This window comes from Micromonospora sp. WMMC273, from assembly GCF_027460285.1.
GTDB classification, from domain to species: Bacteria; Actinomycetota; Actinomycetes; order Mycobacteriales; family Micromonosporaceae; genus Micromonospora; species Micromonospora aurantiaca.
Window position 1 is genome coordinate 789,607 of record NZ_JAPZBE010000001.1, and the last position, 230,686, is coordinate 1,020,292.

Sequence of the window (230,686 nt, forward strand, 5' to 3'; positions counted from 1 at the left end):
GTGCCGAACTCGCGCGACCGGGCCTGCAGTTCCTGTCGCCCGAGCAGTACAACCAGCTCTTCACGATGCACGGCACGATCATGCTGCTGTTCTTCGCGACGCCGATCGTGTTCGCCTTCGCGAACTACGTGGTGCCGCTGCAGATCGGCGCGCCGGACGTGTCGTTCCCCCGGCTCAACGCCTTCGCCTACTGGCTGTACCTGTTCGGTGGCACGCTCGCCACCGCGGGCTTCATCGCCCCGGGCGGCGCGGCCGACTTCGGCTGGACCGCGTACACGCCGCTGAGCACCGCCGACCACGCCCCGGGCGTGGGCGCCAACATGTGGGTCGTCGGCCTGGCCATCTCCGGTCTGGGCACGATCCTAGGCGCGGTCAACCTGATCACCACGATCCTGACCCTGCGCGCGCCCGGCATGACCATGTTCCGGATGCCGATCTTCACCTGGAACATGCTGGTCACCAGCCTGCTGGCGATCCTGGTCTTCCCGCTGCTGGCCGCCGCGCTGTTCGCGCTCGCCGCGGACCGCCTGATGGGCGCCCACGTGTACGACCCGGCGACCGGCGGGCCGATGCTGTGGCAGCACCTGTTCTGGTTCTTCGGTCACCCCGAGGTTTACATCATCGCGCTGCCGTTCTTCGGCATCATCAGCGAGATCATCCCGGTGTTCTCCCGGAAGCCGATCTTCGGCTACAAGGGCCTGGTGGCCGCCACCATCGCCATCGCCGCCCTATCGATGAGCGTCTGGGCGCACCACATGTTCGCCACCGGCCAGGTGCTGCTGCCGTTCTTCAGCTTCCTGAGCTACCTGATCGCCGTGCCCACCGGTATGAAGTTCTTCAACTGGATCGGCACCATGTGGCGGGGCCAGATCACGTTCGAGACGCCGATGCTGTTCTCGATCGGCTTCCTGGTGACCTTCCTCTTCGGTGGTCTCACCGGTGTGCTGCTGGCCAGCCCGCCGCTCGACTTCCACCTGCACGACTCGTACTTCGTGGTGGCGCACTTCCACTACGTACTCTTCGGCACCATCGTGTTCGCGGTGTTCGCCGGCATCTACTTCTGGTTCCCGAAGATGTTCGGCCGGATGCTCGACGAGCGGCTCGGCAAGATCCACTTCTGGCTGACCATGATCGGCTTCCACACCACGTTCCTGGTGCAGCACTGGCTGGGCAACGAGGGCATGCCGCGCCGGTACGCCGACTACCAGGCCGCCGACGGCTTCACCACGCTGAACACGATCTCCACGATCGGCGCGTTCATCACCGGTATCTCGACGCTGCCGTTCATCTGGAACTGCTGGAAGTCGTACAAGACCGGCCCGGTCGTCGAGGTCGACGACCCGTGGGGCCACGGCAACTCGCTCGAGTGGGCCACCAGCTCCCCGCCGCCGCTGCGTAACTTCGACCGCATGCCGCGCATCCGCTCGGAGCGGCCGGCGTTCGACGCGAAGTTCCCCGAGCTGGCCGCCGGGCAGAGCCTGGCCGGTCCGCCGGAGGGTGGTGCCAAGCCGCTGACCAGCGAGGTCAACGGTGGCGCCAGCTACCAGGAGGACACCGCAGGCAACCTCGACCAGCGCTGACGCAGTCCAAGGCCGGGCGCCGCACTCCCCCACGGGGTGCGGCGCCCGCTCTGTTTCTCCCGCCCGTCCCCGCCCGTCCCCGTTGATCATGAAGTTGACGGTGTTCCGTGTCCGATTTGTCGCCGCCAACTTCATGATCGCCGGGGTGGGGGGCGGGGTGCGGCACCAGTACGGGGGAGTGGTGGTGTCCGGAGCGCCTGGAGCCAGCCACTTCCCCGTACTGGCTTCGCCCCGCCTCGGGGCGCCCCGGTGATCAAGGGGTTTGTGTCGGTTTGGCCTGCATGGGGGGACACCAACTCCTTGGTCAACTTCCGGGAACGTGGGGTTCCGGCCGGGGCCGTCACGCGACGCCAGTACGGGGGAGTGGTGGTGTCCGGAGCGCCGGGACCTAGCCACTTCCCCGTACTGGTTTCGCCCCGCCTCGGGGAGTTGATCACGCGGGGTGGGGTGGGTGGAGGCGGGGGCGGGGCCCGGGGGCTAGCGGGACGCCAGGGCCAGGTCGGGGTCCGGGGTCGGGGTGAGGGCCGGGGTGCGGCGGTGGCGCAGCTCTATCGGGAGCACCGCCAGCGCCACCAGCGCGCCGATCGCGCCCGTGACCACGAAGCCCCACGCGGGCGCGGAGGCGTCGATGACCGCGCCGGCCAGCGGTGCGCCGAGCGCGATGCCGACCGTCACGGCGGAACCGTGCAGGCCCATCGCCAGACCCCGGACGGAGGACGGGGCCAGCCGGCTCACCGCGTCGGAGGTGGACGCGATGGTGGGGGCGCAGAGCGCACCGGCCGGGATCAGCGCCAGACACAGCAGCCACCAGTGCGACCCGCCCAGCCCGACCGGGATGGTGGTGAGGCTCAGCGCCGCCATCAGCGCCAGCGGGGAGAACGAGCGGCGTACCGCGCCGTAGGCGAAGCCGCCGGCCAGCGAGGCGACCGCCCAGGCGGCCAGCACGGCGCCGGTCCAGCCGACCTCGCCTCCCTCCCTGAGCACGGCGACCACCGCGACGTCGGTGCCGCCGAGCACCAGGGTGGCGGCGAGGCTGACCGCCAGGACGGCGAGCAGGCGCGGGGTGAGCCATTCGCGGCGGTGCACCGGGCGCGGCGGAGCGGCCGGTTCGTCGGCGGCCCGGATCGGCGGGTCGAGCACCCAGAAGCAGATGCCGGAGGCGACGATCCCGGCGCCGACTGCCCAGAGCGTCAGGCGCGGCGTGACGGCGGTGGCCAGGGCCACGGCGAGCGCCGGGCCGACCATGAACGACAGCTCCACGGCCATCGAGTCCAGCGCGTACGCGGGGCGGCGCTTCTCCACCGGCACCAGCGCGGCGATCGACTGGCGGACCATCGAGAAGATCGGCAGGGCGAGCAGCCCGGCGAAGAACGCTGCCGGCAGGAGTACCGGGTACGGCAGTGTGGGCGCGGCGGACCAGAACAGCGCCTCGGCGACTGTGGTGAGCACCAGCACCGGCCGGAGCCCTCGGCGGTCGATGAGCCGCCCGAGCAGCGGGGCGCCGACCGCCGCGCCGATCGTCGACGCGGCGCCGACCAGGCCGGCGGCGCCGTAGCCGCGGCCCAGGTCGAGCACCACGTAGAAGGTGAGCGTCACCCCGGTGGCGGTCAGCGGCACACGGGCGAGCACCGACACCAGCAGCAACGATCGGAGACCGGGCAGCGCGAGCGCTTCCCGGTAAGGCTTCAGATTCACGACGGACCGTACCTCCGGCGCCATCCTCGGGCCGGGGTACGACACCCGCAAGCAATTATCAGGTCAAGCGGCAGTGATCACAGGCTCGCCCACCATTGTCACCCCGGCGCCGTCCAGCGCCCGCAGCGCCACGTCGAGCGTGTCCGGCGCGACAGCGGCGGTCAGGTCCAGCAGCACCGTGGTCCGGAAGCCCTCCCGGGCGGCGTCCAGGGCGGTGGCGCGCACGCAGTGGTCGGTGGCGATGCCGACCACGTCGACCCGGTCCACGTCGTGCCGGCGCAGCCAGTCGGCCAGGCACTCGCCGTCGGGGGCGTGCCCCTCGAAACCGGAGTACGCGGCCGCGTGCTCGCCCTTGTGGAAGATCGTCTCCACCCGGTCGGTCGCCAGTTCGGGGTGGAACTCGGAACCGGAGGTGCCGACCACGCAGTGCCGGGGCCAGGAGTCGACGTAGTCCGGCGGGTCGCCGAAGTGCGCGCCCGGGTCGACGTGGTAGTCCTTCGTCGCGACCACGTGGTCCCACCGGTCCGGCTCGGCGGCGAGCAGCCGGGAGATGCCGGCGGCCACGCCGGCTCCGCCACCGACCGCGAGGGAGCCGCCCTCGCAGAAGTCGTTCTGCACGTCCACGATGATCAGGGCGTTCGCCATCTGACGGGTTCCTCCTCAGCTCGCGGGTACGACGGTCACCGGTACGGCCGGATCTCCGGCGGAGAGCTTGAGCCCCTCCCACGGGATGGAGATCAGGCACTGGCGCAGGTGGTCCCGGGACTCCTCCAGCGTGGGCAGCGTCTCCGGCTCGCCGGACACCACGTACGAGTGCTGGAGCAACCGGTCGTTGGGCTGCCGGTCCGGCACGCCCTGCGGCACGATGACCTCCTCGGTGGCGGTGCCGGTCGGCTTGTGCCGGCGGACCGCGACCTTCCGGCCGCCGATGGTGGCCTTGTGCTCGGAGCGCTTGACCACCGGCCGCCCCTCCACCTCGACCAGCTTGTAGACCAGGCCGGCGGTGGGCGCTCCGGAGCCGGTCACCACGGCGGTGCCGGCGCCGTACATGTCCACCGGTTCGGCGGCGAGCGCGGCGATGGCGTACTCGTCGAGGTCGCCGGAGACGATGATCTTTGTCTCGGTGGCGCCGAGCGAGTCGAGCAGCTCGCGGGACTGCTGGGCGATCACCGCGAGGTCGCCGGAGTCGATCCGGACCGCCCGCAGCTCCGGCCCGGCCACCGCGATGGCGTTGCGGATGCCCTGGGCGATGTCGTACGTGTCGACGAGCAGCGTGGTGTCCTTGCCCAGCGTGGCGACCTGGGAGGCGAACGCGGCCCGCTCGTCGTCGTGCAGCAGCGTGAAGGCGTGCGCGGCGGTGCCCGCGGTGGGGATGCCGTAGCGCTGCCCGGCGGCCAGGTTGGAGGTGAACCGGAACCCGGCCAGGTACGCGGACCGCGCCGCGGCGACGGCGGCCTCCTCGTGTGCCCGGCGGGAGCCCATCTCGATCAGCGCCCGGCCCCGGGCGGCGGTGACCATCCGAGCCGCGGCGGCGGCGACCGCGCAGTCGTGGTTGAGCACCGACAGTACGAGCGTCTCCAGCACCACGCACTCGGCGAACGTGCCGGACACGGTGAGGATCGGCGAGCCGGGGAAGAACAACTCGCCCTCGGCGTAGCCGTCGATGTCGCCGGTGAACCGGTAGTCGGCCAGCCACTGCGCGGCCGGCTCGTCCACCACACCGGTACGGCGCAGGAAGTCGATCTCCGCCGGATCGAACCGGAAGTCGCGGATCATCTCGATCAGGCGGCCGGTTCCGGCGACCACGCCGTACCGGCGCCCGGCCGGCAGCCGCCGGCTGAACACCTCGAAGACGCAGCGTCGGTCGGCCGTGCCGTCACGCAGGGCCGCGCTGACCATGGTCAGCTCGTAGTGGTCGGTCAGCAGCGCGGGACGAAGGGTGCTCACCGCCCCAGCCTAGAGTTCAGCCCGGGTCCACGCCGTCGTGCCCCGGCATGGACCGCAGTGCGGCCCGCAACTCGCCGCGCCCGGCGACGCCGAGCTTGCTGTAGACGCGCTGGAGATGGTTCTCCACCGTGCGGGTCGACAGGAACAGCCGCTCGGCGATGGCGCGGCTGGTCACGCCGTCTGCGGCCAGCCGGGCGATCTCCCACTCCCGCTCGCTGAGCGCCGGGCGCAGCAGCCGCAGCGCCGGGGTGGAGATCTCGTCGCAGCGGCGCAGCAGATCCGCGAGGCGTTCCCGGATCGGCCCGGTGGCGCCGGCCCGGACGTGTCGCGTCCGATGCAGGGCCAGGGCGGTCGCCTCGGCCGCGTACACGATCAGCTCCCGGTCGGCGAAGCCGTCGGCGACCGCGAGCAGCGCGTCCGGCGAGCCGTCGACAGCGGCCCGGCCGAACCGGGCGACGAGCGGCGGCAGGACGCCGTCGACCTGCTCGGAGAGTTCGGCCAGGCGTTGCGCCACGGTACGCCGGCCACCGTCGGTGCAGGTCGGCCCGACCGGCGCGGCGGCCTGGTCCAGCCGGACCAGGTCGAGCAGGACGAGCAGCTCGTGCCCGGCCAGGCCGTCCTCGCGCAGCCGGTCGGCGAGCGCGCACAGGTGCTTGGTGGCCGCCGGCAGGTCACCCGTGGCGGCCTGGACCGCGCCCCGGGCCTGCTCCAGCCACGGGTAGAGCACGGCCATACCGGGCGCGTGCGTCCGGTCCGCCTCGGCCATCGCGTCGGCCGCGTGCGTCACGTCCCCGCGCAGCGCGGCGGCCTGGGCGCGCTCCGCGTGCGCGAGGCCCGCGTACACCCGGCTGGTGGCGAGCACCGCGCACGCCTCCAGGCTGGTCCGCAGCGCCTCGTCGCCACGCCCGCGCAGCCGCGCCGCGTACGCCTGGAGGATGGCCAGGTAGCCGGTGCCGAGCCGGAAGTCACCGGCCCCGGCCAGGTCGGCGAACTCGTCGGCGACGATCGCGTCGATGCCGGGCAGGTCGCCGGAGAGCGTCAGCCGGGTGCCCCGGGCCAGCTCCATGGCGAGCTGGAGGTAGGGCATGTCGGCCCGCCAGCACGCCGCCTCGGCCTGCACCCGGGCGATCGCTGTGGCGCTGCGCTGGTATTGCCCCTGCGCGGCCTGGAGGTGGGCGAGCGTGCAGCGGGCCAGCTCCCGGGCGGCCATCGGGGCGGCGGGCCGGTCCAGCACCTCCTGGGCCAGCCGTACCGCGACGTCGACGTCGAGCCGGTGCAGCCGCATGATGGCCTCGAACGCGCGTACCCGGGCCCGGTCGGCGGGGTCGCTCAGCTCCTCGCCGCGCGCGGCGATCTCCTCCACCGTGGACTCGCGGTTGAGCCCCCAGTAGCTGACCATGCCCCGCACGGTCAGCCACCGGCTGCGCCGCCGGTCGTCGTGGATCTCGCCGGCGACCTGGTCGAGCACGCCGATCGCCTCGTCCGGGCGGTCGCCGAACATGAGGATGGTGGCGAGCAGCTCGGCCGCGTCCGTGCCGCCGCCGGCCTCAAGCGCCGCGCGGGCCAGCCGGGTGGCAAGCGGCACGTCGTACCTGCCGAACGCCTGCACCGCCGCTTCGAGCAGCAGGGCCACGTCCTGCGCCGTACCCGAGTCGAGCCGCCACACCGCGACGCGCAGCAGGTCCTCCCGGCGGCGCTTGCCGACCTGTTCCAGCAGCCCGGCCAGGGTGGCCTGGAGCCGGCGGGTGCGGCTGACCGGGCAGTGCCGGCGCATCACCTCGCCGTAGAGCGGGTGCGCCAGCCGGACGTTGAGCCGCCGGTCGTCGTGGACCAGCGCGATGAGCCCGCGTTCCTCGGCCGTCTCCACGTCCGCCGGGTCGACCGCCCGTTCCAGCAGTTGCAGGCCCAGCGGCTCGCCGAAGGCGACAAGCTCGACGACCGCCCGGACGCCGGGGGTGAGCTGGCCGATCCGGGTGTCGATCAGCTCGGTGAGGTTGGGCGCCAGCTCCAGCCGGCCGGTCCAGGTCCAGAGCCCGTACCTGCGGTCCAGCGCGTCGTCGGCGGCGAGCACCAGCTCCCGCAGCAGCAGCGGGTTGCCGGCGGAGAGCTGGAACAGCCGGTCCGAGGAGCAGGCGTCGACCGGGCCGCCCAGGATGGCGGCGAGCAGCCCCGAGGTCTCGGTGCGGCACAGCGGGCCGAGCTCGACCAGGTCGGCCAGGTCGTCGGTCCAGAGTGCCCGGATCGGCAGCGGGACCTGTTCGCCGTTGCGCAGCGTCCCGATCACATACGCGTTCTCCGAGCGGGCGACCAGGTGCACGAGCGCCGCCGAGGGCGGATCGAGCAGATGCGCGTCGTCGACGGCGAGCACGATGGGCCGGCCGGCTGCCTGTTCCTGGAGCACGTCCAGGGCCCAGCGCAGGATTCCGGCGGGGGACAGGCCCTGCGGCTGCGAGGCGGGCAGCACCTGGACCAGCCCGCCGAACGGCAGCGCGGCAGTGGTGGCGCTGGCCGCGATGGACCAGATCGCGTACCGCTCGGGGGAGAGCGCGGCCACCCCTTCGCGCAGCAGCCGGCTCTTGCCGACCCCGGCGTCGCCGCCGAAGAGCAAACCGCGCCCCTCGGGGCCGCCGACCGCCGACAGCAGACGGTTGAGTTCATCAGTACGGCCGACGAACTCCCACCTACTCATCGATGCAGCATATCGACCGTGTTCCGTCCGCGTGCGTATCGTCACGCAGTGAAGTTGAGTAATCTGTTCATTACCCGTGAGTACCGGAGTTGTTGGCTGTCGGATGGCCGACACCCGTACTCTTCCGGCAGTCCCCGTACCCAGGGAAGATCCGCGACCGGCACCCCGGTCGCCCGACCGGGAGGCCCACCTGATGACACCGGGTCCGCTCCCTTCGGTCGACGTGCCCGACCCGCGCCGTCAGGCCGAGCCCGCCTCCGGAAGTGCCCCGCTGCCGACCCGGCTCGGTGTGACAGCGCCCGGTCCGGACGAGCCGATGGCGGTGGTCGTCGCCGGTCCGGCCGGCGCGAACCGACGCGAGCTGATCGCCGGCCTGCTCGGGATCGAGGCCGCGACGCTCGCCGTGCCGCCGGGGAGCAACCTGCTGATCCAGCACGCCGCCACCGCCACCCGCGCCGCGTACGTCCCGGGCTACCGCCAGCCGCACTCCTACGGCGCCGACCCGCTCGCGGCCGGCCCGGCGCTGGCCCGGCCGCCCCGCCGGGTCGAGCTGAGCCTGCCCGATCCGCTGCTGCGGCACTTCGCGGTGGTCGACACGCCTGATACCGGCACGCTCGGTGTGGCCGGCGGCCGGGTGCTGCGCGACGCCGTCGGCCGGGCCGGCGCGCTGCTCTTCGTGATCTCCGCCGACCAGGCGTTCAGCGCGGCCGAGCTGCACCTGCTGGCCGAGGTGGTGCGTACCCGGGTCGAGGTGTTCTTCGCCGTCACGCCCGGCGTGACCGGCCCGGCGCCGGACGACGACGCGCGGGCCCAGGACCGGACGGCGTCCGGCCGGGCCGGGTCCGCCCGCCCGCTCGACCCGGTCTCGGTCTCCATCGAGGCGCACCGCGCCGCGCTGCTGGCCGCCGTGCCGGCGCTCGCCCCGGCCCGGTGGTTCCCGGCCCGCCGCGCCGAGCTGCCGAACCTGCGCCGAGCGCTGGTGAACTGGGCCGCCGACGAGGTGCGGCGGCGCGGCAGCGCCCACCCGCCGGTGCCGGTCGGCGGGCACGGCCGGGTGCCGGTGCTCACCGGTGTCGAGCCGGGTGAGCTGGCCGACGGGATCGACCGCCAGGCCCGCGCCTGCGCCCGCCGGATCCGTCAGCACCTCGCCCTGGAGCTGGCGAACATCCACCTGCGGGTGGTGCAGGAGATCGTCTTCGGGGTCGGCTGCGCCGGCCTGCCGCAGATGCTCGACCGGGAGCTGGAGGCCCTGTCGCTGCTCGCCACCACGCAGTGCGACGAGGCCGTGCGGGGCCTGGTCGACGAGGCCGCCGCCCGGGTCTTCGGCGCGCCGCTGGCAGAGGGCGTACGCCGGCGGATCATCCACGCGGTGCGCTTGGGCCTGGCGGACCACCCGGACGCCCCCGAGCTGGACCGGGTGCTCCTGGTCACCAGCACGGCCGGGGTCGCCGGGCTGACCGGCGCGGGCGCCCTGGACGCGCTGGCCGGGCTGCCTGGCGCCCAGCGGGACGAGGTGCTCCCGCCGGTCGGCGTCGCCCTCAACGGCGGCTGCTGGCAGCACTGGCGGGCACCGGGCAACGACGACCCGAACGCCGCCCGTTCCTGGGCCCAGCGCGCGCTGCGCGAGGTCGAGCTCGAACTGTCCCGCGAGGTGTCCCGCCGCTTCGAGGTGATCCGTCTCTCGCTCGGCGGGGTGCTCGCCGATGCGGTCGACCACGGCATCCTGCTTGCCTGACCACGGCGCGGGCACACCGCGACCCGGGCTCGCGTACGCCGCCCGGGCGGGTGACGACGACCGCCGCGCCGTTCCGGTTCATCGGTTCCCCGGATCCGGTGGCACGATGGGGGGCATGGCGGCTCCACAGGTTGCGCCGGTCGAGACGCCGGACACCGAAGAGGTGCCGGTCTCCGACCGGCCGTGGGTGACCATCGTCTGGGACGATCCGGTCAACCTGATGACGTACGTGACCTGGGTGTTCCAGAAGCTCTTCGGGTACAGCCGGGAGAAGGCGGAGCGGCTCATGCTGGACGTGCACCACAAGGGCAAGGCCGTGGTCTCCAGCGGCGCGCGGGAGCGGATGGAGCACGACGCGGCGCAGCTGCACGCGTACGGCCTCTGGGCGACGGTGGACAGGTCATGAGCATGTTCCGCCGCCGGGGCGACCACTACGTGGCCACGTTCGCGGTCGACGAGGTCCGGGTCCTGCGCAAGGTCGCAGGCGAGGTGGTCGGCCTGCTGACCGACGGCTTCGACCACGGCGATCCGGTGGTCGGGCGGCTGTTTCCCGACGCCTACCCGGACGACGACGCCGGCACCGCCGAGTTCCGCCGCTACACCGAGGGCGACCTGAAGACCGGCAAGATCGACCAGGCGGGCGCCGTGCTCGCCGTGCTGCCCGACGGAGACGCCGGCGGCGAGGTGCGGCTGGACGCGGAGGCGGCCGAGGCGTGGCTGCGGGCGCTGAACGACGCCCGGCTGGCGATGGGCGTACGCCTGGAGATCAAGGACGGCACCGACCTGGGTGAGGAGCTCGACGACGCGGTCGCCGCGGACCCGGGCTCGTCCCGGGTGTTCCAACTGTCGGTCTACGCCTATCTCGGATATCTCCAGGAATCCCTGCTCAACGCGCTCATCGACTGAGTGGTGACGGTCGCCACCTCGCCGCCCGGCCGGGCCAGGGGCTAGGCTTGGCGGCGTGCTGAGCATCGACCGGTCGATCATCGACGCGATCGTCGCCCACGCGCGTCGGGACCACCCGGACGAGGCGTGCGGCGTGGTCGCCGGCCCCGTCGGCAGCGACACCCCGACCCGGCACATCCCGATGGACAACGCCGCCCGCTCCATGACGTTCTACGAGTTCGACTCGATGGAGCAGTTGCGGGTGTGGCGCGAGATGGACGACCGCGACGAGGAACCGGTCGTCATCTACCACTCGCACACCGCGACGGAGGCCTACCCGTCACGTACGGACGTCTCCTTCGCCGGCGAGCCGGGCGCGCACTACCTGCTCGTCTCGACCCGCGAGCCCGACACCGAGGAGATCCGCTCCTTCCGGATCGTCGACGGCGTGGTCACCGAGGAACCGGTGGAGATCGTGGACGCCGCCGTGGACCCGAACGCCGTCCAGTCCTACATGTTCGGGCAGAGCCCGGCGACGGTCGACTACGAGTGTTCCGGCCGCTGACCTTCAGCGCCGGCACCTTCCTTTTCCCGTCACCTGGCACGATCCCGAACGAGGAGCACGAGACATCATGGCCATCGAGGTTCGTATCCCCACCATCCTGCGCAGCTACACCGGCGGCGCGAAGGTCGTCGAGGGCAGCGGCGACACGCTCGCCGACCTGATCGCCGACCTGGACTCCCGGCACGGCGGCCTGAAGGCCCGCCTGGTCACCGACGCGGGCGCGCTGCACCGGTTCGTCAACGTCTACGTCAACGACGAGGACGTCCGCTTCCTCGGCGCGCTCGACGCCAAGCTCAACGACGGCGACAGCGTGACCATCCTGCCGGCCGTGGCCGGTGGCGCGTTCGGCTTCGCGGCCGCCGCGGCGATCGCCTCGCACGCGGTCTCCACGCGCGCCGCCCGCTGAGGGGGCCCGCGATGGCGCGGTACGAAAGCCTCCTCGACGCCTGCGGCGGCACGCCGCTGGTCGGGTTGCCCCGGCTCTCGCCGACGGTCCCGGCCGGGGCGCCGCCGGTGCGGCTCTGGGCCAAGCTGGAGGACCGGAACCCGACCGGCAGCATCAAGGACCGCGCGGCCCTGTTCATGGTGCGCGCGGCCGAGGAGTCCGGTCGGCTGCGTCCGGGTGACACGATCCTGGAGCCGACGAGCGGCAACACCGGCATCTCGCTGGCGATGGTGGCGAAGCTGCGCGGCTACCGGCTGGTCTGCGTGATGCCGGAGAACGTCTCCACCGAGCGGGTGCAACTGCTCCGCATGTACGGCGCGGAGATCATCTTCTCGCCCGCCGCGGGCGGCTCGAACCAGGCGGTCGCGACCGCGAAGCAGATCTCCGCCGAGCACCCGGACTGGGTGATGCTCTACCAGTACGGCAACGAGGCGAACGCCCGGGCGCACTACGAGACGACCGGGCCGGAGCTGCTCCAGGACCTGCCGGGCATCACCCACTTCGTGGCCGGGCTGGGCACCACCGGCACGCTCATGGGCACCGGGCGCTACCTGCGGGAGAAGGTCGAGGGCATCCAGATCGTGGCGGCCGAGCCGCGCTACGGCGAGCTGGTCTACGGTCTGCGCAACATCGACGAGGGTTACGTGCCCGAGCTGTACGACGCCGGGGTGCTGTCCCGCCGGTTCTCCGTGGGCACCCGGGACGCGGTGCTGCGTACCCGGCAGCTCGTCGAGGTGGAGGGCATCTTCGCCGGGTTCTCCACCGGCGCCATCCTGCACGCCGCGCTCGCGGTGGCGCACGAGGCGGTCCGCGACGGCCGCGGCGCGGACGTGGCGTTCGTGGTCTGCGACGGCGGCTGGAAGTACCTCTCGACCGGCGCGTACGGCGGCACCCTCGCCGACGCGGAGGAGGCCCTGGAGGGTCAGCTCTGGGCCTGACGGACCGATGGCCGGTCCGGCCGGTGGCGTGCCCGCCGGCCGGACCGCCGGTCTCGTCCGGAGCGGACGTGTATGGGTGTCACGTTGATGACAACTTCCGGCAGATGATTCTTGCCCGACCGGGGCGACGCGTAGGCTGCGCAGCGTGGCGAGCGCGTCGGTAGAGATCATCGGCGGCGCCGCCGCCGGCGCATCGACTACTCATGGTGAGATCGAGGCCACCGGATGAGACTGACCGTCCTCGGCTGCGCGGGCAGCTTCCCGGGGCCCGAATCCCCCTGTTCGGCCTATCTTATGGAAGCAGACGGCTTCCGGCTTCTGATCGACTTCGGGGTGGGGTCGCTCTCCACGCTCCAGCGTTACGTCGGGCTGCACGCCCCCGACGCCATCCTCCTCACCCACCTGCACTGCGACCACATGTTCGACGCCGTGTCCTACGTCGTGGTACGCCGGTACGCGCCGGACGGCCCGTACCCGCCCCTGCCGATGTACGCCCCGTCCGGCGCGCCCGACCGGTTGGCCGCCGCGTACGGGCAGGAGGAGGGCTCGGTCGAGGACGTCTACCAGTTCTACGGCCTCCAGCCGGGCACGTTCCCGATCGGCCCGTTCTCCGTCACCGTCGACCGGATGAACCACCCGGTGGAGACGTACGGGGTGCGGCTGGAGCACGGCGGCCGGGTGTTCTGCTACTCCGCCGACACCGCGCCCTGCGAGGCGCTGCTACGCCTGGCCCAGGACGCCGACGTGTTCCTCTGCGAGGCGAGCTACATGGACGGCGTGGAGAACCCGCCGGATCTGCACCTGACCGGCCGGGAGGCCGGTGAGGCGGCCACCAAGGCGGGCGTGGGACGGCTCCTGCTCACCCATCTCGTACCGGCCTGGGGCAGCGAGTCGCAGACCGTGGAGGCGGCGGCCGGGGCGTACGCCGGGCCGCTGGACGTGGTCCGGCCCGGCGCCTGCTACGAGGTCTGAGCCCGGCGGCGGCCCTGTCGTCGGCGGGCACCCGCGGCAGGTGCGATCACCGCACCGCATAGGGTGCAGGCATGGCGCGACCTGACGGGCGGCGGCCCGACCAACTCCGACCGGTGACCCTGACCCGGGGCTGGAGCACCCACCCGGAGGGCTCGGTGCTCGTCGAGTTCGGCGCGACCCGGGTCCTCTGCACGGCGAGCGTCACCGAGGGCGTGCCCCGCTGGCGCAAGGGCTCCGGGCTGGGCTGGGTGACCGCCGAGTACGCGATGCTGCCCCGCGCCACGAACACCCGTTCGGACCGGGAGAGCGTCCGCGGCAAGGTCGGCGGGCGCACGCACGAGATCTCCCGGCTGATCGGCCGCAGCCTGCGCGCCTGCGTCGACCTGAAGGCGCTCGGCGAGAACTCGATCGTGCTGGACTGCGACGTGCTCCAGGCCGACGGCGGCACCCGTACCGCCGCGATCACCGGCGCGTACGTCGCGCTTCACGACGCGGTCACCTGGCTGGCCGAGCGCAAGGCGCTGGCCGGCAAGGTGGAGAAGGTGATGCACCGCTCGGTGGCCGCGGTGAGCGTCGGGGTGATCGGCGGCGAGGCGATGCTCGACCTCTGCTACGCCGAGGACGTCACCGCCGAGGTCGACATGAACGTGGTCTGCACCGGCACCGGCGACTTCGTCGAGGTGCAGGGCACCGGTGAGGCGGGCGTCTTCGCCCGCGACCAGCTCGACGCGCTGCTCGACCTGGGCGTGGCGGGTTGTCTGGAACTGGCCGACGCGCAGCGGAAGGCGCTCTCGTCATGAACAAGGTCCTGCTCGCCACGCGGAACCGGAAGAAGCTCGTCGAGCTCCAGCGGATCCTGGACGGCGCGCTCGGCGCGCACCGGATCGCCCTGCTCGGGCTCGACGACGTCGAGGAGTACCCGGAGCTGCCGGAGACCGGCCTCACGTTCGGCGAGAACGCGCTGATCAAGGCGCGGGAGGGCTGCCGGCGTACCGGCCTGCCGACCATCGCTGATGACTCCGGGCTGGCGGTGGACGCGCTCAACGGCATGCCGGGTGTGTTCAGCGCCCGCTGGTCCGGCCGGCACGGCGACGACCACGCCAACCTCCAGCTCGTGCTGGACCAGGTCGCCGACGTGCCGGACGAGCACCGGGGCGCCGCATTCGTCTGCACCGTCGCGCTGGTGCTGCCCGGCGGCAAGGAGCACCTGGTCGACGGCCGCCAGTCCGGCCGGCTGCTGCGCGCGCCGCGCGGCGACGGCGGCTTCGGCTACGACCCGATCTTCCTGGGCGACGGGCAGGAGCGCACCAACGCGGAGCTGACGCCCGAGGAGAAGGACGCGGTCAGCCACCGCGGCAAGGCGCTGCGGGAACTGGCCAAGCTGGTCGCGAAGGTGCTCCCGCCCGCCGCCTGAGATCAGCCGAGCGGGCCGATCTCCCGCTCGATCGCCGCGCGCAACTCCGGGCCGCGTACCACGTCCCGCGCGGCCTCCATCAGCGGCGCGAGGAACACGTCCGGTCCCGGCTCGCCGATGGTGCCGCCGAGCGCGTCGAGCGCCGCCCGCCCGGCCGGTGACGGGGTCAGCGGCGCGCGGAGCTGGAGCCCGCGTACGGCCGCCAGCAGCTCCACCGCGAGCAGGCTGGTCAGGTTGTCCAGCACCGTGCGCAGCTTCTTGGTGGCCGCCCAGCCCATCGAGACGTGGTCCTCCTGCATGCCGCTGGTCGGCAGCGAGTCGATCGAGGCGGGCGCGGCGAGCCGGCGGTTCTCCGCCACGATCCCGGCGGCGGTGTACTGGGCGATCATGAGCCCGGAGTTCACCCCGGCGTCGGGGGACAGGAACGCGGGCAGCTCCCGGGAACGGGTGACGTCCAGCAGGCGGTCCACCCGCCGCTCGGCGATCGCGCCCACCTCGGCGGCGGCGATGGCCAGGTAGTCGGCGGCGAAGCCGAGCGGCGCGCCGTGGAAGTTGCCTGTCGACTCGACCCGCCCGTCCGGCAGCACCACCGGGTTGTCCACCACCGACAGCAGTTCCCGTCCCGCGACCACCTCGACGAAGTCGAGCGTGTCCCGGGCCGCGCCGGCGACCTGCGGGGCGCAGCGCATCGAGTACGCGTCCTGCACCGCGTGCGCCAGGTCGTCGCGGTGCGAGTCCATCACCGCCGAGCCCTGCAACAGCCGGTGGATGTTCGCCGCCGAGGCGGCCTGCCCGGGGTGCGGGCGGATCGCGTGCAGCTCGGGCAGGAACGGCCGCTCCGAGCCGAGCATCGCCTCGATGGCGAGCGCCGCCGTCACGTCCGCCATGGCGAACAGGTGCCGCGCGTCGGAGACGGCGAGCAGCAGCATGCCGAGCATGCCGTCGGTGCCGTTGATGAGCGCCAGCCCTTCCTTGGCCGCGAGCGACACCGGCTTGAGCCCGACCCGGCGCAGCGCGTCGGCGGCCGGGATGCGGTCACCGGCCGGGCCGAGCACCCAGCCCTCGCCGAGCAGCACCAGCGCGCAGTGCGCCAGCGGCGCCAGGTCGCCTGATGCGCCGAGCGAGCCGTGCTCCGGCACCCACGGGGTGACCTCGTGGTTGAGCAGGTCCACGAGCGCCTCGGCGACCAGCGGGCGGACACCGGAACGGCCGAGCGCCAGCGAGCGGACCCGCAGCAGCATCATGGCGCGTACCACCTCGCGCGGCATCGGCGCGCCCACCCCGGCGGCGTGCGAGCGGATCAGCGCGTGCTGAAGCTCGGCCCGCCGCTCCGGGGCGACGAACGTGTTGGCGAGGGCGCCGAAGCCGGTGGAGACGCCGTACACCGGCCGGCCGGCCGCCTCGATCCGGTCCACGATGGACCGCGAGGTCGCCATCGCCTCGGTGGCGGCCGGGTCGAGCACGACCTTTGCGGTGCCGCGGGCCACCGCGAGCACGTCGGCGGGGGTGACCCCGGTGGACAGGATGGTCACGGTGGTCATCGCGGCACTCCGTTGTGCAGAACCTGGCGGATCAGTGGCACCCCCGGCCGGTAGGCCAGGTGCAGGTGGGACGGGGCGTCGAGGACGATCAGGTCGGCCCGCGCCCCGGGGGTCAGCCGCCCCACGTCGGTGCGGCGCAGCGCCGCCGCCCCGCCGGCGGTCGCGGCCCACACCGCCTCCGCCGGGGTCATCCGCATCTCGCGTACGGCGAGCGCGACGCAGAACGGCATCGACGACGTGTACGACGAGCCGGGGTTGCAGTCGGTGGCGAGCGCGACAGTCACGCCCGCGTCGAGCAGCCGCCGGGCGTCCGGATAGGGCGACCGGGTGGAGAACTCGGCGCCCGGCAGCAGCGTGGCGACCGTCGCCGAGCCGGCCAGCGCGTCGATGTCGGCGTCGGTCAGGTGGGTGCAGTGGTCGACGCTGGCCGCGCCCATCTCCACGCCGAGCCGTACGCCCGGCCCGGGGCCGAGCTGGTTCGCGTGCAGCCGGACGCCCAGACCGGCGGCCTGCCCGCAGGCGAGGATCGCCCGCGCGTGGTCGGCGTCGAACGCGCCCCGCTCGCAGAACACGTCGATCCAGCGGGCGTACGGCGCGGCGGCGGCGAGCATCGGCCCGCAGACCAGGCCCACGTAGTCGTCCGGCCGGTCGGCGTACTCGGCGGGGACGACGTGCGCGCCGAGGAACGTGGTGTCGCCTGTGAACTCGGCGGCGATCCGCAGCGAGCGGGCCTCGTCGGCGACGTTCAGGCCGTACCCGCTCTTGATCTCGACGGTGGTGGTGCCCTGCCGCAGCATCTCGGCGCGCAGCCGGCCCACAGTGGCGCGCAGGTCGTCGTCGGAGGCCGCGCGGGTGGCGCCCACAGTGGTCCTGATGCCGCCGCCGGTGTAGGGCTCGCCGGCCATCCGGGCGGCGAACTCGGCGGCCCGGTCCCCGGCGAAGACCAGGTGGGCGTGACTGTCCACGAAGCCGGGCAGCACCGCCGCGCCACCGGCGTCGATCCGCCGGTCGGCGGCGGGCGCGTGCCGGGCCGGACCGGTCCAGGCCACCTCGCCGTCCTCGATCAACAGTGCGGCGTCGCGCCGGATGCCCAGCGGGTCGCCGTCGCGGCCGTCGTTCGTGACCAGCTCGCCGATGTGGTCCACGAGCAGGCTGCCGCGCATCACGAGTCGTCCTTCGCGGTCACCGCCGCGATCGCGTCCCGCAGCTCGGTGGGCACGTCCACGGTGAGGTGCCGGCCGCCGTCCACCACGGGGCGGCCGTCGACCACGACGCTCGTCACGTCGGCGGCGGTGGCGGCGAAGAACGCGCCGACCGGCGGCACCCCGGCGGTGCGGGCGCTGTCCAGCCGTACCGTGACCAGGTCCGCCCGCTGCCCGACGGCGAGCCGGCCGGCGTCGCCCCAGCCCAGCGCGGCGTGCCCGCCCACGGTGGCGGCGGTGACCAGCTCGGCCGGCGTGAAGTGCCCCCGCCGCCGGGTACGCAGCCGCTCGTCCATCTCCAGCGCGCGGGCCTCCTCGAACAGGTCCACCACGGCGTGGCTGTCGCTGCCCAGGCTCAGCGGGCTGCCCGCGTCGGCCATCCGGCGTACCGGGCCGACCCCGTCGGCCAGGTCGCGTTCGGTGGTGGGGCAGACGCAGACCCGGGTACGGCTGTCGCCGAGCAGCGTCACGTCGGCGGCGGTCGGGTGGGTGGCGTGCACGGCCGTGGTGTGCGGGCCGAGCACGCCGTGGTCGGCCAGCAGCCGAGTCGGCGTGCACCCGTGCACGGCCCGGCAGGCGTCGTTCTCGGCCGGCTGCTCGGACAGGTGCACGTGCAGCGGCAGCCCGTTGCGGTCGGCCCAGCCCGCCACGGTGGCGAGCTGCTCGGCCGGGACCGCGCGCACCGAGTGGATGGCCGCGCCGAGCCGGACGTGGTCGTCGGCCGGGCGGAACGCGTCCACCCGCTGCGCCCACCGCAGCGCGTCGCCGTCGCCGAACCGGCGTTGCGGCCCGGCCAGCGGAGTGCCGTCCACGCCCCCGGCCAGGTACGCGGTGTCCAGCAGCGTGAGCCGGATCCCGGCGTGCGCGGCGGCCTCCACGAGGGCTGCGGACATGGCGTTCGGGTCGTCGTACGGGGTGCCGCCGGGACCGTGGTGCAGGTAGTGGAACTCGCCCACGCAGGTGATTCCGGACAGCGCCATCTCGGCGTACACGGCGCGGGCCAGCGCCAGGTAGGTGTCCGGGTCGAGCCGGATCGCGACGGCGTACATCAGGCTGCGCCAGGACCAGAAGTCGCCGCGCCCGTCGTGGGTGCGCCCGCGCAGCGCCCGGTGGAACGCGTGCGAGTGCGCGTTCGCCAGGCCGGGCACCGTCAGGCCGGGCAGCCGGACCGCGTCGGCGAGCACCTCCACCCCGGCGGTCGGCGGACCGTCCACGGTCAGCGGGGTGACAGCGGTGAGCCGCCCGTCGGTCGCCTCGATCAGCACGTCCCGGGTGGGCTCGGCGCGGTCGGGCAGCCAGGCGTACTCGGCCAGCCAGCGGGTCAGCGGCATGCCAGCTCCTCCAGCACCCGGGCCAGGGCGGCCACCCCGGCGGCGCAGTCGGCGTCGGTGGCCGCCTCGGCGGGGGAGTGCGACACCCCGGTCGGGTTGCGCACGAACAGCATCGCGGTGGGCAGGTGCGCCGCCAGCACGCCCGCGTCGTGCCCGGCACCGGTGGGCAGCACCGGCGCGCCGAGCAGCGCGGCCAGCCGGTCGGCCAGCCCCCTGTCGAACGCGACGAGCGGGGTCGCCGACTCCTGCGTGCAGGTCAGCGTGGTGCCGTCGCGGCCGGCCCGGTCGGCGGCCTTGGTGCGTACCGCCTCGACCAGACCGTACAGCGTCTCCGCCTCGGCCGCCCGCGCGTCGAGCCAGCCGGTGACCCGGGACGGGATCGCGTTCGTGGCGTTCGGCTCGACCGACACCCGGCCCACTGTGGCATGCGCGTCGCGCAGCCGGGCCTCCTTGTTCGCCGCGAGCACGGTGAACGCGTAGGTGAGCATCGGGTCGCGGCGGTCGGCCATCCGGGTCGTACCCGCGTGGTTGCCCTCGCCGGTGAAGTCGAACCTCCACCGGCCGTGCGGCCAGATCGCGGACGCCACCGCGACCGGCGCGTCCAGGTCGACCAGCGCGCGGCCCTGCTCGACGTGCAGCTCCACGAAGGCCGCGAAGCGGCCGAGCAGCGCCGGGTCGGCGCCCGCCGGCCGCTCGCCCAGCGCCTGCGCGAAGGTCGTCCCGGCCTGGTCGCGCAGCCCGGCCGCGCGGTCGACGTCGATCTCGCCGGTGAGCAGGCGCGATCCCAGGCAGGGTACGCCGAACCGCGCGCCCTCCTCCTCCACGAACGCGGCCACCACCACCGGCCGGTCCGGGGTGACGCCCGCGGCCCGCAGCTCGTCCACGGCGAGGAACGCGCTCACGATGCCGAGCGGCCCGTCGTACGCGCCGCCGTGCGGCACCGAGTCGAAGTGGCTGCCGGTGAGCACCGCGTCCCCGGCCACCGGGTCGCCCCACCAGGCGAACAGGTTGCCGTTGCCGTCCTGCGACACCGGCATGCCCCGCCGGTCGGCCTGCTCCCGGAACCAGGCGCGCAGCCGCAGCTCCGGCTCGGTCAGCGCATACCGCAGGTAGCCGCCGCTGCCGGCGTCCCGCCCGACCGGCGCGATCTCGTCCCACAGCTGGCGGAACCGGGCCGCCAGGTCGGTCACAGGTCTCCCTCGGTCATGGGGACGCGCACGCCGGTGCGCTCGGCGACCTCGCGCGCGTCGTCGTAGCCGGCGTCGACGTGCCGGATGACGCCCATCGCCGGGTCGTTTGTGAGCACCCGCTCGATCTTCTGCCCGGCCAGCGCGGTGCCGTCGGCCACGCAGACCTGGCCGGCGTGGATGGACCGGCCGATGCCGACGCCGCCGCCGTGGTGGATGGACACCCAGGACGCACCGCTCGCGGTGTTGACGAGCGCGTTCAGCAGCGGCCAGTCGGCGATCGCGTCGGAGCCGTCGGCCATCGCCTCGGTCTCCCGGTAGGGGCTGGCGACGCTGCCGCAGTCCAGGTGGTCCCGGCCGATCACCACCGGGGCGCTCAGCTCGCCGGAGGCGACCATCTCGTTGAACCGCACCCCGGCGCGTTCGCGCTCGCCGTAGCCGAGCCAGCAGATCCGCGCCGGCAGGCCCTGGAACGCGACCCGCTCGCCGGCCATCCGGATCCACCGGGCGAGGGACTCGTTCTCCGGGAACAGGTCGAGGATGGCCCGGTCGGTGGCGGCGATGTCCTTCGGGTCGCCGGAGAGCGCGGCCCAGCGGAACGGGCCCTTGCCCTCGCAGAACAACGGCCTGATGTACGCGGGCACGAACCCGGGGAAGTCGAACGCCCGCTCGTATCCGCCGAGCTTGGCCTCGCCCCGGATCGAGTTGCCGTAGTCGAAGACCTCGGCGCCCACGTCCAGGAAGCCGACCATCGCCTCCACGTGCTTCGCCATCGACGCCCGGGCCCGGTCGGTGAACTCGGCCGGCTTGGCCGCCGCGTAGTCCCGCGCGTCGCCGAGGTCCACGCCTTCCGGCACGTACGACAGCGGGTCGTGCGCGCTCGTCTGGTCGGTCACGATGTCGATCGCTACCCCGCGCGCCAGCAGCTCGGGGAAGACGGTGGCGGCGTTGCCGACCACCCCGACGCTCAGGGCCCGCCGGTCCCGCTTCGCGGCGAGCGCCCGCTCGACCGCGTCGTCGAGCGAGTCGGCGATCTCGTCGAGGTAGCGGTCGTGCGCCCGCCGCTCCAGCCGGGTCCGGTCCACGTCCACGATCAGGCAGACGCCGCCGTTCATGGTGACCGCCAGCGGCTGCGCACCGCCCATGCCGCCGCAGCCGGCGGTGAGCGTCAGCGTGCCGGCGAGCGTGCCGCCGAAGCGCTTGGCGGCGACAGCGGCGAACGTCTCGTACGTGCCCTGGAGGATGCCCTGGGTGCCGATGTAGATCCAGGAACCGGCGGTCATCTGCCCGTACATGGTCAGGCCCAGCGACTCCAGGCGGCGGAACTCCGGCCAGGTGGCCCAGTCGCCGACCAGGTTGGAGTTGGCCAGCAGTACGCGCGGCGCCCACTCGTGGGTGCGCATCACCCCGACCGGGCGGCCCGACTGCACGAGCATCGTCTCGTCGTCGCGCAGCTCGGTCAGCGTGCGCACGAGCGCGTGGTACGACGGCCAGTCCCGGGCCGCCTTGCCGGTGCCGCCGTAGACCACCAGGTCCTCGGGGCGCTCGGCGACCTCCGGGTCGAGATTGTTCATCAGCATCCGCAGGGCGGCCTCCTGTGGCCACCCCTTCGCGGTGCGTGCGGTGCCGCGGGCGGCGCGGACGGGCTGGTGCATCTCGTACTCCTCTCAGCCGAGGAACAACTGGCGGCGGGCGGCGGACGACTCGAACGCCTCGAGCCGGTTCTGGGTCTCGGCCGGCGCGGCGTCGCAGATTGCCTGGAGCACCACCATGGCCAGCGTCATCGGGGCGGTGTGCAGGTCGAAGACCAGGTCGGCGCCGACGGCGGCGGGCAGGACCACCTCGGCGTGCTCGGTGGCCGGGCTCACCGGTGAGTCGGTGATCGCCACGACGGTCAGCCCGGCGTCCCGGGCCTCGCGCAGCGCGTCCAGGGTCTCCCGGGGGTAGCGGGGCAGCACGAACGCGAGCATCGCCGTCGCGCCGGCCGCGACCGCCTGGTCCAGCCGGTCGACGAGCATGCTGCCGCCGTCGTCGAGCACCCGCACGTCCGGGTGCACCTTGGCGGCGAAGTACGCGAAGTACGCGGCGAGCGGCGCGGCGGCGCGCAGCCCGAGCACGGGCAGCGGACGGCTGGCCGCGAGCAGCTTCCCCACCTCGGCGACCCGCTCGGCGTCGGCGAGCTGCGCGGCGAGCCGGTCGAGATTGTCCCGCTCGGCGTGCACCGCCCGTTGCAGGGCGTTGCCGGCGGCCGGTTCGGCCGACCCGGTGACAGTCAGTTCCCGCAGGCGGCGGCGCAGCGCGGGGTAGCCGTCGTGCCCGAGCGCCATGGCGAACCGGGTCACCGACGGCTGGCTGACACCCGCCAGCTCGGCCACCTCGGCGGCGGACAGGTACGCCGCCGCGCCCGCGTGCCGCACCAGACAGTGGGCGATGCGGCGCTGGGTCGGGGTGAGCCGTACGCCGTGGAAGAGGTCGAGCAGGCGGTCGGGGGCGGCCGCACTGCCTTCATTCACGCCGCGACTCTATGCATGAAAACTTTCAGAGCGCAAGAGTGGCCCGACCGCAGGGAGATCCGGTGAGCGTGCTCTCTGTACTATCCGCACGGCGGGTGAGCAGAGGAGTGGGGCATGCAGCCGGAAGGTCCGTACAGGTTCACCGAGGTGCTGGGCGAGTGCCAGGTCGGCAGGGCCTGGGCCGCGCTCGACGGGCAGGACCGCGCGCTCACCGTGGCGGTCCTGGACGGCGCCGCCGCCGGTGACCAGCGCTGGCGTGAGGCGTTCACGAACGCGGCGAACGTGCTGGCCCAGACGCCCGGCGGCCACCGGTACGTGAACTCCGACTTCGCCGCCGGTCAGCCCTGGGTGGCGTATCCGTCCGACGAGGACGGCGCTGCCGAGCGGCTGTTCCGCAGCCTGGGCATGGACTACCAGCGCACCGCCACCGGCGAGATGCTCCCGCCGCCCCCGCCGGTGTCCGCGCCACCGCAGCAGGTCTCGTCGCCGCCGCAGCTGCCGTGGAGTCCGCAGCCGTGGGCGATGACGCCGCAGCAGCCGGTCTCCGGCGCGCCCGTCTCGTCCGGCGCGCCCGTGTCACCCGGTGTGCCGGTGTCGCCGGGCATGCCGGTGCCGGCGATCCCGGCCCAGGCCACCGCCCCGGATCCGCTCGTGCCGACCGGCGGTCCCCGGATCGCACCGGTCGCCCGCCCGCCGAAGAGCCGTACCGGACTGTGGATCGGGGGTCTGGTCATGGCGGCCGTGCTGGCCGGCGGCGCCGGTCTGCTGGCCGGGCGGTCGCTCGCCGACGGCGGCGAACCGTCCACTCCGACTGCCAGCGCATCCCCGGCGCTCTACGAGGCCACCCAGCAGTCGCTGAACAAGGCGAAGTTCGACGCCACGCTCATGCCGATCGCCGAGCCGTGGCTCGACGGCGTGGGCGGCTGCGCGATCAACACCGAGAAGAGCGGCCCCGGGCTCGCCGACGGCGAGAAGCAGCACGTCTTCTGCCGCTACCTGGGCGTGTCGCTGCACTTCGCCGAGTACGAGTCGGCCGAGAAGAAGGAGGCGGCGCGCGCCTTCCGCCAGCAGATGGGCATCATCGGCCGGGCGCTCGCGCCGGGCATGCGGGAGGCCGGTCCGGCCACCGGCGGCGTCAGCGGGGCGCAGGGCAGCTACGTCGAGTACGCCGGCAACGGCCAGGACGGCCGCCCGGTCTGCGGCATCTGGTGGGGCCGCGACGACAACACCAGCGCCATCTACATGGAGACGCCGTGCGGTGCCGGGCTGGGCGGCAACTGGGACGCGCTGCGCGACCTCTGGCAGCGGCACAGTTAACGGACAGCCGCGCCGTTCGGCGGCGGCACCAGGCAGACGTCGCTGCCCTTGGTGACGCCCGCGGCCAGGTCGAAGCGGACCACGCGTGCCCCGCCGAACTGCCGCTCGGTCACCGCCACGCCGCTGCCGCCGAGCCGGACGATGACGTCCCGGTTGGCCCCGTCGGCCCAGTCGGTGGCCTGGAACAGCCAGACCCGGGCCCGTCCGGGCAACAGCGTGGACACGGTGCGCCCGGGGCAGCCGCCGGGGCCGGCCGCTACCACGTAGGCGTCCGCCGCCGGGCCGTACCAGGCCTGCGCGTTCCACGACACGGTGGTGGCCAGCACCAGGTCACCCGGGCGGCGTTTGTCGTCCAGGTAGCCCAGCGCGCCCCGGTAGTCGACAGCGTTGGCGCCGCCGCCCTGGGCGAAGGCCCGCGCCGGATGGACAGTCGCCACCACGGCGGTCGCCAGTTGCGGAACGGCGAGCGCGAGCACCAGCACCACGCCGACCACCCACCGGATCCGGGCGGGCAGGCCGGCCCGCATCGGCGGCGGCGCGACGGCGAGCGCGGCGAGCAGCAGGCAGGCGGGCACCGCGTAGAGCGCCAGCCGGCCGTTGAACGGGTAGACCGACACGGCCGCGCCGGCCAGCCCGGCCGCCAGCGGCGTGAGCAGCACCAGCACCGCCACCGTGGACAGCCGGCGCAGCCCGGCGGCCGTGCCCAGCACCAGCAGCGGTACGACGACCCACGCCGACCAGGCCACGAACGGCACCGTGGCGAGACTCCGGTACGTGGCCGCGAGCCATTCCACGGTGGCGGCCAGGTCGGTGAGCGGGTGCGCCGGGTAGATCGACTTCGCCCGCCAGTACGCGGCGAGTTGCGGATCGGCGAGCCCCGGCGCCAGGAACAGCACGTACACCACGAGTGCGACCACGCCCCAGGCCGGCGCCGGGGCGAGGAACCGGCCGACCTCCCGCCACCTGCTCGCCCACTGCCGATCGGTGCGGGACAGCGCGTACCCGCCGAGCAGCACGCCGAGCGCGGCGGTGACCGGAATGGACAACGTGCTGACGAACGCCGTGACCGTCGCCGCCGACCAGAACACCGCCGACCCGGCCCAGGTGACGCCGTTCCGGACGAGCAGCAGCGCCAGCCCGACCACGAGCGTGACGCCGAACGCCTCGGCGCTGTACTGCTTGAGCTCGTTGGAGTAGCCGATCAGGAACGGCGCGACGGCGACCAGCAGCAGCGCCGCCAGCGCGGCGAGCGGCGGCAGGAGCCGCCGGCCGAGCCAGGCCACGAGCGGCAGCAGCGCCAGCCCGAACAGCAGTGGCACCAGCCGCAGCGCCCGCTCACCGTCGCCGAACTGCTCGTACGCGAACCGTTCCAGCCACAGCCAGCCGGGCGGCGCGGACTGGCTGAACGCCAGCGGCCGCAACAGGTCCAGGTAGCCGCGTTCCCGGATGTTGTGCGCCACGTACAGCTCGTCGCTCCAGAAGCTGCGCGCGTACGCCCACTGCCGGATCCGCAGCACGGCGCCCAGCGCGACCAGCAGGCCCGCGACGGACCAGTACGGGGAGCGGCTCAGCCGGTCCCACGCGACGGCGGCGTACGCCACCGGCGTGCCCGGCCGCGACGGCGCCGGTGTCGCGGGCGCCATCGAGGGGGAGAAGGCCGGGCGTGTCACGGACACGGCGAGACGGTATCAAAACGTCATTCACGTCAGCGGCCCCGCGACCGGCTCCGATCACTCCCCGACGCGGTCCGGCGCGGACATCGGGTCCGGAGTGGACGTCACGTCCCGAGTGGATGCGACCGACGGTACCGCCGTGCCGACCAGCCCGGCGGCCCGGCGGTGCCGGCGTGTGGGGCGCGGCAGGCCGACCAGGAACTCCGGGTACAGCCCGAAGAACGTCCGGGCGCTGCGCAGTTCCAGCGTGTGCGCGTGGGACCAGCGCACCGAGTTGGTTGCGCGGGCCCAGTGGTGGGTCCACCGCACGTCACCGAGCACCGCCACCGGCATCCCGTGCCGCCAGGCGCGCAGCCCCAGCTCGTGGTCCTCGTAGTAGAGGAAGAACCGCTCGTTCCACCCGCCCAGCTCGGTGACGTCGGCGGTTCGCCCGGCCACCGCCGCGCCCATCACCCAGGCCACGTGGCGCGTCTCGCCGGGCGCGGCCACCAGCCGATACGAGGCGTGCAGCCGGGACAGCGGCCACACCTTCCGGTTGCCGAGTTTCGCCGTCGCGTACGGGAAACCACGCCCGTTCGCCTGCGGCGTGCCGTCGGTGCCGAGCAGTTGCGGCGCGACCAGTCCGCCGTGCGTGTCCAGGTGCCGGGCCAGCGCGTCCAGTCCGCCCGGGCGCACCTCCAGGTCGGGGTTGGCGAACAGCACGTACCGGCCGGTCGCCTGGCGCAACGCGACGTTGTTGGCCCGGGAGAAGCCGACGTTCTCCGGCAGCCGGATCACCCGCGCGCCCAGCTCCTCGGCGACCGCCGCGGAGTCGTCGGTCGAGGCGTTGTCGACGACCAGCCACTCGTACGGCTTCGGGCCGCGCCAGCAGCGGCGCAGCGTGTCCGCCGAGTGGTAGGTGACTGTCACCACGGTCCACGGCTGTGCCGTCATCACGCCCTCCGAGCGGTCAGGTAGCCGAGCAGCGACGCGAACCCGAACCGCCGCCCGGTCCAGCGGCGGCGAGCCGCCGGCCCCTCGGCCAGCCCGCGTCCGACGCCGCGCAGGAACGGGCGCAGCAGGCCCTGCCGGACCCGCCGGGCGGCCAGCGCGAGGTGCGCGAGCGCCAGCACCGGCACCGCCACGAGCAGCAGCGGCCAGGTGAACGTGCGGGACGCGACCAGCAGCCGGTTGCGAGCCAGCAGGAACGCTCGGAACCCCTGCAACCGGGTGTCGCCGTCCACGCTGTGCCCGCCCGCGTGCGGCAGCACCACGTCCAGCGCGCGCGTGCGCAGCCCGGAGGCGTAGAGCCGGAACGCCAGGTCGGCGTCCTCGCCCCAGGCGAACAGGTGCTCGTCGAAGCCGCCGAACCGCCGGTACAGCGCGGCCGGGAAGACCGCCGCGCCGCCGGACGGGCCGAGCGGGGCACGGCCGGCGGTGGACCGCCTGTCGATGAACAGCGACACCGGGTTCAGGTCGATGCCCACGTACTCGCCGCCGTGCATGGCGAGGCCGACAGCGAGCGGGGCGGCCGGGTCGGCGGCGACGGCGGCGCAGATCCGGGCCAGTGCGTCGTCCGGCAGCCACACGTCCGGGTTCAGCAGCAGCAGGTGGCTCGTGGTGACAGTCGCCGCCGCCCGGTTGCAGCCGGCCGCGAAACCCGGGTTGGTGGAGTCGGGCAGGTACGCGTACCGGTCGGCGGCCAGGTTCCCGGCGATCACCTCGGCGCACCCGTCGGCGGGCCAGTTGTCCGCGAAGACGAATCGGACCGGCAGGTCACCGGCGCTGCGGATCCAGGTCGGCAACGTCTCGGCGAGCATGCCGGCGGACCGGTAGAGGACGGTGACCACGGTGAGCCCGTCGAACGTCATGCCGTGCTCCTGCCCAGCCGGTGCAGCACCCAGAGGCCGGGCACGAGGCTCAGCCAGGTCGGATAGATCAGCGGATACAGCTCGTAGACGCCGAACAGCGCGAAGTAGACGACGAACGCCCGCGCCAGCTGTCCGGCCGGCGCGCGGGAGAACTCGAACCACCGCTCGGTAGCGCCCACCGCCAGCCCCAGCGCGGCCAGGAAGAACACCGCGCCCAGCGGGCCGTAGTCGAGCAGTGGGATGGCCACGAACGTCGCGGTGTTCATCAGGTACGGCTGGCTGAGCTGGGACGTCAGCCCGTACAGGTCCGCCTTGCCGACGATCGGCTCGACCCGGGAGCCGAGGAACGTCAGCGAGTACGTGCCGTACCGGGGTTCCAGGTGCTCCCGCTGCGACCACACCCGCCCGAACGTCTCGGTGGACGAACTCAGCGACAGGTCCAGCGACCCGGCGCTGCTGGTGAGCGCGTTGCTGCCGTAGCGGGCCCGGAACTCGGTCTCGAACGCGCCGGTGCCGGCCATGGTGCGCTGCCCGCCGAGGAACACCGCCGCGCCGAGCGCCAGCGCGCCGATCAGCAGCACCACAGGTGTCCGCGCGGCCAGGAACGACGCGGCCCGCCCCCGGGTACGCCGGACCGACAGCGCCGCGATCAGCGCGGGCGCGATACCCACCAGAACCGAGTTCTTGCTCGCGCCGAGCGCCGCGCCGACGGTGAAGACAGCGGTGAGCGCGTAGTAGACGGGCAGCGCCCGGCCGCGCGCGGACAACGCGCGCAGCAGCGAGACGGCCATGCCGAGCGTCCACGCCTCGGACAGCAGCCCGATGACCAGGTTGGACTGCTCGCGCAGCACCTGCCGGGCGGCGTCCGGGTTGTCGGCGAGCAGCGGCGGCACCGTTCCCCGGAACCGGATCGCCGCAGTCACCACAGCGATGCCGAGCAGCACGAACAGGTACGTCAGCAGGCGCCGCTCGGACGGCCAGGACAGCGCCGGACGGGACCGGTCGCCGTCCTCGTCCCGCCTGTCGATCAGCCGCCGGCCGGCCGCCCAGGCCAGCAGGAAGACGGTCACGTACCCGGCGAGCACCGGCAGCACGCCGCGACCGGCCCAGGAGTCGTACGGGCCGGGCAGCACCCGCACGGCGAGCAGCGCGGCGGTCCAGACGGCGGCGCAGGCGGCGAGCGCCCACATCCGCTGGCGCGCGGCGAACAGCGTGCCCACCGCCAGCGCGAGCGCGACGGCGATCCCGGTGTCGAGTATGGCCAGCAGCAGGGCCGCGCCCAGCGCGAACGGGATCCCGACCGACCAGAGGCGTCGCTCAGCGGCTGTCACGGGCGACCGTCCGGTACAGGTCGTGCCAGCTGTCCAGGCATCCGTCGAACGAGTGCCGGGCCGCGTACTGCCGGGCCAGCTCGCGCCGCCGCTCGTCCCACGCGGCCGGGTCGGTGGCCGTCCGCACGGCGGCGGCGAGCGCCTGCGGCGTCAGGTCCGCCCGGTACGCGAGCACGCCGTCACCGGCGGCCGTCACCTCGGTCAGGCCGCCCGCGCCCGAGTGCACCACCGGCACACCCAGCGACATCGCCTCCAGCGCGCTGCGCCCGAACGCCTCCACCCGGGACGGCACCAGCAGGCAGTGCAGTCGTTGCAGGAACGGCGCGGCGTCGACCCGGCCGACCAGGTGCAGGTTCGGCCGCTCCCCGACGGCGACGGTGCCCGCGCCGGCGACCAGGAACTCCACGTCCGGCAGCGCGGCGGCGACGTCCCCGAGCAGGTCGGCGCCCTTCTCCCGTTCCAGCCGGCCGAGGAAGCCGACCCGGACCGGGCCGTCGGGTGCGGGGCCGCCGGTGTCACCGACCTGCGGCCAGATGGCGGGCAGCGGGTTCGGGATCACCCGCACGTCACGGATCCGCCCGCGTACCCGCAGCTCGTGGGCCTCGAAGCCGGAAACCGCGACCGTCGCGTGCGGCCGCAGCCGCCGGAACATCAGGTCGGTGCTGATGTTGGCCTGCACGGCGGCCTTGGCGCGCATCGTCTCCGCCGCGTCGCGGTACTGCCAGAGGCTGTTGTGCAGCGTCACCACGAGCGGCGTGCGGCGGCCCCGCACGCCCAGGCCGGCGCGGGCGTGCATCGCGGCGGAGAGCAGGTGTGCGCTCACCACGTCCGGCCGCAGCTCCTCGACCAGCGCGCGGATGCCGCGCGCGTACCCCAGGTCCACCCGCTTGGCCGCGCCGAGCGGACGCCACGGCACGCCCGCGTCCCGCAACGCCGCCGCGACCTCGTCGTCCGGGGTGGCGGCGAGCACGTCGACGCCGCGGGCCGCGAGCGCCGGAAGCATCTCGATCAGGAAGCGCTCGGCGCCGCCGAGCTGCCGCCGCCCCGACCCGCCGGTGGTGCAGACGAACAGCACCCTCATCGGACGCCCATGCCTTCCAGGGCGCCGCGGGCGATCGCCCGCCGCGCCGCCCCGCCGCCCACCGCCGCCCGGGCCAGCACCCCCAGCGTGTACGCGGAGCAGGCCACTGTGCCCCGCCATCCGGCCAGCTCACGGCTGGCCCGGATGAACTCGCGGGTCTGCCGGCGGGAGATCTCCTCCGCCGCCCACCGGCGCTTCGCGCTCGCGTCGTCCTCGTGCGTGACCACGGCGTCCGGCAGGTACGCCAGGCGCAGCCCGAGCCGCCGCACCGCCCAGCACAGCCGCAGGTCCTCCGAGTAGAAGAACGACGACTCGTCCACCCCGCCGATCCGGTCCAGCGTCTCCCGCCGGATCGCCACGAACGGCCCGGAGAGCCAGTCGCCACGCTCCGGCGGCGCCACGATCCGCAGCCTCGGGAACACCAGGCTGAGCCCGGTGGCGTGCGCGACGCCGGTGCCCACTGTGAGGAACCGGCCGGCTGCGGTCTGGTCATGGCCGGTCGCGTCGAGCACCTTCGGGAACGCCGCGCCCACAGCCGGGTCGTCCAGTTCGGCCGCCAGCCGCTCGATCGCACCCGGACGCACCAGGATGTCGTTGTTGGACAGCACCACCCGGGAGCGGGTGCTGTGCCGGACACCGAGGTTCATGCCCTTGGCGTAGCCGAGGTTCGTCTCCGAACGCACGTACCGGGCGCCGGTCTCGGCACACATCGCCCGCAGCCTGTCGCTGATCTCGGCGGCGCTGCCGTTGTCCACCACGACGGCTTCCACACCCTCGGGCAGCGAGCGGACGCAGCCGTCGGTGCGCTCGAAGTCTTCCCAGGTCAACACGACGATTGAGACGTCCACCGCTAGGCCATCCGATTGACGAGGAGGTGCGTGGACCGCTGGAGTCGCTGCCGGGTGCGCAACGCGTAGACGCCGTAGGCGACAGACGACGCGACCGCGGCGCCGAGCGCGCCGGCCCACGGGATGAGCAGAACGTACAGCACCACCGACACCGACATGGTGACCAGGGCCACGGCGGTGGTGGCCCGCTCGCCCGCGCGCTTGAGCAGCGCCGCGCTCCACGTCTTGCCGGCCGACAACGCCAGCGTGCCGGGCAGCAGGAGCAGTCCGAAGATCCAGGCGTCGTGGTAGTCGGGCGCCAGCACGCCGAGCACCGCCAGACCGATCACGGCGAGCGCGGCGATCGGCAGCGCCGACCTGACCACGTCGCGGCCGTGGTCGCCGATCGCGTCCGGGTCGCGTTCGGCCAGGATCCGCTGCGCCCGTACCACCGCGCCGGACTGCGCGAACTCCAGCGCGGCGACCGCCAGCGCGAACACGCCGAGCGCGCCCGCGCCGGCGAACCGGGCCACCAGGACCTGGCTCAGCCGGTACGTCAGCATCTGCGCGCACACCCCGACGTGCAGCCGGCCCACCGCGAGCAGGTCGGCGCGGTACTCCGTACGCCCGGCCGTCGCCGCCGGCACCGGACCGAACCGCCGCGCCCAGCCCAGCACCGCCACCCCGAGCACCGTCGCGGTGACGACCTGCACGCCCAGCCAGAGGACGCTCCACAGGCCACCGTCGAGCCGGTGGCCCAGCCACAGCAGCCCGTACCCGGCCACCAGCACCGCACCGCCGAGCGCCCGCATGGTGTAGACGAACCAGAACCGCTTCAGGCGCAGGCCGAGCGAGGCAGCAGTGTTGAACACGGTGAGCGCGCAACCCGCCCCGATGCCGACCGGGTGGCTGCCCAGCCCGGCCAGCGTGGTCAGCAGCGCCGCGGCCAGCGCGGTGAGGCCGAGTGACACGGTCAGGATGCCGGCGATCCACAGGCGACCGCGCGACATGATCCAGCCGGCCGGGCGGGACAGCAGGAACGTGTCGACGGACAGGCCGCCGAGTGCCGCGCCCACTGTGGCGCTGACCATGTTCGCCGCGAGTTCGCCGCGTTCCGCCGCCGGCAGCGTCACCGACACCAGCGCGGCGAGGCCGGTCAGGCCCAGGGCGACCAGATAGAGACGCTCGGGGGAGACGATCCGCCGGAGCCGGCCTAACACCCGGCGCCCAGGCGCCGGCGCCGGCCACGAGCCGGCCACGCGGAATCCACTCGATCTTCCCCCGAGATGCGCGGATGTGTGCGGGCCTGTTCTACCCGACATGAGCGCCGCCGCGCAATGGACCCGGCGGGCGGGTACGCCCAGGGCTCCACCCCGCCGGTAGGGTGACGCGTCGTGGACCTCGCCCACTTCCGCGACACGATCGGCAGGCGGTGGCCGATCGTGCTGGCGCTGACGCTGCTGTGCGGCGCGTGCACCGGGGTCCTCGCCGAACGCCAGCCGCCGGTCTACCGGGCCGAGACCCAGATGCTCGTCACGTTCGCCGCCGAGAAGTCGGCCGAGCCCCAGCCCCGCCCGCCTGCGGACGAGGCGGGCCGGCTGATGCAGCGGCGGGTGAAGACGTACGCCACCATGATGAACACGCCCCGGCTGACCCGCCCGGTGATCGACTCGCTCGGACTGCCGTACACCACCGACGACCTGGCCGGCCGCGTCGTCGCATCGTCCACTGTCAACTCGCTGGCGATCGACGTGGCGGTCACCGACCGCTCCGCCGGCACGGCCGCGGCGATCGCCGCCGCGCTCGCCGCCGAACTGCAACGGATCGCCGAACGTGACCTGCCGCCCGCCGGACTCGGGCTCAAGGCCCACGTCGCGGTGGTCCGGGCCGCCGCGCCGCCACCGCGTCCCGAGCCGGTGCGGTGGCAGTGGTACGCCCTCGGCGGCGCGCTCGGCGGCCTGGCCGTCGGGGTCGGCATCGCGCTGGTGCTCGGCTACCGCCGGGCCGGCACTCCGGTGAGCGCGGACGTGCGGGCGCTCTGGGCGACGGTGGCGCGCCGCCGTCCGGCCGACGCCGTCGCGGAGCCGGCGGGTGTGCCGGGTCAGAGCGACGGCCGGATGTCCAACGCTTCGGTGAAGGAGCGGCAGGCGTCGTAGCCGGGCAACAGGCCCGCCGCCCGCGCCTCGGCCAGGCGCGGTGCCGACGCGTCCCGCTCGGACAGCAGCGGCGTCGCCGCCGGCCAGTCGATCCCGAGGTCCGGATCGAGCGGGTGCACCGTGTGCTCGGCCGCCGGGTTGTACGTGGCGGAGCAGAGGTAGCTGAGCGTCGCGTCGTCGGTGAGCGCGCAGAACCCGTGCCCCAGCCCCTCGGCCAGGTAGACGGCCCGCCGGTCGGTGTCGTCGAGGCGTACCGCCTCCCACCGGCCGTACGTCGGCGAGCCGACCCGCACGTCCACCACCACGTCCAGCACCGCCCCGCGTACGCAGGTGACGTACTTGGCCTGCCCGGGCGGTACGTCGGCGAAGTGGATGCCGCGCACCACGTCCCGCGCCGACACGGACAGGTTGCCCTGCGCCAGCCGCAGCGGATGCCCGACCGCCTCGGCGAGCCGATCGAAGCGGTACCACTCCAGGAACTGGCCGCGCGGGTCGCCGTGCAGGCGCGGGGTCACCTCCCAGGCGCCCTCGATGCCCAGCGGACGGATCTTCACGATGCGCCCCCCGTCCCGGACCGGTCGGCGAGCAGGCCCAGCAGGTACTCGCCGTAGCCGCTGCGGGTCAGCGGATGGGCCAGCATCCGCAGCCGCTCGTCGTCGATCAGCCCGGACCGCCAGACGACCTCCTCGACGCAGCCGATCTTCATGCCCTGGCGTTCCTCGATCACCCGGACGAACTCGGCGGCCTGCATCATCGACGCGAACGTGCCGGTGTCCAGCCACGCCGTGCCCCGGTCGAGCACTGTCACCGTCAGCTCGCCCCACGCCCGGTACGTCTCGTTGATCGCGGTGATCTCCAGCTCGCCCCGGGGGCTCGGGGTCAGCTTGCGGGCGATGTCGACCACCCGGTTGTCGTAGAAGTAGAGGCCCGGCACCGCGTACCGGGACCGGGGGCGGGCCGGCTTCTCCTCGATCGACAGCACCCGGCCGGCGTCGTCGAACTCGACCACGCCGTAGTCCTGCGGATTCGCCACCGGATACGCGAAGACCCGCCCGCCGGCCGGTTCGCCGTGCTGCGCGAGCTGCCGGCCGAGCCCGACGCCGTGGAAGATGTTGTCGCCGAGGATCAGCGCCACCGACTCCTCGCCGACGAAGTCGGCGCCGAGCAGGAACGCCTGCGCGATGCCCTCCGGGCGGGGCTGCTCGGTGTACGTCAGGCGCAGCCCCCACTGGCTGCCGTCGCCGAGCAGCCGTTCGAACTGGGCGCGGTCCTCCGGTGTGGTCACCACCAGGATCTCCCGCACCCCGGCCATCACCAGAGTGGAGAGCGGGTAGTAGACCATCGGCTTGTCGAACACCGGCATCAGTTGCTTCGAGACGGCCCGGGTGATCGGCCAGAGCCGGGATCCGGTGCCACCGGCGAGAAGGATTCCGCGCACCCGCGGAGACTACCCGCGACGCCGCCGCCCCCGTGGCCCGTCGACGTCCCGCCCGGGCTGCCGCTACGGCGTAGACTCCACGACCCGTGAGGATCCTCGTCACCGGCGGCGCCGGCTTCATCGGGTCGGAGTACGTGCGGATGCTGCTGGGCGTACCCGGCGGCGACGCGGCCGGGGTGCCGGTCGAGGGCCCGGCCGCGCTCACCGTGCTGGACAAGCTCACCTACTCCGGCAACCTGGCGAACCTGGCACCGGTACGCGACGATCCCCGGCTGCGCTTCGTCCACGGTGACATCTGCGATCCGGCGCTTGTCGACGAGGTGGTGCCGGGCCACGACGTGATCGTCCACTTCGCCGCCGAGTCGCACGTGGACCGTTCGATCACCGGCGCGGCACCGTTCGTCACCACGAACGTGCTCGGCACCCAGACGCTGCTGGACGCCGCGCTGCGGCACGGCGTCCGCCGGTTCGTGCACGTCTCCACCGACGAGGTGTACGGCTCGATCGACTCCGGCTCGTGGACGGAGGACTGGCCGCTGGCGCCGAACTCGCCGTACTCCGCGTCGAAGGCGGGGTCGGACCTGCTGGCGCTGTCCTACCACCGCACCCACGGCCTGGACGTCGTGGTGACCCGCTGCTCCAACAACTACGGGCCGTACCAGTTCCCGGAGAAGGTCGTCCCGCTGTTCGTGACCAACCTGCTCGACGGCGGCACCGTGCCGCTCTACGGCGACGGCGGCAACGTCCGGGACTGGCTGCACGTGCACGACCACTGCCGGGGCGTGGCGATGGTGCAGGAGAAGGGGCGGGCCGGCGAGGTCTACCACATCGGCGGCGGCACCGAGCTGACCAACCGGCAGCTCACCGAGCGGCTCCTGGCGGCGTGCGGGGCCGGCTGGGACCGGGTCGTGCCGGTCACCGACCGCAAGGGCCACGACCGCCGGTACTCGCTGGACATCAGCAAGATCAGCAGCGAGCTGGGGTACGCCCCGAGCATCGACCTCGACCGGGGCCTGGCCGAGACGATCAGCTGGTACCGGGACAACCGGGCCTGGTGGGAGCCGCTGAGGACGGCCGGCCCCGAATGACCCGGATCCTGGTCACCGGCGCGGGCGGGATGCTCGGGCGGGACCTGCTCGCCGTGCTGCGGACCCGGCCGGACCTGTCCGTCACCGCCGCCGGCCGCGCCGACCTCGACGTCACCGACACACACGCGGTCCGGGACGCGGTGGGCGGCCACGACGTGGTGTTCAACGCGGCCGCGTGGACCGACGTGGACGGCGCCGAGACGCGCGAGCGGGACGCCACCGCCGTGAACGGCGACGCGGTGGCCGCGCTGGCCGGCGCCTGTGCCGTGTCCGGCGCGCGTCTCGTGCACGTCTCCACCGACTACGTGTTCGCCGGGGACGCCACCGAGCCGTACCCGGAGGACGCCCCGACCGGCCCGGTCAACGCGTACGGGCGCAGCAAGCTCGCCGGGGAGCGGGCGGTGGCCCGGCTGCTGCCCGAGACCGGGTACGTGGTGCGCACCGCCTGGCTCTACGCCACCCACGGGCGCAACTTCGTCACCACGATGTTGCGGCTGGCGGCCGAACGCGACCGGCTCGACGTGGTGGACGACCAGCGCGGACAGCCCACCTGGTCGTACCGGCTCGCGGAGCGTCTCGTGGCGCTCGCCGACGCGGCGCTCGCCGGCGACGCGGCACCCGGGACGTACCACGGCACCGCCGCCGGCGAGACCACCTGGTACGGCCTGGCCCGCGCCGTCTTCGCCCTGCGTGGTCTCGACCCGGACCGGGTCCGGCCGACGACGAGCGACAGCTTCCCGCGCCCGGCGCCGCGCCCCCGCTTCAGCGTGCTGGCGCACGGCCGGTGGGCCGCCGCGAAGCTGCCGCCGCCGGGGGAGTGGCACGCGGACCTGGCCGAGGCGCTCAGCGCCCTCCGCCCCGGAACACCTCGGTGACGGTACGCAGCACGATCTTGATGTCGAGCCAGAGCGACCAGTTCTCGACGTAGTAGTTGTCGAACCGCGCCCGGTCCGAGATCGGCGTGTCCCCGCGCAGACCGCTGACCTGCGCCAGCCCGGTGAGCCCGACCGGTACGCGGTGCCGCATCGCGTACCTCGGGTATTCCATGGAGAACTTCTCCACGAAGTACGGCCGCTCCGGCCGGGGCCCCACCACGCTCATCTCGCCGCGCAGGATGTTCCACAGCTGCGGCAGCTCGTCCAGTGAGGTCCGCCGCATGAACCGCCCGATCGGCCCGACCCGCTCGTCGTGCGCGATCGACCAGGTGGTCTGCGACTCGTGCTCGTCGGCCGGGCGCATCGACCGGAACTTGATCACGTGGAACGGCTTGCCGTACCGGCCGATGCGCTCCTGACGGAAGAACACGCCCCGGCCGCCGTCGAGGAACGTGGCGGCGGCGCAGAGCAGCAGCAGCGGGCTCAGCGCCAGCAGGGCGGTCACCGCGAACACCACGTCGGAGGCGCGCTTGAGCCGCCACCGGGGCCCGGTGAGCGTGGTGTCGCCGATCTTGATGATCGGGATGGCGCCGATGTGGTCGGGGTAGCCGCCCTGCGACCGCGACCCCCACAGGCGCGGCACCGCCCACAGGTCACAGCGGGAACTGGCCGGACGCAGCAGCGCCTCCATCAGGTCGGCCTCGGAGCAGTCCGGGTCCGCGATGACGAGGACCTCGCACTCCAGCATGTCGGCGAGTTTCTCCAGGTCGTCGATCGTGCCGATGAGCGGCAACGCGCCGATCCGCGGCCGTGACGGGGCGTCGACAGCGCCGACGAACCGCAGCCCGTACTGCGGGTATCGGCGCAGCAGCCGGGCCAGCTCACCGCCGATCGGCCCGCCGCCGATCACTATCGCGTTGTGCTCCACCCACCGCCGCTTGCGGGCCAGCAGGATGAGCCGGCTGTTCAGCGCCCGTCCGACGATCACCAGGCCGGCGGAGAGCGCGACGCCGCGCATGAACCCGCTGACGTGCGGCACCGAGTCGTGCCGCAGCGCCGCGATGATGGCACCCACCGCGCCGGAGGCCAGCAGCCGGCCGCCGAGGCTCGGCAGCTCGTCCAGGATGCTGATGTGCCGCCGCGGCCGGTAGAGCCCGCCCGCGGCGAACAGGCCCACTGTGAGCGCGGCGTTGAACAACGTGCCACGCCAGTAGTCCTGAGTCAGCAGCAGCGGCGTGAGCAGCGCCGCGACGTCGATGGGCGCGGTCACCATCCAGGCCCGCAACCGACGGGTACGCGTCGACGCCCGCGACCCCGCGTACGGCAGCACAGTGGTCGTGTCCATGCCGCTGTCCATCGGCGTGTTCATGGCCACACCGGACGGCGGCGCAGACGGATGCTCGAACGCCGGCAGGCGTGGCATGGTCGATCCTCCCCCGTGACGCCGCCGGCCCGGATACAGAGACCGACGGCGATCGCAGGATACGAGCGACCCCGCCCCGCCGCCAGCACCGGCATGGCAGATCGACGTCCTACTTTCCGCTGATGGCGAGGATCTCGGGGACCGAGTCGCGGCGCACCGCGTCGAACAGCGTCTTCGAGCGCGCCGGATCGGGGAACACGACGCTCTCGCTGCCGACCCGGCCGGTGCCCTTGACCGGGCAGGTGAAGAACGTCAGGTTGCCGCCGCGCAGGCCCCGCATCTCCATTGCGAGGTCCACCAGCGACAGTGACTTGTCGACGGCCACCGAGTCGGACGTGGCGCGGACGAACGAGTTCAGCTTGGCCGGGTTGGTCAGCACACCGCCCGAGGCGGCCTTGTCCAGGATCGCCTTGATCACCTGCTGCTGGTGCCGGATACGCGCGAAGTCGCCGTCCGGGAAGGCGTGCCGCTCCCGCGCGTAGTCCAGCGCGGCGGCCCCGTCCATCGTTTGCCGGCCCTTCTCGAAGGTCCGCGTGCCGATCAGTGAGTACTTCGTGGTGAAGCCCTTCTCCACGTCGATCTCGACACCGCCGAGCGCGTCGATGATCTCCTTGAAGCCGGCGAAGTCGACCATCGCCACGTTGTCCACCCGTACGCCGCTGAACTTCTCCACCGTCTGCACCATCAGCGGCACACCGCCCCAGGCGTACGCGGCATTGATCTTCGCGTCACGACCGCCGCGGCCCTCCTTCGACTTCGGGACGGCCGTCCAGGTGTCGCGGGGGATCGAGATGAGCTGGGCGCTCGACCGGTCCTTCGGCAGGTGGGCCAGGATGATCGTGTCGCTGCGCGAGCCGCCGGTGCTCTCCGGGTCGCGGGAGTCGCTGCCCAGGATCATGATGTTCATCGCACCCTTGGCCTCGACCTGCGGCCGCGACTCCTCCGGGACGCCCTCGAAGGCGTCGACCCGCTCGATCGACTTGTCGACCGAGCGGTAGTAGAGGCCGCCGGCCACTGCGGTGCCGCCGCTCAGCAGCACCACCACGAGCAGCACGATCAGGGCGATCCGCCGCCCCCGGCGGCGCCGGGGCGCCTTCTCCTCCACCGGCCCGCCCGGCTCCACATCGGAGCCCTGCGCACGACTGTCGGAATCGGTGAGCTGGTGGCGATCTGACATGCCGCGATGCTACTGAGTCACGTCGTACCGTGTGGCCCCGCGCCCGGACGGTGACGCCCCGGCGGCGTGGGACCGTCGCGGTGAGGTGGCCGGTTCCGGGCCTTGCCGCCGGACGGCCATCGGATCGATGATGGTGAGGAATGCCACATCGACCGAGGAGTCGAGATGCAGGTCATCCACCAACCGCGGGTGGCGTGGGACGCCGCCCGGGTCATCGGCGGGGCGATCCACGACGAGCAGCTGTTCGGCTGGCTCCGCGGCGAACTCGGTGCCCTGATGGGCCCCGCGGCGGCGGTGGCCCTCGACGAGAGCCGGGACCGGGTCCGCCGGGCCGGCGACGCCCGGCTGCCGGTCGAGACCGGCGTGTGGCGCGTCCGCCTGGAGGACTCGCTGCGGCAGCGCCCCGACCTGGCCGGCGGGCTGTCCGGTGTCGTCTCCACCGCCCGTACGCTGCGCCCGGTTTAGCTTTCGCTTAGCTCGCTTGTCCCACGGCACGCCGGTCCGGCAGCATCGACCGGCGTGACCGACGGCACCGCACCCCACCCGCCGACCACCGGCGCCGCGCCCGGACCCGTCACCCCGGACGACCGGCGCCGCACCGCCGGACGCCGTCGCCGCCTGGCCGCCGCCGGGCTGGTCACCGTCGCCGCCGCGGTCGCGGTGACCCTCGCGGTACGCGGCGGTGCCGCCCCCGCCTGCGCCGCCCCGGCTGGGCGCGCTGCCGTGGCCGCTCCTCCGCCCGCCGTTCTGCCGCTCGGCGCTGCCCTGGCGGCGGCTGCCGCCCCGCCCGTCGGCGGCGTGACGCACAGCGGCAAGGCCACCTTCTACGACTCCGAGGGCTCCGGCGGCAACTGCTCCCGGCCCGCCGCGCCCGCCGACCGGTTGTACGTCGCGCTCGGCCCGAGCGAGTACGCCTCCGGCGCCTCCTGCGGCGGCTTCCTCGACGTCACCGGCCCACGCGGCACCGTCCGGGTGCTCGTGATGGACCAGTGCCCGGAGTGCGCACCAGGTCACCTCGACCTGTCCGCCGAGGCGTTCGCCCGGATCGCCGACCCGGTGCAGGGAGTGGTGAAGGTCAGCTATCGCGCGGTGGTGAACCCGAGGCTGCCCGGCCCGCTCACCTTCCGCATGAAGGAGGGCTCGTCGCAGTGGTGGTTCGCCGTCCTGGTCGGTGACCACGGCAACCCGCTGCGCTCGGTCGAGGTGCGGCAGAACGGTTCGTGGCGGGCGGCGCAGCGGCAGGACTACAACTACTGGCTGATCCCGTCCGGAGCCGGTCCCGGGCCGTACGAGATCCGGGTCACCGACGTGTACGGCCACCGCGTTATGGCCACCGGCGTCCGGATGCTCCCCGGCCAGGTGCAACGCAGCAGGACCCGCATGTACGGCGCCGATCCCGCCACCCCCGGACCCACCCCGAAGAAGCCGACCCCCACCCCCAGGACGCAGACCTCCAGTCCTCCGGCCTCCCTCACGCCGTCGCCCACCCTCACCCCGGCCCTCACGGAACCCCTGGTGCAGGCAGCCGCCACCCCTCCCACCCAGGCCCCCTGCTCCTGACCCCGCGCCCGCCCGCTCAGCTCGCCGATCTTGCACTTGCGGCCCTCGATCTACCCCGGGATGCGGCTTTTGCGGAGGCGGAAAGTGCAAGATCGGCGGGGCAGGGCGGGCGAGGACGGGACGGGGTCAGGGGGAGGTGGGGAGGTCCAGCCACATGAGGATCTCGTCGCGGGCGTCGGTGGGGGACAGGCGCAGCGCGGCGGGGAGGCGGCCGATCTCGCGGTAGCCGAGGCGCTTGTAGAAGCGGTCCAGCCCGAGGCCGTCGCGGACCGTCACGTGCAGCGCCGCCAGCCCGAGGCCGCGGGCGATCCGCTCGGCCTCGCGCATCAGCGCCGCGCCGTGGCCGCGTCCCTGCGTGTCCGGGTGCACCATGACGCGCTTGAGCACCCGCCAGTGCGTCTTGAGGTAGAACCGGTTGTCGGCGATGACCAGCACCGCGACCAGCTTCTCGCCCTCGTAGCCGGCGAGCAGCCGGTCCGGCCCGTCCGCCACCTCGTCGAGCGTGGAGGTGGCGAGCGGGCGTACGTCGTCGGCCGTCACCGGGGCGACGAAGCCGACGGCGCCGCCGGCGTTCGTCACGTCCACCCAGAGCGCGATGATCTGCTCGCGCAATTCGGGAGTCGGGTCGGGGTCGAGTACGAAGCGCAGGTCCACGACGCCATCCTGCGCGTGACGACGCGGCCCGGACCCGCGTTCGTGACGCGGGTGACACAGTTGATGGTGCGGGAGGGGGGTTTCGAACCCCCACGTCCTCTCGGACACAGGCTCCTAAGGCCTGCGCGTCTGCCGTTCCGCCACTCCCGCCGACCCGCTGAGTTTAGAGCGTCGTGCCGCAGGCGTGTGTACTCCGGGCCGTGACCGGAACGACCTCAGTCGAGGCCGAGGTCCCGGCGCAGCTTGGCGACGTGACCGGTGGCCCGCACGTTGTAGAACGCCTGCTCGATCTTGCCGTCCTCGTCCACCACGAACGTCGAGCGGATCACGCCGGTGACGGTGCGGCCGTACATCTGCTTCTCGCCGAAGGCGCCATACGCCGTCAGCACCGCCTTGTCCTCGTCGGAGACCAGCGGGAACGTGATGGCGTCCCGGTCGCGGAACTTGGCGAGCTTCGCCGGCTTGTCCGGCGAGATGCCCACCACCTCGTAGCCGGCGGCTTGGAGGGAGGCGAGCGAGTCCCGGAAGTCACACGCCTGCTTCGTGCAGCCGGGCGTCATGGCGGCCGGGTACGCGTACAGGATGACCTTGCGGCCGCGCAGGCCGGACAGGGACAGCGTGCCGCCGTCGTCGGTGGGGAGAGTGAAGTCGGGGGCGGGGTCGCCGGGCTCGAGGCGGTCGGTCATGGCGGTGACGATACCTCCGGGCCGGTGCGGCCGGCGGGCGGCGACGCGCGGGCGCGGTGACGGCCATCATGAGGTTGTTGCCAGATATTGGCAACAGTGCCTTCCTGGAAATACGCTGAGCGCGTGGACACCCTGGCGATGCACATCTCCAACGGGATCATCAACGGTCCGGTCGCCGCGATCTTCGCGGCTCTCGCCCTCGCCGCGCTCGCCTTCTGCGTGCTGCGGGGCCGAGCCGACCTCGACGACCGGCTGGCTCCGATGGCCGGGCTGGTGGCGGCGTTCATCTTCGCCGTGCAGATGCTCAACTTCCCGATCTTCACCGCCGGGGTCAGCGGTCACCTGCTCGGCGGCGCGCTGGCCGCGCTGCTCGTCGGCCCCTGGGTCGGCGCGCTCTGCGTCGCCGTGGTGCTCATCGTGCAGGCGCTGGTCTTCGGTGACGGCGGGGTGGCGATGCTCGGCCTCAACATCACCAACATGGCGCTGCTCGGCACCGCCGCCGCGTACCTGCTGATCGCGCTCCTGCTGCGCGTGCTGCCGCGTACCCCGGCCGGGCTGGCGGTCACCGCCTTCGTGTCCGCGCTGGTCAGCGTGGTGGTCGCGTCCCAGGGCTTCGTCCTGCAGTACTGGCTGGGCGGCACCACCGACCTCGGCGGCAACCTCACCGGCCTGGCCGGCACCATGGCCTTCGCCCACCTGCTCATCGGCATCGGCGAGGGCCTGATCACCGCGACCACGGTGGTCACCGTCGCGAAGGTCCGGCCCGACCTGGTGTACGCGCTGCGCGCCCTCAAGCCGGCCACGCCGGCTCCCGCCGTCCCGGTCGCCGGAGGTGCCCGATGAGCAAGCGTCACTGGCCGTTCCTGCTCGGCGGCCTGCTGGTGGCCCTGCTGCTGGCCGGCGTGGTCAGCAACTACGCCTCCTCGCACCCGGACGGCCTCGACTCGTCGCTGCTCAAGGGCTGCACCGTCAACGCCGACGACGAGATCACCGGCGGTAGCTGCCCGGCCCAGCAGGCCAAGGACCACGAGTTGGCGGACAGCCCGCTGGCCGACTACGGCGTCCGCGGCATCGGCAACGACTTCCTCTCCACCGGCCTGTCCGGCGTACTCGGCGTGCTGCTCACCTTCGCGCTCGGCGGCGGCCTGTTCTGGCTGGCCCGCCGCCGCGGCCCCGCCACGCCCGTCACGTCCGCCGGCCCCGGGGCGCGTGACACGACCACCGCGAGCACCGACCCGGCGGACGACGCAGCGACCCCGTCCACCGGCACCCGCTGACCGTGGGCGCAGGGCACGCGCACGCGCTCTACCGCGAGTCCGGCTCGCCGGTGCACCGCCTTCCGCCCGAGGTGAAGATCGCCGCGATGGTGCTGTTCACCATCGCCGTGGTGGCGACGCCCCGGGAGGCGTACTGGGCCTTCGGCGGCTACGCGCTCCTGGTCGCCGCGGTGGCCGCGCTGGCCCGGGTCGGCCCGCGCTGGCTGCTCAGCCGGGCGCTGATCGAGCTGCCGTTCGTGCTGTTCGCGTTCGCGCTGCCGTTCCTCGGGGCGGGGGAGCGGGTCGAGGTGGCAGGGCTCGCCCTGTCCGTCGACGGGCTGCACGGCGCGTTCAACATCCTCGCCAAGGGCACGCTCGGCGTACTCGCGTCGCTCCTGCTGGCGGCGACCACGACGACGCGTGACCTGCTGCTCGGCCTGGACCGGCTGCGGTGCCCGCAGATCCTCACCCAGATCGCCACGTTCATGCTCCGCTACCTGGAGGTACTCGTCGGCGAGGCCCGCCGGATGCGCGTGGCGCGGGTGTCGCGTGGCGACGACCCACGGTTCCTGTGGCAGCTGCGCGGCTTCGCGGCCGGGGTCGGCGCGCTGTTCCTGCGCGCGTTCGAGCGCGGCGAGCGGGTCTACCTGGCGATGCTCTCGCGCGGCTACACCGGCCGGATGCCGGCGGTGTGGCAGGGGGCCGGCGCGGCCACCGCCGGCCAGTGGGCGGCCGCCGCGACGGTGCCGGCGATCGCGGCCACCATCGCCGCCGTCGCGCTCGTCCTGCAATGATCGGGTACGTGCAGCAGCCGCCCTCCCTCGACGTCGACGGCGTCCGGTACGCGTATCCGGACGGTCATGTCGCCCTGCACGGCGTGGACCTGACCGTGCCGCGCGGCGATCGGGTGGCGCTGCTCGGGCCCAACGGCGCGGGCAAGACCACGCTCGTGCTGCACCTCAACGGCATCCTCACCCCGACCGAGGGCACGGTGACCGTCGGCGGCCTGACCGTCAGCCGGGACCGGGACACGCTGGCCGAGGTACGCCGCCGCGTCGGCATCGTCTTCCAGGACCCGGACGACCAGCTGTTCCTGCCCACAGTCGCCGAGGACGTGGCGTTCGGCCCGGCCAACCTGGGCCTGCGCGGCGCCGAGCTGGCCGCCCGGGTCGACGAGGCGCTCACGGCGGTCGGTATGAGCGAGCACCGGGACCGTGCGCCGCACCACCTGTCTTTCGGGCAGCGGCGCCGAGTGGCGGTGGCGACGGTGCTGGCCATGCGCCCGGAGATCCTGGTACTGGACGAGCCGTCGTCGAACCTCGACCCGGCCGCCCGCCGCGAGCTGGCGGAGATCCTGCGCTCCCTGCCGGTGACGCTGCTCATGGTCACCCACGACCTGCCGTACGCGGCCGAGCTGTGCCCCCGCTCGGTCATCCTGGACGGCGGCCGCATCGTCGCCGACGCCCCCACCGCAGACCTCCTGTCCGACGAGGCACTGCTGACAGCCCACCGCCTGGAGCTCCCTTACGGCTTCGCCCCCCGCCCCACCTGACCCGGCCCTCGCCCGTCCCGCCCTTCTCCGCCGCGATCTTGCACTTTCCGCCCGGGCATTTTGGGGCAAAAGCCGCAGACTCGGGGCGTTAACTGCAAGATCACGCCGTCCAGGGGCGAGTGCGGCGGGAGTGGAACGTGATGGGTGTGTCTAGGGCGGTTTGACGCTCGTGTTGTTCCACTCGGGCGTGCCCGGCGCTCACAGCTTGCGGTGATCTTGCGGTGGCGGCCCCGGGGAGATGTCGTGAACGCCTTGGATGCCGGGCGGAACAGGTTTGGGTGGGCGGTAGTTCCTCGTTCGGCCGGTTGTTGTGGCGCGCGGCCTCCCGTTACGCGAGATTGGCGTTCCGCGTGGTGGGAGCAGTGGAGATCTTGGTAGGAAAGGGCCCCTATGGGGGCCGTTTGGTACCAAGATCTCGCCGCGGGCGGGGCGGGCGGGCGGGGTGGGTTAGGGCGTGGGGGTTGGGTGGGGGGTGGGGCGGGCTGCTCTTGCGGCGGTGCGCAGGCGCAGCAGGCCTGCCGCCACCGCTCCGGCACCCGTCGCCAGGCCGAGCACCACCAGCACCCGCACCAGCGTGGCCGGGCCGGCGGCCGGGGGGATCGCGCGGGACAGCGCGGCCAGGTTCGTCGCCCCGGCGAACAGCGTGAGGCAGGCGCCTGCGAGCGCCAGCACGAAGTCGGCGGCCGGGCGGCGGGCCAGCGCGTACCCACCCGCGGCGAGCGCGCCGAGCCCGGTGAGCAGCGTCCACACCTGCCCGGTGACCAGCTCGGCGAGCGTTCCGCCGACGCCGGGCGCGCCGGTGTCCAGCGCGCGGGCGACGGTGAGCGCCACAGTCGCGGCGCCGCCCACGGCGAGCAGCGCGCCCACCCCGCGCAGCGCCCGCACCCCGGCGGCGGTACCGCCCGGCGCGAGTCCGGCCGCGCCGATCAGCAGGAAGCCCAGCGTGGCGGCGACCCACCAGGGGTACGGGTCGGGCGGCGGCACCCAGTCCAGCGTGCCGCGTACGGCTCCGGCGGTGTCACCGGCGCGCAGCGGCACCGCCCAGTCGCGTACCCGATGTTCCCGGTCCGGGTCCGCGGCGACGGCGGCCGGCGGAGCCTCCTCCCGCCACAGCGTGCGCTGATCGTGCCAGCGGGCGGTGGGGCCGTCGTCGATCCGCCGCCAGTCGGGCGCGGCGGCCGGGTTCGCCTCGGCCGGCAGCCGGGTCTCTCCGGCCAGCGTCCGGTTCAGGTACGCGGCGGGGGAGTGGGTGTTCTCGTACACGCCGCCCGGGCCGATGCGCAGGTACGGCTCACCGGAGTAGCCGAACACGGTGACCTCGGCGCCGGTGTCGTTCGTCAGCTCCAGCCGCGCGCCGGCCTCCACCATCCGCGCGGTGAGGCCGGGGCGGTCCGGGTCGACGCCGCTGATCGTGGCGCGGTAGTCGGTGCCGTCGGGCGCGTCCGCGCCGTGCGCGGCGGCCGGCGTGGCGAGCGTGAGCAGCGCGGTGGCCGCGACGGCGAGCACCAGCGCGGCCCGGCGCAGGGGTGCGATCACTTGCCGGCCGCCTCCACCGCCGACTTGATCCCCTCGGGGCTGCGGTCCTGGAGTTCACTGCCGTTGACCTTGATGGTCGGGGTGCCGGTCACGCCGGACTTGCTCGCCTCGTCGGTGACGTGCTCGGTCCACGACCGGTACGTGCCGTCGGAGACGCAGGAGGCGAACTCGTCCCGGTTCAGCCCGACGCCCGCGCCGATGTCGACGAGTTCGTCGTTGCTGAGTCCGGCGCCGCCCTCCGGCGGCTGCTTGGCGAAGAGCTGGTCGGTGAACTCACGGAACTTGCCGCCCTGCGCGGCGCAGCCGGAGGCGGCCGAGGAGCGGGTCGAGTATTCGGTGGTGGAGAAGCGGTTCAGGAACGCCACCGGGTGGAACACCAGCTTGGCCTTGCCCTCGCTGACGAGCTGGTTGAGCGTCTCGCCGTTGATCTGCTGGAACTGCTTGCAGGCCGGGCAGAGGTAGTCCTCGTACAGGTCGATGGTGACCGGCCCGGTGCCGAGCACGATGCCGGTGCCGGCATCGTTGGCCCCGGGCGGGGCGGTGAACTCGTCGGACTTCTGGCTGGAGTAGACCGCCCAGCCGATGCCGCCGGCGATGACGAGCACCAGCACCGCGGCGATCGAGGTCCAGAGCGTCCGCTTGCGCCGCTTCTCCCGGGCGATCTGCTCGCGTACGACCCGGGCCGCGTCCTTGCGCCCCTTGCGACTACTCATCGGTGTCCTCCACGGTGTCGTCGCCCGCCAGCCACCCGTCCACGGAGAACGGCGTGCGGGGCCAGATCAGCAGGAACCCGGCGAGTACCAGGAACCCGAGGTCCCGGAGGATCTCCGGGAGGTAGCTGGGCGTCTGGCCGGCGGCGAGCTGCCCGCCGCTGCCGAAACACCCGCAGTCGATGGCCAGGCCCCGGGCCCAGGCCGAGGCGATGCCGGCGATGAAGACCACGAGCAGCGCCGCTGAGACGCCGGCGCTGATCCGGGTGGCGAGCCCGGCGATCAGCAGCACGCCCAGGGCCAGCTCGACGAACGGCAGCGCCGCGCCGATCACGGTGGCCACGTCGTACGGCATCACCTGGTAGGCGTTCACGGCCCGGCCGGAGGCGGCCAGGTCACCGACCTTGGTGCCGCCGGCGATCAGCCACACGGCGGCGAGCCCGAGGCGGGCCGCGACGCCGAGCCAGGGCCGCAGGGCATGCCAGCGGCCGGCCCGAGGTGAGGGGGAGGGGGTCACAGTCATTCGTCGTCCGAGCGCCACGAAAGGTTCCCGCTATCCGGCCAGCGTGTCGCCGACGGCGTCGACCAGGTCGTCGCGGGCGCGGGCGACCCGGGAGCGGATGGTGCCCACCGGCACCCCCTCCACGTCGGCGGCCTCGGCGTACGACAGGCCGAGCAGTTGGGTGAGCACGAACGCGGAGCGCCGCTCGGCGGACAGCCGGCGGACCAGGTCGGTGGCACCGAGCTGCCCGGCGGGGTCCGGGTAGGGGCGGTCGGTGGCTGCCTGGGCGGCGAGCCGCGCGTCGAGCCGGCGGCGGCGCACGACGGTGCGCAGGTGGTCGGCGCAGGCCCGCCGGGCGATGCCGAGCAGCCAGGTCCGCACGCTGGAGCGCCCCTCGAAGCCGGACAGCGCCCGGAACGCCCGCAGGTACGTCTCCTGGGTGAGGTCGTCCGCCGTGTCCGGGTCGACGAGCGCGGCGGCGAAGCGCCACACCTCGGCCTGGGTGGCCCGGACGAAGGCGGCCTGCGCGTCGCGGTCGCCGTCGCGGGCGGCCAGCGCCCAGCCGGTGGCCGCGTCCCGGGCAGCGTCGGACGCCGACTCGGGGCGGTCGGCGGCGGTGTCGCGCGGGCCGGGGATCACGTCACCCGAGGTTACGCGGCGTACCTGGAGGGGACAGGGTCCTTCGACCCATTCCGTGGTCCCGCACACGCCGGGAACTTTTTCCGGCCGCCGTCCGACTACCCTCCCATGACCTCCGAGCAGGCCCGGCGTGGCGCGCGCCGCCGCACCGGGTGGGCGCTCGGTCACGCCCGCCGGAGACCGGCTCGCCGGACCCGCGCCGGTTCGGGAACCATTGCGGTCATGACTGCTGCCGTACGCCGCCCGTCCCGGGTCGTCGCCGCCCGCTCCGGGGCCGTCGCCGGGCTGCTGCTCCTGCTGGTGGCCCTGCTGCTCGCCCCGGCCTCCCCGGCTGCCGCCCACGCGGTGCTGGTGAGCAGCAGCCCGGCCGCCTCCGCCGTGGTGCCCGAGGCGCCCGCGCAGGTGGTGATCACGTTCAGTGAGGGCGTCCGCAAGGTGCCCGGGAAGGTCCGGGTGATCGCCCCCGACGGCTCGCGCGCCGACCGGGGCGAGCCGACGTTCCAGGGTGCCGAGGTCACCATCCCGGTGGACCCGTCCGCCGGGCGCGGCACCTACCTGGTGAGCTACCGGGTCATCTCGGCCGACAGCCACCCCGTCTCCGGCGCCTTCACCTACTCCGTCGGCGCACCGTCCGAGCCACCCACCGACAGCGGTTCGGACAACCGGGCGAACCCGGTAACCGAGAACGCGGTGAAGGTGGCGAAGTACGCCGGCTACGCCGGGTTGCTGCTGCTCGTCGGCCCGGCGCTGGTGCTCGCCGCGCTCTGGCCGCGCCGGCTGTCCCGCCGGGGTCCGGCGCGGCTGGCCTGGACCGGGCTGGGGCTGCTGGCGGTGGCCACGGTGGCGGAGGTGTGGCTTCAGGTGCCGTACGTCAACGGCGGCGGCCTGTTCGACGTCACCGGTTCGGGCCTGAGTGACGTGCTCGGCAGCGCTTACGGCACCACCCACCTGGTCCGGCTGGGCCTGCTCGCCGCGGCGGCGTTCCTGCTCCGGCCGCTGTTCGCCGGCCCGATCGGCCGTACCGACGGGATCATCCTGGCGGTCCTCGGCGGCGCGGCGCTGTTCACCTGGCCGCTGTCCGGGCACGCGGCGGCGTCGCCCGCGCCCGCGGTGTCGGTGGTGGTGGACGCGGTGCACCTGGGCGGCATGGCGGTGTGGCTGGGCGGCCTGGTCATGCTCGCGGTGTTCCTGCTGCGCCGGGCCGACGAGCGCGAGCTGGACGCGATCCTGCCGATCTGGTCCCGCTGGGCGGCGCTCGCGGTGGCCGCGCTGCTGCTGGCCGGCACCGTGCAGGGCCTGATCGAGGTGGCCGGTCTGCAGCCGCTGTTCGACACCACGTACGGCCGGCTCCTGCTCGCCAAGATCGCGCTGTTCGTGCTGGTGATCGGCGTGGCCGCGTACTCCCGGGCGCTGGTGCGGCGGCGGGTCGCCGCCGGCCGGCCGGGCTCGATGCGGCGGGCCGTGGTGGCCGAGCTGGTGATCACGGCGGTGGTGCTGGGCGTGTCGGCGACGCTCGTGCAGACCACCCCGGCGCGCACCGCCGCCGCGAACGTCGCGGGCGCCGAGCAGGGCTACTTCTCGGCCACGCTGAGCAGCCCGATCTACTCGCTGGAGGTCCAGGTGGACCCGGCGGAGACCGGCAACAACTCGATGCACCTGTACGCCTACACCAAGGACAGCCGCCCGCAGCCGGTGCAGGAGTGGAAGGTCACCGCCGCGCTGCCGTCGGCCGGGATCGAGCCGATCACCGTCCCGCTGCTGCCGTTGAGCGACAACCACGCCACCGGCGAGATCAACCTGCCGGCCCGGGGTGACTGGCAGGTGCGCATCACCGTCCGTACGACCGACATCGACCAGGCCACGGTGACCGCCACCGTGCCGATCAAGTAACGGAAGGTCCCATCTGATGATCCGTCTCCGGCGCTCCGCGACAGTCGCCGCGCTGACCCTCACCGCCGTCGCCACGGCCGTGCTCGGCGTGGCCGGCCCGGCCTCGGCGCACGTCACGATCAACCCGGCCGAGGGTACGCAGGGCGGCTACGGCCGGTTCGCGTTCCGGGTGCCGAACGAGAGCGACACGGCGTCGACAGTCAAGGTCGAGGTGAACCTGCCGGAGAACGCCCCGATCGGCTCGGTCTCCACCATGCCGGTGGCGGGCTGGACGGTGGCGGTGGAGAAGCGCAAGGTCGACCCGCCGATCGAGGTGCACGGCAGCCAGCTCACCGAGGCGGTCTCCAAGCTGACCTTCACGGCCGCGCCGAACGGCGGCGTGAAGCCGGGCGAGTTCCAGGAGTTCCCGGTGTCGATGGGCCCGCTGCCGCAGGCCGACACGATGGTGTTCAAGGTGCTCCAGACGTACTCCGACGGCAACGTCTCCCGGTGGATCGAGGAGCCGACGCCGGGCGCGGAGGAGCCGGAGAACCCGGCGCCGGTGCTCAAGCTGGCCGCGGCGGCGCCCGCCTCCTCCGCTGCGAGCGCGCCGGCCGCCGCAGCCGACGACGATGACGACGACGACGGCTCCGGCGGGGCCACGGCCCTCGGCGTGGCCGGCCTGGTCGCCGGACTGGGCGGCCTGGCCCTCGGCGGTCTGGCGTTCGCGCGTACCCGGCGGGAGCCCGCCGCGAAGTCCTGAACGCGAGCCACGCACCGGCCCGGCGGAACGATCCGCCGGGCCGGTCGCCGTTCCGGCCCCGGTGCCGCCGATATCCGGCGATCGGCCGACCCCCGTCGGTAAGGTCGGCCGGGTAATCGGCTACCGAGAGGGACGAAGCGAATGCGTTTCGTACGCACGATCGCCGGCATGGTGCTGCTGGCGTTGGGGATTCCGGCGCTGCTGGCGGGCGGAGGTCTCTGGCTCGCCGCCCGGCACGCCGACCCGGACGGCGGCTTCGGCGCCCGGTTCGAGCCGGTCCGCACACCGGCCCGCGCGGTGCTGGTGACCGACGTGGACGCGTTGCTGCGCGCCGACCTGCCGTTGGCGCGTACCGGGCAGGCCCGGCTGCACCTGACCGCGCGGGACGACGACGGCCCGGTCTTCCTCGGCCTCGCCCCGGCCGACCAGGTGCGACTGTGGCTGGCCGACGTTCCGCACAGCACCGTGCGCCGCGTCGCGGTCACCCGGGGTCCGCTGCCCGTCGATCTCGACCCGGCCATCGCCGGCGCCGGCACCGCCGCGCCGATGACCCAGCCCTTCTGGGTGCGCGAGGGCGTCGGCTCCCTGGAGTGGAGCCCGGCGGAGCTGTCCGGCCGGTCGCTGAGCCTGGTCGTGATGCGCGTGGACGGCGCGGACGGGCTCGACCTGCGGATGCGTGCCGAGTTGCGGGCCGGGTGGTTCCCCGGGCTGGCGTGGGCGCTGCTGGCCGGCGGGACGCTGCTGCTGGTCCTCGCCGTGGCGGTGCTGCTGCGCCCGCTGCGCCCGCGTGAGGTGGTCTTCGTGGTCGAGCCGGACCAGGTGCCGGTGCTGGCCGGGCGTCTCGGCGTCACCTCGCTGAGCGGCCTGGGCCGCCAGCCGGGCCCGGCGTCGCGACCCGAGCGGCACCTGGTGGCGGTGGGCTCCGGCTCCGGCGGGCGGACCCGGGCCGCGATCGCCCCGCCGCCCAGCCGGTGCCCCGACGGCAGCGACTGACGAGGCGAATCCGAACGGCCCTCCGCGCTGCCGACGCGGAGGGCCGTTCTTCACCGGGGGATCGGTGCTACCTGGGAGAAAACTGAGGTAGTTGATACCAGATTAGCGCTGATCGCCATTTGTTGCGAGGTGTGTCCGTTCAGTCCGGGTCGTCGGTTTCTCGCCCGCACGCCGGCGGATCGGCAGCACCGCGAGCAGGAGCAGGCTGAGCAGCACGTACACGTTGCGGACGACGAAGTCGACTGGATCGTCCGTGTGCACGATGGCGGTGCCCCAGTCCTGGAACGTCACCAACCCGTACACGATCGGCAGGCCGACGACGGCGACCAGCGCGAAGAGGCCGCCGCGCCGGCGGGCGCCGGCGGGCGTCGCCGGGTCGGCGTCCAGTGCCACGTCGACGAGCACCACCACAGCGGGGATGAACCAGTACAGATGGTGGATCCAGGTGATCGGGCTGACCAGCCCGCCCACCAGCCCGGTCACTGTGAGACCCACGAGCGCGTCCCCCGCCCGGGCCGCGCGCGCGGCCCGCCACAGGCCGAACGCGGCCACCGCCAGCGCGAGCAGCAGCCACAGCAGCCGGTCCGGCTCGGCCGGCGCGGTCAGGCGGCTGAGCAGCCCGAACAGCGACTGGTTGCCGGTGTAGTCGGGGCGGCCCACCCGGTCGGTCACCCACAGCTCGTGCGTCCAGAACCGCCACGAGTCACCAGGCGCGACCGCCGCGGCCAGCAGCGTGGCAACGGCCGCCGTCACCGCCGCCACGGCCGCCGCCCGCCACTTCCGGGCGGCCAGCAGGTAGACCACGAAGATGCCGGGGAACAGCTTGAGCGCCGCGGCCAGGCCCACGCCCACACCGGCCCAGCGCCGCCCCTGCGGTACGGCGAACAGCAGGTCGGCCAGGATCAGCACCACCAGCAGCATGTTGATCTGCCCGAGCGTGAGCGTCTCCCGCGTGCTCTCCACCGCCAGCACCAGCAGCACGGCGACGGTCAGGCCGAACCCGCGCGGCAGGTCGTGCCGCCGCAGCACCGGCAGCACCAGCCAGCGGGTGGTCACCACCACGGCGGCCACCGTCAGCACCGCGAAGGCGGCGACCGCCACCCCGAGCCGCAGATACCCGAACGGCGCCAGCAGCAGCGCCGCGAACGGCGGATAGGTGAAGTAGAGCGCGCCCTGTACCCGGTCCGGCTGGACGTAGTCGTAGAGCGGGTGCCCGGCCGCCCACCAGTCCATCGCCGACATGTAGATCTTCTGGTCGTAGTAGTCGTGACGCAGGTTGCGCAGGTAGGGCGCCGGCAGGATCGCGATCAGCGCCAGCACCACGACCACCCGGAGAGCCGTACGCCCGCCCGCGTCGTCGCGGGGGACGGCGGGTGGGGCGACGGGTTCGGCTGGCACGCAGGAAACCCTAGCGGTCCACCTCGGCCGCCGGGCCGAGGCGCGGGCGCGTCGGCGGCGCGTAGTCTGTTCCGGTGGCTGATCTTCTCGTCTGGATCGACTGTGAGATGACCGGGCTCGACCTGCGGCGGGACGCCCTGATCGAGGTCGCCGCGCTCGTCACCGATCCCGACCTCAACGTGCTCGGTGACGGCGTCGACGTGGTGATCCACGCCGACGACGAGGCGCTCGACGGCATGCCGGAGATCGTGCGGACCATGCACGCCAAGTCCGGCCTCACCGAGGAGGTACGCCGCTCCACGGTGACGCTGGCCGAGGCCGAGGACATGGTGCTCGACTACGTGACCAGCTACGTGAAGGACCCGCGTACGGCCCCGCTGTGCGGCAACTCGATCGCCACCGACAGGGGTTTCCTGGCCCGCGACATGACCCGGCTCGACGCGCACCTGCACTACCGGATGATCGACGTGTCCTCGATCAAGGAGCTGTGCCGGCGCTGGTACCCGCGGGTGTACTTCGGGCAGCCGCAGAAGGGCCTGGCCCACCGGGCCCTCGCGGACATCCGGGAGAGCATCCGCGAGCTGGAGTACTACCGGCGGACCGTGTTCGTGCCGCTGCCGGGGCCGGACGTCGAGGCCGCGAAGGCGATCGCCGCCCAGCTCTGAGGGCCCCGCCCAACCCGGTGGACGGGGTCGGCGGGAGTGTGGCTATGATTAGTCCGCGCACCGCCCCGGGCGACCGGAGCGGCGAGCATGGTGGCTGTAGCTCAGTTGGCAGAGCACCGGGTTGTGGTCCCGGTTGTCGTGGGTTCAATTCCCATCAGTCACCCCAACGACGTAGCCCCCTCCTCCGGGAGGGGGCTTCGTCGTGTGCGTGGGTCAGGGGGTGGGCTCGACGCTGGGCGTACCGGCGTCCGGCGTGGTGTCGGCCGACGGCGGCTCGTACGGCAGGGCGCTGCCCTTGACGTACTCGTCCCAGCTCATGTTCCAGTCGGTCCAGCCGTTGCCGTTCTGGAGCTTGCGCTCGGTGCCCTTCACGGTGATCGGGTCACCGATGCGGGTGTTGGCGAACAGCCAGTTGCCTTCCTTCATCGAGACGTTGACGCAGCCGTGCGACACGTTCGTGCGGCCCTGCACGCCCTCGGACCACGGCGCGGCGTGGATGAACTCGCCGCCCCAGGTGAGCCGCTGGGCGTAGTCGATCTCGGTGCGGTAGCCCTCCTCCGGGCCCAGCTCCTCCAGGGTGTCGAAGACCGTGTGCCGGAGCTTCTCGATCACCACCATGGTGCCGCTGGAGGAGGGGGTGCTCTTCTTGCCCAGGCTGACCGGGATGGTCTTGACCACCTTGCCGTCGCGGGTGACGGTCATCCGCTTGGTGCGGTTGTCGACAGTCATCACGAACGACGGACCGATCTTGACGTCGACGCTGAGGTCGGCCCGGCCGTACCAGCCGCCGCCCAGCGGCAGCCCGCCCGCCTGCACCTTGTAGCTGACGGTGCTGTTGGCCTTCCAGAACGTCTTCGGCCGGTAGCGCACCTCGGTCGGGCTCACCCAGTGCCAGATGCCCTCCTGGGCCGGCTTCGAGGTGACTGTCATCCGGCGCTGGATGTCGTCGCGGTAGTCCTCCGGGATGGCCCGGCCGAACTTCACGATCAGCGGCATGCCGACACCCACGACCTGGTTGTCGCCGAGGAAGCTGGTGACCCGGATCTGCTTGGCCGGCTTCGCCATCGTGGTGAACGTGCTGGTGGCGGTGGCGGGCTTGCCGTCGTCGCCGGTGGCGGTGACGGTCGCCGTGTACGTCTGCCCGTACTCCAGGGCCGCTGACGGCAGCCAGCTGGTGCCGTCCGCCGCGAGCGTGCCGTCGACGACCTTGCCGGCGGCGTCCTTCAGCTCGACTGTGGTCTCCTGCGCCTCCTTCGTGGTGAAGGTGACGGCGGTGGACGCCGGTACGTCCTTGGCGTCGGCGGCGGGCTCGCTGATGGTGGCCGCCGCCTTCGGGGCCTTCTCGCCGCCGTCGCCGCCGCCCTGCCAGCTCGACGGCTTGTCGCCGCCGCCGCTGGTGCAGGCGGTCAGGGCCATCGCGGCGGCGAGCAGCCCGGCTGCCAGCGCACGGCGGCGGCCGACGCGTCGGGCGCTCGCGCCCCGGATCGGTTCGTCCTGGCCAGCTCGCATGACTCCCTCACAAGGTGATGCCGTTCCCCGTCGTCTCAGGTCAGACGCGCCGGAGCGGGTACGCGTTGCCGGACGTGAAACGGAACACCCCGCGCGGGTGTAACGATTCCACTGGCGTCCGGCGCTTCGTCGGAGGTGGCGTGTCCGACCACGTTACGCCGGTCAGAACGGCGCCGGCTGCCCGCCCTGCGGAACCGGCAGCGCGCTGCCGGCGACGAACTGCGACCAGCTCATGCTCCACGCCGTCCAGCCGTTGCCGGGGGCCAGGCGGCGCTCGGTGCCCTTCACCGTGATCGGGTCGCCCACCATCGTCTTGCCGAACAGCCACCGGCCGTTGGCCATCGACACGTTGACGCAGCCGTGCGAGACGTTGCGGCGCCCCTGCACGCCCTCGGACCAGGGCGCGGCGTGGATGTACTCGCCACCCCAGGTGATCCGCTGGGCGAAGTCGATCTCGGTGACGTAGCGGTTGGCCGGGTCCGGCTCGCTGCGGGTGTCGAAGACGGTGGACTCCTTCTTCTCCATCACCACCATCGTGCCGCTGGAGGAGGGGGTGCTCTTCTTGCCCAGGCTCACCGGCAGGGTACGGATCACCGTGCCGTTCTCGGAGACCGTCATCTGCTTGGTGGCGTTGTCCACTGTCATCTCGAACGCGCGGCCGATCTTGGCGGTGGCGCTGCGGTCGATGTTGCCGTAGCGGCCGTTGCTCAGCGGGATCCCGGCCAGCGCCAGCCGGACCGTGATCGTGGTGCCGGTCTTCCAGTACTCCGGGGCCCGGTAGTACGCCTGCGTACCGTTGTCGACCCAGTGCCAGGCGCCGGGCTGCGGCGGGTCGGTCTGCACGAACATCCGCTTCTGCACCGCGGCGCGGTCCTTCTTCGGGATGCCCGGGGAGAACTCGGCGACCACCGGCATGGCCACGCCGTACGTCTTGCCGCTGAACATGTAGAGGCCGGAGCCGATCATCGACTTGGGCTTGGCCATCGTGGTGAACGTGCTGGTGCCCTGGTAGGTCCGACCGTCCTTGCCGGCGCCGGTGACCGTGGCGGTGTACTTGGTGCCGTACTTCAGCGCTGCCGACGGCACCCAGCTGGAGCCGTCGCGCCGCATCCGCCCGGCGACGTTCGTCCCGTCGGCGGTGGCGAGCATCACCTTCGACACGGTGCCGCCACCGGGGATGCGGGCGCTGATCTCGGTGCTGACCGGCCGGGCGTTCGCGCCGTCGGCGGGGCTCACCGTCAGCGGCGGGGCGGCGGCGTTGTCGCTGGGTGCGACGCTCGGGTCGGGCGCGGAGGACGAGACGCCGCCCACCTGCTGCTGGCCGGGCACGAACTCCGGCTTCTTCCCCTCGTCATCGCCGCCGCCGCACCCGGTCAGCGCCAGCGACGCCGTCAGGACCAGGACGCCCACCGTCGCCCCGGCCCGCGCGAACCTGCCCATGCCCACCCCTGTCATCGCGTGCCTGGCGGACATCGTGCCGTATCGACGCTCACACACCCGCCCCCGCGCCGGATCGGATGACCGTTTTGACCGCTTTCGCCGGTTAAGCTCGTCCGAAGGGTGGACCCCGGTATCGGATTGGAACCCGCCTCGGCGGGCGTGCTAATCTTCTTCCCGTTGTCAGCGAGCGCCGCTAGCTCAACTGGCAGAGCAGCGGACTCTTAATCCGCGGGTTCGGGGTTCGAGTCCCTGGCGGCGCACCAACGATCAAGGCCTTGACCGGGCGCTCCACGCCGGTCGGGGCCTTCTTCGCGTACGGCGCCGGGAGCGACCGTCCGTGGGTGGAACGCCACGGGTGTCAAACCGGCCGGAAGGCACCCATGACGTTCCACCGAGGCGCGGTTCGTGTGGTCGCCCTGAGCTGATCATGGTCGCGGCTGCCACGATGGACGCTGTGCTCGGCCCGGGTGCGCCCGCTGACCCCAGGGGAGGGATCGTGTCCGCTGAGTCCACCGGCAGCCCGGACACGATCCTCGTCTGCATCCGGGGCAACTCCGGCTCGGGCAAGAGCAGCATCGCCCGCGAGCTGCGACGCCGGCACGGCCGGGGGTGCGCCCTCGTCGAACAGGACTACCTGCGCCGCATCGTCCTGCGCGAACGGGACAAGCCCGGCGGCGTCGCCCCCGCGTTGATCGAGCAGACCGTCCGGTTCGCCCTCGACCACGGCTACCACGTGATCCTGGAAGGCATCCTGTACACCGGCCGCTACCGCGACGTGCTGACCTCGCTGCGCGACGGCCACCGGGGGCGGTCGCTGTTCTGCTACCTCGACGTGTCGCTGGCCGAGACGCTGCGCCGGCACCTGACGCGCCCGCAGGCCGGTGACTTCACCGCCGAGCAGATGAGCGGCTGGTACGCCGCGCACGACGTCCTGGGCTGGCCCGGCGAACTCGTCCTCCCGGAGACCACCGGCCTGGACGAGGCGGTCGAGGCGATCGCGGCCGTCTCCGGGCTGCCCCAGGACGGGCGCGACGACGACAGACGCTAGCCGGCGTCACTTGCCCTTCCGGTTACCGCAAGGGGCAGTCTGGGGTCATGTTGTCGATCAGCGAGTTCAGCCAGATGTGTCACCTGTCGCCGCAGGCGCTGCGCTTCTACCACGCCGAAGGGCTGCTCGTGCCCGCCGAGGTCGACGACCGGACCGGCCACCGCTCGTACGCCTTCGAGCAGGTGGAACGGGCCATGCTGATCACCCTGCTGCGGGACGCCGGGATGAGCGTCAAGCTGGTCCGGCGTGCCCTCGACGAGCCGGACCAGGCGATCGCCCTGCTCGACCGGCACAGCGACGAGGTCAGCCGGCAACGGCAGACTCAGGCAGACGCCATCGCGGCGGCCCGCGCCGTCTTCGAGGCGCAGCCCGAACCGCGGTTGCGGCACGTACCGGCCACGACGGTGGTGGCGCGGCTCGTACCCGGCACACCGCTGGGCCGGGACGCGCAGGAGTGGGACCGGGCCGAGGAGATCATCACTGCGGCGGCGGCCGACCTGGTCACCACCGTGCGGCAGGCCGGCGTCACCTGCCTCGGTGAGCCGTGGCGGACGCCGGCGCTGGAGACACCGGAACAGGACCGGCGGGTACTCGACGGCGCCGGGCCGTTCTGGACGGTCAAGGTCGCGGTGGACGGCATCCCGGAGACGCTGCCGTCCCTGCCCGCCGACCTGATCGTGCAGACGCCCGACGCCCACGACGAGCTGTCCGTCTTCATGCCGGGCCGCAACACGATGGCCAAGTACTGCACAGTGGTCCTGCGCCTGCTCGACGCCGTCCCGCCCGACGGCGACCGGTTCGTCGACCTCGCGCGTCTGCGTCAGGAGGTGCGGCCCGACGGCGTACTGAGCAGCGCGCCCGTCGAACGCCGACCGGAGTGACCCACGGAGGACTTGAGCGCTGAACCGGCCCGCAGCCCGGATATCCGAAGGTCGGCCAGACCCCGACGATCGGCGCCGCAGTGCTTTCGACAGGCAATCGTCTTCGCCGATTACCTCGCGCGCGTTGCGCATGATGATCACCAACGCGTCACTCCGCGGACGAGGGCGATCCCGACGCCCGAATGCGGCGAATATCGCTCGATGTTCTGACGATTCGAATCGTCTTTCCGCGGTCACTGTTCGGCGCTCCGCGCTGGACCGATGACCTGCCCGAGCGGTTGGCGGGACGCCCTCCGCCGCCATTTCGGTGTGTCCATGAGTCTGATTGGTCCGGCACTGCCTCCCGATGGGCGAGTACCGCATCGGCTGATTGCTCGATCAATGACGACTACGCCGTGTCATATTCGAAGATGGCGATGCGTGAAAATAGTTCGCAATGGTGAAGCGGTCCGCTCGGGGTCAGTTGACCGCGGCAACCATCTACTGATCTGCGGTTTTGAAGATCGACCCGACCGCCCAATGCCGCCACTCGTGGATGCGGCAGTCGTCACAAGCTCCAATGTGGAAGGCGAGTTTGGTTACCGAGAGTGCTGACCTGTTGATCGGATGTCCAGTTCGGCGTGATCCGTCCTGACGGAACGTGTCCGGCCTTGTGCGCTGAGGCAGGGCGCCCTTAGAGTCCCGCTCGCACAACTGGAAAGCACACGGGGGAGGGTTTGTGGCACGTCGAGTGACGGCCACTGTCCGTTCGTGCCTGGCTGCGGGTGTCGCCGTACTGACGGCGGCCGCGTTGGCGGGTGTACCGGGAGAGCCGGCGGAGTATCTCGCCGCTGGCCCGGACGGCGTGACAGGCGGCGTGGAGAGCCGGACCGATGAGGCGGTGTCCCTTCGGGCCGCCCGCGAGTCCGGCAAGCCGGTGCAGGTCAAGAGCCTCACGTCGGAGACGACAGAGGTCTTCGCACTGCCGGACGGTCAGTTCCGGGCCGAGCTGTCGATCGGCGCGAGCCGGATCCGGCGCGGTGACCAGTGGGTTCCGGTCGATCTGACCCTGCGCAAGGGCGCGGACGGGCGGATCGCCGCCGTCGCCCACCCCTTCGATCTCGTCGTCTCCGGCGCGCAGCCGAGCGGTACGCCGGAGCTGGCCGTCCTCGGCCACGGAGCGGATCGGCTCGCGGTCGGCTGGGCCGGCCGGCTGCCCGAGCCGAAGCTGGACGGCGGACGAGCCACCTACGTCGACACGCTGCCCGGGGTGGACCTGGTCGTCGAGGCGACCCGCGCCGGCATGGAGGCGTTCTTCGTCGTCAAGGACCGCAGCGCCGTGAAGCATGTCGCCCGCCTCACACTGCCGATCACCGGGGCGAACGCCGCCCGGGCGGTCCGCGACGCCAGCGGCAACACCGCCATCGAGGACGCCGCCGGCCGGGTGGTCGCGCACACCCCCGCGCTGCGGATGTGGGACGCGCGGGTCGACACGCTCGGCAACCCCATCGCCGAGACGGCTGTCGCATCCACGATCGCCCCCGCCGCCGAGGCCCGTGGAACCGGCGGGCTCGACCTGACGCTGACCCCGGACCTGCGCTGGCTGAACGACTCCAAGCGGGAGTACCCGATCGTCATCGACCCGACGATCAACCCGCTGTACACCACCTTCGACACGTACATCCAGGCCGGCGACACGGTCAACCGGGGCGGCACCGACGACCTCCGGCTCGGCCGGCTCGGTCCGACCGGACCCGTCACCCGGTCCTTGCTGCGCTGGGACACCGAGGCCCTCGTCGGCAAGCAGATCACCTCCGCCACCGTCTCGTTCTGGAACTGGTGGTCGCCCCTGTGTGAGGGCCGGTCGTGGGAGCTCTGGACCGTGGGTGCGGTGGCCGACGACATGATCTGGGACACCCAGCCGACGTGGAACAACCAGGAGGCGACCACCCTCGCCACCGCCGGCTACGACGCCAGCTGCAACGACGCCTGGATCGGGATCAGCGGGACCGCGTTCTTCCAGCGCGCGGCGAACGCCGGTGACACCCGCGCCGACATGGGTCTTCGGGCCACCGACGAAACCGATTCGAAGTCCTTCAAGCAGTTCCGCTCCCGCAACGCCGCAGCCAGTACCGAGGTGCCCAAGGCCAGCGTCACCTACAACTCGCGGCCGACCGTGACGGCCCGGTCGACAGTCCCTGCCACCACCTGCGTGACCGGCTCGGGCCGTCCCCTCGTCAACACGCTGACGCCGCAGCTCAAGGCCACCGTCGCCGACGGCGACGGCACCGCGATGACCGTCACCTTCGAGTGGTGGGCGATGAACGCGGAGAAGGCGATCGGTTCCGCGTCGTCCAGCAACGTCGCCTCCGGCGCCACGGTGGCGGCGACCGTTCCCGCCGGTGCCTTCGTCGACGGCGGTATCTACCGCTGGCGGGTGAAGGCCGCCGACGGCGTCTCCGGCAGCGACGTCTGGTCGTCGTTCTGCGAGATGCAGGTGTACACCACGGCCACGCCGGTCACCGGCTGCACCGGCGGAACGGACAGCGACTTCAACGGCGACGGTGTCGCCGACATCGCGATCGCCGACCCGGAGGCCACTGTCAACGGTCAGATCCGGGCCGGCCGGATCAACGTCACGTACGGCGGCAGCACCACCGTGCACACCCTGCACGAGGGTGGCGCGAACATGCCCGGTGCAGCCGAGGCGGGTGACCGCTTCGGCACGTCGATCGCCGCGTACGACGCCAACAACGACGGGTGCACCGACCTGGCGGTCGGCGTGCCGAACCAGGCCGTCAGCGGCCAGGCCCAGGCCGGTGTCGTCTACGTACTGCTCGGCTCACCCGCCGGCCTTGCGCAGGGCCCGCCCGCCGTCACGTACCACCAGGACAGCGCCAACGTCCCCGACGCGGCCGAGGCGTACGACTGGTTCGGCTTCGCCGTCGCCGGCAGCCGGACGGCCGGCGGTGAGCCGTACCTCGTCATCGGCGTGCCCGGTGAAGGGCTGACCGGCGGTGCGCTGGCGGGCATCGTCCACTACCTCCGGGGCAACGTCAACGTGGCGATGTCCCAGGGCAGCGGCATCCCGGGCGCGGCCGAGATCGACGACCGGACGGGCTATGCGGTGGCCGCCTCCACGTACCACTGGGCGGTCGGTTCCCCGGGCGAGGCGATCGGCACCGAGGCCTTCGCCGGATCGGTGAACGTCTTCAGTCACACGCTGAGCAACGGGCTGCCGACCCTCGCCGCCGGCCTGGAGCAGAACGTCGCCAACGTCTCGAACGACGCCGAGGCCAACGACAACTTCGGCAAGTCGATCTCGATCGCGCCGTACCGGCCCGTCGGTGCTCCCGCCGGCCAGGCCGACTCGCTGGTCGTCGTCGGCGTGCCGGGTGAGGACCTGGTCGTCGCGGCCACAAACACCCCGGCGCCGGACGCCGGGCTGGTGCACCGGTTCCACGTCACTGCCGCGAACACCTTCACCGAACTGCCCGCGATCACGTACGCCTCGGAGGACGGTGACTACCTCGGCGAGAAGGTCGTGGTGGTGAACACCGCGCCGGGCAGTGAGGGCACCAACGCGACGATGTTCGTCGCGATCGGCGTGCCGGGTGAGGACGCGGGCACGTCGGTGGCCGACTCCGGACGGGTACGTATCTTCCCGGCGCTGGCGAATCCGATCGGCACCCCGACCACGCTGCACCGGGAATCGGGCGGCATGCCGGGGACGGCCGGCGCCCAGGAACTGGTCGGTGCCTCGCTCTCGGCCACCTCGCAGCGGCTCTACGTCGGCACTCCCTACGGCACCGACGCCGTCTACGGGTTCACCTGGTCCGATCTGAAGGCGGGCAACACGGTCCCGAGCCTCACCTGGCAGCCGGGACAGGGCGGTCTCCCCACCGGGCACAGCGCGTTCGGGGCGGCGATCAGCTGATGAAGACCATCGACATGAGCAGTTATCCAGCGGGGGAGGACCAGAGGGTGGCCCGTCGTACGAGAAAACGGGGCCGGGTGTTCACGCTCGGGCTCACGCTCGGCCTCGCCGGCCTGATGTCCACAGCGGTGTTCGTCCAGCCCCCGGAGCCGGCGCCGCGTACCGCCGCGGCCTCCGAGGACCTCGTCCGGGACACCGAGGCCGAGGCGCTGGTGGCCGCCAGGGCGCTCAACCAGCCGGTCGAGGTGCTGGCGCACCGCACGGAGTACCGCGACGTCTTCGCGCAGCCGGATGGCACGCTCATCGCCAACGGCCACACCCAGCCGGTGCGGGTCACCCAGGGAGACGCCTGGGTGCCCGCCGACTCCACCCTGGTGGTTCAGCCCGACGGCTCCTACGGCCCGGCCGCCGCCCTGCTCGGCATGCAGCTCTCCCAGGGCGGCACCGCGCCGCTGATGGTGGTCACCCGGGACCAGAAGAGCATGACTCTGACCTGGCCGCACGGGCCGCTTCCCGCTCCCGTGGTCGAGGAGAGCAAGGCGACCTACCCGAACGTGTTCCAGGATGTCGACCTGGTCGCGAACGTCACCGTCGAGGGCTTCTCGCACGTACTGGTGGTCAAGACGCCGGAGGCGGCCGATCTGCCGGAACTTCAGAACCTCCGGCTCGGCGTCGCCGCGGTGGGCCTGACCATCGAGGAGACGGCCGAGGGTGGTGTGGTCGCCCTGGACCCGGTCACCGGCAACCCGGTCCTGGAGGCGGATGCGCCGACCATGTGGGACAGCGGAAGCCAGGAGGGGGGCGATGCGGCCGCGGCGCGGTCGCTGGACACCTCGTCCACCGACCCGGGCGCGGCCTCGGCCGAGGGGCCGGGCGACACGTCGGAGGTGGCTCCGGTCGGCCTCGACTACTCGGACAACACCCTCACCCTCACCCCGGACCGGTCCATGCTCACCGATCCGGAGGCCTCGTTCCCGCTGTACATCGACCCGGTCTGGCAGAGCAGCACCAACAGCGCCTGGGCGATGGTGGACAGCGGCTACCCCAACGAGGAGTACTGGAAGTTCGACGGCAAGCGGCACGAACGCATCGGCCTCTGCCCCAGCTCCTGCAACAACTCGAAGGTCAAGCGCCTGTTCTACCGGCTCGCCACGCCGTACTCGGGCAAGACGATCCTGGAGGCCACCTTCCGGGTCACCCTGCAACACGTCTACAACTCGACCGCCCGGGCGGCGGCGCTCTACCTGATGCCGGCCGGGATCACCTCCTCCACCAACTGGAGCAACCAGCCCGGCGGCTCGGGCTGGTCCGGAGCGACGCACCTCGCCACCAGCTCACCGACCAAGACGCAGGCCACCTGTACCTCCACCAACCAGAACACGGAGTGGAACGCGAAGGCCGCGGTGCAGCAGGCGGTGACCAAGGGCTGGAGCAACGTGACCCTCGGCCTGCGGTCGGTCAGCGAGAGCGACTCGACGCACACCAAGCGGTTCTGCGACAACGGCGTCCTCTCGGTCCGCTACAACCGTGCGCCGGTGATCGCCAACCTCAACGAACTCACCATGTCTCCCGGCGGGCAGTGTGTGTACGGTTCCGGCGCCCCCTACGTGGACGTGCCGCCGCGGCTGAACGCGGTGCTGCGGGACCCGGACCACTCCTCGGCCCACACCGAGCAGATCAAGGCCGAGTTCAAGGTGACCTGGACGCCGGCCGGCGGGGCGTTGCAGACGCGCTCGTACACCACTCCGCTGAAGGCCAGCGGATCGGTCTTCTCGTACACGGTCCCGAGTGACATCGCGCAGAACGTCCCCATCTCCTGGGAGGTACGGGCCAGCGACAACACCAGCTGGGGTCCGTGGAGCAGTGAGGGCTCGCGCAACGTCTGTCAGTTCCTCTACGACAAGACCAGCCCCAGCGCGCCCGACGTCGACTCCGCGGTGTACCTGCCGCAGGACGCGGCCGACAACGGGACGGCGAGCGCGTCGAACTGCATCGAGAGCGACGAGTGGCTGGGTTCGATCGGTGTGCCAGGCAACTTCGTCTTCGACTCCGCCGCCACGGACGTGGTGGAGTACCGGTACGGCTTCAACACCAACCCGGCGCCGGGCGTGAACGTGCTTCGGCCCACGACCGACGGCGGACCGGTCACCCTGCCGAACTGGTACCCGGACAAGGAGGGCCCGCGGACGATCAACGTCCAGGCCGTCGACCGGGCCGGTCGGTCGAGCAGCATCGCCTCGTGCACGTTCCGGGTGGGCAAGCGACCGCCGACCGCCCAGTGGTCGCTCGGCGAGGTCGCGGGCGAGGACGGCGCCGGCGACGGGCTCGGTGACAACGACGCGACGGCGGGAAGTGGCGTCACGTTCGGGGTCGAGGGTCCGGGCGGGACGTCCGACACGGCGGCCCGGTTCGACGGGACGGCCGACGCCCACCTCACGACCAGCAAGCCGGTCCTGACCGACACGTCGGCGAGCTTCGCCGTCACCGGCTGGTTCAAGGTCGACGATGCCGGCCGGCGGCAGGTCGCGGTCAGCCAGGACGGTACCGGTGAGCCCGGGTTCGCGCTGGGCGTCGAGGGCGGATCCTGGTTCTTCCGGATGCCGGTCAACGACGTCAACTCACTGGGCCGCTGGCAGGTCGACGGTGCGGCGGCCACGACGGGTTGGACGTACGTGACGGCCATCTTCGACGGGCCGAAGAAGGAGATGTCGCTCCAGGTCGGGAACAACGCCCCGCGCATCGCCCAGCGCAGATCGCTGACCAAGGCGCGCGGTCCGCTCCAGATCGGCCGTGTGCTGACCAAGAGCGGTTACGCCGACAACTGGGAAGGGGCGATGGCGGACGTCTCCGTCTTCGACCGGCTGATCATCGCCGACGAGGTCACCGGCCTGCAGAAGACGGCGCCGAGCCGCAAGGCGTACTGGCGGTTGAACGCGGAGACCAACAAGGTCAGTCCCGAGGAGCGCGGTGGCGCGGGACTCACTCTGGGCAGCGGTGCGACGGTCTTCAAGCACCCGGTCCTGTCCCTGCTCGGCGGTGGTCACCTCGCGCTGACCGGCAACGCGGACAGCTACGCCAGCACGTCGACCAACGCGGACATGGCGGGCAGTTTCTCGATCAGCGCCCGGGTCAAGCTGACCAGCAACTGTGCCGGTACCCCGATGACCGTCTTCTCGCAGAAGGGCACCAACGGCAGTTCGGTCGTGGTGCGCTGCAACAACGCCGGGCAGTGGGAACTGGCGATGGCGAGCACCGACACGGTGGCGCCGGAGTGGACCACGAAGGCCACGGATGAGGCGCCGAAGCTCGTCGGCAAGGGTGACCACCTGACCCTCGTCTACAACGGCTACGCCCGCGAAATGGCCCTGTACGTCAACGGGTCCTTCACCGAGGCGATCCAGCTGGTGTCGCCGTTCGTCGCCACCGGTGGGGTGCAGCTGGGCCGCGCCTGGCTCGACGGCGCCTTCAAGGAGCACCTGTCCGGCGCCGTCGACGACGTCCGGGTCTACGACGGCGTGGCCGACAAGGTCCTGATCGAGAAGCTCAACGTCCAGGTCCGCGAACAACTCTCGCTCTGACGTGACAGGCGGTGGGTCCGCCCGCTCCCGGGCGGGCCCACCGGCACGCGAGACCTTTCCCCGTTATTCTCCCCCAACCCCTGGAGGGGTGATGTTCTCCCGACTCCTGGTCCGGTCCGGCGGGTTCGTCCGCCACACCGTACGACCGGTTTCCTGGGCGATGGCCGGTGTCATGGCCGCCGGCTTCATCCAGATCGCGACCCCACCCGCCTCGGCCGAGGCGAAGCCGAACCGTCCGTCGACCTCGGACGCGTCGAAGGTCCTGCCCAAGCGCGACCCGCTGCCGGCCAAACCGAAGGCGGCCAACCCGGCGGTGGCTGCCGCCTCCACCGCCCCGGCGAAGGTCACCTGGCCCGCCGCCGGCGCCGCGGACATCACCGTGCCGGCGCCCGCGTCGGCCCGGTCCACCGCCGGGAAGGCCCCGGCGGCCAGCGCCAAGATCGGCGGCCTGCCGGTCGCGGTGTCGGCCGCGCCCGCCGCCGCGGCCGCCGCGGCGGACTCGGCCGGTCCGGCCTCCGCTCCCGGCAAGGTACGCATCGAGGTGCTCGACCGGAAGGCCTCGGAGAAGGCCAAGGTCGACGGCCCGATCGTCCGGCTCAACCGGGCCGACGGTCAGGCCGCTGCCGGGAACGTCCGTCTCGACCTCGGCTACGGCGGGGTCGCCGGTGCGTTCGGTGGCGACTTCGGCGCCCGGCTGCGGCTGGTCCGCCTGCCCGAGTGCGCGCTGACCACGCCGGAGAAGGCCCAGTGTGCCCCGGTTCCGCTGCCGACGACGAACGACAGCGCCGCCGAGACGCTCTCCGCCGAGGCGGGCACCGGGGCGCTCTTCGCCATGACCGCCACCGACTCCTCCTCGCAGGGCGACTACGGCGCGACGAAGCTGTCGCCGTCGTCGAAGTGGTCGGTGGCCCCCTCCACGGGTGGCTTCTCCTGGAGCTACCCGCTGCGGAGCCCGCCGGTGCCGGGCGGCGGCGCGCCGCCGATCGCGCTTGCCTACTCGTCGCAGTCGGTCGACGGCCGGACCGCGACGACAAACAACCAGGGTTCGTGGATCGGTGAGGGCTTCAACTACGAGCCCGGGCACATCGAGCGCCGGTACAAGCCCTGCTCGGACGACGGGCACGACCAGTACGCCGACCAGTGCTGGGCGTACGACAACGCGACCATCCTGCTCAACGGCAAGTCGACGGAACTGGTCAAGACCGGTGACACCTGGCGGTTCGGGACCGACGACGGCTCGAAGGTCGAGCGGCTCACCGGCGCGGTGAACGGTGACAACGACGGCGAGTACTGGCGGGTCACCACCACCGACGGCACCCAGTACCACTTCGGCCTGAACCGGCTTCCCGGCTGGACCTCCGGCAAGGAGGAGACCGGCTCGGCCTGGACCGTGCCGATCTACGGCGACGACTCGGGCGAGCCCTGCTACAACGCGACGTTCACGTCGGCCTACTGCGACCAGGCGTGGCGTTGGAGCCTCGACTACGTCAAGGACCGCTACGGCAACGTCACCTCGTACTTCTACGAGAAGGAGATCAACTACTACGCCCGGGGCAAGAAGACCGACGTCAACGGTGTTCCGTACGTCCGGGGCGGCTGGCTCAAGCGGGTCGACTACGGCCAGCGGCACGAGGCCGTCTACACGACCAACGCCCCCGCCCGGGTGCGCTTCGAGACCAAGGAACGGTGCCTGCCGTCCGGCAACGTCGACTGCGACCCGCAGGATCTGAACAACACCACCGCGCCCTACTGGCCGGATGTGCCGTTCGACCGGAACTGCGCCAAGGACACCAAGTGCAAGCTCGACCAGATCACCCCGACGTTCTGGACCCGGGCCCGGCTGACCGGCATCACCACCGAGATCCGCGAGGGCACCGGCTGGACGCCGGTGGACAACTGGAAGCTCGACCACCTGCTCACCGACAACGGTGACGGCTCGCGGACCCTCTGGCTCCACAAGATCACCCACACCGGCCTCTACGGGCCGGGTGCCGACATCGCCATGCCGTCGGTCGAACTGGGCGGTCTGCAACTGCCCAACCGGATCGACCGCGACGGCGACAACATCGCCCCGCTGGTCCGTTTCCGGCTGGCGACCGTGTGGACCGACGCCGGTGGTCAGATCGACGTCAACTACGCCAGCCCGGACTGCACCAAGAGCACGCTGCCCACACCGGGCAACAGCACCAGGCGCTGCTATCCGGTGAAGTGGAACCCGCTCGGCAGCGGCGACCCGATCACCGACTGGTTCCACAAGTACGTGGTCGAGCAGGTCGTCGAGACCGACCGCACCGGCGGGGCGCCGGACATGGTGACCCGCTACCAGTACCTGGACGGCGCGGCCTGGCGGCACGCCGACCCGGACGGCATCTCCGACCCGAAGGACCTGACCTGGAGCGACTGGCGCGGTTACGGCCGCGTGATCGTCACGGCCGGCGACGGCCAGGTCCAGACGACCAAGACGGAGTACCGCTACCTGCGAGGGATGCACGGCGACAAGGATCCGGACGGCGGCACTCGTACCGTCAGCGTCGCCGACTCCACCGGCGGGAGCCACACCGACCACAACGAGTTCTCCGGCCACCAGCTGGAGAGCGTGGTCTACGACGGCGCCGACGCGGTCAGCAAGAGCATCGCCGTCCCGTGGCGGCACAACACCGCGACGGAGACCCACAGCTGGGGCAGCAAGAAGGCCTGGTTCATCAACACCACCACCGCCCGGAGCCTGGTCGCCCTGGCCGCCGGAGGGTGGCGGGAGACGAAGCAGACCTCGTCCTTCGAGACCAGCTTCGGACGGGTGACCGAGACCGAGAACGAGGGTGACGTGGCGGTCACCGGCGACGAGGCCTGCAGCCGGACCACGTACGCCGACAACGCGGCCGCCCACCTGTACAGCCTGGTGTCGCGGGTCGAGTCGGTGTCGGTGGCGTGCTCGGCCACCCCCGATCGCAGCAAGCAGGTCATCTCCGACACCCGGACGCTCTACGACGGCAAGGCGTTCGGCGTCGCGCCGACGCTGGGCAACCCGACCCGGACCGAGCGGCTGAAGAGCCACAACGGCACGACGGCCACCTACATCCGCGCGTCGGAGGGCACGTTCGACGCGTACGGCCGGCCCTTGACCGCCGTCGACGCGCTGGGCCGGGTCACGAAGACCGTGTACACGGACACCAACGGCCTGACCACCAAGGTCAAGGAGACCAACCCGCTGCAGTTCGTCACCACCACCGACTACGCCCCGGCGTGGGGTGTGCCGATCGGCCAGGTGGACCAGAACGGCCTCAAGAGCGTCCTGGAGTACGACGCCCTGGGCCGGTTGGCGAAGGTCTGGATGCCGGACCGGACGGGCGCCAGCGGGCTGGAGCCGAGCATCCGCTACAGCTACCTGGTCCGCACCGACAAGCCGGTCGCCATCAAGACCGAGCGGCGGCAGAACGACGGCTCCTACAGCGTCGAGTACAAGCTGCACGACGGTCTGCTGCGGCCCCGCCAGGTGCAGTCGGAGGGCCCGGACGGCACCCGTACGGTCGCCGACACCTTCTACACCGGCACGGGCCAGATGGCGAAGACGTACGCGACGTACACGGTCGCGGGCGCGCCCACCGACGTGATCTACCCGGCCGTCAACGGTGACGTCAACGGCCAGACGCTGTACGTCTACGACGGCGCGGACCGGGTCACGGCGGAGATCTTCGCGGTCGCGGGCAACGAGAAGTGGCGCACCACGACCACCTACGGCGGCGACCGGGTTTCGGTCGATCCGCCGGCCGGCGGCACCCCGACGACCTCGATCACGAACGCCCTCGGGAAGACCACCGAACTGCGGCAGTACAAGGGCAGCGGGCCGACGGGCGACTTCGACAAGACCGAGTACACCTACACGCACGCCGGCCAGTTGAAGACGGTCAAGGACCCGGCGGGCAACGTCTGGACCCACGAGTACGACCAGCTGGGCCGCAAGACGAAGTCGACCGACCCGGACTCCGGCGCGTCGACGTTCGGCTACGACGACCTGGACCGGCTCACCAGCACCACGAACGTTCTCCAGCAGACGATCAGCACCAAGTACGACGAGATCGGCCGCAAGATCGCCGTCTACAAGGGGGCCGCCGACACCGGCGAGCTGCTGAGCAGCTGGACGTACGACCTGGAGATGCTGGGCGAACTCTCCTCGACGAGCCGCTGGATCGACGGGCACGAGTACGCCACGTACTTCTCGATCTACGACGAGTTCTACCGGCCGCACGCCACCTACTACTCCGTGCCCGAGCACGCCGGTGCCGAACTGGCCGGCTTCTACACCTTCGGCACGGAGTACAACCGGGACGGCAGCGTCCAGTCGGTGAGCATGTCGGACGGCGGTGGGCTGCCGTTCGAGACTGTCGCCTACACCTACGACGATCTTGAGCGACTGACCGCGGCGACCGGTGACGCCCCTTACCTGACCGACGTCGAGTACGCCGGCACCGGCGAGGTCCTGCAGACCGAGGCCCGGGTGGGCACCCGGAAGGTCTGGTCGACCTACGAGTACGAGCAGGGCTCCAAGCGGCTCACCCGGCAACGGCTGGACCGCGAGTCGGCCCCGGTCGTGGACATCGACGCCCGCTACACCTACGACCAGTCCGGCAACATCCTGCGGATCGCCAACAACCCGTCCGGGACGCAGGACACGCAGTGCTTCACGTACGACTACCTGCGCCGGATGGAGCGGGCCTGGACGTCGGCGAGCACCGCGACCGACCCGTGCGCCGGCGGGCCCTCGGTCACCGGGGTGGGCGGCGTGGCCCCGTACCACCACGCCTACACCTTCGACGTCACGGGCAACCGCAAGACCGAGGTCCAGTACGGGACCAACGGCACTCCGCTCATCGAGCGCAGCTACACCTATCCGGCCGCGGGCCAGGCGCAGCCGCACACGCTGAGCCAGATGACGGAGAAGACTCCGCAGGGCGACCGGCTGTACTCGTACGAGTACGACGCGGCCGGCAACACGAAGAAGCGGACGAGGACCGGCGAGGACCAGACCCTGGTCTGGGACGCCGAGGGCAACCTCGAGTCGGTCACCGAAGCCGGCAAGAAGACCAGCTTCCTCTATGACGTCGACGGCTCCCGGATGCTCCGCAAGGAGCCGGCCTCGACCACGCTCTACCTGCCGGGCATGGAGATCCGGCTGAACCACCAGACCCGGTCCACCGACGCCACCCGGTACTACTCGCTTCCGGGCGGGGCGAGCCTGGTCCGCAAGGTGGACGGCCTCCGGTACGTCGCGAACGACCACCACGGCACCGGCCAGGCAGTGGTGGACCAGAGCGGCGCTGTCACGCACCGGCGGATGACCCCGTACGGCGAGAACCGGGGAGCGTCACCAGGTCAGTGGCCGACGGAGAAGGGCTTCGTCAACGGGAACATCGATTCCACGACAGGCCTGGTCAACATCGGCGCGCGGGAGTACGACACGATCACCGGCCGGTTCATCTCGGTCGACCCGATCATCGACGTCAACGACCCGCAGCAGATGAACGGGTACGCGTACGCCAACAACAACCCGATCTCGTTCTCCGACCCGGACGGCCTCAAGGCCTGTTCCGACGACGCCTGCGGTCCGGGCGCCGACTACGAGGACATGTACGGCAACTACCACAAGGTCAAGGGCCACAACGACGGGTGCGGTGGTTGCTCGGGCGCGTACGACCCGGACGAGCCCACGATCAACGTCCACAACAACCCGCGGGCATCAGCGGAGGAGCGGGCCGCGGCCGCGCGGGCGGCGGCGGAGAAGGAAAGGCAGCGGCGGATCGCCGCGGCCAAGGCGAAGATGCTCAACGCTGCCAAGGCCCTGGCGAAGATCCTGATGGACGAGTTGGGCATCACCGATGCCCTGGACTGCTTCCTCAAGGGCGACATGGGCGGCTGCCTGGCCACGGCAGTCAACGTCGCGGGCGCGGCGATCGGCGGTGCCCTGGGCAAGCTGGCCGTCAGATACGGCGCTCCATGGAAGTGGAAGAAACTCGCCAACCTGACCAGCCGGGTCAAGGGCCTGCTCATCGACCTGGTCGACAACGCCAAGGCATTCATCAACTGCAAGAACAGCTTCGTGCCCGGCACGTTGGTGGTGATGGCCGACGGGTCGCGCAAGCCGATCGAGGACGTCAAGACCGGCGACATGGTGTTGGTGACCGATCCGGTGACCGGCAAGACGACGATCAAGCCGGTGGTGGCGACCATCATCGGTCAGGGCAGCAAGAACCTGGTCGAGGTCACCATCGATCCCGACGGTGACAGCGGCGATGCCACGGCGCGCGTGGTTGCCACCGACAACCACCCATTCTGGGTACCCGGCTTGGACGAGTGGGTCGACGCCGCCGATCTGCGGGCCGGTCAGTGGCTACATACCTCGGCCGGTACCCATGTGCAGATCAGCGCGACCCGGCAGTGGACGGAACCGGCGCAGGTCCACAACCTCACGATCGACGACATCCACACGTATTACGTGGTAGCGGGCGTCACGCCGGTCCTTGTTCACAACGTTAACAATGCCGCGTGTGCGGTCGCTGGTGGTCCATATCGGGGCGGACCGCATGGGGACCTGAATGCGCCGCGAGGGTCTGGCATCGAACGTAATCACATGCCTGCAAATAGCATCAGCCCGCTATCCACGGCCAGAGGTCCCGCGATTCAGATGGACACTGCGGACCACTATCGGACTGCAAGCTGGGGATCGGGTACTGCAGCGAAGCATTACCGGGCACGACAGAAAGCGTTGGTTGACGCTGGGGATTGGGCCGGGGCGATAAAGATGGACGTCGACGATATTCAGAGCAAGTTTGGCTCCAAGTATGATGACGCCATACATGAGATGATTAGCAACTTGCCGATATGTCTCAGTCCGTGTTAATGCCTTCAGTGTGGTGTGGTCGCGGGTAATATGCTGATCGCAGCGCAGGAGAACGAAGGGGGGTTCGACCATGCCGGAGGGTTCAAGAGTGTTGGAAGTCCTGCCTGGGATCGGCCTTGATCGTGCCCGGTTCGGGGAGAGTCGTTCCAGTCACCGCGAGCGGCTCGGAAGCTACAAGGCTTTCGAGCGAGTGCCGGGCTCGGGGGTGACCGACATCTATGAAGATGGAATGGTCATGCTGTCCTACGACGAGTCGGACCGCCTCGTCTTCATAGAGATTGGAGGCGAAACGGCGGTGTTGCTTGGTGGAATCCAATTAACCGGAAGGCCCCTCGGGGCTGTGCTTGATGAGCTGGCTCAGGGTGATATCCCGGTTGAGTTCGACGGCGACTCGTCGTACGCAATCTCGTCTACCGGAGTTGAACTATTTACCAGCTCTCCGGATGACATCAATGAGCCAGTTGGAGGGGTTTCGGTAATCCTGGCCGGGCGGCAGTGATGTTGCGACTCAGCGCGTAGTCGGACAGTTTTCGGGGCGTGCCGGCTCCGTACTTCGTGCAGAAGTGCGGAGTCGCGCGCCCCGGTTGCTGTCGGACGCTCAGCGGCGTGCAGATGAATACGGTGCTCCCCGAATGGGCAGTCGGCCCGGCGGTGGCGCAGCAGCACGGTCAGACGCGGGCACACTACTAGCTGGCAGTCAGGGCAACTGGCTGGCTGAAGGCCATGCCAGGGCAGGCGACCGACGCCGCCTTGAAGCCCTAGCCCAGACCGACATTACCGTCATATGCCGCATCCGCCGCATCGCCAGCCGTAGATCGCCTCATCGGGCCGCCGGCCGCACAGATCCATCCACCAGCACACCAGGCGGCGACCGAGTAGACGTCCTCGGTCGCCGCCGTGCCCGCGTAATCAGCGCGGCTAACCGTGCCCGCGTCGCCGTCGCGGCTACGGACGAAATCGCAGCCAATCAATGAGCTCTATCGCGTGGCTGAGCGAAAGCCCATCGACGATGCGACACTGCCGCGGCCAACACCACCCCGGCCATCGGCGTAACGTAGGTGGGAACCCTTGCCGGTCGTCAACGGATTCAAAGGCTAGCCACGACGGTCAGCGAGCCGACCCGTCGCCGGACTCGGCGAGCCGCTTGAGGTTCAGCAACTGCCGGCGGGCCATCACCAGGTCGCCGAGGCATCCGCCGAGGGCGATCACCGGGTTCGTCCGCATCACCACCTTGAGCAGCAGGCGGGTGGTGTTCCCAGCGTCGGGCACCAGGACGTACGACAGAACCGCGCCCATGATCTCGCCGGTGAGGTGGTGTCCCGGCTCGACCGCGAGGATCCGGCCCCGACGCCGTCCGCCGGCAGTCGTGAACGCCTCGCCCACCACCGGCTCGGGAAGGTCCACCAACCGTTGCGGTGAGCGGCGGCCGAGGTTGTCGATCCAGTCGTACGAGTACGGCGCGAGCCGGATCTGGGCGACCCACCGCCACACGGCGGAAGGTGGCGCGTCCACGCTCACCCCGCGCCAGGCCCGCAGGTTGGGCGCGGGAACGACGTCGTCGCACGGATACCGGCGACGTGTCTCGTCGTCGGAGACACCCCACCGGTCACCCAGCATCGGCCCGCCCCAGCACCAGCGTGGTCCGCAGGTCGAGCACGACCGTGCCGCCGAAGTCGTCGACCAGCCGGTCGAGGGCGGCGATCCCACGTCGTTGCTGCTCCGGTGTGCGGGACAGGTACGGCCCGAACGTGCGCATCAGCGCCAGGTACCGCTCCTTGTCCAGCGGCAGCTCCCGCCGGAACACCTCGCGGCGTACGTCGTCGAACTGCCCGCTGTCGAGGATGTCCCGATGGAACCAGTCGACGGGCCGCTTCCGGACGGTGGGGTCGACGGATCGCAGTGCGGCCCGGACGGCGGCCTGCTGGTCGGCGTCGGCGTAGTCGTAGCGGTGCCCGAAGACGGCGAGCGTGCCGCCGGGTGCCAGGGCGCGCCGGGCCAGGGCGTTGCGGGTGGCCGGGTCCAGCCAGTGCCAGGCCATCGCGCAGGCGAGCACGTCCACCCCGCCGGTGGGCGGCGACCACCGCTCGAACGTCGTGGCCTCGATGCGCGCTTCCGGGAACCGCTCGGCCAGCCGGGCCGCCATCAGTGCGTCGGGCTCCACGCAGGTCAGTGGCGCGCCGAGGCGGGCCAGCACCTCGGTGCCCTTGCCGGTGCCCGCGCCGACCTCGACGACTGAGGCCGGTGCGCCGCCGTGGTAGGCGACTATCGACTCGGCGATCTCCGGGGGATATCCGGGCCGGGCGCGCTCGTACAGGTCGGCGACCGTACCGAAGACATTCATCACCAGCAGGATACGGCTCCGACCGGTCCCCGACAGACCGCGCGGAATCCGGCCCACCCGCTTCTACAGTCCGCACCATGAGGTGGACCCTGCGGCTGGTGGCGGCGCTCGGCGTACTCGTGACCGCTCTGGCGACCGGGGCGGCGAGCGGCGCCGCGGCGCCCGCCGACGGCGGCCTCGGCCTGGCCCTGCGGCCCGGCCAGGCCGACTACCGCGCCGGGGACCAGGTCCGCCTCGATCTCACCGTCACGAACACCACCGGGTCGGCGTGCGCGCTCGCCACCGGGCCCGTCGGCACCGTGCAGATCACGGGGGTACGCCGGGACGGGCGCGACGTCGAGCCGACGCTGGCCCGCAGCTTCTTCGAGGACGGGATCGGCGCCGCCACCACCGCCGGGCTCACCACTGTGGAGCCGGGAGCGACCGCTGCCGTGGGATTGACCGGGGTACGGCTGCGCGACGGCGAGGTCGTGCTCCGCTCGGTGGCCGCCACCCCGGACGGCGGTGGGCTGGACACGCTCTGGCCGGTCGGCGCACCCGGCCGGTACGAGGTGACCGCCGGCTACGTGACGCTGCCGGTCACCGGCGCGACGAACCCGTGCGCGGGCGCGACTGCGCTGCGGACCGCCACGTTCACCGTGTCCGACGACGGCGGGACCGGACGGCGCTGGCTCTGGCTCGTCGGCGGGGGAGCACTAGCGCTGCTCGTCGTCGCGCTGGTCGTGCTGCTGGTACGCCGACGACGCCGGCCGACAGCCGCCGCCGTGGCCCTGGTGCTGCTGGTGGCCGTCGGCGCGTACGTCGGCGGTGGTGCCCGGCCGGCGCGGGCCGACTACGGCGTCGACCCGACCGCCGGGGTGCCGGTCAGCGGCGTCGACTTCCAGGCGGCTGTCGACGGCTGCCTGGCCGGGTTCGCGCTACCCGGCGGCGACCCGTCCGGCCTGCTGCCCCGGCTGCGCGACAAGAAGAGTCCCCGGGTGCGGATCATCCCGACCACTGGTGGCTCCGGCGCGTTCGAGACGCCGGACAGCGCCGACGGCAAGGGCTCCTCGACCGTCACGTGGAACCCGACCTCCACCGACCCGTACGGCGACGGGGTGGCCCGCGACCCCTGCGCCGCGCTGTACCACGAGCTGAACCACGCCGACGACATCTCCCGCAACGCGGTGTCGCAGGGCGAGTGCGGCGGCACCGGCATCCGTACCGCTGAGGTGAAGGCGACGCTCGCGGAGAACCGCTACCGGGCGGCGAAGGGGCTGCCGCCGCGCACCGAGTACGACGGGAAGACGCTGCCGAAGAACCTCGACGAGTGCAAGAAGCCGGCCAAGAAGACGCCGCCGCCGAAGGGGCCGGTGAAGCTCTGCGAGGACGGCGTCGACTGCGGCGGCAGCAACGGCGACCCGCACCTGGTCACGTTCGACCGGGTCGCCTACGACTTCCAGGCGGTCGGCGAGTTCACGCTGGTGGCAGCCACCGGCGGCGACCCGCTGGAGGTGCAGGTCCGGCAGGCCCCGATGGCCGGCACGCGCACCGCCTCGGTCAACTCGGCCGTCGCGTTCCGGGTCGGCGCACACCGCGTCGCGCTCACCCTCACCGACGGCGGCACCCGGGTGCACGTCGACGGCGCGTCACCGGCCGCGCTGCCGGACCGCACCGACCTGGTCGGCGGCGGCATCCTCACCCGCCGTCCGTCGGACACCGGCCCCACCGACGGGTACGACGTGACGTGGCCGGACGGGTCCGCCGCGGCGGTGGACCAGATCGGCCGCTACGGCTACCGCGTGCTGGTCCGGCTCGCCGAGACCAGGGCCGGAAAGGTACGCGGACTGCTCGGCGACTTCGACGGCGACCCGGCCGACGACATCGCGCCCGCCTCCGGGGCGGCGCTGGCCCAGCCGGTGCCGTTCGCGAAGCTCTATCCCGCGTACGCGGACAGCTGGCGGATCACCAGGGACCGTTCGCTGCTGCACTACGACGACGGGCAGGACACCGGTACCTTCACCGACCGCGCGTTCCCGGAACGGGAGATCACCGTCGGCGACCTCGACCCGGCCCGGCGCGCGGCGGCCGAACAGGTCTGCCGCTGGGCCGGTGTCACCGCGCCCGCCCAGCTCACCGAATGCGTCTTCGACGTCGCGGTCAGCGGCCGACCCGAGTTCGCCGTGGCCGGCGCGAGCACCGAACGGGTCGCCCCACCGGCCGCCACCCCGATCACCGCCGTACCCGTCGCCACCGCCACGCTCACCCCCGGCGGCGCGCCGCTGACGTTCGCGGCGCGAGCCGGGGACGCCGTCTTCGTCGATGCCACCGCACCGGGGATCGGGGACCGCTGCTCGCCGTACGTGCTCACCGAACCGGACGGACGGGAGATCGCCAGCGGATGCAACATCAAGGGCACTGGGTACGTCGACCGCGTCGACCTCACCGCCACCGGCACGTACGCGCTGCGGGTCGTCGCCGCGCCAGGTGACACCGGCCGCGCCGCCGTGCGGGTGTACACGGCCCGGGACAGCGACGAGACGCTGCAACCGAACGGCCCGGCGGTCACCGCGACAGTCGCACAACCCGGCGCGCGGGCGCGTTACCGGTTCACCGGGCGCGCCGGCGAGCGCGTCTACGTGGAGGTGCCGACGAGCACGCTCACCGACCAGTGCTCCCCGCTGGAGCTACGGGACGCCGATGGGCGGCTGCTGCGCAGCGGCTGCGTGATCAACGGCGTCGGTGAGGTCGACGGCACGCCGCTGCCCGCCGACGGGACGTACACCGTGGTGGTCGACCCCACCGAACGCGGCACCGGCACGGCCACGCTGCGGGTGGTCACCAGCCGGGACCGGGAGGCGACGATCACCGTCGGCGGGCCGCCTGTCGTCGCCGTCGTGGACCGGCCCGGCGCGATCACCGGCTACCGGTTCACCGCTGCGGCCGGCACGTCCGTGACGGTGAGTGCGACCGCCTCCGATCTGCCGGACCAGTGCGGCGTGCTGGCGCTGCGCGCGCCCGACGGCAGCACCGTCGGCAGCGGCTGCGTGATCAACGGGGCCGGTGAACTCGGGCCGACCGTGGTGCCGGCGTCCGGGGCGTACACCCTGGTGGTGGACCCGTCCGGGGCCGCGACCGGGCAGGTCACGCTGGCGGTGCGGTGAGGCCGACCCTGGTTTTCGGTGGTGGCCGGCGGGCGTGCTAACGTCTCGTCCCGTTGTCAGCGAGCGCCGCTAGCTCAACTGGCAGAGCAGCGGACTCTTAATCCGCGGGTTCGGGGTTCGAGTCCCTGGCGGCGCACCAACGATCAAGGCTCTGACCTGGTGTTACGCACCGGGTCGGGGCCTTTTTCGCTTACGCGGGTGATGGGTGGTCGCTCGGAGGGTGCTCGGGAGCTGTTGGACCGGTCTGGCATGGGTGGGACTGAACGCGGGTCTCGTGTGCGTGCGGCGCGCACCGCTGGTTCTTTCCCGGGGTTGATGGGCCAGACGTGTCCGGGCGTTAGGCGAGAGCTTCCGGGGCGCGCCGCCGCCACCACGCGGTGAAGAGGGTTATTACCTGCGTCTTGATCTCGTCCGTGATGATCCCGTGCGCGTCGCCCATCAGCGGCCTGACGGCGTGCTTGTAGACCTCTGGGTGGTGTTCGACAGAGGGGCAGGTGAACATGGCCAGCATTCGGAGGGCGCGCAGGGTGTCTGTACCCATAAGGGGAAAGTGAGCTTCCAGTAGCCTCGCCAGGGCTGACCACACCTTGTCCACGACAAGGCGGATGACAGCGTCGGTCACCAGCCGGGGCAGTCCCGAATCGAACCGCTGCGACAGCACGCCGGTGATGAACTGCTTGGCGGTATCCGTGAGCAGGTCGACGGCCTTGTTGATCCTCTCGATCAACTGGATCAGGCCCACCAGCAGGCTGCACCACGTGTGATCGGCCAGGAGCCTCTTGACCTCCCTGGCGTCAGCCTTGTTCCGGACGAGGCTGTCTATGCCGGCTGAGATCTCGGGCCACGTGCTCTCCATGACCTCTCCGGCGACGGCGTCTATCCGGCCAGGGTCTGATGACGTCGATGATGGTTCAACATCGCGGGGCAACCGACCGTTGATCTTGGTTCGGTTGTCGGCGGCCCACAGGTAGTCGGCGATGTCCAGACGTGCAAGGTCAAAGTAGACCTGGCGGTTGTGGGCGTTAAAACCCCGACGTCCGGATCGTTGGTCCGCTTCTGCCTCTTCCTTGAGTTCGCGCCGCCGGTCGTCGCGCTTCTCTGGCTGGTCGGCGGCTAGGCTCGTCCATCCTTGCCAGCCGTGTTGCGAGCCCCCGCAGCCTGAACACTTGCAGCCTGGCCTTTGAGCGTTTGCGCAGTTAGCCCTGTGGGTGTTAGTCATCATCCGCGAGTCACCGCCCGGTCCGTTGTGCTCAACGTGACTAGCCGGTGACCCTACGTTAATGCAACGATGGTTGCCAATGTATGTGCGAACGGGTCGGGGCAGCTCGACTTTCAGCCTCAACCTTCTGCGGGCGTTCTGCCTGTTGGGAGCCTATAGATCCGCTCCTTCGGCTGGGCTATGACGGATTATTGATAGACCACTCTTCCCTCATTTGCATTCACTTGCTTCGCTTGCGCAGGCCGATGGCCAAGGCTCGGGCTGGACAGGTTGTGGTGCTCCGGAGCCTGCGCTGATTCCATGAGGGGACACCCTGGGAGCTCATCGTGGGTCTTTCGGATGCCACCCCGAGCGTCGACTCTGGTTGGGCTGTCGACTCGACGCCATTGACTTGATGTGATGGCGCGGATGCGCTGTGCTGTCAGGTGGTCGTCGTCCGATCGGAGGTGATCGTGGCCGCGCAGGTGGATCCCGAGTGGTGGAGTTCGGGGCTGTGGAACGGCCGACCGATCAGTGAGTTCCTGCGACAACGCGACATCACTGCGGTCTTCCGCTTTCTTCACGCCAGAGGCGTGTCCTACGGCAGGATCGCGGCTCTCGTTGGCCTCTCGCCCCACCGCGCTACTGAGATCGCCAAGGGCGTCCGGCAGGTCACGGCGTACGAGGTGCTGGAACGGATCGCCGTGGGTCTGCACATTCCGCGTCCGGCCATGGGGCTCGGCCGCGACGAGGACAGCGCCATGCCGGTTGACTCCAGCATCGAGACCGTGGCCGGTGGAGCGGGTCGATCGCCTGCCCGAATGAGGAGCAGCGAGGTCGGAGGCCTGGTCAGACTCCGTCTGGGACTGGACGAGGCTCTGGCGGCGTCGAGTGTCGCCCCTCGGCAGCTTGAGCTGATCGAGCAAAGCGCCGGCGAGCACCTGCGGGTCTATCCCTCAGCTTCGCCGCAGACGATGCTGTCACTGCTGGCGGCCGACTGCCGAGAGGTGCAGGTGCTATCGCTTCGGCGCCAGCCGGCGGCGGTCCAGGCCCGGCTATCGGCGGTGGCGGCTCTGTTGGCGACGATGTGCGCTGACGCGTTGATGAGGCTCGGGGATGTCGCCGAGGCTCGACGGTGGTACGGCACAGCGATCCACGCGGCGGACGACAGCGGGGAGGCTCGGTTCCGGGTGCTCGTGCGCGCCCAGGCGGCGATGCTGCCGTACTACTTCGGGGATCCCGCCCAGACCGTCGCTCTGGCTGATGCGGCTCTGGCGGCCACGTCGGTCGCGTCGTCGTCGGGTGCCCTGGCGGCTGCGGGCCGAGCTCGTGCCCTGGCCAGAATCGGTGCCACCGAGCAGGCGCGATCGGCCGTCGATCAGGCACGCCGGCTGTTCGATCAGGCCGGCGACGAGGACACCGACGTGGCGTTCAGGTTCCCGGCGAAGCGGCTGCTGCTCTACCTCTCAGGCGCGTACACCTGGCTCGGTGACACGGTGAAGGCGTACCGGGTTCAGGACGAGGCATTGCGGCTCTATGGCACGGCTCCGGCCGTACCGATCGACGTGGCGCTCATCGCCCTGGACCGGTCCATGTGCCTCGCGCGGGACCGGCGGGCGACCGAGGCGGCGGCGACCGCGCGTGACGCCGTCGTGGACCTGCCCGAGGCGCAGCGGACGGAGATCATTCTGACCCGCGCGACCGACGTAGCCACGGCGATCCCCGAAGAGAGCCAGCGGGGTGAGGTCGCCACCTTGACGGACTACATACGGGCCTGCCGCGAGCGCGCCCGTAGGCTGGGGGCCACAGCCGCACTCGGTCCCTAGGAGCCCCATGTTCGTCGAGGCGCGCACCCGACCGGTGCTCGCCGAGGTATGTCGTCTCCTCGGCTACGCCGACTCGAACGCGGCTCTGCTGCGGCACCACACCAACGCCGTCTACGCCGTCGGGGACGTCGTCATCAAGATCGCCCCTGGCGACCAGCACCTGGACCGGGTGCGCGCGATGGTGGCCGTGGTCGACTGGCTGGTGGACCGAGATTTCCCCACGGTCGGCCTTCACCCGAGCCTGTCCCAGCCGTTGGAGGTGGGCGGGCACGCCGTCACTGTCTGGCAGCGTCTGGACCCCGCACACGACCATCCCATCACCGTCTCCGAGCTCGGAAGCCTTCTCCGGGATCTGCATTCCCTGCCTGTTCCGCAGCTGCCATTGCCCGTGCTGCGGCCGATCCATGGCATCGAGCTATCCGTGACCCGTTCGGAGATCCTGAACGGCAAGGAACAGGATCTGCTGCTGGGCCGGCTCGAGACGCTGGCCGCCGGCTGGGAGGCGATGCGGTTTCCCCGTGGCACGAGCCTGATCCAGTCAGATCCGCAGATTCGCAACGCGCTCCGGCGTTTCGACGGCACGCCCGTACTCGCCGACTGGGACGGCGCCGCCCTTGGGCCCCGCGAGTGGGACATCGCCACGGTCGCTGTCCACTGCCGCCGGTTCGATCCGCCCGGCTCCGATGCCTTCGCCGGCTTCACCGCCGCCTACGGCTGGGATGCCACCTGCTGGCCGGGGTTCGAGGAGCTGTGCCAGCTTCGCGAGCTGCAGATGATCGCTACCAACGCCCGAAAGTCCCGCCCCGGGACCGAGGCCGCCGACGAGGTGCACCACCGGATTGCAGGACTTGTCCACGGCGGGCCGGAACTCCGCCGCTGGCACATCCTCTGAAATGAATCTCGTAAGGACGGCGTAGTACCGCCTGTCTTCCTCGCATCGGTCGGGGCCGACCACAGTGAGGCCCACCGTGGCCCACCACGCTGGGTCTGTCTCGGGCCCGTGCCGCCCGCGATCGTGGACGTCAGGAACACGTCGGCGGAACGGTCCAGGACGATCCGGATCCCATGGCGTCGGCGGGTCAGCGGCAATGTCACGCCAGGGAGCCCTAGATGGACGTGTCGATCGGCGACAGGTCGGAATGCGACCCGACGCACCGGCAAGTGCTCGCGCCGGACACTCCGTCGACCGTACGGATGAATCCCCGTTCGCGTACCGCCATGAGGGCTGCGCGGGTGGGTGATCGGCGGTCTGCTCCCAGCCGCCGTGGTGCGGCGGCGGGCTCGCCCTTCCCCCGGCGGGCCCGCCGCTCATCGCTGCTGGTGGGGGTGACGGCATGACGGTCTACGTCTCGCGTAACGCCATGACCGGCCAGTCTCGGCGCCCCGAGCCTAGGGGGACGGCCTCGGCGGGGCAGGTGTGGCCCGTTGATCCGCCGCTGCTCACCTTCGTGTGGCGTCGGCTGTTCGAGCAGCAGGCCCGCGAGGGCGGTCGCCGGTGACCGGGCAGCAGCGCCGTCCCGCAGTGAACCGGCTCGTACCCGCCGAGGTGGAACATCTGCCGACGCGCCCGCTGTGGCTGTGCCGCCGATGCGGGCAGCCGTGGCCCTGCGGCGCAGCGAAGCTCGCGCTCCTGGCCGAGTACCGAGAAGTGCCGGTGAGCCTGTTCCTCTACCTGGCCGGCTGCCTGCACGACGCGATCGACGACCTGCACCGGCTCAACCCGAGCGTCACGGGCAGCGCCGCCGACATGTTCGACCGGTTCCTCGGCTGGCCGGCCCGCCACGCTTCCGCCTATCGGGTCAGCACCACCACGGCCAGCATCGACGAGGAGGCCACCTCGTGAACGGCCTCGGCCTCATCAACGCCACTGGCCAACCGGCGGTCTCCGGCAGCTTCCACACCCTGGTCGTGCAGCCGACGAGCTACTGCAACCTCGACTGCACCTACTGCTACCTGCCCGACCGGAAATCCCGGCGCATGATGAGCGGCGCGGTCGCGCAGGCCTGCGCCGAATCGATCGCCCTGCAGAACAGCGGTCATCCCGTGAGTGTCGTGTGGCACGGGGGCGAACCCACCGCCACACCCATCGGGCTGTTCCGGGAGCTGCTGGCCCCGTTCGAGGAGCTGCGGCGCGCGGGCATGGTGCGTCACGAGATCCAGACGAACGCGACGCTGATCAACCGACAGTGGTGCGAGCTGTTCACCGCCTACGGGTTCGAGGTCGGGGTCAGCATCGACGGGCCGGGCGCGTTGAACCGGAACCGCCTCGACCGGGCCGGCAACCCGACGGACGCCCGAACCCTGCGCGGCATGCAGACCCTGGCCGACGCAGGGGTGCCGTACTCGGTGATCTGTGTGGTCACCCCGGAAACTATCGACCACGCGGAAGCCCTCGTCGACTTCTTCACCGGCCTGCCCAGCTGCGAGTCCGTGGGCTTCAACATCGAAGAGCAGGAGGGCGCCGACCGGGCACCGGTCTCGGAGGATGCCGCGTACCGGTTCTGGCAGCACCTCATCGCACGTCGCGTCGGCGGCAGCCCGCTGCGGATCCGCGACGTGGACCGGCTGGCCGACTACCTCGCCGCCACCCGCGCCGGACACGTCGACCACGCCCCGTACGAGCCGATCCCGACCGTCTCTTGGGATGGGCAGGTAGTGCTGCTGTCACCGGAGCTGCTCGGCATCACCGAGCCGCGATACGGCGACTTCATTGTCGGCAACGTTCTCCATCAGCCCATCACCGCCATGCTCGCCCGCGCCGGCGACCTGGACTACGTCGCCGAGTTCGTCACGGCCCTCAACGACTGCGCCGACCACTGCGACTTCTACGACTTCTGCCGCGGCGCCCAGGCCGGCAACCGCTACTTCGAGCACGCGACGTTCACCGCCCGTGAGACGACCTACTGCCGGACCGCCCGACAGGCCCTCGTCAGAGCCGCCGCGGACCACCTCACCCCTCAAGGAGGAGCACCATGACCAACGCACTCGCGACCCTCGTCAACGCCGCACCCGAGCAACTCGCCCGCCTCGGCGTCGACCCGCAGCGGTCGGTAGCGTCGATCGACGCGGCGAGGTTCGACAACCGCCCCACCTGGGACAACCGCGGAAAGTTCGACAGTCGACCCGGCTGGGACAACTGGAACAAGAAGAAGTAGCCGCCCCACGCGGGGTGGCGTGCCCACCCCGCACCCACACAGGTTGAGGACACATGCGCACCACCACGATCGGCGACGTGAAGGTCCTGTTGCCAGACCTCGAACCGGACGACCTCGACACCACCACAGACCTCGCCGACGGCCTCACCGAGGCACTCGTCAATGGCGCGGCGTGGCGCGGCTCGCACCTTGAGGACGCCAGTATCCGCAGCAGTCTGATCACCGGCGTAGACCTGAGCGAGAGCACCTGGGAAGCCGGCAGCCTCTACGGCTGCGAGATCACCCGCACCGACTTCTCCGGCGCGACCCTGACCGGCATCACCATCGAACGCTGCGCGATCACCGGCTCCCGGTTCACCGGCACCAGACTCACCGACGTACGCCTCAAGGATGTTCTGTTCGACGGCTGCCGCTTCGACTACGCCACACTTCAGCGCGTCACCGCCGCCGGCTCGGTCGCGTTCACCGACTGCGCTCTCACCAACGGCGCGTGGTCTTCCTGCCGACTACCGCGGATCGCGCTGCGGTCATGTGATCTTGCCGGTCTGGAACTGGATTCCTGCCTCCTCGACGGGGCCGACCTGCGGGGCAGCCGGCTCCACGGCCTCAAGGCGCCGCTGGACAACCTGCGCGGTGTCACGCTCGGCGAGGACCAACTTCCTGACCTCACCCAGCTGACCATCGCCGCCTTCAACCTCGCCGTCCGCAAAGACTGATGACGAAAGCCAGGGTCCGGCTACTCCGTACCAGGGCCTTTTCGTCGTGGCCGCTCGCCGGCGGCAGCCTGGGCAGACCCCGGACCCATCGACGGCCGGGCGGAATAGATCATATTCTGACCCGTCGAAGGAGGCCGTCGTGTCCGCCACCCGGAGCGTGCTCACCCCGGCCACGTCGGCCGGTCCAACCGGCCTGCGCCCCCGCACCTGGACCGCGCTGATCGTGCTCGGGCTCGTCGGGCAGATGGCCTGGACCATCGAGAACATCTACCTGAATCTGTTCGTGTACGACACGATCACCGACGATCCCAACGCGATCGCCACGATGGTCGCCGCCAGCGCCGTCACCGCCACCGTCGCCACCCTGCTGCTCGGTGCCCTCTCCGACCGGACCGGCCGGCGCCGGTCGTTCATCGCCGGCGGCTACCTGCTGTGGGGCGTCTCCACTGCCGCCTTCGGTTTCCTGACAGTGGGGTTCGTGGAGGACATCGCGCCCGTGGCGAACGTCGTGCTGGTCACGGCGATCGCGGTCATCACGCTGGACTGTCTGATGTCCTTCCTCGGCTCGGGGGCGAACGACGCGGCGTTCCAGGCGTGGGTCACCGACGTGACCGAGCCGGCGAACCGCGGCCGGGTCGAGTCGGTGCTCGCCGTCATGCCGCTGGTCTCGATGCTGGTCATCTTCGGCGGGTTCGACGGGCTGGCCCGCACCGGGAACTGGCAACTGTTCTTCGTGGTCATCGGCGCGCTCATGGCCGTGGCCGGTTTGCTGGCCTGGTTCCTGGTCGAGGACAGCCCGTCACTCGTGCGGCACGAGGGCGGCTACCTGCGCGCCGTCGTCCACGGTCTGCGCCCGGCCGCCGTCCGGGCCAACCCGGGGCTCTACCTCGCCCTCGCCGCCTGGTCGATCTGGGGGATCTCCACCCAGGTGTTCCTGCCGTATCTGATCATCTACCTGCAGCGGTATCTGCGGATCGAGGGGTACGCGATAGTCCTGGCCGTCGTCCTCGTCACGGCGTCGGCGGTGAGCGTGGTCGGCGGGCGGCTCATCGACCGCGTCGGCAAGGTGCGCTTCCTGCTGCCGGCAGTAGTGGTCTATGGCACCGGGCTGGCGCTGATGTTCTTCGCCCGCGGCATGGTGCCCGTGATCGCCGCCGGGATCGTGATGATGTCGGGCTTCATGCTCGTGCTCGCCCCGATCGGTGCCATCGTGCGCGACTACTCACCGCCGGACCGGGCCGGCCATGTCCAGGGGCTGCGGATGGTCTTCGCCATCCTCGTCCCGATGCTCGTCGGTCCGTACCTCGGCGCCGCCGTGATCACCGGCGCCGGCGAGGTCTACGAGGATCTCGGCGTGGTGAAGCAGGTTCCGACGCCGGGCATCTTCCTCATGGCGCTCGCAGTGCTGGTCCTCATTTCGGTGCCGGCCGTGGCGCTGCGGCGGCGGGAGCAGGAGGCTCGGGCATGACGCTGCTGACGACGTGGGGTGCCACGCTCGACGCGGAGCGTGTCCTGCCCGAGTATCCCCGCCCGCAGTTCGCCCGGGACAGTCATCTCAACCTCAACGGCCGGTGGGAGTACGCGATCACCGGTTCGTCCACCGAGCCGGAACGCTACGACGGCCGGATCCTCGTGCCGTTCTCTCCGGAGTCCGCGCTCTCCGGCGTCGGGCGGCAGCTCCAACCGGGCGAGACGCTCTGGTACCGCCGTCCGCTGACCCTCCCGGCGGGCTTTCACGCTGCCGGTTCGCGCCTGTTGCTGCACTTCGGCGCGGTCGACCAGACCTGCCGGGTCTACCTGAACGATGTTCCGGTCGGCGGCCACACCGGCGGGTATCTGCCGTTCACCTGCGACATCACCGACGCGCTCCGCGAGGACGCCAACGTCCTGGTCGTGGCGGTCCAGGACGACAGCGACACCGGCCACCACTCCCGGGGCAAGCAGCGGCTGCGCCGCGGCGGCATCTGGTACACCGCCCAGTCCGGGATCTGGCAGACGGTGTGGGCCGAGAGCGTGCCCGCCGTACACCTGCGGAGCCTCACCCTGACCCCGCTCCTCGACGAGCGGTGCGTCGAGGTGACGGCGCACGCGACGGCGGATGCCGGCGACGCCGGCATCCGGATCCTGGCCGACGGGGTCGCGGTGGCCGAGGCCACCGCGCCCGTCGGCGTAGCGGTGCGCATCCCGATCCCCGAGGTACGGCAGTGGAGCCCCGAGGATCCGTTCCTCTACGACGTGACCGCCGAGTTGGGCGCGGACCGGGTACGCAGCTATTTCGGCATGCGCTCGTTCGGTGTCGGACCGGACCCCGACGGCGTGCCCCGGCTGCTGCTCAACGGCCGGCCGTACTTCCACGCCGGGATCCTCGATCAGGGCTACTGGTCGGACGGCATGTACACGGCGCCCTCCGACGAGGCGATGATCGCCGACATCGCCACCATGAAGCGGCTCGGGTTCACCATGCTGCGCAAGCACATCAAGATCGAGCCGCTGCGCTGGTACCACCACTGCGACCGGCTGGGGATGCTGGTCTGGCAGGACATGGTAAACGGCGGCAGCAGTTACCACCCGCTGGTCGTCACCGCGCCGGCGGTGACGCCGCTGCGGCTGCCCGACCGGGGCCGGTGGCGGCGCTGGTTCGGCCGTGCCGACGCCGGCGGACGGGCCCGGTTCCGGGCCGAGCTGCGCGACACCGTCGAGCATCTGCGCAACGTGGTGAGCCTCGCCGTGTGGGTGCCCTTCAACGAGGGCTGGGGGCAGTTCGACGCGGCCCGGATCGCCCGCGACGTCGCCGAACTCGACAGCACCCGTACTGTCGACCACGCCAGCGGCTGGCACGACCAGGGCGGCGGTGACCTGCGCAGCCTGCACGTCTATTTCCGCCGCTTCCGGGTGCCGCGGCGACGCGGCGACCGGCGGGTGCTGGTGCTGTCGGAGTACGGCGGCTACAACCTGCGCGTCGACGGGCACGCCTTCAGCCGCAAGGATTTCGGCTATCGGCGGTGCCGGAGCGCCGAGGAACTGGCGGAGGCGTTCACGCGGCTGCACCACGAGCAGATCGTGCCCGCGATCCGGACCGGTCTGAGCGCGACCGTCTACACCCAGCTGTCCGACGTGGAGGACGAGCTGAACGGCTTGCTCACGTACGACCGGCGCGTGGTCAAGCTTCCCGAGGAGGTGGTCCGGCAGGTCAACGAGCGGCTGCGTCACCAGCGGTTCTGAGCTTCCTCCGCCCAGCCGGCCAGGCCGTCCACCGCCACCCGTTCGCCGTCGTCCGCCTGGACCCAGCCGGAGAAGTGCCCGAAGCACTGGTGGGTCTCGCTCGCCACGACGCCGAGGTTGGTGCGGGAGATCTTCTCGTGGAACGGGTGGAACTCCACAGCGACCCGATCACCGCTGATCCGCCACGGCCGCAGCCAGTCGTGGCGGTCGTAGCTCCACTGCAGTTCGGCGCCGAGCTTGTGCAGCCGGCCGCCGAGAAACAGCGCGTTCTCGGTCGAGCCGGTGCCGTCGGTCCACTTGCCGCCGAGCTGGATCGACACGTCCGATCCACTGCCCGCCGCCCAGTTCCAGGTGATCGCGTACGGCCACTTGCCCCGGCCGTGGTCGAGCACGGCGAACGAGTCCCGCTCGTCCACGGCGTGCGTCGTGCCGTCGACCCGTAGCGAGCCGCGCACCGGCCGCCCGACGTCCTTGACCGTGTACTGGAACCGGCGCGGGCTCCACGGGACCACGACGCCGAGCGACTCGTGGCCGGGCGGGAGCGGCACCACGAGGTCGATCTCGATGCCCGGCGCGGTGGCACGGATCGTGCTGCCCTCGCCTGTCTGGTCGATGTCGATCGACAGGCCGCTCCCACGGGCGCTCACGGTGCCCGCTCCGCTGACCGGCGGCAGCACGGCGCCACGGGCGAACGGGACCACGACGTCCTTGCCGGTCTCGACCTTCGTGGCGCGGTCGAGCACGTAGACACCGTGCACCCCGGCGTAGTCCAGCGACGACGCGACGAGACCGACGATGTGGGTGGGCGTCACGATCCCCCAGTACTCCCAGCGCTTGGCCCTTCCCCAGCCGCGCAGGTTCGCCCGGTGCAGCGGCCGGCGGGTCCAGCCGACCGCGGCGGAGTTGAGCCGCCCGTCCGGCAGGCACAGGTCGACCGGCTCGACGATCTCCTTCTCGTGCGTCATCGGGGGAGCGTAGCGACCGCCTCAGTAGTCGATGTTGATGGCGGCGACCTGGCGGCTGCCGTTGAAGACGATCGCCGGGCCGGCGAAGCGGGAACTGGCGTACGTCAGCGCCGTCTTGTGCCCGGGGCTGTTGAACCAGGCCTCGATCATCTGCTCCGGCGAGGAGTTGCCCGACGAGGCGAACAACACCTCGTGCCCGCAGTGCTGCAGGCCGCTCGCGTTGAGGTTCTGCCGTACGCAGGACTCCGCCTCCCGGTGCTGCGCCGCGCCGAGTTTGACCTCGTTCAGCCCGAGCGCGCGACGCCGCTCGTTGAGCAGCACCAGCAGCCGCCGTTCCGGGGCGGACAGGCCGGTGGACGTGGCGGCGGACCTGGAGGGCGACGACGACGGGGTCGGCCTGGGCGACTTGCTGGGCTTCGCCGACCTGCTGGGGGTGGGGCTCGGGCGGGCAGCGGTCGGGGACGGCTCCACCGCGGCCGGCGAGGGTGTGAGCGCCGGTGCGGCGGTCGCGGCCGAGGGCTGCGCGGCTGCCGCCCTCGCCTGCTGCGGCTTCGGCTCGCTCGGGTAGTTGGCGAGGACGAGCGCGCCGCCTCCGGCCACCGCGACGGCGGCGACGACGCCGACCAGGACCTTGGACAACGAGAGCCCCGGCCGCGCTCCGGCGGTCACGGCGTGGAGGCCCGGCGAGGCGGCCTGCGACCCGGCGACGGTGTGCATCGTGTGGGTGACGTCCGAGGCGAGTGCGGCCGGGGGCGGCGTGAGCGCCAGACCGGCCAGCAGCCGCTCGGCGGGGACCAGGTCGTTCGTCGCGTCCGGGCAGTGCGGGCAGTCCCGGATGTGCCGGGCGAACCGCTTGCGCCACACCGGCGCCGGCTGACGGTCCCAGCGGGCGGCCGCGTCGGCCAGGGCGGCGCAACCGGGCCGGGCGGTGAGCGCCCGCACCACCAGCCGGGCGGTGTCCAGCTGAGCCTTCATCCGGGACACCCGGACGGTCACGTGGTGCGGCGCCAGGTTCAGGGCGTCGACCAGGTCGGCGCGGCTGAGGTGACCGGCCTCGACCAGCCACCAGAGGGACAGCAGGTGACGGTGGTCGTCATCCAGCCAGCGGGTGGCCAGGACGACCTCCCGGCGCTGGTCGGAGAGGCGGAGCTGGGTAAGCGTCAGGTCCTCGAAGTCCGAGCGCGGGTCGATCACGGTGTCGATGTCCTCCGGCGGCGCCGGTGTGGCGGCCCGGCGCTGCGTGTGGGTGCGGATCTCGTTCATCGTGACGGCCACCAGCCACGAGCGGAAGAGCTGCGGCTCGCGCACGCCCGCCAGGCCGCGTACGACGTTCAGCATCGTGTTCTGCACCACGTCGTCGACGTCTGCCGACCGGTTCAGTGCCCGGCCCACGATGTTGTAGACCAGCGGCAGACAGTGCGAGACCAGCTCGTCCATCGCCGCCCGGTCGCCGCGGCGCGCCGCGTCCACCACCGCCGACATGCCGGCCCTGCTCGGGTACGCGGGATAGGACACCCTCACCACCTCGTCTTCGCGCAAACGATCTCGTACACGGTGGAGACTGTCCGGTACGCGGTCAGGTCACACAAAATGCGTGCCCTGTCGGAGGAGAGCGCTATCTTCTCCGCCATGCCATTGATCACAGTCACCGACGAGGTCGTCGGAGCGCCGAGCGGACCCGCATGGACCATCGAGGTCTTCGAGGAAGAGGTACGCCTCGACGAGCTGATCCGGCGACGCGTCTTCCTGGAGATCGCCGAGTCCGGCGTGGACGCCGATCCGGAGGAGCGCACCCGGACGACGCTGGAGGCGTTCGGCCGTAACGCCTTCGTGGTGCTCGTCGACGACCGCCAGGTAACCGCCCTGGACGAGAAGGTCCGCCTGCACGCGGGATCCCGCGTCACCTTCCTCAAGCTCGTCCCGCTGGTGGGTGGCTGAATGAAGACGTACGAACCCGAGTCGGCCCTGCGCGATGTGGCCGCCACCGCCAAGAAGTGGTGGGGCCCGAGCGCCCAGAACCTCAACGAGACCGCCAAGCAGGAATTCGTCGACCGGGTGGTGACGGTGTGCGGCTGGGCACCGGCGGGGACGGTCCCGGCGCTGCTCGCCGCGCTCAAAGATCCGCACGGGCCCTACGATCTCGCTGCGCCGTTGGTCGAGCTGCTGCCGGAGGCCACCCGGAAGGTCGAGTCGGTTGCCGCCGCCGTGGCCGACCTGACCGGCGACGACGCGGATCACGACAGGCGTGTCGCCGCCGCTTCCACCCTGATCGACAGCCTGCCGCACCTGCCGTACCAGCACGAGGAGCCGTGGGACCGGGCCCGGGGCGAGGCGTGGCGCCGGACGGCGGAACTGCTGGCCGCGCAACCGGCACCGGTACGGCAGGTGGTGTTCGACGCGCTGGCGGTGCCCGGGCTCAACAAGGACGGGGCGAGCAAGCTGATCACTGCCGCGCGCTCCGGCGGCGGGCTCGACGGCTCGGCCTGGCTCGGCCGGCTCGGCACTCAAGCATGGCTGGGATTCAATTACTGGAGTTGGCACCTCAAGCGGTTCACCTGGGAGGCCATCCAGGCGGAGGCCTCGGCCGGGCGGGTGGATCCGGCGGCGTTGGCGACCTGGCGGCGGACCCGGATCGAGCGTTCCTCCAGCGACACGAGCGACGAGGCCGATCGGATGTGGCCGATCCCCAACGTCGGTGAGCAGTGGGCCGACCGCGCCGTCGCGGACATCGAGGCGATGCCGGCGGATCGCCGGTCCGCGTGGGAGGCGCTGCTGGCGCACTGTCCGGTCGAGGTGGACAAGGCGAAGCCGACGGCCGGTTGGCGCAAGCAGGCTCGGTCGCTGCTCGACGCGGTGGGCGTCGACGATTTCACCGCCCGGCTCGACGACTGGCTCCCGCTCGTCGGGCAGGCGCGCAGCCTGCCGCTGCGCATGACCACATGCTGCCCCGGCCACATCAAGGACATGCCATCACGGATGATCGACCGCTACAACGTCGGGCTGCTGTGGGGCCTGATCTGGATGCGGACGATGTGCCCGCCGTCGGAGGAGAGCCTGCGCAGCCTCGGCCAGATCGCGGAACGGGCCGCCCGCAAGATCTCCGGCCACGGCCCGGCGAGCCCGAAACTGGCGAACGTCGCGGTCGCGGCGCTCGTCGACACCGATCACCCGGCCGCGCTCGCCCAACTGGCGCGGCTGTCCTCGCGGCTGACCTACAAGAGCACCCTGCGCCTGGTGGAGAAGGGGCTGACCCGGCATGCCGAGGCGCGCGGCGTCAGCCGGGAGGACGTCGAGGAGATGGCCCTGCCCGGCTTCGGGCTGCCGCTCGCGGACAAGCTGGGCGACTGCTCGTACGAGCTGGAGGTGCGCGGTGTCGACGCCGTAGTGGTGTGGCGCAACGCCGACGGCAAGGTGGTCAAGACGCCTCCGGCCCAGGTGCGCAAGGAGCACGGCGAGGAGGTGAAGGAGCTGAAGGCGACTGTCGTCGACGTCGCCGCGACGCTCGTCGCCACCCGCGACCGGCTGGAAGGGCTCCTGCGGCGCGACCGTTCGTGGACCGTCGAGCAGTGGCGCGAACGGTTCCTGGACCATCCGCTGGCCCGTACGCTGGCCCGGCGTCTGGTCTGGACCGTCGATGGCGTCGCCTGCTGCTGGGCCGGTGAGGCGCTGCGAACAGTGGACGACACCGTGGTCGAGCCGGCCGACGAGGCGACGGTCCGGCTGTGGCATCCGGTGCTCGACCCCGACGCGGTGGGGTCGTGGCGAGACTTCCTCAGCCGGCACGGGATCACCCAGCCGTTCAAGCAGGCGCACCGGGAGCAGTACCTGCTCACCGACGCGGAGCGGGCCACGGGCATGTACTCCAACCGGTTCGCCGCGCACATCGTGCGTCAGCACCGGCTCAACGCGCTGCTGTCCCGGCGCGGCTGGTCGTACGTCCAGCACCGCAACGACGGGGCCTCGTACGACCTGCCCTGGCTGGCCCTCCCGGACTGGGGGCTGCGCGCCGAGCTGGGTGTCGCCGGGATCGAGGACCGGGGCGACGACCTCGTGTTCGACACGATGGGGAGCGACCAGCTGTTCTTCATCCGGGGAGAGCGCCTGCCGGTTCCGCTGGCGGAGGTGCCGCCGGTCGTGCTGAGCGAGGTGATGCGCGACGTCGACCTGTTCGTGGCCGCGGCCGGGGTGGGCGCCGACCCGAACTGGTACGACGGCGGGCCGGAGGGCCGGTACCGCGACTACTGGGCGGGGAGCAGTTTCGGCGAGCTGACCCCGACCGGCCGCACACGCCGGGAGGTGCTGGCGGACCTGATCCCCCGGCTGGCGATCGCCGGCCGCTGCACGCTCACCGACAGGTTCCTGGAGGTACGCGGCGACCTGCACACGTATCGGATCCACTGCGGCTCGGGGAACATCCTGATCGCCCCGGACGAGCGGTACCTGTGCATCATCCCGGACTCGGCGAAGGCGAAGGAGCCGGAGATGTACCTGCCCTTCGAAGGCGACAGCCGGCTCACCGAGATCATCAGCAAGGCGTTGCTGCTTGCCGCCGACAAGAAGATCAAGGATCCGGTGATCCTGCACCAGCTGTGAGGCCGCCGGCGGGCGCCGGGCCCAGGTTCAGCCCGGCGCCCGCTTCGGCAGCAACAGCTCCTCGTGGTCGAGTTCGCGCTCCAGCACGCGCAGTTCCTCGTCCGGCAGCCGCCCGGAGTCGCGCCACCGCAGCAACTCCTCCCGCTGCGCTTCGAGGACGCTCCGGCGGACCCGCAGCGCCGTCTCGTACTCCGGTGAGGTGGGCAGCTCCGACGAGCCGCTCTGCTGGATCAGGTCGAGCCGCCCCCGGTAGCGGGCCAGCCGGGTCTGCAACTGGGCCCGCGTGGTGTCGACGGCGACCCGGCTGTCCGGCTCCTCGGCGACGACGGTGTCGAGGCGTGCCAGCGCCGCCTCCACCGCTGCCGAGCGGGCCTCGTTGCGTACCCGGGCCTGGTCGGCCTCGTTGGCGCGCAGGCCGAGCATCCGCACGAGCGGCGCGAACGTCAGGCCCTGCCCGACCAGCGTCACCAGGACGACCACGAACGTGCAGAACAGCAGCAGGTCACGATCGGGGAAGGGGTCTCCGCTGCGGGTGGTCAGCGGCAGCGTGAAGATCGCGGCGAGGCTGATCACGCCGCGCGTACCGGACCAGCTCAGCGCCACCACCTCGCGGGCGGTCAGCCCGCGGGCGTTGCGGTCGACGCCACCGAGCCGGCGTGCGGCGTCCGGCTCGTCGGTGTCGTCCTGCTCGGCGACGCCACCCAGCCGGGTGTGCAGCGACCGGGGGAGCCACTGGGTCAGGATCAGCCAGGCGGGACGCAGGAGCAGCACCACACCGACCGACACCGCGACGGCGATGACGATGGTCGACGTCTCGTACTGGCGCAGGCCCCGCACGACGGCGGGGAGCTGCTGGCCGATCAGCAGGAAGACGAAGCCTTCGAGGAGGAAGTCGACGAGCCGCCACACCGCGTTCGTCTGGAGGCGGGCGGCCCCGGAGCCGAACTGCGGCGTCTGGTGGCCGACGATCAGGCCGGCGACCACCACTGCCAGCACGCCGGAGACGTGCAGCGCCTCGCCCAGCAGGTACGCCACGAACGGTGTCGCGAGCGAGATCGCGTTGGACAGCAGCGGGTCCGCGGTGAGCGGCCGGACCAGTCGTTTCGCCCGGGCGACGACCACGCCCACCGCGATGCCGCCCGCCGCCGCCAGCACGAACTGCCCGATCGCGGCGTGGAACGAGAACTCGCCGCCCACGGCGGCGGCCACGGCGACGCTGAGCATGGTCAGCGCGGTGGCGTCGTTCAGCAGTCCCTCGCCCTGGATGATCGTGACCATCTTCGGCGGCAGGTTCACCCGGCGCCCCACGGCCAGGGCGGCGACCGGGTCGGGCGGGGCGACGGCGGCGCCGACAGCGATGCCTGCGGCCAGCGTCGCGCCGGCCACGAACAGGTGGAACCCGACGCCCACGAGCAGCCCGGTGAGCAGTACCAGCACCACGGAGAGGCTGACCACGATCCGCAGGTTCCGGCGGATGTCCAGCAGCGACGAGTCGAGCGCGGCGCTGTAGAGCAGCGGCGGCAGCACGACCATGAGCACCAGCTCGGGATCGAGCCCGATGTTGGGGCCGGGGAGCAGCGCGTACGCGATGCCGATGAGGGGCAGCAGCGCGGCCGCCGGCAGGCCGGTCCGGGATGCCACCCACCGCACGGCGATGACGACCGCGACGGCGGCGAGCACGAACAGCAGTGTCGAATGGGCGCTCACCCCGACCGACACTACCGGCGCCGAGATCACCAGGCGACGCGGACTGCACCGTCAACCAGGGGTTGACGGGTAGGAGTCGTCAACCTATGGTTGACGAATGGAGGAGACCGAACCGCTCAAGATGACCCATCCGGTACGCCTCGACGACCTCATCGACGGCATCAAGAAGGCACACACCGACGCGCTCGACCAGCTGGCCGACGCGGTCCTCGTCGCCGACCACCTGGGCGACGTGGCGGACCACCTGATCGGGCACTTCGTCGACCAGGCGCGCCGCTCCGGCGCCTCGTGGACGGAGATCGGCCGCAGCATGGGCGTCACCAAGCAGGCCGCCCAGAAGCGTTCCGCCGCCAAGGCGGAGACCGCCGCCGCGCTCGACCCGAACTCCGGGTTCGGCCGCTTCACCCCGCGCGCCCGCAATGTGGTGCTGGCCTCGCAGGAGGAGGCGCGGGCCGCGGGCAACGCCGAGATCACCCCGGGCCACGTCGCGCTCGGACTGCTCGCCGAGCCGGAAGGACTGGCCGCCGCGGCGATCGTGGCTCGGGGCGTACCCCTGGAGCGGCTGCGGGAGGTCGTCACCGCGACGCTGCCGGCGAAGGCCGACCCGGTCCCGGACCTGATCCCCTACGACGCGCGGGCCAAGAAGGTCCTGGAGCTGACGTTCCGGGAGGCGCTGCGGATGGGGCACAACTACATCGGTACGGAGCACATCCTGCTCGCCCTGCTGGAGGAGGAGGGCGACGACGGCGTGCTGCGCGGCCTCGGCCTGGAGAAGTCCGAACTGGAGTCGGCGTTCGAGGCGGCGCTCGCCGAGATCACCCGAAAAGGGGCCTGACCTCGCGCCGGGCACGCGTCACGGGGGCGCGTGCCCGGCGTCCGGGTCGTCAGCCGGCGACGGGGAAGCCGTACCGGGCGGCGTGCTCCGGGTCGGCGGGGTCGACCTGGCGGATGCCGGCGTCGGCCAGCCGCTTGTTCACCTCGTCGAGGTGCTCCCGGACCAGCCGGGCCTCCTCCTCGGTGACCCGGCCGCGGTGCGGGCGCCCGGCGTGTTCGATGGTGCCGTAGTCGATCCTCTCGGTGGCGCGGCGGGCCTTCGGCGGCTTGACCCGCTCGGCGGTCCGCAGCAGCTGCGCCATCGGCACGTCGGTCGCCATCGCGTCGAACTCGCTGGCGGTCAGCACCACCCGGCGCGGCTCACCGTGGCCGTGCCGGTCGTGGATCTCCACCACCGCGACGTCGAGCGCCGCGTCGTCGATGCTCTCCACCTCGACCGCGGTGGCGTCCAGCTGCACGGGGCCGGCGACCAGGTCCGGGTGCTCCAGGACGACGACCTTGACCACCTCGTCGTCGGGGCTGAGCACCTGACCGGTGAAGTCGGAGACGTGGATCGTCTTCTTGCCCATGCGCGGAGCTTCTCCTGTCGTAGGCCGGAAATCGGACCACAAGACGCTACCGCACAGGTGTGCGAAGGCCGGTACGCCGTCCGGCCGGTGTGTCGCCGCCCGCCCTCAGAGCGGCGTGAGGCCACGCCAGGAGGCGGTGCCGGCCGGTTGCGCGTTCAGTTCGGCCCAGGAGAGTCCCCGGACGCGGGCCTCGCGGTACGCCGGCTGCGCCGGAAACCGTCCGGCGTCTGCGGCGGCCCGCCAGCCGCGCTCCGGGTCCTGCTGGAATCGGTCATTCGGTTCGTGAGGCATGACCACTACCGTCCCAGAGAAACTTGTCCATGTATGAAAATGAATATGACGCAGGGTCGATGCCTTCGGTTCCGTGAAGCGCCGGAGTTCCTGCGGCCGGGGGCGGAAGCAGGGATCGGCGTCCGTCGCTGGCGTGCCGACCCTCTACCCATCGGCCGCACGTCTCAACCCCCGCGCGATCGCGGAATTCGGCGGACACGAGCGCGGCGTCCCGGCGTACCATGATCACGTGCTCGACCGGCGGGTCTTCCTTCATCTGGCGACCTGGTTGGGGCAGTGGCCGGCGGGCCCCGGGCTGCACGTGGTCCGGTCCCACCGCCGCGCCCGCCCGGCCTGGGACGGGCGGCTGCGCCCGGCCGTCGCGGTGACAGCGGACGGCAGCACCGTCCTCTCGGTGGCCGCCGACCGGGTCGAGGCGGTCCGGACCCTGGTGCGCGACCGGCCGCTCGGGGAGTGGCTGCCCGACCTGCCGGGCGCGGTCGGCACGCCCGAGTTCGTCGCGCACACCTCGGTCTTCCGCTGGTGCACCGACCCGGCGCCGCTGCCGGAGGTGGGGGAGTGGGTGCCGCCCACGCTGCCCGGGCTGCCGCCGTGGCTGCGGCTGTTCGACAGGGAGGTGCTGGTGGTCCGCGGCGCCGACGGCGCGTACCGGGCCGGCGTGGGGATCAAGCGGCACGACGCGTACGGGCACGAGCTGGCGGTGGGCACGGTGCCGGCGGCGCGCGGGCGTGGCCTGGCCCGGCGGCTGGTCGCGCAGGCGGCCCGCCGGGTGCTCGACGAGGGGGCGATCCCCACCTACCTGCACGACCCGGGCAACGCGGCGTCCGGCCGGGTGGCCGAGGCGGCCGGGTTCCCGGACCGCGGCCTCACCGCGTTCGGCGTCTTCCCCCGCTGAGCCGGCCCGGCATCCCCGGCCTGGCGCGGACCGTGGATCCCGGGCCGGATCCACGGTCCGCTGCTCTCCCCCCAGGCCCCGACATCGGTAACGCTATGTGTTAGTGCCGGTGGTCAACAAGGGGTGTGCCACTGTCCGGTTGCGGACTCTCACCTGCGCAATCGCTGTCAGGCGCGGTGGTGAGATCAGTGACGCAGCGTGTGGATCAGGGTGAGCGCCTGACGTGTGACGGGTCGCAGCACGCGCAGCCGGGACAGCCCCACCAGCCGGTCCACGAGCGGCACCACGCCGTCGATGAGCTGCCGGGTCTTGACCTGACCGTCCGAGCGGTCGTGCACCCAGTAGAGCACCACCCCCATGTAGCCGAGCCAGAGCAGCTCGGGCAGCGCCTCGCGCAGCTCGTCGTCGAGCTTGACGGTGGACCCGGTGAGCGCCTCGCGGAACAGCGCGATCGACATGTCCCGGGGCTCCGACGACTCGGCGGAGAACGGGCTCAGCGGCGAGGTCGGCTCGGCCGCCGTCTTGAAGAAGGCGCCAGCGAACGCGTGGTACGGGCTCAGCACGTCGATGCCCGCGTGCAGCACCCCGGCCAGGCGCGGGCCGAAGTCCCGCTCGCGGGCGAGCACCGTGTCGGCCGCCGCCCGGTGCTCGCGCTGGGTGCCCGCGTAGAACTCCTGGACCAGGTGCTCCTTGGAGCCGAAGTAGTAGTAGGCGTTGCCCACCGCCACGCCCGCCTCCTGGGCGACCGCGCGCATCGTCGTGCGGGCGTATCCGCGCTCGCGGAACAGCCGCATCGCGGTGTCCAGGATCAGCTGGCGGGTCTGCTCACCCCGGGCCGTCGACCCCTGGCCAGCCGCAGCTGTCGTCGGCGCACTCTGCTCGGTCATCGTCGTCACCGTATCCCGGTTCCCGGATCCGCTCGCGGACCGCGGAGGCCGCCGCCACCACCTTGCGGGCCAGCGGCAGCAGGTGTGGACGGGCCAGCCGCTCGGCCGTGCCGCGGTGCTCGGCCAGCGCCCACAGGCAGGCGAACCAGGCGCCGTCGCCGCGGTAGACCGCGCCGGTGTCGGCGACCACCGTCAGGTCGCGCAACGTCGCGTCGTGGTCCAGCCCGGGGAAGCGCCGCCGGGCCTCGGCGGAACCGGCCGGCACGAACTCCAGCGGTACGAGCTGGGCGCGCGAGGCGAGCCAGCGCCGGGCGGCCCGGCACATCGGGCAGTCCGCGTCGAACAGGACGGTGAACCCGCGGATCCCACCGGCCCCGTGCCCGGTGGGATCCTGCGGGTGCCCGCCCGGGGCGGACGTCACCGGGCCGGCGGGTTCGGACCCGCCGGTACCGGTCCGCCCTGCGGCGGGAGCATTCTGACCGGCGGCAGCGGCGGGTGGGTGGCCTGCTGCCGCAGGCGGCCGCGCCGGTAGCGGCCGAGCGCGAAGACGTTGAAGAAGTGCAGCGCGCCGAGCACCAGCAGGACGAATCCCACCTTCATGGAGAGCTGCTCCAGTGCCTGGCTGGTGTCGCCGACCGGACCGGACTCCTTCATCGCCACCGTGACGTAGCCGAGGTTGAGCAGGTAGAAGCCGACCACCAGCAGGCTGTTGACGGCCTCGGCCAGCCGGCTGTCGGCGAACACGTCCTGCAGGAACACCAGCCCGTTGCGGGACAGTGCCCGCGCCACCCAGACGGTGAGGCCGATGCTCACCGTCAGGTAGGCCAGGTACATCCAGACCTTCACGTCCATCCCCGTAGCCTCTCTTGAACATGTTCAAATCGCTGGCGCACTGAGCGTACGACAGATTTTGAACGTGTTCAAGAGGGCGGCCCGCAGCCCTTCCGGGCAGCGGGCCGCGTGGGGGTGCGGGTCAGGCGGTCAGGCCGAGCGCGTCGGCGGCGGCCCGGCCGTTGGCGTGACTGGCGCCGTGGGTGGCGACGAACGCGCGCGCGCCCGCCGGCCGCCACGCGCCCGGCCAGCCCATCTCGACCACAGTCACCCGATGCGTGGCGGCCAGCGCCTCGACCAGCTCGCGCGCGCCGGGCAGCCGGTGCAGGTGCCGCCCGACCAGCACGACCGGCCGGTCCCCGGCGAGCCGCCGCACCTGCTCCGGGTCGGTCTCGCCCGCCACCGCGCGCGCCTGCTCGATCCCGGCGGCCAGGTGCGGGCCGAGTCCCCACGGCACCCGCCCCTCGGCGATGGTGGAGGTGGCGTGCACCTGCACCACCAGGGGAGCGGTGTCGCGGGTGAGGTCGCCCTCCACGCGTACCGCCCGCAGCGCGGCGGCGTAGCCGAGGCCGTCTGCGGCGGGCGGCGGGGCGTCGGCGGGCCCGGTGGCGGCGGCGAGCGCGGCGGTCCGGCCGGCCGCCTCCTCGACCCGCCCACGCGCCAGCCGTCCGTCGGCCATCGCCGCGACGATCTCGGCGGCGACCGACTCGACCAGCTCGGCGTCCACCCGAGCGCCGATGCAGAGCAGGTCCGCGCCGGCGGCCAGGGCCCGGACCGCGCCCGCGCCGACCCCGCCGGCGGCGAGCACCGCGCCCTTCATCTCCAGCGCGTCGGTGATCACCGCGCCGGTGAAGCCGTACTCGACGCGCAGCAGGTCGTGCAGGACCGCGCGGCTGAACGTGGCCGGGCCGTCGCCGGTCAGCGCCGGCACCCGGATGTGCGCGGTCATCACCGCGCGGACGCCCGCGTCGACCACGGCGGCGAACGGCGGCAGGTCGCGTTCCCGCAGGACGGCCGGCTGCACGTCGACAGTGGGCAGCTCGTGGTGGGAGTCCGCGACTGTGGCGCCGTGCCCGGGGAAGTGCTTGGCGCAGGCGGCCACACCGGTCGACTGGAGACCGGCGACGGCGGCGGCCGAGTGGACGGCGACCCGCTTCGGGTCCGCCCCGAACGAGCGGGTGCCGATCACCGGGTTCTCGTCGGCGGTGTTGACGTCGACGGTGGGGGCGAGGTCGACGGTGATGCCCAGCGCGGCCAGCTCCGCGCCGATCGCCGCGTACACCCGGCGGGTGAGATCGGGGTCGTCCACCGCGCCGAGCGCGGCGTTTCCGGGGTACGGGCTGCCGGTGGCGTGCGCCAGCCGGGTGACGTCGCCGCCCTCCTCGTCGATCGCGACGATCACGTCGGGGCGGCCGGCACGCAGCGCCGCCGTGGACGCCGCGACCTGGGCCGGGTCGTGGATGTTGGTGCCGAACAGGGTGTGCCCGGCGAGCCCGTCGGCGAGCAGGTCGACCGCCCAGCCCGGCGGGACCGGTCCCGGGTACGCGGCAAGCAGCGTGCCCAGCGCGAGCCGGCGCAGTCCTGGATCCAGACCCACGAGTATCCCCTTTCCCTGCCGGGTCGTCCGACCTCCGCGCATGGGGGTGGCCGATACGCTAACGGGCGCCCCTCGGCAGGCGTTTTGTGGTTAGAAAACTTTACTGAAAATTGAGGACGACGGCATGAGTGCGACCCGGCTGCCCGGTACCCCCCGACTCCTGCGGGCGCTCAACGACCGTGCGGCGCTGGAGCTGCTGCTCGAGCGCGGCCCGCTGACCCGGGCCCGGATCGGTGAGCTGACCGGGCTGTCCAAGGTCACCGCGTCCCAGCTCGTCGAGCGGCTGGAGGAGCGCGGCCTGGTCGCCCGGGTCGGCGAGCAGGCCGGCGGGCGGGGCCCGAACGCCCAGCTCTACGCCGTCCGGCCGAGCAGCGCGTACGTGGTGGGCGTCGAGGTGGGCGCGGAACGGGTGGTCGCCGCCTGCGCCGACATCACCGGCACCGTGGCCGGACGGGTCGAGCAGTCCACCAGGGACACCGACGACCCGGTCGGCGTGGTGCACAACGCCGTGGTCCAGGCGGCCGCCAGTGCCGGGGCGGAGCTGTCCGCCGTCCGGCGCGTCGTGCTCGGCACCCCCGGCCTGGTCGACCCGCAGACCGGTGACATCACGTTCGCGTTCAACCTGCCGCGCTGGCACAGCGGCCTGCTCGCCGCGCTGCGCGAGGACCTGGACACCCCCGTCGTGTTCGAGAACGACGTGAACCTCGCGGCGGTGGCCGAGGCGCAGTCCGGCGCGGCCCGTGGCACCGCCGACTTCGTGCTGGTCTGGGTGGACGCGGGCGTCGGCCTGGCGATCATGCTGGGCGGCCGGCTGCACCACGGCAGCAGCGGCGCGGCCGGCGAGATCGGTTACCTGCCGGTACCCGGCGCGCCCATCCCGCGCGATGTGTCCAAGCGGGCCAAGCCGGCGTTTCAGCAGCTCGTCGGCGCCGACGCGGTACGCGCGGTGGCAGCCGAGCACGGGTTCGCCAGCCCGGAGGCGGCCGAGCAGGGCGTCGCGGCGGCCCGGGCCGCCGAGGTGGTCCGCGCGGCGATCGCGGCCGGCACCGCCGGTGGGCCGATGCTCGACGAACTGGCCCGGCGGCTGGCGCTCGGTGTGGCGAGCACCTGCGTGGTGCTGGATCCGCCGCTGGTGGTGCTCGCCGGCGCGGTCGGCCAGGCGGGCGGGGCGGCGCTGGCCGAGCGGGTGCAGCACGAGGTCGCCGCGATCACGCTGGTCCGGCCCCGGGTGGTGACGACCGGGCTGACCGAGGAGCCGATCCTGCGCGGCGCGCTGCGTACCGCGCTGGACGCCGTACGCGACGAGGTGTTCGGCTCGACGGTCGGCTGACCGCGTCGTGCACCCTGGCGCCATGTGAAGGAATCCTTCATCATGGCGCCAGGGTCCGCAAGGAGTTGCCGGATCGCGGCTCCGGTCAGATCAGGTCACGGCGGCGGAACACCGTGAACGCCGCAGCCACCAGCGCGCCGGTGAGCCCGAGCAGCACCACCAGGCCCGACGTCCAGGTGAGCGTGTAGGAGCCGTCGCAGTAGCCGGAGATCCCGGAGCCGCAGGCATTGTTGTCCCACAGCCGGACCTCGCCGGACAGCCAGGCCGCCAGGTGGCTGGACAGCATGTACCGGTCCGGCCGGCCGACCTCCAGGATCTGGAACACCAGCCGGGCACCCAGCTCCCACACCACCAGGTACGCGGCCACCGTGCCGAGCGCCGCCGAGGTGTGCCGGCCCAGCGTGGCCACGGCGAACCCGAGCGCCGCGGCGAGCAGCACCAGCACCAGCCCCCGCGCCCAGATCGCGGCGAGCGACGGCCAGAAGTCGCCGCCGGTGCGCCCGACCAGGCCGGAGGCCTGGCCGATCAACCAGAACGCCCCGAGGTACGCCACCGACGCCAGCACCGAGAGGCCGAGCAACCCGCCCAGCAGCGTGCCCAGCTTCGCGGCGAGCACCGTCGGCCGCCGGGGCCGCCACAGCAGCAGGTTCACCACCCCGCCCGAGTTCAGGTCGGCCCCGATGTAGGAGGCGCCGACCAGGAACCCGAACAGCGTCAGGAACGCGATCAGGAAGTAGAGCAGCGGCTCGGCCTCCTTGGCGAAGACGAACACACCGCTGAGGTAGTCGGCAGCGGTCGGCAGCTCCTCGATCTGGGCCGGGTCGATCTGGGCGCAGTCGCGCGGCAGATAGTCGTTCTCGCCCAGCGGTAGCCCGCCCTCCCGGATCCGCAGGCAGCGGTCGTACGCCATCTCCATCTGGCGCACGCTCTCCGCCGCCTGGGTCTGGGCCCGGCTCAGCTCCGCCGGGCTGGGCCGGTGCGAACCGGCGAGCGTGGTCGCCACCGTCACCGCGAAGGCGACAGCCAGCAGCACCACCATGAGCTGCACGAAACGCCGGGCGGCCAGCCGCTCCAGCTCGGCACGGACCAGGTTCACGCGTCCACCTCCCGGGTCTCCCGGACGTCGAGGTCGATCACTCCGTCGTTCGGCGGAGCGCCGTCGACCTGCCGCGGCACCGCCACGTGCTCGTGGCCGCCGGTCAGCTCCAGGAAGACGCTCTCCAGGTCCGGCCGCAGCGGGACCAGCTCCCGCACCCACACGCCCTGCTCGCCGAGCGTCCGGCTGATCGTCTCCGGATCCTCCACACCGGTCACCACCAGGTGGTCCGGCGCGACGGCCACCGACAGGCCGGCCCGGCCCAGCAGCTCCCCGGCCCGCTCCGGGTCGGCCACCCGGACCCGCCACTGGTGCTGGTCGAAGCCGGCCAGCACCTCCTGCACCGGCCCGTACGCGACCCGCTGCCCCCGGCTCACGATCGTCACGTGGTCGCAGATCAACTGGATCTCGGCCAGGATGTGGCTCGACAGCAGCACCGTCACCCCGGCCTCGGCGAGCGACCGGGTCAGGTCGCGCATCTCCCGGATGCCGGCCGGGTCCAGCCCGTTCGCCGGCTCGTCCAGGATCAGCAGCTCCGGGTTCTTCAGCAGGGCCGACGCGACCGCCAGCCGCTGCTTCATGCCCAGCGAGTAGCCCCTGACCCGCTCGTCGCCCCGGTCGCGCAGCCCGACCTGCTCCAGCACCTCGTCCACCCGGCTGGTCGGCACACCGCCTGCGAGCGCCAGCAACCGCAGCGTCCGGTGCGCGGTGAAGTTGGCGAAGAACTGCGGGCTCTCCACGATCGCGCCGACCCGGCCGGCCACGTCCGGCAGGTGCTCGGGGGACTCGGCGCCCAGCACGCGCATCCGCCCGGAGTCCGGCCGGACCAGCCCCAGCAGCGCACGCAGCGTGGTGGTCTTCCCGGACCCGTTCGGCCCGAGGAAACCGTGCACCTGGCCCGCCTCGACCAGCATGTCGAAGCCGTCGACGGCGACCCGGCGCCCCTGGCGCAGCGTGTGGAACGTCTTGCGGAGGCCGGCGATCTCGATGACCGCGCTCATCCGCGCGCCTTCCGGCAGCGGTCGGGCATGGGTGTCCTTCCGGAAGTGGTGACCAACGACACGGCGCCCCACCCTATGGCGGCGGCGCCGCCCGTGGGGGGCGCCGGGCCGGGTGCGTGATTGGATGGAGCGGTGACTGGTGACCTGATCCCCGGCGCCCCGGGCGCCCCCGCCCCCTCGACCGTGGACGCGGATCTGGTGGTCAGCCTCGACGGGGTCGTCGTCAAGCGTTCCGGCACCGCGCTGGTGCACGACGTCGACTGGCGGGTCGAGCTGGACGAACGGTGGGTGGTGCTCGGGCCGAACGGCGCGGGCAAGACCACGCTGCTCAACCTGGCCGCCGGCCGGCTGCACCCGACCAGCGGCGTCGCGCACGTGCTCGGCGAGCGCATCGGCCGTACCGACGTCAACGAGCTGCGTACCCGCATCGGTCTGTCCACCGCGACGCTCGCCGAGCGGATCCCCGCCGAGGAGCGGGTCGTCGACGTGGTGGTGACCGCCGCCTGGTCGGTGGTCGGCCGCTGGCGGGAGAGCTACGACCGCACCGACGTGGCGCGCGCCGCCGCGCTGCTGCGCCAGCTCGGCGTCGGACACCTCACCGACCGCACGTACGGCACGCTGTCCGAGGGCGAGCGCAAGCGCGTGCAGATCGCCCGCGCCCTGATGACCGACCCGGAGTTGCTGCTGCTCGACGAGCCCGCCGCCGGGCTCGACCTGGGCGGGCGCGAGGACCTGGTGGCCCGGCTGGCCGAGCTGGCGTACGACCCGGACGCGCCCGCGATGGTGCTGGTCACCCACCACGTCGAGGAGATCCCGCCGGGCTTCACCCACGCGCTGCTGCTGCGCGAGGGCGGCGTGGTGGCGCAGGGCCTGCTCGCCGACGTGCTCACCGCCGACAACCTGTCGAAGACGTTCGGCCTTCCGCTGGTGGTCACGCGGTCCGGCGACCGCTGGGCCGCCCGCGCCGCCTGAGCGGCGGGACGACACCGTGCCGCAGACCCGGATCGCCGTCGTCGGCAGCGCCAACATGGACCTCGTCGGCATCGGCGCGGCGCTGCCCCGGCCCGGCGAGACGGTGCTGGGCGACGACTTCGTCATGGTGCCCGGCGGCAAGGGCGCCAACCAGGCCGTCGCCGCGGTACGCGCCGGCGCGTCCTGCGTCTTCCTCGGCGCGATCGGCTCGGACTCGTTCGGCGTGACGCTGCGGGCCCGGATGACCGCGGCCGGCGTGGACACCGGCCACCTGCGGGTGGTCTACGGCCCGTCCGGCGTCGCGCTGGTCATGGTCGGCGGCGCGGGGGAGAACGCCATCCTGGTCACCCCCGGGGCGAACGCCGCGTTCACGTCGCTGACCGCGGACGAGCTCTCCGCCGTACGCGATGCGGATGTGCTGGTCTCGCAGCTGGAGGTGCCGGTCGAGACGGTGACCGAGGCGGCGCTGGCGGCCCGGTCGGCGGACACTCGGGTGGTACTCAACGCGGCGCCGGCCCGATCGGTGCCGGCCGAGCTGCTGGCGGCGACCGACCTGCTCGTGGTGAACGAGCCGGAGGCGCAGGCGCTGACCGGTCGCGGCCGGGACGAGCCGGCGGCGCTGCTGGACCTGGTGCCCCGGGCGGTGCTGACGCTCGGCGGCGACGGCGCGTGGTACGTCGACCGGGACCGGCCGGCGACACACGTGCCGGCGGTGCCGGTGGACGTGGTCGACTCGACCGCCGCCGGGGACGCGTTCACCGCCGCGCTCGCGGTGGCCTGGGGCGAGGGTCGGGACCTGGCCGACGCGGTGCGCTGGGCGGCGGCCGCCGGTGCGGCGTGCGTACGCAAGCTCGGCGCCTCGGTCGCGCTGCCCCATCGGGCGGAGATCGACGAGCTGTTCCCGGCCGGCTGAGCCTCAGCCGGCCGGTTCGTCGGTGAGGCGCTCGCCGCGCCGGCGCAGCATGCCGAGCCCGGGGATGCCGGCGACCGCGAGCTTGAGATCGCGCGTGACGTCCAGCAGGTCGTGCAGGTCCGGGCCGACCCGGTCCAGCGTGGCCAGGATCGGCAGCACGTCCGAGGTGAGGTGGTCCTTGAGCTTCGGCAACTCGTCCACGAGCCGGATCGCGGCGGTCACCTCCTCCGGGCTGAGCTGCTCCACGAACCGCGCCGCCATCGGCGCGGCCCGCCGCAGCGTCGCCTCGTACGCGGCGAGCAGCTCGTTCGCGACGCCCGTCGCCTTCTCCGCTGTCGCGAGCGTGCCCGCCGCCCGCGCGGTCACCGTCTCCGCCTCGGTCACCACCCCTGCCGCGCCGCGGGCCACCCGGTCGGCCTCGCCGACCACCACTGCCGCCGCCTCGGAGACCCGCTGCGCCTCGCCGACCACGGCAGTCGCCGCGGCGGCCACCTCGGTCGCCGTGTCGATCGCCGCAGTGGCGGCGGCGCTGATCACCGCCACCTCGCGGACCGCCGTCTCCGCGCCGGTGAGCACCCGGTCGGTGCGGTCGAGCGTGCCCTCGATCCGGTCCACCACCCCGTCGATCCGCCGGACCAGCGCCTCCACCTGGTCGAGGACGGCGAAGGCCCGAGCGGGTACCGAGGCCACCGTGGCGGCCGAGCCGAGCGCCTGGTCCAGTGCGGTACGGGTGAGGCCGAGCACGGCGCCGGGCCGGGGAAGAGGGATCGCCATGACATCCAGTGTGCGGCGTCGCGGCCAGTGCCGCCCGGCGGCGGCCGGGCGGCGACTGTCACTCCGGGCCGCCGACGCGGCGTAGGGTGCCGGCATGCCCACCCCCGGCCCGGCGTCGCGGCGACTGCTCGCCTGCGGCGTGGTCGCGCTGCTCGCCGTCGTCCTGGGCGCTCTGCTCCTGGCCCGCGCCGACGCCGGTCTGAGCACGCGGCGGGCGACGGTGGCGGGAGTGCCGCTGACCGAGGTCCGGGCGGACGGCGTGAGCGGCGACCGGCGGCCCGGGGTGGTGATCGCGCACGGCTTCGCCGGGTCGGCCCGGCTGATGCGGCCGCTGGCCGACTCGGTGGCCCGCCGGGGCGGGATCGCGGTGCTGCTCGACTTCGCCGGCCACGGCGCCAGCCACGCCCGGCTACCCGGCGCGGGCCGGGACGAGGAACGCAGCCGGGCGCTGCTGCGGCACGACCTGGACGTCGCGGTCGCCTGGCTGCGCGGGCGTCCCGGCGTCGACAGGGACCGGATCGTCCTGGTCGGGCACTCGATGGGTGCCGGCGCTGTCGTCCGGTACGCGGTCGCGCATCCGGAGATCGACCGGACCGTGGCGATCTCGCTGCCCGACGGCGGTGACGTGCCGGCGGGCTGGCCGGGGAGGCTGACGCTCGTGGTGGGCGGGCTGGAGTTCGCCGGTTTCCGCCAGGCGGTCGACGAGGCGTCACGGGACGCGGCGCCGGGCACCCGCACGCGGGTGGTGGCGCCCGGCGTCGAGCACGTGTCGGTGCTGTTCGCGCCGCGTACCCACGCCGCGGTTCTGTACGCGCTGCCGAACCCTGCCGGCGGGCTGCCACCGTCCCCGCTGACCCGGCCGGCCGGCGCCGGGCTGCTGCTGGCGGGGCTCGCGCTGGGCTTCGTGCCACTGGCGGCGTTGCTGCCGCGCCGGGCGCGGGCGGGCACCGGCGGTCCGCGTACCGGGCGGTGGCTCGCCGCGACGGTGCCGGCGGCGGGCGTGGGCGCCGTGCTCGCCGCGCTGTTGCCGACCGCCCGGTCGCCGCTCGCCGTGGGCGGATACGTGGCGGTGTTCCTGCTGCTCACCAGCGTGCTGCTGGCCGCCGCGGCGCGCTTCGCGCAACCCCGCCGGCCACCGGCGACCGGGGGTGGCGTCCGGTCCGCTGTCGTCGCCGTCGTGCTCCTCGGGTACGCGGTGCTCGCCGTCGCGCTGCCGCTTCATCTCGGTCTCACCTCGACCGTGCCGGTCGGGGCCCGGTGGTGGCTGCTGCCCCTGGTGACGTTCTGCTGCCTGGCGTTCCTGCTCGGCGCCGAGCGGCTCGCGGACGGCCACGGCATCCGGTACGCGGCCACCGGCGGGATCGCCGTGCTGGTGCTCGCCGTCGCCGCGGTCATCGGCCTGGCACCCGGGTTCGTGCTGCTGGTGGTGCCCCTGTTCGCGGCGCTTGTGGCCTGGCAGGCGGCCTGGGCCGTGGTGCTGCGCCGCCGGGCCGCGCCGTGGTGGCTGGCGCCGTCGGTAGGGGCGGTGGTGCTCGCCTGGCCGATCGCGACCACGCTGCCGCTCACCTGAGTCGCCGCTATCGGCGGTCGGTCTGCTGCTCCACGGCGCGTTGCACGGCCCGGTAGATCTGCCCGAACCGCAGCGCGTCGGGCGTACGGACCAGCATCGTCTCCCGGCCGTGGTGCTGCACCCACAGCTCGTGCACCCGGTTGCCGCGCTCGTAGGAACGGTCCAGCCAGCCGAGCGGCACCTCCAGGAACGGGGTGAGCGCCAGTCCCACCACCACGAACGCGGCCAGGATGATCAGGGCCAGTTTCCACTCGCCGCGGTCCTGCGCGGACCAGGCCAGCGAGAGCACGCAGACCACGGCGACCAGTGGTGGCAGCGACAGCAGCAGGACCAGCACCCCGCGGCCCAGCACCCGCCCTCGGACGGCGAGTGTGGTGGTGCCGCGCGCGTGCCAGACGTACGTGACGTCGGCGAGCGCGACGGCCTGACCGCCAGCGTGGATGGCCTCGGAGGTGACCTGCACGGCGTCGTCCCGGTAATAGAGGACCATGAATCAGCCTAACCGCGTGTGTCGATGCCGGCGACGCGTGCGCCGGTAGGCTGGCGGCATGACGGACCGGAACGCGGTCGGAACCGGCGGTGACGAGCAGGCGCGCAACGTCGAGGTGGTCAAGCGCTACCTGCGCACCTTCGTCACGAAGGACCTGGCCGAACTGGCCGAGGTGGTCGACGAGGACGTGGAGATCTACGGCTCCGGCAGCGCGGTACGCGGCCGGCGCTACACCGAGGCGGCCGTCTCCTCGCCCGGCCTGACCGTGCTCGACCAGGAGATCCAGGAGATCTTCGCGGCCGGGGACCGGGTGGTGGTGTCGCTGGCGCAGACGTACCGGCGGGACGCGACAGGGGCGACCACAGTGCAGAGCGCCTGCAAGATGTACCGCCTGGCCGGCGGCCGGATCGTCCAGTTCTGGGGCGAGCAGGACACCTACGGCCTGTTGCGCGGGCTGGGCCTGCTGCCGGACGAGCCGATCACGTTCTGACCCGTCGCGGCAGGACCCGTCGCGGCAGGACCGGTCGCGGGACGACCGGTCGCGGGACGACCGGGCGCGGCGGGGAGGCTCTCCACGGCCCGCTGCACCGCCCGGTAGACCTGCCCGAAGCGCATCGCGTCGCGGGTGTGCAGCAGCCGCACCGGGCGGCCCCGCCATTGCGCCCACATCTCCATCTCCCGGCTGCCCCGGGCGTACGAGCGGTCCAGGTGTTCGAAGAGGAAGTCCGCGAGCGGCCCGACGGCGAGGCCGACCAGCACCGAGACGCCGACGATGGCGACGGTGACCACCGCCGAGCGCTGCAGCCACACGGCCAGCGCGATGCCCAGCGCGGCGGCCACCAGCGGCCCGGCGAGCGCGGCCCCGATCGCGCCGCGCCCGGCGAGCACCCGCCAGGAGCGGTCGCCCTGCCGGTGCCACACGGTGGTCAGTTCGGCCAGCGGGTAGCTGCGCCCGTCCACCCGTACCGCGGTGGAGGTGACCTGGACGGAACGGTCGTCGTAGTAGGTGATCATGGCCTCACTCCCGGTGGCGGGGCGGCGGCGACTGCGGCGGCGACCTGGGGAGTCGCCGACACCACACTGTCTACCCCAACGAGGCGAGTCGTAAGGTTGGCACGCGACTTCGACGAGGAAGTGAGGGCAGCGTGGGCGAGTTCGTCAGGCTGGAAGTGAAGGACGGCATCGGCACCATCCGGCTGGAGCGGCCGCCGATGAACGCGCTCAACACCCAGGTGCAGGAGGAGTTGCGCGCCGCCGCGTCGGCGGCCACCGCCGACGCCGAGGTCCGCGCCGTGATCGTGTACGGCGGCGAGAAGGTCTTCGCGGCCGGTGCGGACATCAAGGAGATGGCCGACATGTCCTACGTGGACATGGCGGAGCGCGCGGCCGACCTGTCCAGCGCGCTCGGCGCGATCGCCCGCATCCCCAAGCCGGTCGTCGCCGCGATCACCGGGTACGCGCTCGGCGGCGGCTGCGAGCTGGCGCTGGCCTGCGACTGGCGGATCGTCGCCGAGGACGCCAAGCTCGGCCAGCCGGAGATCAAGCTCGGCATCATCCCGGGCGCCGGCGGCACCCAGCGGCTGGCCCGCCTGGTCGGCCCGGCCCGCGCCAAGGACCTGATCATGACCGGGCGGATGGTCGACGCCGCCGAGGCGCTGCGCATCGGCCTGGCCGACCGGGTGGTCCCGGCCGCCGAGGTCTACGACGCCGCGGTGGCGTACGTGAAGCCGTTCCTGACCGGGCCGGTGCAGGCGCTGCGCGCGGCGAAGGCGGCTGTCGACGGCGGTCTGGACATGGACCTCACCTCGGGCCTGGCCTGGGAGAGCCAGCTCTTCGCAGCGCTGTTCGCCACCGACGACCGGCGCGAGGGCATGGCCGCGTTCGTGGAGAAGCGCAAGCCGGGCTTCACCGGTCGCTGACGCGAGAGCTGTTCACATCCGCGATACCGGCCAGTAGCGTGACCCCGGTCGGTCGACGAAGGGGAATGGCATGACGGAGCGGATCGAGGGCCACGGGGGCGATCTGGCACTCGCGGCACTACGCGCGCACGGCGTACGGGAGATGTTCACGCTGTCCGGCGGGCACGTCTTCCCGCTCTACGACGCCGCGCACAAGGCGGGTTTCCCCCTCTACGACGTGCGGCACGAGCAGTCCGCCGTGTTCGCCGCCGAGGCGGTCGCCAAGCTCCAGCGCCGCCCCGGCCTGGCCGTGCTCACCGCCGGCCCCGGCGTCACAAACGGGGTCTCCGGCCTGACCAGCGCGTTCTTCAACGCCTCGCCGGTGCTGGTGCTCGGTGGACGGGCGCCGCAGTTCCGCTGGGGCTCGGGCAGCCTCCAGGAGATGGACCACCTGCCGCTGGTCGCGCCGGTGACCAAGCACGCCGAGACGGTGTTCAGCGCCGACGACATCCCGCGCGCGGTGTCGGCGGCGCTGACCACCGCGCTCACTCCGCACCGCGGCCCGGTGTTCCTGGACTTCCCGCTGGAGGCGGTCTTCTCCGTCGGTGACGCCGACCTGCCGGCGGTCACGCCGCCGGCCCCGATCGAGCCGGACCCGGACGAGGTGGCGAAGGCGGCCCGCCTGATCGCCGGCGCGTCCCGGCCCGTGATCATCGCCGGCTCCGACGTGTACGCGGGCGACGCCGTCGACGCGCTGCGCGCCGCCGCCGAGTCGCTGCGGGTGCCAGTGTTCACAAACGGGATGGGCCGGGGCGCGCTCCCGCCGGAGCACCCGCTCGCCTTCGCCAAGGCCCGCCGGGTCGCGCTCAAGGGCGCCGACGTGGTCGTGGTGATCGGCACCCCGCTGGACTTCCGGCTCTCCTTCGGCGACTTCGGCGACGCGCAGGTGGTGCACGTCGTGGACGCACCGAGCCAGCGGGCCGGGCACGTGCAGCCGGCCGCCGCGCCGGCCGGTGACCTGCGGCTGATCCTGGGTGCGTTCGCCGACCACACCGGCGACCGGGCCGACCACGCCGACTGGATCGCCGAGCTGCGGACCGCCGAGGACGCGGCGAAGGCCCGCGACGCGGAGGAGCTGGCCGCCGAGAGCGACCCGATCCGCCCGGCCCGGATCTACGGCGAGCTGCGCCGGGCGCTCGCGCCTGATGCCATCACCATCGGCGACGGCGGCGACTTCGTGTCGTACGCCGGTCGGTACCTGGAGCCGGCCCAGCCCGGCACCTGGCTCGACCCCGGCCCGTACGGGTGCCTCGGCACCGGCATGGGCTACGCGATGGGCGCCCGGGTCAGTCACCCGGACCGGCAGATCTGCGTGCTGATGGGCGACGGCGCGGCCGGCTTCTCGCTGATGGACGTGGAGTCGCTGGTCCGGCAGAAGCTGCCGGTGGTGATCGTGGTCGGCAACAACGGCATCTGGGGGCTGGAGAAGCACCCGATGCGGGCGATGTACGGCTACGACGTGGCCGCCGACCTCCAGCCCGGCCTGCGCTACGACAAGGTGGTCGAGGCGCTCGGCGGCGCGGGCGAGACGGTGGAGAAGGCCGCCGACCTCGGGCCCGCGCTGGGGCGCGCGTTCGACTCGGGCGTGCCGTACCTGGTGAACGTGCTGACCGACCCCGCGGACGCGTACCCCCGTTCGTCGAACCTGGCCTGACCACGGCGCGTACGGGCCGTCCGCCGGGTGACCGGCGGGCGGCCCGCGGCGCGTCTCAGACCTCGGGGCGGTCCCGGTCGTCCGGCCGGCGCAGTTCCTCCTCGCGGCGGCGCAGGTCCTCCTCCCACAGCCGCAGCCGTTCCTGGTCCTCGCGGCGGGACCGCTCGTCCAGCGAGGCGAGGAACTCCGGGTCGTCGTCCGGGGCGAGGGGCCGGCGGGCCGGGGCGGCCGGACGGGCCGTGCCGGTGACGCCGGCGGTGCCGGCCGGGCGTTCGCGGCCCACGAGGAACCAGGCGATCGAGCCGACCAGCGGGAAGAAGAGAATGATCAGCACCCAGATCATCCGGGGCAGCGCCTTGACCTTCTCCTCGTCGGCGGAGAGGCAGCTGATCAGCGCGCACACGGCGAGGACGATCTGGACCAGGAAGAGCAGCACGTAGAGGCGGGCCATGCCTCATGATGGCTCACCGCCGCTCGTCAGTGCACCCCGCCGAGCACGTGCGCCACGCCGAGCAGCGCCAGTCCGGCCGCGCCGAGCGCGGTCAGCGGCACCGACCATCTGTCGAACCGGCGCGGTCCGGTGCCGGTGGCCCGGTGCCACGTCACCACGAGCACGGCGAGCCAGACCACTACCGCGAGCCCGGCCGGCGCCGCGTCCGCGGGCCGGCCGCCGAACGCCGGCCGGAGCTGGAGCAGCAGCACCGCGGTGAGCGTGAGCAGCGTCCGCCGCCACGCCAGCCGGGTGCGCTCGGGTTGCAGGCCGGGGTCACGGGTCACCGCGCGCCGCCCACCAGCACGGCGGCCACCAGCAGCAGCGCGCCGACCGCGACGACGAGCGCCAGGACGGCCGGGAAGCGGGACGCGGGCAACTCCTCGTTCAGCCGCATGGCGCGTTCGGTGCGTGCCCAGTGGTCGACCGCCCGGATCGAGACGGTGGCGCCGAGCAGCAGCAGCGCGACCGCGAGCCCCTCGCGCAGGTGGGCCAGGCGCAGCGGCGGCAGGAACTGCGCGGCGGCCAGCCCGCCCGCCACCAGCGCGAGACCTGTTCGCAGCCAGGCCAGGAACGTCCGTTCGTTCGCCAGCGAGAAGCGGTAGTCCGGCGGGGTGCCGACCGAACGCAGCTCACGCGGGTCGAACCAGCTCTTGATCGACTCCCACACGCTGCCGATTATCCGCTTTGCCCCGCGCCTAGCCTGGGGGGATGACCGATCTTGACGCGCGCGAGCTGCGTGACGCCTACGACAGCCAGCTTCGTCCGGAGTTGCCCGATCCGGCGCCCGCCGGCGTGACGGTGGAGCGCGACGGCCCGCTGTTCCGCGTGCTCGGCCTCGACCACCGCGGCTTCCTCACCTACCGGACGCTCGACGGCCTGGCCGGCGCCGAGCTGGACGCGCTGATCGCCCGGCAGGTCGAGGTCTTCCGGGAACGGGGCGAGGCGGTCGAGTGGAAGCTCGCCGGTCACGACGAGCCGGCCGACCTGGCCGACCGGCTGCGCGCCGCCGGGTTCGTCCCGGAGGACCAGGAGACAGTCGTGGTCGGCCCGGTCGCGCCGCTCGCCGCCGCCGTCCCGGTGCTCCCCGAGGGGGTACGCCTGCGCGAGGTCACCAGCCGGGCCGACCTGGAGCGGATCGCCGACATGGAGGAGGAGGTCTGGCGGGAGGACCGCAGCCACCTGGTGTACGGGCTGGCCCGGGAGATCGAGGCGGATCCGCAGTCGATCACGATCGTGGTGGCCGAGGCGGGGGAGACGGTGGTCAGTGCGGGCTGGATCCGCTACCAGCGTGGCACCGGCTTCGCCAGCCTGTGGGGCGGCTCGACGCTGCCGCAGTGGCGCAGGAAGGGCATCTACCGGGCGCTGGTGGCGTACCGGGCGCGACTGGCGCAGCAGCGCGGCAAGGCGTTGCTGCAGGTGGACTGCTCGCCGGACAGCCGGCCCATCCTGGAGCGGCTCGGGCTCGTTGCGGTCACCACCTCCACGCCCTACGTCTACACTCCGTGATCATGGAGCGGTTGACGGCGGACGAGCGGCTCACCCTGAAGACCGGCGCGTTCGGTGCCGTGTTCCTGGTCTCCAACGCCGTACCGGGGGTGCTGGCGATGGTGCGGGAGAGCTTCGCCGCCTCCGGCGCGCTCGGCGAGGTGGGCGGCGTGGTGAAGGAGGCGCTGACCACCGGGCCGCTGCCGCAACTCCCTCGGGACTCGGTCCTGGAGGTCGAGTCGGTGGTGCTGCCCGCGCTGGGCCGGTCGGTGGAGATCCTGCGCGCCAAGTCGCCGGGGGACGTCGAGACGTACCGGTCGGTGGTGCTGGACGCGGCGGATCGGGTGGCGCAGGCGCACCGGGGGATCGAGCCGGCCGAGGCGGCGGCGATCGAGAAGATCCGGCAGGCGCTGACCGAGGCGGCGTGACGGCGGTGAGTTGCGTCACTCCGGGCCGCCGGGGCGGCCATGCTACTTGCGGGTAACATTGCCTCGTGGGGAAGTGCACAGCTGCCCGCGGTTGACCCACGTTGCGTCACGCGGGAGGCTGCGCCCGTGACCGGGCGAGTGATCGCTACACCAAACAGGAGGGTCGTCGAAGCGCGATGAACATCGTCGTACTCGTCAAGCAGGTGCCCGATTCGGGCGCGGACCGCAACCTGCGTTCTGACGACAACACCGTCGACCGCGGTTCGGCGAACAACGTCATCAACGAGATGGACGAGTACGCCATCGAGGAGGCGTTGAAGATCAAGGAGGCGCACGGCGGCGAGGTCACCATCCTGACCATGGGTCCGGACCGGGCGACCGAGTCGATCCGCAAGGCGCTCTCCATGGGCCCGGACAAGGCCGTCCACGTCGTCGACGACGCCCTGCACGGCTCCTGCGCGGTGGCCACCTCGAAGGTGCTCGCCGCCGCCCTCGGTCAGCTGGGCGCCGACCTGGTCATCTGCGGCGCCGAGTCGACCGACGGCCGGGTGCAGGTCATGCCGCACATGATCGCCGAGCGGCTGGGCGTGGCCGCCCTGACCGGCGCGCGCAAGCTCACCGTCGACGGGTCCAGCCTGACCGTCGAGCGGCAGACCGAGGAGGGCTACGAGGTGGTCACCGCCTCGACCCCGGCCGTGGTCTCCGTCTGGGACACCATCAACGAGCCGCGCTACCCGTCCTTCAAGGGGATCATGGCGGCCAAGAAGAAGCCGGTGCAGACGCTCTCCCTGGGCGACCTGGGCGTGGCCCCGGCCGAGGTGGGCTTCGACGGCGCCACCAGCGCTGTGGTGGAGCACTCCAAGCGCCCGCCGCGCTCCGGCGGCGAGAAGATCACCGACGAGGGCGAGGGCGGCGTGAAGCTGGTCGAGTTCCTCGCCACCGAGAAGTTCGTGTGAGAGGTCACTGACATGTCTGAGGTTCTCGTCGTCGTCGAAGCCACCAAGGAATTCGGCGTCAAGAAGGTCACCCTGGAGATGCTCACCCTCGCCCGCGAGCTGGGCAGCCCGAGCGCGGTCGTCCTCGGTGGCGCCGGCGCCGCCGAGGCGCTGAGCGCCAAGCTCGGCGAGTACGGCGCGGAGAAGATCTACGCGGCCGAGGGTGAGGAGATCGACGGCTACCTGGTGGCCCCCAAGGCGACTGTGGTCGCCGAGCTGGTCAAGCGCGTCCAGCCGGCCGCCGTGCTGCTCGCCTCGTCGCAGGAGGGCAAGGAGATCGCCGCCCGCCTCGCGGTCAAGCTGGACAACGGCATCCTGACCGACGTGGTCGGCCTGGCCGCCGACGGCACCGCCACCCAGGTGGCGTTCGCCGGCTCCACCATCGTCAAGTCCAAGGTCACCAAGGGCCTGCCGCTGGTCACCGTCCGGCCGAACTCGCTCAACCCGGCCCCGGCCGCTGCCACCCCGGCGGTCGAGCAGCTCACCGTGTCGGTCACCGACGCGGACAAGCTGGCCAAGGTCGTCGAGCGGGTCGCCGAGCAGAAGGGCTCCCGCCCCGAGCTGACCGAGGCGTCGGTGGTCGTCTCCGGCGGCCGCGGTGTCGGCAACGCCGACAACTTCAAGCTGGTCGAGGAGATGGCCGACCTGCTCGGCGGCGCGGTCGGCGCGTCCCGCGCGGCAGTCGACTCCGGCTACTACCCGCACCAGTTCCAGGTGGGCCAGACCGGCAAGACCGTCTCCCCGCAGCTCTACGTCGCGCTGGGCATCTCCGGCGCGATCCAGCACCGGGCCGGCATGCAGACCTCGAAGACCATCGTCGCGGTGAACAAGGACGCCGAGGCGCCGATCTTCGAGCTGGCCGACTACGGCGTGGTCGGCGACCTGTTCAAGGTCGTCCCGCAGGCCGCCGAGGAGATCCGCAAGCGCAAGTGAGCGTCGCGTGACAGAAGGCCGCCGCCCGGTGCACCGGGCGGCGGCCTTTCTCGTAGGGAGCTGATCGGCGGGCCGGGGAGCTGAGCCGGCCCGCCGATCAGCCCGTCAGGGTGCCCCTCAGCAGGCTGTCGCCGGAGTGGCCGGGCTTGTTGTCGTACTGCTCCGCGCTGACGTCGACCACGGTGTAGGTACGCAGGTCGACGTTCGGGGGGATCGGCAGGAGCGCGTCCCCTGATCCGTTGCTCAGCGTACCCACGGAGAACATATCCATCGTGTTCGGATCGATCAGCCAGACCTCGTAGTACCCCGGAACGGTCGGGAGATTCGCCACGTGCAGATGCAATCGGTTGTCGCCGAGCACCCGGGCGTCGCCGGAGGCGTCCTTCGGCGTCGAACCGAACGCGGCGAGCGGCGCGCTGGCCAGCACAGACGGCTGCGGATCGGCCGGCTCGCCACCACCGCCGCCGCCGAGCACCGCGGCCGTACCGGCCACGCCGATCACCGCGGCGGCGGTGGCGGTGACCGCCGTGGTCGCCCACCCGGGCCAGCGCCGGGTCCGCCGCGGACGACGTGCCACGACGGGTACGGCGGCCGGCTCCACCGGGTCGGCCGGGCGCGGCAGGCGCCGATCGGTCAGCGTCGGCAGCTCCTCGGCGGCCCGGATCTCGGCCACGATGCCCTGCCAGATGTGCTCGGGCGGGTCGGGCAGCTCGGCCAGTCCCTGCGTGCCCGCGCCGAGCCCGGCGACGTGCTGGAGCGTCTCCATCTCGCCCCGGCAGTGGTCGCAGGTGTCCAGATGGGTGGCCTCGCCGTCAGCCGCCTCGCTCTCACCGAGCGCCAGAAAGACCAGCCGGTCGTGGTCCAGGTGCTGCACCGTCCACCTCCCATCTGCGTTTCAGGCTCTGCATGCCGCGTCTGATGTGACTCTTGACGGTGCCGAGCGGCACTCCGGTCACCGCCGCGATCTGCTGATGTGTCAGGTCGTCGTAGAACGCCAGCTCCAGCATCCGGCGCTGCTCGTCGGGAAGCCGGGCCAGCTCGTCGGCGACCACCAGCCGGTCGACCACCGTGTCCGGGTCGGGGCCGGTGGAGACCGGTTCCGGCAGTTGCTTCACCGTCTCGACCACCCGGGTCTCCCGGGCCGAGGCCCGGATCCGGTCGACCACCTTGCGCCGCCCGATTCCGAGCAGCCAGCCGACCAGTGAGCCTTTCGCCGGGTCGAACGTCTCCCGGCCGAGCCAGGCGGCGACGAACGTCGCCTGGGTCACGTCCTCGGCGTCACTGCGGTTCACGAGCGTCGTGGTGGCCAGGTGCAGCACCGCCCGCCCGTACCTGTCGTACGCCTCTCGCAGGGCCGCCTCGTCGCCGTCGCGGAACCGGGTGGCGAGGTCGTCCTCGCCCGGCGGTTCGGGGCCCTGCCTGGCCGCCGTCACCGGGCGGCTCGCCTTCCGTGGGGCATGCCCGACTGTAACTCCCACAGCCCTCGCCCCACTCTCCCGGTGTGTCGGTCACGACCCTCGTCACCTCTCCTTCGTCGCCGGAGGGTCCGGCGGATGCGCCCGGAGACGGGAAAAAGAAATCGGATCCGGGCGCATCCGGGGGCGACGGAGCCGGCGTAACCCGTTCTGCAAGCCAGGCCTGACGAATCAGCATCAACCACCAGGAGGCAGACAATGCAGTACGCGATGTTCCGTCGGGTCGCCGCGGGCGGCGCGGTGGCCGCCCTCACCTTCGCCGGCGTCGGCGCCGCCACCATGAGCCCGGCCTACGCCGCCTCGTCGAAGGTCTCCGTGGTCCACGGCATCCCGGACACCCCGGTCGACGTGTACGTCAACGGCGAGAAGACGCTGAACAACTTCAAGCCCGGTGACGTGGCCGGCCCGCTCACCCTGCCCGAGGGGGAGTACGACATCGCCCTGACCAAGCCCGGTGAGGCGGTCGACAAGGCGATCCTGAAGGTGGACGACGCGAAGGTGCCGGGCGGGGCGAACATCAGCCTCGCCGCCCACCTGAGCGCCGCCGGCGAGCCGCAGATCACCCCGTTCGTCAACGACGTGTCCAAGGTGGGTGCCGGCAAGGCCCGGCTGATCGTCCGGCACACCGCCGCCGCCCCGGCCGTCGACGTGCGGGCCGGCGGCAAGCCGGTCTTCGAGGACCTGACCAACCCGAAGGAGGCGAAGGCGGACGTGGCCGCCGGCTCGGTCGAGGCGGACGTGGTGCTCGCCGGCACCGACACCGTCGCCATCGGCCCGGCCGACCTGAACCTGAAGGAGGGCACCGCCACCATCGTCTACGCGATCGGCTCGGCCGAGGCGAAGAACCTGAGCGTGGTCGCCCAGACCATCAACGGGCTGCACTCGGCGCCGGGCGGCGTGCCCAGCGGCACCGGCGGCCAGGCCGGCACCGGCGTGGACACCTGGTGGTACGTGCTGGCCGGGGCCGGCGTGCTGCTCCTGGTCGGCGGCGGGGCGCGGGTGGCGGCAACCGCCCGGGCCGGTCGCCGGTGACGGTGCGCAACCGCGGGGCGCTGGCGGCGATGGCCGCCGGCGCCGCCGCGCTCATCCTGGCGACGGTGGTGGCGTGCGGATCGGAGCCCGCCGAGGACGTCGGCGGCGACGAGGTGACCGCCCTGGCGAGCGCCACACCCACGCCCACGCCGGCGGCGACCGGCGGCGGTTCGGTCCCGGTGAACCCGGGGACGCTGCCCGGCGACAGCGAGATCGTGCCGCCGGTGAAGCTGAGCATCCCGCCGATCCGGGTCACCGCGACAGTCAACCCGGTCGGCGTCAACGAGCGCACCGACGAGTTCGAGGTGCCGCCCAGCGTGGACCAGGTCGGCTGGTACCGCTACGGCCCCGGCCTGGAGGCCGGCGCCGGCTCGGTGGTGATCGCCGGGCACGTGGACAGTGCCGAGCAGGGCAAGGGCGCGTTCTTCCGGCTGCGTGAGCTGGGCCAGGGGGACGAGCTCACCGCCACCGGCTCGGACGGCCGCGAGCGCGCCTACCGGGTGGTGGCCCGGGAGGAGTACCGCAAGTCGAAGATCCCGCTGGAGCGGTACTTCGCGCGCGACGGGAAGCCCCGCCTCACGCTGATCACCTGCGGCGGGCCGTTCGACGCGAAGACCCGCAGCTACCGGGACAACATCGTGATCACAGCCGTTCCCGCGTGATCACGGGCGTTCCGCGTGAGCGGCCGGACCGCCCCGGGTGGGACGGGGCGGTCCGGCCCCCGGCGCCGGGTACGCAGGCCGTTAGGCTGAACCGTGATGGCATACCTTGATCACGCGGCGACGACCCCGATGCTGGACGAGGCACTCGAGGCGTACGTCGCCGTCGCCCGCGAGGTGGGCAACGCGTCGTCGTTGCACGCGGCGGGTCGCCGGGCCCGGCGACGGGTGGAGGAGTCCCGCGAGCGGGTGGCCGCCGCGCTCGGTGCCCGCCCCTCCGAGGTGATCTTCACCGGCGGCGGTACGGAGAGCGACAACCTCGCCGTGAAGGGCGTCTTCTGGGCCCGTCGCGCCGGCCGGGCCGAGCGGGTCCGGGTGGTCTCCAGCGCGGTCGAGCACCACGCCGTCCTCGACGCGGTGGACTGGCTGGTCGAGCACGAGGGCGCGGAGGTCGGCCGGCTGCCGGTCGACGCGGCCGGGCGGATCGACCCGGAACGCCTGCGCGCCGAGCTGGCCGAGCACGGCGAGCGCGTCGCTGTGGTCACCGCCATGTGGGCGAACAACGAGGTGGGCACCGTCCAGCCGGTGGCCGAGCTGGCCGCCGTCGCCGCCGAGCACGGGGTGCCGTTCCACACCGACGCCATCCAGGCGGTCGGGCAGGTACCTGTCGACTTCGCCGCCAGCGGCGTGTCGGCGCTCACCGTGACCGGGCACAAGCTCGGCGGCCCGGCCGGCGTGGGTGCGCTGCTGCTGGCCCGCGACGTGGCGGCCACCCCGCTGCTGCACGGCGGCGGCCAGGAGCGTGACGTGCGGTCCGGGACGCTCGACACCGCGGGCATCGTCGCCTTCGCGGTCGCCGTCGAGGCCGCGGTGAAGGGCCAGCAGGAGTACGCGGCCCGCGTCGCCGCGCTGCGCGACGAACTGGTCGAGCGGGTCCGGCAGGCCGTCCCCGAAGTGATCTTCAACGGCGACCCGGCCGATCGGCTCCCCGGCAACGCGCACTTCTCGTTCCCCGGCTGCGAGGGGGACGCGCTGCTGCTGCTCCTGGACGCCCAGGGCATCGCCTGCTCGACCGGGTCGGCCTGCTCCGCCGGGGTGGCGCAGCCCTCGCACGTCCTGCTGGCGATGGGTGCCGACGACGACCGGGCCCGGTCCTCGCTGCGCTTCACGCTCGGCCACACGAGCACCGGCGCGGACGTGGACGCGCTGATCGCCGCGCTTCCGGCGGCGGTGGAGCGCGCCCGCCGCGCGGCCGCCCTCCGTACGCCCCGCTGACCCGGATACCCTCGGTGAGGACGAGGGGAGTGGGCCGGTGAGGGTTCTGGCGGCGATGTCGGGCGGGGTGGACTCCGCCGTCGCGGCGGCACGGGCGGTGGAGGCCGGGCACGACGTGACAGGCGTGCACCTGGCGCTGGCCCGTAACCCGCAGACGTACCGCACCGGCGCCCGGGGCTGCTGCACGCTGGAGGACTCCCGGGACGCCCGGCGCGCCGCCGACGTGCTCGGCATCCCGTTCTACGTGTGGGACATGGCCGACCGGTTCCACGACGACGTGGTGGACGACTTCGTGGCCGAGTACGCCGCCGGTCGTACCCCGAATCCCTGCCTGCGCTGCAACGAGAAGATCAAGTTCGCCGCGGTGCTGGACCGGGCCGTGGCCCTGGGCTTCGACGCGGTGGTGACCGGCCACCACGCCCGGCTCGGCGCCGACGGCCTTCTGCGGCGCAGCGTCGACGCGGCCAAGGACCAGTCGTACGTGCTGGCGGTGCTGACCCGCGCGCAGCTCGACCGGTCGATCTTCCCGCTGGGCGACTCGACGAAGGCCGAGGTGCGCGCGGAGGCCGCCCGGCGCGGCCTGGCGGTGGCCGACAAGCCCGACTCGCACGACATCTGCTTCATCGCCGACGGCGACACCCGCGGCTTCCTCGCGGAGCGGCTCGGTGAGGCGCCGGGCCAGGTGGTGGACGCGCTCACCGGCGCGGTGGTGGGCAGCCACAGCGGCGCCTACCAGTACACCGTCGGGCAGCGGCGCGGCCTGCACCTGGACCGCCCGGCGCCGGACGGCCGCCCCCGCTACGTGCTGTCCATCACCCCGACCACCAACACGGTGACCGTCGGCCCGGCCGAGGCGCTGGAGGTCTCGGACGTGCGCGCCACGCGCCCGGTGTGGACCGGCGGGCCACGCCCGGACGGGCCGGTCGAGTGCGAGGTGCAGCTGCGGGCCCACGGCGACGTGGTGCCGGCCGCCGTCGAGGTCGACGCCGACGGCCTGCGCGCGTCGCTGCGCCGCCCGGTCCGCGGTGTCGCCGCCGGCCAGGCGATCGTGGCCTACCGGCCGGACCCGGCCGGCGACGTGGTCCTCGGCTCCGCCACCATCACCGCCGCCTGACCTCGTACGGGCAGCGGATAGGCTGCGGCCGTGACTGAGCAGGCGTGGCCCTGGCCCACCGGCGCGGCGACCGGGATCGGGTCGCTGCCCGGCACCGACATCGCCGAGGCGCAGCGGATCGTGCTCGGCGAGCTGCCCGCCCTGCCGCACCTGCCCGAACTGCCCGCCCGAGGGCCGGGCGCGGACCTCGTCGGCCGCAGCGCCGGCCTGCTCGTCGAACTGCCTGTCGAGCTGTACGCGGCCCGCTGGCGCATCGCCCCGCGCCCCGGCCGGGACCTGCGCCGCGCCCGCGACCTGATGGAACGCGACCTCGACCAGCTGGCCGAGCAGGCCGAGGAGTACGCCGGCCCGGTCAAGGTCCAGGCCGCCGGGCCGTTCACCCTGGCCGCCGCGCTGGAGCTGCCGATCGGCGGCCGGATGCTGCGCGACCCCGGCGCGGTACGCGACCTCGCCGGTTCGCTCGGCGAAGGGCTGCGCGGGCACGTCGAGGCGGTGACCCGGCGGCTGCCCCGCGCCTCGGTGCTGCTCCAGCTCGACGAGCCGTCCCTGCCGGCGGTGCTGGCCGGGCGGGTGCCCACCGAGAGCGGCCTCGGCACCCACCGTCCGGTGGAGACCGAGGTGGCGCGGGCGCTGCTGCGCGACGTGATCGAGGCGGCCGGCGTACCGGCGCTCGTGCACTGCTGCGCGCCGGACGTACCGCTGGAGCTGATCCGCTCCGCCGGTGCGGCAGGCGTCGCGCTCGACCTGTCGCTGGTCACCGACCTCGACCCGCTCGGCGAGGCGATCGACGCCGGGCTCGGGCTGCTGGCCGGCGCCGCGCCGACGCTGCCGCCGCCGTCCGGCCGGGCGCCGACGTCGGCCCAGGTCGCCGACCGGGTGCGGCGGGTCTGGGACCAGCTCGGCTTCCCTCGCCGCCGGCTGGCCGAGCAGGTGGTGGTCACTCCCGCGTGCGGCCTGGCCGGCGCCACCCCGGGGTACGCCCGCGCGGTGCTCACCGCCTGCCGCGACGCGGGCCGGCGGCTCGCCGAGGACTGACGTTTTTCCGTCGTACCCGCCGGGCACGATGACCGGCATGATTGGACGACTGCGTTCCACAGTGATCGACTGCCCCGATCCGCACGCGCTCGCCGCCTTCTACTCCGAGCTGCTCGGCCTGCCGCTGGTGGAGGAGAACTCCGACGGCGACGAGTGGGTGGTGCTCGGCGGTCCACCCGGGCACCAGCCACGGGTGGCCTTCCAACGGGCGCCGGGCCTGCGCGCCCCCGACTGGCCCGACCCGGCCCGGCCGCAGCAGTTCCACCTCGACGTGACAGTCGACGACATCGAGGCGGCCGAGAAGGCGGCGCTGGCGCTCGGCGCGCGGCGGCTACCGGGCGAGGGGGAGGGCTTCCGGGTCTACGCCGACCCGGCCGGCCACCCGTTCTGCCTCTGCTGGGACTGATCTTCCCCGGCTTGCGTGGTGGGGGCATGATCGCCACCGTGACCGCCTCCACCGCCACCGGCCGCGCCGCCGGTTCGCTGTTCGGCCTGGCCTACGGCGACGCCCTGGGCAAGCCGACCGAGTTCCTCACCGTCACCGAGATCGTCCGCCGCTACGGTCCGGCCGGTCCGCGCGAGCTGACCGGCGACCCGGCCCTGGTCACCGACGACACCCAGATGGCGCTCGCCGTGGCGTGGGCGCTGTACGACGCGCCCGCGTACACGGCCGAGGCGGTGGAGCCGCTGCTGCGGCAGCGCTTCGTCGACTGGTCCATCAGCCCGGAGAACAACCGCGCCCCCGGCATGACCTGCCTGCGGGCCTGCGCCGAGCTGGCCCGGGGTGCCCGCTGGCAGGAGGCCACTGTCGCCGGCTCGAAGGGCTGCGGCGCTAACATGCGCGTCACCCCGGTCGGGCTGCTCGACGTCGACCTGGACACGATGGCCGGGCTGGCCCAGCTCCAGGCCGGCCTCACCCACGGCCATCCGACCGGGCTGGCGGCGAGCGAGCTGACCGCGTACGCGGTCCGGCTGCTGCGCGACGGCGCTGCGCTGCCGGAACTGCCCGGCCTGCTCACCGATCGGGCCCGGGAGCAGCGCACGGTCTACCGCGACGACTGGCTCGGTGACCTGTGGCAGCGGCCCGGCGAGAGCAGCGCGGCCGAGTTCGTCGCCCGGGGCTGGGACGACTGCCTGCGCGTGCTCGGCCGGCTGGAGGCGGCGCTGGCCCGCCCGGACGACGGCGGCGACCCGTGCCGGCTCACCGGCGAGGGGTGGATCGCCGAGGAGGCGCTCGCCACCGCGTTGCTCTGCGCGCTGCGCCACCGCGACGACCCGGTCGGCGCGCTGGCCCGGGGCGCCACCACGGCCGGTGACTCGGACTCCATCGCCGCGCTGGCCGGCGCGTTCGTCGGCGCCGCGTACGGCATCGCCGCCTGGCCCGCCGGGTGGGCCGGCCGGATCGAGTACGCCGGTCAGCTCACCGCGCTCGCCGCCGCGTTCGACGGGGAGGCGTCCGGCGGCGGCTCCCGCGGCGAGGGGTGACGCGCTCGCTCAGCCGGCGAGGTGGCTCAGCCGCCGGACACCACGCCACAGGTCCGGGTCGCAGGTGCCGGCCCGGTCGGCGAACGCGCCCAGCGGCACCGGGATCGGCTCGCTCACGTCGAGGTAGCTGTCGTGGTCGGCGCCCGGATCCCAGTCCCGGGTCGGGATCGGCAGGTGGTCGTCCCGGTCCGACTTGTCCTGGCTGGTGATCTTCAGTACCTCGGCGTCCCCGCCGTCGACCCGCAGCACCAGACAGGGACGCACCTTCGAACCGGTCCCGTCGGCGTACGGCACGTCGGCCCACCAGATCTCCCCGGGGCGCGGCTCGTCCCGGTCCCGCCCGGCGCCCCGGGGCCTCGGCGCCGCGCCGGCGCGGTCACCCCGTGGCCCGGTGCCGGCCCGCTCGTCGCCGCGCCCTCCGCCGGGCCGGTCGGTGCCGGTCCGGCCGCCACGCCCGGTGTCCCGCCGCCCGTCGGCCCGGCCGCGCGTGCCGGCGGCGCGGTCGGCCGCGCGGCGGCGCCACTCGTTCCACAGCCAGCCGGCCGCGACGCAGGCCACGATCACCAGCGCCCAGATCACCCCGTCGCGCATCCGCCGCCCGCCTTCCGACCGTTGTCGCCCACTACCGCCGACGCGATCGTCGCACGGCCGCGGCGGACCCGCCCGGGTGGCGCGGCGGGCACCGGTCCGCCCTGCTCGGCGCAGGTGACCGGACGGCTGTCACAGCCGACCGCTACGGTTCTCGGGTAGCACCAACACGGGAGGTCGACAGCGGTGTCCGAAGGCGGCGGCGTGTCCGAAGAAGCGGTTCCCCCAGCGGTCGACGCGGCCCAGGACGCGGCGGCCGGCGCCGAGCCGACCCCGGCGGCCCGGGAGCGGCACGCCACGCTCAGCCAGGAGCTGACCGAACACCAGTACCGCTACTACGTCCTCGACGCGCCGACCGTCACCGACGCCGAGTTCGACGAGCAGCTGCGGGAGCTGGAGGCGCTGGAGGCCGAATACCCGGCGCTGCGCACCCCCGACTCACCCACCCAGCGGGTCGGCGGCACCTTCTCCACCGACTTCACCCCGGTCGCGCACGCCGAGCGGATGCTCTCGCTCGACAACGCCTTCGCCGACGAGGAACTGGCCGCCTGGTCCGAGCGGGTCGAGCGGGACGCCGGCGGCCCGGTGCCCTACCTGTGCGAGCTGAAGGTCGACGGGCTCGCCATCAACCTCACCTACTCCAAGGGCCGGCTGGTGCGCGCGGCCACCCGGGGCGACGGCCGCACCGGCGAGGACGTCACCGCCAACGTGCGCAGCATCAAGGGTGTGCCGGCCCGGCTGACCCCGGCCGACGACTTCCCCGACGTGCCCGATCTCCTGGAGGTGCGCGGCGAGATCTACTTCCCGGTGGCCGCGTTCGCCGACCTGAACGCGAGCCTGGTCGAGCAGGGCAAGGCGCCGTTCGCCAACCCGCGCAACGCCGCCGCCGGCAGCCTGCGGCAGAAGGACCCCCGGGTGACCGCCTCCCGCCCGCTGCGCCTTGTGGTGCACGGCATCGGCGCGCGCACCGGGTTCCGGCCGGCCGCGCAGTCCGAGTCGTACGCCGCGCTCAAGGCGTGGGGGCTGCCCACCAGCGACCGGTGGCGGGTGGTGGACGACCTGGCCGGCGTCGCTGACTACATCGCCTACTACGGCAAGCACCGGCACGACGTCGAGCACGAGATCGACGGCGTGGTGGTCAAGGTCGACCCGGTCTCCATCCAGGGCCGCCTCGGCTCGACCAGCCGCGCGCCCCGCTGGGCGATCGCCTTCAAATATCCGCCGGAGGAGGTGAACACCAAGCTGCTCGACATCGAGGTGGAGGTCGGGCGCACCGGCCGGGTCACCCCGCGCGCCGTGCTCGAACCGGTCCGGGTGGCCGGCTCCACCGTCGCCTACGCCACCCTGCACAACGCCCGCGAGGTCGAGCGCAAGGGCGTGCTCATCGGCGACACGGTGGTGCTGCGCAAGGCCGGCGACGTGATCCCCGAGGTGCTCGGCCCGGTGGTCGAGTTGCGCCCGGCCGACGCCCGCCCGTTCGTCATGCCGACCACCTGCCCGGCCTGCGGCACCCCGCTCGCGCCGGCCAAGGAGAGCGACGTCGACATCCGCTGCCCCAACGGGCGCGCCTGCCCCGGTCAGATCCGCGAGCGGGTCTTCTACCTGGCCAGCCGCAAGGTGCTCGACATCGAGGTGCTCGGCGAGAGGGGCGCGGCGGCGCTTCTGGACGCCCAGATCATCACCAACGAGGGCGACCTGTTCCAGCTCGACGCCGAGCAGTTGAGCCGGTCGCCGTTCTTCGTCAACAAGGACGGCAGCCTGGGCAGCAACGCCACCAAGCTGCTCGAGAACCTCGCCGAGGCCAAGGAACGCGACCTGTGGCGCGTGCTGGTGGCGCTGTCCATCCGGCACGTCGGCCCGACCGCCGCCCAGGCGCTCGCCCGGCACTTCCGCTCGGTCGCCGCGATCGAGGCCGCCGGTGAGGAGGAGCTGTCCTCCGTGGACGGCGTCGGCCCGACCATCGCCGCGAGCGTGAAGGAGTGGTTCGCCGTCGACTGGCACCGCGACGTGGTGCGCAAGTGGGCCGAGGCGGGCGTCCGGATGGCCGAGGAGGCCGCCGACGAGGGGCCGCGACCGCTCGACGGCGTCACTGTGGTGGTCACCGGCACGCTGAGCGGGTTCAGCCGCGACCAGGCGGCCGAGGCGATCCAGGTCCGGGGCGGCAAGGTGACCGGCTCGGTCTCCAAGAAGACGGGTTTCGTGGTGGTCGGCGACAACCCCGGCTCCAAGGCCGACAAGGCCGCCACCCTGAAACTGCCGATCCTCGACGAGGACGGCTTCCGGGTGCTGCTCGACTCCGGCCCGGAGGCGGCCCGCGAGGTGGCCCGGGTGGAGGACTGACAGGCTGGTCACAGCTTTCGTCCGGCGGATACCAAGTTAATTACGACTCCGACCGATTCGTGACTGTCGTGTCGGGGAAATCGCCTCGGAGGGCGTTTCATTGGCGTACGACGCGTGACGGCGCGCGCCAGGACGTTCCCCGGGAGGTGCGATGGAGACCGGCGACCCGCGTAACTCCGTCCCGCCCGGGCGGAGCGGGCCGTTCTTCGGCTTCGTCGCCGCGATCGGCGCGGTCGCTCTGCTGGTCTCGGCCGGGCCGCTCGTCGCGCTCACCGACCGGCTGACCGAGCTGCCGGCCGCGTTCTGGACGATGGCGGTGCTCGCCGTCGCCTGCGACGCCCGCCCGTTCGTCCCGCCCGGCCGCCGGCAGACGTCTGCGGTGTTCCCGTCGACCTGCTTCACCTTCGCGATCCTGCTCGGCTGGGGCTTCGGCCCGGCTGTCGCGGTGCAGGCCGTCGCCGTGGCGGTCAGCGGCTGGCGACTCGGGTACGCCCCCTGGCGCACCGGCTTCAACGCCGCGCAGTACGCGTGCGCGCTCGCCGCCGCGTACGCGGTCACCCGGCTCGGTCCGGGCGAGCTGTTCGGCGGAGGCCGGCTGCACTGGACCGACGTGGCGGCGGTGGGCGGCGCGACGCTCGCCTGGTTCGTGGTCAACTACGGGCTGGTCAGCTCCGCGGTCCGGCTGCGTTTCGGCGACAGGTGGTGGCCCAGCGTCCGCAGCGGCCTGGCGTACGAGCTGCTGTCCACCGGTTCGCTGCTGCTGCTCGCGCCGGTGCTGGTGGCCGCGGCCCGGGCCAGCGCGGCGCTGATCCCGCTGGTGCTGGTGCCGCTGTTCGCCGTCTACCGGATGGCCCGGCTCTCCGAGGAGCGGGAACAGCTCGCCGACGTGGACCCGCTCACCGGGCTGCCCAACCGCAAGGCGCTGCTCACCGAGGTGGCCGAGCAGGTGCACCTGCACGGCGAGCGGGCCGCCCGGGGCGCGCCGGACGCGCACCTGGCGCTGCTGCTGCTCGACCTCGACCGGTTCAAGCACGTCAACGACGCGCTCGGGCACGCGGTGGGGGATCGCCTGCTGGTCGAGGTGAGCGCCCGGCTGATGGGCGCTGTGGGCGCCGGTGACATGGTGGCGCGGCTCGGCGGCGACGAGTTCGCCATCGTCGTACCCCGGCTCACCGACATCGACCAGGCCCGCGAGCGGGCCGGCCGGGTGGTCGCCGCGCTCGCCGAACCGGTGCCGCTGGACGGGCTGCCGCTGGACGTGGGCGGCGCCATCGGCATCGCGCTCTACCCGGACCACGGCGAGGACTTCGCCACCCTGATGCGTCACGCCGACGTGGCCATGTACGACGCGAAGCACCGCAACGACACGGTGGCGGTGTACGCGCCGGAGTCCGACCACAACTCGGCCGAGCGCCTCAGTCTGCTGGCCGACCTGCGCCGGGTGCTGGAGTCCGGCCCGTCCGCGCAGGGCGGGGAGACGGTCGGCGTACGCGGGGGTGACGGCGCGGCCCTGACCCCGGCGCTGCCGGTGCGGGCCGACCGCCCGGCCCGCAACCAGCGGCCGGCGCGCGAGGGCGGCCGGGGACGGTCCGGTGACGGGCCGAACCGGTGGCTGCGGCGCCGCCGCGACCGCGCGGAGGAGCGGCACGACGACGACCTGATCGAGCAGATCCTCACCCGCGCCGACCCGATCCGCCGCCGGGCCGCCCGGGCCGGCGCCGGACCGGGTGCGGGTCCGCTCCTGGTCGGCGACGCGGAGTTCGCGCCGGAGACCGCCGACGCCGACGTCACCCAGGACGCGGAGGCGGCCGTGAGCACCGGCGCGCCGGGCGTCATCGGGCCGACCGCCGACGGGAGCACCGCGGCTGAGGCGGACGAGCAGGCCGGGCACCCGGGCGAGATCACCATGTACTACCAGCCGCAGATCGCCATCGCCACCGGCGAGGTGGTGGGCGTCGAGGCGCTGCTGCGCTGGCGGCACCCGCGCCGGGGCATGGTCGACCCGGGCGAGCTGATCCAGGTCGCCGAGCAGAGCGCGGTGATGCGGCTGCTCACCCGCCGCGTGGTCGACGACGTGGTGGAGCAGCTCGCCAAGTGGTCTGCGGCCGGGCTCACGCTGCGGGCCGCGCTCAACGTCAGCGTCCGGGACCTGCACACCGGCGAGATCGCCGACCAGATCGCCGACCGGCTGACCCGGTACGGCGTGCCGCCCGAGCGCCTCCAGGTGGAGATCACCGAGGGCGCGCTGATGGCCGACCCGCGGCGGGTGCTCGCCAGCATCACCCAGTTGCACCGCATCGGCGTCGGCATCGCGCTGGACGACTTCGGCACCGGCTACTCGTCGCTGCAGCACCTGCGCCGGCTCCCGCTGTCCGAGGTGAAGGTGGACAGGTCGTTCGTCCTCGGAATGGCCGAGGACCCGGACGACGCGGCGATCGTCCGCTCGATGATCGAGCTGGCCGGCGCGCTCGGGCTGCGGGTGGTCGCCGAGGGCGTGGAGGACGAGCGCACCTGGCGGCTGCTGCACGCCGCCGGGTGCGACGTGGCGCAGGGCTGGTTCCACGCCCGGCCGATGCCGGCTGAGGACCTGGTGGCCTGGCTGTCCCGCTACCGTCCGGTGCGTCCGGCGGAGGCGGTGGGCCGCGGCGGTCCGGCGCCGGAGGGGGAGTCGAAGGCGTCGTCGTGACGGCGGGACAATAGACTCGCTCCGGTCACCGCGCGTCATCGAGCACGCCCGCACGCGCGGCCGGTCCACCGCAGACGTCTCAGGACAGCCACGAAGGGGGCACTGATGGCCGCCATCTCCCGCGAGGAGGTCGCGCACCTCGCGCGACTGTCGCGGCTCGCCGTCACGGAGGAGGAACTGGACACCTTCGCCGGCCAGCTGGATGTGATCCTCCAGTCGGTCGCGCAGGTCGGCGAGGTCGCCGCGGCGGACATCCCGCCGACGTCCCACTCCGTGCCGCTGACGAACGTGCTCCGCGAGGACGTGGTGCGGCCGGGTCTGACCCCGCAGGAGGCGCTGTCGGGCGCCCCCGACGCCGAGGAGCAGCGGTTCCGCGTCCCGCGGATCCTGGACGAGGATGTGGCCTCATGAGCGAGCTGACGAAGCTGAGCGCCGTGGAGATCGCCGGGCTGGTGGCGAGCGGCGAGACCTCCGCGGTCGAGGTCACCCAGGCCCACCTGGACCGCATCGGCGCCGTCGACGACCGGGTGCACGCGTTCCTGCACGTCGACACCGAGGGAGCGCTGGCCGCCGCGCGTGCCGTGGACGAGCGCCGCGCCGCCGGTGCGGAGCTGGGCCCGCTCGCCGGTGTGCCGGTCGCGGTGAAGGACGTGCTCACCACCAAGGGCGTACCGACCACCGTCGGGTCGAAGATCCTGGAGGGCTGGCGCCCGCCGTACGACTCGACGATCGTCGAGCGGCTGCGCGACGCCGGCACGGTGATGCTCGGCAAGACGAACATGGACGAGTTCGCGATGGGCTCCTCCACCGAATACTCCGCGTACGGGCCGACCCGTAACCCGTGGGACCTGGAGCGGATTCCGGGCGGCTCCGGCGGTGGCAGCGCGGCGGCGCTGGCCGCGTACGAGGCACCGCTGTCGATCGGCTCGGACACCGGCGGCTCGATCCGCCAGCCCGGCGCGGTCACCGGCACCGTCGGCGCGAAGCCCACCTACGGCGGCACCTCCCGCTACGGCCTGGTCGCGTTCTCGTCCTCGCTGGACACGCCCGGCCCGTGCGCGCGTACCGTGCTCGACGCCGCGTTGCTGCACCAGGTGATCGGCGGTCACGACCCGCGCGACTCCACCTCGATCCCGGCCCCGGCGCCGGACGTGGTGGCCGCGGCGCGGCTCGGCGCCACCGGTGACCTGACCGGCGTGAAGCTCGGCGTGGTCACCGAGTTCACCGGTGAGGGCGCGGAGCCGGGCGTGATGGCCGCGTTCCGCGACGCGGCCGAGGCGCTGGCGAAGCTGGGCGCCGAGATCGTCGAGGTCTCCTGCCCGCACTTCAAGTACGCGCTGCCGGCGTACTACCTGATCGCGCCCAGCGAGTGCTCCTCCAACCTGGCCCGGTTCGACGGCGTCCGGTTCGGCCTGCGGGTCGGCGACGACGGCAACCGGTCGCTGGAGGAGGTCATGTCGCTGACCCGCGAGGCCGGCTTCGGCCCCGAGGTCAAGCGCCGCATCATGATCGGCACGTACGCGCTCTCGTCGGGCTACTACGACGCCTACTACGGCCAGGCGCAGAAGGTCCGCACGCTCATCACTCGGGACTTCACCAGCGCGTTCGAGCAGGTCGATGCGCTGATCTCGCCGACCACGCCGTTCGTGGCGTTCCCGATCGGTTCGCGTACCGCCGACCCGTACCAGATGTACCTGGCCGACCTGTTCACCATCCCGACGAACCTGTACGGCGGCCCGGCCATCTCGGTGCCGTGCGGCCTGTCCGACGGGCTCCCGGTCGGCTTCCAGATCATGGCGCCGACGATGGCCGACGACCGGATGTACCGGGTCGCGGCCGCGCTGGAGGGCGCCGTCGGCACGCTCACCCCGCCGGCGCTCTGAACCAAGCGGTACGGAGGCGGCCCGGCCGCCTCCGTACCGACACGGTGATCACCGATCAGTGGATTGCCCGGGGTCACTGGCACTGGTCGAATAGACTCCGAGTCTGCTGATTCGACTGGACTGTGGCCCGCTGGCGGACGCGAGCGGTTCCGACCGAGAGCTGGATGTGCGATGGGGACACTTCGCCCGGTCATGGCCCTGACGATGGTCGTCGCGTTGCTGCTGGGCGCCGGTCAACCGGCCGCCGCGCAACCGGCTACCGCCGCCACCGAGACCGTCACCATCACGTCGGGCAAGCCCCGGTCGGTGATGGTGATCGGGCAGGTCTACGCGATCCACACCGTCGAGGCGACGGGTGGCACCGGGCCGTACTCGTTGACAGTGGTGTCGGGCGGCCTGCCGACGGGGATGCTCGTGGTGGGGACGTCGCTCGGTGGTGCGCCGACCACGCCGGGGACCTACACGTTCACGCTGCGGATGACCGACAAGAACGGCCTCTTCGACGAGCAGACGGCGACGATCGAGGTACGCGAACCGAATGTCGTCATCACGTCGGGCAAGCCCCGGTCGCCCATGTACCTCGGCCGGGTGTACGCGATCCACACCGTCGAGGCGACGGGTGGCACCGGGCCGTACTCGTTGACAGTGGTGTCGGGCGGCCTGCCGACGGGGATGCTCGTGGTGGGGACGTCGCTCGGTGGTGCGCCGACCACGCCGGGCACGTACACGTTCACGTTACGGATGACCGACAAGAACGGCCGCTTCGACGAGCAGAACGCCACTGTCGTCGTCGCCGAGGCAGCGGCCGCGTTCACCTCCGGCGAACCGCCCGCTGCCACCGTCGGAAAGCGGTACTCCTTCCGGTTCACCGCCGACGGCGACTCGGACATCGTGTTCGCCCTGGCCGCCGGGGCCCTGCCGGACGGCCTCACCCTCGACGACAAGGGCAAGCTCAGCGGCACCCCGAGCAAGGCCGGTACGTTCGCCTTCACCGTCGGCGCGAAGGGGTACAGCACCAGCGCCACGAAGGAGGTGTCGCTGACCGTCGCCGCCCGCACCCCGGCCACCCCCACGGCCTCCCCGACCGGCTCGACGCCCGACCCGGACGACCCGACTGCGACGCCGACGCCGAGCGACCCGGCCGCCACGCCGTCGGAGAGCAGCCTCCCCGCGACGCCCCAGCCGACGCCCTCGCCGTCGAAGGTGAGCGGCGCGTGGCTGCCGATCACCGGACCGGGTTCGCCGCTCGTCCTGCTGCTGCTGAGCGTCGTGGCCTTCTCCATCGGCGGCATCCTGCTCGTTCTGGCCTACAACCGCCGGCGGACCTTCACCACACCCGAGTGACACCCGGCCCGGGCCCGGTCCCCGTCGCGGGGCCCGCGCGGTGATCTCGAAGCCCGGCAGCGGGGTGGCCGGGCCAGCCGATTAGGCTGGAACGGTTCTGTCCGGATCGCGCCTGGAGCTCAGATGACGACGACACTGCCCGCGTACGACGAGGTCGTCGCGCGCTTCGAACCGGTGATCGGCCTGGAGACCCACGTCGAGCTGGGCACGAACACCAAGATGTGGTGCGGCTGCCCGACCGACTTCGGCGGCGAGCCGAACACCCGGGTCTGCCCGGTCTGCCTCGGCCTGCCCGGTTCGCTGCCGGTGGCGAACAAGGCCGCCATCGAGGCGACCATCCGGATCGGGCTGGCGCTGAACTGCTCGATCGCGCAGTGGTGCCGGTTCGCCCGGAAGAACTACTTCTACCCGGACATGCCGAAGAACTTCCAGATCAGCCAGTACGACGAGCCGCTGTGCTTCGACGGCTACCTGGACGTCGAGGTCAACGGCGAGCTGGTGCGCATCGGCATCGAGCGGGTGCACCTGGAGGAGGACACCGGCAAGACGCTGCACGTCGGCGGCGCCACCGGTCGCATCCACGGCGCCACCGAGTCGCTCGTCGACTACAACCGGGCCGGCATCCCGCTCGTCGAGATCGTCACCAAGCCCATCCCCGGCACCGGCGCGCTCGCGCCCGAGGTCGCCCGCGCGTACGTCGCCGAGCTGCGTGACGTGATCCGCTCGCTCGGCGTCTCCGACGTGCGGATGGAGGAGGGCTCGCTGCGCTGTGACGTCAACACCTCCCTCAACCGGCCGGGTGAGGAGTGGGGCACCCGCACCGAGACCAAGAACGTCAACTCGCTGCGCTCGGTCGAGCGGGCGGTGCGTTCGGAGATGCTGCGCCAGGCGTCGGTGCTGGAGGCCGGTGGGCGAATCACTCAGGAGACCCGGCACTTCCACGAGGACACCGGGGACACCACGTCGGGCCGGTCCAAGGAGACCGCCACCGACTACCGGTACTTCCCGGAGCCGGACCTGGTGCCGCTCGCCCCGGACACCGCGTGGGTGGCCGAGCTGAAGGCGGCCCTGCCGGAGCTGCCGCGGCTGCGCCGCAAGCGGATCCAGCAGGAGTGGGGCCTGTCCGACCTCGACATGCAGTCGGTGGTCAACGCCGGAGCGGTCGAGCTGATCGAGGCGACTGTTGCCGCCGGTGCCACCCCTGCCGCCGCCCGGAAGTGGTGGCTGGGTGAGCTGTCCCGCCGCGCCAACGAGACCGGCGTGGAGCTGGCCGACGTGGGCGCCACCCCGGCCCAGGTCGCCGAGCTGCAGGGCCTCGTCGACGCCGGCCAGCTCAACGACAAGCTGGCCCGTACCGTGCTGGAGGGCGTGGTGGCCGGCGAGGGCTCGCCGACCGAGATCATGACCAACCGCAACCTGGAGGTCGTCTCGGACACCGGCGCGCTCACCGCCGCCGTGGACGAGGCGATCGCCGCCAACCCGGACGTCGCCGACAAGATCCGCAGCGGCAAGGTCGCGGCGGCCGGCGCGCTGGTCGGCGCGGTCATGAAGACCACCCGCGGCCAGGCGGACGCGAAGACCGTCCGCGAGCTGATCCTGGCGCGCCTCGGCGCCTGATCCGGTCGTGTGGGCCCTTTCCCGGCAGGGGAGGGGCCCTTCGTCCGCTCCTCACCCCGCAGAGGGCGTCAACGGCGACGCCCGGATGGAGTCACCGTGAACCAGCACGACCTCGACGTCCTCGACGAGATCCAGCGCCGGGTGCTCTGGCTCGCCACCCGCATCGTCGACGCGGCCAACCACGACCGCGACACCGGTGACGGGGTGAAGGTCGGCGGCCACCAGGCATCAAGCGCCTCCCTGGTCACCGCGATGACCGCGCTCTGGTTCCAGCACCTGGACGCCGAGGACCGGGTGGCGGTGAAGCCGCACGCCTCGCCGGTGTTCCACGCGATCCAGTACCTGCTCGGCAACCTCGACAAGTCGTACCTGCCCAAGCTGCGGGCGCGCGGCGGGCTCCAGTCGTACCCGTCGCGCACCAAGGACCCGGACGAGGTGGACTTCTCCACCGGCTCGGTCGGCCTGGGCGCCGCCGCGCCGCTGTTCGCCGCCGTCACCCGCCGCTACGTCGACGCGCACTTCGGCGCGCGCCCGCACTCCCGGTTCGTCGCCATCATCGGCGACGCCGAGCTGGACGAGGGCAACATCTGGGAGGCGGTCGCCGACCCGGCCACCACCGGGCTCGGCAACGTGATGTGGCTCGTCGACTTCAACCGCCAGTCGCTGGACCGGGTCGTCCCCGGCATCCGCATCAACCAGTGGCGCGGCCAGTTCGAGGCGGCCGGCTGGCACGTCGTGGAGGTCAAGTACGGCCGTCGGCTCGCCGAGGCGTACGCCCGGCCGGGTGGCGCGGCGCTGCGCGACTGGATCGACCGGATGCCCAACGAGCAGTACCAGTCGCTGTTCGGACTGGCCGGTCCGGCGCTGCGCAAGCAGTTCCTGGACGGCGCGCCGGCCGAGGTCGCCGCGTTCGTCGCCGACATCGGCGACGACGAGCTGGGTCCGCTCGTCACCGACCTGGGCGGGCACGACGCACAGGCCATGCTCGACGCGTACGCCCAGTGCGACGCGGTCACCGACCGGCCCAGCGTCGTGTTCGCGTACACGGTGAAGGGCTGGGGTCTGCCGATCGCCGGCAACCCGCGCAACCACTCGGCGCTGCTCACCACCGAGCAGATCGACGCGCTGCGCGCCGCGCACGGCCTGACCGCCGAGACCGAGTGGGATCGCCTCGACCCGGCGACCCCGGCCGGCATCCGGGCCGGCGAGCGCCGGGAGGCGCTGTCCCGCCCGCCGCGCGAGCGTGCGCTGGGCGTAACCGTTCCGGAGACCACGAGGGTACGCGCGAACAAGCCCGTCTCCACCCAGGAGGTCTTCGGCCGGGTGCTGGTCGACCTGGCCCGCGATCCGCAGGTCGCGCCCTACCTGGTGACCACCGCGCCGGACGTGGCCACCTCGACCAACCTGGCCGGGTTCATCAACAAGACGGGCGTGTTCGCCCCGACCGAGCAGCGTTCCTGGACCGAGGACCGGATGCTGCGCTGGACCGAGAGCCCCGCCGGGCAGCACATCGAGCTGGGCATCTCGGAGATGAACCTGTTCCTGCTGCTGGGCCAGCTCGGCCTGTCGTGGGACCTGTCCGGTCAGCCGCTGCTGCCGGTGGGCACCGTCTACGACCCGTTCGTGCTGCGCGGTCTCGATGCGTTCCTCTACGGCACGTACTCCGGCTCGCGGTTCGTGGTGGCCGGCACCCCGTCCGGCATCACGCTGGCGCCCGAGGGCGGCGCGCACCAGTCCACCATCACCGCATCGGTCGGCCTGGAGCTGCCCGGGGTGACGTTCCTGGAGCCCGCGTACGCCGGCAGCCTCGACTGGCTGCTCTGCGACGCGCTGGGGCAGATCGCCGGCGGCGCCGCTCCGGCCGCCACCGCCGCGCCGGCCGAGGACGGGGCGTACTACTTCCGGCTCAGCACCCGGCCGATCGACCAGGCGCCGTTCGAGGCCGCGCGTACGCGGCTCGGGGACGCGGTGCTGCGGCGGCAGGTGGTGGCCGGCGCGTACCGGCTCGTCGACGCGCACCAGGCGTACCCCGATCTGGCCGACGCCCCGGTCGTGCAGCTCGCCGCCTCCGGCGCGGTGCTGCCGGAGGTCCTGGCGGCCGCCGCCGAGCTGGCGGAGGAGGGCGTGGCCGCGCACGTCGTGGACGTGACCAGCCTGGACCGGCTCTACCGCGCGTGGCAGCGGACGCTGCGCCAGGGTGTGCGGACCGCGACAGTGCCGAGCGTGCCCGGCGCGCTGCGGTCGGCGTTCGCCGACCGGGTGCCGGTGGTCACCGTGCACGACGCCGCCTCGCACGCGATGGCCTGGCTCGGCTCGGCGGTCGGCGCCCCGGCGGTGCCGCTCGGCGTGGACGAGTTCGGCCAGTCCGGCAGCGTCCGGGAGCTGTACGAGCTGCACGACCTGCTGCCCGGCAGCATCGTCAACGCCGCGCTGGCCGCGATCGCGCTTCGCTGAGGCGGCGGCTGGTTCTCCTCACGGAGCGTGACGGCTGGACTGGCTGCGGAGAGTAACTGCCTTTGGCGGCCTCGGGATTCACCTCTCGGCCCCTTTGCTCTGCAGCCATATCCGCATCACCGTCCTGAGCTGGGGCGGAGTGGAATGCCCACCGCTCTGCACCCACCCAGGCGGTGACTCTCGGTGCCTGCTGCGCCGATGGGTGCAGAGCAAAGTCGGCGGCGGGGCATGCCCGGGCCGGACGGGATTTATGACGCGGAGTGACCGGGTGTCGGTGTGGCGGAGCACCGGACTGACCGCGAGGGGAAGCGGCGAGAAAGCGGAGCCGTCAGCTCGTGGGGGTGGGGCTCAGCGTGGTCGTACCCGGCGACGGCGACTCCGACGGGCCGCGGGTCGGGGTCGGGGTCACCGGGACCTGGTCGCCCTTGGCCGGGTCGCGGATGACGTGCCGTTCCAGGTTGACCTGAGACTGCCCGGTGCCGCCCACGGTGATCTCGTCGTACGCCTGGAGCAGCTTCTGCTGGTCGAAGTAGAGCACCGTCATGGTCAGCGGGGTCGGCTTCTCGCCCTCCAGGCCGCGCAGCCCGGCACCGCCGGTCGAACCCTGCACCATCAGCGTGGTCGGCTGCTTGCCCTCCACCTGCGGCAGCTTCGACACCTGCCGGGAGTGGGTGTGCCCGGAGAGCACCAGCGGGCAGGTGCCGGAGAGCGGGCCGGCCGAGGCGGGGTCGTGGATGAGCGCGATGTCGACCTTGCGCGGCGACTTCCCGATCGTGGCGGCGAGCTGTTCACCGGCGCCGATCACCTGGTCGGCGACGGCCGAGGTGAGGCCGCTGCCGGCCGGTGAGGTCTCCTTGTCCGGGGTGAAGCGGGGGTCGCCGATGCCGGCGATGGTCAGCCCGCCCACAGTCGTGACCGAGTTGTTCAGCACGATCGCGTTCGGCTGCTGCGCCACCGCGGCGGCGGTACGCGGCGAGTCGTGGTTGCCGCGGATGAACACGTACGGCTTCTTGAGCAGGCCGATCGACCCGACGAACGACGCCTCCGGCTCGCTGCCCCAGTCGGTCATGTCGCCGGTGTCGACCACCACGTCGATGCCGAACTGCTCGACCACGGTACGGATCAGCTGCCAACCGGTCGGGTTGAGGTGGATGTCCGACACGTGCAGCACCCGGGTGGTGCCGGGCGACGGCTGCACCACCGGCAGCGCCGAGACCGTGGTGTAGAGCTTGCTGACGTTGCCGACCAGCCGCTGGAGCTGCTCGGCGTACTTGGTGTAGTCGTTCGCGATCCGCCGCGCGTCACCGACGATCGCCGGCGCGTTTACGAGCAGGCCCTCGTACCGTGGCTCCTCGATCGCCTGCGGGCGCAGCGTGCTCGCGGCCATGCCGAGGCTGCCGGCGGTCACGACCAGCGCCAGACCGCCGGCCCAGGCGGTGCGCCGGACGTCCCGGAAGACGAGCGCGGCCAGCAGCAGCGTGGCCAGCACGGTCGAGGCGAGCGTACGCAGCCCGAGCCGCATCACGCCGTCGCGGACGTCCTGGACGGCCGACTGGCTGGCCCGGCTGATGCTGGCCGGGTCGTCGATGAGCGCCTCGGTGCGCCCCTGGTCCAGCGAGCCCACCTCGACGGTGAGGTACGCCGGACCGTCGTGGCTGTCCAGCAGTAGCGCGCCCAGCGGCGGGATGTCGACTGTGGTGCCGCCGGACAGCGACGGGCTGAGCTTCAGTTCGGCCCGGAACGGGCCGATGTCGGTGCCGACGTGGCCGCCCGCGTACGTGCCGATCACGATGCCGCCGAGCGTGACCGCGAGCAGAGCCAGCACCACACCCAGCCGACGCAGCCGGTGACCGGGCCGCCACGCCGTCAGTCGGCGGGCGCGCCCGCGCTCCGGAGACGCCTCGTCCCCGGTGCGGTGCTGTTCGTTCTCGTGGCCGTCCATGCTGAGATTCTGACCTGCCCCCTGCGCGATCTTGACAAACCCGGCCGGCCGGATCAGCTCCGGCCGGCACCACCGTCGGCGAAGACGAGCCGCAGGATGCGGTCGTCCTCGGCGGTGGGCGTACCCCGCCCGTCCCGGTTCGACGTGCTCACCCACAGTGAGCCGTCGGGCGCCGCCGCGACGGCCCGTAGCCGACCGTACCGGCCGTTGAGCAGGTCGCGCGGCTGACCGAGGACGGTGCCGTTACCGGCCAGCTCCACCAGCCAGAGCCGCTGGCCGCGCAGGCAGGCGGCCACGAGCAGACGGTCCGCTGCCGCCAGGCCGGAGCAGGAGGCGTCACCGGTGGGCCACTGTGTGATCGGGTTCACGTAGCGCCTGTCGTCGCCGCGTCCCTCGACCCGGGGCCACCCGTAGTTGCCGCCCTTGTTGATCTGGTTGATCTCGTCCCAGGTGTTCTGGCCGAACTCCACCGCGTACATCTTCTTGTCCGGCGTCCAGGCGAAGCCCTGGACGTTGCGGTGACCGGTCGACCAGACCGGCGACCCGGCGGTGGGGTTGCCCGGCGCCGGCTTGCCGTCCGGCGTGATCCGCAGGATCTTGCCGCCGAGGCTCTTGGCGTCCTGGGCGTTCTCGGTGCGCCCGGCGTCGCCGGTGCTCGCGTAGAGGTGACCGTCCGGGCCGAAGCCCAGCCCGCCGCCGTTGTGCGTACCGGACTTCGGGATGCCGGTCAGGATCGGCTTCGGCGCCTGCCCGAGCTGCATCTTCGCGATCCGGTTGTCGTCCTCGGCGGTGTAGTAGACGAAGACCGTGCGGTCCTTGGCGTACGCGGGGGAGACAGCGATGCCGAGCAGGCCGCCCTCACCACCGGCGGCCACGTCCGGCACGGTCTGCACCGGCCGCACGGTCAGCCCGTCCGGGCCGGACTCCGGGCCGACCTGGAGGATCCGCCCCTTGTCCCGCTCAGTGACCAGGGCGCCGCCGTCGGGCAGGAACGCGATTCCCCACGGCACCTCCAGGCCCCGGGCCAGCACGGTGGCGACCACCTGCTGGCCGGCCCCGCCGGGACTCGCGGTGCCGGACGGTGTGGGCAGGTTGGGCGGGGCGCCGGCCGGGTCCGGCTCGGGCTCGCCGAGGGCGCAGCCGGCGGTGCCCAGCAGCAGCGCCGCGCAGGACGCCGCCAGCGCCGTCCGGAGACGGCTGACACGGGGGTACGCAAGACGCGGGCTCACCCGCCCCAGCCTAGCCGGGCGGACCGGCGAACCGGGCGCGTCGCGCCCACCCCTGCCCGCCTCCGGCCGTTCGGGGGAGTGCCGGTTCAGCCGGCTCGCAGCGCGAGCAGGGCGACGTCGTCCTCGCGCCGGTGCGCGGCGGCGAGCAGCCGGTCGCAGAGCAGGTCCAGGGGTACGCCCGGCCCGCCGGCCTCGAGGTGGGCGAGCAGCTCGGCCTGTCCCTCGTCGATCGGCTGGTCCCGGCGCTCGATCAGCCCGTCGGTGTGCAGCAGCAGCGTGTCGCCGGGGGCGAGGGTCAGCGTCCGGCCGGCGCGCCGGGGCGGCCGGGCCAGGCCGAGCAGCGGTCCGCGGCCGTCCGCCACCGAGACCGTGCCGTCGGCGCGGACCAGCAGCGGTGGCGGATGCCCCGCGTTGCACCAGGAGACCGCCAGCCCGCCGGCGGCCGGACGGACCCGGGCCAGTACGGCGGTGGCGACGGTGGGCACCCGCAGCCCGCCCATGGCCCGGTCCAGGTGGGACATCAGATCCTCCACCGGATCGTTCCGCCCGTACGCGTTGCCCCGCACCAGGTTGCGCAGCTGGCCCATGCTGGCCGCCGCCTCGATGTCGTGCCCGGCGACGTCGCCGATCGCGGCGATCAGCTCGCCGTCGGGCTGGACGAAGGCGTCGTACCAGTCGCCGCCCACCTCCACCCGGTCGGCGGCCGGCAGGTACCGGGCGGCCAGCTCGATCCCCGGCACGGCCGGAAGGGTCGGCAGCATGCTGTGCTGCAACACCTCGGCGACGTGGCGCTGCTCGCCGTAGAGGCGGCTGTTGCCGACCGCCTGTCCGGCGCGTACCCCGATGTCCTGCGCGGTGCGCAGGTCGCTCGGGTCGAAACCGCGCCGCCCCGGACGGTTGACCAGCGTGACCGCCCCGATCACCCGGTCCCCGGCGGCGGTGATCGGCACGGTCAGGTGGGAGCCCACGCCGAGCCGCTCGGCGAGCGGCACCAGTTCCGGGCGCGTGGTGCCGCGCGCCACGTCGTCCAGGCCGGCCACGGCCCGCACCACCGGCCGGCCGGTACGCAGCACCGATCGGATCTGCGAGTCCGCGCTGAGCCCGGTGGTCAGCAACTCTGCGAAGCGGGCCAGGTCGGCCTCGCGCTCGGCGTCCCGGTGTACGCCGGTGACGGTGCGCGGCCGCCCGGCCGGGTCGACGAGCGTGATCAGGCACCAGTCGGCGAGCAGCGGCACCATCGCGTGCCCGAGCCGGTCGACCGCGGTGGCCACGTCGAGCGTGCCGCCGAGCATCTCGCTCATCCCGGCCAGCATGGCGAGCCGGTCGTGCGCCTCCTCCGCGCGGCGGCGGGCCTGTTCCGAGCCGCGCACCGCGATGCGCAGCCGCAGCTCCGAGGAGCACGCGGCGGCCAGGTCGGCGAGCGTACGCAACTGGTCCTTGGTCCAGGCCCGGGGCTTGCTGTCGATCGCGCAGAGCGAGCCGAGCACCCGCCCCTCCAGGTCGGTCAGCGGCATGCCCGCGTACGCGACCACGCCCAGGTCCTCGATCGCCAGGTTGAGACGTACGCGCGGGTAGAGGCGGGCGTCGGGCAGCACCAGCGGCATCTCGATGTCGACGACGTGCTGGCAGAACGAGTGGGTCAGCGGCGTCTCCCGGCGGGCCGCCCACGGCTCCGGCAGCCCGGTCGCGCCGGGGAAGAACTGACGGTCCGCGTCCACCAGGGAGACGAGCGCGACGGGAACGTCCAGCAGGTCGCCGACCAGCCGCGCGAACCTGTCGAACGACTCGTCCGGTACGGCGTCGAGCCGCGTCTCGTCGAGTGAGCGCAACCGGTCGGGATCGGCGAGCGCCGGAATCGGCACGGACACCCGTCCCCGGCCGTCCTCGCTCATCGCCACCGCCCTCAGCAAGCGGAACACCCGACCGGCATCCCGCTCTCGGTTATACCCCGCCGGACCGCCACTCCATTCCCGGCGCGGTGTTCGTCACGGGTCACGCCGCACCGGCCGGTCCGGGGCCGATATCGTCGGCGGTCGTGAAGGTATGGATCCCGCACCCCGAAGGACGCCGGCTGCTCGGCGAGCCACCGCCCGGCGTCACCGTGGAGGTGCTGGACGACCCGCACCGGCTCCCGTCGTCCCCGTCCGGGGTGCGATTCTGGGTGCCGCCGTTCCTGTCCGGCCCGGACGCCGGTGCGCTCCTCGCCGAGCTGCCCGACGTCGAGGTGGTGCAACTGCTCTCCGCGGGCGCGGACGCCTGGGCGGGACGGATGCCCGACGGGGTGACGCTCTGCGACGCCCGGGGCGTGCACGACTCGCCCACCGCCGAGTGGGTCGTCGCCGCGATCCTCGCCTCGCTGCGCGGGTTCGCGCCGCTGGCCCGGGCGCAGGCGCGGCGCGAGTGGGCGTACGACGAGGTGGCGCCCACCGACGAGCTGGCCGGCAAGCGGGTGCTCATCGTCGGCGCCGGCTCGATCGGCACCGCGGTCCGCGACCGGCTCGCCCCGTTCGAGGTGAGCTTCACGCTCGTGGCCCGTACGCCGCGCCCCGACCAGGGCGTGCACGGGGTCGACGAGCTGCCCGCGCTGCTGCCGGAGGCGGACGTGGTGGTGCTCCTGGTGCCGCTGACCGAGCAGACCCGGGGCATGGTCGACGAACGTTTCCTCGCCGCGATGCCGGACGGCGCGCTGCTCGTCAACGCCGCCCGCGGGCCGGTGGCCCGTACCTCGGCGCTGGTGGCCGAGCTGACCTCGGGCCGTCTGCGCGCCGCGATGGACGTCACCGACCCGGAACCGCTGCCCGCCGACCATCCCCTGTGGGAGCTGCCGAACGTGCTGCTCACCCCGCACGTCGCCGGCTCGGTACGCGGGCTGCTGCCCCGCGCGTACCGCCTGGTGGGCGAGCAGTTGCGCCGGTACGTGGCAGGGGAGGAGCTGACGAACCGGGTGGTCGACGGCTACTGATCGCCGGCTTGCTGATCGCCGTCGGCGTCCGGTAGTTCCTGCCCGGTGACGGCGATCAGCCGGGGCAGTTCGCTGGCGCGTACCGCCGGCAGCATCACCACCTCGCCGTCGTCGAGCCGGGCCATCGCCCGGCCGCGGGAATCACCGGCGAGTTCGGCGACCCGGTTCCACGGCACCCGGCGCTGCCCGGCGAGCGCCCGCAGCCGCAGCTCCCGGGCGTCGGCGTCGGTGCCGGCCCGCCACGCCCAGACCGCGACGGCGAGGGGTACGAGCAGCACCCAGAGCAGCCACCAGCGGGCGGAGGCCAGGGGCAGCGCGCCGATGAAGGCGACGATCGCGGCGACCAGGATGGCCTGGTTGTGACGGAAACGGACGGTATCGGCGCGGCTCACCTCCCGATGATCCCATCCGGCCCCTCCACCCCACCCCCCGGGCGTCCCCCGCCCCATCGGGGACCCCCGCCGCCCCCGCCCTTCCGCGCCCGCCCCGAACGGCCCGCCCCAGATCTTGGTACGGCTCCGCCCCTCGCGGGGCGGCTCGGTACCAAGATCTGCCGCGTCTGGAGATCTTGGAAGCAAAGGGCCCTCCTGGGGGCCGGTTTCTTCCAAGATCTTGTGTCGGGAGGCGACGCGAAAGCGAGCGGCGTCGATCTTGGACGAGGGCCGTCTCCGTGACAGCTGTTGGTGTGACGGACGTCACTGGTGCGGTGACGTCACCGGGCGCTTCCGGGATCGTTTCTAGGCGTGGCCGCAGCGGTCCCCGCCGATGCGTCCCCGCCCGCCCCGACCCCGCACGTCGTACCGCGTACCGCAACCGCACCGCCCCCGTGCCCCCTCACGAAGGCGACCGCCGTGCCCGTCCCCCCTCCCGCCGATCCCCGTCGGCAATCAGCCCTGCCCGATGTCGCCGTGTCGCTCACCGGCGCGGTCTTCCTCCTCGCCGGCGTCGCCGGTGCCCTGCCCGGCCCCGCTGCCGCCGCGCTCGCCGTCGCCGGAGGTTTCGCCCTCGCCTGCGTCCGGCTCGCCTGGCTGGCCGGAGCCGCCACACCGCCCGACCGTCCCGCAGCCAACGGGCGGCGGGCGCGCCGGGCCGCGCTGTCCCGCCGGGTCGCCGCCATCCTGGACGGCGCCGTCCAGGTCGCCGGGCTCACCGTTGCGGTGCTGCCGCTGAGCGACGCCGCGCACCGGCTGCCGATCGCGCTGGCCGGGCTGTGCCTCGCCGGGGCACTGCACGTGACGGCCCTGCTGCGCCTGCCCGGCCGATCCAGGCTGTCCGGCCCGGAGCTGGTGCGCCGTACCGTCGACGTGCTCGCGCTCGGCGTCAGCCTGGTGTTCGCGGGCTGTATGCTGCTGCCGGGCGGCCCGGTCCCGGCCGTCGCCGCAATGGTGGCGGCGGGCGGCGCGGTGGTGCTCGCCGTGCTCGCGGTGGCCGCCGTCGCCGAACGCCGGCGCCGGCCCGGTGCCGCGCGCTGCCACGCCGGGGCCGCGCTGACGCTCGGCGGGCTGACGCTGCTGGTGGTGCTGCTGGCCTACGGTGCGCCGGACCGGGCGCTGCCGCTCGTCGCGGCGCCGCTGGTGGCGGGGGCGCTGCTCACCGCCGCCGGCGCCCGGCGTACCTCCGGGGGTGAACGACCGGGCCGGGACGTGGCGCCTGCCGCGTGGCCGCGCCTCACCGCGCCGGCCGGGATCGCCGCGCTGGCCGCCGGGATCCACCTGGGTACGGCGGGGGAGTTCAGTACCGCCGCGATGGCCCTGGGCCTGGCCGTCGTTCCGCCGATCATGGTGGGTGAGCTGCTCGCCGCCGCCGACCAGCGTCGCCGGGTGCAACGGCTCGCGGCTCGCGAGGCGTGGTTGCGGCGCCGCCTCGGACCGGACGCCCGGGCGGCCGAGCCCGTGCCGCTGACGCGCGCCGAACTGGTCCGGGCGATGGCGGAACGCAGTGGCGGCGCGCTGCTCGTCGTCGACCTGCACGGTACGGGTGGCGCGGTGCCGGAGGGGCCGGTGCTGACCGAGGCCGCACGCCGGTTGCGAGCGGGCGCCGAGACGCAGGATCTGGTCGCCCGGCTCGGCGACACCGAGTACGCGGTGCTCACCGACCGCGGGCCGGTGCTCGCGTACGCGCTCGGTCTGCGGCTGCTCGCGGCGCTGGCCGAGCCGTACCCCCGGCCCGGAGGTCTCGCCCGGTTGAGGGTGAGCGTCGGGCTGGCCGAGACCAGCGGCGGCGATCCGGAGGACGTACTGCGGCAGGCGGACCTGGCCCGCCGCCGGGCGGTGCAGCTCGGCCGGGACCGGGTCGAGTGGTACGACGCCTACCTGGAGGAGCAGCTGGTCCGCCGCCTGGATCTGGAGCGGGAGCTGCCCGGCGCGGTGGCGCGCGGTGAGCTGGACCTGGTCTACCAGCCGGTGGTGGCGCTCGCCGACCGGATGCCGGTGGGTACCGAGGCGTTGCTGCGCTGGCGCAGCCCGGCGTTGGGCACCGTGCTGCCGGCCGAGCTGCTGCCGGTGGCGGCCGACCTCGACCTGACCGGCGAGATCGGGCGGTGGGTGCTGGACCGGGCCTGCCGCCAGCTCGCCGCGTGGTCGGAGGGCGGTCGCGAGCTGTGGATGGCGGTGAACGTGACGCCGCGCGAGCTGGCCGCCCCGGACTTCGTGGCGCGTACCGCAACAGCGCTGGCCGCGTACGACGTGGTGCCGGAACGGCTGGTGGTGGAGGTGGCCGAGCCGGTGGTGGGCGCGGAGTTGTCCACAGTGGTGGCTCGACTGGCCGGTCTGCGGTCGATCGGCGTGCGGATCGCGCTGGACGACTTCCGGGCCGAGCACGCCTCGCTCGCGCAGCTCCGCCGGCTGCCGATCGACCTGCTCAAGGTGGGCCCGCACCTGGTCGGCCCGGGCGGGGACGGGCAGCGTCCGCTGATCGACGTGGTGGCGAACCTGGCCGACCGGCTCGGCGTGGAGCTGGTGGTCGAGGAACTGGAGTCGGAGGTCCAGGTGGCGGGCGCGCGGCGGGCCGGCTGCCGGTACGGTCAGGGCTTCGCGCTGGCCCGCCCGGCGACCGCCGAGCGGGTCGAGGCGTGGTTCGAGGAGTACCCGTCGACCGCGCGGTGAGCTGAACCGGTTCAGCGGTTCGTCGTACGAGGTGGGGCGGTGCTGCCGCGCGGCGTCAGATGCGCGGTCTCGTCCTGTACGACGGCGGCCGGCTCGCCCGCGATCACGGCCAGGAGCTGGCGCGCGGCGTGCGCGCCGTACGCCGGGATGTCCCGGCCCAGCGCGGTGAGCGGCGGGTGCACCAGCCGGCAGAGCGGCGAGTCGTCCCAGGCCACGATGGACAGGTCGCCCGGCACGGTGAGGCCCATCTCCTGGGCCACCGAGAGCCCGGCGATCGCCATCACGTCGTTGTCGTAGATCACCGCGGTGGGGCGGCCGGCGGAGCTGAGCAGCCGCCGGGTGGCCCGCGCGCCCTCCTCGCCGGTGTAGTCGGACCAGACGGTGGTGGCCTCGTCCAGCCCGAGCCGCCGGCACACGCCGGTGAACGCCTCGGTGCGGATCTCGGTGTGCAGCAGCGACTGCAGCCCGCCGACCCGGGCGATGCGCCGGTGGCCGAGCGCGACCAGGTACTCCACGGTCTCGACGAGGGCCGCCGCGTCGTCGGCCCAGACGCTCGCCAGGCCGCCGGTGTGCCCGGGCCCGCCGATCACCACCGCCGGCAGTTGCAGTTCCTCCAGCGCCGGCACGCGCCGGTCGTCGGTGCGCAGGTCGCAGACGAGCACGCCGTCCACCCGGCGTTCGGCCCACCACCGCCGGTAGACGGCGATCTCGGCCTCCTGGTCGCTGACCACCTGGAGCGTGAGCGCGTACGAGCGGGCCGACAGTTCGGCCTCGACGCCGCTGATCAGCTCCATGAAGAACGGCTCGATGCCGAGTATCCGGGCGGGGCGGCACAGCGCCAGCCCGACCGCCTTGGCGGTGGCGCCGGACAGCGCGCGGGCGGCGCTGCTCGGACGGAACCCGATCTCGGCGGCGATGGCGAGGATCCGCTGCCGGGTCGCCTCGGAGACACCGGGCTGGCCGTTGAGGGCGTACGACACCGCGCCCTTGGAGACCCCGGCGCGCCGGGCGACGTCGGCGATGGTCGGCCGCTTCACCGAAGCGTTCCTCCACTGTGTCCGGCCCTCGCGGGCGCTTCCGGTCGCCGGATCACCGGCGTCTGGTGACGCTACTGCACGCGCTGCCGGGTCCGGGTGCCGCCGGCGGCGCCGGTGGACCGCATCCGGCGGCAGTCGCTTGTGCGGTTCAGCTTAGGGCGCGGACCCGCCGCCGACCGCCCTGACCGTGGTCGTGAGCGGCGGCGAGGTTACCGAACCGGCACATCGGTAACCGACCGTTGACAGTCATGAATGAGGACCGTACGGTGGCGTCACTTATCCGGTTCAGTCAACGTCTCTCGATATTCGGGAGCGTTCCCATTCGGCGCGGAGGATGAGATGAGACGGTCCTGGACGCACCTGGCGCGGGTGGCCGCCGTCGGTGCCGTCAGCCTGGTCATGATCACCGCCTGCAGCGGCAGGAGCACCACCGGCGGCTCGGACTCGGCCGGTGGTCAGGTCACGCTGAAAATCAACTTCTGGGGCGACTTCGGGCTCCAGGATCTGAAGGCCAAGTACGAGGCCGAACACCCGAACGTCAAGATCCAGCTCAACTCGGGCGAGTACAACGCCCAGCACGAGGACCTGCAGAAGAAGCTCGTCGCCGGCAACGGCGCGCCCGACATCGCGGCGATCGACGAGGGGTTCATGGTCCAGTTCCGCAGCCAGTCCGACAAGTTCGTCAACCTGCTCGACAAGGGCGCCGGCTCCTACGAGAGCAAGTACCTGCCCTGGAAGTGGAAGCAGTCGCTGTCGGCGGACGGCAGGACGCAGATCGGCCTCGGCACCGACGTCGGCGGCCTGGCCATGTGCTACCGCACCGACCTGTTCAAGGCCGCCGGCCTGCCCACCGAACGCGACCAGGTGTCAGCCCTCTGGCCCACCTGGGACAGGTTCATCGAGGTCGGCCAGCAGTACACCGCGAAGACCAAGAAGAAGTTCATCGACGCCGGCACCAACCTGTTCAACCCGATCCTCGGCCAGCAGCCGGTCGGGTTCTACGACGAGCAGGACCAGCTCCGGATGGAGCAGGGTCCGAAGGTCGCGTTCGACTACACGGTCAAGGCGGTCGGCGCCGGATTGTCGGCCAACCTGGTCAGCTTCCAGGCCGACTGGGACAAGGGCTTCACCAGCGGCGCGTTCGCGGTGCTCGCCTGCCCGGCCTGGATGCTCGGCCACATCAAGGACACCGCACCGGGCACCGAGGGCAAGTGGGACATCGCCGCGGTCCCGGGTGGCGGCGGCAACTGGGGTGGCTCCTTCCTGACGCTGCCGAAGCAGGGCAAGAACGTCGACGAGGCGTACAAGCTGCTGACCTGGCTGGTCGCGCCGGAGCAGCAGATCGAGATCTTCAAGAAGGTCGGCAACCTGCCGTCGCAGCCGGCGCTCTACAGCGACCCGGCGATCGCCGACTTCAAGAACCCGTTCTTCAACGACGCCCCGGTCGGCCAGATCTTCCCGAAGATGGCGCAGGGCCTCACCCCGCAGTACCTGGGCCGGAAGAACGGCCCGACCCGGGTGGCGGTCGAGAACGTCATCCGGCGGGTGGAGAACAAGTCGCTCAAGTCCGACGCCGCCTGGAACGAGGCGGTCAAGGAGGCCGAGAAGGCCGCCAAGTCCTGACGTGTCACAGGTGACGGGGCGGCCCGGTCCGCCCCGTCACCGTCCGATCTCCCGGCCCTGGAGTGAACAGATGTCCAGCACCCGTGCCGCGCCCGCGCCACCAGGCCGTCCACCCGCGCGCAAGCCCGGCCGTACCGGGGCAGCCGACCGGCGGATGACCTGGCGCGACCGGCTGTACCGCTTCGACATGCGGTACATGCCGTACCTGATGATCGCGCCGTTCTTCCTGCTCTTCGTGGTGTTCGGGCTGTTCCCGCTGCTGTTCAACGCGGTCGTGTCGCTGCGCAACTACCGCCTCGACGACCCGACGCTGCCGTACTGGGCGGGCGTGGAGAACTTCAGCCGCCTGGTCGCCGACGAGGACTTCTGGAACGCCCTTTACAACACGTTCGGCATCTTCCTGCTCTCCACGGTTCCGCAGCTGCTGCTCGCGCTGCTCGTCGCGTCGCTGCTCAACCGCAGGCTGCGGGCGCAGACGTGGTGGCGGGTGGGTGTGCTGCTGCCGTACGTGACACCGATCGTGGCCTCGACGATGGTGTTCAGCGTCTTCTTCTCCCGCGACTTCGGCATGGCGAACTGGGCGCTGGGCCTGCTCGGCATCGGCGGCGCGGACGACCCGATCGACTGGCGGGCGGACAAGCTGCACGCCTGGATCGCCATCGCCACGATGGTCAACTGGAAGTGGATCGGCTACAACGCGCTGCTCTACCTGGCCGCCATGCAGTCCATCCCGCGCGACGTCTACGAGGCCGCGGCGATCGACGGCGCCGGGCAGTGGAAGCAGCTCTGGCGGATCACCGTGCCGATGATCCAGCCGGTGGTCCTGTTCACAGTCATCCTGTCCACCATCGGCGGGTTGCAGCTGTTCACCGAGCCGATGCTGTTCGACCCGAACGCGCAGGCCGCGACCGGCGGGCCGGACGGCGAGTGGCAGACCATCGCCCAGCTCATCTACAAGGTCGGCTGGAAGGACCTCAACCTCGGGTACGCCGCCGCCATGTCCTGGGCGCTGTTCCTGATCATCCTGATCGTGGCCGGCGTCAACTACCTGCTGACCAACCGACTCTCCGGAGGCCGCCGGTGACGACGCGACGCGTGGTGGCCCGGGCACCACAGGACACCCCGGCCGGGCTCTGGACCTACCTGCTCCTCGCGGTGAGCATGCTGTTCGCCGCGTTCCCGCTCTACTGGATGTTCGTCATCGCCACCAGCGACGACGAGGCGCTGGCGAAGCTGCCCCCGGCGGTGATCCCCGGCGACCGCTTCCTCACCAACGTCGACGAGGTCTTCTCCCTCCAGGACGTCTACTTCGCCGCGTCGCTGGTCAACAGCGTCATCGTCTCCGCCGTGGTGACCGCCTCGGTGCTGTTCTTCTGCTCGCTGGCCGGGTTCGCCTTCGCCAAGCTGCGCTTCACCGGCAGCCGCGTGCTGATGCTGTTCGTGGTGCTCACCCTGACCGTCCCCAACCAGCTCGGCATCGTGGCGCTCTACATCGTGATGGGCAAGCTCGGCTGGAACGGCACGCTGCTCGCGGTCATCGCGCCCGGCCTGGTCACCGCGTTCGGCGTGTTCTACATGCGGCAGTTCATCGTGAACACCGTCCCGGACGAGCTGATCGAGTCGGCCCGGGTCGACGGCGCCACCACCATGCGGGTGTACGCGACGATCGTGCTCCCCGCGATCCGCCCGGCCCTGGCGGTGCTCGGCCTGCTCACGTTCGTGGCCACCTGGAACGACTTCCAGTGGCCGCTGATCACGCTCAGCGGCACCGACTACCCGACGTCGATGGTGGCGATCTCGGACCTGGCCAGCGGCAACTACGTGATCTACCGGCGGGTGCTCGCGGGCGCGTTCATCGCCACCGTCCCCCTGCTGGTCATGCTGTTCATCGGTGGACGTCAGATCGTCCGCGGAATCATGGAAGGCGCGGTGAAGTCGTGAGCCGTCGAACGCTGCTGCACGAGGGATGGACGCTGCGGGCCGAGCCCGGCCCGGCGGTGCCGCCGGAGATCGCCGGGGCGGCGGTGCCGGCCACGGTCCCCGGTTGCGTCCACACCGACCTGCTCGCGGCCGGCCTCATCCCCGACCCGTACCTGGACGACAACGAGAACCGCCTCACCTGGATCGGCCGCACCGGCTGGGTCTACGAGACCACGTTCGCCTGGCGACCCGGTGACGAGGACCGGATCGACCTGGTCTGCGCCGGACTCGACACGGTCGCCACCGTCACGCTCAACGGCGTCGAGGTCGGCCGCACCGAGAACCAGCACCGCTCGTACCGCTTCGACGTCCGCGCGCTGCTGCGCCCGGACGGCAACACCCTGGCCGTACGCTTCGCCTCCCCGTACCGGTACGCGGAGGCGCACCGGGACCGGCTCGGTGACCGGCCGAACGCGTACCCGGAGCCGTTCCACTTCATCCGCAAGACCGCCTGCAACTTCGGCTGGGACTGGGGGCCGACGCTCGTCACCGCCGGCATCTGGCGCGACATCGGCCTGCACGCCTGGTCCACCGCCCGGTTCGCGTCGGTCCGGCCGCTCGTGACGGTGGCCGACGGAGTCGGCCGGGTCGAGCTGCACGTGCGGGTCGAGCGGGCCGGCGACGAGCCGCTGACCGTCCGCGCCGCCGTCGCCGGGGTCAGCGCCGAGGCCGCCGTACCGGCGGGGGAGCGGACCGCCGTCGTGACGCTCACCGTCGCCGACCCCGCGCTGTGGTGGCCGATCGGGTACGGCGACCAGCCGCGGTACGACCTCGACGTGAGCCTGCACGGCGCCGACGGCCGAGGGCTGGACGCCGCGTCCCGGCGGATCGGGTTCCGTTCGGTCCGGCTGGACACCACGCCCGACGCGCACGGTACCCCGTTCACGCTGCACGTCAACGACGTGCCGGTGTTCGTCAAGGGCGTCAACTGGATCCCCGACGACGCGTTCCCGAACCGGGTCACCCGCGAGCGCCTCGCCGAGCGGTTCGCCCAGGCGGCCGGCGCGAACGTCAACCTGCTGCGCGTCTGGGGCGGCGGCCGGTACGAGTCGGACGACTTCTACGACCTCGCCGACGAGATGGGCCTGCTGGTGCAGCAGGACTTCCTGTTCGCCTGCGCGGCGTACCCCGAGGAGGAGCCGTTCCGCACCGAGGTCGAGGCGGAGGCGCGCGAGCAGGTGACCCGCCTCGCCGGGCACCCGTCGCTGGTGCTCTGGACCGGCAACAACGAGAACATCTGGGGCTGGCACGACTGGGACTGGCAGGAACCGCTGGCCGGGCGTACCTGGGGACGCGGCTACTACCTTGAGCTGCTGCCGGAGATCGTCGGCGAGCTGGACCCGACGGTCCCGTACTGGCCGGGGAGCCCCTGGTCCGGCAGCGAGGACGTCCACCCCAACGACCCGGCGCACGGCACCACGCACATCTGGGACGTGTGGAACACCGACGACTACACCCGCTACCGGGACTACGTGCCCCGGTTCGTGGCCGAGTTCGGCTACCAGGCGCCGCCCGCGTACGCGACGCTGCGCCGGTCCCTCTCCGACGACCCGCTCGCGCACGACTCACCGGGCATGGCGCACCACCAGAAGGCCGCCGACGGGGACGGCAAGCTCCGGCGCGGACTCGACGCCCACCTGCCGCCACCGGCCGACTTCGACGACTGGCACTACCTCACCCAGCTCAACCAGGCCCGCGCCATCCAGCTCGGCGTCGAGCACTTCCGCTCGCACCGGCCGGTCTGCACCGGCACCGTCGTGTGGCAGCTGAACGACTGCTGGCCGGTCACCTCCTGGTCGGCGATCGACGGCGACGGCCGCCGCAAACCCCTGTGGTACGCGCTGCGCCGCGCCTACGCCGACCGGCTGCTGACGGTGCAGCCGCGCGACGGTGGGCCGGCGCTGGTGGCGGTGAACGAGACCGCCCAGGCGTGGAGCACGCCGGCCACCGTCACCCGGCTGGCCCTCACCGGGGAGCCGAGGGCGAAGACCTCGGTCGACCTCGACGTCCCCGCGTACTCCTCGGTCGTGGTGGAACTCCCGGCGGAGCTGGCGCGGCCGGACGACGGCCGCGCGGAACTGCTCGTCGCGGACGCCGGGGACGCCGCGGAGCGGGCGCTGTGGTTCTTCGCCGAGGACCGCGACGTGCGGTGGCCGGCGGCGGAGTGGGACGCGACCGCCGAGCCGGTCGACGGCGGCCGGCGCGTCCGGGTGACCGCGCGGACGGTGTTGCGAGACCTGACGCTGTTCCCTGATCGCCTCGATCCGGCGGCGCAGGTGGATCGGGCCCTGGTGACGCTGCTGCCGGGGGAGAGCGTCGTCTTCACGGTGAGCACTACGCGTCCGCTGGATGCCGAGGCGCTCACCTCCCGGCCGGTGCTGCGCTGCGTCAACGACCTCGTCTGAGGCCACACCGCATCTCCGTCGATTTGAAGATTTCTGCAAGTGCTAAAGTCTTCAGAGTCGTCGGAGAGGTGAGTCATGTCGGTGCCGCTGTACCAGGCCAAGGCGGAGCTGTTCCGCACCCTCGGGCACCCGGTGCGTATCCGGGTGCTCGAACTGCTCCAGGACGGGCCGAAGCCGGTCCGCGACCTGCTGGCCGCCATCGACGTGGAGGCGTCGAACCTCTCCCAGCAGCTCGCCGTGCTGCGCCGTGCCGGCATGGTCACGTCGTACCGGGACGGCCCGCTGGTGATGTACGCGCTCAGCACCCCCGACGTGGCCGACCTGCTCGCCGCCGGCCGGCGCATCCTCGGCGCGGTCCTCACCGACCGGGACGCCCTGCTGGACGAACTGCGGGCCTCGGGGACGGACCGGTGAGCGCGGCGGCCCTTCGTGCCGGTGACGCCGCCCGGCAGGCGGGCCGGCTGTTCCGCGGGCTGCTGCCCGGCAGGGCCGACTGGGCGGCGGCGCGCCGCTCGCCCCGGCGCGACCTGCTCGCCGGGCTCACCGTCGCCGTGGTGGCGCTGCCCCTGGCGCTCGCCTTCGGCGTCACCTCCGGGCTCGGCGCGCAGGCCGGCCTGGTCACCGCTGTCGTCGCCGGAGCTGTCGCGGCGGTCTTCGGCGGCTCCAACCTCCAGGTCTCCGGTCCCACCGGGGCCATGACTGTGGTGCTGGTGCCGGTGGTGCAGCAGTTCGGCGCCGGTGGCGTGCTGATGGTCGGCGCGCTGGCCGGGCTGATCCTGATCGCGCTCGCCGTGGCCCGCCTCGGCCGGTACGTCCGCTACCTGCCGACCCCGGTCATCGAGGGCTTCACGGCCGGCATCGCCGTGGTCATCGCGCTGCAACAGGTGCCGTCCGCGCTCGGCGTCACCGCCGCGCACGGCGAGAAGGTGTGGGCGGTCGCCGCCGACGCGGTCGCCCGGTTCGCCGCGCATCCCCGGCCCGCCGCGATCGCTGTGGCGCTCGGCGTGGCGGCGCTGATGCTGCTCGGCGGCCGGTGGCGGCCCGCCGTGCCGTTCTCCCTGGTCGGCGTGGCCGCTGCGACGCTGCTCGCCGAGCTGACCCCGATCGAGCTGGCCCGGATCGGCGAGCTGCCGCAGGGGCTGCCCGCGCCGTCGCTGGACTTCGTGGACCTCGGCGCGCTGGGCGTACTGCTGCCGAGCGCCCTCGCCGTGGCCGCGCTCGCCGCCCTGGAGAGCCTGCTCTCCGCCACGGTGGCCGACGGCATGACTGTCGGCGAGCGGCACGACCCGGACCGGGAACTGTTCGGCCAGGGCCTGGCCAACCTCGCCTCCCCGGTCTTCGGCGGCATCCCGGCGACCGCCGCCATCGCCCGTACCGCGGTGAACGTCCGCGCCGGGGCGTCCTCGAAGCTCGCCGCGCTCACCCACGCGGTGGCCCTCGCCGCGATCGTGCTCGCCGCCGCCCCGCTCGTCGGCCGCATCCCGCTGGCCGCCCTGGCCGGCGTGCTGCTCGCCACCACGGTACGGATGGTGGAGGCGGCCTCCCTGCTCGCGCTGATGCGGGCCACCCGGGCCGACGCGGTGGTGCTGGTGCTGACGTTCGCCGTCACTGTCATCTGGGACCTGGTGACGGCGGTGGTCGTCGGGCTCGCCGTCGCTGCCGTCCTGGCGCTGCGCGCGGTGGCGCGCAGCGCCAAGCTGGAACAGGTGCCGCTGGACACCGGCGAGCACAGCGCCGAGGAGCATGCGCTGCTCGCCGAGCACATCGTCGCGTACCGGCTGGACGGGCCGCTGTTCTTCGCCGCCGCGCACACCTTCCTGCTGGAACTGGCCGAGGTGGCCGACGTGCGGGTGGTGATCCTGCGGATGTCCCGCGTCTCCACCGTCGACGCGACGGGCGCCCAGGTGCTCGGCGACGCCATCGCCCGGTTGCGCGCCCGGGGGATCACGGTGCTGCTCTCCGGCATCACTCCGGGCCACGACCAGGTGCTCAGCACGCTCGGCGTCGCCGACGAGCTGCGCCGCGAGGGCCTGGTGTTCGCGGACACCCCGGCCGCCATCGCGTACGCCCGGGGTGTCGCCCTCGCCGCGAGTCCCGCCTAGGCTTTCGTCACCTCCTGCTTCCGCACGCCGAAGATGATCAGGTAGCCGAGGATCCACACCTCGCCCACCGTGGCGGGCACCACCAGCAGGTCGCCCGCGACCCCGGCGCCGGGGGCGAGGTACGCGACGAACGTCATGAGCACGTAGCCGACGCCGCCAGCGCCGAGGACCCAGCCCAGCGGCCGGGGCAGCCAGCCCGACCGGAGCACGCACCAGCCCATCGGCACCAGCCAGAGCCCGAAGAAGAGGCCGCCCACTTCCCACAGGTTCCCGCTGACCAGGTAGAGGAGCTGGACGGTGTCCGCGTCGCCCGGCCCGCCGGTCCCGACGCGCAAAGCTGTCCCGAGGACGGCGGCGCTGCCGAGGATCGCGACCGCGTTGACGAGCCCGAAGGCGGCGATGCTGCCCGCGACGGTGCTGTCGACGGTACGGAACAGGCGGTGGAACCAGACGGCGGTGAGCGCCTGGGTGAGGACGACGAGCAGTTCGAGGGCGATGCCGACGCGGGCAAGCGACTCGTGGGCCACCAGGTTGGCGAACGTCGCGCCCGCGTCGTCCGGGTCGAAGATCATCGGGCGGACGGTGAGGAACCCCAGCGCGCCGGTGACGGCGAGCCCGAGGTAGAACAGCCCGGTCACCCGGGCGGTACGGATCAGCTGGTGCATGGCGGCTCCTTCGGGGGTGATCGACGTGCCCGTGGCGGGGGTTGCCTTACGTTGTAAGGCCAACCATACGTTGTAAGGTCAAGGGGAGATGGAGAGCCGGATGGGAGCGAGGAAGCCACGGGAGCCGCTCAGCCGCGAGCGAGCCCTGGCCAGCGCGATCGCCCTCGTCGACGCCGAAGGGATGGCGGCGCTCACGATGCGCCGGCTCGCCGCCGAACTCGGCGTCGAGGCGATGTCGCTCTACCACCACCTACCCGGCAAGGCCGGGCTGCTCGACGGCCTCGTGGACGCCGTCGCCGCCGAGATCACCGAAGCCGCCGAGCGGGCCGAGGCGGACGTGCCCGGCGGGGACTGGCGTACCCGGCTGCGGCTGCGCTTCCTCGCCGCGCGCGCGGTCATGCTGCGGCACCCGTGGGCGCCCGCGCTGCTCAACTCCCGCCCGACCGTCCCCGCCGGGGTGTACGCGTACTACGACGGCATCCTCGCCACGCTCGTCGACGGCGGCTTCTCGTACCGGATCGCCCACCGGGCGCTGCACGCGTTCGGCAGCATGGCGCTCGGCTTCGCCCAGGAGGTGTTCCGCCCGGACGCGGGCGGGGCGGCCGACGCCGCAGCCGCGGAAGCGGAGATGGTGGTGCTGGCCGAGCGGCTGCCGCACCTGGCCGCGATGGTGGCCGCCGAGACGCACGACGCGGCCGATCCGACGCTGGGCTGGTGCGACTCTCAGACCGAGTTCGAGTTCACCCTCGACCTGCTCTTCGACGGCCTGGAGCGACACCTGCCGCGCGCCTGAACCTGTCGGTGGAACGCCATTCGCAGTCAGGTATCGGACTGTCAAGCCGACAAAAGCCGAACTGATGGCATGGCCTATCCGTCCGGCATTCGGTTTTCACCGGGACGGATCGCTCGGCATCCGACTGGTCAGCTATTTCCGTTCGTACGCGCCAATTGTCGCGCTGCTTTTCAGTCGGGCTCGCGAGTAACTTCTCGTACCACCGCATTCACGAGGAGTCACGTCATGTCTGAGGAAACCTGGCTCGCGGCCCGCCTGATTCCCACGTCCGGCATTAACGGCGCGGAGGAGCAGGAACGCCGGGCGACCTCCGCCCTGCTGGCGGTGATGAGCGCGGTACGGGAGTTCGGGCGTGTCCTGACCCAGTCCGTCGGGGCGCCGGCCGGAGTGGTGCAGACCTTCATCGAGGTGCCCTTCAAACTCGGAAACCAGCAGCTCTTTCCGGATGGTCTCATCCGCGTCACCAGGGGACAGCGCCAGTGGACCGCACTCGTCGAGGTGAAGACCGGCAGTAACCCGCTGCGATCCGAGCAGTTGGAGGCCTACCTGGACATCGCGCGGGAGCAGGGATTCGACGCCCTCATCACGATCTCCAACGAGATCGCCCCGGTCCCGGGTCAGCATCCGACGACCGTCGATCGCCGGAAACTGCGCAAGGTCGCCCTGTATCACCTGCCCTGGACGGAGATCCTGACCCAGGCGGTGATTCAGAAGGAATACCGCGGCGTCGCAGACCCGGATCAGGCATGGGTTCTGGGCGAGCTGATCCGATACCTCGAACACCCGCGTTCGGGCGCTCTTGAGTTCAGCGACATGGGGCCGGCCTGGGTGCAGGTTCGGGATGGGGTGTCGGCCGGGACCTTGCGGGCCGGCGACGACGCGGCAGCGCAGGTCGCCGGGCGCTTCGACGCCTTGATCCGTTACGCGTGCCTCCGACTCGGCCGCCAGTTGGGCACCGATGTCACTCCCGCGCTGAGCCGCCGCGACCTCGCCGACCCGGCCGCACGCACCCAGTCACTCGCCAATCAACTCGCCAGTGCCGGCACCCTGAGCGGCAGCATCCGGATTCCGGGCGCGGTCGGGCACCTTCACGTGACGGCCGATCTGCGGGCCGGGCAGATCGTCTGCCACGTCGATGTCGACGCTCCGCGGTCCGGCCGGCCGACCACCCGGGTGAACTGGCTGGTCCGTCAACTGAGGGACGCGCCGGACACGGTTCGGATCGAGGCATTCGCCATGCACGCCCGGGGCGGTGGCGCTACCGATCTCCTCCGTCAGGTACGCGCCGAGCCGACGACGCTCATCAGCGATCCCTCGCGTGAACTGCGGGCTTTCCGTATCGCCCAGAGCGCAGCTGCGGGAACCAAGCGTGGCAGTGGCCGGGGCGCCTTCATCGACTCCGTGCTGCACGCCATCGACGACTTCTATGAGCAGATCATCCAGAACCTCAAGCCGTGGATGCCTGCGGCACCCCGGTTGCGTACGTCGGAGGACGTGATCCCCGTTCAGCCGGTCGCTTCCAGCCTCGTCTCCACCGCCATCTCGTCCCAGGACAGCCCCGAGTTCGACACCCAGGGAACGCCCGGCGGCTCCGGTTCCGCGGACCGCACCGACGAGTGACCCCACCGTTCCGCCCGTGGTGGGGGAGCGATACATCCAGCCCTGACGGACGGGCGGGTTCGGGCGGCGCCCGGCGGGTACCAGGACGGCATGACTGATCCGGTTGAGCTGTCCGAACTGCACGCCGGAGGCGCCGACCCCGACGACGTCACTCCGGAGGACCCGCACGCCGACCTGGACGGGACCGACGAGAACTCACCGGCGGAGTTCGGCCTGCCGATAGACGGCACCCTTCCGGCCGAGGAGGACCCCGCCCAGTCCTGACGCGCCCGCCACCGTTGCCGCTGCGCCGTGAGTGGAACGTCATGGGTGTCTACGGCATCGTTTGACACCCATGACGTTCCACCCGACGGCTGTGCAGGCCGAGAGCGCTAGTTGGGCAGGGCGGCGAGGCCGGCCAGCAGTTCCCACCGCTCGGCCTCGGTGAGGACCGCGTACGCCGGCTCGTCGCGGCGGTCGGTGTCCGCCTCGATCGCCGCGCGTTCCGGGCCGTCCGGCAGCACCCGGGTCTCGTCGGCGGTCAGCCCGGCGGCCCGCCACGCGGCCCGGTGCGCGTCGGCGCGGTGGTGCCGCAGCGAGCCCAGCCGGGTGACGAGCAGCAGCGCCGGGGAGGCGCCCTCCGGCTCGTACGGCGGGGACATCGCCCGGAACACCGGCCCGCCGGTGGCCTGCGCGTGCGTCAGCACCCGGCCGACCAGGTCGGCGAGGCGGGGCACGATGCTCAGGCCGGGCAGCACGCCGGGCAGCGTCGACCACAGCTCCTCGGCGGCCTCGCCGCTGGCCCGCTGGGCGAACAGCGTCAGCTCGCGGCCCAGGTCGGTGAGGTGCCAGGCGCCGTCGGCGTCCCGGACGACGATGCCCTTCTCCAGCTCCTCGTCCATGCTGCCGGACGTGTAGATCAGGCCGTCGGCCAGCGCCTCGGCGGGCATCGGCCGGGCCAGCACGCCGGAGAAGAAGCTGTTCTCCGCGCCGAGCGTGCAGCCCCGCTCGGCGTAGAACGCCTCCATCCGGGCGCGTGCTCCCCAGCGGGCGCCCACGTACACCCGGTCGATCGCGGGCCGGACCAGTCGCGCGTAGCTCACCGTCGTCTCCACGCCGCCGGACCCTACCGGCGGCGGGCGTCGCGCGGGGCCCTGTCGCAGAGCCCCGCGCTGCTCACTCCGGGACGCGGCGGTAGGCGCCGTCGCTGGCCGAGGTCGCCATCGACGCGTACGCGCGCAGCGCCGCCGACACCGGACGCTGCCGGTCGAGCGGGGTGTACGGGCGGTCCCGCTTCTCCTCGGCCACCCGGCGCGCCTCCAGCACGTCGGCGGGCACGTTCAGCTCGATCGACCGGCCCGGGATGTCGATGACGATCTCGTCGCCGTCGCGGACCAGCGCGATCAGTCCACCGGAGGCCGCCTCCGGGGAGACGTGCCCGATGGACAGGCCGGAGGTGCCGCCGGAGAACCGGCCGTCGGTCAGCAGCGCGCAGGAGCGGCCCAGCCCACGGCCCTTGAGGAACGACGTGGGGTAGAGCATCTCCTGCATGCCGGGGCCGCCCTTCGGGCCCTCGTACCGGATCACCACCACGTCCCCGGCGACGATCTCCTTGGCGAGGATCGCGGTCACCGCGTCGTCCTGCGACTCGTAGACCTTGGCCGGGCCGCGGAACGTCAGGCACTCCTCGGGCACGCCGGCGGTCTTCACCACGCAGCCGGCCGGCGCGAGGTTGCCGTGCAGGATGGCCAGGCCGCCGTCCGCGCTGTACGCGTGCTCCCGGTCCCTGATGCAGCCGCCGGCCGCGTCGGTGTCCAGCGACGACCAGCGGTTGGTGGTGGAGAACGGCTCGGTGGTGCGCACCCCGCCCGGCGCGGCGTGGAACAGCTCGACCGCCTCGCGCGTGGCCGCGCCGCCGCGCACGTCCCAGTCGGCCAGCCACTCGTCGAGACTGGGGGAGTGCACCGCGCGCACGTCGCGGTGCAGCAGCCCGGCGCGGTCCAGCTCACCGAGGATGGCCGGGATGCCGCCGGCCCGGTGCACGTCCTCCATGTGGTAGTTCGGGGAGTTCGGGGCGACCTTGGCCAGGCACGGCACCCGGCGGGAGATCGCGTCGATGTCGGCGACGCCGAAGTCCAGCTCCGCCTCGCGGGCGGCGGCGAGCAGGTGCAGCACGGTGTTCGTGGAGCCGCCCATCGCCACGTCGAGGGCGATCGCGTTCTCGAACGCCTCCCGGCCGGCGATCGAGCGCGGCAGCACCGAGGCGTCGTCGTTCTCGTACCACTGCTTGGCGATCTCGACGACGGTGCGCCCGGCCTCGACGAACAGCGACCGCCGCGCGGCGTGGGTGGCGAGCGTCGAACCGTTGCCCGGCAGCGCCAGGCCGATCGCCTCGGTGAGGCAGTTCATCGAGTTGGCGGTGAACATGCCGGAGCAGGAGCCGCAGGTCGGGCACGCGGAGCGCTCGATCTCGCCGAGCTGGTCGTCGGTGACCGCCTCGTTGGAGGAGGCGATCATGGCGTCGATCAGGTCGATCTTGGAGTGCACCACGCCCTCGATCGCCACCGTCTTGCCGGCCTCCATCGGGCCGCCGGAGACGAAGACCGTCGGGATGTTGAGCCGCAGCGCGGCGAGCAGCATGCCCGGGGTGATCTTGTCGCAGTTGGAGATGCAGACCAGGGCGTCCGCGCAGTGCGCGTTGACCATGTACTCCACCGCGTCGGCGATCAGCTCCCGGCTGGGCAGGGAGTAGAGCATGCCGCCGTGGCCCATGGCGATGCCGTCGTCCACGGCGATCGTGTTGAACTCCCGGCCGACGCCGCCGGCCTCGGCCACCGCGTCGGCGACCAGGCCGCCGAGGTCCTTGAGGTGGACGTGACCGGGTACGAACTGGGTGAAACTGTTCGCGATGGCGACGATCGGCTTGCCGAAGTCGTCGTCGGTCATCCCGGTGGCCCGCCAGAGGGCCCGGGCGCCGGCCATCGTCCGACCGTGGGTGGAGGTCCTCGACCGCAGCTCAGGCATGACAACCAGTCTGACACCATCCGCGCGGCGACCCCGCCGCACGCACCCTGTGTCCCAACAGTTGCACACCCGGTGCCCCACGGGAGGCGCTCATCCGGCAGAGTTGACGCGTGCAGTCGTCCCCGGGGATGGTCACCGTCGCGGTGTTGAGCGGGATCGCCGCGGCCGGCGCCGCCGTGCTGCTCGCCGCCTCGGTGCGGCGCCGCACCGGCCCCCGCCGGCCGGCTCACCTGCTGCTCGCGGTCGCCGCCGGGGCCGCCCTGTTCAGCCTCCTGGTCGGCCTCGGCGGTCTGCTGGCCGCCGGTGACCACTGGGCGCACCGGCAGGGCCAGCGGACCGGTTGGGCGATCCTGGTCGCCGTCGGCACGACGCTCGCCGCGCTCGGTCTCGGCGCCGCCGTGCTGCGGCTGCCCGGCGCGGCCGCGTCCCGGGCGGCCACCGCCCGGCTGCTGCTCGACGGCCTGATCATGGGCAGTGCGCTCTGGTTCGTCGGCTGGGTGGCGATCAGCGAGCCGACCCGGCTGCTCGGCGACGCCACCCCGGTCGCCTGCCTGCCGATCGTGCTGGCGACGGTCAGCGCGGCGCTCACCACCGGGCTCACCGTGATCGTCGTGCTGCGGGTCGCGCCGCCGCGCGGGTGGCTCACGCTGCTCGCGGCCGGCGCGACAGCGGTGACGGCCGGCGGGCTGGCCGTGTCCGCCGGGCTCTGCCAGGCCGGCCCGGGCATGGTGCTCACCGGCGCGGTGCTGACCGCCGCCGGGCTGCTGGCCACCGCCGTGGCCGGGCGCCGCGCCGACCTGACGCAGCTCGACGTCGACTTCATCCGCCGCGACGGCGAGTACGCCTTCGTGCCCATGTTCGCGATGGCCGCCTCCGCGATGTACCACCTGGTGCAGGGCGGCGGGTTCGACGGGTATGCGATCGTGGCCGGCACGGTCGAGGGGTTCGCCCTGGTGACCCGGCAATATCTGGCCCTGAACGACGTCCGCGGCTACGCGATCCGGCTCGCCGAGCGCGAGGCGCACTTCCGCGAGCTGGCGCACACCGACCCGCTGACCGGGCTGGCGAACCGGCGCGGGCTGCTGCGCGCCCTGCACCGCAGTGCCGAGGCGGGCATGCCGTGCGTGTTGCTCGGGCTCGACCTCGACGGCTTCAAGAACGTCAACGACATGCGCGGGCACGACGTCGGCGACGCGGTGCTGATCGAGGTGGGACGGCGGCTGCGGGGCAACCTGCGCCCGGGTGATCTGGCCGCCCGGCTCGGCGGTGACGAGTTCGCGGTGCTGATGCACGGTTCGGCCGACCCCGGCCCGGTCGCCGACCGCCTGCTCGGGGTCCTCGGCCGCCCGTACGAGCAGGGGGACGGGCCGGTCTTCCTGTCGGTGAGCATCGGGGTGGCCGCCGGGCAGCGGGAGCAGGACGTCGAGCTGCTGCTGCGCAACGCCGACCTGGCGCTGCGCTACGCCAAGCAGCGGGGCAAGAACCGGATCGAGCGCTACGACGCCACGTACGACCAGTTGCTGAGCCGGCGTACCCGGATGGAGCACGAGCTGCGCGGTGCGATCGAGCGCGACGAGCTGCGGCTGGTCTTCCAGCCGGTGGCCTCGCTGCCGTCGGTGCGGCCGGTCGGCGCGGAGGCGCTGCTGCGCTGGCGGCACCCGGAGCTGGGCAACGTCCGGCCGGACGAGTTCATCCCGCTCGCCGAGGAGTGCGGGATGATCGCCAAGCTCGGCGCGTGGGTGCTGCACCAGGCCTGCTTCCAGCTCTCCCGCTGGCTGGCCGACGGGCACGACGTCTGGGTGTCGGTGAACGTGTCGCCGCGCGAGCTGCACGCCCCGGAGTACGTGGTCCAGGTCGCCGACGCGCTGCGCGCGCACCACGTGCCGCCGCAGCGGCTGGTGCTGGAGGTGACCGAGCACGCGGTCGCCACCGACCTGGACGAGCTGATCCGGCGGCTCACCGCGCTGCGGCTGACCGGGGTGCGGATCGCGCTGGACGACTTCGGCGCCGGCTACTCGTCGCTCGGCCAGCTCCGGCGCCTGCCGATCGACATCCTGAAGATCGACCACAGTCTGGTCGCCGAGCACGAGCCGGTCCGGCCGGTCGGGCGGGACGGCCCGGCGTTCGCCCCGATGGTCGACATCGTCATGCGCCTGGGTCACCAGCTCGGGCTGGAGGTGATCGCCGAGGGCGTCACCAACCCGACCGAGCTGGCCGCGGTGGTGGCCGCCGGGTGCCGGTTCGGCCAGGGCGCGCTGTTCGGCTGGGGCGTACCGGCCGAGCACCTGGAGGCGATGCTGGAGGCGGCCACCGCGCCGGGCAACCGGCACACCGCGATGCCGCCGGCGCCGCCGCCCGCGCCGGCCCGCGCCCCGTCGCCGCTGCTGCCGAGGCTGCGCAACAATCCGCCCGCCGCGGTGCCCGCGCAGCGTCCCCCGATGGAGGGATCTTCGCAGGTGGCACCGGTCGCGGAGGGGGTGCCGGTGACCGACACGCCCACGTCCGTGAACCAAAATGTGGGATCAGTTGACTCATCGCGTGAGATGCGTCAGGCTTAGCCGCATGTCGTCGAACCGGTCGCCGCGAGTACTTACCTGAGCGCACTCTCCCACCGAGAGTGCGCTGGCCCCGTGCATCCTGCACGTGGGCTTTTTTGTTGCCGTCGGACCATCGCCGGGACCTCGCCGTCCCATCCTGAGAAGCGCGTCACCCACTCACTTCCGAAGGCTTGAACCGCCATGACGAGACCCACGCCAGAGACCCTCGCCCACTCCGCCCGCCGTGCCCGCTCCGGCACCGGCGCGGCCGGTGACTCCGACCCCGCCGCCCGCCCCGGCCGTACCGTCCCGGCGGCCGCCACCACCGAGACGCCCGTACGGGAGCCCGCCACCGCGCAGGTCTCGGGCGCCGGTTCGCTCGTGCGGTCGCTGGAGGCGCTCGGCGTCGACGTGGTCTTCGGCATTCCGGGCGGCGCGATCCTGCCCGCCTACGACCCGCTCTACGACTCCACGGTCCGGCACATCCTGGTCCGCCACGAGCAGGGCGCCGGGCACGCGGCCACCGGTTACGCGCAGGCCACCGGCCGGGTCGGCGTGTGCATCGCCACCTCCGGCCCGGGCGCGACGAACCTGGTGACCCCGATCGCGGACGCGTACATGGACTCGGTCCCGATGGTGGCGATCACCGGCCAGGTGGCCCGGCCGTCGATCGGCACCGACGCCTTCCAGGAGGCGGACATCCAGGGCATCACGCTGCCCATCACGAAGCACAACTTCCTGGTGCAGACCGCCGACGAGATCCCCCGCGTGCTGGCCGAGGCGTTCCACCTGGCCGCGACCGGCCGCCCGGGCCCGGTGCTCGTCGACATCCCCAAGGACGTGCTCCAGGCGCCGGCGACCTTCTCCTGGCCGCCGACGCTCGACCTGCCCGGCTACCGGCCCACGCTGCACCCGCACGGCAAGCAGATCCGGGAGGCGGCCCGGCTGATGACCGGCGCCCGCCGTCCGGTCCTCTACGTCGGCGGCGGCGTGCTCAAGGCCGGCGCCACCGAGGGGCTGCGCAAGCTGGCCGAGCAGACCGGCATCCCGGTGGTCACCACGCTGATGGCACTGGGCGCGTTCCCCGACTCGCACCGCCAGCACCTGGGCATGCCCGGCATGCACGGCACCGTCGCCGCGGTCTACGGCCTGCAGAAGGCCGACCTGATCGTGGCGCTGGGCGCCCGCTTCGACGACCGGGTGACCGGCAAGCTGGACTCGTTCGCGCCGGACGCGACAGTCGTGCACGCCGACATCGACCCGGCCGAGATCGGCAAGAACCGGCACGCGGACGTCCCGATCGTGGGCGACGCGCGGCACGTGATCGACGAGCTGATCGCCGCCGTCACCGCCGAGCAGGCCGCCCACCCGCCGGCCGACCTGACCGGCTGGTGGGCCCAGCTCGACGACCTGCGCGAGCGGTACCCGCTGGGCTTCGAGGAGCCGGCCGACGGCACGCTCTCCCCGCAGTACGTGATCAAGCGGCTGGGCGAGATCGCCGGCCCGGACGCGGTCTACGTGGCGGGCGTCGGCCAGCACCAGATGTGGGCCAGCCAGTTCATCTCGTACGAGAAGCCGCACACCTGGCTCAACTCCGGTGGCCTGGGCACGATGGGCTACGCCGTCCCGGCCGCGATGGGCGCCAAGGTCGGCAAGCCGGACACCACGGTGTGGGCGGTCGACGGCGACGGCTGCTTCCAGATGACCAACCAGGAGCTGGCCACCTGCGCGCTGGAGGGCATCCCGATCAAGGTCGCCGTGATCAACAACGGCAACCTGGGCATGGTGCGGCAGTGGCAGACCCTGTTCTACGGGGAGCGCTACTCCAACACCGAGCTGGGCACCCACAAGCACCGCATCCCGGACTTCGTCAAGCTCGCCGAGGCGCTCGGCTGCGTCGGCCTGCGCTGCGAGAACGCGGCCGACGTGGACAAGACCATCGAGGCGGCCATGGCGATCAACGACGCGCCGGTGGTCATCGACTTCGTGGTCGGCAAGGACGCGATGGTCTGGCCGATGGTCGCCGCCGGCACCAGCAATGACGAGATCATGTTCGCCAGGGGTGTGCGCCCCGCGTTCGACGAGGACGAACTCTAGATGACTATGCACACGCTGTCCGTGCTGGTGGAGAACAAGCCGGGTGTCCTGGCCCGGGTCTCCGGGCTGTTCTCCCGGCGCGGGTTCAACATCGACAGCCTCGCCGTCGGCGAGACCGAGAACCCGGACGTCTCCCGCATCACCATCGTGGTCAACGCCGAGTCCTCGCCGCTGGAGCAGGTGACCAAGCAGCTCAACAAGCTGGTGAACGTCCTCAAGATCGTGGAGCTGGACCCGCAGGTGTCGGTGGCGCGGGAGCTGCTGCTGGTCAAGGTCCGCGCGGACCGCGCGGCCCGCGCCCAGGTGCTGGAGACGGTCGGCCTGTTCCGCGCCCGGGTGGTCGACGTCGCGCCGGACACGCTGACCATCGAGGCGACCGGCACGCCGGACAAGCTCGACGCGCTGCTGCGCGACCTGGAGCCGTTCGGCATCAAGGAGATGGTCCAGTCCGGCACCGTGGCGATCGGGCGGGGTTCGCGGGCCATCACCGCCGGCCCGGCCCTGCGCGCCGCCTGATCCGTACCCACAAGTTTTTCGACGGGCCGACGGGCACCGCCGTACGAAAGGGAAGTCAATGAGCGTTGAGGTGTTCTACGACGACGACGCCGACCTGGGCCTGATCCAGGGCCGCAAGGTCGCCGTGATCGGGTACGGCAGCCAGGGCCACGCGCACGCGCTGTCGCTGCGCGACTCCGGCGTCGACGTGGTGATCGGCCTGCCCGCCGGGTCGAAGAGCCGGCCGAAGGCCGAGGAGCAGGGCCTGCGGGTGCTCACGCCCGCCGAGGCGGCCGCCGAGGCCGACGTGATCATGATCCTGGCGCCGGACACCGCCCAGCGGCACATCTACGCCGAGGCCATCGCGCCGAACCTGGCCGCGGGCAAGGCGCTGTTCTTCGGGCACGGCTTCAACATCCGGTACGGCCTGATCAAGCCCCCGGCCGACGTGGACGTGGCGATGGTCGCCCCGAAGGGCCCCGGTCACCTGGTCCGCCGCCAGTACGTCGACGGCAAGGGCGTGCCCTGCCTGGTCGCGGTCGAGCAGGACGCCAGCGGCAACGCGTTCGGCTTGGCCCTGGCGTACGCGAAGGCGATCGGCGGCACCCGGGCCGGCGCGATCCGGACCACGTTCACCGAGGAGACCGAGACCGACCTGTTCGGCGAGCAGGCGGTGCTGTGCGGTGGCGCGGCGGCGCTGGTGCAGACCGGTTTCGAGGTGCTCACCGAGGCCGGTTACGCGCCCGAGGTGGCCTACTTCGAGTGCCTGCACGAGCTGAAGCTGATCGTCGACCTGATGTACGAGGGCGGCATCGCCCGGATGCGCTACAGCATCTCCGACACCGCCGAGTACGGCGACCTGTCCCGCGGCCCGCGCGTCATCGACTCCCGGGTCAAGGACGAGATGCGCAAGATCCTCGGCGAGATCCAGTCCGGCGAGTTCGCCCGCGAGTGGGTGGCCGAGGACGAGGCCGGCCGGCCGAACTTCGCCAAGTGGCAGGCCGAGGGCGCGGCGCACCCGATCGAGGAGACCGGGCGGAAGCTGCGCGGCATGATGAGCTGGGTCGACCGGCCGATCACCGAGACCGCCTGAACCCTCCCCACGTGCGGCCCGCGACCCGACGCTCTCCCCGGCGTCGGGCCGCGGGCCGCCGTTCGTTCACGTGCTGGGACACGGTGAGTAACGCCTCGTCCCGCACCGCCCCCGGTGAACAGGGGATGACAGGCGTGCGACGGACCTGTGTGAGGGCGCTCACCCCGCAGTCCGGGACCCGGAGAGCGGGCAGGCACCTACCATCCTTGGTGTGGTGCCCGAGCGCACCCGACGGCCGTGGCACGGATCGGCGCAGGGCGCAGCGCGGCGTCCCCGCGCCCCAGGCCGAACCATTACCGAGCGTCTACGAGGACCGATGAATCCTGTCGTACTGATCGCCGAAGAACTCGCCCCCGCCGCCATCGAGGTGCTCGCGCACGACTTCGACGTGCGCCACGTGGACGGCACCGACCGCCCCGCTCTGCTCTCCGCCCTCTCCGAGGCCGACGCGGTGATCGTACGCAGCGCCACCCAGATCGACGCCGAGGCGATCGCCGCCGCGCCGCGGCTGAAGGTGGTCGCCCGGGCCGGCGTCGGCCTGGACAACGTCGAGGTGCCGGCCGCCACCGCCCGGGGCGTCATGGTCGTCAACGCGCCCACCTCGAACATCGTCTCCGCCGCCGAGCAGGCCGTCGCGCTGCTGCTCGCGGTCGCCCGCAACACCGCCAGCGCCAGTGCCGCGCTCAAGGCGGGGGAGTGGAAGCGGTCCAAGTACACCGGCGTCGAGATCCAGGGCAAGACCGTGGGCGTGGTCGGTCTCGGCCGCATCGGCGTGCTCTTCGCGCAGCGTATCGCCGCGTTCGGCACCCGGCTGATCGCGTACGACCCGTACATCCAGCCGGCCCGCGCCGCCCAGCTCGGCGTCCGCCTGGTCGGGCTGGAGGAGCTGCTGCGGGAGAGCGACTTCATCTCGATCCACCTGCCGAAGACGCCGGAGACGGTCGGCCTGATCGGCGAGAAGGAGCTGGCGATCGTCAAGCCGGGCGTCCGGATCGTCAACGCCGCCCGCGGCGGCCTGGTCGACGAGCAGGCGCTCGCCGACGCGATCGCGGAGGGCCGGGTCGCCGGCGCCGGTGTCGACGTGTACGCCAAGGAGCCGTGCACCTCCTCGCCGCTGTTCGCCTTCGACAACGTGGTGGCCACCCCGCACCTGGGCGCCTCCACGAACGAGGCGCAGGACAAGGCCGGTCTCGCGGTGGCCAAGAGCGTCAAGCTCGCGCTCCAGGGCGAGTTCGTCCCGGACGCGGTGAACGTGCAGGCCGGCGGCGTGGTCGCCGAGGACGTCCGCCCGCTGCTGCCGCTGGCCGAGCGGCTGGGCCGGGCGTTCACCGCCCTGGCCGGCGGGGTGGCCGCCAGCGTCACCGTCGAGGTGCGCGGCGAGATCGCCGCCCACGACGTGTCGGTGCTCAAGCTCGCCGCGACCAAGGGCCTGTTCAGCTCCGTGGTGGAGGAGCAGGTCACCTACGTCAACGCGCCGCACCTGGCCGCCGAGCGGGGCGTCGAGGTCACGCTGGCCACGCCGGGCGAGACCGTCGACCACCCGAACCTGGTGACCGTACGCGGGGCGCTGCCGGACGGGCGTACCGTCCGCGTCTCCGGCACCGTGGCGCACACCGGCACCCGCGACGTGTTCAAGCTGACCGAGGTGGACGGTTTCGACGTGGAGATCGGTGCGGAGGGCATCCTGGTCTTCCTGCGCTACGCCGACCGGCCCGGCGTGGTCGGCACCGTCGGCACGCTGCTCGGCGAGGCCGGCGTCAACATCGCCGCCATGCAGGTCGCCCGCCGCGAGGCCGGTGGCGAGACGCTGATGACGCTCACCGTCGACCAGGCGCTCGGCGCCGACCTGCTCACCTCCGCCGCCGACTCGATCGGCGCGGTCGCGGCCAGCGCGGCCGACCTGCGCGACGTGTAGTCCGAACAGGACACATCGGGGCCCGGCCGGATGCGGCCGGGCCCTTCGTCGTCCCGGCCGGTCAGGAACGCACGCGGGCCGGTGGCGGGTAGACCGAGCCGTCCTGCGCGTCGAAGAGCATCAGGTCGTGTTCGCCGGCCAGCCGTTCGATGTCCAGCAGGACCTGGTCCGGGCAGTTCGGGTTCAGGTTCATCTCGATGTGGTCGGCGGCCGTGTGCAGCGGCGCCTCCCAGGGCGTACCCGGCCGGGTCGGACCGTCGGGGTAGCTCGCCGTGATCGTCCGGTAAAAGGCGACCAGCCTCGGGTCGGGTTGCTGCTTGCCGTGCCAGCCCTCGCGGCACTGCTGCACCGCCGCCCGCACCTGCTCCGGTGTCGCCCCGTCCGGCAGGGCCCACACGCTCAGATCGAAACTCACGGCGGACAGCGTGCCATCCCGCGCCCGGCCCGTCACCTCTGCCCCACCGGGCGTTCACCGCTGATTGCCGACATCGTTCACCGGGCGTCCGCTGTGGAGACTCTTGCCTCGAGTTGCGTCGATTCGCTAGCGTACCGATGCGGTTTCCGCTGAGTCGATCCCCGGCCCGTCTTCGGGTGGCGTGGTCGGGCGCCCGGCCCCTCGGCCCGCACCCCTCGATTGCGCGAGCCACGCGCACTCGTCGCTGACCGGCCCTCACGGTCGTTGCCGAGACCGTGGGGGCCGATCGCGCTCCCCCGCCGAGCGCAGATCAGCGCCGGTGGTGCGCGAACAGCGGCCGGTAGTCCGAGTCGTGACGGAACCAGGCCAGCCCGGCCGGTCCGGCGGCGTACAGGGCGGTGGCGTAGGCGTCGGCGACTGCGAGGTTCGGGCCGAACACGGTGGCGGCCACCAGCCGGTCGGTCGGCTCGCCGGTGTGCGGGTCGACGACGTGCCCGCGCCGACCGGTGACGCCCGAGGTGCCGACCGCGCCCGTCGTCATCTCCATCACGACAGGTGTCCGGCGGGTGTCCGTCGGGTGGTGCACGGCGACGCGCCACGGTCCGCCGTGGGCGGCGTGTCCGCGTACCGTCAGGTCGGCGCCGCTGAGCACGGCGTAGTCGTGGATGCCGGCGGCGCGCAACCGCGCCGCGGCCCGCTCCACCGCCCAGCCGCCGAGCAGGCCGCCCGGGTCGAAGCCGCCGGGCACGGCCCAGGCGTCGAACCAGCCGTCGGTGGCCGCCCGCATCGCGGCGCAGAGGTCGATCAGGTCGGCCAGCGGGGGGTACGAGTCGGGGCTGATCTCGTCGCGGCGCAGCCGGGAGACGAGGCTGTCCGGCCGGTTCGGGCCGTAGGTGAGGTCGACGGCGCGCAGCTCGGCGACGGCGTCGCGCAGCGCCTCGCTCACCGCCCGGTGGCCGAACCACTCCGGCGCGTTGAGCAGCATGGTGTAGTCGGCGGTCGAGGTGGTGACGGTGTGCCGGACGCTGATCCGCCCGGACGCGGAGGTGCCGGCCCGCTCGACACGGTGCTTCGTGGCACCCAGGTGCAGGTCCGGCCGGAGCGGGCGGAACGCGGACTGGTCGACCCAGCGGGTACGTGGTTGTTCGTCCGCCCAGTGGGCCCGCCGGTGCTCGATCCGCATGACACCTGCCCCCTCGGTGGTCGCCGCCGCGTCGCGGCGGTGCCGGATTCCGGGCCCCCGTCGACCCGGTGAATCCGACCCTAAGCAGTGGAGATGACCGCAGCATGAGTGCCGGCTGGGAGCCTCCTGTGATTCGCCGTCCCGGATGATGGAAGATTCGTACCGGGGGCCGGGACGGCGACGTACGGTTGCGCCTAACGACGAGACGAGGAGCGCCAGGTGGCACACATCGCGGTGGTGGCCGGCGACGGCATCGGACCCGAGGTGGTCGCGCAGGCCCGCAAGGTCCTCGACGCGGTGGTGCCCGGGATCGAGGCCACCGAGTACGACCTCGGCGCGGCACGTTACCACCGCACCGGCGAGGTGCTGCCCGACTCCGTCCTCGACGAGCTGGCCGGCCACGACGCCATCCTGCTCGGCGCGGTGGGCGACCCCACCGTGCCGCCGGGAGTGCTGGAGCGCGGTCTGCTGCTCAAGCTCCGGTTCGCCTTCGACCAGTACGTCAACCTGCGCCCGTCCCGGCTCTGGCCCGGCGTGGCCGGTCCGCTGGCCGCGGTCAAGCCCGGCGAGGTCGACCTCGTGGTGGTCCGCGAGGGCACCGAGGGGCTGTACGCGGGCGCCGGCGGCGCGCTGCACCGGGACACCCCGGCCGAGGTGGCCACCGAGGAGAGCCTGAACACCCGGCACGGCGTCGAGCGGGTGATCCGGGACGCGTTCGCCCGGGCCGGCCGCCGGGAGCGGCGCAAGGTCACGCTCGTGCACAAGACGAACGTGCTCACCCACGCCGGGTCGCTGTGGGCGCGCGCGTTCGCCGCGGTGGCCGCCGAGCACCCGGACGTGACCACCGAGTACCAGCACATCGACGCCGCCGCGATGTTCCTGGTGACGAACCCGGCGCGGTACGACGTGGTGGTCACGGACAACCTGTTCGGCGACATCCTCACCGACATCGCCGCCGCCGTGACCGGTGGAATCGGGCTCGCGGCCAGCGGCTGCATCAACCCCGAGGGGCGCTACCCGTCGATGTTCGAGCCGGTGCACGGCTCGGCGCCGGACATCGCCGGCCAGGGCGTCGCCGACCCGGTCGCCGCGGTGCTGTCCGCCGCGCTGCTGCTCGACCAGCTCGGCCACCCCGACGCCGCCGCCCGGGTCACCGCCGCGGTCGGCGCCGAGTTGGCCGCGCGTACGCCGGGGACGCCGCTGCGTACCGAGGAGGTCGGCGACCGGCTCGCCGCGTACGCCGTAGCCTGACCGGGCCGACCCTGCTGGCGGCCCGGTACCGGGCCGCCAGACCCGTCACCGGGCCACCCCGACCGTCCGGCGCGTCGTCTCCGCCGGGGCGGAGCTATCCGCTGAACGACCGTTCGGGGTAAGTTTTCTGGCACCAGTGACGTCGGCGTGCGATCCCGCATGCCGTCAACCCGCAGGGAGGTCAGCGCGATGAGCGGTGGTGACATGCTCGATTTCGAGATCCGTCCGAATCCCGCGCCGGTATCCGCCGCCGACCGGGCCGCCCTGCTGGCGAACCCCGGCTTCGGCCGGGTCTTCACCGATCACATGGTCACGATCCGCTACGCCGAGGGCAAGGGCTGGTACGACGCCCGCCTGGAGGCGCGGGCGCCGATCCCGATGGACCCGGCCGCGGCCGTACTGCACTACGCGCAGGAGATCTTCGAGGGGCTGAAGGCGTACCGAACCGGTGACGCGGTGACGATGTTCCGTCCCGAGGCCAACGCGGCCCGGTTCGCCGCGTCGGCCCGCCGGCTGGCCATGCCGGAGCTGCCGGAGGCGACGTTCGTGGAGTCGCTGCGCCGGCTGGTCGAGATCGACCAGGCGTGGATCCCGGAGCACGAGGACGCCAGCCTCTACCTGCGGCCGTTCATGTTCGCCAGCGAGGTCTTCCTCGGCGTCCGCCCGGCCAACGAGTACCTCTACTGCGTGATCGCCTCGCCGGCCGGGGCGTACTTCGCCGGTGGCGTGAAGCCGGTGACGGTCTGGGTCTCGCCGGACTACACCCGGGCCGCGCCCGGCGGTACCGGCGCGGCCAAGTGTGGCGGCAACTACGCCGCCTCGCTCGCCGCGCAGGCCGAGGCGATCGAGGCCGGCTGCGACCAGGTGGTCTTCCTGGACGCGGTCGAACGGCGGTACGTCGACGAACTGGGCGGCATGAACGTCTTCTTCGTCTACGACGACGGCAGCATCGTCACCCCGCCGCTGGGCGGCACGATCCTGCCGGGCATCACCCGCGACGCGATCCTCGCGCTGGCCGCCGAGGCCGGGCACGAGGTGCGGGAGGCGCCGGTCAGTTTCGACGACTGGCGGGCCGACGCGGCGAGTGGCCGGCTGCGCGAGGTGTTCGCCTGCGGCACCGCCGCCGTGATCACCCCGATCGGCGGCGTGCGCTTCCCCGACGGCGAGTTCCTCATCGGCGGCGGCGAGCCGGGCCGGGCCACGATGGCGTTGCGGCAGAAGCTCGTCGACATCCAGCGCGGCCGCGCCGCCGACCCGCACGGCTGGGTCACCCGGGTCCTCTGACGGCCCTTCGCGGTGAGCAGGGATTCCGCTCCCTGCTCACCGCGGCGGCGTCAGTCCAGCAGGTGGGTGCGCAGGGAATCCAGCTGCGCCTCGGTGACGCCCGCGTGGGTCAGGTAGCCCTCGACCGAGCCGTAGCCGGTGCGCAACTCGGTGAGGAACAGCTCCATCGTCTCGGCCGGTGACTCCAGGAACGGCGGCGGTGGTTCCTCCGCGTCCGGCAGCGTGGCCCGGACCCACGCGGTGAAGCGCCGCGACGCGGCGGTGCTGAGCGCGTAGTCGGCTACCACGTCCTCGTCGGGCACCCCGAGCACGGAGAGCGTGAGCGCGCAGACGATGCCGGTGCGGTCCTTCCCGGCGACGCAGTGCACCACCACCGGGGCGTTGGCGCTGTCCGCGATCAACCCGACCGCCTCGCCGAGCCCGGCGGTGCCGGTACGCGCCAGATCGGCGTACCGGTCGGCCAGGTAGCGGGCCAGGCTGACGCCGGAGGCGTCGAACCGGTTCGCGCCCCAGTCGGCGTGCTCGGGGTGGATGTGCCGGTAGGTCAGCCCGTCGTAGTCGGGCACCCGCCCGTCGCGTTCCACCTCGGACGGCCGGCGCAGGTCGATGACGGTGCGGATGCCGAGCGCGGTGAACGCGCTCCGGTCGGTCTCGTCGATGCGGTGCAGCGAGTCGGAGCGGTAGAGCCGGCCGCGGCGGACCATGCGCCCGTCCCGAGCGGCGTATCCGCCGACGTCGCGGAAGTTGAACAGGGTGGGGAAGGGGCTCTGCGGGGCGTCCACATCCGACACGGTAACGGCCGGCGGGGCGTTCGTCCGTCCCCGCCGGCCGTCGCCGAGGTGTCAGGCGCGCGGCGGTACGTCCGGCGGCAGCGCCGAGTGGCTCTCGCCGTAGTAGCCGCCAAGCCGGTCCCGGTAGCCGGGGTCGGCGTGGCTGGCCTCGTCGTACTCCGGGGCGGCCTTGATCTGGTCCTTCTCCCGGTCGACGTGCACGGTGCGGGCGTCGTGGTCGACGTGGTTCACGGTCCCGGCCGGGAGCATCACCTTCTTGCCGAAGATCCACGGCCCGGTGTCCACGACCAGGTAGCTGTCGTCCACCTCGTGGCTCGCCCGGTCGATCTTGCCGATGGCACCGTCGGTGGCCTCGACCTTGTAGCCGGTCAGGTCGGCGCTCGCCACACCCGCCTCGTCGCGGTAGCGCCACGGGTCGAAGGCACCCGCCGGGGCGCCCCCGGCGACCGTGCCCCGGCCGTCGTCGAGGATCGGCTCGGTGCCGCCGTGCGTGGCGCGCGGGTCCAGTCCGTCCATGTGCCGCCTCCCGTCCCAGGGCCGCGGCCGTCGCGGCGCCGTCGTCAGTCGGGAGGGTTACCCACCCTGTCCGGGCACCAACCCGCCGAGGCCGGCCCGCCGACGCCGAGGGGCCGGCGCCACGGTGGTGACGCCGGCCTCTCGGGTCGTCGGCCCGCGCGGTGCCGGTCTGGCACGTGCGGGCCGGTGGATCAGGCCAGTGCGGCCTCCGCGTCCAGGGTCACCGCGGCGGCGTGTACGACGGCGGCGATGCGCAGCCCCTCGTGCACCTGCTCACGGCTGAACCCGGCGGCCCGCAGCGTCTTCTCGTGCGACTCCAGGCAGACGCCGCAGCCGGTGATCGCCGAGACGGCGAGGCACCACAGCTCGAAGTCGGCCTTCTCCACGCCGGGCCGGGCGATGATCTGCATCCGCAGCCGGGCCGGCAGCGACGCGTACTGCTCGTCGCCGATCAGGTGCTTGGCCCGGTAGTAGACGTTGTTCATCGCCATGACCGCCGCCGCGCCCTTGGCCGCCGCGACCGCCTCGGGCGTGAGGTGACCGGCCGCCTCGGCGGCGATCTCCCGCAGCACCAACGGGTTCCGGGCCGCCACCGCGCAGGCCAGGGCGGTGCCCCACGCCTGATCCGGCTTCAGCGTCGAGGTGGTGATGGTGGAACCGAGGTTGAGCCGGATGTCCTTGGCGTACTCCGGCAGGCCCGCCTTGATCGCGTCGAGACCCACGGTCAGGCCCCGGCGCCGGCGAGGAGCGCGTTGGCGTCGAGCGTCGCCGCGCCCTTGTTCCAGTTGCACGGGCACAGCTCGTCGGTCTGGAGCGCGTCGAGCACCCGCAGCACCTCGGAGACGTTGCGGCCGACCGAACCGGCGGTCACCATGACGAACTGGATCTCGTTGTTCGGGTCCACGATGAAGGTGGCCCGCTGCGCGACACCGTCGGCGCCGAGCACGCCGCAGGCGGAGGTCAGCTCGCGCTTGATGTCGCTGAGCATCGGGAAGGGCAGCTCGCGCAGGTCCGGGTGGTCCTTGCGCCAGGCGTAGTGGACGAACTCGTTGTCGACGGAGACGCCGAGCACCTGGGCGTCCCGGTCCGCGAACTCGCCGTTGAGACGGCCGAACTCGGCGATCTCGGTGGGGCAGACGAAGGTGAAGTCCTTCGGCCAGAAGAACACGACGCGCCACTGGCCCTCGTGGGACTTGTGGTTGATCGTCTCGAACGCCTTGTCGGCGTCGAGCGACACGCAGGCGGTGAGTTCGTACTCGGGGAAGTGGTCACCGACAGTGAGCACGGGTCCTCCTTGAGCGTGGCTCGGCAGCACCGCCGGGCCAGTAACTGGATCAGTTCAAGATTCTTCCGCAGCCCCGTTTGTGCTCGTGGTGGGCGGTGGTCCGGTGTGAAGGCGATCACCAGGGCGGTCGTCGTCCCGGAATATGGGTTTCGCCTCCCAAAACCGTGGGCGGGGTGGCAGAGTACGGGTCGTGACCAGCTTCGTCCTGATCATTAGCAGCTAGCGCGCCGGCCCTTCCCCCGCCGAGCGCGCAGACCTCCCGCATCCGCGGGGGGTCTTTTTGTTTGCTCCCCAGGGCACGAGAAGAGGACTCCGATGACCTTCCAGGTGTACGACACGACGCTGCGCGACGGCGCGCAGCGCGAAGGGCTCACGTACTCGGTGGTCGACAAGCTGGCGGTGGCCCGCCTGCTCGACGACCTCGGAGTCGGCTTCATCGAGGGCGGCTGGCCGGGCGCGGTGCCAAAGGACACCGAGTTCTTCCGCCGCGCCCGCACCGAGCTGGAGCTGCGGCACGCGATCCTGGTCGCCTTCGGGGCCACCCGCAAGGCCGGCCTCGCGGTCGAGGACGACCCGCAGGTGCGCGGCCTGCTCGACGCGCAGACCCCGGCCGTGGCCCTGGTCGCCAAGGCGGACCTGCGGCACGTGGAACGCGCGCTGCGCACCACCGCCGAGGAGAACCTCGCCATGATCCGCGACACCGTGTCGTACCTGGTGGCGCAGGGGCGGCGCGTCTTCGTCGACGGGGAGCACTGCTTCGACGGGTTCCGGTTCGACCCGGGCTACACCGCCGCCGTGGCGGAGACCGCGCTGGCCGCCGGCGCCGAGCGGTTCGTGCTCTGCGACACCAACGGCGGCATGCTGCCCTCCCAGGTCACCGCCGTGGTCGAGCAACTGGTGGCGCGGACCGGCATCGCGCCGGAACGGCTCGGCATGCACGCGCAGAACGACACCGCGTGCGCGGTCGCAAACACGATCGCCGCCGTCGAGGCGGGCGTCCGGCACGTGCAGGGCACCGCCAACGGGTACGGCGAGCGCCCCGGCAACGCCGACATCTTCGCGATCGTCGCCAACCTCCAGCTCAAGCTGGGCATGCCCGTCCTACCGGAGGGCTGCCTGGAACAGATGGTGCGGGTCTCGCACGCCATCGCCGAGATCGCCAACATCGCCCCCGACACCCACCAGGCCTACGTCGGGGCCGCCGCCTTCGCTCACAAGGCGGGGCTGCACGCGAGCGCGATCAAGGTCGACCCGTTGCTCTACAACCACGTGGAACCCGCTGTGGTGGGCAACGACATGCGGATCCTGGTGACCGAGATGGCCGGCCGGGCCAGCATCGAGCTCAAGAGCCGCGAGCTCGGTCTGGACCTGGCCGGCCATCCGGACGCCCTGTCCCGGGTCACCGGGCGGGTCAAGGAACTGGAGGCCGACGGCTGGTCCTTCGAGGCCGCCGACGCCTCCTTCGAGCTGCTGGTCCGCTCCGAGCTGCCCGATGCCGCGCCGGCCCGGCCGTTCGCGCTGGAGTCGTACCGGGTGATCGTCGAGCACCGCGAGGACGGTGCGGTGGTCTCCGAGGCGACTGTGAAGATCCGGGTACGCGGCGAGCGGGTGATCGCCACCGCGGAGGGCAACGGCCCGGTCAACGCGCTGGACGAGGCGCTGCGGGTGGGCCTGGCCCGGCACTACCCGGAGCTGCGCGACTTCGAGCTGGCCGACTACAAGGTGCGCATCCTGGAGGGCAGCCACGGCACCGGCGCGGTGACGCGCGTGCTGGTGGAGACCGCCGGCGCCGGGCGCGACTGGACCACAGTGGGCGTGCACCCGAACGTGGTCGAGGCGAGCTGGCACGCGCTGGTCGACGCGCTCACCTACGGCCTGGACCGGGCCCGGGTGGCGGGCGGGAGCCCGGCCTGACTCAGCCGGCCGGCAGGCGCAGCTCGGCCAGCAGCGCGCGGTGGTCGCTGCCCGGCACCGGCCAGGTGCCGGCGGCGTGGGCCGCGATGCGCCTGTCGACGAGGACGTGGTCGATGGTGACCGGCGGGATCGGGTCGCCGTCGTAGGGCCCCCAGGTGCCGTCGAACCCGGCTCCGGCCGCGTCCGCCGCGTCGGTGTAGCCGGTGGCGATCAGGTCCCGCAGCGCCGCGTGGTCGAGCGTGGCGTTGAAGTCCCCGGCCAGCACGCTCAGCCCGCCGTCCGGAGTGGCAGGCGGCTGGGCGCGCTGGTCGGTCCACCAGTCCGGCACCACGTGCGGGGCGTACGGCGCGGCCGGGTGCGCCGACTCCACCCGCACCGGTGGCGCCCCGGGCACGGTCACCGTCGCGTACGCCTGGGTGAAGAAGAAGCCCTTGTTGCGCCGGTGACCGGTGTCGCGCAGCGGGTGCCGGGCGTACACGCCGGAGCCGGTCGAGCCGACCTCGGGCGTCAGCGACCGGTGCGGCAGCAGCGTGGCCAGTCCGAGCCGGTCCAGCTCGGCCGCCAGCGGCGGGGTGAGTTCCTGCACCGTGAGCACGTCGACCCGGCGGTTCCGGACCAGGTCCACCAGCGCCGCCGGGTCGGCCGAGCCGAGGCGCAGGTTGGCGGTGAGCAGCCGCAGCGTCGGGCCGTCGGCGGCGGGCCGGTCGCCGGGGATCGCGCGCGGCGCCACCGCGCCGATCAGCGTCAGCGCGGCCAGGACCGCGACCACCGCCGGGGCGCGGCGCCGCAGGGCGAGCGCGGCCACCGCCACGACCGGGGCCACGGCGGCGACGTACGGCGTGAACGCGACCGCCTGCACCAGCGGGCCGCGTTCCAGCCCGGTCAGGCGTACCAGTGCCCACGCGGCGACCGGCGCGACGGCGAGCCAGCACGCGACGGTGGCGAGGCGGCCGCTCCGGGTGCCCGCGCGGGGCGGTCGCGGCAGGGTGATCATGGCGCTCAGGCTACCCGGATCAGGGACGGCGCGATGCCCTCCGAAACAATTTCGTGAATTGTTGCTCGCAATTTCCGGGCAGCTTTGCGGATCGGTCGGACACGCAATAGTGCTATTGACCGCCCGCATTTTCCGGTGCTAGGTTCCACCTGGTTGAGACGTCGCGACTCTCTGTAGTAAGGCCAGCTCACGAGCGGTGCGCTCCCGGCGGATACCCGATGATCCGCAATTTGACGCGCGCAGTCGCCGTATCACCACGGTCTACCAAGGGAGAACTCATGGCCACATTCTTGAAGCGAAAGGCGACGGTGGTGGCGCTCGCCGCGCTGTCGCTCAGCCTGGCCGGTGGCGGGATCGCCGCGGCCGCCCAGTCGGAGGCGAAGCCGCAGCCGGGTGCCCGGCACTCCACGGCGCAGCCGCCGGTGACCGCCGCCGAGCGGCAGGCCGCCCGCACCGCCATGCGGGCCACCCTGGCCCCACCGGCGGCCGGCCAGGTCGCCTGGGCCGTCGTGGCGGCAAACGGCACGCTGCTGCAGCACTCCGGCAACGTGGTGTCCTCGTTCCGGTTCGCCCCGGGCGTCGGGGTGTCCCCCGGGCAGTACCAGGTGCTGCTGGACTACAACGTGTCCGCCAAGGCGTACGTGGCGACGATCGGCACGAACGACACGGCGAACGTGCCGCCGGCCGGTGAGGTGTCGGTGGCGCCCCGCACGCTGACCCCGAACGCCGTCTTCGTGCAGACGCGCAGCTCCTCCGGCAGCGCCTCGGACCGGCCGTTCCACCTGGTCATCGCCAACTGACCCGTCCGGCACCGCACCGGCCCCCGCTCCGGCGGGGGCCGGTGTCGTGTTCCGTACCGGTCCGGCCGGTGCCGCGCCGCTTCGTGCCGTTCGCGCCCGGCTGGGGAGATGCTGCCGGTCCGGCCCTCCGACCACGGCCCAGGGGCCGATAATCCGACGTTTGTCGCCGGTCCGGCACGGGAAGCAAGCACCGTGACGGACATCTCGGACACCCCGGCCAGCGTGCTCAGCCCGGTCGACGCCGACGCGAGCGGCGTCGAGCTGGAACAGACCCTCGTCGAGGTCAAACGCGTGATCGTCGGGCAGGATCGGCTCGTCGACCGCCTGCTCACCGCCCTCGTCGCCGACGGGCACTGCCTGCTGGAGGGCGTACCGGGGGTGGCCAAGACACTGGCCGCCCAGACACTCGCCACAGTGGTCGGCGGCACGTTCTCCCGGATCCAGTTCACCCCCGACCTGGTCCCCTCCGACATCGTCGGCACCCGCATCTACCGCGCCTCCACCGAACAGTTCGACGTGGAGCTGGGGCCGATCATGGCGAACCTGGTGCTCGCCGACGAGATCAACCGGGCCCCGGCCAAGGTGCAGTCGGCGCTGCTCGAGGCGATGGCGGAGCGGCAGGTCTCCATCGCCGGCCGGAGCTGGCCGGTGCCGGACCCGTTCCTGGTCCTGGCCACCCAGAACCCGATCGAGTCCGAGGGCGTCTACCAGCTCCCCGAGGCGCAACGCGACCGCTTCCTGATGAAGGTCGTGGTCGACTACCCGAGCGACGCCGACGAACTGGCCATCCTCTACCGGATGAGCACCGACCGGCCCACCGCGCGTACCGTGCTCGACCCGGGCCGGCTGCGCGAACTCCAGCGCCGCGCGACGGACGTCTTCGTCCACCACGCGCTGGCCGAGTACGTGGTCCGCCTCATCCTCGCCACCCGCGACCCGGAGCGCTTCGGCCTGCCCGACGTCGCGCCCCTGCTGGCGTACGGGGCCAGCCCCCGGGCCACGCTCGGCCTGGTGGCCGCCGCCCGCGCGCAGGCGCTCATCCACGGCCGGGACTACGTGCTCCCCGAGGACATCCGGGGACTCGCGGTGGACGTGCTGGCGCACCGGCTCGTGCTCTCCTTCGACGCGATCGCCGACGGCATCTCCGGCGAGGACGTGGTACGCCGCGTCATCGAGGCGGTGCCGCCACCCCGGCTGGTGAACGGGCCCACCGAGACGGTGAACGACCTGGCGGCGGCATGACCGGCGGAGCCGAACCGGGACTTGCCGACCTCGCCCCGGACCAGCGGCTGCGCCGGCTGGAGCTGACGGTGACCCGGCGGCTCGACGGCCTGCTGCACGGCCGGTACCGCGGCCTGCTCCCCGGACCGGGCAGCGAGGCGGCCGGCAGCCGCGAGTACCGGCCCGGTGAGGACGAGGTACGCCGGATGGACTGGGCGGTCACCGCCCGGACCACCGTCCCGCACGTCCGCGAGGTCGACGCGGACCGGGAACTGACCACCTGGCTGCTCGTCGACGCCAGCCCCAGCATGGAGTACGGCACGTCCACACTGGACAAACGGGAACTGGCGGTGGCCGCCGTGGCGGCGATCGGCTTCCTCACCGCCGGCGTCGGCAACCGGCTCGGCGCCCAGGTGCTCACCACGGACGGGTTGCGCCGGTTCCCGGCCCGCAGCGGGCGTACCCATCTGCTCGGGCTGCTGCGCGCGCTGCTCGGCGCCCCGCGTACCGGCGACCTGCCGGACTCCGACGGCGCGGGCGCGGCCGGCGTGGCCCGGAGCGACGCGGCGCCCGGCCTGGTCGACGGGCTGGACGGCCTTCAGCGCGTCGCCACCCGGCGCGGGCTCGTGGTGATCGTCTCCGACTTCCTCGACGAGCTGCCCGACGACCCGGACGCCGCGCCGCCGCCGTGGGCCGCCGCGCTGCGCCGCCTCGCGGTACGGCACCAGGTGCTCGCGGTCGAGGTGACCGACCCGCGCGAGCTGGAACTGCCGGACGTCGGCCTGATCACGCTGGTCGACCCGGAGAGCGGCCGGCACCGCGAGGTGTGGACCGGCGACCCGGGCCTGCGCGAGCGGTACGCGCGCGCCGCCGCCGAGCAGCGCGACCAGGTACGCCGCACGCTGCGCCGGGCCGGCGCGACCCATCTGGCGCTGCGCACCGACCGGGACTGGTGCGCGGACGTCGTCCGGTACGTGCACGAGCAGCGCCGGCTGGCCACCGTGCCGGCCGCGGCCCGCGGAGGTGTCGCATGACCTGGCAGTCACCCGGCCGCCTCTGGCTGCTGCTCGCCGTCGTCGCGCTGGTCGCCGGCTACCTGGTGCTGCAACGGCGGCAGAGCCGGTACGCGGTGCGATTCACCAACCTGCGCCTGCTCGACCGGGTCGCCCCGCGCCGCCCGGCCTGGCGGCGGCACGTCCCGGCGGGTCTGTTCCTCGCCATGCTGGCGCTGCTCGTGGTCGGGTTCGCCCGGCCCGAGGCGGAGGTGCGGGTGCCCCGGGAGCGCGCCACGGTGATGGTCGCGGTGGACGTGTCCACCTCGATGCTCGCCGGTGACGTGGACCCGGACCGGCTGACCGCGGCCAAGGAGGCGGGCCGGCGGTTCGTCGACGGGCTGCCCGACGAGTTCAACGTCGGTCTCGTCGCGTTCGCCGGCAGCGCGGCCGTGCTGGTGCCGCCGAGCACCGACCGGGAGGCGCTGCACGACGGAATCGGGCGGCTGGCCGAGGGCATCACCGGCGTGCAGGGCACCGCCATCGGCGAGGCGATCAGCACTTCGCTCGGCGCGGTGAAGAGCCTGGACGCCACCGCCGCCAAGGACCCGCCGCCGGCCCGGATCATCATCCTCTCCGACGGCGCGAACACCTCCGGCATGGACCCGATGGAGGCCGCCGACCAGGCGGTCGCCGCGAAGGTGCCGGTGCACACCATCTCCTTCGGCACGCCCGGCGGCTCGGTCGACCGGGGCGGTCGCGCGATCCAGGTGCCGGTGGACGGCCAGACACTGCGGGCGGTCGCCGAGCAGACCGGCGGCGGCTTCCACGAGGCGTCCACCACCGCCGAGCTGAAGGACGTCTACGAGGACATCGGCACCTCGGTCGGCTACCGCACCGAGCGGCAGGACGTCTCGGCCCGCTTCATCGGCCTCGGACTGGTCCTGGCGATGGGCGCCGCGGCCGGCTCGCTGCGGTGGTTCTCCCGGCTGCCCTGACCCGCACACCACTACCGCACGACACGTGAGGAGCCAGGCATGGCAGTGCAGACCGGACTCGGCGAGCCACGCGGACCGTGGTTCGTCTCGCCGGAGCTGGACCCGGACGGGCGCGGCCACCGGGACGTACCCGGGGGCGGGCCGGAGGCCGGGCGGCGGAGCATGCGGCACCGGCTGCTGAGCGTGGCGGCGGTGGTGGCGCTCTCCACCGTCTCCGGCGCGGCGGCCGGCACCTGGGCGGCCGACCGGGGCGCGCCCGGACCGACGGCCGCGTCCGCCGCGCCGGTGCCGGCCGAGCTGGTCACCGCCGCCGGCAAGACGGTGCCGGGGGTGGTGTCGGTGATGGTCGGGGGCCGCTCCGGCGCGTCCGCGTCCGGCTCCGGGTTCGCCATCGACAACGAGCAGCACATCGTCACAAACGACCACATCCTGGCCCGGGGCGGCGCCGGCGCGGTGACTGTGGAGACCTCGGACGGGCGGCGCTTCCCGGCCGAGGTGGTGGGCCGGGAACCGGCGAGCGACCTCGCAGTGCTGAAGGTGCCAGCGTCGGCCGGGTTGCCGCCGTTGCCGCTGGCAAAGGCGAACTCGACGCGGGTGGGGGAGCCGGTGCTCGCGGTCGGGTCGCCGCTCGGGCTCGCCGGGACGGTCACCGCCGGCATCGTCAGCGCGCTGAACCGGCAGGTACGGATCGGCAACGGCCGGCACACCGCGGTGCAGACCGACGCCTCGATCAACCCGGGTAACTCCGGTGGTCCGCTGGTGAACGCGCGCGGTGAGGTGGTCGGCGTGAACACCGCGATCGCCACCATCGACGGCAACGGCTCCATCGGTATCGGCTTCGCCATCCCGATCGACCAGGTCCAGCAGACCGCCGACACCATCATCGGCCGGGGCGGCTGAGCCACCGGCGCGGTCTCCCCGCGCGGGGTGCTCCGGCGTCCCGCGCGGCGCTGACCTGCACAAGCGCCGCAAGATCGGTGCGAACTGTCGGATATCCGGCGTGGGATCATTGGGGCATAGAAATATTACGCTGAGTATGGATACTGGCGGAGGTGGAGCAAGCTGTCATTGCGGCCCTCCTCGTGGTGGGCCTGATCATCGGCGCCGGTGTCGGCGCGTCCTACGCGCGCGCGAAACGCGGCTGGACGGATTACCAGACCATCCGGACCAGCGTCCCCGGCGCCCGGCGCAACGCCTGGCTCGCGATCCGGGGCGTGGTCGTCAAGCTCGCGGTGATCGCCCTGCTGCTCGTCGGTGCGGCCGCGTACGCGGCGTCCGGCGGCGGCGAGGAACGGGCCGGTCCCACGCCGAGCGCCACCCCCACCCCGAGTCACCGCGCCGGGCGCTAGCCTCGGGGAGTGGACGACGGACTGCGGGTCACCGATCGGCTCACGGTGCCCGCCGCCGAGCTGCGCGAACGGTTCTCCCGCTCGTCCGGCCCGGGCGGGCAGGGTGTGAACACCACCGACTCCCGGGTGGAGCTGAGCTTCGACCTGGGCGGCTCGCCGAGCGTGCCGGAGGCGCTGCGGGAACGCGCGCTCGCCCGGCTTGAGGGCCGTCTGGTCGGCGGCGTGCTCACCGTCACCGCCAGCGAGCACCGCGCCCAGCTGGCCAACCGGGAGGCGGCCCGCGAACGGATGGCCACGCTGCTGCGCGAGGCCGTCGCCCCGCCGCCGAAGGCGCGCCGCCCGACCCGCCCCTCCCGTGGCGCGAAGGAGCGCCGTCTGGCCGAGAAGAAGCGCCAGTCCCAGCGCAAACGCGACCGCCGGGTGGACGGCGACTGACCGAAAATCCGTTGAGCCGCCACGCGCGCCGCGCGGAGAATTCCGCCACGTGATCGACTTCTCCGTCAAGCCCACGCTCACCGGCGAGCTCGTCGTGCTGCGCCCGTTCCACGACGACGACCTGCCGGCGCTCGCCGAGATCCTGGCCGACCCGGAGGTGGCCCGGCTGACCGGCAGCCCGGCCGGCGAGACGTTCGAGCCGTCCCGGCTGCGCGCCTGGTACGGCACCCGCAACAGCCAGGACGACCGGCTCGACCTCGCCGTGGTGGACCGGGCCAGCGGCGCCTGCGTCGGCGAGGTGGTCCTCAACGAGTGGGACCGGACCAACGCCAGCTGCAACTTCCGCACGCTGATCGGCCCCGGCGGCCGCGACCGCGGCCTCGGCACCGAGGCGGTCCGGCTCATCGTCGGGTACGGCTTCGAGCAGCTCGGCCTGCACCGCATCGGCCTGGAGGTGTTCGCGTTCAACCCCCGTGCCCGGCGCGCCTACGAGAAGGTGGGCTTCGTCGCCGAGGGGATACTGCGGCAGGTGCTGCGCGACGGCGACGACTGGGTGGACGCCACAGTCATGTCGATCCTCGCCCCGGAGTGGAACCGGCACCGGGGGCACCCGGAGGGTTGAGCCGAAGGCGTCGAAGCGCTTCAATGCGTACGGGAGCTTCAGGGCCGTCACCGACCACCACGTCACAGTGACAGGAGTCCCTTCCGCATGTCCCGAAACCCCCTGCGCGCCGCGCTGACCGCGCTCGCCGCGCTGCTGCCGGTCCTCGCTCTCGGCCTCGCCCTCACCGCCACCACGCCCCCGGCCGCCGCGGCGGCCACCCCGGTCCGCGTCATGCCGCTGGGCGACTCCATCACCGGGTCGCCCGGCTGCTGGCGGGCGATGCTCTGGAACCGCCTCCAGTCCACCGGCCACGCCGACGTCGACTTCGTCGGCACGCTCGGGCCGCAGGGCTGCGGCGTGCCGTACGACGGCGACAACGAGGGCCACGGCGGCTACCTCGCGACGAACGTGGCGAACCAGAACCTGCTGCCCGGCTGGCTTGCCGCCACCCGCCCGGACGTCGTGCTCATGCACTTCGGCACCAACGACGTGTGGAGCAACATCGCGCCCGCCACGATCCTGGCCGCGTACTCGAAGCTGGTGGACCAGATGCGGGCCGCCAACCCGGCCACCACGGTGCTGGTCGCGAAGATCATCCCGATGAACCCGGCGAGCTGCCCCGAGTGCGGCCAGCGGACCGTGGCGCTCAACGCGCTGATCGACGGCTGGGCGGCCGGGAAGACCACAGCCGCCTCCCCGATCGTGGTGGTCGACCAGTGGACCGGGTTCAGCACCGCCACCGACACGTACGACGGCGTGCACCCGAACGCCGCCGGCGACCAGAAGATGTCCGACAGGTGGTACCCGGCGCTGGTCGCCGCGTTGGGCCGCACCACGCCCGGTCCGACCACGTCCCCGACCGTCAGCCCCACCTCGTCGCCCACCGTCAGCCCCTCACCGACGACCAGCCCTTCACCCACGACCAGCCCGTCACCCACCACCGGCCCGACGTCCGCGCCCGGCGGCTGCACCGCCACCTGGCGGGTCGCCGGTCAGTGGCCGGGCGGCTTCCAGGGGGAGGTGACAGTCCGCAACGACGGCGCCGCGCCGATCGCCGGCTGGACCGTGCGCTTCCCGCTCACCGCGGGCCAGCGGATCAGCCAGGCGTGGAGCGCCGACGTGACACAGAGCGGAACCACTGTGACCGCCCGGAACGCGAGCTGGAACGGCGCCCTGGCCCCGGCCGCCCAGACCACGTTCGGGTTCCTCGCCGACGGTGCCGTCCCGAGCCCGGCACCGGCAGTGAGCTGCGCCGCGAACTGATCCCGCGCCGGCCGGCCCCGCGCTCAGCGGCGGTCGGCCGGCACGGCCCGGTCCAGCGCGGCCAGCAGCCGGGCGCGCAACCCGGCGGCCCGCTCGGCGAACCCGCGCTGGGCCGTGGCGTACTCGGCCCGGCCCTCCGGCGTCTCCACCCGCACCGGCGGGTAACCCAGGTCGGCCAGGTCGTACGGGCTGGCCCGCATGTCCAGCGCCCGGATCTCCCGGGCCAGCGCGAAACAGTCCGCCACCAGTTCCGACGGCACCAGCGGCGACAGCTTGTACGCCCACTTGTAGAGATCCATGTTGGCGTGCAGGCAGCCCGGCTGCTCCAGCGCGTGCTGGCCCTCCCGGGTCGGCTGGAGCACGTTCAGCGGCCGGGCCGGCGCGGTGAAGAACCGGAACGCGTCGAAGTGGCTGCACCGCACGCCGCGCTCGGAGACCACAGCCGCCGTCTCCGCCGGGCTCAGCCGCAGCGGCCAGGCGTTGTGGCGTACCTGCTCCTGGGTCTGCCGGTAGACCATCGCCCACTCGTGCATACCGAAACAGCCGAACTGCGCCGGGCGTCCGGCGGTCGCCGCGAGCAGCGAACGGATCCAGGCGATCGACTCGGCGCGCCGCGCGCGTACCCGATCGGTGTCGAGGGTGAGCCCGGCGGCGCCCGCGGTGTAGTCCGGGCCGAAACCGGCCGGGTCGGCGTCGCGCAGCACCACGCCCGCGCCCGGGTGCCAGCGGCGCAACTGCGCCGGGCGGTGGGAGTAGTAGGTGAACAGGAAGTCCTCCACCGGGTGCTTCACCCCGGTGCGGCGGCGCTCCAGGTGCGGCGTCAGCCAGGCGTCCACCCGCGCCTCGTGGGCGTGCCGGCGCGCCTGCCAGTCGGCCAGGTCGAGCGCGGGGGCGAGGGCGGCGGTCACACACCCCAGGGTACGACCGCCGCCCGTGCCCGGATCACGCCACGTCCACCCGCACGCCCGCCGAGAAGACGCCGCTACGCAGCTCCAGCCGTTTCGGCGGCTCATCGCCGCGCATGGTGAACACCAGCGGCAGCAGCACCCGCCGCCCGGCGGCCACCGGCTGGGAGAAGACGTCCCGGCCCAGGTTCGCCACCCGGGTGGCGTCCTCGTCGGCGGCGACCCAGTTGCCGCTGGGCAGGTACGCCCGCTGCAACTGCCCGTGCCAGGTCTGGTCCTCGTTGGTGAGATTGCGCACCCCGACCGTGGCCAGGCACGGCCGGCCACCACCCGGCGCCGGCGGCAGGACGTCGGCGCCGCAGCTCAGCCGGTAGACGGTGAACTCGAACGCGGTCTCGCGCAGCGGCTGGCCCAGCGCGCCGGTGACGCTGCTGCCCACCCACGCGCCGCTCGTCGGCTGCTTGGTGGTGTCCATCGCGGCCACCCGCTGCGTGGCCGACCAGGCCGCCGCGCCGACCACACCGGCCAGCACAGCCGCCGCCACGCCGACCACGAGCCACACCGGCGGCCGGCGACGACGGCTCGCGGGCGACGGCACCGCCGTACGCGGATAGACGGTTCCGCGCTCGGCCGGCCCGCTGTGGCCCGGCACGCCGTGGCCCGCTCCGCCCTGGCCAGGGCCGGCCCGGCCGGGCTCGGCTCCGCCCGGCACGCCCGGGCCGGGCACGCCGCTTCCCGGGGCGCCGGTGTGCATGGCGCCGCCTCCGGGCGTACCGGAGGGAGTCGCGGCGCGTCCCGCCGCCGTGCGCCGGCGGCGGCGCCACACCGCCCACCACAGCACGCCGGCGGTGACCACCAGCAGCGCGGTGAACGCGGCGAGCAGCACCGGCGGCCGCCGCCAGGCCGGGGCGGCGGTGACCTGCGCCGCCGGGGCCGTCGCGGCGCCCACCCAGGTCGCCGTGGCGCAGTCGAACGGGCGCGTGCCGTCCGAGCCGTAGACGCAGGTGGGGGCCGTTACCGAGCGGCCCGGACCGGGGACCGACAGCGCGGTGTGCAGCGTGGTGGTGCTCTTCGCCGGCAGCCGCAGCCGCCAGGTCACCTCACCGGCGCTCATCCCGGCGGGCCGGCTGGCCCGGCCGCCGCCGGTCACCGTGGTGGCCCGCGACCCGTTCGGCAGCTCCTGCCGGACCATCGTGTCGACGGGCGAGGTGCCGGCGTTGCGGACCTCGATCCGGTAGCCCGGCGCCGGGGTGCCCGACGCGCCCACCGCCACGCTGACCGGGGGCATCGACGGCCGGACCGGTGCCGGGCCGGTGGTCGGCACCGCCGGGGGCACCGCCGGCACGCCGGTCGGGATCGGGGTGGCCGCGGCGCCGGGGATGACAGCCGGTGCCGGGGCCGGACGGGCGGGGGCGGCGGCCGCGCCGGGCGTCGCCGGGGACAGCGCCGGTACGGCGGCGATGACGCCGAGGCAGTTCACGAACACTGCCAGGGCCCTCTGGTGTCGTCTCGATGCAGGCATACCAACGAACCTCCGGACCCGAAGCTATGGGCCGGGGACCGCCGGGCGGGTACGAAGCCGCCATTCCTGCCCCGTCCGGCGCGATCGCGCGTACCCTGTCCGGCCCTTGCCGATCCGGTGCCGCCGGCGCCGGTGAGGGTGTGGCGCGCGGCGGCCGGGGCGTGCCGCCTGCCGGTGTCCGCCGGGCGGCCCGCGGGCGGGGATAGATTGGCCGGGTGCGTATCGCTCGTTTCGCTCATGCCAAGGGAATGTCGTTCGGGGTCGTCGAGGGCGAGCCGGAGGCCGGGCCGCAGGGCCTGACCATCGCCGAGATCGAAGGCCACCCGTTCGGGCAGATCCAGTTCTCCGGCGCCCGCTGGGCGCTCTCCGACGTCCGGCTGCTGTCGCCGATCCTGCCCAGCAAGGTGGTGTGTGTCGGCCGTAACTACGCCGAACACGCCTCCGAGCACGGCAGCGAGGTGCCGAAGGAGCCGCTGCTCTTCCTCAAGCCGTCCACCTCCGTGATCGGCCCGCGCGACGCCATCCGGCTGCCGATCTTCTCCAAGCAGGTCGAGCACGAGGCGGAACTCGCCGTGGTGATCGGCGCCCCCGGTGCCCGCCGCGCCGACCGGGCCGCCGCCGAACGGGCCATCTTCGGTTACACCTGCGCCAACGACGTCACCGCGCGGGACCTCCAGCGCTCCGACGGGCAGTGGACCCGCGCCAAGGGCTTCGACTCGTTCTGCCCGATCGGGCCGTGGATCACCACCGGGCTCGACGTCAGCGACCTGGAGATCCGGTGTGAGGTGGGCCGCAACCCGGAGGAGATGGAGGTACGCCAGCTCGGCCGGACCAAGGACATGGTGTTCGACGTACCGGGCCTGGTGTCGTACATCTCGCACGTGATGACGCTGCTGCCCGGCGACGTGGTCCTCACCGGCACGCCGGCGGGGGTTAGTCCGCTCACCGAGGGGGATACGGTCACCGTGCGGATCCAGGGGATCGGGGAGCTGAGCAACCCGGTGGTCCCTGTCGCCTGATCCGCTCCGATGCCTCGTTTCCGCTGGTCAGGTGGGTTTCGAGGGGTTGGATTTGGCCTGTCGGCACCGGGAGGGTAAAGTTCATTCCCGGCGCCGCAAGGGGCCAATGGGGTATGGGGTAATTGGCAGCCCGACTGATTCTGGTTCAGTTAGTCTAGGTTCGAGTCCTGGTACCCCAGCGCAACCGAGGGTTCGTGAGAGCCCTCGGACGCTGGATTCCGGCAGTTCACGCTGGCGGAGTGCAATGAAGGTTCTGGCCCCGTCGTCTAGCGGCCCAGGACGCCGCCCTCTCAAGGCGGTAGCGCCGGTTCGAATCCGGTCGGGGCTACAGCACCGACAGCCCGTCCCGTTCTCCGGGGCGGGCTTTCTGCTGTCCGGCGCACGTGTGCAGGGGGTGACCCCCCTCCGTGGTGCCGCGCGGGATGCCGCTAGACTACTGCCACACCGCCCGGCAGGGTGGTGAAGCACGAAAAGTGCCTGGCCCCGTCGTCTAGCGGCCCAGGACGCCGCCCTCTCAAGGCGGTAGCGCCGGTTCGAATCCGGTCGGGGCTACACCCACGAACGGCCCGTCTCGCCAAGCGAGGCGGGCCGTTCCGCGTCCCCGCCCCGCCCCGTTGATCATGAAGTTGGCGGCAGCCGGGGAGATCAAAAATGCCGCCAACTTCATGATCAACGCGGTAAGAGGGGCGGGGTCAGAGGCCGGAGAGGCGCTGGCCGGCTCGGACCACGGCCATGGCGTGGCGTTCGCCGGGGCGGCGGCCGAGGCGCTCGATCGGGCCGGAGATGCTGATCGCGGCGATCACCCGGCCGGTGCGGTCCCGGATCGGTGCCGAGACGCTCGCCACACCCGCCTCCCGCTCGGCGACGCTCTGCGCCCATCCGCGCCGCCGCACCTCGGCCAGCGTGCGGCCGGTGAACTTGGAGCGGGGGAGCAGCGGCATGACCGCCTCCGGGGGCTCCCAGGCGAGCAGGATCTGCGCCGCCGAGCCGGCGGTCATCGGCAGCACCGAGCCGACCGGGACGGTGTCCCGCAGGCCGCTGGCGCGCTCGGCGGCGGCCACGCAGATCCGCTCGTCGGCGCGGCGCAGGTAGAGCTGGGCGCTTTCGCCGGTGGCGTCCCGTAGCGCGGCGAGCAGCGGCTCGGCGGCGGTCAGGAGCACGTCCGGGGCCGCGTTCGCCAACTCGCCCAGGCGTGGACCCGGGCGCCAGCGCCCCTGGGTGTCCCGGACGAGCATCCGGTGGATCTCCAGCGCCTGTGCCAGCCGGTGCGCGGTGGCCCGGGGCAGCTTGGTGCGTTCAACGAGTTCGGCCAGGCTGGCGCCGTCGACACAGGCGGCCAGGATGACCACCGCCTTGTCGAGAACGCCGACACCGCTCATACTGTGTCCCACAAGCCGAAATTTACCTCCCAGAATTTAGGATGTCCAGATGGTGGGAGTCACTCAACCGAGGACCCTGGCCGAGAAGGTCTGGGACGCACACGTGGTCCGCTCCGCCGCCGGCGAGCCGGACCTGCTCTTCATCGACCTGCACCTGCTGCACGAGGTGACCAGCCCGCAGGCGTTCGACGGGCTGCGTCTGGCCGGGCGCGGGGTCCGCCGTACCGACCTGACGATCGCGACCGAGGACCACAACACCCCGACCGGGTACGACGACCCGGCGTTCCGCCTCCGGCGCGGCGACCTGCTCACGATCGCGGACCCCACCTCCCGCACCCAGATCGAGACGCTGCGCCGCAACTGCGCCGAGTTCGGCGTCCGCCTGCACCCGCTGGGCGACGAGAACCAGGGCATCGTGCACGTCATCGGCCCGCAGCTCGGCCTCACCCAGCCCGGCATGACGATCGTGTGCGGTGACTCGCACACCGCCACCCACGGCGCGTTCGGCGCGCTGGCGTTCGGCATCGGCACCAGTGAGGTCGAACACGTGCTGGCCACGCAGACGCTGCCGCAGGCCCGCCCGAAGACCATGTCCGTGAACGTGGTCGGCGAGCTGGCGCCCGGCGTCACCGCCAAGGACCTGGTGCTCGCGCTGATCGCGCAGGTCGGCACCGGCGGCGGGCGCGGGCACATCGTCGAGTACCGGGGCGAGGCGATCCGCGACCTCTCGATGGAGGGGCGGATGACGATCGCGAACATGTCGATCGAGTGGGGCGCCAAGGCCGGCATGATCGCGCCGGACGAGACCACGTTCGCGTACCTGAAGGGGCGGCCCAACGCCCCCCAGGGCGACGACTGGGACGCGGCGCTGGAGTACTGGCGGACGCTGCCCACCGACGAGGGCGCGACCTTCGACACCGAGGTCACCCTCGACGCGAGCCGGATCACGCCGTTCGTCACCTGGGGCACCAATCCCGGGCAGGGCGTGCCGCTGGGCGCCACCGTGCCGGACCCGGAGGACTTCGTCACCGAGCCGGAGCGGGTCGCCGCCCGCCGCGCGCTGGAGTACATGGACCTCACCCCGGGCACCCCGATGCGCGACCTCGCCGTGGACGTGGTGTTCGTCGGCTCCTGCACCAACGGCCGCCTGGAGGACCTGCGGGCCGCCGCCGAGGTGCTGCGCGGGCGCCGGGTCGCCGACGGCGTACGCATGCTCGTGGTCCCCGGCTCCGCCGCGGTCCGCGAGGCGGCCGAGATCGAGGGGCTGGACAAGGTCTTCACCGACGCGGGCGCCGAGTGGCGCTTCGCCGGCTGCTCCATGTGCCTGGGCATGAACCCGGACACGCTGAAGCCGGGTGAGCGCTCCGCCTCGACCTCCAACCGCAACTTCGAGGGCCGCCAGGGCCGGGGCGGGCGTACCCACCTGGTGTCCCCGCCGGTCGCCGCCGCCACCGCCGTGGTCGGCCGGCTGGCCGCCCCCGCCGATCTGTAAGAAGGGCAGCCGACTGATGGACAAGTTCACCACCCACACCGGCACGGCCGTGCCGCTGCGCCGATCCAACGTGGACACCGACCAGATCATCCCCGCCGTGTACCTCAAGCGGGTGACTCGGACCGGATTCGCCGACGGTCTGTTCAACGCGTGGCGGGAGGACCCGTCATTCGTCCTCAACGATCCCGTCCATTCAGGTGCGTCGATTCTGATCGCCGGCCCCGAGTTCGGCACCGGATCCTCGCGGGAGCACGCCGTCTGGGCGCTGCGGGACTGGGGCTTCCGGGCCGTCATCTCGCCTCGCTTCGGCGACATCTTCCGCGGCAACGCGCTCAAGGAAGGCCTCCTTCCGGTCGAGCTGGAATTGAAAGCCGTGGAAGAACTGTGGGATCTCGTGGAATCCGAGCCGACCACGCCGATCACTGTCGACCTCGCCGCCCGCCAGGTCCACGCCGGTGACGCCACCTGGGCGTTCCCGCTGGACGACCACAGCCGTTGGCGGCTGATGGAGGGCTTGGACGACATTGGACTCACCCTCCGGCACGAGTCCGAGATCAGCGCGTACGAGGCGGCCCGGCCGGCGTTCCTGCCCTCGATCGCCTGACCTCAAGCGCTATTCGCCCCCACCGGTGCATCCGGTGGGGGCGAATCCGTTACGACACAAGGGCTTTTTTCCACCGAATGTTTGTGTCCAGGCAGCACAGGGCATACCGTGCGCGCAGAATGGCTCGCGTCGAGTCAGTTGCACAATCGGGAGGAAGTCGTGAACAAGGCCGAGCTCATCGAGGCGCTCGCCGTTCGCCTGGGGGACCGGAAGACGGCGACGGCCGCGCTCGACGCGGTTCTCGCTGAGGTCCAGGCGGCGGTCACCAAGGGCGAGAAGGTGGCGATCACCGGTTTCGGAGCGTTCGAGAAGCGCGTCCGGGGAGCCCGAACAGCGCGCAATCCGCGGACCGGCGAGGCGGTGAAGGTCAAGAAGACCTCCGTCCCGACGTTCCGGGCGGGCGCGGGCTTCAAGGAGATGGTGGCCAGCGGCAAGGTGCCCAAGGACACCGCCGCCGCGAAGAAGACCACCGGTGCCGCCAAGGCCACCGGCGGCCGGACCACCGCTGCCGCCAAGAAGACCACGGCGGCGAAGGCCACCAAGGCCACCAAGACCACCGCTACAAAGAAGGCCGCGCCGGCGAAGAAGGCCGCCGCGACCAAGACCACGGCGGCGAAGAAGACGACCGCGGCGAAGTCCACCGCGGCGAAGAAGACCACCACCGCCAAGAAGACGACCGCGGCGAAGTCCGCCACGGCGAAGAAGACAACGGCGGCCAAGAAGGCGCCCGCGAAGAAGGCACCGGCCAAGAAGGCCGCCACCCGGCGCTGACCGGACGGTCCACGAAAGGGCGCCCACCGTTCGCGGTGGGCGCCCTTTCGCATGGGTACGTCGTTGACCGCCCGCCGTCGCGCCCCGCAGAATCGCCGTGCCGAAAACCCCCGTCGGTCACGAGAAGAGGCGCCCCGTGCGGCACCGTCACCTCTCCACCCTCACGCTCGCGCTCGGTGTCGCGGTCCTGCTGGACGTGCTCCGGGTCTGGCTCCCGTCGGTCATCACCCTGTTCGGCCGGGCCGCCGAGACGCCCGCCGAGCTGCTCGGCGCGTTCGCGCTCGGCTGGTTCGTGCTGGCGCTCGCCGCGCCCACACTCGTACGCCGCATCGGCGCCGCCCCGGTCGGACTCGCCGCGGGGGGTGTGCTGGCGGTCGCCCGGCTGGCGCTGACCGCGCAACCCGGCGGCCCGGCCCAGCTCTGGCTGGCCTGCGCCGGACTGCTCGCCGGCCTGATCTGGCTCGCCGCGATCGCCGCGTCGGTGCCGAGGCCGGTCGCCGGGCTGGCGCTCGGGCTGGCCGGGAACGCGGTCGGGCACGCCCTGCTCGGCACCGAGGACCTGGTGTGGCGCGGCGGTGTGCTCGCCTGGAGCCTGAGCGCCCTGCTGGTGCTGGCGTTCCTGGCCGCCTCGGTGGCGGTGCGGCGGGACCGGGCCGCCGCTCCGGTACGCGGCGACGCGGCGCGGACGGCCGCCCCGGCGACGGATGTGACGGACGGCGACGCCGGGCGGCGCGTGCCCAGCCCGGGCCGCCGGGCCTGGTTGCTGTGCGGTCCGGCGCTGTTGCTGGCCGGTCAGGTGGCGCTCGCCCCGGCGCTCTGGAGCGCCGCCGCCGGCACTGGGTCGCCTGATTTCCCCGGTCTCGTCCGCCCCGGAAACGGTGCCCTGCCGGGTGCGCTCGCGGTGCTGCTGTTCCTCGCGGCGGCGTTGTTCCGGGCACCGGCGCGCGTGGCGCGGGTGCTGTGGCCGCTGGCGCTGCTCGCCGGGTCGGTGCTGTTCGTGACCGGGCTGCTCGTCCCGGGGTACCTGCTCACCGCCGCCGGTCTCGGCGGCTGCCTGGCCCGCACCGACACGGCCGCCGACGACGGCCGGGCCGCCGCCACTGACGAACGAGGCGCGGACGACGGGCGGGTGGAGGCGCGGCGCGGGCGGGCGGCGGCGCTCGGGATGCTTGTGTTCGCGGTGGCCACGGTGGCCTACTACGCCGCCTACGACCTGGGGTACCCCAACGGCTGGGCGCCGGTCGCCACGGCCGTCCTGGTGGCTCTGGTGGCGGCTACCGCGCCCGTCCAGCCCGGCGCGGCCCCACCCGGCCCGATGCTGCCCACCACGGTCCGGGTCGCGGCCCTGGCGGGGCTCACCGCGCTGGCCGGGCTCGCCGCCGCGCTGCACGTACCGCCCGCGCCGGCCCGGGCCACGACCGCGCCGGCGGCGGTACGGGTGGCCGCGTACAACATCCGGATGGGGTTCGGCCTGGACGGGCGGCTGGACCTGGACGCGGTGGCGCGGGAGCTGCGCGGCGCGGACGTGGTGCTGCTCAGCGAGGTCGACCGGGGCTGGTGGCTCAACGGTGGCCACGACACGCTGGCGTTGCTGGCCGGGCGGCTGGGGATGCCGTACGTCTTCGGGCCCGCCGCCGACCCGGTCTGGGGCGACGCGGTGCTCAGCCGTTTCCCGATGCGGTCCGGGCAGACGCGGCGGCTGACCGCGCACGGCGCGCCGACCGGGGCGCAGGCCCTCGGCGTCACGCTCGACCTCGGCGGGCGGGAACTGGCGGTGGTCGCCACGCACCTGCAACCGCCGCCCGGCCGGGATCCGGTCGAGCAGGCGGGTGAGGTGGCCGAATTCGCCGGCCGGTACGCGAACGGCCGTCCACTGGTGCTCGGCGGTGACCTGAACACCGAGCCGGACGACCCGGCGTTCGCCGCGTTCACCCGCGCGGGGCTGGTGGACGCGCTGGCCGCGGCCCGGCCGCTGCGGACCAGCCCGGCCGACGATCCGCGCACCCAGATCGACCACGTCCTCACCTCGCCGGGGCTGACCGCCACCGAGGTACGCGCGCCGCGCACCGAGGCCAGCGACCACCTCCCGGTGACGCTCACCGTCACGCTGCCCTGAACCGCCTCACAGGCGGTCGGGGAGGACCAACCGGTCACCGGCGAACGGCAGCAGCCAGCCGCCGCCCTTGTCGGTGGTGAAGTCCTCGTCCACGCGGCCGGTGAGCCGTTCCAGCGCGCCCGGGATCACCTTGCCCTGGCTGCACACCGCCACCGTCCCGGCGGCCTGCGCCAGCGCGACGAGCCGGGCCGCGGCGGCGAGTGCGCACTCCTCGACCTGCTGGCCCGGCGCCGGCTCGTCGAAGTCGCCGCAGACCTCGATCGGCAGGTCCAGCCGGGCCGCCGCCGGGTCCAGCGTCTGCACGCAACGCCGGGCCGAGGCGGAGAACAGGCGGGCCGGACGGACCAGCGCGACGAGCGGGACCAGCGCCCGCGCCTGCGCCCATCCCTCGTCGTCGAGCGGGCGGCCGTGGTCCGGGCCGGTCCAGGTGCCGCGCTTGCCGGCGTGCGCGTGCCGGAGCAGCAGCACCGTCGCGGTGACCGGCGGCAGCGCCGCGAACGCGGCGATCACCTCGGCGTCGTGCGGGTAGCTGACCCGGCGTACCGCGTCGTCGACCGGGAACCAGGCCACGTCGTCGACCTCGGTGCCGGGCTGGAAACCGCCGGTGCCGGCCGCCCGCATGGACCAGTAGTCGACCGCCTTGGCGAGACCCTCGCTGCGGTAGCGGACGGTGGGCAGGCGGACCTGCGGCACGGCGCGGACGTCCGATTCCTCGGCCACCTCGCGAACGGCGGCCACGAGCGGGTGCTCGCCACGGTCGAGCTTGCCCTTCGGCAGCGACCAGTCGCCGTACCGGGGGCGGTGCACCAGGCAGACCTCGACGCCGGCCGGACCCGGGCGCCACACCACGCCACCGGCGGCCCGGATCCGTACCGGTTCGTCGTCGCTCACCCGCTCACCGTATGCCCGCCCGGCACGCGCCACGGCCCGGTCAGTCCGCCCGGCCGCCGACCCGGCGCAGCAACAGATCCTGGAGGTGGGTCAGCGGCACGTCGCCGTCCCCGGTACGCCGGTGCCAGGTGCCGTCGGCGGCCAGCTCGAACGCGTCCACGTCCGGGTCGAACGCGGCGGTGAGGACGTGGTCCAGTTCGGCCCGTGCCACCGGGTCGCTCACCTGCACCAGCGCCTCGACCCGGCGGTCCAGGTTGCGGTGCATCAGGTCGGCCGAGCCCATCCAGAACTCGGCGTCGCCGTTGTTGCCGAACCGGAAGATCCGGGAGTGTTCCAGGAACCGGCCGAGGATCGAGCGGACCCGGATGTTCTCCGACAGCCCCGGCACGCCCGGCCGCAGCGTGCACATGCCGCGGATCAGCAGGTCCACGTGCACGCCGGCCCGCGACGCCCGGTAGAGCGCGTCGGTGATCTCCTCGTCCACCAGGGAGTTCACCTTGAACTGCACGAGCCCCGGCATGCCCAGCCGGACGTGTTCGATCTCCCTGTCGATGCGTTCGATCAGGCCGCTGCGGATGCCCTGCGGCGCCACCAGCAGCCGCCGGAACGCGGTCTGCCGGCTGTAGCCGGTGAGCACGTTGAACAGGTCGGTCAGGTCGGCGCCGATCTCCGGGTCGGCGGTGAGCATGCCGAAGTCCTCGTAGAGCCGGGCTGTCTTCGGGTGGTAGTTGCCGGTGCCGATGTGGCAGTAGCGGCGGATCTGGTTGCCCTCCTGGCGTACCACCAGCGCGGTCTTGCAGTGCGTCTTGAGCCCCACCAGGCCGTACACCACGTGGCAGCCGGCCCGTTCCAGCGTGCGGGCCCAGCCGATGTTCGCCACCTCGTCGAAGCGCGCCTTCAGCTCCACCAGCACCACCACCTGCTTGCCGGCGGCGGCCGCATCGACGAGCGCGTCCACGATCGGGGAGTCGCCGCTGGTGCGGTAGAGCGTCTGCTTGATGGCGAGCACGTTCGGGTCGGCCGCCGCCTGTTCGACGAAGCGCTGCACGCTCGTCGCGAACGAGTGGTACGGGTGGTGCACCAGCACGTCGCCGTCGCGCAGCGTGGCGAAGACGCTGCGCGGCACCTCACCCTCGGCCAGCCGCGGATGGGTGGCCGGCACGAACGACGGGTCCTTCAGGTCGGGCCGGTCCGCCTCGCCGTACACCTGCCACAGCGCGGACAGGTCGAGCAGGCCACGGACCCGCAGCACGTCGTGGCCGTCCATGTCCAGCTCACGGACCAGCAGCTCCAGCATGTGGTCGGAGATGGACGCGGCGACCTCCAGGCGTACCGGCGGGCCGAACCGGCGCCGGGCCAGCTCCCGTTCCAGCGCCTGGAGCAGGTCCTCGTCTCGGTCCTCGTCCACCTCCACCTCGGCGTTGCGGGTCACCCGGAACAGGTGGCACTCGACCACCTGCATGCCGGAGAACAGCTGGCCGAGGTGCACCGAGATGAGGTCCTCGACCGGCAGGAACCGCACGCCCGGCTGGTCGCGGTGCACCCGGACGAACCGGGGCACGTTGTTCGGCACCTTGACCCGGGCGAACAGCTCCGAGCCGCCGTCCGGGTCGCGTACCGACACGGCCAGGTTCAGTGACCGGCCGGAGATGTACGGGAACGGGTGCGCCGGGTCGACCGCCAGCGGGGTGAGCACCGGGAAGATGTGCTCCCGGAACCAGGTGCGCAGCCGCTCCCGCTCGGCGTCGTCCAGGTCGCTCCAGCGCAGTATGCGGATGTCCTCGGCGGCGAGCTTCGGCAGCACGTCGTCGACCAGGCAGGCGGCGTGCCGGGCGACCAGGCCCGCTGCCTTCTCGGTGATCAGGTCGAGCTGGGTGCGCAGCGGCAGCCGGTCGCCGCCGCGTACCGGCAGGCCGGCGGAGAGCCGCCGCTTCAACCCGGCGACCCGGACCATGTAGAACTCGTCCAGGTTGCTGGCGAAGATGGCCAGGAACTTCGCCCGTTCCAGCAGCGGGGTACGCGGATCCTCGGCGAGCGCCAGCACCCGGGCGTTGAAGTCGAGCCAGGACAGCTCCCGGTTGAGGAACCGGTCCTCCGGCAGCGGCGGTACGGCCGGCGGGGCGGCGTCCGCGGCGGTCTCGCCGGCCGGGCCGGGGCCCTCCACCGGGTCGAGCGGCTCGTCCAGGCCGGTCGCGCCGGCCGCGTCCGGGTCGGCGCCGAGACGCTCCTCCGGGGGCCGGGTCTGGCGGAACCGCCCGTCCGGGCCGCGGGTGGGGCGGCCGTTGCGGGGCGTGCCGGGGTCGAGGATCGGCGGCGGGCCGTCGGGGTGCTCGCGAGGGGTGCTCACCACCTCATGATTCCCCGACAAGGGTGAACGGAAAATGAACTCGGGCCAGGTTGTTCACGCCATCGTCGGCAAGGTCACCCGGACCACCTCGCCGTCGGCGTCCCGCTCGATCCGGACACGCTGCCCCAATCGGAGCAGCCGCAGCCCGGAGGCGTCGAACGCGCGGGCCGGGAACGCCAGCTCGGTACCGTCGTCGAGCAGCAGCACGCCACTGCGGGTCGACGCGTCGTAGGTGGCCACCGTCCCCTGCATGCCAGCACCGTACCGGACCGCCCCGGCGACCCGGGCCAGCAGCGCGGCGGTGCGCGGCCCCACGCCCAGCCCGGCGGCGTCGGCCAGGTCCGCCGGGGTGTCCACGTCCCGGCGCAGGCTGGGCCACTCCCCGGCGAGCGGCAGCGCCCCGCTCGCCGCGTGCGCCGCGGCCGAGCCGGGCCCGAACCGCGGCGACAGCGCCGCGCCGGCCGGCGCGGCGAGCAGCACCGTGCCTCCCCCCGGGGCATCAGCCACGAACCCGCGTACCCGCTGGGTGGCCCGCAGCGCGGAGGCCAGGTCGGCCGGTCGCAGCGCGGGCAGGTCGGCGGTCAGGCAGGCCACCGCGGCGCGCGGCCCGACGACCGCCGCGCCGTGCCGGAACGCCGCGTTGAGGCCGCCGCCGGGGTCGCCGGCGACGTCGGCGCCCGTCGCGCCGGCCGCCGCCGCCACCAGCGGGTCGTCGGTGACCACGAGCACCAGGGCCACCGCCGGGCACGCCCGCACCGCGCGCAGCGTGTCGGCCGCCAGGGCCAGTGCCAGCTCCTCATGGGGTACGCCGGGCAGCGCGCCCCGCAGACGGCTCTTCGCCGCCGGCAGGCGCTTCACCGGCATCACCACGGTCCAGCGGGCCTCAGACACGCCGACCATCCTGCCAGCGGGGCCGCCGGTACCCGCACTGGCCGCAGCGGGGGCGAACAGGCATGATTCTGTGCCGGGGCGCGTGGGCGGATCGAGGAGGCACTGTGGCACGGCGCAGGCTGGGGTTCTGGCGACGGCTCGCCGTGGTGCTGGTGAAGCCGCTGATGACGGTCTGGACCCGGCGCACCTGGCGGGGCATGGAGCACCTGCGCGGCGACGGCGGCGTGATCCTCGTGCCGAACCACATCTCGCACGCCGACCCGCTCGTGGTCGCGCACTACGTCTACGACGCCGGGCGCTGGCCGCGCTTCCTCGGCAAGGCCAGCGTGTTCCGGGTGCCGGTGGTCGGCTGGATCCTGCACCGCTGCCAGCAGATCCCGGTCGAGCGGGGCACCGTCGAAGCGGTCAAGTCGCTGGACAAGCTGGTCGCCGCGCTGGCCGAGGGAGGCGCGGTGGTGATCTACCCGGAGGGCACCACCACCCGGGAGCCGGACCTGTGGCCGATGAAGGGCAAGACCGGCGCGGCCCGGCTGGCGCTGGCCACCGGCGCCCCGGTGGTCCCGATCGCGATGGTCGGCCCGGAACGGATGTTCGACCCGCGTACGGCCCGGTTCGGGCTGCGCCCGCGTACCCCGGTGACGGTGATCGCCGGGCCGCCGGTGGACCTGAGCCGCTGGGCCGGCGCCACGCCGACCCGGCCGATCCTGGAGGAGATGACGGACACCATCATGCTGCGCATCCGGGATCTGGTCGCGGAGATCCGCGGCGGCACACCACCGCCGCTCTGGCAGCGGCCCGCCCGCACCGGCACCCGGGAGGTCACCGAATGAGCGGGCACGTCGCCGTGCTGGGCGCCGGTTCCTGGGGGACCGCGTTCGCCAAGATCCTCGCCGACGCCGGGCGGGACGTGACGGTCCTGGCCCGCCGGGCCGCCGTCGCCGAGGCGATCCGGACCGGGCGGCACAACCCGGAGTACCTGCCGGGGATCCGCCTGCCCGAGCGGGTGACCGCCACCGGTGACGCCGCCGAGGCGATCGAGGGAGCCGAGGTGGTGGTGCTCTCGGTGCCCTCGCAGACGCTGCGCGGCAACCTCGCCGACTGGACGCCGTACCTGGCGCCGGACGCCACGCTCGTGTCGCTGATGAAGGGCATCGAGCTGGGCACCACCAAGCGGATGAGCCAGGTGATCACCGAGACCGCCGGGGTGCCCGCCGACCGGGTGGTGGTCGTCTCCGGGCCCAACCTGGCCCCGGAGATCGCCGCCGAACAGCCGGCCGCCACAGTGGTCGCGGGCACCGACAGCCGTCGCACCGCGCTGGTGCAGGCGTCCATCCGCACGCCGTACTTCCGCCCCTACACGAACGACGACGTGATCGGCTGCGAGCTGGGCGGCGCGGTGAAGAACGTGATCGCGCTGGCGTACGGCATCGCCACCGCGATGGGCTTCGGCGACAACACCCGCGCCATGCTGATGACCCGCGGCCTGGCCGAGACCGCCCGGCTGGGCGTGGCGCTCGGCGCCGACCCGATCACGTTCGCCGGGCTGGCCGGCATGGGTGACCTGGTCGCCTCCTGCTCGTCGCCGATGGCCCGCAACCGCACCTTCGGCGAGCACCTGGGCCGGGGCGAGACGCTGGAGCAGGCCCAGGCGGCCACCCGGCAGACCGCCGAGGGCGTCAAGAGCTGCCTGGCCATCCGCGACCTGGCCCGGGCGCACGGCGTCGAGATGCCGATCACCGAGCAGATCGAGCGGATCTGCCACGAGGGGATGGATCCGCGCCTGGCGGTGGACGCGCTGATGAGCCGTACCGCCAAGCCTGAGTCGTACGAGTGAACGGAGCGGGGATGAGCAGCGAGCACTGGGGTGACGGCACGCGCAGCGTGCACGCCGGCCTGCCGGACGCGGTACCCGGGCAGCCGTTCCTGCCCGGCCCGGTCTTCGCCGCGCCGTACCACCTGGACCCGGAGCGCGGCCCGTCGGCGGCGGTGGACGGGTACGGGCGGCCCGACAACCCGACCCGGCGGCTGCTGGAGACCGCGATCGGTGAGCTGGAGGGCGGCGACTGCCGGGTCTTCGCCAGCGGCCAGGCCGCCATCACCGGGCTGCTGCTGACGGTGCTGCGTCCCGGCGACACCGTGCTGCTGCCCGCCGACGGCTACTACTCGGTGCGCTCCTTCGCCTCCGGCGCGCTGGAGCAGCTCGGGGTACGTGTGGTGCTCGTGCCCACGGCCGGGCCGTACCCGTCGTTCGACGGTGTCCGGCTGGTGCTGCTGGAGACCCCGGCGAACCCCGGCCTGGATGTCGTCGACGTCGCGGCGGTGGCCGCCGCCGCGCACGCCGCGGGAGCGCTGGTGGCGGTGGACAACACCACCGCCACGCCGCTCGGCCAGCGCCCGCTGGACCTCGGCGCGGACGTGGTGGTCGCCTCCGGCACGAAGGCGCTGACCGGCCACTCGGACCTGCTGCTCGGCTACCTGGCGACACGGGACGCCGGGCTGCGGGACGCGGCGACCACCTGGCGCAACACCACCGGCGGTGTGCCCGGCGCGTTCGACTGCTGGCTGGCCCACCGGTCGCTGGCCACGCTCGACCTGCGGCTGGCCCGGCAGACCGCGAACGCGCGGGCGCTGGCCGACCTGCTCGCGGACCGCCCGGACGTCACCGGCCTGCGCTGGCCCGGACGGCCGGACGATCCGGCGTACCCGGTCGCGTCGGCCCAGATGCGGCGCGTACCGGGTGTGCTCTCGTTCGACCTGGATGACGAGCGCCGGGTGGCCCGGTTCCTCGCCGCCTCCCGCCTGGTGGCCGCCGCCACCTCGTTCGGTGGCCTGCACAGCACCGCCGACCGGCGGGCCCAGTGGGGCGACGACACGACGCCGGGCTTCGTGCGGTTCTCCTGCGGCGTCGAGGACACCGCCGACCTGCTCGCCGACGTGACGGCGGCGCTGGACGCGGCGGGCTGACGCCGTATCGGCCGCTGGGCTAAGGTGACGGGCAGCCACGGCCCGTGCGGCCCCGACCCGAGGAGGTGAGTCCGATCCACGAGCAGAGGACCGGCGCTCCCTCCGAGTCCGCGTCGCTTCGGGGCTGAGGCGACGCCGGGGGCGCCGACGAGCGCTTCCCGAAAGGCTTGCCATGGCATCCACCGTGTTCACCCCCGACCGCCCGGCCCTCGTCCGGCGGCTGCGCGCCGCCGGTTGCGTCTTCGCCGAGGACGAGGCGGACCTGCTGATCGCCGCCGCCGACTCGGCGCAGTCGCTGACCCGGCTGGCCGACCGTCGCGTCGCCGGCCTGCCGCTGGAGCACCTGCTCGGCTGGGCCGAGTTCTGCGGCCGGCGCATCGCCGTCCACCCGGGGGTCTTCGTGCCGCGCGGCCGGACCGCCCTGCTCGTCGACACCGCGACGGCGCTGGCCGGGCCGGCGCCCGCGGTGCTCGACCTGTGCTGCGGCTCCGGCGCCGCCGCCGTGGTGCTGCACGAGCGGCTGACGCCGCGCTGGCTGGCCGCCGCCGACATCGATCCGGTGGCGGTGGCCTGCGCCCGGCGCAACCTCGAACCACTGGGCGTCCCGGTCTACCAGGGCGACCTGTTCGACGCGCTGCCGGCCGGCCGGCGCGGGACGCTGGACCTGGTAGTGGCGAACGCGCCGTACGTGCCGACCGCCGCGGTGGCCTCGCTGCCGGCCGAGGCACGCCTGTACGAGGCGCCGGTGGCGCTGGACGGCGGCACCGACGGCCTGGCCGTGCTGCGCCGGGTCGCCTCCGGCGCGGCGCAGTGGCTCGCCCCGGGCGGGCACGTCGTGGTCGAGGTGAGCGTCGCGCAGGCCCCGGAGCTGTGCGCCGTGTTCACCGCCGCCGGGCTGCAACCGGCGGTGGTCCGCGACGAGGAACGCGAGGCGACAGCGGTGACCGCCCGCCGTCCCGGCTGACCGCGGCCGGGGAGTCCCGCCGGGGGGCGTGGCGGGTGGCCCGGACGGGAACTAGCCTCGGGTCAGGCGCGGCGGGAGGCGGTGGCGGTGGGCAGCGCAGGTGTGCCGGTGGTGGTGGGGCTGGACAACGGGGGCACTAGTGACAACGCCACGGTGCTCACAGTCGACGGCCGGTTCCTGGTGGACGGGCTGCTGGAGATCCCGAGCGACGTCGGCGCCGGCCCGGAGGGGGCGGTGGAGGCACTGGCGCGGGCGTTCGACGGCGTCCTGGCCCACACCGGCGTACCGCGTGACCTGGTCCGCGCGGTCGGGCTGGACACGCCCGGCCCGGCCAGCGCCACCGGTGTGATCTCGTCCCGCGGCTCGACGAACTTCTCCCAGCCCGCATGGCGGGGCTTCGACGTGCGCTCCGCGCTGGAACGGCGGCTGGGCCTGCCTGTGGTGTACGCCAACGACGGCAACGCCGCCGCCCTCTACGCCCACCACGTCTACTTCGGCGCCGAGGCGATGGCCCGGTCGTCGGTGTCCGCGATCGTCGGCACCGGGCTCGGCGGGGGCGTGGTGGAGTCCGGCCGGGTGGTCGGCGGCGCGGCCGGCATGGCCGGCGAGTTCGGGCACGTGCACATCCCGCTGGACGGCCTGATCGAGCCGGACCAGGCGGCGCCGGTCTGCGCCTGCGGTTTCACCGGGGACGCGGAGAGCGTCGCCTCGCTCACCGCGATCCGGCGCAACCTGCTGCCGTACTGGCTGGCCCGGCATCCGGAGCATCCGCTCGCGGCGGAGGAGCCGGACCGGGCGGCGAAGCTGCTGCGCGGCTACGGCGAACGCGGCGACCCGCTGGCCCGCCTGGTCTTCACCCAGCAGGCCAAGGCGCTGGGCCGGCTGTTCACCATCGCGGCCAACTTCACCGACCCGCACGCGTACTTCGTCGGCGGGGGCGTGGTGGAGGCGGCGCCGGAGTTCCGGGACTGGTTCCTCGCCGCGGTCGCCGAGCACACGGTGCTGCGGGAGGAGCAGCGGGCGGTGGCCACCTTCGCGCTGGTGCCGGACCGGGACATGGCCGGCGCGCGGGGGGTGGCCATCGCGGCGCTGGAGGCGGTACGCGGTGCCGCCACCGCCGCCGCCCCACTCGGCTGACGCCGCCCGCCGGACGGGCCGGTCAGGCGCTCGGCGGCGCGGCGGTGAACGCGGCCCAGGTGTGCGGCGGGAACACCAGCACCGGGCCGGCCGGGTCCTTGGAGTCGCGGACCGCCACCGCGCCGGGCAGCGGCGCCATCTCCACGCACGCGCCCTCGTCGCCGCTGTGGCTGCTCTTGCGCCAGCGGGCCGGTGTGGGATTCGTGCCGTTCATCTGGTCACCTCTCGTTCAGCAGGCGGAGGAGCTGGTCCCGACTGGCCGCCGGGCTCAGCGCCACGGTCCGCAGGTGCTCCATGATCTTGGCGCAGGTACGCAGGTCACTCGGCCGGTCGAGGACCATCTGCCCGGCGACTGTCTCCACCGAGGCGATGATCGGGTCCTCCGGGTCGGCGAACTCCAGGATGTGCAGCGATCCCCGGGTGCCCCGGTGGTAGCCGGCGGCGAGCGGGATCACCTGCACCGTGACGTTCGGCAGCTCGGCCATCTTCAGCAGGTGCTGGAGCTGGCCGGACATGACCGAGTGGTCACCGACCGGGCGCAGCAGCGCGCCCTCGTCGATGATGGCGTCGAGGATCGGCGGCTCGGACCCGGAGAGCCGCTGCTGGCGGTCCAGCCGTAGCTGGACCCGTTGCTCCACCTGCTCGTCGGTGAGCGTGTGGGGGCCGCCGCGCATCACCCCGCGGATGTAGTCGGCGGTCTGGAGCAGACCGGGCACCACAGACGGTTCGAAGTTCGCGATACCGGTGGCCTCGGCCTCCAGCGCGATGAAGTCGATGGTGCGCTGGTCCAGCAGGTACGAATAGGACACCCACCAGCCCGGCTTGCGGGCGTCCTTCGCCAGCTGCACCGCCGCGGCGATGTCGGCCGGGTCCACGCCGTAGCTGGTCAGCAGCGCGCGCACGGTGGCGGGGCTGACGAGCGTCTGCGCGTTCTCGTAGCGGGACAGCGTGCTCCGGGTGCTGTTGATCTCGTCGGCTGCGGCCTCCAGGGTGAGGCCGACGGCCTCCCGGTGGGTCCGCAGGGCGATGCCGAGCCGTCGGGCCCGGGCGGTCTTCGGCGCCATGCATCGATGGTCGCACATCTCTCGGGAAAGTGGGCGTGAGAGAAAGTCGATGAGAGTTGCATTCACGCCGGTCAACCTGTCAATGTGTGACGGCGTCCTCACCGCCGGTTGTCGTGGCGACGGTGGTGGTGAGCGACCGGAGGGGATGGGGCGCGCGGTGGTCGGATTCTTCACTCCCCCACGATCCGACCGCCGCGTGCCCCTGCCGGTCCACGAGACGGGAGGAATTGCGCGGTGACCAGGTTCCTCGTCGTCCTCACCGACGTGCGTCCGCCGGACGGCAGTCGACGCGACGAACGGACCAGCCCGGAACGCCGCCGTCAGGTCGTCGGCGCCAGCAGCCGGGAGGCGGCCGACCGGATCGCCGGCGCGTTCATGGCGCTGGGCATGGTGCGGGCGGGCCGGCAGCGGGTGAAGGTCATCGCGGTCGGCCGCCGGCCCCGGCACCCGGCCTTCTGAGGCACACCACTCCGTTACTCCCCGTATATGTCACCTTGACCGTTTGCCACGCGACTCCGCGTCTCCCCGGGTAACGACCACCGCTTGCGGCAACGCACAGTAAGGTCAGTCGGGTGAGCGCCACCGGCGAGCACGGCCAGCCGCAGTCGCGAACGATGAGGTGACCATGACCACCCCAGGCAAGACCCGTGTGGCGATCGTCTTCGGCGGCCGCAGCCCCGAACACGGCATCTCGTGCGTCAGCGCCGGCAGCGTGCTGGCCGCGCTCGACCCGGACGAGTTCGAGGTGGTCCCGGTCGGCATCACCCGGCAGGGCCAGTGGGTGCTCGCCAGCGGCGACCCGAGCCGGCTCGCCATCGCCGACCGCAAGCTCCCCGAGGTGACCGCCGGCTCCGGCGCCGAACTGGTGCTGCGCGCCGACCCCGCCGTCGGCGGCCTGATGGTGCTCGACCCCGCCCAGGGTCCGGTCGCGCTGGCCGACGTGGACGTGGTCTTCCCGGTGCTGCACGGCGCGTACGGGGAGGACGGCACCATCCAGGGCATGCTGGAGATGGCCGACATCCCCTACGTCGGCGCGAACGTCTTCGCGTCCGCCGCGGCCATGGACAAGGAGTTCACCAAGAAGCTCTGCGCCGCCGAGGGCATCCCGGTCGGCCCGTACGCGGTGCTGCGCGCCGGGATGTCGCTCAGCGACGAGGACAAGGAGCGCCTCGGGCTGCCCGTCTTCGTCAAGCCGTCCCGGGCCGGCTCCTCGTTCGGCATCACCAAGGTCGACGACTGGGCGGACCTGGACGCCGCGCTCGTCACCGCGCGGGAGATCGACAGCAAGGTGCTCGTCGAGGGCGCCGTGGTCGGCCGCGAGATCGAGTGCGGCGTGCTGGAGGGCGAGGCCGGTGGCGCGCCGGAGGCCTCCGTGCTCGCCGAGGTGCGGATGATCGGCGATCAGGACTGGTACGACTTCGAGGCCAAGTACATCTTCGCCGACCAGGTCTGCGAGTACGACGTGCCGGCCGACCTGCCCGAGCCGGTCGCCCGGCAGGTGCGCGACTACGCCACCCGGGCCTTCACTGCGCTCGACTGCTCCGGCCTGGCCCGGGTCGACTTCTTCGTGACCCCGCAGATGGATGTCTACCTCAACGAGATCAACACGATGCCGGGCTTCACCCCGACGTCGATGTTCCCGCGGATGTGGTCGGCCAGCGGGCTGGAGTACCCGAAGCTGGTCAACCGGCTGATCCGTACCGCCCTGCACCGCCGCGCCGGCCGCTGACGGCCGGCACCGCCCGCCGGCCGCTGGGCCGGCGGGCGTCAGGCGGAGCAGCCCGAGGGGGCCTGCTTCGCCGAGGGGACCGAGCTGACGATCGTGTCGGAGATCGAGGTCACCCACTGCAGCGGCGGCTCGTACGACTTCGGCATCCGCACCCGGATCGGGGTCTCCCGGTCGACGGTGGTCAGCACCGTGGCGTCGGCCTCCTGCGCCGCGTGCCAGCAGACCTGGTTGACCGTCCACACCTCGTCGGTGGGCGGGAACTCCGCCGGGCTGCCGCCGCAGGCCACGGTCAGCGCCGGGTCGCCGTACGCGGCGTTCTGCTCCGGGCCCGCGGTGACCGGACGCTGCGGCAGGTCACGCACGCTGTCCGGGAGCTGCGACATCAGGGCGCGGCAGAGGATGGTCGGGCGCTCGGCCAGGGCCGGGGCGGGCATCTCGACCGGCGCGCTGGACTGCGCCCGGGGACTCGCCGACGCGCTCGGCGCGGCGTCCGGCGACTCCGGGGCCAGCTTGGCGAACGTGAACCCGGCCACCACCAGGGTCACCGGCACCGCGACCAGCGTCGCCCAGAGCGCGGCACGGCGGGTGGCGCCGTCCCGGCGGGGGGAGGTGTCCTTCTCGTCCACTTACAGCCGCACCACCGAACACGTGAGGGTGCGGGTGATGCCGGGCACCATCTGCACCTTGCTGACGATGAGTTTGCCGAGCTCGTCGACGGTGTTCGCCTCGGTGAGCACCACCACGTCGTACGGCCCGGTGACGGCGTCGACCCGTACCACGCCGGCCAGGTCCGCGATCAGACCGGCCACGTCACGCGCCCGGCCGACCTCGGTCTGGATGAGGATGTACGCCTGTACCACGACTCGACCTCCGTCCGTCGCCTCCGGGCGACCCGAAGGGTGAAACTACCGTACTGAGCGGCCGTGATCCCTATCGGTTGCCGGTCGGACGCGGTGAGCGAGCACACGCCGGTGCGGACAGGGGTGGGACGTGCGGAACGACGCAGCGGAGCGAGGGGACGGAATGACTGTCACTGATGTCGGCGAGTTCGGCCTGATCGGCCGGGTGACCGCCCGGCTGGCACAGGGACGGAACTGCCTGCTCGGCCCCGGCGACGACGGCGCGGTGGTGGCCGCGCCGGACCGGCGGGTGGTCGCCTCGACCGACGTGCTGGTGGAGGGGCGGCACTTCCGCCGTGACTGGTCGTCGGCGCGGGACGTGGGACACCGGGCGGCGGCGGCCAACCTCGCCGACATCGCCGCGATGGGCGCCACCCCGACGGCGCTGCTCGTCGCGCTCTGCATGCCGGCCGAGCTGGACCCGGCCTGGGCCGAGGAACTGGCCGACGGGCTGGGCGCGGAGGCGGCGCTGGTCGGCGCGAGCGTGGTCGGCGGGGACATGTCCGGCAGCCCGACGCTCACCGTCGCGGTGACGGCGCTCGGCGACCTGGCCGGCCGTGACCCGGTGGTGCGCTCCGGCGCCCGCCCCGGTGACATTGTGGCGCTGGCCGGACGCACCGGCTGGTCGGCGGCCGGCTACACCGTGCTGTCCCGGGGTTTCCGCACGCCGCGGCTGCTGGTCGAGGCGTTCCGCCGCCCCGAGGTGCCGTACGCCGCCGGACCCGCTGCCGCCGCGGCCGGGGCCACCGCCATGATCGACGTGTCGGACGGGCTGCTGGCCGACCTCGGGCACGTGGCGACCGCCAGCGGCGTCGCGATCGACGTGAGCCGCGACGCGTTCGAGGTGCCCCGGCAGATGCGGGACGCGGCGCAGGCGCTCGGCGTCGACCCGTACGCCTGGATCCTGGCCGGCGGCGAGGACCACGCGCTGGCCGCGACGTTCCCGGCGGACGCCGCGCTCCCGGACGGCTGGTTGCCGGTCGGGCGGGTGGCGGCCGGCGCCGGGGTCACCGTCGACGGCGCCGCCTACAGCGGTCCGCGCGGCTGGGACCACTTCCGCCGGACGGCGGAATAGTCGGCACGGCCGCCGGACGGCGGAATAGTCGGCACGGCCGCCGGACGGCGGAATAGTCGGCACGGCCGCCGGACGGCGGAGTAACCGGCGCAGCCGCAGGGCGGAGTGACCGGGCGGGAGTGATCTGCGTCCGACCCCCGGCGGCCGGGCCGGGCCGGCGGCGGTCGTAACCTGGCACGGTGAGCGAGATCGAGATCCGGGAGCGGCGCTTCGACGCGCCCGAGTCGCAGGCGCTGATCCGGGCGGCGCTGGCCGACCTCGGCGCCCGGTACGGCGGCAGCGGCGACGAGACCCCCGTCGACGCGGCCGAGTTCACCCCGCCGGACGGCACGTTCCTCGTCGCCTACCTGGACGGGCGGCCGGTCGGCTGCGGCGGCTGGCGCAGCCACGGCGAGGACGGCGACACGGCCGAGCTGAAGCGGATGTACACCGACCCGGCGGCCCGGGGCCGGGGCGTGGCCCGCGCGGTGCTCGGAGCGGTCGAGCGGTCCGCCCGCGATCACGGCCGCAAGCGGATCGTGCTGGAGTGCGGCGACAAGCAGCCCGAGGCGATCGCCATGTACACCTCGGCCGGCTACGAGCGGATCCCGAACTTCGGCTTCTACAAGGACGCCCCGGGCTGCCTGTCGTACGGCCGTACCCTCTAGCCCACCGAGATGCGGATCGCCCCGGCGGCGCGACGGGCGGCGTCCGCCGCCTCGTCCGGGGTGGCACCCCAGGTCATCAGGTGCCCGCTGCGGTGCGCCGAGGAGAGCAGCTCCGGCACGGTCTGACCGACCTTCGTCTCCACCTGCACGTCGAGCACGCCCGGCACGCGCAGCGCGTCGCGCCTGCCGTCCACGGCGGTCACCCGGCCGGGCGGCGCGATCAGGAACTCGATCGCCGCCGCGCCGGTCGCCCGCGCCGGCAGCTCCGGCCGTTCGCCACGCAGGATCCGCAGATACGCCTCGATGACGTCCCGCTCGTAGGCGATCGAGATGAGCGCGGTGATCATGTCGCCCGGCATCCGGGCCGCGCACTCCACCAGCGTCGGCACGCCGTCGGCGAGGATCCACTCGCTGTGCAGCATGCCGCTGCGGAAGCCGGCCGCCTCGGCGAGGCGTACCGCGGCGGCGCGCAGCGCGTCGTTCGCGTCGGCGGGCAGCGCGGACGGCACGGTGTGGCCGGTCTCGACCGGGTAGCGGCCACCGGCGATCCGCTTGTCGGTGACGTTGGCGAAGACCACCTCGCCCTCGGCCACGAGCAGCTCCACGCTGTGCTCGGAACCGACAAGCAGCTCCTCGACCAGCACGCCGGTGGGCAGGCCGCGCTCGGTGGCCTCGGCCGGGTCGGGCGGGGCGGCGCTGGCCGCCCAGCGGGCCGGCACCTCGGCCGCGTCGGTGATCAGCTGCACGCCCAGGCTGCCCGAGCGGCGGGTGGGCTTGAGCACGCACCGCCCGCCGTGCGCCTGCGCGAACTCCACCGCCCGCGCCGGGTCGTCGACCAGCTCGTACGCCGGGTTGGCGAGCCCGATCCGGTCGGCGAGCAGCCGCATCCGGTGCTTGTCGGAGAAGACGTCGGCGGCCTCCACCCCGGCGCCGGGCAGGCCGAGCCGGTCGGCGAGCCGGGCGGTGGCGCCGACCGCGTACTCCAGGCCGGGCAGGACCAGCCGGGCGTCGGCGAGGCCGGGCTCGCGGGCGAGCAGGGCGTCCGGGTCGAAGCCGGTCTGGTACTCGGCCGCGACGAGACGCCCGATCATCGGCAGCCGCTCGGCGAACCGGGCCAGGTCGCGGCGGGCGATCACGTCCGGCTCCTCGACCAGCACCACGCTGCCCGGCGGCAGCTCCTGGTCGAACCAGCTCAGCGAGCCGAACGACGCGCCGACCACCACCAGTTGCTCGCGACCCAGATCGAGGTCCACCGGTCACCCTCCCCACGGCTCGCGCCGGAACCGGACGGCCGGCGCAGCAGCACCCTAACCGGCCGGATCGAGGCGGTCGCCGTACGGTCGGTCAGGGGTGCGGGGGCGGGTCGGCCGATACCGGGCCGGTGGGCACGGCGGGTCGCCGGACACGACAGAAGCCGGCGGACCCCGAAGGGATCCGCCGGCGACCGACGATGTTCCGGTGGCGCTACCGCGTCAGGCGCGGGTGACCTTGCCGGCCTTGATGCACGAGGTGCAGACCTTCAACTTCTTGGTGTTGCCGCCACCGGCCGGGGTGCGCACCGACTGGATGTTCGGGTTCCAGCGGCGGTTGGTCCGCCGGTGCGAGTGGGACACGTTGTGGCCGAAGCCCGGCCCCTTGCCACAGACGTCGCACACGCTAGCCACGGGATACTCCTGGGATTGAAACGTTCATGAGGTCGCCGCCAGGCGCTGCCCGGGCAACCTGGTCAGGTTACCCGATGACAGTCGGTACGCCCAACCGGCCCTTTCGCGAGCCCACCCAGCGTACCGGCGTCCCGGCCGGGCCGTCCGCCGGGGCGGACACGCGGCGACGACCCCGGCGCGTGTCGGTGTGCGCCAGTAGGCTTCCCGACGTGCTGGAGACCCTCGACGCCGCAGCGGTACGCCGCTGGTGCGCGAGCGGGCTGACCGCCCTCCGGGCCCACCAGGGCGAGATCGACGACCTGAACGTCTACCCGGTGCCCGACGGCGACACCGGCACCAACCTGGTGCTCACGTTCACCTCGGCCCAGCAGGCCCTGGCGATGGACCTCGGCACCCTCCCCGACGACGGGCACACCCCGCACGGGCACGCGCTGCGGCTGATGGCCCGGGGCGCGCTGCTCGGCGCACGCGGCAACTCCGGGGTGATCCTCTCGCAGATCCTGCGCGGTCTCGCCGACACGCTCGCCGCCGTGCCCGCGGTGCGCGGGCGGCAGCTCGCCGACGCGCTGGCCGACGCCACCACCGCCGCCTACGCCGCTGTCGCCCGGCCGGTCGAGGGCACGCTGCTGAGTGTGGTCGCCGCCGCGGCGCATGCGGCTCGCCGGGCGGACAGCGACGACCTGCGCGCCGTGGCCCGGGCCGCGAGCGAGGCGGCGGCGCACGCGCTGGCGCGTACCCCCGAGCAGTTGCCGGAGCTGGCCCGCGCGGGCGTCGTCGACGCCGGCGGGCGCGGCCTGTGCCTGCTGCTGGACGCGCTGGTCGAGGTGATCACGGGGGAGAGCCCGGGCCGGCCGGCGCCCGCGCCGCCCGCCCGCCGCGCGCCGGTCACCTCCGTGCGGGAGAGCGGCTCCGACGCGTACGCCTACGAGGTGCAGTATCTGCTCGACGCAGGCGACGACGCGGTGACCCGGCTGCGCGCCGAGCTGGACGCGCTCGGCGACTCCCTCGCGATCGTCGGCGACGGCGCCGGCACCTGGAACGTGCACGTGCACGTCAACGACATCGGGGCGGCGGTCGAGGCAGGCGTGGTCGCCGGCCGCCCGCACCGGATCAGCGTGACCCGCTTCGCCGACCAGACCGCCCCGGCGCCCGGGCCGCAGGTGCCGCTGCCGGAGGGGCGGGCCGCCGTGGTGGTCGCCACCGGCGCGGGCATCGCGGAGCTGTTCGCCGCCGAGGGCGCCGTCGTGGTGCCCGCCAACCCGTCCACCGGTGAACTGCTCGACGCGATCCGGGCCACCGGCGCCGCCCGGGTGGTGGTGCTGCCGAACGACCCGAACACCCAGTCCGTGGCGAGCGCGGCAGCCCGGGAGGCGCACGGCCTCGGCGTGAAGGTGAGCGTGGTGCCCACCCGCTCACCGGTGCAGGCGCTCGCGGCGCTCGCCGTCCGCGATCCGAAGCGGCGGTTCGAGGACGACGTGATCGCGATGGCCGAGGCGGCCGGCGCCTGCCGGTACGCCGAGGTCTGCCACGCCGCCCGGGAGGCGCTCACCGTCGCCGGCCCGGCCCGCCCGGGTGACGTGCTGGCCCTGGTCGAGGGCGAGGTGCACCTGATCGGGCAGGATCTGGTCGACACCTGCACCGCAGTGGTGGACCGGATGCTCGGCGGTGGCGGCGAACTGGTCACGCTGCTCTGCGGCGCTGACGCGCCGGCCGGGCTGGCCGACCGGGTCCGCGCGCACGTCGAGGGGGCCTGGCCGTTCGTCGAGGTGCAGGCGTACGAGGGCGGGCAGCCGCACTATCCGCTCCTGGTGGGGGTCGAATGACTGGTGAAGCGGCCACTGTGGACACGCCGCTGAAGAAGCTGGTCGGCGAGCGCACCGCGAAGGCGCTGGCCGGGCATCTCGACCTGCACACCGCGGGCGACCTGATCTACCACTTCCCGCGCCGGTACGACGAGCGCGGCGAGCACACCGACATCCGCTCGCTCGACGTGGGGGAGCAGGTCACAGTGCTCGCCCAGGTGCAGCGCACCGCCGTGCGCCCGATGCGCCAGCGGCGCGGCAACCTGCTGGAGGTCACCGTCGGCGACGGTTCCGGCGGCGTGCTCACCTGCACGTTCTTCGGCAACCAGGCGTGGCGCGAGCGGGAGCTGCGGCCCGGCCGGTGGGGGCTGTTCGCCGGCAAGGTGACCGAGTTCCGGGGCAAGCGGCAGCTCAACGGCCCGGAGTACGTCCTGCTCGGCGAGGGCGGCGAGGGCGAGGCGGCGGCGAACGAGGAGGTCGAGGAGTTCGCCGGGGCGCTGATCCCGGTCTACCCGGCCGCGGCGGCGGTGCCGACCTGGGTGATCGCCCGCTGCGTCCGCGTCGTGCTCGACACGTTCACCCCGCCGGAGGACCCGCTGCCGGCCACCGTGCGGGCCACCCGCAACCTGGCCGACATCGGCACCGCGTTGCGTGAGATCCACCGTCCGACCAGCAAGGAGGCGCTCTACCGGGCCCGCCGCAGGCTGAAGTGGGACGAGGCGTTCGCCGTGCAGCTCACGCTGGTGCAGCGCAAGCAGCGGGCGGCGGCGTCCCCGGGACGGGCCCGGCCGGCGAAGGCGGGCGGCCTGCTCGACGCGTTCGACGCGCGGCTGCCGTACGAGCTGACCTCCGGCCAGCAGGTCGTCGGGCGGGAGATCGCCGCCGACCTGGCCCGGCCGCACCCGATGCACCGGCTGCTCCAGGGCGAGGTGGGCTCCGGTAAGACGGTGGTGGCGTTGCGCGCCATGCTCCAGGTGGTCGACGCCGGTGGACAGGCCGCGTTGCTGGCCCCGACCGAGGTGCTCGCCGCTCAGCACCACCGGGGCATCCTCGACCTGCTCGGCCCGCTCGGCCGGGCCGGTGAGCTGGGCGCCGCCGAGGACGCCACGCGGGTCGAACTGATCACCGGTTCGCTCGGCGCGGCGGCCCGGCGCCGGGCGCTGGCCGAGGTGGCCGAGGGCCGCGCCGGCATCGTGCTCGGCACGCACGCCCTGCTCTACGAGGGCGTCGACTTCCACGACCTCGGCCTGGTGGTGGTGGACGAGCAGCACCGCTTCGGCGTGGAGCAGCGCGACGCGCTGCGCGCCAAGGCCGAGCAGCCGCCGCACGTGCTGGTGATGACCGCGACACCGATCCCGCGCACCGTGGCCATGACCGTCTACGGCGACCTGGAGACCTCCACGCTGTCCCAGCTCCCGCAGGGCCGTTCGCCGATCGCCTCGCACGTGGTCCCGGCCGCCGAGAAGCCGGCGTTCCTCGACCGGGCCTGGCGCCGGTTGCGCGAGGAGGTCGCGAAGGGCCACCAGGCGTACGTGGTGTGCCCGCGGATCGGTGAGGGGCCGGTGTCGGACGAGGAGGCGCCGCGGGAGGACGACAACGGCCGGCGCCCGCCGCTGGCGGTGACCGAGGTGGCCCCGCTGCTGGCCGAGGGGCCGCTGCACGGCCTGCGGATCGGGGTGCTGCACGGGCGGCTGCCGGCGGACGAGAAGGACGCGGTGATGCGCGCGTACGCCGACGGCGAGCTGGACGTGCTGGTCGCGACCACAGTGGTCGAGGTCGGCGTGAACGTGCCGAACGCGACGGTGATGATCGTGCTGGACGCCGACCGGTTCGGAGTCTCCCAGCTGCACCAGTTGCGCGGCCGGGTGGGCCGGGGCTCGGCGGCCGGTCTGTGCCTGCTTGTCACCGAGGCGGCCGAGGGCTCGTCCGCGCGGGAACGGCTGGACGCGGTCGCCTCCACCACCGACGGGTTCAAGCTCGCCGAGCTCGACCTGGAGCAGCGCCGCGAGGGTGACGTGCTGGGCGCCACCCAGTCCGGCCGGCGCTCGCACCTGCGGCTGCTGTCGCTGCTGCGCGACACCGAGCTGATCCGCGACGCGCGGGCCGAGGCGATCGAACTGGTCGAGGACGACCCGGATCTGGCTCGGCACCCGGCGCTCGCGGCGTCGGTGGCCGCGCTCGTCGACGAGGAGCGCGCCGAATACCTGGAGAAGGGCTGACGCGCGGGCCCGGCCGGCGCCCCGGTGCGGCGTCGCGGGACTGCGGCACGGGCGTCGCGTGCCTAGGCTCGCGCAGATGTCGACACCATCACTCGAACACGGCGTGCTGCTTCTGACCCGGGGCGACGACCACGTGGTGGACCGGGTGGCCGGCGTCGCCGACGAGGCGTCCGGCCGGCGGTGCACCGCGGCGACGCGGTTCCAGATCGCCTCGATCAGCAAGCAGATGGCCGCCGTGGCGGTGCTGCTGCTCGCCGAGCGGGGAGCGCTGAGCCTGTCCGACCCGGTGGTACGCCGGCTGCCCGGCACGCCGCCGCCACAATGGTCCGGCATCACGCTGCACCACCTGCTCACCCACACGTCGGGCCTGGGCCACTGGGAGGACTACCCGGCGATCGACCTGCACGGGCCGGCCGAGCCGGACGAACTGCTCGACCGGTTCGCGGCGCTGCCGCCGCTGTTCCGGCCCGGAACCGCGTGGCACTACAGCAGCCCCGGCTACGTGCTGCTGGCCCGGACCGTCGAACGGGTGGCCGACCGGCCGTACGCCGATTTCCTCGCCGAGGAGGTCTTCGCGCCGCTGGGCATGACTCGTAGCTTCGCCGGTTCCGGCGACGGGCGAGCGGACGTGGCGATCGGGCACGAGGGCGGCCGTCCGGTGCCGTCCTGGGACCTGACGACGGTCAGCCTGGGCGCGGGTGACGTCTGGAGCACCGGGGCGGACCTGCTCACCTGGCTGGACGTACCGCGCCGGGGCCGGCTGCTCGGCGCGGCCTCGGTGGCGGCGATGACCGCGCCGCACGCGCCCACCGGGCGACCCGACGAGGCGTACGGCTACGGCTTCTTCGTCGGCCCGCTGGCCGGCCGGCGGGCGCTGCACCACTCCGGGGACAACGGCGGCTACAAGGCGTTCGCCGCCTGGCTGCCCGACACCGACCAGCGGCTCGTGCTGCTGACCAACCGGGCCGAGGTCGATCCGCGAACGATCACGTGGGCGCTCGACGCGGTCTGACCGCCCGTACGCACGGCGAGGGCGCGCCGGCCGGGTGCTCGGCGCGTCGCGTAGCGTCGGGGCATGCACAGGGAGCGACGGTGACCCGGATCGTGGCCGGCACGCTCGGCGGCCGGCGGATCGCCGCGCCGCCGGGTGCCGGCACCCGGCCCACCTCCGACCGGGTCCGCGAGGCGCTGTTCAGCGCCGTGCACTCCCACGTCGATTTGGACGGGGCGCGCTTCGCCGACCTGTACGCCGGTTCCGGCGCGGTCGGTCTGGAGGCGCTGTCCCGGGGCGCGGCGCACGTGCTGCTCGTCGAGTCCGACGCGCGGGCCGCCCGGGTGATCCGGGAGAACATCGCCGCGCTGCGGGCCGCGCCGGCCGCGCGCCTGGTCACCGGCAGGGTCGCGACCGTGCTGGCGGCGGGTCCGGACGGCGGGCCGTACGACGTGGTCTTCGCCGATCCGCCGTACGCGGTGCCGGACGCGGAGATCACCGCGATGCTGGCGGCGCTGGTCGACGGCGGCTGGCTCGCACCGGACGCCCTGGTGATCGTCGAGCGGTCCAGCCGTACCGGACCGGTCACGTGGGTGGAAGGTGTCACTCCGGAGCGCAGCAGACGTTACGGCGAGACCACTCTTTGGTACGGTCGCCGATCATGAGACGTGCGGTCTGCCCGGGCTCGTTCGACCCGGTCACCAACGGACACCTCGACATCATCGGCCGGGCCAGCCGGCTGTTCGACGAGGTGATCGTCGGAGTGCTGGTCAACCAGTCCAAGCAGGGCCTGTTCACGGTCGAGGAGCGGATCGACATGCTCCACGAGGTCACCGCCTCGTACGACAACGTCCGGGTGGAGTCGTTCCGCGGCCTGCTCGTCGACTTCTGCCGGGCGCAGCAGGCGAGTGTGCTGATCAAGGGCCTGCGCGCGGTGAGCGACTTCGACTACGAGTTGCAGATGGCCCAGATGAACATCGGCCTGGCCGGCGTGGAGACGCTCTTCATGCCGACCAACCCGCTCTACTCGTTCATCTCGTCCAGCCTGATCAAGGACGTGGCGAAGTGGGGCGGCGACATCTCCGCCCACGTCCCCGACCTGGTCCGCGCCCAGCTGACCGCCCGCCTCCGCCCCTGACCCCCGTCTCACCCTCCCTCCGCCCACCCACCCCCGCGATCTTGCAGTTTCGGCCCGGACATTCCTCCCGCAAGGGACGGACGCCGGGCCGCAAGTGCAAGATCGCCGGGGAGAGGGGACGGGGAGGGTGAGGGCGGGGCGACGCGCCGGGTGGGGCGGGTGGGGCGGTTGTGGCTCGGGCGCGACATGATGTCTGCAACGCCGAGACCGGGCGCGAGGCCGCATGATGGAGGGCGGCCGACGAAGACAGGAGTGAGGTACCGGTGGACCCGCTCGATCGCATCGACGAACTGATCGCCATGGTGGAGCAGGCCCGCTCCGTCCCGATGTCGCGCAACAACTGCATGGTCGACCGGGGCGAGATGATCGCCGCGCTCGACGAGCTGCGCGCGGAGCTGCCCGCCGACCTGCGCCGGGCCGCCGCGCTGCTGGAGGAGCGGGACAAGATCATGGAGGCCGGCAAGCGCGAGGCCGACCGGATCATCAGCGAGGGTGAGGCGGAACACGCCCGGCTCGTCTCGGTCAACGAGATCACCGTCTCGGCCGAGCACGAGGGCGCGCGGATCATCGCCGAGGCGCGGGCCGAGGCGCAGCGCCTCCGCGAGGAGGTGGACGACTACGTCGACACCGCGCTGGCGAACTTCGAACAGTTCCTCACCCGGGCGCTGGCCTCGATAGAGCGCGGCCGGGACAAGATGCACGCGCTGCGCGAGATCGGGACCTTCGGCGGGGACGAGGCGGACCGCCCGCTACCCTTCTGAGCGGCGCGCGGGCCGGTCGCCGACAGCCGGCTCCCGCCGGGCCGGAGGCGAGCCCCCGGTTCGACGGTCCGCCCGTCTGGCAGGTAACCTTCTTTGTCGGCCTCTCAACGGCCGGAGTCTGACTATGCCCAAACACTCGCCAAGCACACTCAACCCCAGGTCGCCGCTGGTCCTCGACACGAGGGAACTGCCGCGCCGACCTGGCGCGTTGCGTACGCACAAGCGGGTCGTGCCGGCACCGGCGGACCTCGGCGTGGAGTTGATCGGCGTGCCGGAGGGCGCGGACCTCGACCTCGACCTGAGGTTGGAGTCGGTGTCCGAGGGCGTACTCGTCTCCGGGACCGTCACCGGTCCCGTCAAGGGCGAGTGCGGCCGCTGCCTGCGCGAGATCGACGACTCGTTGGCCGTGACGATCCAGGAGCTGTACGCGTACGAGAACAGCACCACGGACGACACGACCGAGGAGGACGAGGTGGGCCGGATGCAGGGCGATCTGATCGACCTGGAACCGGCGTTGCGGGACGCGGTGGTGCTGGCGCTGCCGACGAACCCGCTCTGCCGGGAGGACTGCCCAGGCCTGTGCCCCGAGTGTGGGGTGCACTGGGACGATCTGCCGGCCGACCACAGCCATCAGCAGGTCGACCCGCGTTGGGCGAGCCTGACGCAACTGACCCGTACAGAGGAGTAAGAACCGTGGCCGTCCCCAAGCGCAAGATGTCGCGCAGCAACACCCGCGCCCGCCGGGCGAACTGGAAGGCCTCGGCGGTGGCGACCGTGGCCTGCCCGCAGTGCAAGTCGGCCAAGCTGCCGCACGCCGCCTGCTCCGTCTGCGGCACCTACAACGGCCGTCAGGTCCTCGAGGTCTGACCCGGCCGCCGAGTGACGTCCCCGACCACCGGTCGGGTGACGCGCGCACCAAGGCTCTCGCCCGGTGCCCCGGCTCCCGCCACCGCCGACCGGCTTCCGGCCGGCGGACCGTCGGAGCCGGGCACCGCGCGGATCGCCGTCGACCTCCTCGGCGGGGACGATGCTCCCGCCGTCGTGGTTGACGGCGCTCTGCGAGCGGTACGCACGGATCCCGCCCTGCACCTGCTGCTCGTCGGCCCGATCGAGGTGGCCGACGAGCTGATCGGTGCGCTCGAACCGGCCCAGCGCGCCCGGGTCACGGTCCGCCCGGTGCGGACCGCCGTCGGCATGGCCGACCATCCCACCGCCGCCCGCGGCGAGAGCACTGTCCGCACCGCCGTGCAGGCCGTCCGCGACGGACTCGCCGACGCGGTCGTCTCCGCCGGCTCGACCGGCGCCACTGTCACCGCCGCCGCGCTCGGCCTCGGCCGCTGGACCGGGATCCGCCGCCCGGCGCTCGCCGCCACGCTGCCGGCCGTCGAGGGGCCGGTGGTGCTGCTCGACGTCGGCGGCACGCTCGAACCCGGCCCGGCCACGCTGGCCCGGCACGCCCTCCTCGGCGCCGCCTACGCGTCGGTGGCCCACGCCGTCACCGCACCCCGCGTCGGGTTGCTCTCCGTCGGCCACGAGACGGGCAAGGGCGACCGGCTGCGCCGCGTCGCCGCGCCCGCGCTCGCCGCCGCGCCGCTGCCCTGCGACGGCCGCTACGTCGGCCTGGTCGAGGGGTACGACATCTCGCTCGGCGCCCGCGCCGACGTCGTGGTGACCGACGGCTTCACCGGAAACGTCCTGCTCAAGGCCATCGAGGGCGCGTACGCCCTGGCCGGCGGCCCACCCGCACGCGGCGGCGCCCCGCGCGCCGCGGCCCTGCTCGGGGTGGGCGGCACCGTGGTCGTGTGCCACGGCGCGGCCGGCTCCGAGGACGTCGCCTCCGGTATCGCGCTCGCCGCTCACCTGTGGCGCCGCGACGCCGCCGCGACGGTCCGTTCCCTGCTCGCGGACATCCCGCACGATCTCGCACCTGACCGACACGACACCGAGGTAGCACCATGACCAACGACAAGCGGCGGCGTGCTCCCGTCGGCCACCTGGAGGCGGCCTTCGGGGTGTCGCTCGACCCGGAACTGCTGGAACGCGCGCTGACCCACCGCTCGTACGCGTACGAGAACGGCGGCCTGCCCACGAACGAGCGGCTGGAGTTCCTGGGCGACTCGGTGCTCGGCGTGGTGATCACCACAGCCCTGTTCCACAACCACCCGGACCTGCCCGAGGGGCAGCTGGCGAAGCTGCGCGCCAGCGTGGTCAACATGCGGGCGCTCGCCGACGTGGCGCGTGGCCTGGGCCCGGACGGGCTGGGCGCGTACCTGCTGCTCGGCAAGGGCGAGGAGGCGACCGGCGGACGGGACAAGGCGAGCATCCTGGCCGACACGCTGGAGGCGCTGCTGGGTGCGATCTACCTCCAGTACGGCCTGGACACCGCCGCCATCGTCATCCACCGGCTGTTCGACCCGCTGATGGCCGAGTCGGCGGGCCGGGGCGCGGCGCTGGACTGGAAGACCAGCCTCCAGGAGCTGACCGCCGCGCTCGGGCTCGGCGTGCCCGAGTACCGGATCGAGGGCACCGGACCGGATCACCTGAAGACGTTCACCGCCTGGGTGGTGGTGGCCGGCAACCGCTACGGCGGCGCGGAGGGGCGCAGCAAGAAGGAGGCCGAGCAGCGCGCGGCCGAGTCGGCCTGGCGGATGCTCACCGAGCAGGCCGAGGCCGAGGCGGCGGCGCAGGCGGAGGCGGAGACGAGCGACACCTCCGACGTGGAGGCGGGCGCCGGCCGTGCCTGAGCTGCCCGAGGTCGAGACCGTCCGGGTGGGCCTCGCCCAGTGGGTGATCGGCCGGCGGATCGCCGCCGTCGAGGTGCGCCACCCCCGGGCGGTACGCCGGCACGCGCCCGGCCGCGCGCACTTCGCCGACGTGCTCGCCGGCCGGACGATCACCGGGGTACGCCGCCGCGGCAAGTACCTCTGGCTGCCGCTGGACAGTGGCGACGCGGTGATCGGCCACCTCGGCATGTCCGGCCAGCTGCTGCTGCAGCCGGTCGGCGCGGCCGACGAACTGCACCTGCGGGTCCGGTTCCGGTTCGCCGACGACGGGCCGGAGCTGCGCTTCGTCGACCAGCGCACGTTCGGCGGGCTGTCCGTGTCCGAAGGCGGGGCGGAGTTGCCCGCCGAGATCGCCCACATCGCCCGCGACCCGATGGACCCGGAGTTCTCCGACGAGGCGTTCGTGGCGGCGCTGCGGCGCAAGCGTACGGAGGTCAAACGCGCGCTGCTCGACCAGACGCTGATCTCCGGGGTGGGCAACATCTACGCCGACGAGGCACTGTGGCGGGCGAAGCTGCACGGCACCCGCCCGGCCGACGCGCTCACCCGTCCGGCCGCGCTGCGGCTGCTCGGGCACGTGCGGGACGTGCTCGCCGAGGCGATCAAACAGGGCGGCACCAGCTTCGACGAGCTGTACGTCAACGTCAACGGCGAGAGCGGCTACTTCGACAGGTCGCTGAACGCGTACGGCCGGGAGGGTGAGCCGTGCCCGCGCTGCGGCGCGCCGATCCGGCGGGAGGCGTTCATGAACCGGTCCTCCTACAGCTGCCCGCGATGCCAGCCGCGGCCCCGGGGCACCCTCCGGGGATGACCCCGAGCCGATTCGGGGTTGCGCCGGTGTGCATCGTCCGACGGTCCCCGGAGACGCGCCGGAGCGTACCCGGAGATGCCCTTTTCCGCCCGGTCCGCGGGGCCGGTTCCGGCCGCGCGGACCTCGCCCGGCGGATCGGGGACGAGCGGGGGCCGTTCCCCGATGTCGGGGCCCCGCCCGCTGCCTAGCGTCATCTGGGGTCGGCACAGGGCCGGCATCAGGAGGGTGGAACCCGGGACATGGGCAGGCGACCGGTGACCGTGCGGCTGGCACGGTGGAGTGCGGAGCATCCGTGGCGCGCGATCGCGTTGTGGGTGGTCTTCGTGGCGGTGTGTTTCGTGGGCGGCAGCGCCGCCGGGCTGAACGAGGCGACCGACGAGGATCAGGCGATCGGCGAGTTCGGACGGGCACAGCTGATCGTCGACAGTGGCGGGTTCGACCGGCCGGCGACCGAGAACGTGCTGATCACCGCCCGCTCGGGTTCGCTCGACCAGGCCGCCGCGAAGGTCGCGGCGCAGGACGCGGCGGACCGGCTGCGGCAGGTCGACGGCGTGGCCGCGATCGGTACGCCGATGCCGTCGCGCGACGGCAGCGCGCTGCTGGTGCCGATCACCATGTCGGGCGACCCGGGCACCGCCGGGGACCGGGTGCAGCCGCTGCGGGACACCACCGCGAAGGTGCAGGACGCGCACCCGCAGCTGCGGGTGGAGCAGGTGGGCGGCCCGTCGATCGACAAGGCGCTCGACGACACGCTCGGCAAGGACTTCAAGCGCGCCGAGCTGCTCAGCCTGCCGGTGACGCTGGCCATCCTGATCATCGCGTTCGGCGCGCTGATCGCCGCCGGGGTGCCGGTGCTGCTGGCGCTCTCCTCGGTGGCCGCGGCGATGGGTCTCTCCACACTCGCCTCGCACCTGGTGCCGGCCACCGACACCACGGCCAGCGTCATCCTGCTGATCGGCATGGCGGTCGGCGTGGACTACTCGCTGTTCTACGTGCGGCGGGAGCGGGAGGAACGGGCGAAGGGCCGATCCGGCCTGGACGCGGTGGAGATCGCGGCGGAGACCTCCGGGCACGCCGTGGTGGTCTCCGGCACCGCCGTGATCATCTCGATGGGGGGTCTGCTGCTCGCCCAGGACGCGATCTTCTCGTCGCTGGCGGTCGGCTCGATCCTGGTGGTGGCGGTCGCGGTGATCGGCTCGCTCACAGTGCTGCCGGCGCTGCTGGCGAAGCTGGGCCGCTGGGTGGACCGGCCGCGGGTGCCGCTGCTGTGGCGCCTCACCGCGCCACGCAACGGACAGCCGGCCCGGCCCCGGTTCTGGCCGGCGGTGCTCAAGCCGGCGCTGCGCGCGCCGGTGGCCACGCTGCTGATCTCGGTCGCGCTGCTGCTCGCGCTCGCCGCGCCCGCGCTCGGCATGAAGCTGAAGTTCCCCGGCCCGGAGGACGTGCCGCGCACCACCGCCGCCATGCAGGCGTACGACCGGCTCACCGCGGCCTTCCCGAGCAACGGCACCAGCCACACGGTCGCCGTGCGGGCGCCCGCCGAGCAGGCCGACCGGGTGCGGGCCGCGCTCACCGACCTGGCCGGCCGTACCGCCGCCGACCCGCTCTTCGCGCCGGCCGAGGGGGACGGCCCGGAGATCCAGGTGTCGGCGGACCGGCGGGTGTCGGTGCTGGAGGTGGCCACGCCGCATGCCAGCCGCTCAGACGAGGCGTCCCGGTCGCTGCACGAGCTGCGCGAGGACCTGGTCCCGGCCACGCTCGGCGGCATCCCGGGCGTGGAGTACGCGGTCGGCGGCGGCGTGGCCGCCAGCGAGGACTACGCCGCCCACATCTGGGCGAAGCTGCCGATCGTCGCGGCGTTCGTGCTGGCGCTGACGTTCCTGGTGATGGCGTGGACGTTCCGGTCGATCGTGGTGGCGCTGACCTCGATCGTGCTGAACCTGCTCTCCGCCGGCGCCGCGTACGGGCTGCTGGTGCTGGTCTTCCAGAGCACCTGGGCGGAAGGGCTGCTCGGCTTCACCTCGATGGACGCGATCGTCACCTGGCTGCCGCTGTTCCTGTTCGTGGTGCTGTTCGGGCTGTCGATGGACTACCACGTGTTCGTGGTCAGCCGGATCCGTGAGGCGGTCGACCGGGGCATGCCCACCCGGGAGGCGGTGGCGTACGGCATCACCTCCTCGGCCGGCGTGGTGACCAGCGCGGCGGTGGTGATGGTGGCGGTGTTCTCCATCTTCGCCACGCTCAGCATGATCGACTTCAAGCAGCTCGGCATCGGCCTGGCGGCGGCGATCCTGCTGGACGCCACGATCATCCGGGCGGTCGTGCTGCCCTCGGTGATGACGCTGCTGGGCGACGCGAACTGGTGGGCGCCACGCTTCATGCGCCGTCGGCGGCCCGTCCCGGCGGTCGAGCCGCCGCCCGCCCCGGCACCGGAGCTGGTCGGCGTCCGCTGATCCCGAGCGGACCCGCCCCGGGGCCCGGTCCCGGCGCCCAACCGGTGGTGCCGAACAGCTTGACATCAGCGCCGGCTCGTGCCGGCCGCTGAGAAGGCATTCGTGTTCGCGCGGTATACCTGAGAGTCATAACTATGACTCTCAGGTATACCGCCTTCCGTGCATCTGTTCGCCGCTGAGGGTCACGGAGAGTGCTTTCGTACTGGATGATCGTCATCGGCGCCCCGCTCCCCGGCGGGCGGGGCGGCGGGGTGTCACGGCAGGGCGCACGGCTCCCGCCAGGCGTCCAACCGGCGGTCCTTGCGGATCGAGGCGAAGCCGTAGCCGACCGAGGTGACGCAGAAGTCCGCCGGCTCGCCGGTGTACTCGACGTGGAAGACCGGCTTCCCGGCGTCGGCGAACGGCAGCAGCTTCGCGCACTCGCGGCGGCGTACGCACTCCTGGTTGACCGCGAAGTCGAAGTCGGGGGCCAGCGCCGCCACCTGCGGCACGTCGTCGACCAGGCCGGGGGAGAGGCCCAGCTTGCGGGCCAGCCCGGCCAGCCGGCGGTGGAACAGCAGCTGGTCGTCGAAGTCCAGCGGGAAGCCGGAGCGGTGCCGGTAGCCGTCCGCGTCGGCGAGCGCCACCGCTCCGAAGCCCTTGCCCCGGCACAGCCGGAACCGGTCGGCCAGCACCGGCGCGAGCGCGTCCCAGGCCCGTACGTCCAGGAAACGGCTCCCCGGCCGCCCCGGCACCACCGCGCCGCGTACGGCGGTGGGGAAGCGGGTGGCGTCCGGGTCGGCGGCGGCGTACGTGCCGACGCGGACGTGGCAGACCAGCCGGCGGCCCCGCTCGCGCAGCGCGGCGGTCTCGGCCGAGGTGGTCGCCACCGGGTCGAGGAGGAAGACGTCGGCGTCGACAGTCACGTCCACCGGGGAGGTGAGCTGCCACTGCCACCGCCAGCCGGCGGCCTGCGCGGCCGGCCAGGGCGTGGGCGCGCCGGGTGGCGTGATCGGCCGGCGGCAGGCCGGCACCGGGGCGAGCAGCAGCGCGGTCAGCGCGAGCGCCACGCCCCGGCGCGGGCCACGTCGGCGGACGCGGGCCGGCCGGGAGTGCGGCACGGCCCACACCGGCCGGATCCGCATCGACAGCTCCCCGGACGCGGGCGGCCCGACGCCGCCCCCGACCGGTCAACGAGCGCCGGGCCGGTCACGACGCGCGGTCAGCTCGGGGTGGCGAAGACCTGCGTCCAGTACGGCCCGTTGCTGCGCGCCACACCCACCCCGATCTGGGTGTACGAGCAGTTGAGGATGTTCTTCCGGTGGCCCTCGGAGTTCATCCAGCCCTCCATGACCGCCGCCGGGGTCTGGTAGTTCCAGGCCACGTTCTCGCCCACCATGCGGTAGCTGTAGCCGGCGGCCTTGACCCGGTCCCAGGGCTGGCTGCCGTCGCTGCCCGTGTGGTCCATCTTCTGGTGGTCGGCCTGGTCCTGGCTGTGCCGCTGGGCGGCCAGGTTCAGCTTGGCGTTGACGGTGAGCGCCTTGCAGCCGGCCTTCGCCCGCTCCTGGTTGACGATCGTGACGACCTTCTGCAGCTCGGTGCTCAGCCCGGTCGTGGCGGTGGCCTTGGTGCTCGTGGAGCCGCCGCTCGACCCGCCACTGCTCGACCCGCCGCCGGGGGCGCTGCTGCGTTCCTGCTGCCGCGACGGGGCGGTGCTGCGGCTCGGCTTCGGGGTGGCCTTCTTCGTCGGGCTCGGCGCGGCGGTGGTCGGTACGGCGGACGGGCTCGCCGACTCCGGCGCGGGCGCGTCGGCGGGTGCGTCATCGGACCCGTCGGGCGCCTGCGGCGCGGCGGCCACCGGCGCGTCGGCCGAGGTGCGCTTCGTGCCCTGGTCGTCGCCGGGCAGCAGGACGGCGCCCACGCCGAGGCTCACCACGAGCGTCGCCGCGGCGGCGGCCCCGCCGATCACGAGCGGCCGGGACAGGCGCCGCTTCGGGCGCCGCCGGTCGTCGGCCGGGGTGTCGGTCGCCGGCTGCCAGGTCGTGGTGGGCTGCTCCCAGCCACCGGCCGGCTGCTCGTGCCCCTGCCAGGCGGCGGGCTGTTCCCGGCCCTGCCATGCGGGCTCCTGGCCGTGCCATGCGGGCTGCTGGCCGTGCCATGCGGTGGTCGGCTGCTCCTCGCCGTTCCACCGGTCCCGGGGTGCCGGAGGCGCGTTCTCCGGGCCGTAGCCCGCGTGCGCCGGGCCGGCGGGCGCCCGCTGCGCATCGTCCCCGAACAGGTACGACGACCGCGGCTCGGGCCGGTCGCTGAGCCACGCCGGACCCTCGTCGGTCGGCGGCTCGGGACGCCGACGGGCGTCCTCCGGTTCGATCGGGTCGTTCCAGCGGTACACGCCTGTCCCCTCCACGGGTCGGTTGCGGGCCCGGGTGACGCTACGGGCGCGCTCCAAGCTGCGGCAACGTGGCTAAGAAAGAGTTAAGGCGAAGCCCGCGCCGAGGATGAGTCGTTCACGCATTTCCGGCGTACAGTAAAGGCGTCCGGACAGAGCGTGTCCGCGCCTTCTGGCAGCCCCCCGGCGAGTGGACCGGCCGACGTGGAGATGATCTACGGCCTTGGTCAACTTGACGAAGGAGGGGTTTTCGGCTCAATATGTAGGTGTCGCCAGTCGCGCCCAGCCATGCCCCGATGCAGTGGGAATGGCAGCCGCGAACATCATGGGCGCGCGTTGGCCGGCCTTTCCGGCAGCGCACATCAAGGAGTCAGCATGGCGAAGGCCCTCTACGGCCACGTAAGTGCAGCGCCCGACCGGCGTCTGCTCGACGAGGTCACCCGACTGCGTGCCAGGGTTCAGGCACTGGAGTTCGAGATCACGCGTCTGCGCGCCGACAACGATCGGCTTGCGGCGGCAGCGGCGGAGGCCGATGACCTCCTCCGTCTGGCCGAGCCCGCACTGACCTGATCTCCAGTTGTCGGAAAACTGAATCGCACCACACCGAAA

At 73.0% G+C, this 230,686-nt stretch carries 205 protein-coding genes, 7 tRNA genes and 1 pseudogene (1 of these 213 cut by a window edge); 130 read left to right on the forward strand and 83 right to left on the reverse strand.

Annotated features, from left to right (window positions below):
• A protein-coding gene (gene ctaD, locus O7611_RS03900; RefSeq protein WP_013284349.1) for an aa3-type cytochrome oxidase subunit I crosses the window boundary here: on the forward strand, nt 1-1,580 show its 3' portion. 178 nt of this gene lie to the left of the window's left edge; only the last 1,580 of its 1,758 coding nucleotides appear in the window; its start codon lies off the left edge, out of view; the stop codon is at nt 1,578-1,580.
• 477 nt (nt 1,581-2,057) lie between these two features.
• On the opposite strand, the gene O7611_RS03905 is transcribed toward ctaD, so the two are convergent.
• Genes O7611_RS03905 through O7611_RS03920 form a run of 4 tightly spaced genes read right to left on the reverse strand, consistent with a single transcriptional unit; the run spans nt 2,058 to nt 7,911 of the window.
• Complete coding sequence (locus tag O7611_RS03905; RefSeq protein ID WP_269696222.1) at nt 2,058-3,299, reverse strand: MFS transporter; 1,242 nt, start codon at nt 3,297-3,299, stop codon at nt 2,058-2,060.
• Between the two features lie 39 nt (nt 3,300-3,338).
• Nucleotides 3,339-3,920, reverse strand: coding sequence for an isochorismatase family protein (locus O7611_RS03910; RefSeq protein WP_269696223.1), 582 nt, complete (start codon nt 3,918-3,920; stop codon nt 3,339-3,341).
• 15 nt (nt 3,921-3,935) lie between these two features.
• Entirely contained in the window at nt 3,936-5,222 is a 1,287-nt protein-coding gene (locus O7611_RS03915; protein WP_120571413.1) for a nicotinate phosphoribosyltransferase, read from the reverse strand.
• A 16-nt stretch (nt 5,223-5,238) separates the two neighbouring features.
• Nucleotides 5,239-7,911: a LuxR family transcriptional regulator gene (locus O7611_RS03920; RefSeq protein ID WP_194799541.1), complete on the reverse strand. Its 2,673-nt coding sequence runs from the start codon at nt 7,909-7,911 to the stop codon at nt 5,239-5,241.
• A 193-nt stretch (nt 7,912-8,104) separates the two neighbouring features.
• On the opposite strand from O7611_RS03920, the gene O7611_RS03925 reads away from it, so the two are divergent.
• The 9 genes from O7611_RS03925 to rdgB all read left to right on the forward strand — a co-directional run bounded on the left by O7611_RS03925 (nt 8,105) and on the right by rdgB (nt 14,865).
• Nucleotides 8,105-9,646: a hypothetical protein gene (locus O7611_RS03925; RefSeq protein ID WP_269696224.1), complete on the forward strand. Its 1,542-nt coding sequence runs from the start codon at nt 8,105-8,107 to the stop codon at nt 9,644-9,646.
• A gap of 115 nt (nt 9,647-9,761) precedes the next feature.
• Nucleotides 9,762-10,052, forward strand: a complete 291-nt coding sequence (gene clpS / locus O7611_RS03930) for an ATP-dependent Clp protease adapter ClpS (RefSeq protein ID WP_018786685.1) — start codon at nt 9,762-9,764, stop codon at nt 10,050-10,052.
• The gene (locus tag O7611_RS03935; RefSeq protein ID WP_269696225.1) at nt 10,049-10,552 is read left to right on the forward strand and encodes a DUF2017 domain-containing protein; all 504 of its coding nucleotides are present in this window, start codon (nt 10,049-10,051) and stop codon (nt 10,550-10,552) included. Before clpS ends, O7611_RS03935 begins: the two co-directional genes overlap by 4 nt.
• Nucleotides 10,553-10,607: 55 nt before the next feature.
• On the forward strand, nt 10,608-11,096 hold the full coding sequence (locus tag O7611_RS03940; protein ID WP_128138201.1) for a Mov34/MPN/PAD-1 family protein: 489 nt from the start codon (nt 10,608-10,610) through the stop codon (nt 11,094-11,096).
• A 67-nt stretch (nt 11,097-11,163) separates the two neighbouring features.
• Nucleotides 11,164-11,502, forward strand: coding sequence for a MoaD family protein (locus O7611_RS03945; RefSeq protein ID WP_047892373.1), 339 nt, complete (start codon nt 11,164-11,166; stop codon nt 11,500-11,502).
• 11 nt (nt 11,503-11,513) lie between these two features.
• On the forward strand, nt 11,514-12,479 hold the full coding sequence (locus O7611_RS03950) for a PLP-dependent cysteine synthase family protein (RefSeq protein WP_194799544.1): 966 nt from the start codon (nt 11,514-11,516) through the stop codon (nt 12,477-12,479).
• A gap of 225 nt (nt 12,480-12,704) precedes the next feature.
• A complete protein-coding gene (locus O7611_RS03955) occupies nt 12,705-13,451 on the forward strand; it encodes an MBL fold metallo-hydrolase (protein ID WP_187691215.1) in 747 nt (248 codons plus the stop codon).
• A 71-nt stretch (nt 13,452-13,522) separates the two neighbouring features.
• Complete coding sequence (gene rph, locus O7611_RS03960) at nt 13,523-14,251, forward strand: ribonuclease PH (protein ID WP_194799545.1); 729 nt, start codon at nt 13,523-13,525, stop codon at nt 14,249-14,251.
• On the forward strand, nt 14,248-14,865 hold the full coding sequence (rdgB, locus tag O7611_RS03965) for an RdgB/HAM1 family non-canonical purine NTP pyrophosphatase (protein ID WP_120571409.1): 618 nt from the start codon (nt 14,248-14,250) through the stop codon (nt 14,863-14,865). The genes rph and rdgB overlap by 4 nt, the downstream gene beginning before the upstream one ends.
• A gap of 2 nt (nt 14,866-14,867) precedes the next feature.
• Here rdgB and hutH read toward each other — a convergent pair whose 3' ends face one another.
• Genes hutH through O7611_RS03995 form a run of 6 tightly spaced genes read right to left on the reverse strand, consistent with a single transcriptional unit; the run spans nt 14,868 to nt 22,639 of the window.
• Nucleotides 14,868-16,406 carry a histidine ammonia-lyase gene (gene hutH / locus O7611_RS03970; RefSeq protein WP_194799546.1) on the reverse strand — a complete coding sequence of 513 codons (1,539 nt, stop codon included), beginning with the start codon at nt 16,404-16,406 and terminating at the stop codon, nt 14,868-14,870.
• Complete coding sequence (gene hutI, locus O7611_RS03975; protein ID WP_269696226.1) at nt 16,403-17,569, reverse strand: imidazolonepropionase; 1,167 nt, start codon at nt 17,567-17,569, stop codon at nt 16,403-16,405. Before hutI ends, hutH begins: the two co-directional genes overlap by 4 nt.
• Entirely contained in the window at nt 17,569-18,933 is a 1,365-nt protein-coding gene (locus tag O7611_RS03980) for a formimidoylglutamate deiminase (RefSeq protein ID WP_269698043.1), read from the reverse strand. The genes hutI and O7611_RS03980 overlap by 1 nt, the downstream gene beginning before the upstream one ends.
• Nucleotides 18,930-20,129, reverse strand: a complete 1,200-nt coding sequence (locus O7611_RS03985; protein WP_269696227.1) for an allantoate amidohydrolase — start codon at nt 20,127-20,129, stop codon at nt 18,930-18,932. Before O7611_RS03985 ends, O7611_RS03980 begins: the two co-directional genes overlap by 4 nt.
• Nucleotides 20,126-21,781 carry a urocanate hydratase gene (gene hutU / locus O7611_RS03990; RefSeq protein WP_194799548.1) on the reverse strand — a complete coding sequence of 552 codons (1,656 nt, stop codon included), beginning with the start codon at nt 21,779-21,781 and terminating at the stop codon, nt 20,126-20,128. The genes O7611_RS03985 and hutU overlap by 4 nt, the downstream gene beginning before the upstream one ends.
• A gap of 12 nt (nt 21,782-21,793) precedes the next feature.
• Nucleotides 21,794-22,639 carry a MurR/RpiR family transcriptional regulator gene (locus O7611_RS03995; protein ID WP_194799549.1) on the reverse strand — a complete coding sequence of 282 codons (846 nt, stop codon included), beginning with the start codon at nt 22,637-22,639 and terminating at the stop codon, nt 21,794-21,796.
• 114 nt (nt 22,640-22,753) lie between these two features.
• Here O7611_RS03995 and O7611_RS04000 point away from each other — a divergent pair, with 114 nt between their 5' ends.
• Nucleotides 22,754-23,956, forward strand: coding sequence for a hypothetical protein (locus O7611_RS04000; RefSeq protein WP_194799550.1), 1,203 nt, complete (start codon nt 22,754-22,756; stop codon nt 23,954-23,956).
• Here O7611_RS04000 and O7611_RS04005 read toward each other — a convergent pair.
• From O7611_RS04005 to O7611_RS04035, 7 genes are read right to left on the reverse strand one after another with little or no spacing between them, the layout of a single operon-like run.
• Nucleotides 23,953-25,632 carry a glycosyltransferase family 39 protein gene (locus O7611_RS04005; protein WP_269696228.1) on the reverse strand — a complete coding sequence of 560 codons (1,680 nt, stop codon included), beginning with the start codon at nt 25,630-25,632 and terminating at the stop codon, nt 23,953-23,955. The genes O7611_RS04000 and O7611_RS04005 overlap by 4 nt on opposite strands.
• 54 nt (nt 25,633-25,686) lie before the next feature.
• Nucleotides 25,687-26,562, reverse strand: a complete 876-nt coding sequence (locus O7611_RS04010) for a glycosyltransferase family 2 protein (RefSeq protein ID WP_269696229.1) — start codon at nt 26,560-26,562, stop codon at nt 25,687-25,689.
• A complete protein-coding gene (locus tag O7611_RS04015) occupies nt 26,562-27,479 on the reverse strand; it encodes a glycosyltransferase family 2 protein (protein WP_269696230.1) in 918 nt (305 codons plus the stop codon). Before O7611_RS04015 ends, O7611_RS04010 begins: the two co-directional genes overlap by 1 nt.
• Nucleotides 27,476-28,810 (reverse strand): hypothetical protein, encoded by a 1,335-nt coding sequence (locus O7611_RS04020; protein WP_269696231.1) that lies wholly within the window; start codon nt 28,808-28,810, stop codon nt 27,476-27,478. The genes O7611_RS04015 and O7611_RS04020 overlap by 4 nt, the downstream gene beginning before the upstream one ends.
• Nucleotides 28,797-29,891: a glycosyltransferase family 4 protein gene (locus tag O7611_RS04025; RefSeq protein ID WP_194799554.1), complete on the reverse strand. Its 1,095-nt coding sequence runs from the start codon at nt 29,889-29,891 to the stop codon at nt 28,797-28,799. Before O7611_RS04025 ends, O7611_RS04020 begins: the two co-directional genes overlap by 14 nt.
• Nucleotides 29,888-30,739, reverse strand: coding sequence for a glycosyltransferase (locus O7611_RS04030; RefSeq protein WP_194799555.1), 852 nt, complete (start codon nt 30,737-30,739; stop codon nt 29,888-29,890). Before O7611_RS04030 ends, O7611_RS04025 begins: the two co-directional genes overlap by 4 nt.
• A 2-nt stretch (nt 30,740-30,741) precedes the next feature.
• Nucleotides 30,742-31,938, reverse strand: coding sequence for a lipopolysaccharide biosynthesis protein (locus tag O7611_RS04035; protein WP_269696232.1), 1,197 nt, complete (start codon nt 31,936-31,938; stop codon nt 30,742-30,744).
• A gap of 174 nt (nt 31,939-32,112) precedes the next feature.
• Between O7611_RS04035 and O7611_RS04040 the strand changes: the two genes are divergently transcribed.
• On the forward strand, nt 32,113-32,874 hold the full coding sequence (locus O7611_RS04040) for a YveK family protein (RefSeq protein ID WP_269696233.1): 762 nt from the start codon (nt 32,113-32,115) through the stop codon (nt 32,872-32,874).
• On the opposite strand, the gene rfbC is transcribed toward O7611_RS04040, so the two are convergent.
• Nucleotides 32,820-33,428 carry a dTDP-4-dehydrorhamnose 3,5-epimerase gene (gene rfbC, locus O7611_RS04045; protein ID WP_194799558.1) on the reverse strand — a complete coding sequence of 203 codons (609 nt, stop codon included), beginning with the start codon at nt 33,426-33,428 and terminating at the stop codon, nt 32,820-32,822. The genes O7611_RS04040 and rfbC overlap by 55 nt on opposite strands.
• Complete coding sequence (gene rfbA, locus O7611_RS04050; RefSeq protein ID WP_194799559.1) at nt 33,425-34,312, reverse strand: glucose-1-phosphate thymidylyltransferase RfbA; 888 nt, start codon at nt 34,310-34,312, stop codon at nt 33,425-33,427. Before rfbA ends, rfbC begins: the two co-directional genes overlap by 4 nt.
• Before the next feature lie 86 nt (nt 34,313-34,398).
• Between rfbA and rfbB the strand changes: the two genes are divergently transcribed.
• Both rfbB and rfbD read left to right on the forward strand, forming a co-directional pair.
• Nucleotides 34,399-35,400, forward strand: coding sequence for a dTDP-glucose 4,6-dehydratase (gene rfbB, locus O7611_RS04055; protein ID WP_269696234.1), 1,002 nt, complete (start codon nt 34,399-34,401; stop codon nt 35,398-35,400).
• Entirely contained in the window at nt 35,397-36,275 is an 879-nt protein-coding gene (gene rfbD / locus O7611_RS04060) for a dTDP-4-dehydrorhamnose reductase (protein WP_269696235.1), read from the forward strand. Before rfbB ends, rfbD begins: the two co-directional genes overlap by 4 nt.
• Here the strand turns inward: rfbD and O7611_RS04065 are convergent.
• Entirely contained in the window at nt 36,244-37,698 is a 1,455-nt protein-coding gene (locus tag O7611_RS04065) for a sugar transferase (protein ID WP_269696236.1), read from the reverse strand. The two genes, rfbD and O7611_RS04065, sit on opposite strands and share 32 nt — an antisense overlap.
• 109 nt (nt 37,699-37,807) lie before the next feature.
• The gene (locus O7611_RS04070) at nt 37,808-38,875 is read right to left on the reverse strand and encodes an LCP family protein (RefSeq protein WP_228531614.1); all 1,068 of its coding nucleotides are present in this window, start codon (nt 38,873-38,875) and stop codon (nt 37,808-37,810) included.
• 165 nt (nt 38,876-39,040) lie between these two features.
• Between O7611_RS04070 and O7611_RS04075 the strand changes: the two genes are divergently transcribed.
• Together O7611_RS04075 and O7611_RS04080 are read left to right on the forward strand one after the other, a co-directional pair.
• Nucleotides 39,041-39,340, forward strand: a complete 300-nt coding sequence (locus O7611_RS04075; RefSeq protein ID WP_269696237.1) for a hypothetical protein — start codon at nt 39,041-39,043, stop codon at nt 39,338-39,340.
• Nucleotides 39,341-39,394: 54 nt separating this feature from the next.
• Nucleotides 39,395-40,435, forward strand: coding sequence for an expansin EXLX1 family cellulose-binding protein (locus tag O7611_RS04080; RefSeq protein ID WP_269696238.1), 1,041 nt, complete (start codon nt 39,395-39,397; stop codon nt 40,433-40,435).
• A gap of 126 nt (nt 40,436-40,561) precedes the next feature.
• Here the strand turns inward: O7611_RS04080 and O7611_RS04085 are convergent, their stop codons facing one another.
• The 3 genes from O7611_RS04085 to bcp form a co-directional block, all read right to left on the reverse strand.
• Nucleotides 40,562-41,089, reverse strand: coding sequence for a GNAT family N-acetyltransferase (locus O7611_RS04085; RefSeq protein WP_269696239.1), 528 nt, complete (start codon nt 41,087-41,089; stop codon nt 40,562-40,564).
• 64 nt (nt 41,090-41,153) lie between these two features.
• Nucleotides 41,154-41,239: transfer RNA gene (locus tag O7611_RS04090), tRNA-Leu, on the reverse strand.
• Nucleotides 41,240-41,304: 65 nt separating this feature from the next.
• Nucleotides 41,305-41,775 carry a thioredoxin-dependent thiol peroxidase gene (gene bcp, locus O7611_RS04095; RefSeq protein WP_194799566.1) on the reverse strand — a complete coding sequence of 157 codons (471 nt, stop codon included), beginning with the start codon at nt 41,773-41,775 and terminating at the stop codon, nt 41,305-41,307.
• 123 nt (nt 41,776-41,898) lie between these two features.
• On the opposite strand from bcp, the gene O7611_RS04100 reads away from it, so the two are divergent.
• Genes O7611_RS04100 through O7611_RS04115 form a run of 4 tightly spaced genes read left to right on the forward strand, consistent with a single transcriptional unit; the run spans nt 41,899 to nt 44,583 of the window.
• A complete protein-coding gene (locus tag O7611_RS04100; protein WP_030270233.1) occupies nt 41,899-42,618 on the forward strand; it encodes an energy-coupling factor ABC transporter permease in 720 nt (239 codons plus the stop codon).
• Nucleotides 42,615-43,052: a PDGLE domain-containing protein gene (locus O7611_RS04105; RefSeq protein WP_194799567.1), complete on the forward strand. Its 438-nt coding sequence runs from the start codon at nt 42,615-42,617 to the stop codon at nt 43,050-43,052. The genes O7611_RS04100 and O7611_RS04105 overlap by 4 nt, the downstream gene beginning before the upstream one ends.
• 2 nt (nt 43,053-43,054) lie before the next feature.
• A complete protein-coding gene (cbiQ, locus tag O7611_RS04110) occupies nt 43,055-43,825 on the forward strand; it encodes a cobalt ECF transporter T component CbiQ (RefSeq protein ID WP_194799568.1) in 771 nt (256 codons plus the stop codon).
• The gene (locus O7611_RS04115) at nt 43,822-44,583 is read left to right on the forward strand and encodes an energy-coupling factor ABC transporter ATP-binding protein (protein ID WP_269696240.1); all 762 of its coding nucleotides are present in this window, start codon (nt 43,822-43,824) and stop codon (nt 44,581-44,583) included. The genes cbiQ and O7611_RS04115 overlap by 4 nt, the downstream gene beginning before the upstream one ends.
• 447 nt (nt 44,584-45,030) lie before the next feature.
• Here O7611_RS04115 and O7611_RS04120 read toward each other — a convergent pair whose 3' ends face one another.
• From O7611_RS04120 to O7611_RS04135, 4 genes are read right to left on the reverse strand one after another with little or no spacing between them, the layout of a single operon-like run.
• On the reverse strand, nt 45,031-46,119 hold the full coding sequence (locus O7611_RS04120; RefSeq protein ID WP_269696241.1) for a hypothetical protein: 1,089 nt from the start codon (nt 46,117-46,119) through the stop codon (nt 45,031-45,033).
• Nucleotides 46,116-46,832 carry a thioredoxin domain-containing protein gene (locus O7611_RS04125; RefSeq protein WP_030270220.1) on the reverse strand — a complete coding sequence of 239 codons (717 nt, stop codon included), beginning with the start codon at nt 46,830-46,832 and terminating at the stop codon, nt 46,116-46,118. The genes O7611_RS04120 and O7611_RS04125 overlap by 4 nt, the downstream gene beginning before the upstream one ends.
• Complete coding sequence (locus O7611_RS04130; RefSeq protein ID WP_269696242.1) at nt 46,825-47,352, reverse strand: MauE/DoxX family redox-associated membrane protein; 528 nt, start codon at nt 47,350-47,352, stop codon at nt 46,825-46,827. The genes O7611_RS04125 and O7611_RS04130 overlap by 8 nt, the downstream gene beginning before the upstream one ends.
• A gap of 30 nt (nt 47,353-47,382) precedes the next feature.
• Nucleotides 47,383-47,970: a sigma-70 family RNA polymerase sigma factor gene (locus tag O7611_RS04135; protein ID WP_269696243.1), complete on the reverse strand. Its 588-nt coding sequence runs from the start codon at nt 47,968-47,970 to the stop codon at nt 47,383-47,385.
• A 222-nt stretch (nt 47,971-48,192) separates the two neighbouring features.
• Here O7611_RS04135 and O7611_RS04140 point away from each other — a divergent pair, with 222 nt between their 5' ends.
• The 3 genes from O7611_RS04140 to O7611_RS04150 all read left to right on the forward strand — a co-directional run bounded on the left by O7611_RS04140 (nt 48,193) and on the right by O7611_RS04150 (nt 51,595).
• A complete protein-coding gene (locus O7611_RS04140; RefSeq protein WP_194799573.1) occupies nt 48,193-49,860 on the forward strand; it encodes a copper resistance CopC/CopD family protein in 1,668 nt (555 codons plus the stop codon).
• A 16-nt stretch (nt 49,861-49,876) separates the two neighbouring features.
• On the forward strand, nt 49,877-50,602 hold the full coding sequence (locus tag O7611_RS04145) for a YcnI family copper-binding membrane protein (protein WP_269696244.1): 726 nt from the start codon (nt 49,877-49,879) through the stop codon (nt 50,600-50,602).
• Nucleotides 50,603-50,743: 141 nt separating this feature from the next.
• The gene (locus O7611_RS04150; RefSeq protein ID WP_269696245.1) at nt 50,744-51,595 is read left to right on the forward strand and encodes a hypothetical protein; all 852 of its coding nucleotides are present in this window, start codon (nt 50,744-50,746) and stop codon (nt 51,593-51,595) included.
• A 102-nt stretch (nt 51,596-51,697) separates the two neighbouring features.
• On the opposite strand, the gene O7611_RS04155 is transcribed toward O7611_RS04150, so the two are convergent.
• Nucleotides 51,698-52,993 (reverse strand): glycosyltransferase family 87 protein, encoded by a 1,296-nt coding sequence (locus O7611_RS04155; RefSeq protein WP_269696246.1) that lies wholly within the window; start codon nt 52,991-52,993, stop codon nt 51,698-51,700.
• Nucleotides 52,994-53,067: 74 nt separating this feature from the next.
• On the opposite strand from O7611_RS04155, the gene orn reads away from it, so the two are divergent.
• On the forward strand, nt 53,068-53,658 hold the full coding sequence (gene orn, locus O7611_RS04160) for an oligoribonuclease (protein ID WP_013474266.1): 591 nt from the start codon (nt 53,068-53,070) through the stop codon (nt 53,656-53,658).
• 90 nt (nt 53,659-53,748) lie between these two features.
• A tRNA-His gene (locus O7611_RS04165) sits at nt 53,749-53,824 on the forward strand.
• Between the two features lie 47 nt (nt 53,825-53,871).
• Here O7611_RS04165 and O7611_RS04170 read toward each other — a convergent pair.
• Nucleotides 53,872-55,167 (reverse strand): L,D-transpeptidase, encoded by a 1,296-nt coding sequence (locus O7611_RS04170; RefSeq protein WP_194799577.1) that lies wholly within the window; start codon nt 55,165-55,167, stop codon nt 53,872-53,874.
• Nucleotides 55,168-55,329: 162 nt separating this feature from the next.
• Nucleotides 55,330-56,607 carry a L,D-transpeptidase gene (locus tag O7611_RS04175; protein ID WP_194799578.1) on the reverse strand — a complete coding sequence of 426 codons (1,278 nt, stop codon included), beginning with the start codon at nt 56,605-56,607 and terminating at the stop codon, nt 55,330-55,332.
• Nucleotides 56,608-56,794: 187 nt separating this feature from the next.
• Between O7611_RS04175 and O7611_RS04180 the strand changes: the two genes are divergently transcribed.
• From O7611_RS04180 to O7611_RS04210, 7 genes are all read left to right on the forward strand, one after another.
• Nucleotides 56,795-56,870 (forward strand) — tRNA-Lys (locus O7611_RS04180).
• 233 nt (nt 56,871-57,103) lie between these two features.
• On the forward strand, nt 57,104-57,655 hold the full coding sequence (locus O7611_RS04185) for a kinase (RefSeq protein ID WP_194799579.1): 552 nt from the start codon (nt 57,104-57,106) through the stop codon (nt 57,653-57,655).
• 47 nt (nt 57,656-57,702) lie between these two features.
• Complete coding sequence (locus O7611_RS04190) at nt 57,703-58,536, forward strand: MerR family transcriptional regulator (RefSeq protein WP_194799580.1); 834 nt, start codon at nt 57,703-57,705, stop codon at nt 58,534-58,536.
• Nucleotides 58,537-59,254: 718 nt separating this feature from the next.
• Nucleotides 59,255-62,452 carry a DNRLRE domain-containing protein gene (locus tag O7611_RS04195; protein ID WP_269696247.1) on the forward strand — a complete coding sequence of 1,066 codons (3,198 nt, stop codon included), beginning with the start codon at nt 59,255-59,257 and terminating at the stop codon, nt 62,450-62,452.
• Between the two features lie 116 nt (nt 62,453-62,568).
• Nucleotides 62,569-66,030, forward strand: a complete 3,462-nt coding sequence (locus O7611_RS04200; protein ID WP_194799831.1) for a LamG domain-containing protein — start codon at nt 62,569-62,571, stop codon at nt 66,028-66,030.
• Between the two features lie 91 nt (nt 66,031-66,121).
• Complete coding sequence (locus O7611_RS04205; protein WP_269696248.1) at nt 66,122-72,925, forward strand: polymorphic toxin-type HINT domain-containing protein; 6,804 nt, start codon at nt 66,122-66,124, stop codon at nt 72,923-72,925.
• 88 nt (nt 72,926-73,013) lie between these two features.
• On the forward strand, nt 73,014-73,424 hold the full coding sequence (locus O7611_RS04210; RefSeq protein ID WP_194799581.1) for a hypothetical protein: 411 nt from the start codon (nt 73,014-73,016) through the stop codon (nt 73,422-73,424).
• A gap of 608 nt (nt 73,425-74,032) precedes the next feature.
• On the opposite strand, the gene O7611_RS04215 is transcribed toward O7611_RS04210, so the two are convergent.
• Together O7611_RS04215 and O7611_RS04220 are read right to left on the reverse strand one after the other, a co-directional pair.
• Nucleotides 74,033-74,542, reverse strand: a complete 510-nt coding sequence (locus O7611_RS04215; protein ID WP_194799582.1) for an SRPBCC family protein — start codon at nt 74,540-74,542, stop codon at nt 74,033-74,035.
• Entirely contained in the window at nt 74,532-75,266 is a 735-nt protein-coding gene (locus O7611_RS04220) for a class I SAM-dependent methyltransferase (RefSeq protein WP_194799583.1), read from the reverse strand. Before O7611_RS04220 ends, O7611_RS04215 begins: the two co-directional genes overlap by 11 nt.
• A gap of 77 nt (nt 75,267-75,343) precedes the next feature.
• Between O7611_RS04220 and O7611_RS04225 the strand changes: the two genes are divergently transcribed.
• Complete coding sequence (locus O7611_RS04225) at nt 75,344-78,409, forward strand: VWD domain-containing protein (RefSeq protein ID WP_269696249.1); 3,066 nt, start codon at nt 75,344-75,346, stop codon at nt 78,407-78,409.
• 63 nt (nt 78,410-78,472) lie between these two features.
• Nucleotides 78,473-78,548: transfer RNA gene (locus tag O7611_RS04230), tRNA-Lys, on the forward strand.
• Nucleotides 78,549-78,746: 198 nt separating this feature from the next.
• On the opposite strand, the gene O7611_RS04235 is transcribed toward O7611_RS04230, so the two are convergent.
• A complete protein-coding gene (locus O7611_RS04235) occupies nt 78,747-79,631 on the reverse strand; it encodes a hypothetical protein (RefSeq protein ID WP_269696250.1) in 885 nt (294 codons plus the stop codon).
• A gap of 422 nt (nt 79,632-80,053) precedes the next feature.
• Between O7611_RS04235 and O7611_RS04240 the strand changes: the two genes are divergently transcribed.
• From O7611_RS04240 to O7611_RS04280, 9 genes are all read left to right on the forward strand, one after another.
• A complete protein-coding gene (locus tag O7611_RS04240) occupies nt 80,054-81,433 on the forward strand; it encodes a hypothetical protein (RefSeq protein ID WP_442929325.1) in 1,380 nt (459 codons plus the stop codon).
• Nucleotides 81,434-81,440: 7 nt separating this feature from the next.
• Nucleotides 81,441-82,325 (forward strand): phosphotransferase, encoded by an 885-nt coding sequence (locus O7611_RS04245; protein ID WP_194799587.1) that lies wholly within the window; start codon nt 81,441-81,443, stop codon nt 82,323-82,325.
• A gap of 442 nt (nt 82,326-82,767) precedes the next feature.
• Nucleotides 82,768-82,932 (forward strand): multiple cyclophane-containing RiPP AmcA, encoded by a 165-nt coding sequence (gene amcA, locus O7611_RS04250; RefSeq protein WP_194799588.1) that lies wholly within the window; start codon nt 82,768-82,770, stop codon nt 82,930-82,932.
• The gene (locus O7611_RS04255; RefSeq protein WP_194799589.1) at nt 82,929-83,276 is read left to right on the forward strand and encodes a hypothetical protein; all 348 of its coding nucleotides are present in this window, start codon (nt 82,929-82,931) and stop codon (nt 83,274-83,276) included. The genes amcA (O7611_RS04250) and O7611_RS04255 overlap by 4 nt, the downstream gene beginning before the upstream one ends.
• Entirely contained in the window at nt 83,273-84,409 is a 1,137-nt protein-coding gene (amcB, locus tag O7611_RS04260) for a cyclophane-forming radical SAM peptide maturase AmcB (protein WP_269696252.1), read from the forward strand. Before O7611_RS04255 ends, amcB begins: the two co-directional genes overlap by 4 nt.
• A complete protein-coding gene (amcA, locus tag O7611_RS04265) occupies nt 84,406-84,588 on the forward strand; it encodes a multiple cyclophane-containing RiPP AmcA (RefSeq protein WP_194799591.1) in 183 nt (60 codons plus the stop codon). The genes amcB and amcA (O7611_RS04265) overlap by 4 nt, the downstream gene beginning before the upstream one ends.
• A gap of 53 nt (nt 84,589-84,641) precedes the next feature.
• Entirely contained in the window at nt 84,642-85,304 is a 663-nt protein-coding gene (locus O7611_RS04270; protein ID WP_194799592.1) for a pentapeptide repeat-containing protein, read from the forward strand.
• 139 nt (nt 85,305-85,443) lie between these two features.
• Complete coding sequence (locus tag O7611_RS04275) at nt 85,444-86,772, forward strand: MFS transporter (protein WP_194799593.1); 1,329 nt, start codon at nt 85,444-85,446, stop codon at nt 86,770-86,772.
• On the forward strand, nt 86,769-88,526 hold the full coding sequence (locus O7611_RS04280) for a glycoside hydrolase family 2 protein (protein ID WP_269696253.1): 1,758 nt from the start codon (nt 86,769-86,771) through the stop codon (nt 88,524-88,526). Before O7611_RS04275 ends, O7611_RS04280 begins: the two co-directional genes overlap by 4 nt.
• Here O7611_RS04280 and O7611_RS04285 read toward each other — a convergent pair.
• Entirely contained in the window at nt 88,511-89,491 is a 981-nt protein-coding gene (locus tag O7611_RS04285; protein ID WP_194799595.1) for a DUF2804 domain-containing protein, read from the reverse strand. The genes O7611_RS04280 and O7611_RS04285 overlap by 16 nt on opposite strands.
• Before the next feature lie 21 nt (nt 89,492-89,512).
• Nucleotides 89,513-91,006 carry a sigma-70 family RNA polymerase sigma factor gene (locus O7611_RS04290; RefSeq protein ID WP_269696254.1) on the reverse strand — a complete coding sequence of 498 codons (1,494 nt, stop codon included), beginning with the start codon at nt 91,004-91,006 and terminating at the stop codon, nt 89,513-89,515.
• 114 nt (nt 91,007-91,120) lie between these two features.
• Here O7611_RS04290 and O7611_RS04295 point away from each other — a divergent pair, with 114 nt between their 5' ends.
• On the forward strand, nt 91,121-91,429 hold the full coding sequence (locus O7611_RS04295) for a hypothetical protein (protein WP_194799597.1): 309 nt from the start codon (nt 91,121-91,123) through the stop codon (nt 91,427-91,429).
• The gene (locus O7611_RS04300) at nt 91,430-94,084 is read left to right on the forward strand and encodes a DUF4132 domain-containing protein (RefSeq protein ID WP_269696255.1); all 2,655 of its coding nucleotides are present in this window, start codon (nt 91,430-91,432) and stop codon (nt 94,082-94,084) included.
• A gap of 27 nt (nt 94,085-94,111) precedes the next feature.
• Here O7611_RS04300 and O7611_RS04305 read toward each other — a convergent pair whose 3' ends face one another.
• Nucleotides 94,112-95,791 (reverse strand): Na+/H+ antiporter, encoded by a 1,680-nt coding sequence (locus O7611_RS04305; RefSeq protein ID WP_269696256.1) that lies wholly within the window; start codon nt 95,789-95,791, stop codon nt 94,112-94,114.
• A 97-nt stretch (nt 95,792-95,888) separates the two neighbouring features.
• On the opposite strand from O7611_RS04305, the gene O7611_RS04310 reads away from it, so the two are divergent.
• Nucleotides 95,889-96,626, forward strand: coding sequence for a Clp protease N-terminal domain-containing protein (locus tag O7611_RS04310; protein WP_194799598.1), 738 nt, complete (start codon nt 95,889-95,891; stop codon nt 96,624-96,626).
• 49 nt (nt 96,627-96,675) lie between these two features.
• Here O7611_RS04310 and O7611_RS04315 read toward each other — a convergent pair whose 3' ends face one another.
• The gene (locus O7611_RS04315; protein WP_194799599.1) at nt 96,676-97,194 is read right to left on the reverse strand and encodes a hypothetical protein; all 519 of its coding nucleotides are present in this window, start codon (nt 97,192-97,194) and stop codon (nt 96,676-96,678) included.
• 105 nt (nt 97,195-97,299) lie between these two features.
• Nucleotides 97,300-97,485 (reverse strand): DNA repair protein, encoded by a 186-nt coding sequence (locus O7611_RS04320; RefSeq protein WP_194799600.1) that lies wholly within the window; start codon nt 97,483-97,485, stop codon nt 97,300-97,302.
• 229 nt (nt 97,486-97,714) lie between these two features.
• Between O7611_RS04320 and O7611_RS04325 the strand changes: the two genes are divergently transcribed.
• Complete coding sequence (locus O7611_RS04325; RefSeq protein WP_194799601.1) at nt 97,715-98,380, forward strand: GNAT family N-acetyltransferase; 666 nt, start codon at nt 97,715-97,717, stop codon at nt 98,378-98,380.
• Nucleotides 98,381-98,565: 185 nt separating this feature from the next.
• Here the strand turns inward: O7611_RS04325 and O7611_RS04330 are convergent, their stop codons facing one another.
• The 4 genes from O7611_RS04330 to O7611_RS04345 all read right to left on the reverse strand — a co-directional run bounded on the left by O7611_RS04330 (nt 98,566) and on the right by O7611_RS04345 (nt 101,695).
• The gene (locus O7611_RS04330) at nt 98,566-99,267 is read right to left on the reverse strand and encodes a TetR family transcriptional regulator (protein ID WP_194799602.1); all 702 of its coding nucleotides are present in this window, start codon (nt 99,265-99,267) and stop codon (nt 98,566-98,568) included.
• Nucleotides 99,206-99,688 (reverse strand): thiol-disulfide oxidoreductase DCC family protein, encoded by a 483-nt coding sequence (locus O7611_RS04335; protein ID WP_194799603.1) that lies wholly within the window; start codon nt 99,686-99,688, stop codon nt 99,206-99,208. Before O7611_RS04335 ends, O7611_RS04330 begins: the two co-directional genes overlap by 62 nt.
• Nucleotides 99,685-100,119 (reverse strand): hypothetical protein, encoded by a 435-nt coding sequence (locus O7611_RS04340; RefSeq protein WP_194799604.1) that lies wholly within the window; start codon nt 100,117-100,119, stop codon nt 99,685-99,687. The genes O7611_RS04335 and O7611_RS04340 overlap by 4 nt, the downstream gene beginning before the upstream one ends.
• A gap of 121 nt (nt 100,120-100,240) precedes the next feature.
• Nucleotides 100,241-101,695 carry a glycoside hydrolase family 3 protein gene (locus tag O7611_RS04345; protein WP_194799605.1) on the reverse strand — a complete coding sequence of 485 codons (1,455 nt, stop codon included), beginning with the start codon at nt 101,693-101,695 and terminating at the stop codon, nt 100,241-100,243.
• A 124-nt stretch (nt 101,696-101,819) separates the two neighbouring features.
• Between O7611_RS04345 and O7611_RS04350 the strand changes: the two genes are divergently transcribed.
• Entirely contained in the window at nt 101,820-103,025 is a 1,206-nt protein-coding gene (locus O7611_RS04350; RefSeq protein WP_194799606.1) for an ROK family transcriptional regulator, read from the forward strand.
• Between the two features lie 85 nt (nt 103,026-103,110).
• On the opposite strand, the gene O7611_RS04355 is transcribed toward O7611_RS04350, so the two are convergent.
• Both O7611_RS04355 and O7611_RS04360 read right to left on the reverse strand, forming a co-directional pair.
• Complete coding sequence (locus O7611_RS04355; protein WP_194799607.1) at nt 103,111-104,121, reverse strand: ABC transporter permease subunit; 1,011 nt, start codon at nt 104,119-104,121, stop codon at nt 103,111-103,113.
• Nucleotides 104,118-105,122: an ATP-binding cassette domain-containing protein gene (locus O7611_RS04360; RefSeq protein ID WP_194799608.1), complete on the reverse strand. Its 1,005-nt coding sequence runs from the start codon at nt 105,120-105,122 to the stop codon at nt 104,118-104,120. Before O7611_RS04360 ends, O7611_RS04355 begins: the two co-directional genes overlap by 4 nt.
• Nucleotides 105,123-105,254: 132 nt before the next feature.
• Between O7611_RS04360 and O7611_RS04365 the strand changes: the two genes are divergently transcribed.
• Complete coding sequence (locus O7611_RS04365) at nt 105,255-106,094, forward strand: ABC transporter ATP-binding protein (protein ID WP_128138705.1); 840 nt, start codon at nt 105,255-105,257, stop codon at nt 106,092-106,094.
• Between the two features lie 16 nt (nt 106,095-106,110).
• Nucleotides 106,111-107,007, forward strand: coding sequence for a ribokinase (locus tag O7611_RS04370; protein WP_269696257.1), 897 nt, complete (start codon nt 106,111-106,113; stop codon nt 107,005-107,007).
• A gap of 3 nt (nt 107,008-107,010) precedes the next feature.
• Here the strand turns inward: O7611_RS04370 and O7611_RS04375 are convergent, their stop codons facing one another.
• Nucleotides 107,011-107,781, reverse strand: coding sequence for a hypothetical protein (locus O7611_RS04375; RefSeq protein ID WP_269696258.1), 771 nt, complete (start codon nt 107,779-107,781; stop codon nt 107,011-107,013).
• Between the two features lie 94 nt (nt 107,782-107,875).
• Here O7611_RS04375 and O7611_RS04380 point away from each other — a divergent pair, with 94 nt between their 5' ends.
• A complete protein-coding gene (locus tag O7611_RS04380; RefSeq protein ID WP_269696259.1) occupies nt 107,876-109,351 on the forward strand; it encodes an alpha/beta hydrolase in 1,476 nt (491 codons plus the stop codon).
• Between the two features lie 7 nt (nt 109,352-109,358).
• On the opposite strand, the gene O7611_RS04385 is transcribed toward O7611_RS04380, so the two are convergent.
• Nucleotides 109,359-109,841, reverse strand: coding sequence for a DUF6232 family protein (locus O7611_RS04385; RefSeq protein WP_194799612.1), 483 nt, complete (start codon nt 109,839-109,841; stop codon nt 109,359-109,361).
• 58 nt (nt 109,842-109,899) lie between these two features.
• Between O7611_RS04385 and O7611_RS04390 the strand changes: the two genes are divergently transcribed.
• Complete coding sequence (locus tag O7611_RS04390) at nt 109,900-110,331, forward strand: nuclear transport factor 2 family protein (protein ID WP_194799613.1); 432 nt, start codon at nt 109,900-109,902, stop codon at nt 110,329-110,331.
• On the opposite strand, the gene O7611_RS04395 is transcribed toward O7611_RS04390, so the two are convergent.
• On the reverse strand, nt 110,277-110,855 hold the full coding sequence (locus O7611_RS04395; protein ID WP_269696260.1) for a DUF6232 family protein: 579 nt from the start codon (nt 110,853-110,855) through the stop codon (nt 110,277-110,279). The genes O7611_RS04390 and O7611_RS04395 overlap by 55 nt on opposite strands.
• Nucleotides 110,856-110,986: 131 nt before the next feature.
• On the opposite strand from O7611_RS04395, the gene O7611_RS04400 reads away from it, so the two are divergent.
• Both O7611_RS04400 and O7611_RS04405 read left to right on the forward strand, forming a co-directional pair.
• Nucleotides 110,987-111,760, forward strand: a complete 774-nt coding sequence (locus tag O7611_RS04400; protein WP_120571337.1) for an enoyl-CoA hydratase/isomerase family protein — start codon at nt 110,987-110,989, stop codon at nt 111,758-111,760.
• 70 nt (nt 111,761-111,830) lie between these two features.
• Nucleotides 111,831-113,453, forward strand: a complete 1,623-nt coding sequence (locus O7611_RS04405; protein ID WP_269696261.1) for an acetolactate synthase — start codon at nt 111,831-111,833, stop codon at nt 113,451-113,453.
• Between the two features lie 55 nt (nt 113,454-113,508).
• Here O7611_RS04405 and O7611_RS04410 read toward each other — a convergent pair whose 3' ends face one another.
• Genes O7611_RS04410 through O7611_RS04420 form a run of 3 tightly spaced genes read right to left on the reverse strand, consistent with a single transcriptional unit; the run spans nt 113,509 to nt 114,613 of the window.
• A complete protein-coding gene (locus tag O7611_RS04410; protein WP_135243658.1) occupies nt 113,509-113,904 on the reverse strand; it encodes a PLD nuclease N-terminal domain-containing protein in 396 nt (131 codons plus the stop codon).
• Nucleotides 113,905-113,930: 26 nt separating this feature from the next.
• Nucleotides 113,931-114,230 (reverse strand): DUF202 domain-containing protein, encoded by a 300-nt coding sequence (locus O7611_RS04415; protein ID WP_194799616.1) that lies wholly within the window; start codon nt 114,228-114,230, stop codon nt 113,931-113,933.
• Nucleotides 114,227-114,613 carry a YidH family protein gene (locus O7611_RS04420; RefSeq protein ID WP_194799617.1) on the reverse strand — a complete coding sequence of 129 codons (387 nt, stop codon included), beginning with the start codon at nt 114,611-114,613 and terminating at the stop codon, nt 114,227-114,229. Before O7611_RS04420 ends, O7611_RS04415 begins: the two co-directional genes overlap by 4 nt.
• Nucleotides 114,614-114,654: 41 nt before the next feature.
• Here O7611_RS04420 and O7611_RS04425 point away from each other — a divergent pair, with 41 nt between their 5' ends.
• The 4 genes from O7611_RS04425 to O7611_RS04440 all read left to right on the forward strand — a co-directional run bounded on the left by O7611_RS04425 (nt 114,655) and on the right by O7611_RS04440 (nt 117,787).
• Complete coding sequence (locus O7611_RS04425; RefSeq protein ID WP_194799618.1) at nt 114,655-115,452, forward strand: GNAT family N-acetyltransferase; 798 nt, start codon at nt 114,655-114,657, stop codon at nt 115,450-115,452.
• 2 nt (nt 115,453-115,454) lie between these two features.
• Nucleotides 115,455-115,859, forward strand: a complete 405-nt coding sequence (locus tag O7611_RS04430) for a hypothetical protein (protein WP_194799619.1) — start codon at nt 115,455-115,457, stop codon at nt 115,857-115,859.
• Nucleotides 115,860-116,035: 176 nt separating this feature from the next.
• Nucleotides 116,036-116,815, forward strand: a complete 780-nt coding sequence (locus tag O7611_RS04435; protein ID WP_194799620.1) for an electron transfer flavoprotein subunit beta/FixA family protein — start codon at nt 116,036-116,038, stop codon at nt 116,813-116,815.
• Between the two features lie 12 nt (nt 116,816-116,827).
• Nucleotides 116,828-117,787 (forward strand): electron transfer flavoprotein subunit alpha/FixB family protein, encoded by a 960-nt coding sequence (locus O7611_RS04440; protein ID WP_194799621.1) that lies wholly within the window; start codon nt 116,828-116,830, stop codon nt 117,785-117,787.
• Between the two features lie 97 nt (nt 117,788-117,884).
• Here O7611_RS04440 and O7611_RS04445 read toward each other — a convergent pair whose 3' ends face one another.
• Together O7611_RS04445 and O7611_RS04450 are read right to left on the reverse strand one after the other, a co-directional pair.
• Entirely contained in the window at nt 117,885-118,661 is a 777-nt protein-coding gene (locus O7611_RS04445; RefSeq protein WP_269696262.1) for an anti-sigma factor, read from the reverse strand.
• The gene (locus O7611_RS04450) at nt 118,615-119,220 is read right to left on the reverse strand and encodes an RNA polymerase sigma factor (protein ID WP_013284457.1); all 606 of its coding nucleotides are present in this window, start codon (nt 119,218-119,220) and stop codon (nt 118,615-118,617) included. Before O7611_RS04450 ends, O7611_RS04445 begins: the two co-directional genes overlap by 47 nt.
• 240 nt (nt 119,221-119,460) lie before the next feature.
• On the opposite strand from O7611_RS04450, the gene O7611_RS04455 reads away from it, so the two are divergent.
• The 7 genes from O7611_RS04455 to O7611_RS04485 all read left to right on the forward strand — a co-directional run bounded on the left by O7611_RS04455 (nt 119,461) and on the right by O7611_RS04485 (nt 125,862).
• Nucleotides 119,461-120,294 carry a DUF4397 domain-containing protein gene (locus O7611_RS04455; RefSeq protein WP_194799623.1) on the forward strand — a complete coding sequence of 278 codons (834 nt, stop codon included), beginning with the start codon at nt 119,461-119,463 and terminating at the stop codon, nt 120,292-120,294.
• Nucleotides 120,291-120,956, forward strand: coding sequence for a class F sortase (locus tag O7611_RS04460; protein ID WP_194799624.1), 666 nt, complete (start codon nt 120,291-120,293; stop codon nt 120,954-120,956). The genes O7611_RS04455 and O7611_RS04460 overlap by 4 nt, the downstream gene beginning before the upstream one ends.
• Nucleotides 120,957-121,052: 96 nt before the next feature.
• Nucleotides 121,053-122,228, forward strand: coding sequence for a cysteine desulfurase family protein (locus O7611_RS04465; RefSeq protein ID WP_269696263.1), 1,176 nt, complete (start codon nt 121,053-121,055; stop codon nt 122,226-122,228).
• A 37-nt stretch (nt 122,229-122,265) separates the two neighbouring features.
• Nucleotides 122,266-123,342, forward strand: a complete 1,077-nt coding sequence (gene mnmA / locus O7611_RS04470; RefSeq protein ID WP_013284461.1) for a tRNA 2-thiouridine(34) synthase MnmA — start codon at nt 122,266-122,268, stop codon at nt 123,340-123,342.
• Between the two features lie 30 nt (nt 123,343-123,372).
• Nucleotides 123,373-124,377, forward strand: a complete 1,005-nt coding sequence (locus tag O7611_RS04475) for a methionine synthase (RefSeq protein WP_194799626.1) — start codon at nt 123,373-123,375, stop codon at nt 124,375-124,377.
• A 37-nt stretch (nt 124,378-124,414) separates the two neighbouring features.
• Nucleotides 124,415-124,783, forward strand: a complete 369-nt coding sequence (locus O7611_RS04480) for a VOC family protein (protein ID WP_184682833.1) — start codon at nt 124,415-124,417, stop codon at nt 124,781-124,783.
• A gap of 26 nt (nt 124,784-124,809) precedes the next feature.
• Nucleotides 124,810-125,862: an ADP-ribosylglycohydrolase family protein gene (locus O7611_RS04485; protein WP_269696264.1), complete on the forward strand. Its 1,053-nt coding sequence runs from the start codon at nt 124,810-124,812 to the stop codon at nt 125,860-125,862.
• A gap of 9 nt (nt 125,863-125,871) precedes the next feature.
• Here the strand turns inward: O7611_RS04485 and O7611_RS04490 are convergent, their stop codons facing one another.
• Nucleotides 125,872-126,453: a type II toxin-antitoxin system PemK/MazF family toxin gene (locus O7611_RS04490; RefSeq protein ID WP_194799628.1), complete on the reverse strand. Its 582-nt coding sequence runs from the start codon at nt 126,451-126,453 to the stop codon at nt 125,872-125,874.
• A 183-nt stretch (nt 126,454-126,636) separates the two neighbouring features.
• On the opposite strand from O7611_RS04490, the gene ligA reads away from it, so the two are divergent.
• The 7 genes from ligA to O7611_RS04525 all read left to right on the forward strand — a co-directional run bounded on the left by ligA (nt 126,637) and on the right by O7611_RS04525 (nt 138,774).
• Entirely contained in the window at nt 126,637-128,790 is a 2,154-nt protein-coding gene (ligA, locus tag O7611_RS04495) for an NAD-dependent DNA ligase LigA (RefSeq protein ID WP_370584872.1), read from the forward strand.
• Nucleotides 128,791-128,941: 151 nt separating this feature from the next.
• Nucleotides 128,942-131,476: a putative bifunctional diguanylate cyclase/phosphodiesterase gene (locus O7611_RS04500; RefSeq protein ID WP_269696265.1), complete on the forward strand. Its 2,535-nt coding sequence runs from the start codon at nt 128,942-128,944 to the stop codon at nt 131,474-131,476.
• 105 nt (nt 131,477-131,581) lie between these two features.
• Nucleotides 131,582-131,887: an Asp-tRNA(Asn)/Glu-tRNA(Gln) amidotransferase subunit GatC gene (gene gatC, locus O7611_RS04505; protein WP_013284468.1), complete on the forward strand. Its 306-nt coding sequence runs from the start codon at nt 131,582-131,584 to the stop codon at nt 131,885-131,887.
• Complete coding sequence (gatA, locus tag O7611_RS04510) at nt 131,884-133,359, forward strand: Asp-tRNA(Asn)/Glu-tRNA(Gln) amidotransferase subunit GatA (RefSeq protein ID WP_194799631.1); 1,476 nt, start codon at nt 131,884-131,886, stop codon at nt 133,357-133,359. The genes gatC and gatA overlap by 4 nt, the downstream gene beginning before the upstream one ends.
• Before the next feature lie 192 nt (nt 133,360-133,551).
• On the forward strand, nt 133,552-134,703 hold the full coding sequence (locus O7611_RS04515) for a putative Ig domain-containing protein (protein WP_269696266.1): 1,152 nt from the start codon (nt 133,552-133,554) through the stop codon (nt 134,701-134,703).
• Nucleotides 134,704-134,826: 123 nt separating this feature from the next.
• The gene (gene gatB, locus O7611_RS04520) at nt 134,827-136,320 is read left to right on the forward strand and encodes an Asp-tRNA(Asn)/Glu-tRNA(Gln) amidotransferase subunit GatB (protein ID WP_194799633.1); all 1,494 of its coding nucleotides are present in this window, start codon (nt 134,827-134,829) and stop codon (nt 136,318-136,320) included.
• Nucleotides 136,321-136,416: 96 nt separating this feature from the next.
• Nucleotides 136,417-138,774 (forward strand): transketolase-like TK C-terminal-containing protein, encoded by a 2,358-nt coding sequence (locus O7611_RS04525; RefSeq protein WP_194799634.1) that lies wholly within the window; start codon nt 136,417-136,419, stop codon nt 138,772-138,774.
• A 328-nt stretch (nt 138,775-139,102) separates the two neighbouring features.
• Here the strand turns inward: O7611_RS04525 and O7611_RS04530 are convergent, their stop codons facing one another.
• The 3 genes from O7611_RS04530 to O7611_RS04540 form a co-directional block, all read right to left on the reverse strand.
• Nucleotides 139,103-140,716: a metallophosphoesterase family protein gene (locus tag O7611_RS04530; protein WP_194799635.1), complete on the reverse strand. Its 1,614-nt coding sequence runs from the start codon at nt 140,714-140,716 to the stop codon at nt 139,103-139,105.
• 53 nt (nt 140,717-140,769) lie between these two features.
• Nucleotides 140,770-141,945 (reverse strand): PQQ-dependent sugar dehydrogenase, encoded by a 1,176-nt coding sequence (locus O7611_RS04535; RefSeq protein WP_269696267.1) that lies wholly within the window; start codon nt 141,943-141,945, stop codon nt 140,770-140,772.
• 86 nt (nt 141,946-142,031) lie between these two features.
• Entirely contained in the window at nt 142,032-143,837 is a 1,806-nt protein-coding gene (locus O7611_RS04540) for a SpoIIE family protein phosphatase (protein ID WP_194799637.1), read from the reverse strand.
• A 143-nt stretch (nt 143,838-143,980) separates the two neighbouring features.
• Here O7611_RS04540 and O7611_RS04545 point away from each other — a divergent pair, with 143 nt between their 5' ends.
• Entirely contained in the window at nt 143,981-144,907 is a 927-nt protein-coding gene (locus tag O7611_RS04545; RefSeq protein ID WP_194799638.1) for a 2-hydroxyacid dehydrogenase, read from the forward strand.
• On the opposite strand, the gene O7611_RS04550 is transcribed toward O7611_RS04545, so the two are convergent.
• A complete protein-coding gene (locus O7611_RS04550; protein WP_194799639.1) occupies nt 144,901-145,299 on the reverse strand; it encodes a PH domain-containing protein in 399 nt (132 codons plus the stop codon). The genes O7611_RS04545 and O7611_RS04550 overlap by 7 nt on opposite strands.
• Nucleotides 145,300-145,815: 516 nt before the next feature.
• On the opposite strand from O7611_RS04550, the gene O7611_RS04555 reads away from it, so the two are divergent.
• Entirely contained in the window at nt 145,816-148,011 is a 2,196-nt protein-coding gene (locus O7611_RS04555; RefSeq protein WP_269696268.1) for a bifunctional diguanylate cyclase/phosphodiesterase, read from the forward strand.
• Nucleotides 148,012-148,022: 11 nt separating this feature from the next.
• Here the strand turns inward: O7611_RS04555 and O7611_RS04560 are convergent, their stop codons facing one another.
• Nucleotides 148,023-149,048: a LacI family DNA-binding transcriptional regulator gene (locus O7611_RS04560; RefSeq protein ID WP_262014716.1), complete on the reverse strand. Its 1,026-nt coding sequence runs from the start codon at nt 149,046-149,048 to the stop codon at nt 148,023-148,025.
• Nucleotides 149,049-149,387: 339 nt separating this feature from the next.
• Between O7611_RS04560 and O7611_RS04565 the strand changes: the two genes are divergently transcribed.
• From O7611_RS04565 to O7611_RS04590, 6 genes are all read left to right on the forward strand, one after another.
• Complete coding sequence (locus O7611_RS04565; protein ID WP_194799642.1) at nt 149,388-150,671, forward strand: ABC transporter substrate-binding protein; 1,284 nt, start codon at nt 149,388-149,390, stop codon at nt 150,669-150,671.
• Nucleotides 150,672-150,741: 70 nt separating this feature from the next.
• Nucleotides 150,742-151,755 carry a carbohydrate ABC transporter permease gene (locus O7611_RS04570; RefSeq protein WP_194799643.1) on the forward strand — a complete coding sequence of 338 codons (1,014 nt, stop codon included), beginning with the start codon at nt 150,742-150,744 and terminating at the stop codon, nt 151,753-151,755.
• Nucleotides 151,752-152,612: a carbohydrate ABC transporter permease gene (locus O7611_RS04575; protein WP_120571307.1), complete on the forward strand. Its 861-nt coding sequence runs from the start codon at nt 151,752-151,754 to the stop codon at nt 152,610-152,612. The genes O7611_RS04570 and O7611_RS04575 overlap by 4 nt, the downstream gene beginning before the upstream one ends.
• On the forward strand, nt 152,609-155,056 hold the full coding sequence (locus O7611_RS04580; RefSeq protein WP_269696269.1) for a glycoside hydrolase family 2 protein: 2,448 nt from the start codon (nt 152,609-152,611) through the stop codon (nt 155,054-155,056). The genes O7611_RS04575 and O7611_RS04580 overlap by 4 nt, the downstream gene beginning before the upstream one ends.
• 75 nt (nt 155,057-155,131) lie before the next feature.
• Complete coding sequence (locus tag O7611_RS04585; protein WP_013284484.1) at nt 155,132-155,470, forward strand: ArsR/SmtB family transcription factor; 339 nt, start codon at nt 155,132-155,134, stop codon at nt 155,468-155,470.
• Nucleotides 155,467-157,158 carry a SulP family inorganic anion transporter gene (locus O7611_RS04590; RefSeq protein WP_194799645.1) on the forward strand — a complete coding sequence of 564 codons (1,692 nt, stop codon included), beginning with the start codon at nt 155,467-155,469 and terminating at the stop codon, nt 157,156-157,158. The genes O7611_RS04585 and O7611_RS04590 overlap by 4 nt, the downstream gene beginning before the upstream one ends.
• Here O7611_RS04590 and O7611_RS04595 read toward each other — a convergent pair.
• Nucleotides 157,155-157,823: a DUF4386 domain-containing protein gene (locus O7611_RS04595; protein WP_269696270.1), complete on the reverse strand. Its 669-nt coding sequence runs from the start codon at nt 157,821-157,823 to the stop codon at nt 157,155-157,157. The two genes, O7611_RS04590 and O7611_RS04595, sit on opposite strands and share 4 nt — an antisense overlap.
• Before the next feature lie 88 nt (nt 157,824-157,911).
• On the opposite strand from O7611_RS04595, the gene O7611_RS04600 reads away from it, so the two are divergent.
• The 3 genes from O7611_RS04600 (at nt 157,912) to O7611_RS04610 (ending at nt 160,500) form a co-directional block, all read left to right on the forward strand.
• Nucleotides 157,912-158,616, forward strand: a complete 705-nt coding sequence (locus O7611_RS04600; RefSeq protein WP_269696271.1) for a TetR/AcrR family transcriptional regulator C-terminal domain-containing protein — start codon at nt 157,912-157,914, stop codon at nt 158,614-158,616.
• A gap of 225 nt (nt 158,617-158,841) precedes the next feature.
• Entirely contained in the window at nt 158,842-160,236 is a 1,395-nt protein-coding gene (locus O7611_RS04605; protein ID WP_194799648.1) for a stress response protein, read from the forward strand.
• A gap of 90 nt (nt 160,237-160,326) precedes the next feature.
• On the forward strand, nt 160,327-160,500 hold the full coding sequence (locus O7611_RS04610) for a hypothetical protein (RefSeq protein ID WP_194799649.1): 174 nt from the start codon (nt 160,327-160,329) through the stop codon (nt 160,498-160,500).
• Nucleotides 160,501-160,607: 107 nt separating this feature from the next.
• On the opposite strand, the gene O7611_RS04615 is transcribed toward O7611_RS04610, so the two are convergent.
• Together O7611_RS04615 and ilvD are read right to left on the reverse strand one after the other, a co-directional pair.
• Complete coding sequence (locus O7611_RS04615) at nt 160,608-161,330, reverse strand: hypothetical protein (RefSeq protein ID WP_269696272.1); 723 nt, start codon at nt 161,328-161,330, stop codon at nt 160,608-160,610.
• Between the two features lie 61 nt (nt 161,331-161,391).
• The gene (gene ilvD, locus O7611_RS04620) at nt 161,392-163,239 is read right to left on the reverse strand and encodes a dihydroxy-acid dehydratase (RefSeq protein ID WP_194799650.1); all 1,848 of its coding nucleotides are present in this window, start codon (nt 163,237-163,239) and stop codon (nt 161,392-161,394) included.
• 110 nt (nt 163,240-163,349) lie between these two features.
• Between ilvD and O7611_RS04625 the strand changes: the two genes are divergently transcribed.
• The 5 genes from O7611_RS04625 to serA all read left to right on the forward strand — a co-directional run bounded on the left by O7611_RS04625 (nt 163,350) and on the right by serA (nt 171,376).
• A complete protein-coding gene (locus tag O7611_RS04625; RefSeq protein WP_194799651.1) occupies nt 163,350-165,797 on the forward strand; it encodes a putative bifunctional diguanylate cyclase/phosphodiesterase in 2,448 nt (815 codons plus the stop codon).
• Between the two features lie 180 nt (nt 165,798-165,977).
• Nucleotides 165,978-167,873: an acetolactate synthase large subunit gene (locus O7611_RS04630; RefSeq protein WP_194799652.1), complete on the forward strand. Its 1,896-nt coding sequence runs from the start codon at nt 165,978-165,980 to the stop codon at nt 167,871-167,873.
• Nucleotides 167,874-168,389, forward strand: coding sequence for an acetolactate synthase small subunit (gene ilvN, locus O7611_RS04635; protein WP_013284504.1), 516 nt, complete (start codon nt 167,874-167,876; stop codon nt 168,387-168,389). It begins immediately after the preceding gene.
• Between the two features lie 58 nt (nt 168,390-168,447).
• A complete protein-coding gene (ilvC, locus tag O7611_RS04640) occupies nt 168,448-169,461 on the forward strand; it encodes a ketol-acid reductoisomerase (protein ID WP_194799653.1) in 1,014 nt (337 codons plus the stop codon).
• Nucleotides 169,462-169,777: 316 nt separating this feature from the next.
• Nucleotides 169,778-171,376 (forward strand): phosphoglycerate dehydrogenase, encoded by a 1,599-nt coding sequence (gene serA, locus O7611_RS04645; protein ID WP_120571297.1) that lies wholly within the window; start codon nt 169,778-169,780, stop codon nt 171,374-171,376.
• A gap of 61 nt (nt 171,377-171,437) precedes the next feature.
• Here serA and O7611_RS04650 read toward each other — a convergent pair whose 3' ends face one another.
• Both O7611_RS04650 and O7611_RS04655 read right to left on the reverse strand, forming a co-directional pair.
• A complete protein-coding gene (locus tag O7611_RS04650) occupies nt 171,438-171,791 on the reverse strand; it encodes a hypothetical protein (protein ID WP_269696273.1) in 354 nt (117 codons plus the stop codon).
• A gap of 310 nt (nt 171,792-172,101) precedes the next feature.
• Nucleotides 172,102-172,974, reverse strand: coding sequence for an FAD:protein FMN transferase (locus O7611_RS04655; RefSeq protein ID WP_194799655.1), 873 nt, complete (start codon nt 172,972-172,974; stop codon nt 172,102-172,104).
• A gap of 219 nt (nt 172,975-173,193) precedes the next feature.
• On the opposite strand from O7611_RS04655, the gene O7611_RS04660 reads away from it, so the two are divergent.
• Both O7611_RS04660 and O7611_RS04665 read left to right on the forward strand, forming a co-directional pair.
• Nucleotides 173,194-174,225, forward strand: a complete 1,032-nt coding sequence (locus O7611_RS04660; RefSeq protein ID WP_194799656.1) for a 3-isopropylmalate dehydrogenase — start codon at nt 173,194-173,196, stop codon at nt 174,223-174,225.
• A gap of 189 nt (nt 174,226-174,414) precedes the next feature.
• The gene (locus O7611_RS04665) at nt 174,415-175,509 is read left to right on the forward strand and encodes a branched-chain amino acid aminotransferase (protein ID WP_194799657.1); all 1,095 of its coding nucleotides are present in this window, start codon (nt 174,415-174,417) and stop codon (nt 175,507-175,509) included.
• Nucleotides 175,510-175,559: 50 nt separating this feature from the next.
• Here the strand turns inward: O7611_RS04665 and O7611_RS04670 are convergent, their stop codons facing one another.
• The 4 genes from O7611_RS04670 to O7611_RS04685 form a co-directional block, all read right to left on the reverse strand.
• A complete protein-coding gene (locus O7611_RS04670) occupies nt 175,560-176,300 on the reverse strand; it encodes a tyrosine-protein phosphatase (protein WP_269696274.1) in 741 nt (246 codons plus the stop codon).
• A gap of 51 nt (nt 176,301-176,351) precedes the next feature.
• Nucleotides 176,352-176,816, reverse strand: a complete 465-nt coding sequence (locus O7611_RS04675) for a PRC-barrel domain containing protein (RefSeq protein ID WP_194799659.1) — start codon at nt 176,814-176,816, stop codon at nt 176,352-176,354.
• A gap of 191 nt (nt 176,817-177,007) precedes the next feature.
• Nucleotides 177,008-177,538, reverse strand: coding sequence for a carboxymuconolactone decarboxylase family protein (locus O7611_RS04680; RefSeq protein WP_194799660.1), 531 nt, complete (start codon nt 177,536-177,538; stop codon nt 177,008-177,010).
• A 2-nt stretch (nt 177,539-177,540) separates the two neighbouring features.
• Nucleotides 177,541-178,101 (reverse strand): peroxiredoxin, encoded by a 561-nt coding sequence (locus O7611_RS04685; protein ID WP_069087635.1) that lies wholly within the window; start codon nt 178,099-178,101, stop codon nt 177,541-177,543.
• Nucleotides 178,102-178,416: 315 nt separating this feature from the next.
• On the opposite strand from O7611_RS04685, the gene cimA reads away from it, so the two are divergent.
• The gene (cimA, locus tag O7611_RS04690; RefSeq protein WP_269696275.1) at nt 178,417-180,015 is read left to right on the forward strand and encodes a citramalate synthase; all 1,599 of its coding nucleotides are present in this window, start codon (nt 178,417-178,419) and stop codon (nt 180,013-180,015) included.
• Nucleotide 180,016: 1 nt separating this feature from the next.
• Here the strand turns inward: cimA and O7611_RS04695 are convergent, their stop codons facing one another.
• Complete coding sequence (locus O7611_RS04695; RefSeq protein ID WP_194799662.1) at nt 180,017-181,009, reverse strand: endonuclease/exonuclease/phosphatase family protein; 993 nt, start codon at nt 181,007-181,009, stop codon at nt 180,017-180,019.
• A 278-nt stretch (nt 181,010-181,287) separates the two neighbouring features.
• On the opposite strand from O7611_RS04695, the gene O7611_RS04700 reads away from it, so the two are divergent.
• From O7611_RS04700 to O7611_RS04740, 9 genes are all read left to right on the forward strand, one after another.
• A complete protein-coding gene (locus O7611_RS04700) occupies nt 181,288-181,809 on the forward strand; it encodes a hypothetical protein (RefSeq protein WP_194799663.1) in 522 nt (173 codons plus the stop codon).
• A 192-nt stretch (nt 181,810-182,001) separates the two neighbouring features.
• Complete coding sequence (locus O7611_RS04705) at nt 182,002-183,051, forward strand: AAA family ATPase (RefSeq protein WP_194799664.1); 1,050 nt, start codon at nt 182,002-182,004, stop codon at nt 183,049-183,051.
• Complete coding sequence (locus O7611_RS04710) at nt 183,048-184,064, forward strand: DUF58 domain-containing protein (RefSeq protein WP_269696276.1); 1,017 nt, start codon at nt 183,048-183,050, stop codon at nt 184,062-184,064. The genes O7611_RS04705 and O7611_RS04710 overlap by 4 nt, the downstream gene beginning before the upstream one ends.
• On the forward strand, nt 184,061-185,020 hold the full coding sequence (locus tag O7611_RS04715) for a VWA domain-containing protein (RefSeq protein WP_194799666.1): 960 nt from the start codon (nt 184,061-184,063) through the stop codon (nt 185,018-185,020). Before O7611_RS04710 ends, O7611_RS04715 begins: the two co-directional genes overlap by 4 nt.
• Nucleotides 185,021-185,059: 39 nt before the next feature.
• Complete coding sequence (locus O7611_RS04720) at nt 185,060-185,920, forward strand: S1C family serine protease (RefSeq protein WP_120571224.1); 861 nt, start codon at nt 185,060-185,062, stop codon at nt 185,918-185,920.
• A gap of 152 nt (nt 185,921-186,072) precedes the next feature.
• A complete protein-coding gene (locus tag O7611_RS04725) occupies nt 186,073-186,369 on the forward strand; it encodes a hypothetical protein (RefSeq protein ID WP_013284522.1) in 297 nt (98 codons plus the stop codon).
• Between the two features lie 9 nt (nt 186,370-186,378).
• Entirely contained in the window at nt 186,379-186,804 is a 426-nt protein-coding gene (arfB, locus tag O7611_RS04730; RefSeq protein WP_194799667.1) for an alternative ribosome rescue aminoacyl-tRNA hydrolase ArfB, read from the forward strand.
• A gap of 49 nt (nt 186,805-186,853) precedes the next feature.
• Complete coding sequence (locus O7611_RS04735) at nt 186,854-187,426, forward strand: GNAT family N-acetyltransferase (protein ID WP_194799668.1); 573 nt, start codon at nt 186,854-186,856, stop codon at nt 187,424-187,426.
• An 87-nt stretch (nt 187,427-187,513) separates the two neighbouring features.
• Entirely contained in the window at nt 187,514-188,671 is a 1,158-nt protein-coding gene (locus O7611_RS04740) for a cellulose binding domain-containing protein (RefSeq protein ID WP_194799669.1), read from the forward strand.
• Nucleotides 188,672-188,694: 23 nt separating this feature from the next.
• Here the strand turns inward: O7611_RS04740 and O7611_RS04745 are convergent, their stop codons facing one another.
• Nucleotides 188,695-189,579, reverse strand: coding sequence for a 3-methyladenine DNA glycosylase (locus tag O7611_RS04745; protein ID WP_269696277.1), 885 nt, complete (start codon nt 189,577-189,579; stop codon nt 188,695-188,697).
• Between the two features lie 34 nt (nt 189,580-189,613).
• Nucleotides 189,614-191,098 carry a hypothetical protein gene (locus O7611_RS04750; protein WP_194799671.1) on the reverse strand — a complete coding sequence of 495 codons (1,485 nt, stop codon included), beginning with the start codon at nt 191,096-191,098 and terminating at the stop codon, nt 189,614-189,616.
• A 215-nt stretch (nt 191,099-191,313) separates the two neighbouring features.
• Between O7611_RS04750 and O7611_RS04755 the strand changes: the two genes are divergently transcribed.
• From O7611_RS04755 to O7611_RS04770, 4 genes are all read left to right on the forward strand, one after another.
• Nucleotides 191,314-192,117 (forward strand): fumarylacetoacetate hydrolase family protein, encoded by an 804-nt coding sequence (locus O7611_RS04755; protein WP_194799672.1) that lies wholly within the window; start codon nt 191,314-191,316, stop codon nt 192,115-192,117.
• 107 nt (nt 192,118-192,224) lie between these two features.
• Nucleotides 192,225-192,296 (forward strand) — tRNA-Gln (locus O7611_RS04760).
• Nucleotides 192,297-192,372: 76 nt separating this feature from the next.
• Nucleotides 192,373-192,445, forward strand: a tRNA-Glu gene (locus O7611_RS04765).
• 151 nt (nt 192,446-192,596) lie between these two features.
• Nucleotides 192,597-192,669: transfer RNA gene (locus O7611_RS04770), tRNA-Glu, on the forward strand.
• 140 nt (nt 192,670-192,809) lie between these two features.
• Here the strand turns inward: O7611_RS04770 and O7611_RS04775 are convergent.
• Nucleotides 192,810-193,496, reverse strand: coding sequence for an IclR family transcriptional regulator (locus tag O7611_RS04775; protein WP_013284529.1), 687 nt, complete (start codon nt 193,494-193,496; stop codon nt 192,810-192,812).
• A 49-nt stretch (nt 193,497-193,545) separates the two neighbouring features.
• On the opposite strand from O7611_RS04775, the gene leuC reads away from it, so the two are divergent.
• The 4 genes from leuC (at nt 193,546) to O7611_RS04795 (ending at nt 198,479) form a co-directional block, all read left to right on the forward strand.
• Nucleotides 193,546-194,988: a 3-isopropylmalate dehydratase large subunit gene (gene leuC, locus O7611_RS04780; RefSeq protein ID WP_194799673.1), complete on the forward strand. Its 1,443-nt coding sequence runs from the start codon at nt 193,546-193,548 to the stop codon at nt 194,986-194,988.
• A 16-nt stretch (nt 194,989-195,004) separates the two neighbouring features.
• Complete coding sequence (gene leuD / locus O7611_RS04785) at nt 195,005-195,592, forward strand: 3-isopropylmalate dehydratase small subunit (RefSeq protein ID WP_194799674.1); 588 nt, start codon at nt 195,005-195,007, stop codon at nt 195,590-195,592.
• A gap of 159 nt (nt 195,593-195,751) precedes the next feature.
• Entirely contained in the window at nt 195,752-196,363 is a 612-nt protein-coding gene (locus O7611_RS04790; protein ID WP_135243714.1) for an HU family DNA-binding protein, read from the forward strand.
• Between the two features lie 136 nt (nt 196,364-196,499).
• Nucleotides 196,500-198,479, forward strand: a complete 1,980-nt coding sequence (locus tag O7611_RS04795; protein WP_269696279.1) for an endonuclease/exonuclease/phosphatase family protein — start codon at nt 196,500-196,502, stop codon at nt 198,477-198,479.
• Nucleotides 198,480-198,485: 6 nt separating this feature from the next.
• Here O7611_RS04795 and O7611_RS04800 read toward each other — a convergent pair whose 3' ends face one another.
• The 3 genes and pseudogenes from O7611_RS04800 to cofC all read right to left on the reverse strand — a co-directional run.
• Nucleotides 198,486-199,403, reverse strand: coding sequence for an NUDIX hydrolase (locus O7611_RS04800; protein WP_194799676.1), 918 nt, complete (start codon nt 199,401-199,403; stop codon nt 198,486-198,488).
• Between the two features lie 7 nt (nt 199,404-199,410).
• Nucleotides 199,411-201,717 carry an RNA degradosome polyphosphate kinase gene (locus tag O7611_RS04805; RefSeq protein WP_370584876.1) on the reverse strand — a complete coding sequence of 769 codons (2,307 nt, stop codon included), beginning with the start codon at nt 201,715-201,717 and terminating at the stop codon, nt 199,411-199,413.
• A gap of 276 nt (nt 201,718-201,993) precedes the next feature.
• Nucleotides 201,994-202,617: pseudogene (cofC, locus tag O7611_RS04815) on the reverse strand (2-phospho-L-lactate guanylyltransferase); the annotation flags it as partial.
• Between the two features lie 95 nt (nt 202,618-202,712).
• Here cofC and O7611_RS04820 point away from each other — a divergent pair.
• From O7611_RS04820 to O7611_RS04840, 5 genes are all read left to right on the forward strand, one after another.
• Nucleotides 202,713-203,438 carry a lysophospholipid acyltransferase family protein gene (locus O7611_RS04820; protein WP_194799679.1) on the forward strand — a complete coding sequence of 242 codons (726 nt, stop codon included), beginning with the start codon at nt 202,713-202,715 and terminating at the stop codon, nt 203,436-203,438.
• Entirely contained in the window at nt 203,435-204,442 is a 1,008-nt protein-coding gene (locus O7611_RS04825; protein WP_013284538.1) for an NAD(P)H-dependent glycerol-3-phosphate dehydrogenase, read from the forward strand. Before O7611_RS04820 ends, O7611_RS04825 begins: the two co-directional genes overlap by 4 nt.
• 11 nt (nt 204,443-204,453) lie before the next feature.
• Nucleotides 204,454-205,572 (forward strand): cystathionine gamma-lyase, encoded by a 1,119-nt coding sequence (locus tag O7611_RS04830; protein WP_194799680.1) that lies wholly within the window; start codon nt 204,454-204,456, stop codon nt 205,570-205,572.
• Nucleotides 205,573-205,744: 172 nt separating this feature from the next.
• Nucleotides 205,745-206,536, forward strand: coding sequence for a putative protein N(5)-glutamine methyltransferase (locus O7611_RS04835; protein WP_194799681.1), 792 nt, complete (start codon nt 205,745-205,747; stop codon nt 206,534-206,536).
• A gap of 87 nt (nt 206,537-206,623) precedes the next feature.
• Entirely contained in the window at nt 206,624-207,673 is a 1,050-nt protein-coding gene (locus O7611_RS04840) for an ROK family protein (protein WP_269696280.1), read from the forward strand.
• 22 nt (nt 207,674-207,695) lie between these two features.
• Here O7611_RS04840 and O7611_RS04845 read toward each other — a convergent pair whose 3' ends face one another.
• Entirely contained in the window at nt 207,696-207,887 is a 192-nt protein-coding gene (locus O7611_RS04845; RefSeq protein ID WP_194799683.1) for a DUF397 domain-containing protein, read from the reverse strand.
• A 4-nt stretch (nt 207,888-207,891) separates the two neighbouring features.
• Nucleotides 207,892-208,737 (reverse strand): helix-turn-helix domain-containing protein, encoded by an 846-nt coding sequence (locus tag O7611_RS04850; protein WP_194799684.1) that lies wholly within the window; start codon nt 208,735-208,737, stop codon nt 207,892-207,894.
• Nucleotides 208,738-208,971: 234 nt separating this feature from the next.
• On the opposite strand from O7611_RS04850, the gene O7611_RS04855 reads away from it, so the two are divergent.
• Both O7611_RS04855 and O7611_RS04860 read left to right on the forward strand, forming a co-directional pair.
• Nucleotides 208,972-209,196 (forward strand): hypothetical protein, encoded by a 225-nt coding sequence (locus tag O7611_RS04855; protein WP_194799685.1) that lies wholly within the window; start codon nt 208,972-208,974, stop codon nt 209,194-209,196.
• A 166-nt stretch (nt 209,197-209,362) separates the two neighbouring features.
• Entirely contained in the window at nt 209,363-210,466 is a 1,104-nt protein-coding gene (locus O7611_RS04860; RefSeq protein ID WP_194799686.1) for a D-alanine--D-alanine ligase family protein, read from the forward strand.
• A gap of 38 nt (nt 210,467-210,504) precedes the next feature.
• Here O7611_RS04860 and O7611_RS04865 read toward each other — a convergent pair whose 3' ends face one another.
• Together O7611_RS04865 and O7611_RS04870 are read right to left on the reverse strand one after the other, a co-directional pair.
• On the reverse strand, nt 210,505-211,092 hold the full coding sequence (locus tag O7611_RS04865) for a DUF3515 domain-containing protein (protein WP_269696281.1): 588 nt from the start codon (nt 211,090-211,092) through the stop codon (nt 210,505-210,507).
• A complete protein-coding gene (locus tag O7611_RS04870) occupies nt 211,093-211,326 on the reverse strand; it encodes an Lrp/AsnC ligand binding domain-containing protein (RefSeq protein WP_013284547.1) in 234 nt (77 codons plus the stop codon).
• A 163-nt stretch (nt 211,327-211,489) separates the two neighbouring features.
• Between O7611_RS04870 and O7611_RS04875 the strand changes: the two genes are divergently transcribed.
• A complete protein-coding gene (locus tag O7611_RS04875) occupies nt 211,490-212,440 on the forward strand; it encodes a thiamine-phosphate kinase (RefSeq protein ID WP_194799688.1) in 951 nt (316 codons plus the stop codon).
• 179 nt (nt 212,441-212,619) lie between these two features.
• A complete protein-coding gene (locus tag O7611_RS04880; RefSeq protein WP_135243728.1) occupies nt 212,620-213,087 on the forward strand; it encodes a GNAT family N-acetyltransferase in 468 nt (155 codons plus the stop codon).
• On the opposite strand, the gene O7611_RS04885 is transcribed toward O7611_RS04880, so the two are convergent.
• Nucleotides 213,084-214,340 (reverse strand): ATP-grasp domain-containing protein, encoded by a 1,257-nt coding sequence (locus tag O7611_RS04885; protein WP_194799689.1) that lies wholly within the window; start codon nt 214,338-214,340, stop codon nt 213,084-213,086. The genes O7611_RS04880 and O7611_RS04885 overlap by 4 nt on opposite strands.
• A gap of 219 nt (nt 214,341-214,559) precedes the next feature.
• The gene (gene rpmB / locus O7611_RS04890; protein WP_011905179.1) at nt 214,560-214,751 is read right to left on the reverse strand and encodes a 50S ribosomal protein L28; all 192 of its coding nucleotides are present in this window, start codon (nt 214,749-214,751) and stop codon (nt 214,560-214,562) included.
• 209 nt (nt 214,752-214,960) lie between these two features.
• Between rpmB and O7611_RS04895 the strand changes: the two genes are divergently transcribed.
• The 12 genes from O7611_RS04895 to O7611_RS04950 all read left to right on the forward strand — a co-directional run bounded on the left by O7611_RS04895 (nt 214,961) and on the right by O7611_RS04950 (nt 227,709).
• Complete coding sequence (locus tag O7611_RS04895) at nt 214,961-216,574, forward strand: DAK2 domain-containing protein (RefSeq protein WP_194799690.1); 1,614 nt, start codon at nt 214,961-214,963, stop codon at nt 216,572-216,574.
• Nucleotides 216,571-218,772, forward strand: a complete 2,202-nt coding sequence (recG, locus tag O7611_RS04900; RefSeq protein ID WP_194799691.1) for an ATP-dependent DNA helicase RecG — start codon at nt 216,571-216,573, stop codon at nt 218,770-218,772. The genes O7611_RS04895 and recG overlap by 4 nt, the downstream gene beginning before the upstream one ends.
• A 76-nt stretch (nt 218,773-218,848) precedes the next feature.
• Nucleotides 218,849-219,784, forward strand: a complete 936-nt coding sequence (locus O7611_RS04905; protein ID WP_269696282.1) for a serine hydrolase domain-containing protein — start codon at nt 218,849-218,851, stop codon at nt 219,782-219,784.
• Nucleotides 219,785-219,864: 80 nt separating this feature from the next.
• A complete protein-coding gene (rsmD, locus tag O7611_RS04910; protein ID WP_194799693.1) occupies nt 219,865-220,428 on the forward strand; it encodes a 16S rRNA (guanine(966)-N(2))-methyltransferase RsmD in 564 nt (187 codons plus the stop codon).
• Entirely contained in the window at nt 220,425-220,901 is a 477-nt protein-coding gene (gene coaD, locus O7611_RS04915; protein WP_194799694.1) for a pantetheine-phosphate adenylyltransferase, read from the forward strand. Before rsmD ends, coaD begins: the two co-directional genes overlap by 4 nt.
• 263 nt (nt 220,902-221,164) lie before the next feature.
• Nucleotides 221,165-221,662: a hypothetical protein gene (locus tag O7611_RS04920; RefSeq protein ID WP_135243736.1), complete on the forward strand. Its 498-nt coding sequence runs from the start codon at nt 221,165-221,167 to the stop codon at nt 221,660-221,662.
• A 124-nt stretch (nt 221,663-221,786) separates the two neighbouring features.
• Nucleotides 221,787-222,350, forward strand: a complete 564-nt coding sequence (locus tag O7611_RS04925; RefSeq protein WP_135243737.1) for a YceD family protein — start codon at nt 221,787-221,789, stop codon at nt 222,348-222,350.
• Nucleotides 222,351-222,355: 5 nt separating this feature from the next.
• Complete coding sequence (gene rpmF, locus O7611_RS04930) at nt 222,356-222,529, forward strand: 50S ribosomal protein L32 (protein WP_030500827.1); 174 nt, start codon at nt 222,356-222,358, stop codon at nt 222,527-222,529.
• A 132-nt stretch (nt 222,530-222,661) separates the two neighbouring features.
• The gene (locus O7611_RS04935) at nt 222,662-223,621 is read left to right on the forward strand and encodes a phosphate acyltransferase PlsX (RefSeq protein ID WP_269698047.1); all 960 of its coding nucleotides are present in this window, start codon (nt 222,662-222,664) and stop codon (nt 223,619-223,621) included.
• A complete protein-coding gene (gene rnc, locus O7611_RS04940; protein ID WP_194799695.1) occupies nt 223,618-224,406 on the forward strand; it encodes a ribonuclease III in 789 nt (262 codons plus the stop codon). The genes O7611_RS04935 and rnc overlap by 4 nt, the downstream gene beginning before the upstream one ends.
• A complete protein-coding gene (mutM, locus tag O7611_RS04945) occupies nt 224,399-225,256 on the forward strand; it encodes a bifunctional DNA-formamidopyrimidine glycosylase/DNA-(apurinic or apyrimidinic site) lyase (RefSeq protein ID WP_194799696.1) in 858 nt (285 codons plus the stop codon). Before rnc ends, mutM begins: the two co-directional genes overlap by 8 nt.
• 239 nt (nt 225,257-225,495) lie before the next feature.
• Nucleotides 225,496-227,709, forward strand: a complete 2,214-nt coding sequence (locus O7611_RS04950) for an MMPL family transporter (protein WP_269696283.1) — start codon at nt 225,496-225,498, stop codon at nt 227,707-227,709.
• A 254-nt stretch (nt 227,710-227,963) separates the two neighbouring features.
• On the opposite strand, the gene O7611_RS04955 is transcribed toward O7611_RS04950, so the two are convergent.
• Nucleotides 227,964-228,833, reverse strand: a complete 870-nt coding sequence (locus O7611_RS04955) for an endo alpha-1,4 polygalactosaminidase (RefSeq protein WP_269696284.1) — start codon at nt 228,831-228,833, stop codon at nt 227,964-227,966.
• A 77-nt stretch (nt 228,834-228,910) separates the two neighbouring features.
• The gene (locus O7611_RS04960; protein WP_194799699.1) at nt 228,911-230,080 is read right to left on the reverse strand and encodes a CAP domain-containing protein; all 1,170 of its coding nucleotides are present in this window, start codon (nt 230,078-230,080) and stop codon (nt 228,911-228,913) included.
• A 372-nt stretch (nt 230,081-230,452) separates the two neighbouring features.
• On the opposite strand from O7611_RS04960, the gene O7611_RS04965 reads away from it, so the two are divergent.
• On the forward strand, nt 230,453-230,647 hold the full coding sequence (locus tag O7611_RS04965; RefSeq protein ID WP_013284566.1) for a hypothetical protein: 195 nt from the start codon (nt 230,453-230,455) through the stop codon (nt 230,645-230,647).
• The last annotated feature ends 39 nt before the right edge of the window (nt 230,648-230,686 follow it).

Excerpts from the sequence above, each read along its gene's own strand:
- O7611_RS03905 (WP_269696222.1), bottom strand. The coding sequence starts at position 3,299 with ATGGCGCCGGAGGTACGGTCCGTCGTGAATCTGAAGCCTTACCGGGAA.
- O7611_RS03910 (WP_269696223.1), bottom strand. The coding sequence starts at position 3,920 with ATGGCGAACGCCCTGATCATCGTGGACGTGCAGAACGACTTCTGCGAG.
- O7611_RS03920 (WP_194799541.1), bottom strand. The coding sequence starts at position 7,911 with ATGAGTAGGTGGGAGTTCGTCGGCCGTACTGATGAACTCAACCGTCTG.
- O7611_RS03925 (WP_269696224.1), top strand. The coding sequence starts at position 8,105 with ATGACACCGGGTCCGCTCCCTTCGGTCGACGTGCCCGACCCGCGCCGT.
- clpS (WP_018786685.1), top strand. The coding sequence starts at position 9,762 with ATGGCGGCTCCACAGGTTGCGCCGGTCGAGACGCCGGACACCGAAGAG.
- O7611_RS03935 (WP_269696225.1), top strand. The coding sequence starts at position 10,049 with ATGAGCATGTTCCGCCGCCGGGGCGACCACTACGTGGCCACGTTCGCG.
- O7611_RS03945 (WP_047892373.1), top strand. The coding sequence starts at position 11,164 with ATGGCCATCGAGGTTCGTATCCCCACCATCCTGCGCAGCTACACCGGC.
- O7611_RS03950 (WP_194799544.1), top strand. The coding sequence starts at position 11,514 with ATGGCGCGGTACGAAAGCCTCCTCGACGCCTGCGGCGGCACGCCGCTG.
- O7611_RS03955 (WP_187691215.1), top strand. The coding sequence starts at position 12,705 with ATGAGACTGACCGTCCTCGGCTGCGCGGGCAGCTTCCCGGGGCCCGAA.
- rph (WP_194799545.1), top strand. The coding sequence starts at position 13,523 with ATGGCGCGACCTGACGGGCGGCGGCCCGACCAACTCCGACCGGTGACC.
- rdgB (WP_120571409.1), top strand. The coding sequence starts at position 14,248 with ATGAACAAGGTCCTGCTCGCCACGCGGAACCGGAAGAAGCTCGTCGAG.
- hutH (WP_194799546.1), bottom strand. The coding sequence starts at position 16,406 with ATGACCACCGTGACCATCCTGTCCACCGGGGTCACCCCCGCCGACGTG.
- hutI (WP_269696226.1), bottom strand. The coding sequence starts at position 17,569 with ATGCGCGGCAGCCTGCTCGTGGACCACATCGGCGAGCTGGTCACGAAC.
- hutU (WP_194799548.1), bottom strand. The coding sequence starts at position 21,781 with ATGCACCAGCCCGTCCGCGCCGCCCGCGGCACCGCACGCACCGCGAAG.
- O7611_RS04000 (WP_194799550.1), top strand. The coding sequence starts at position 22,754 with ATGCAGCCGGAAGGTCCGTACAGGTTCACCGAGGTGCTGGGCGAGTGC.
- O7611_RS04010 (WP_269696229.1), bottom strand. The coding sequence starts at position 26,562 with ATGACGGCACAGCCGTGGACCGTGGTGACAGTCACCTACCACTCGGCG.
- O7611_RS04015 (WP_269696230.1), bottom strand. The coding sequence starts at position 27,479 with ATGACGTTCGACGGGCTCACCGTGGTCACCGTCCTCTACCGGTCCGCC.
- O7611_RS04025 (WP_194799554.1), bottom strand. The coding sequence starts at position 29,891 with ATGAGGGTGCTGTTCGTCTGCACCACCGGCGGGTCGGGGCGGCGGCAG.
- rfbD (WP_269696235.1), top strand. The coding sequence starts at position 35,397 with ATGACCCGGATCCTGGTCACCGGCGCGGGCGGGATGCTCGGGCGGGAC.
- O7611_RS04065 (WP_269696236.1), bottom strand. The coding sequence starts at position 37,698 with ATGCCACGCCTGCCGGCGTTCGAGCATCCGTCTGCGCCGCCGTCCGGT.
- O7611_RS04070 (WP_228531614.1), bottom strand. The coding sequence starts at position 38,875 with ATGTCAGATCGCCACCAGCTCACCGATTCCGACAGTCGTGCGCAGGGC.
- O7611_RS04075 (WP_269696237.1), top strand. The coding sequence starts at position 39,041 with ATGCAGGTCATCCACCAACCGCGGGTGGCGTGGGACGCCGCCCGGGTC.
- bcp (WP_194799566.1), bottom strand. The coding sequence starts at position 41,775 with ATGACCGACCGCCTCGAGCCCGGCGACCCCGCCCCCGACTTCACTCTC.
- O7611_RS04105 (WP_194799567.1), top strand. The coding sequence starts at position 42,615 with ATGAGCAAGCGTCACTGGCCGTTCCTGCTCGGCGGCCTGCTGGTGGCC.
- O7611_RS04115 (WP_269696240.1), top strand. The coding sequence starts at position 43,822 with ATGATCGGGTACGTGCAGCAGCCGCCCTCCCTCGACGTCGACGGCGTC.
- O7611_RS04125 (WP_030270220.1), bottom strand. The coding sequence starts at position 46,832 with ATGAGTAGTCGCAAGGGGCGCAAGGACGCGGCCCGGGTCGTACGCGAG.
- O7611_RS04130 (WP_269696242.1), bottom strand. The coding sequence starts at position 47,352 with ATGACTGTGACCCCCTCCCCCTCACCTCGGGCCGGCCGCTGGCATGCC.
- O7611_RS04140 (WP_194799573.1), top strand. The coding sequence starts at position 48,193 with ATGACTGCTGCCGTACGCCGCCCGTCCCGGGTCGTCGCCGCCCGCTCC.
- O7611_RS04145 (WP_269696244.1), top strand. The coding sequence starts at position 49,877 with ATGATCCGTCTCCGGCGCTCCGCGACAGTCGCCGCGCTGACCCTCACC.
- O7611_RS04150 (WP_269696245.1), top strand. The coding sequence starts at position 50,744 with ATGCGTTTCGTACGCACGATCGCCGGCATGGTGCTGCTGGCGTTGGGG.
- O7611_RS04170 (WP_194799577.1), bottom strand. The coding sequence starts at position 55,167 with ATGCGAGCTGGCCAGGACGAACCGATCCGGGGCGCGAGCGCCCGACGC.
- O7611_RS04175 (WP_194799578.1), bottom strand. The coding sequence starts at position 56,607 with ATGGGCAGGTTCGCGCGGGCCGGGGCGACGGTGGGCGTCCTGGTCCTG.
- O7611_RS04190 (WP_194799580.1), top strand. The coding sequence starts at position 57,703 with ATGTTGTCGATCAGCGAGTTCAGCCAGATGTGTCACCTGTCGCCGCAG.
- O7611_RS04200 (WP_194799831.1), top strand. The coding sequence starts at position 62,569 with ATGTCCACAGCGGTGTTCGTCCAGCCCCCGGAGCCGGCGCCGCGTACC.
- O7611_RS04205 (WP_269696248.1), top strand. The coding sequence starts at position 66,122 with ATGTTCTCCCGACTCCTGGTCCGGTCCGGCGGGTTCGTCCGCCACACC.
- O7611_RS04215 (WP_194799582.1), bottom strand. The coding sequence starts at position 74,542 with ATGCTGGGTGACCGGTGGGGTGTCTCCGACGACGAGACACGTCGCCGG.
- O7611_RS04220 (WP_194799583.1), bottom strand. The coding sequence starts at position 75,266 with ATGAATGTCTTCGGTACGGTCGCCGACCTGTACGAGCGCGCCCGGCCC.
- O7611_RS04225 (WP_269696249.1), top strand. The coding sequence starts at position 75,344 with ATGAGGTGGACCCTGCGGCTGGTGGCGGCGCTCGGCGTACTCGTGACC.
- O7611_RS04235 (WP_269696250.1), bottom strand. The coding sequence starts at position 79,631 with ATGATGACTAACACCCACAGGGCTAACTGCGCAAACGCTCAAAGGCCA.
- O7611_RS04245 (WP_194799587.1), top strand. The coding sequence starts at position 81,441 with ATGTTCGTCGAGGCGCGCACCCGACCGGTGCTCGCCGAGGTATGTCGT.
- amcA (WP_194799588.1), top strand. The coding sequence starts at position 82,768 with ATGACGGTCTACGTCTCGCGTAACGCCATGACCGGCCAGTCTCGGCGC.
- amcA (WP_194799591.1), top strand. The coding sequence starts at position 84,406 with ATGACCAACGCACTCGCGACCCTCGTCAACGCCGCACCCGAGCAACTC.
- O7611_RS04270 (WP_194799592.1), top strand. The coding sequence starts at position 84,642 with ATGCGCACCACCACGATCGGCGACGTGAAGGTCCTGTTGCCAGACCTC.
- O7611_RS04280 (WP_269696253.1), top strand. The coding sequence starts at position 86,769 with ATGACGCTGCTGACGACGTGGGGTGCCACGCTCGACGCGGAGCGTGTC.
- O7611_RS04285 (WP_194799595.1), bottom strand. The coding sequence starts at position 89,491 with ATGACGCACGAGAAGGAGATCGTCGAGCCGGTCGACCTGTGCCTGCCG.
- O7611_RS04295 (WP_194799597.1), top strand. The coding sequence starts at position 91,121 with ATGCCATTGATCACAGTCACCGACGAGGTCGTCGGAGCGCCGAGCGGA.
- O7611_RS04300 (WP_269696255.1), top strand. The coding sequence starts at position 91,430 with ATGAAGACGTACGAACCCGAGTCGGCCCTGCGCGATGTGGCCGCCACC.
- O7611_RS04310 (WP_194799598.1), top strand. The coding sequence starts at position 95,889 with ATGGAGGAGACCGAACCGCTCAAGATGACCCATCCGGTACGCCTCGAC.
- O7611_RS04315 (WP_194799599.1), bottom strand. The coding sequence starts at position 97,194 with ATGGGCAAGAAGACGATCCACGTCTCCGACTTCACCGGTCAGGTGCTC.
- O7611_RS04320 (WP_194799600.1), bottom strand. The coding sequence starts at position 97,485 with ATGCCTCACGAACCGAATGACCGATTCCAGCAGGACCCGGAGCGCGGC.
- O7611_RS04330 (WP_194799602.1), bottom strand. The coding sequence starts at position 99,267 with ATGACCGAGCAGAGTGCGCCGACGACAGCTGCGGCTGGCCAGGGGTCG.
- O7611_RS04340 (WP_194799604.1), bottom strand. The coding sequence starts at position 100,119 with ATGGACGTGAAGGTCTGGATGTACCTGGCCTACCTGACGGTGAGCATC.
- O7611_RS04350 (WP_194799606.1), top strand. The coding sequence starts at position 101,820 with ATGAGTGCGACCCGGCTGCCCGGTACCCCCCGACTCCTGCGGGCGCTC.
- O7611_RS04360 (WP_194799608.1), bottom strand. The coding sequence starts at position 105,122 with ATGAGCGCGGTCATCGAGATCGCCGGCCTCCGCAAGACGTTCCACACG.
- O7611_RS04375 (WP_269696258.1), bottom strand. The coding sequence starts at position 107,781 with ATGGCGATCCCTCTTCCCCGGCCCGGCGCCGTGCTCGGCCTCACCCGT.
- O7611_RS04380 (WP_269696259.1), top strand. The coding sequence starts at position 107,876 with ATGCCCACCCCCGGCCCGGCGTCGCGGCGACTGCTCGCCTGCGGCGTG.
- O7611_RS04385 (WP_194799612.1), bottom strand. The coding sequence starts at position 109,841 with ATGGTCCTCTATTACCGGGACGACGCCGTGCAGGTCACCTCCGAGGCC.
- O7611_RS04390 (WP_194799613.1), top strand. The coding sequence starts at position 109,900 with ATGACGGACCGGAACGCGGTCGGAACCGGCGGTGACGAGCAGGCGCGC.
- O7611_RS04395 (WP_269696260.1), bottom strand. The coding sequence starts at position 110,855 with ATGATCACCTACTACGACGACCGTTCCGTCCAGGTCACCTCCACCGCG.
- O7611_RS04405 (WP_269696261.1), top strand. The coding sequence starts at position 111,831 with ATGACGGAGCGGATCGAGGGCCACGGGGGCGATCTGGCACTCGCGGCA.
- O7611_RS04410 (WP_135243658.1), bottom strand. The coding sequence starts at position 113,904 with ATGGCCCGCCTCTACGTGCTGCTCTTCCTGGTCCAGATCGTCCTCGCC.
- O7611_RS04425 (WP_194799618.1), top strand. The coding sequence starts at position 114,655 with ATGACCGATCTTGACGCGCGCGAGCTGCGTGACGCCTACGACAGCCAG.
- O7611_RS04430 (WP_194799619.1), top strand. The coding sequence starts at position 115,455 with ATGGAGCGGTTGACGGCGGACGAGCGGCTCACCCTGAAGACCGGCGCG.
- O7611_RS04435 (WP_194799620.1), top strand. The coding sequence starts at position 116,036 with ATGAACATCGTCGTACTCGTCAAGCAGGTGCCCGATTCGGGCGCGGAC.
- O7611_RS04440 (WP_194799621.1), top strand. The coding sequence starts at position 116,828 with ATGTCTGAGGTTCTCGTCGTCGTCGAAGCCACCAAGGAATTCGGCGTC.
- O7611_RS04455 (WP_194799623.1), top strand. The coding sequence starts at position 119,461 with ATGCAGTACGCGATGTTCCGTCGGGTCGCCGCGGGCGGCGCGGTGGCC.
- O7611_RS04465 (WP_269696263.1), top strand. The coding sequence starts at position 121,053 with ATGGCATACCTTGATCACGCGGCGACGACCCCGATGCTGGACGAGGCA.
- O7611_RS04480 (WP_184682833.1), top strand. The coding sequence starts at position 124,415 with ATGATTGGACGACTGCGTTCCACAGTGATCGACTGCCCCGATCCGCAC.
- O7611_RS04485 (WP_269696264.1), top strand. The coding sequence starts at position 124,810 with ATGATCGCCACCGTGACCGCCTCCACCGCCACCGGCCGCGCCGCCGGT.
- O7611_RS04490 (WP_194799628.1), bottom strand. The coding sequence starts at position 126,453 with ATGCGCGACGGGGTGATCTGGGCGCTGGTGATCGTGGCCTGCGTCGCG.
- O7611_RS04500 (WP_269696265.1), top strand. The coding sequence starts at position 128,942 with ATGGAGACCGGCGACCCGCGTAACTCCGTCCCGCCCGGGCGGAGCGGG.
- gatC (WP_013284468.1), top strand. The coding sequence starts at position 131,582 with ATGGCCGCCATCTCCCGCGAGGAGGTCGCGCACCTCGCGCGACTGTCG.
- gatA (WP_194799631.1), top strand. The coding sequence starts at position 131,884 with ATGAGCGAGCTGACGAAGCTGAGCGCCGTGGAGATCGCCGGGCTGGTG.
- O7611_RS04515 (WP_269696266.1), top strand. The coding sequence starts at position 133,552 with ATGGCCCTGACGATGGTCGTCGCGTTGCTGCTGGGCGCCGGTCAACCG.
- gatB (WP_194799633.1), top strand. The coding sequence starts at position 134,827 with ATGACGACGACACTGCCCGCGTACGACGAGGTCGTCGCGCGCTTCGAA.
- O7611_RS04530 (WP_194799635.1), bottom strand. The coding sequence starts at position 140,716 with ATGGACGGCCACGAGAACGAACAGCACCGCACCGGGGACGAGGCGTCT.
- O7611_RS04540 (WP_194799637.1), bottom strand. The coding sequence starts at position 143,837 with ATGAGCGAGGACGGCCGGGGACGGGTGTCCGTGCCGATTCCGGCGCTC.
- O7611_RS04565 (WP_194799642.1), top strand. The coding sequence starts at position 149,388 with ATGAGACGGTCCTGGACGCACCTGGCGCGGGTGGCCGCCGTCGGTGCC.
- O7611_RS04570 (WP_194799643.1), top strand. The coding sequence starts at position 150,742 with ATGTCCAGCACCCGTGCCGCGCCCGCGCCACCAGGCCGTCCACCCGCG.
- O7611_RS04585 (WP_013284484.1), top strand. The coding sequence starts at position 155,132 with ATGTCGGTGCCGCTGTACCAGGCCAAGGCGGAGCTGTTCCGCACCCTC.
- O7611_RS04595 (WP_269696270.1), bottom strand. The coding sequence starts at position 157,823 with ATGCACCAGCTGATCCGTACCGCCCGGGTGACCGGGCTGTTCTACCTC.
- O7611_RS04600 (WP_269696271.1), top strand. The coding sequence starts at position 157,912 with ATGGAGAGCCGGATGGGAGCGAGGAAGCCACGGGAGCCGCTCAGCCGC.
- O7611_RS04605 (WP_194799648.1), top strand. The coding sequence starts at position 158,842 with ATGTCTGAGGAAACCTGGCTCGCGGCCCGCCTGATTCCCACGTCCGGC.
- O7611_RS04610 (WP_194799649.1), top strand. The coding sequence starts at position 160,327 with ATGACTGATCCGGTTGAGCTGTCCGAACTGCACGCCGGAGGCGCCGAC.
- ilvD (WP_194799650.1), bottom strand. The coding sequence starts at position 163,239 with ATGCCTGAGCTGCGGTCGAGGACCTCCACCCACGGTCGGACGATGGCC.
- O7611_RS04630 (WP_194799652.1), top strand. The coding sequence starts at position 165,978 with ATGACGAGACCCACGCCAGAGACCCTCGCCCACTCCGCCCGCCGTGCC.
- ilvN (WP_013284504.1), top strand. The coding sequence starts at position 167,874 with ATGACTATGCACACGCTGTCCGTGCTGGTGGAGAACAAGCCGGGTGTC.
- ilvC (WP_194799653.1), top strand. The coding sequence starts at position 168,448 with ATGAGCGTTGAGGTGTTCTACGACGACGACGCCGACCTGGGCCTGATC.
- serA (WP_120571297.1), top strand. The coding sequence starts at position 169,778 with ATGAATCCTGTCGTACTGATCGCCGAAGAACTCGCCCCCGCCGCCATC.
- O7611_RS04655 (WP_194799655.1), bottom strand. The coding sequence starts at position 172,974 with ATGCGGATCGAGCACCGGCGGGCCCACTGGGCGGACGAACAACCACGT.
- O7611_RS04665 (WP_194799657.1), top strand. The coding sequence starts at position 174,415 with ATGAGCGGTGGTGACATGCTCGATTTCGAGATCCGTCCGAATCCCGCG.
- O7611_RS04675 (WP_194799659.1), bottom strand. The coding sequence starts at position 176,816 with ATGGACGGACTGGACCCGCGCGCCACGCACGGCGGCACCGAGCCGATC.
- cimA (WP_269696275.1), top strand. The coding sequence starts at position 178,417 with ATGACCTTCCAGGTGTACGACACGACGCTGCGCGACGGCGCGCAGCGC.
- O7611_RS04695 (WP_194799662.1), bottom strand. The coding sequence starts at position 181,009 with ATGATCACCCTGCCGCGACCGCCCCGCGCGGGCACCCGGAGCGGCCGC.
- O7611_RS04700 (WP_194799663.1), top strand. The coding sequence starts at position 181,288 with ATGGCCACATTCTTGAAGCGAAAGGCGACGGTGGTGGCGCTCGCCGCG.
- O7611_RS04710 (WP_269696276.1), top strand. The coding sequence starts at position 183,048 with ATGACCGGCGGAGCCGAACCGGGACTTGCCGACCTCGCCCCGGACCAG.
- O7611_RS04715 (WP_194799666.1), top strand. The coding sequence starts at position 184,061 with ATGACCTGGCAGTCACCCGGCCGCCTCTGGCTGCTGCTCGCCGTCGTC.
- O7611_RS04720 (WP_120571224.1), top strand. The coding sequence starts at position 185,060 with ATGGCAGTGCAGACCGGACTCGGCGAGCCACGCGGACCGTGGTTCGTC.
- O7611_RS04740 (WP_194799669.1), top strand. The coding sequence starts at position 187,514 with ATGTCCCGAAACCCCCTGCGCGCCGCGCTGACCGCGCTCGCCGCGCTG.
- O7611_RS04750 (WP_194799671.1), bottom strand. The coding sequence starts at position 191,098 with ATGCCTGCATCGAGACGACACCAGAGGGCCCTGGCAGTGTTCGTGAAC.
- O7611_RS04775 (WP_013284529.1), bottom strand. The coding sequence starts at position 193,496 with ATGAGCGGTGTCGGCGTTCTCGACAAGGCGGTGGTCATCCTGGCCGCC.
- leuC (WP_194799673.1), top strand. The coding sequence starts at position 193,546 with ATGGTGGGAGTCACTCAACCGAGGACCCTGGCCGAGAAGGTCTGGGAC.
- leuD (WP_194799674.1), top strand. The coding sequence starts at position 195,005 with ATGGACAAGTTCACCACCCACACCGGCACGGCCGTGCCGCTGCGCCGA.
- O7611_RS04825 (WP_013284538.1), top strand. The coding sequence starts at position 203,435 with ATGAGCGGGCACGTCGCCGTGCTGGGCGCCGGTTCCTGGGGGACCGCG.
- O7611_RS04830 (WP_194799680.1), top strand. The coding sequence starts at position 204,454 with ATGAGCAGCGAGCACTGGGGTGACGGCACGCGCAGCGTGCACGCCGGC.
- O7611_RS04835 (WP_194799681.1), top strand. The coding sequence starts at position 205,745 with ATGGCATCCACCGTGTTCACCCCCGACCGCCCGGCCCTCGTCCGGCGG.
- O7611_RS04845 (WP_194799683.1), bottom strand. The coding sequence starts at position 207,887 with ATGAACGGCACGAATCCCACACCGGCCCGCTGGCGCAAGAGCAGCCAC.
- O7611_RS04850 (WP_194799684.1), bottom strand. The coding sequence starts at position 208,737 with ATGGCGCCGAAGACCGCCCGGGCCCGACGGCTCGGCATCGCCCTGCGG.
- O7611_RS04860 (WP_194799686.1), top strand. The coding sequence starts at position 209,363 with ATGACCACCCCAGGCAAGACCCGTGTGGCGATCGTCTTCGGCGGCCGC.
- O7611_RS04875 (WP_194799688.1), top strand. The coding sequence starts at position 211,490 with ATGACTGTCACTGATGTCGGCGAGTTCGGCCTGATCGGCCGGGTGACC.
- recG (WP_194799691.1), top strand. The coding sequence starts at position 216,571 with ATGACTGGTGAAGCGGCCACTGTGGACACGCCGCTGAAGAAGCTGGTC.
- O7611_RS04905 (WP_269696282.1), top strand. The coding sequence starts at position 218,849 with ATGTCGACACCATCACTCGAACACGGCGTGCTGCTTCTGACCCGGGGC.
- coaD (WP_194799694.1), top strand. The coding sequence starts at position 220,425 with ATGAGACGTGCGGTCTGCCCGGGCTCGTTCGACCCGGTCACCAACGGA.
- O7611_RS04925 (WP_135243737.1), top strand. The coding sequence starts at position 221,787 with ATGCCCAAACACTCGCCAAGCACACTCAACCCCAGGTCGCCGCTGGTC.
- rnc (WP_194799695.1), top strand. The coding sequence starts at position 223,618 with ATGACCAACGACAAGCGGCGGCGTGCTCCCGTCGGCCACCTGGAGGCG.
- O7611_RS04950 (WP_269696283.1), top strand. The coding sequence starts at position 225,496 with ATGGGCAGGCGACCGGTGACCGTGCGGCTGGCACGGTGGAGTGCGGAG.
- O7611_RS04955 (WP_269696284.1), bottom strand. The coding sequence starts at position 228,833 with ATGCGGATCCGGCCGGTGTGGGCCGTGCCGCACTCCCGGCCGGCCCGC.
- O7611_RS04965 (WP_013284566.1), top strand. The coding sequence starts at position 230,453 with ATGGCGAAGGCCCTCTACGGCCACGTAAGTGCAGCGCCCGACCGGCGT.